Annotated in this window: 224 protein-coding genes and 17 pseudogenes (1 of these 241 cut by a window edge); 94 read left to right on the top strand and 147 right to left on the bottom strand. The window is 68.3% G+C overall.

What is annotated here, in order from left to right; genetic code table 11:
- From OG293_RS40750 to OG293_RS40740, 3 genes are all read right to left on the bottom strand, one after another.
- Positions 1-1170: the 5' portion of an IS4 family transposase gene (locus OG293_RS40750; RefSeq protein WP_331752271.1), read on the bottom strand. It extends 288 nt beyond the left edge of the window; only the first 1170 of its 1458 coding nucleotides appear in the window; its start codon is at positions 1168-1170; its stop codon lies beyond the left edge, outside the window.
- 407 nt (positions 1171-1577) lie between these two features.
- Entirely contained in the window at positions 1578-1787 is a 210-nt protein-coding gene (locus OG293_RS40745) for a hypothetical protein (protein WP_331752269.1), read from the bottom strand.
- 38 nt (positions 1788-1825) lie between these two features.
- Positions 1826-1984: a hypothetical protein gene (locus OG293_RS40740; protein ID WP_331752267.1), complete on the bottom strand. Its 159-nt coding sequence runs from the start codon at positions 1982-1984 to the stop codon at positions 1826-1828.
- 581 nt (positions 1985-2565) lie between these two features.
- Here OG293_RS40740 and OG293_RS40735 point away from each other — a divergent pair.
- From OG293_RS40735 to OG293_RS40710, 6 genes and pseudogenes are all read left to right on the top strand, one after another.
- The gene (locus tag OG293_RS40735) at positions 2566-3828 is read left to right on the top strand and encodes a histidine kinase (RefSeq protein ID WP_331752264.1); all 1263 of its coding nucleotides are present in this window, start codon (positions 2566-2568) and stop codon (positions 3826-3828) included.
- 78 nt (positions 3829-3906) lie between these two features.
- Positions 3907-4548 carry a VCBS repeat-containing protein gene (locus OG293_RS40730; RefSeq protein ID WP_331752262.1) on the top strand — a complete coding sequence of 214 codons (642 nt, stop codon included), beginning with the start codon at positions 3907-3909 and terminating at the stop codon, positions 4546-4548.
- A 468-nt stretch (positions 4549-5016) separates the two neighbouring features.
- On the top strand, positions 5017-5622 hold the full coding sequence (locus OG293_RS40725; protein WP_331752557.1) for a LysE family translocator: 606 nt from the start codon (positions 5017-5019) through the stop codon (positions 5620-5622).
- Between the two features lie 206 nt (positions 5623-5828).
- A complete protein-coding gene (locus OG293_RS40720) occupies positions 5829-7334 on the top strand; it encodes a PLP-dependent aminotransferase family protein (protein WP_331752260.1) in 1506 nt (501 codons plus the stop codon).
- Positions 7331-7615 (top strand): annotated as a pseudogene (locus tag OG293_RS40715) (DUF4158 domain-containing protein); the annotation flags it as partial. The gene OG293_RS40720 and the pseudogene OG293_RS40715, both read left to right, overlap by 4 nt.
- 84 nt (positions 7616-7699) lie before the next feature.
- On the top strand, positions 7700-7930 hold the full coding sequence (locus OG293_RS40710) for a transposase (RefSeq protein WP_331752555.1): 231 nt from the start codon (positions 7700-7702) through the stop codon (positions 7928-7930).
- 169 nt (positions 7931-8099) lie between these two features.
- Here the strand turns inward: OG293_RS40710 and OG293_RS40705 are convergent, their stop codons facing one another.
- Together OG293_RS40705 and OG293_RS40700 are read right to left on the bottom strand one after the other, a co-directional pair.
- Positions 8100-8306, bottom strand: a complete 207-nt coding sequence (locus OG293_RS40705) for a DEAD/DEAH box helicase family protein (protein ID WP_331752256.1) — start codon at positions 8304-8306, stop codon at positions 8100-8102.
- A 695-nt stretch (positions 8307-9001) separates the two neighbouring features.
- A pseudogene (locus OG293_RS40700) lies at positions 9002-9118 on the bottom strand (ATP-binding protein); the annotation flags it as partial.
- Between the two features lie 417 nt (positions 9119-9535).
- Between OG293_RS40700 and OG293_RS40695 the strand changes: the two are divergent.
- Both OG293_RS40695 and OG293_RS40690 read left to right on the top strand, forming a co-directional pair.
- Complete coding sequence (locus OG293_RS40695) at positions 9536-10087, top strand: transcriptional regulator (RefSeq protein WP_406003907.1); 552 nt, start codon at positions 9536-9538, stop codon at positions 10085-10087.
- The gene (locus OG293_RS40690) at positions 10084-10476 is read left to right on the top strand and encodes a helix-turn-helix domain-containing protein (RefSeq protein WP_331752252.1); all 393 of its coding nucleotides are present in this window, start codon (positions 10084-10086) and stop codon (positions 10474-10476) included. Before OG293_RS40695 ends, OG293_RS40690 begins: the two co-directional genes overlap by 4 nt.
- Before the next feature lie 188 nt (positions 10477-10664).
- Here OG293_RS40690 and OG293_RS40685 read toward each other — a convergent pair whose 3' ends face one another.
- Positions 10665-11387: an A24 family peptidase gene (locus OG293_RS40685; RefSeq protein WP_331752250.1), complete on the bottom strand. Its 723-nt coding sequence runs from the start codon at positions 11385-11387 to the stop codon at positions 10665-10667.
- 938 nt (positions 11388-12325) lie between these two features.
- On the opposite strand from OG293_RS40685, the gene OG293_RS40680 reads away from it, so the two are divergent.
- The gene (locus OG293_RS40680; protein ID WP_331752248.1) at positions 12326-13312 is read left to right on the top strand and encodes a phosphotransferase; all 987 of its coding nucleotides are present in this window, start codon (positions 12326-12328) and stop codon (positions 13310-13312) included.
- 145 nt (positions 13313-13457) lie between these two features.
- Here the strand turns inward: OG293_RS40680 and OG293_RS40675 are convergent, their stop codons facing one another.
- The 18 genes from OG293_RS40675 to OG293_RS40590 all read right to left on the bottom strand — a co-directional run bounded on the left by OG293_RS40675 (position 13458) and on the right by OG293_RS40590 (position 29662).
- Positions 13458-14993, bottom strand: coding sequence for a DUF2637 domain-containing protein (locus tag OG293_RS40675; protein WP_331752246.1), 1536 nt, complete (start codon positions 14991-14993; stop codon positions 13458-13460).
- A gap of 464 nt (positions 14994-15457) precedes the next feature.
- Positions 15458-15934, bottom strand: coding sequence for a hypothetical protein (locus OG293_RS40670; RefSeq protein ID WP_331752244.1), 477 nt, complete (start codon positions 15932-15934; stop codon positions 15458-15460).
- Positions 15935-16054: 120 nt separating this feature from the next.
- Positions 16055-16384, bottom strand: coding sequence for a hypothetical protein (locus tag OG293_RS40665; RefSeq protein WP_331752242.1), 330 nt, complete (start codon positions 16382-16384; stop codon positions 16055-16057).
- A 74-nt stretch (positions 16385-16458) separates the two neighbouring features.
- Positions 16459-16761, bottom strand: coding sequence for a DUF6980 family protein (locus OG293_RS40660; RefSeq protein ID WP_331752240.1), 303 nt, complete (start codon positions 16759-16761; stop codon positions 16459-16461).
- Complete coding sequence (locus tag OG293_RS40655) at positions 16758-17165, bottom strand: hypothetical protein (protein ID WP_406003939.1); 408 nt, start codon at positions 17163-17165, stop codon at positions 16758-16760. The genes OG293_RS40660 and OG293_RS40655 overlap by 4 nt, the downstream gene beginning before the upstream one ends.
- Positions 17096-17773 (bottom strand): TnsA-like heteromeric transposase endonuclease subunit, encoded by a 678-nt coding sequence (locus OG293_RS40650; protein WP_331752553.1) that lies wholly within the window; start codon positions 17771-17773, stop codon positions 17096-17098. The genes OG293_RS40655 and OG293_RS40650 overlap by 70 nt, the downstream gene beginning before the upstream one ends.
- Positions 17774-17909: 136 nt before the next feature.
- Positions 17910-21755: a LysM peptidoglycan-binding domain-containing protein gene (locus OG293_RS40645; RefSeq protein ID WP_331752236.1), complete on the bottom strand. Its 3846-nt coding sequence runs from the start codon at positions 21753-21755 to the stop codon at positions 17910-17912.
- 2 nt (positions 21756-21757) lie between these two features.
- Positions 21758-22195 (bottom strand): hypothetical protein, encoded by a 438-nt coding sequence (locus tag OG293_RS40640; protein ID WP_331752234.1) that lies wholly within the window; start codon positions 22193-22195, stop codon positions 21758-21760.
- Complete coding sequence (locus OG293_RS40635) at positions 22192-22644, bottom strand: TadE/TadG family type IV pilus assembly protein (RefSeq protein WP_331752232.1); 453 nt, start codon at positions 22642-22644, stop codon at positions 22192-22194. Before OG293_RS40635 ends, OG293_RS40640 begins: the two co-directional genes overlap by 4 nt.
- The gene (locus OG293_RS40630) at positions 22641-23063 is read right to left on the bottom strand and encodes a TadE family protein (RefSeq protein ID WP_331752230.1); all 423 of its coding nucleotides are present in this window, start codon (positions 23061-23063) and stop codon (positions 22641-22643) included. The genes OG293_RS40635 and OG293_RS40630 overlap by 4 nt, the downstream gene beginning before the upstream one ends.
- Positions 23060-23257, bottom strand: a complete 198-nt coding sequence (locus tag OG293_RS40625) for a hypothetical protein (RefSeq protein WP_331752229.1) — start codon at positions 23255-23257, stop codon at positions 23060-23062. Before OG293_RS40625 ends, OG293_RS40630 begins: the two co-directional genes overlap by 4 nt.
- 27 nt (positions 23258-23284) lie before the next feature.
- Positions 23285-24184, bottom strand: a complete 900-nt coding sequence (locus OG293_RS40620; protein WP_331752227.1) for a type II secretion system F family protein — start codon at positions 24182-24184, stop codon at positions 23285-23287.
- On the bottom strand, positions 24181-25110 hold the full coding sequence (locus OG293_RS40615; RefSeq protein ID WP_331752225.1) for a type II secretion system F family protein: 930 nt from the start codon (positions 25108-25110) through the stop codon (positions 24181-24183). Before OG293_RS40615 ends, OG293_RS40620 begins: the two co-directional genes overlap by 4 nt.
- The gene (locus OG293_RS40610) at positions 25107-26672 is read right to left on the bottom strand and encodes a CpaF/VirB11 family protein (protein ID WP_331752223.1); all 1566 of its coding nucleotides are present in this window, start codon (positions 26670-26672) and stop codon (positions 25107-25109) included. Before OG293_RS40610 ends, OG293_RS40615 begins: the two co-directional genes overlap by 4 nt.
- Positions 26669-27490, bottom strand: a complete 822-nt coding sequence (locus tag OG293_RS40605; protein WP_331752221.1) for a hypothetical protein — start codon at positions 27488-27490, stop codon at positions 26669-26671. The genes OG293_RS40610 and OG293_RS40605 overlap by 4 nt, the downstream gene beginning before the upstream one ends.
- Complete coding sequence (locus OG293_RS40600; RefSeq protein WP_331752219.1) at positions 27490-28173, bottom strand: flagella basal body P-ring formation protein FlgA; 684 nt, start codon at positions 28171-28173, stop codon at positions 27490-27492. Before OG293_RS40600 ends, OG293_RS40605 begins: the two co-directional genes overlap by 1 nt.
- A 17-nt stretch (positions 28174-28190) precedes the next feature.
- On the bottom strand, positions 28191-29144 hold the full coding sequence (locus OG293_RS40595) for an ATP-binding protein (protein WP_331752217.1): 954 nt from the start codon (positions 29142-29144) through the stop codon (positions 28191-28193).
- Positions 29099-29662, bottom strand: a complete 564-nt coding sequence (locus OG293_RS40590; RefSeq protein WP_406003906.1) for a hypothetical protein — start codon at positions 29660-29662, stop codon at positions 29099-29101. Before OG293_RS40590 ends, OG293_RS40595 begins: the two co-directional genes overlap by 46 nt.
- Positions 29663-30549: 887 nt before the next feature.
- Between OG293_RS40590 and OG293_RS40585 the strand changes: the two genes are divergently transcribed.
- The 3 genes from OG293_RS40585 to OG293_RS40575 are packed head-to-tail and all read left to right on the top strand — an operon-like array spanning position 30550 to position 32368.
- The gene (locus tag OG293_RS40585; RefSeq protein WP_406003905.1) at positions 30550-31323 is read left to right on the top strand and encodes a hypothetical protein; all 774 of its coding nucleotides are present in this window, start codon (positions 30550-30552) and stop codon (positions 31321-31323) included.
- Positions 31320-31976 carry a Fic family protein gene (locus OG293_RS40580; RefSeq protein WP_331752211.1) on the top strand — a complete coding sequence of 219 codons (657 nt, stop codon included), beginning with the start codon at positions 31320-31322 and terminating at the stop codon, positions 31974-31976. The genes OG293_RS40585 and OG293_RS40580 overlap by 4 nt, the downstream gene beginning before the upstream one ends.
- Positions 31973-32368, top strand: a complete 396-nt coding sequence (locus tag OG293_RS40575) for a DUF5958 family protein (protein ID WP_331752209.1) — start codon at positions 31973-31975, stop codon at positions 32366-32368. Before OG293_RS40580 ends, OG293_RS40575 begins: the two co-directional genes overlap by 4 nt.
- A 58-nt stretch (positions 32369-32426) precedes the next feature.
- Here the strand turns inward: OG293_RS40575 and OG293_RS40570 are convergent, their stop codons facing one another.
- From OG293_RS40570 to OG293_RS40560, 3 genes are all read right to left on the bottom strand, one after another.
- Positions 32427-33188, bottom strand: a complete 762-nt coding sequence (locus tag OG293_RS40570) for a DUF4253 domain-containing protein (protein WP_331752207.1) — start codon at positions 33186-33188, stop codon at positions 32427-32429.
- A gap of 83 nt (positions 33189-33271) precedes the next feature.
- On the bottom strand, positions 33272-33676 hold the full coding sequence (locus tag OG293_RS40565) for a hypothetical protein (RefSeq protein ID WP_331752205.1): 405 nt from the start codon (positions 33674-33676) through the stop codon (positions 33272-33274).
- A 90-nt stretch (positions 33677-33766) separates the two neighbouring features.
- On the bottom strand, positions 33767-34303 hold the full coding sequence (locus tag OG293_RS40560) for a DUF4240 domain-containing protein (RefSeq protein WP_331752551.1): 537 nt from the start codon (positions 34301-34303) through the stop codon (positions 33767-33769).
- Between the two features lie 77 nt (positions 34304-34380).
- Between OG293_RS40560 and OG293_RS40555 the strand changes: the two genes are divergently transcribed.
- The 3 genes from OG293_RS40555 to OG293_RS40545 all read left to right on the top strand — a co-directional run bounded on the left by OG293_RS40555 (position 34381) and on the right by OG293_RS40545 (position 35996).
- On the top strand, positions 34381-34935 hold the full coding sequence (locus OG293_RS40555; RefSeq protein ID WP_406003904.1) for a hypothetical protein: 555 nt from the start codon (positions 34381-34383) through the stop codon (positions 34933-34935).
- Positions 34922-35416, top strand: a complete 495-nt coding sequence (locus OG293_RS40550; protein ID WP_331752550.1) for an SMI1/KNR4 family protein — start codon at positions 34922-34924, stop codon at positions 35414-35416. Before OG293_RS40555 ends, OG293_RS40550 begins: the two co-directional genes overlap by 14 nt.
- 109 nt (positions 35417-35525) lie before the next feature.
- Positions 35526-35996, top strand: a complete 471-nt coding sequence (locus tag OG293_RS40545; protein ID WP_331752201.1) for a DUF4265 domain-containing protein — start codon at positions 35526-35528, stop codon at positions 35994-35996.
- A gap of 60 nt (positions 35997-36056) precedes the next feature.
- On the opposite strand, the gene OG293_RS40540 is transcribed toward OG293_RS40545, so the two are convergent.
- Positions 36057-36938, bottom strand: a complete 882-nt coding sequence (locus tag OG293_RS40540) for a barstar family protein (RefSeq protein ID WP_331752199.1) — start codon at positions 36936-36938, stop codon at positions 36057-36059.
- Between the two features lie 186 nt (positions 36939-37124).
- On the opposite strand from OG293_RS40540, the gene OG293_RS40535 reads away from it, so the two are divergent.
- Positions 37125-37586, top strand: a complete 462-nt coding sequence (locus OG293_RS40535) for a hypothetical protein (RefSeq protein WP_406003903.1) — start codon at positions 37125-37127, stop codon at positions 37584-37586.
- Positions 37587-37867: 281 nt separating this feature from the next.
- Here OG293_RS40535 and OG293_RS40530 read toward each other — a convergent pair whose 3' ends face one another.
- Entirely contained in the window at positions 37868-38185 is a 318-nt protein-coding gene (locus OG293_RS40530; RefSeq protein WP_331752195.1) for a helix-turn-helix transcriptional regulator, read from the bottom strand.
- 96 nt (positions 38186-38281) lie between these two features.
- Between OG293_RS40530 and OG293_RS40525 the strand changes: the two genes are divergently transcribed.
- Together OG293_RS40525 and OG293_RS40520 are read left to right on the top strand one after the other, a co-directional pair.
- Positions 38282-39082: a hypothetical protein gene (locus OG293_RS40525; protein WP_331752193.1), complete on the top strand. Its 801-nt coding sequence runs from the start codon at positions 38282-38284 to the stop codon at positions 39080-39082.
- A 104-nt stretch (positions 39083-39186) separates the two neighbouring features.
- Positions 39187-41010 carry a hypothetical protein gene (locus tag OG293_RS40520; protein WP_331752191.1) on the top strand — a complete coding sequence of 608 codons (1824 nt, stop codon included), beginning with the start codon at positions 39187-39189 and terminating at the stop codon, positions 41008-41010.
- Positions 41011-41260: 250 nt separating this feature from the next.
- On the opposite strand, the gene OG293_RS40515 is transcribed toward OG293_RS40520, so the two are convergent.
- The 10 genes from OG293_RS40515 to OG293_RS40470 form a co-directional block, all read right to left on the bottom strand.
- Entirely contained in the window at positions 41261-41707 is a 447-nt protein-coding gene (locus tag OG293_RS40515; RefSeq protein ID WP_331752189.1) for a hypothetical protein, read from the bottom strand.
- Positions 41697-42053, bottom strand: a complete 357-nt coding sequence (locus OG293_RS40510; protein ID WP_406003902.1) for a hypothetical protein — start codon at positions 42051-42053, stop codon at positions 41697-41699. The genes OG293_RS40515 and OG293_RS40510 overlap by 11 nt, the downstream gene beginning before the upstream one ends.
- 237 nt (positions 42054-42290) lie before the next feature.
- On the bottom strand, positions 42291-43268 hold the full coding sequence (locus tag OG293_RS40505) for a hypothetical protein (RefSeq protein ID WP_331752185.1): 978 nt from the start codon (positions 43266-43268) through the stop codon (positions 42291-42293).
- A gap of 127 nt (positions 43269-43395) precedes the next feature.
- The gene (locus OG293_RS40500; protein ID WP_331752183.1) at positions 43396-43752 is read right to left on the bottom strand and encodes a hypothetical protein; all 357 of its coding nucleotides are present in this window, start codon (positions 43750-43752) and stop codon (positions 43396-43398) included.
- Between the two features lie 26 nt (positions 43753-43778).
- Positions 43779-44177, bottom strand: coding sequence for a hypothetical protein (locus OG293_RS40495; protein ID WP_212728692.1), 399 nt, complete (start codon positions 44175-44177; stop codon positions 43779-43781).
- A gap of 118 nt (positions 44178-44295) precedes the next feature.
- On the bottom strand, positions 44296-44685 hold the full coding sequence (locus OG293_RS40490) for a hypothetical protein (protein ID WP_331752180.1): 390 nt from the start codon (positions 44683-44685) through the stop codon (positions 44296-44298).
- Positions 44686-44727: 42 nt separating this feature from the next.
- A complete protein-coding gene (locus OG293_RS40485; RefSeq protein ID WP_331752178.1) occupies positions 44728-45357 on the bottom strand; it encodes a TetR/AcrR family transcriptional regulator in 630 nt (209 codons plus the stop codon).
- A gap of 128 nt (positions 45358-45485) precedes the next feature.
- Entirely contained in the window at positions 45486-45887 is a 402-nt protein-coding gene (locus tag OG293_RS40480; protein ID WP_406003901.1) for a hypothetical protein, read from the bottom strand.
- Positions 45888-45960: 73 nt separating this feature from the next.
- Entirely contained in the window at positions 45961-46422 is a 462-nt protein-coding gene (locus tag OG293_RS40475) for a hypothetical protein (protein WP_331752174.1), read from the bottom strand.
- Between the two features lie 101 nt (positions 46423-46523).
- Positions 46524-47579 (bottom strand): hypothetical protein, encoded by a 1056-nt coding sequence (locus OG293_RS40470; RefSeq protein WP_331752172.1) that lies wholly within the window; start codon positions 47577-47579, stop codon positions 46524-46526.
- A gap of 180 nt (positions 47580-47759) precedes the next feature.
- Here OG293_RS40470 and OG293_RS40465 point away from each other — a divergent pair, with 180 nt between their 5' ends.
- The 7 genes from OG293_RS40465 (at position 47760) to OG293_RS40435 (ending at position 54122) form a co-directional block, all read left to right on the top strand.
- On the top strand, positions 47760-48737 hold the full coding sequence (locus OG293_RS40465) for a transposase family protein (RefSeq protein WP_331752170.1): 978 nt from the start codon (positions 47760-47762) through the stop codon (positions 48735-48737).
- A 160-nt stretch (positions 48738-48897) separates the two neighbouring features.
- A complete protein-coding gene (locus OG293_RS40460) occupies positions 48898-49413 on the top strand; it encodes a DUF4209 domain-containing protein (RefSeq protein ID WP_331752167.1) in 516 nt (171 codons plus the stop codon).
- Positions 49414-49675: 262 nt separating this feature from the next.
- The gene (locus OG293_RS40455) at positions 49676-50128 is read left to right on the top strand and encodes a hypothetical protein (protein WP_331752165.1); all 453 of its coding nucleotides are present in this window, start codon (positions 49676-49678) and stop codon (positions 50126-50128) included.
- A gap of 305 nt (positions 50129-50433) precedes the next feature.
- On the top strand, positions 50434-50940 hold the full coding sequence (locus OG293_RS40450) for a DUF3592 domain-containing protein (protein WP_406003900.1): 507 nt from the start codon (positions 50434-50436) through the stop codon (positions 50938-50940).
- 141 nt (positions 50941-51081) lie between these two features.
- Positions 51082-53001 carry a hypothetical protein gene (locus OG293_RS40445; protein WP_331752161.1) on the top strand — a complete coding sequence of 640 codons (1920 nt, stop codon included), beginning with the start codon at positions 51082-51084 and terminating at the stop codon, positions 52999-53001.
- Between the two features lie 194 nt (positions 53002-53195).
- Complete coding sequence (locus OG293_RS40440) at positions 53196-53684, top strand: hypothetical protein (RefSeq protein WP_331752159.1); 489 nt, start codon at positions 53196-53198, stop codon at positions 53682-53684.
- Positions 53685-53921: 237 nt separating this feature from the next.
- Positions 53922-54122, top strand: a complete 201-nt coding sequence (locus OG293_RS40435; protein ID WP_331752157.1) for a hypothetical protein — start codon at positions 53922-53924, stop codon at positions 54120-54122.
- A gap of 61 nt (positions 54123-54183) precedes the next feature.
- Here the strand turns inward: OG293_RS40435 and OG293_RS40430 are convergent, their stop codons facing one another.
- Together OG293_RS40430 and OG293_RS40425 are read right to left on the bottom strand one after the other, a co-directional pair.
- Positions 54184-54576: a hypothetical protein gene (locus OG293_RS40430; RefSeq protein ID WP_406003899.1), complete on the bottom strand. Its 393-nt coding sequence runs from the start codon at positions 54574-54576 to the stop codon at positions 54184-54186.
- A 64-nt stretch (positions 54577-54640) separates the two neighbouring features.
- Positions 54641-55273: a hypothetical protein gene (locus tag OG293_RS40425; protein ID WP_331752153.1), complete on the bottom strand. Its 633-nt coding sequence runs from the start codon at positions 55271-55273 to the stop codon at positions 54641-54643.
- 268 nt (positions 55274-55541) lie between these two features.
- Between OG293_RS40425 and OG293_RS40420 the strand changes: the two genes are divergently transcribed.
- The 4 genes from OG293_RS40420 to OG293_RS40405 all read left to right on the top strand — a co-directional run bounded on the left by OG293_RS40420 (position 55542) and on the right by OG293_RS40405 (position 61285).
- A complete protein-coding gene (locus tag OG293_RS40420; protein ID WP_406003898.1) occupies positions 55542-59414 on the top strand; it encodes an SNF2-related protein in 3873 nt (1290 codons plus the stop codon).
- Positions 59411-60637, top strand: coding sequence for a hypothetical protein (locus OG293_RS40415; RefSeq protein WP_331752150.1), 1227 nt, complete (start codon positions 59411-59413; stop codon positions 60635-60637). Before OG293_RS40420 ends, OG293_RS40415 begins: the two co-directional genes overlap by 4 nt.
- Before the next feature lie 145 nt (positions 60638-60782).
- Entirely contained in the window at positions 60783-61073 is a 291-nt protein-coding gene (locus OG293_RS40410; protein ID WP_331752148.1) for a hypothetical protein, read from the top strand.
- Positions 61070-61285: a hypothetical protein gene (locus OG293_RS40405; protein WP_331752146.1), complete on the top strand. Its 216-nt coding sequence runs from the start codon at positions 61070-61072 to the stop codon at positions 61283-61285. The genes OG293_RS40410 and OG293_RS40405 overlap by 4 nt, the downstream gene beginning before the upstream one ends.
- 32 nt (positions 61286-61317) lie before the next feature.
- On the opposite strand, the gene OG293_RS40400 is transcribed toward OG293_RS40405, so the two are convergent.
- Positions 61318-61683 carry a hypothetical protein gene (locus OG293_RS40400; protein ID WP_331752144.1) on the bottom strand — a complete coding sequence of 122 codons (366 nt, stop codon included), beginning with the start codon at positions 61681-61683 and terminating at the stop codon, positions 61318-61320.
- A complete protein-coding gene (locus OG293_RS40395) occupies positions 61680-61943 on the bottom strand; it encodes a hypothetical protein (protein ID WP_331752142.1) in 264 nt (87 codons plus the stop codon). Before OG293_RS40395 ends, OG293_RS40400 begins: the two co-directional genes overlap by 4 nt.
- Before the next feature lie 174 nt (positions 61944-62117).
- Here OG293_RS40395 and OG293_RS40390 point away from each other — a divergent pair, with 174 nt between their 5' ends.
- Positions 62118-63044 carry a transposase family protein gene (locus OG293_RS40390; RefSeq protein WP_406003897.1) on the top strand — a complete coding sequence of 309 codons (927 nt, stop codon included), beginning with the start codon at positions 62118-62120 and terminating at the stop codon, positions 63042-63044.
- A 238-nt stretch (positions 63045-63282) separates the two neighbouring features.
- On the opposite strand, the gene OG293_RS40385 is transcribed toward OG293_RS40390, so the two are convergent.
- The 5 genes from OG293_RS40385 to OG293_RS40365 all read right to left on the bottom strand — a co-directional run bounded on the left by OG293_RS40385 (position 63283) and on the right by OG293_RS40365 (position 66377).
- On the bottom strand, positions 63283-63588 hold the full coding sequence (locus OG293_RS40385; protein ID WP_331752140.1) for a MazG nucleotide pyrophosphohydrolase domain-containing protein: 306 nt from the start codon (positions 63586-63588) through the stop codon (positions 63283-63285).
- An 86-nt stretch (positions 63589-63674) separates the two neighbouring features.
- A complete protein-coding gene (locus OG293_RS40380; protein WP_406003896.1) occupies positions 63675-64172 on the bottom strand; it encodes a hypothetical protein in 498 nt (165 codons plus the stop codon).
- Entirely contained in the window at positions 64169-65107 is a 939-nt protein-coding gene (locus OG293_RS40375) for a nucleoside 2-deoxyribosyltransferase (RefSeq protein WP_331752138.1), read from the bottom strand. The genes OG293_RS40380 and OG293_RS40375 overlap by 4 nt, the downstream gene beginning before the upstream one ends.
- Before the next feature lie 21 nt (positions 65108-65128).
- Positions 65129-65605: a carbohydrate kinase family protein gene (locus OG293_RS40370; RefSeq protein WP_331752137.1), complete on the bottom strand. Its 477-nt coding sequence runs from the start codon at positions 65603-65605 to the stop codon at positions 65129-65131.
- Positions 65571-66377 carry an ATP-binding protein gene (locus OG293_RS40365; protein WP_331752136.1) on the bottom strand — a complete coding sequence of 269 codons (807 nt, stop codon included), beginning with the start codon at positions 66375-66377 and terminating at the stop codon, positions 65571-65573. The genes OG293_RS40370 and OG293_RS40365 overlap by 35 nt, the downstream gene beginning before the upstream one ends.
- Before the next feature lie 405 nt (positions 66378-66782).
- Here OG293_RS40365 and OG293_RS40360 point away from each other — a divergent pair, with 405 nt between their 5' ends.
- Both OG293_RS40360 and OG293_RS40355 read left to right on the top strand, forming a co-directional pair.
- Positions 66783-67751 (top strand): hypothetical protein, encoded by a 969-nt coding sequence (locus OG293_RS40360; RefSeq protein ID WP_331752134.1) that lies wholly within the window; start codon positions 66783-66785, stop codon positions 67749-67751.
- Positions 67748-68179: a hypothetical protein gene (locus tag OG293_RS40355; protein WP_331752133.1), complete on the top strand. Its 432-nt coding sequence runs from the start codon at positions 67748-67750 to the stop codon at positions 68177-68179. The genes OG293_RS40360 and OG293_RS40355 overlap by 4 nt, the downstream gene beginning before the upstream one ends.
- A gap of 439 nt (positions 68180-68618) precedes the next feature.
- On the opposite strand, the pseudogene OG293_RS40350 reads toward OG293_RS40355, so the two are convergent.
- Both OG293_RS40350 and OG293_RS40345 read right to left on the bottom strand, forming a co-directional pair.
- A pseudogene (locus OG293_RS40350) lies at positions 68619-68750 on the bottom strand (IS5/IS1182 family transposase); the annotation flags it as partial.
- Positions 68745-68871 (bottom strand): annotated as a pseudogene (locus OG293_RS40345) (IS5/IS1182 family transposase); the annotation flags it as partial. The pseudogenes OG293_RS40350 and OG293_RS40345, both read right to left, overlap by 6 nt.
- A gap of 346 nt (positions 68872-69217) precedes the next feature.
- On the opposite strand from OG293_RS40345, the gene OG293_RS40340 reads away from it, so the two are divergent.
- Positions 69218-69505 (top strand): hypothetical protein, encoded by a 288-nt coding sequence (locus OG293_RS40340; RefSeq protein WP_331752132.1) that lies wholly within the window; start codon positions 69218-69220, stop codon positions 69503-69505.
- Between the two features lie 465 nt (positions 69506-69970).
- Positions 69971-71683, top strand: a complete 1713-nt coding sequence (locus tag OG293_RS40335) for a M4 family metallopeptidase (protein WP_331752131.1) — start codon at positions 69971-69973, stop codon at positions 71681-71683.
- A 499-nt stretch (positions 71684-72182) separates the two neighbouring features.
- Here the strand turns inward: OG293_RS40335 and OG293_RS40330 are convergent, their stop codons facing one another.
- Genes OG293_RS40330 through OG293_RS40315 form a run of 4 tightly spaced genes read right to left on the bottom strand, consistent with a single transcriptional unit; the run spans position 72183 to position 75475 of the window.
- The gene (locus tag OG293_RS40330; RefSeq protein WP_406003938.1) at positions 72183-72404 is read right to left on the bottom strand and encodes a hypothetical protein; all 222 of its coding nucleotides are present in this window, start codon (positions 72402-72404) and stop codon (positions 72183-72185) included.
- Positions 72405-72444: 40 nt separating this feature from the next.
- The gene (locus tag OG293_RS40325; RefSeq protein ID WP_331752130.1) at positions 72445-73308 is read right to left on the bottom strand and encodes a hypothetical protein; all 864 of its coding nucleotides are present in this window, start codon (positions 73306-73308) and stop codon (positions 72445-72447) included.
- A gap of 48 nt (positions 73309-73356) precedes the next feature.
- Positions 73357-74871 (bottom strand): S1 RNA-binding domain-containing protein, encoded by a 1515-nt coding sequence (locus tag OG293_RS40320; protein ID WP_331752548.1) that lies wholly within the window; start codon positions 74869-74871, stop codon positions 73357-73359.
- Between the two features lies 1 nt (position 74872).
- Positions 74873-75475 carry a recombinase family protein gene (locus tag OG293_RS40315; RefSeq protein WP_331752129.1) on the bottom strand — a complete coding sequence of 201 codons (603 nt, stop codon included), beginning with the start codon at positions 75473-75475 and terminating at the stop codon, positions 74873-74875.
- A gap of 244 nt (positions 75476-75719) precedes the next feature.
- Here OG293_RS40315 and OG293_RS40310 point away from each other — a divergent pair, with 244 nt between their 5' ends.
- Positions 75720-76706 (top strand): HEAT repeat domain-containing protein, encoded by a 987-nt coding sequence (locus OG293_RS40310; protein ID WP_331752128.1) that lies wholly within the window; start codon positions 75720-75722, stop codon positions 76704-76706.
- Positions 76707-76728: 22 nt separating this feature from the next.
- On the opposite strand, the gene OG293_RS40305 is transcribed toward OG293_RS40310, so the two are convergent.
- The 6 genes and pseudogenes from OG293_RS40305 to OG293_RS40280 form a co-directional block, all read right to left on the bottom strand.
- Entirely contained in the window at positions 76729-79650 is a 2922-nt protein-coding gene (locus OG293_RS40305; RefSeq protein WP_331752545.1) for a Tn3 family transposase, read from the bottom strand.
- A 72-nt stretch (positions 79651-79722) separates the two neighbouring features.
- Positions 79723-80169, bottom strand: a complete 447-nt coding sequence (locus OG293_RS40300) for a DUF6262 family protein (protein WP_331752127.1) — start codon at positions 80167-80169, stop codon at positions 79723-79725.
- Positions 80159-82435: a site-specific integrase gene (locus tag OG293_RS40295; RefSeq protein WP_331752126.1), complete on the bottom strand. Its 2277-nt coding sequence runs from the start codon at positions 82433-82435 to the stop codon at positions 80159-80161. The genes OG293_RS40300 and OG293_RS40295 overlap by 11 nt, the downstream gene beginning before the upstream one ends.
- Positions 82432-83547 carry a tyrosine-type recombinase/integrase gene (locus tag OG293_RS40290; protein ID WP_331752125.1) on the bottom strand — a complete coding sequence of 372 codons (1116 nt, stop codon included), beginning with the start codon at positions 83545-83547 and terminating at the stop codon, positions 82432-82434. Before OG293_RS40290 ends, OG293_RS40295 begins: the two co-directional genes overlap by 4 nt.
- Before the next feature lie 101 nt (positions 83548-83648).
- Positions 83649-83771: a hypothetical protein gene (locus OG293_RS40285; RefSeq protein WP_331752124.1), complete on the bottom strand. Its 123-nt coding sequence runs from the start codon at positions 83769-83771 to the stop codon at positions 83649-83651.
- Between the two features lie 228 nt (positions 83772-83999).
- A pseudogene (locus tag OG293_RS40280) lies at positions 84000-84296 on the bottom strand (recombinase family protein); the annotation flags it as partial.
- Positions 84297-84986: 690 nt separating this feature from the next.
- Between OG293_RS40280 and OG293_RS40275 the strand changes: the two are divergent.
- A complete protein-coding gene (locus OG293_RS40275) occupies positions 84987-87587 on the top strand; it encodes a glycosyl hydrolase family 28-related protein (protein WP_331752122.1) in 2601 nt (866 codons plus the stop codon).
- 301 nt (positions 87588-87888) lie between these two features.
- Here OG293_RS40275 and OG293_RS40270 read toward each other — a convergent pair whose 3' ends face one another.
- From OG293_RS40270 to OG293_RS40260, 3 genes are all read right to left on the bottom strand, one after another.
- Entirely contained in the window at positions 87889-88851 is a 963-nt protein-coding gene (locus OG293_RS40270) for a hypothetical protein (protein ID WP_331752121.1), read from the bottom strand.
- A gap of 3 nt (positions 88852-88854) precedes the next feature.
- Positions 88855-89409, bottom strand: coding sequence for a TerD family protein (locus tag OG293_RS40265; protein ID WP_331752120.1), 555 nt, complete (start codon positions 89407-89409; stop codon positions 88855-88857).
- A gap of 604 nt (positions 89410-90013) precedes the next feature.
- Positions 90014-90976 (bottom strand): helix-turn-helix transcriptional regulator, encoded by a 963-nt coding sequence (locus OG293_RS40260; protein WP_331752119.1) that lies wholly within the window; start codon positions 90974-90976, stop codon positions 90014-90016.
- Between the two features lie 145 nt (positions 90977-91121).
- Between OG293_RS40260 and OG293_RS40255 the strand changes: the two genes are divergently transcribed.
- Positions 91122-92273 (top strand): ISAs1 family transposase, encoded by a 1152-nt coding sequence (locus tag OG293_RS40255; RefSeq protein WP_331752099.1) that lies wholly within the window; start codon positions 91122-91124, stop codon positions 92271-92273.
- A gap of 393 nt (positions 92274-92666) precedes the next feature.
- Here OG293_RS40255 and OG293_RS40250 read toward each other — a convergent pair whose 3' ends face one another.
- The 3 genes and pseudogenes from OG293_RS40250 to OG293_RS40240 form a co-directional block, all read right to left on the bottom strand.
- Positions 92667-93236: a hypothetical protein gene (locus OG293_RS40250; RefSeq protein WP_331752118.1), complete on the bottom strand. Its 570-nt coding sequence runs from the start codon at positions 93234-93236 to the stop codon at positions 92667-92669.
- A 46-nt stretch (positions 93237-93282) separates the two neighbouring features.
- On the bottom strand, positions 93283-94713 hold the full coding sequence (gene ltrA, locus OG293_RS40245; protein ID WP_331752117.1) for a group II intron reverse transcriptase/maturase: 1431 nt from the start codon (positions 94711-94713) through the stop codon (positions 93283-93285).
- A gap of 440 nt (positions 94714-95153) precedes the next feature.
- A pseudogene (locus tag OG293_RS40240) lies at positions 95154-96718 on the bottom strand (reverse transcriptase domain-containing protein); the annotation flags it as partial.
- Here OG293_RS40240 and OG293_RS40235 point away from each other — a divergent pair.
- The gene (locus tag OG293_RS40235; protein WP_331752543.1) at positions 96628-96918 is read left to right on the top strand and encodes a transposase; all 291 of its coding nucleotides are present in this window, start codon (positions 96628-96630) and stop codon (positions 96916-96918) included. The pseudogene OG293_RS40240 and the gene OG293_RS40235 overlap by 91 nt on opposite strands.
- 151 nt (positions 96919-97069) lie before the next feature.
- Here OG293_RS40235 and OG293_RS40230 read toward each other — a convergent pair whose 3' ends face one another.
- Together OG293_RS40230 and OG293_RS40225 are read right to left on the bottom strand one after the other, a co-directional pair.
- Complete coding sequence (locus tag OG293_RS40230; protein WP_406003895.1) at positions 97070-97252, bottom strand: hypothetical protein; 183 nt, start codon at positions 97250-97252, stop codon at positions 97070-97072.
- A 370-nt stretch (positions 97253-97622) separates the two neighbouring features.
- Positions 97623-98809, bottom strand: a pseudogene (locus OG293_RS40225) (ISAzo13 family transposase); the annotation flags it as partial.
- Between the two features lie 142 nt (positions 98810-98951).
- Between OG293_RS40225 and OG293_RS40220 the strand changes: the two are divergent.
- Both OG293_RS40220 and OG293_RS40215 read left to right on the top strand, forming a co-directional pair.
- Positions 98952-99554, top strand: coding sequence for a DEAD/DEAH box helicase family protein (locus tag OG293_RS40220; RefSeq protein WP_331752115.1), 603 nt, complete (start codon positions 98952-98954; stop codon positions 99552-99554).
- A gap of 200 nt (positions 99555-99754) precedes the next feature.
- Positions 99755-100570, top strand: a complete 816-nt coding sequence (locus OG293_RS40215; protein ID WP_331752114.1) for a hypothetical protein — start codon at positions 99755-99757, stop codon at positions 100568-100570.
- 913 nt (positions 100571-101483) lie between these two features.
- Here OG293_RS40215 and OG293_RS40210 read toward each other — a convergent pair.
- Together OG293_RS40210 and OG293_RS40205 are read right to left on the bottom strand one after the other, a co-directional pair.
- Positions 101484-103025: a trypsin-like serine protease gene (locus OG293_RS40210; protein WP_331752113.1), complete on the bottom strand. Its 1542-nt coding sequence runs from the start codon at positions 103023-103025 to the stop codon at positions 101484-101486.
- A 74-nt stretch (positions 103026-103099) separates the two neighbouring features.
- Entirely contained in the window at positions 103100-103600 is a 501-nt protein-coding gene (locus OG293_RS40205) for a hypothetical protein (protein ID WP_331752112.1), read from the bottom strand.
- Between the two features lie 408 nt (positions 103601-104008).
- Here OG293_RS40205 and OG293_RS40200 point away from each other — a divergent pair, with 408 nt between their 5' ends.
- The gene (locus tag OG293_RS40200) at positions 104009-107947 is read left to right on the top strand and encodes a polymorphic toxin-type HINT domain-containing protein (protein WP_331752111.1); all 3939 of its coding nucleotides are present in this window, start codon (positions 104009-104011) and stop codon (positions 107945-107947) included.
- 17 nt (positions 107948-107964) lie between these two features.
- Entirely contained in the window at positions 107965-108405 is a 441-nt protein-coding gene (locus OG293_RS40195; RefSeq protein ID WP_331752110.1) for a hypothetical protein, read from the top strand.
- 139 nt (positions 108406-108544) lie between these two features.
- Here the strand turns inward: OG293_RS40195 and OG293_RS40190 are convergent.
- Positions 108545-108942 (bottom strand): annotated as a pseudogene (locus OG293_RS40190) (transposase family protein); the annotation flags it as partial.
- Positions 108943-109722: 780 nt separating this feature from the next.
- Here OG293_RS40190 and OG293_RS40185 point away from each other — a divergent pair.
- From OG293_RS40185 to OG293_RS40175, 3 genes are all read left to right on the top strand, one after another.
- Positions 109723-109959 carry a hypothetical protein gene (locus tag OG293_RS40185; protein WP_331752108.1) on the top strand — a complete coding sequence of 79 codons (237 nt, stop codon included), beginning with the start codon at positions 109723-109725 and terminating at the stop codon, positions 109957-109959.
- A gap of 327 nt (positions 109960-110286) precedes the next feature.
- Positions 110287-111531, top strand: a complete 1245-nt coding sequence (locus tag OG293_RS40180) for an ISAs1 family transposase (RefSeq protein WP_331752107.1) — start codon at positions 110287-110289, stop codon at positions 111529-111531.
- Positions 111532-111661: 130 nt separating this feature from the next.
- Positions 111662-112267 carry a hypothetical protein gene (locus OG293_RS40175; protein WP_406003894.1) on the top strand — a complete coding sequence of 202 codons (606 nt, stop codon included), beginning with the start codon at positions 111662-111664 and terminating at the stop codon, positions 112265-112267.
- An 856-nt stretch (positions 112268-113123) separates the two neighbouring features.
- Here OG293_RS40175 and OG293_RS40170 read toward each other — a convergent pair.
- The 3 genes and pseudogenes from OG293_RS40170 to OG293_RS40160 form a co-directional block, all read right to left on the bottom strand.
- A pseudogene (locus OG293_RS40170) lies at positions 113124-113304 on the bottom strand (IS630 family transposase); the annotation flags it as partial.
- A gap of 20 nt (positions 113305-113324) precedes the next feature.
- Complete coding sequence (locus tag OG293_RS40165; RefSeq protein ID WP_331752541.1) at positions 113325-113525, bottom strand: helix-turn-helix domain-containing protein; 201 nt, start codon at positions 113523-113525, stop codon at positions 113325-113327.
- 561 nt (positions 113526-114086) lie between these two features.
- Complete coding sequence (locus tag OG293_RS40160; RefSeq protein ID WP_331752105.1) at positions 114087-114212, bottom strand: hypothetical protein; 126 nt, start codon at positions 114210-114212, stop codon at positions 114087-114089.
- Here OG293_RS40160 and OG293_RS40155 point away from each other — a divergent pair.
- Positions 114204-114641, top strand: coding sequence for a transposase family protein (locus tag OG293_RS40155; RefSeq protein ID WP_331752104.1), 438 nt, complete (start codon positions 114204-114206; stop codon positions 114639-114641). The two genes, OG293_RS40160 and OG293_RS40155, sit on opposite strands and share 9 nt — an antisense overlap.
- Before the next feature lie 32 nt (positions 114642-114673).
- Here OG293_RS40155 and OG293_RS40150 read toward each other — a convergent pair whose 3' ends face one another.
- The 4 genes from OG293_RS40150 to OG293_RS40135 all read right to left on the bottom strand — a co-directional run bounded on the left by OG293_RS40150 (position 114674) and on the right by OG293_RS40135 (position 117942).
- The gene (locus OG293_RS40150) at positions 114674-116254 is read right to left on the bottom strand and encodes an ISL3 family transposase (RefSeq protein ID WP_406003936.1); all 1581 of its coding nucleotides are present in this window, start codon (positions 116252-116254) and stop codon (positions 114674-114676) included.
- A 226-nt stretch (positions 116255-116480) separates the two neighbouring features.
- Positions 116481-116843 (bottom strand): hypothetical protein, encoded by a 363-nt coding sequence (locus tag OG293_RS40145; RefSeq protein ID WP_406003893.1) that lies wholly within the window; start codon positions 116841-116843, stop codon positions 116481-116483.
- Positions 116840-117184, bottom strand: a complete 345-nt coding sequence (locus OG293_RS40140) for a hypothetical protein (protein WP_331752101.1) — start codon at positions 117182-117184, stop codon at positions 116840-116842. The genes OG293_RS40145 and OG293_RS40140 overlap by 4 nt, the downstream gene beginning before the upstream one ends.
- A gap of 59 nt (positions 117185-117243) precedes the next feature.
- Complete coding sequence (locus OG293_RS40135) at positions 117244-117942, bottom strand: hypothetical protein (protein WP_331752100.1); 699 nt, start codon at positions 117940-117942, stop codon at positions 117244-117246.
- Positions 117943-118134: 192 nt separating this feature from the next.
- Here OG293_RS40135 and OG293_RS40130 point away from each other — a divergent pair, with 192 nt between their 5' ends.
- On the top strand, positions 118135-119286 hold the full coding sequence (locus OG293_RS40130) for an ISAs1 family transposase (protein ID WP_331752099.1): 1152 nt from the start codon (positions 118135-118137) through the stop codon (positions 119284-119286).
- Between the two features lie 121 nt (positions 119287-119407).
- On the opposite strand, the gene OG293_RS40125 is transcribed toward OG293_RS40130, so the two are convergent.
- Complete coding sequence (locus tag OG293_RS40125) at positions 119408-119707, bottom strand: hypothetical protein (RefSeq protein WP_331752098.1); 300 nt, start codon at positions 119705-119707, stop codon at positions 119408-119410.
- A 227-nt stretch (positions 119708-119934) separates the two neighbouring features.
- On the opposite strand from OG293_RS40125, the gene OG293_RS40120 reads away from it, so the two are divergent.
- The 6 genes from OG293_RS40120 (at position 119935) to OG293_RS40095 (ending at position 123828) form a co-directional block, all read left to right on the top strand.
- Complete coding sequence (locus tag OG293_RS40120; protein ID WP_331752097.1) at positions 119935-120537, top strand: sigma-70 family RNA polymerase sigma factor; 603 nt, start codon at positions 119935-119937, stop codon at positions 120535-120537.
- Positions 120534-121202, top strand: coding sequence for a hypothetical protein (locus OG293_RS40115; protein WP_331752096.1), 669 nt, complete (start codon positions 120534-120536; stop codon positions 121200-121202). Before OG293_RS40120 ends, OG293_RS40115 begins: the two co-directional genes overlap by 4 nt.
- A gap of 230 nt (positions 121203-121432) precedes the next feature.
- On the top strand, positions 121433-121633 hold the full coding sequence (locus tag OG293_RS40110; RefSeq protein ID WP_331752095.1) for a hypothetical protein: 201 nt from the start codon (positions 121433-121435) through the stop codon (positions 121631-121633).
- 865 nt (positions 121634-122498) lie between these two features.
- Positions 122499-122819, top strand: coding sequence for a hypothetical protein (locus OG293_RS40105; RefSeq protein ID WP_331752094.1), 321 nt, complete (start codon positions 122499-122501; stop codon positions 122817-122819).
- A gap of 206 nt (positions 122820-123025) precedes the next feature.
- Positions 123026-123586, top strand: a complete 561-nt coding sequence (locus OG293_RS40100) for a Uma2 family endonuclease (protein ID WP_331752093.1) — start codon at positions 123026-123028, stop codon at positions 123584-123586.
- Positions 123587-123642: 56 nt separating this feature from the next.
- Positions 123643-123828, top strand: coding sequence for a hypothetical protein (locus OG293_RS40095; protein WP_331752092.1), 186 nt, complete (start codon positions 123643-123645; stop codon positions 123826-123828).
- A 307-nt stretch (positions 123829-124135) separates the two neighbouring features.
- Here the strand turns inward: OG293_RS40095 and OG293_RS40090 are convergent, their stop codons facing one another.
- Both OG293_RS40090 and OG293_RS40085 read right to left on the bottom strand, forming a co-directional pair.
- Entirely contained in the window at positions 124136-125266 is a 1131-nt protein-coding gene (locus OG293_RS40090; RefSeq protein WP_331752091.1) for an NAD(P)/FAD-dependent oxidoreductase, read from the bottom strand.
- Positions 125267-125686: 420 nt separating this feature from the next.
- Complete coding sequence (locus OG293_RS40085; protein ID WP_406003892.1) at positions 125687-126409, bottom strand: hypothetical protein; 723 nt, start codon at positions 126407-126409, stop codon at positions 125687-125689.
- 191 nt (positions 126410-126600) lie between these two features.
- On the opposite strand from OG293_RS40085, the gene OG293_RS40080 reads away from it, so the two are divergent.
- The 10 genes and pseudogenes from OG293_RS40080 (at position 126601) to OG293_RS40035 (ending at position 137876) form a co-directional block, all read left to right on the top strand.
- Positions 126601-127521 carry a Ku protein gene (locus tag OG293_RS40080; RefSeq protein ID WP_406003891.1) on the top strand — a complete coding sequence of 307 codons (921 nt, stop codon included), beginning with the start codon at positions 126601-126603 and terminating at the stop codon, positions 127519-127521.
- A 249-nt stretch (positions 127522-127770) separates the two neighbouring features.
- Positions 127771-131226: a DNA polymerase III subunit alpha gene (locus OG293_RS40075; RefSeq protein ID WP_331752088.1), complete on the top strand. Its 3456-nt coding sequence runs from the start codon at positions 127771-127773 to the stop codon at positions 131224-131226.
- Positions 131227-131268: 42 nt separating this feature from the next.
- Complete coding sequence (locus OG293_RS40070) at positions 131269-131808, top strand: hypothetical protein (protein WP_331752087.1); 540 nt, start codon at positions 131269-131271, stop codon at positions 131806-131808.
- A 140-nt stretch (positions 131809-131948) separates the two neighbouring features.
- Complete coding sequence (locus tag OG293_RS40065) at positions 131949-134657, top strand: DNRLRE domain-containing protein (protein WP_331752086.1); 2709 nt, start codon at positions 131949-131951, stop codon at positions 134655-134657.
- A gap of 26 nt (positions 134658-134683) precedes the next feature.
- Entirely contained in the window at positions 134684-134860 is a 177-nt protein-coding gene (locus OG293_RS40060) for a hypothetical protein (RefSeq protein WP_331752085.1), read from the top strand.
- A gap of 601 nt (positions 134861-135461) precedes the next feature.
- Positions 135462-135647, top strand: a complete 186-nt coding sequence (locus OG293_RS40055) for a hypothetical protein (RefSeq protein WP_331752084.1) — start codon at positions 135462-135464, stop codon at positions 135645-135647.
- 2 nt (positions 135648-135649) lie between these two features.
- A complete protein-coding gene (locus OG293_RS40050) occupies positions 135650-136294 on the top strand; it encodes a sigma-70 family RNA polymerase sigma factor (RefSeq protein ID WP_331752083.1) in 645 nt (214 codons plus the stop codon).
- Between the two features lie 4 nt (positions 136295-136298).
- Positions 136299-136931, top strand: a complete 633-nt coding sequence (locus OG293_RS40045) for a hypothetical protein (RefSeq protein WP_331752082.1) — start codon at positions 136299-136301, stop codon at positions 136929-136931.
- A 292-nt stretch (positions 136932-137223) separates the two neighbouring features.
- Positions 137224-137530: pseudogene (locus OG293_RS40040) on the top strand (DUF1524 domain-containing protein); the annotation flags it as partial.
- Between the two features lie 124 nt (positions 137531-137654).
- Positions 137655-137876, top strand: coding sequence for an IS3 family transposase (locus tag OG293_RS40035; protein ID WP_406003890.1), 222 nt, complete (start codon positions 137655-137657; stop codon positions 137874-137876).
- Positions 137877-138001: 125 nt separating this feature from the next.
- Here the strand turns inward: OG293_RS40035 and OG293_RS40030 are convergent, their stop codons facing one another.
- Together OG293_RS40030 and OG293_RS40025 are read right to left on the bottom strand one after the other, a co-directional pair.
- Complete coding sequence (locus tag OG293_RS40030; RefSeq protein ID WP_406003889.1) at positions 138002-138490, bottom strand: hypothetical protein; 489 nt, start codon at positions 138488-138490, stop codon at positions 138002-138004.
- Positions 138487-139125 (bottom strand): hypothetical protein, encoded by a 639-nt coding sequence (locus tag OG293_RS40025; RefSeq protein ID WP_331752080.1) that lies wholly within the window; start codon positions 139123-139125, stop codon positions 138487-138489. The genes OG293_RS40030 and OG293_RS40025 overlap by 4 nt, the downstream gene beginning before the upstream one ends.
- A 216-nt stretch (positions 139126-139341) precedes the next feature.
- Between OG293_RS40025 and OG293_RS40020 the strand changes: the two are divergent.
- Positions 139342-139479 (top strand): annotated as a pseudogene (locus OG293_RS40020) (IS1380 family transposase); the annotation flags it as partial.
- A 42-nt stretch (positions 139480-139521) separates the two neighbouring features.
- Here OG293_RS40020 and OG293_RS40015 read toward each other — a convergent pair.
- Positions 139522-139809, bottom strand: a pseudogene (locus OG293_RS40015) (integrase core domain-containing protein); the annotation flags it as partial.
- Between the two features lie 430 nt (positions 139810-140239).
- On the opposite strand from OG293_RS40015, the gene OG293_RS40010 reads away from it, so the two are divergent.
- Entirely contained in the window at positions 140240-141226 is a 987-nt protein-coding gene (locus OG293_RS40010; RefSeq protein WP_331752079.1) for a S41 family peptidase, read from the top strand.
- 46 nt (positions 141227-141272) lie between these two features.
- Here the strand turns inward: OG293_RS40010 and OG293_RS40005 are convergent.
- A pseudogene (locus tag OG293_RS40005) lies at positions 141273-141515 on the bottom strand (transposase); the annotation flags it as partial.
- A gap of 326 nt (positions 141516-141841) precedes the next feature.
- Here OG293_RS40005 and OG293_RS40000 point away from each other — a divergent pair.
- The 8 genes and pseudogenes from OG293_RS40000 to OG293_RS39965 all read left to right on the top strand — a co-directional run.
- On the top strand, positions 141842-142681 hold the full coding sequence (locus tag OG293_RS40000; protein ID WP_406003888.1) for a transposase: 840 nt from the start codon (positions 141842-141844) through the stop codon (positions 142679-142681).
- Positions 142678-143025, top strand: a complete 348-nt coding sequence (locus OG293_RS39995; protein WP_406003887.1) for a hypothetical protein — start codon at positions 142678-142680, stop codon at positions 143023-143025. Before OG293_RS40000 ends, OG293_RS39995 begins: the two co-directional genes overlap by 4 nt.
- Entirely contained in the window at positions 142926-143351 is a 426-nt protein-coding gene (locus OG293_RS39990) for a transposase (protein WP_331752537.1), read from the top strand. The genes OG293_RS39995 and OG293_RS39990 overlap by 100 nt, the downstream gene beginning before the upstream one ends.
- An 847-nt stretch (positions 143352-144198) precedes the next feature.
- Positions 144199-144858 (top strand): trypsin-like serine peptidase, encoded by a 660-nt coding sequence (locus tag OG293_RS39985; protein WP_406003886.1) that lies wholly within the window; start codon positions 144199-144201, stop codon positions 144856-144858.
- Positions 144795-145841 (top strand): FG-GAP-like repeat-containing protein, encoded by a 1047-nt coding sequence (locus OG293_RS39980; RefSeq protein ID WP_331752077.1) that lies wholly within the window; start codon positions 144795-144797, stop codon positions 145839-145841. The genes OG293_RS39985 and OG293_RS39980 overlap by 64 nt, the downstream gene beginning before the upstream one ends.
- A 31-nt stretch (positions 145842-145872) precedes the next feature.
- Positions 145873-146418, top strand: a complete 546-nt coding sequence (locus tag OG293_RS39975) for a hypothetical protein (RefSeq protein WP_331752076.1) — start codon at positions 145873-145875, stop codon at positions 146416-146418.
- Between the two features lie 403 nt (positions 146419-146821).
- A complete protein-coding gene (locus OG293_RS39970) occupies positions 146822-147148 on the top strand; it encodes a hypothetical protein (RefSeq protein ID WP_331752075.1) in 327 nt (108 codons plus the stop codon).
- A gap of 181 nt (positions 147149-147329) precedes the next feature.
- A pseudogene (locus OG293_RS39965) lies at positions 147330-147542 on the top strand (transposase); the annotation flags it as partial.
- Between the two features lie 302 nt (positions 147543-147844).
- On the opposite strand, the gene OG293_RS39960 reads toward OG293_RS39965, so the two are convergent.
- Positions 147845-149044, bottom strand: a complete 1200-nt coding sequence (locus OG293_RS39960) for an IS4 family transposase (protein ID WP_331752073.1) — start codon at positions 149042-149044, stop codon at positions 147845-147847.
- A gap of 158 nt (positions 149045-149202) precedes the next feature.
- On the bottom strand, positions 149203-149433 hold the full coding sequence (locus OG293_RS39955) for a hypothetical protein (protein ID WP_331752072.1): 231 nt from the start codon (positions 149431-149433) through the stop codon (positions 149203-149205).
- A 263-nt stretch (positions 149434-149696) separates the two neighbouring features.
- Here OG293_RS39955 and OG293_RS39950 point away from each other — a divergent pair, with 263 nt between their 5' ends.
- From OG293_RS39950 to OG293_RS39935, 4 genes are all read left to right on the top strand, one after another.
- Positions 149697-150290 (top strand): hypothetical protein, encoded by a 594-nt coding sequence (locus OG293_RS39950; RefSeq protein WP_331752071.1) that lies wholly within the window; start codon positions 149697-149699, stop codon positions 150288-150290.
- Positions 150274-150672, top strand: a complete 399-nt coding sequence (locus tag OG293_RS39945; RefSeq protein ID WP_331752070.1) for a hypothetical protein — start codon at positions 150274-150276, stop codon at positions 150670-150672. The genes OG293_RS39950 and OG293_RS39945 overlap by 17 nt, the downstream gene beginning before the upstream one ends.
- Before the next feature lie 63 nt (positions 150673-150735).
- A complete protein-coding gene (locus OG293_RS39940; protein ID WP_331752069.1) occupies positions 150736-151254 on the top strand; it encodes a DUF2199 domain-containing protein in 519 nt (172 codons plus the stop codon).
- A 43-nt stretch (positions 151255-151297) separates the two neighbouring features.
- The gene (locus OG293_RS39935) at positions 151298-151651 is read left to right on the top strand and encodes a hypothetical protein (RefSeq protein ID WP_406003885.1); all 354 of its coding nucleotides are present in this window, start codon (positions 151298-151300) and stop codon (positions 151649-151651) included.
- Positions 151652-151709: 58 nt separating this feature from the next.
- Here OG293_RS39935 and OG293_RS39930 read toward each other — a convergent pair whose 3' ends face one another.
- The 17 genes and pseudogenes from OG293_RS39930 to OG293_RS39850 form a co-directional block, all read right to left on the bottom strand.
- Positions 151710-152375, bottom strand: a complete 666-nt coding sequence (locus OG293_RS39930; RefSeq protein ID WP_331752067.1) for a hypothetical protein — start codon at positions 152373-152375, stop codon at positions 151710-151712.
- 77 nt (positions 152376-152452) lie between these two features.
- Positions 152453-153190 carry a hypothetical protein gene (locus OG293_RS39925; RefSeq protein ID WP_331752066.1) on the bottom strand — a complete coding sequence of 246 codons (738 nt, stop codon included), beginning with the start codon at positions 153188-153190 and terminating at the stop codon, positions 152453-152455.
- Between the two features lie 277 nt (positions 153191-153467).
- Positions 153468-154151, bottom strand: coding sequence for a hypothetical protein (locus tag OG293_RS39920; RefSeq protein ID WP_331752065.1), 684 nt, complete (start codon positions 154149-154151; stop codon positions 153468-153470).
- Positions 154152-154259: 108 nt separating this feature from the next.
- The gene (locus tag OG293_RS39915; protein ID WP_212728547.1) at positions 154260-154868 is read right to left on the bottom strand and encodes a hypothetical protein; all 609 of its coding nucleotides are present in this window, start codon (positions 154866-154868) and stop codon (positions 154260-154262) included.
- 210 nt (positions 154869-155078) lie between these two features.
- Positions 155079-156050, bottom strand: coding sequence for a DUF4007 family protein (locus tag OG293_RS39910; protein ID WP_406003884.1), 972 nt, complete (start codon positions 156048-156050; stop codon positions 155079-155081).
- A 19-nt stretch (positions 156051-156069) separates the two neighbouring features.
- The gene (locus OG293_RS39905) at positions 156070-156423 is read right to left on the bottom strand and encodes a hypothetical protein (protein ID WP_212728546.1); all 354 of its coding nucleotides are present in this window, start codon (positions 156421-156423) and stop codon (positions 156070-156072) included.
- Positions 156424-156470: 47 nt separating this feature from the next.
- Positions 156471-157487, bottom strand: coding sequence for an N-6 DNA methylase (locus OG293_RS39900; RefSeq protein ID WP_249938675.1), 1017 nt, complete (start codon positions 157485-157487; stop codon positions 156471-156473).
- A gap of 146 nt (positions 157488-157633) precedes the next feature.
- Complete coding sequence (locus OG293_RS39895; protein ID WP_212728899.1) at positions 157634-157996, bottom strand: hypothetical protein; 363 nt, start codon at positions 157994-157996, stop codon at positions 157634-157636.
- Between the two features lie 252 nt (positions 157997-158248).
- The gene (locus OG293_RS39890; RefSeq protein ID WP_181411817.1) at positions 158249-158587 is read right to left on the bottom strand and encodes a hypothetical protein; all 339 of its coding nucleotides are present in this window, start codon (positions 158585-158587) and stop codon (positions 158249-158251) included.
- A 121-nt stretch (positions 158588-158708) separates the two neighbouring features.
- On the bottom strand, positions 158709-159011 hold the full coding sequence (locus OG293_RS39885) for a hypothetical protein (protein WP_331752063.1): 303 nt from the start codon (positions 159009-159011) through the stop codon (positions 158709-158711).
- Between the two features lie 77 nt (positions 159012-159088).
- The gene (locus tag OG293_RS39880) at positions 159089-159553 is read right to left on the bottom strand and encodes a hypothetical protein (RefSeq protein WP_024127016.1); all 465 of its coding nucleotides are present in this window, start codon (positions 159551-159553) and stop codon (positions 159089-159091) included.
- Positions 159554-159747: 194 nt separating this feature from the next.
- Positions 159748-159987, bottom strand: a complete 240-nt coding sequence (locus OG293_RS39875; protein WP_024127015.1) for a hypothetical protein — start codon at positions 159985-159987, stop codon at positions 159748-159750.
- 93 nt (positions 159988-160080) lie between these two features.
- A complete protein-coding gene (locus OG293_RS39870) occupies positions 160081-160755 on the bottom strand; it encodes a GNAT family N-acetyltransferase (RefSeq protein ID WP_331752062.1) in 675 nt (224 codons plus the stop codon).
- Positions 160756-160929: 174 nt separating this feature from the next.
- Positions 160930-161487 carry a hypothetical protein gene (locus OG293_RS39865; RefSeq protein WP_024127013.1) on the bottom strand — a complete coding sequence of 186 codons (558 nt, stop codon included), beginning with the start codon at positions 161485-161487 and terminating at the stop codon, positions 160930-160932.
- Positions 161488-161979: 492 nt separating this feature from the next.
- Entirely contained in the window at positions 161980-162789 is an 810-nt protein-coding gene (locus OG293_RS39860; RefSeq protein WP_331720790.1) for an AAA family ATPase, read from the bottom strand.
- A complete protein-coding gene (locus OG293_RS39855) occupies positions 162786-163007 on the bottom strand; it encodes a hypothetical protein (protein ID WP_331752061.1) in 222 nt (73 codons plus the stop codon). Before OG293_RS39855 ends, OG293_RS39860 begins: the two co-directional genes overlap by 4 nt.
- Before the next feature lie 4 nt (positions 163008-163011).
- Positions 163012-163893, bottom strand: a pseudogene (locus tag OG293_RS39850) (DDE-type integrase/transposase/recombinase); the annotation flags it as partial.
- Between the two features lie 135 nt (positions 163894-164028).
- Between OG293_RS39850 and OG293_RS39845 the strand changes: the two are divergent.
- From OG293_RS39845 to OG293_RS39835, 3 genes are read left to right on the top strand one after another with little or no spacing between them, the layout of a single operon-like run.
- On the top strand, positions 164029-165240 hold the full coding sequence (locus OG293_RS39845; RefSeq protein WP_331752060.1) for a site-specific integrase: 1212 nt from the start codon (positions 164029-164031) through the stop codon (positions 165238-165240).
- A complete protein-coding gene (locus OG293_RS39840; RefSeq protein WP_331752059.1) occupies positions 165237-166163 on the top strand; it encodes a tyrosine-type recombinase/integrase in 927 nt (308 codons plus the stop codon). Before OG293_RS39845 ends, OG293_RS39840 begins: the two co-directional genes overlap by 4 nt.
- Positions 166160-167149 (top strand): tyrosine-type recombinase/integrase, encoded by a 990-nt coding sequence (locus OG293_RS39835; RefSeq protein ID WP_331752058.1) that lies wholly within the window; start codon positions 166160-166162, stop codon positions 167147-167149. Before OG293_RS39840 ends, OG293_RS39835 begins: the two co-directional genes overlap by 4 nt.
- 92 nt (positions 167150-167241) lie before the next feature.
- Here OG293_RS39835 and OG293_RS39830 read toward each other — a convergent pair.
- The 12 genes and pseudogenes from OG293_RS39830 to OG293_RS39775 all read right to left on the bottom strand — a co-directional run.
- Positions 167242-167763: pseudogene (locus OG293_RS39830) on the bottom strand (helix-turn-helix domain-containing protein); the annotation flags it as partial.
- 93 nt (positions 167764-167856) lie between these two features.
- The gene (locus OG293_RS39825) at positions 167857-168210 is read right to left on the bottom strand and encodes a helix-turn-helix domain-containing protein (RefSeq protein ID WP_406003883.1); all 354 of its coding nucleotides are present in this window, start codon (positions 168208-168210) and stop codon (positions 167857-167859) included.
- A gap of 166 nt (positions 168211-168376) precedes the next feature.
- Entirely contained in the window at positions 168377-169225 is an 849-nt protein-coding gene (locus OG293_RS39820) for an Eco57I restriction-modification methylase domain-containing protein (RefSeq protein ID WP_406003882.1), read from the bottom strand.
- Entirely contained in the window at positions 169222-169716 is a 495-nt protein-coding gene (locus tag OG293_RS39815) for a hypothetical protein (protein ID WP_331752055.1), read from the bottom strand. Before OG293_RS39815 ends, OG293_RS39820 begins: the two co-directional genes overlap by 4 nt.
- A 22-nt stretch (positions 169717-169738) precedes the next feature.
- A complete protein-coding gene (locus tag OG293_RS39810) occupies positions 169739-171103 on the bottom strand; it encodes a hypothetical protein (protein ID WP_331752054.1) in 1365 nt (454 codons plus the stop codon).
- A gap of 66 nt (positions 171104-171169) precedes the next feature.
- Positions 171170-171634 carry a hypothetical protein gene (locus tag OG293_RS39805; RefSeq protein WP_331752053.1) on the bottom strand — a complete coding sequence of 155 codons (465 nt, stop codon included), beginning with the start codon at positions 171632-171634 and terminating at the stop codon, positions 171170-171172.
- Positions 171631-172617 (bottom strand): hypothetical protein, encoded by a 987-nt coding sequence (locus OG293_RS39800; RefSeq protein WP_331752052.1) that lies wholly within the window; start codon positions 172615-172617, stop codon positions 171631-171633. Before OG293_RS39800 ends, OG293_RS39805 begins: the two co-directional genes overlap by 4 nt.
- 67 nt (positions 172618-172684) lie before the next feature.
- Positions 172685-173290, bottom strand: coding sequence for a hypothetical protein (locus tag OG293_RS39795; RefSeq protein WP_331752051.1), 606 nt, complete (start codon positions 173288-173290; stop codon positions 172685-172687).
- Positions 173287-173637: a hypothetical protein gene (locus tag OG293_RS39790; protein ID WP_331752050.1), complete on the bottom strand. Its 351-nt coding sequence runs from the start codon at positions 173635-173637 to the stop codon at positions 173287-173289. Before OG293_RS39790 ends, OG293_RS39795 begins: the two co-directional genes overlap by 4 nt.
- A gap of 183 nt (positions 173638-173820) precedes the next feature.
- On the bottom strand, positions 173821-174591 hold the full coding sequence (locus tag OG293_RS39785) for a hypothetical protein (protein WP_331752049.1): 771 nt from the start codon (positions 174589-174591) through the stop codon (positions 173821-173823).
- A gap of 26 nt (positions 174592-174617) precedes the next feature.
- Entirely contained in the window at positions 174618-175433 is an 816-nt protein-coding gene (locus OG293_RS39780) for a hypothetical protein (RefSeq protein ID WP_331752048.1), read from the bottom strand.
- Positions 175434-175523: 90 nt separating this feature from the next.
- Positions 175524-175946: pseudogene (locus OG293_RS39775) on the bottom strand (HU family DNA-binding protein); the annotation flags it as partial.
- Between the two features lie 296 nt (positions 175947-176242).
- On the opposite strand from OG293_RS39775, the gene OG293_RS39770 reads away from it, so the two are divergent.
- Positions 176243-177841 carry an ADP-ribosylglycohydrolase family protein gene (locus OG293_RS39770; protein WP_331752047.1) on the top strand — a complete coding sequence of 533 codons (1599 nt, stop codon included), beginning with the start codon at positions 176243-176245 and terminating at the stop codon, positions 177839-177841.
- A gap of 331 nt (positions 177842-178172) precedes the next feature.
- Here the strand turns inward: OG293_RS39770 and OG293_RS39765 are convergent, their stop codons facing one another.
- From OG293_RS39765 to OG293_RS39695, 15 genes are all read right to left on the bottom strand, one after another.
- Positions 178173-179516: a hypothetical protein gene (locus tag OG293_RS39765; protein WP_331752046.1), complete on the bottom strand. Its 1344-nt coding sequence runs from the start codon at positions 179514-179516 to the stop codon at positions 178173-178175.
- A 165-nt stretch (positions 179517-179681) separates the two neighbouring features.
- Positions 179682-180380 (bottom strand): GP88 family protein, encoded by a 699-nt coding sequence (locus OG293_RS39760; RefSeq protein WP_331752045.1) that lies wholly within the window; start codon positions 180378-180380, stop codon positions 179682-179684.
- Positions 180280-180537: a GP88 family protein gene (locus OG293_RS39755; RefSeq protein ID WP_331752044.1), complete on the bottom strand. Its 258-nt coding sequence runs from the start codon at positions 180535-180537 to the stop codon at positions 180280-180282. Before OG293_RS39755 ends, OG293_RS39760 begins: the two co-directional genes overlap by 101 nt.
- Entirely contained in the window at positions 180530-180985 is a 456-nt protein-coding gene (locus OG293_RS39750; protein WP_406003881.1) for a hypothetical protein, read from the bottom strand. The genes OG293_RS39755 and OG293_RS39750 overlap by 8 nt, the downstream gene beginning before the upstream one ends.
- 75 nt (positions 180986-181060) lie before the next feature.
- On the bottom strand, positions 181061-181567 hold the full coding sequence (locus OG293_RS39745) for a hypothetical protein (protein WP_190149015.1): 507 nt from the start codon (positions 181565-181567) through the stop codon (positions 181061-181063).
- Between the two features lie 230 nt (positions 181568-181797).
- Positions 181798-182226, bottom strand: coding sequence for a hypothetical protein (locus tag OG293_RS39740; protein WP_024126979.1), 429 nt, complete (start codon positions 182224-182226; stop codon positions 181798-181800).
- Between the two features lie 162 nt (positions 182227-182388).
- The gene (locus OG293_RS39735; protein ID WP_331752040.1) at positions 182389-182856 is read right to left on the bottom strand and encodes a hypothetical protein; all 468 of its coding nucleotides are present in this window, start codon (positions 182854-182856) and stop codon (positions 182389-182391) included.
- A 14-nt stretch (positions 182857-182870) separates the two neighbouring features.
- Positions 182871-185135 (bottom strand): hypothetical protein, encoded by a 2265-nt coding sequence (locus OG293_RS39730; protein WP_331752038.1) that lies wholly within the window; start codon positions 185133-185135, stop codon positions 182871-182873.
- A complete protein-coding gene (locus OG293_RS39725; RefSeq protein WP_331752036.1) occupies positions 185135-187762 on the bottom strand; it encodes a hypothetical protein in 2628 nt (875 codons plus the stop codon). The genes OG293_RS39730 and OG293_RS39725 overlap by 1 nt, the downstream gene beginning before the upstream one ends.
- Entirely contained in the window at positions 187762-188163 is a 402-nt protein-coding gene (locus OG293_RS39720; RefSeq protein ID WP_331752034.1) for a hypothetical protein, read from the bottom strand. Before OG293_RS39720 ends, OG293_RS39725 begins: the two co-directional genes overlap by 1 nt.
- Positions 188164-188242: 79 nt before the next feature.
- Positions 188243-189358 carry a DUF4417 domain-containing protein gene (locus OG293_RS39715; protein ID WP_331752031.1) on the bottom strand — a complete coding sequence of 372 codons (1116 nt, stop codon included), beginning with the start codon at positions 189356-189358 and terminating at the stop codon, positions 188243-188245.
- Positions 189355-190704, bottom strand: coding sequence for a ParB N-terminal domain-containing protein (locus OG293_RS39710; RefSeq protein ID WP_331752029.1), 1350 nt, complete (start codon positions 190702-190704; stop codon positions 189355-189357). The genes OG293_RS39715 and OG293_RS39710 overlap by 4 nt, the downstream gene beginning before the upstream one ends.
- Before the next feature lie 34 nt (positions 190705-190738).
- The gene (locus OG293_RS39705; protein WP_331752027.1) at positions 190739-191755 is read right to left on the bottom strand and encodes a replication-relaxation family protein; all 1017 of its coding nucleotides are present in this window, start codon (positions 191753-191755) and stop codon (positions 190739-190741) included.
- Complete coding sequence (locus OG293_RS39700) at positions 191752-193911, bottom strand: ATP/GTP-binding protein (protein ID WP_406003880.1); 2160 nt, start codon at positions 193909-193911, stop codon at positions 191752-191754. The genes OG293_RS39705 and OG293_RS39700 overlap by 4 nt, the downstream gene beginning before the upstream one ends.
- 370 nt (positions 193912-194281) lie before the next feature.
- A complete protein-coding gene (locus tag OG293_RS39695; RefSeq protein ID WP_331752023.1) occupies positions 194282-194767 on the bottom strand; it encodes a hypothetical protein in 486 nt (161 codons plus the stop codon).
- A 681-nt stretch (positions 194768-195448) separates the two neighbouring features.
- Here OG293_RS39695 and OG293_RS39690 point away from each other — a divergent pair.
- Positions 195449-196258 carry an uL30 family ribosomal protein gene (locus tag OG293_RS39690; RefSeq protein WP_331752021.1) on the top strand — a complete coding sequence of 270 codons (810 nt, stop codon included), beginning with the start codon at positions 195449-195451 and terminating at the stop codon, positions 196256-196258.
- Between the two features lie 415 nt (positions 196259-196673).
- A complete protein-coding gene (locus tag OG293_RS39685; RefSeq protein WP_331752019.1) occupies positions 196674-197156 on the top strand; it encodes a hypothetical protein in 483 nt (160 codons plus the stop codon).
- A 319-nt stretch (positions 197157-197475) separates the two neighbouring features.
- On the opposite strand, the gene OG293_RS39680 is transcribed toward OG293_RS39685, so the two are convergent.
- The 9 genes from OG293_RS39680 to OG293_RS39640 all read right to left on the bottom strand — a co-directional run bounded on the left by OG293_RS39680 (position 197476) and on the right by OG293_RS39640 (position 208256).
- Positions 197476-198933 (bottom strand): peptidoglycan DD-metalloendopeptidase family protein, encoded by a 1458-nt coding sequence (locus tag OG293_RS39680; protein ID WP_331752017.1) that lies wholly within the window; start codon positions 198931-198933, stop codon positions 197476-197478.
- Positions 198926-199591 carry a hypothetical protein gene (locus tag OG293_RS39675; protein ID WP_331752015.1) on the bottom strand — a complete coding sequence of 222 codons (666 nt, stop codon included), beginning with the start codon at positions 199589-199591 and terminating at the stop codon, positions 198926-198928. Before OG293_RS39675 ends, OG293_RS39680 begins: the two co-directional genes overlap by 8 nt.
- Positions 199592-199666: 75 nt before the next feature.
- Complete coding sequence (locus OG293_RS39670; protein ID WP_331752013.1) at positions 199667-202123, bottom strand: hypothetical protein; 2457 nt, start codon at positions 202121-202123, stop codon at positions 199667-199669.
- Entirely contained in the window at positions 202120-204726 is a 2607-nt protein-coding gene (locus OG293_RS39665; protein ID WP_331752011.1) for an ATP-binding protein, read from the bottom strand. The genes OG293_RS39670 and OG293_RS39665 overlap by 4 nt, the downstream gene beginning before the upstream one ends.
- 45 nt (positions 204727-204771) lie before the next feature.
- A complete protein-coding gene (locus OG293_RS39660) occupies positions 204772-205368 on the bottom strand; it encodes a hypothetical protein (RefSeq protein WP_331752009.1) in 597 nt (198 codons plus the stop codon).
- Positions 205365-205706 carry a hypothetical protein gene (locus tag OG293_RS39655; protein WP_331752007.1) on the bottom strand — a complete coding sequence of 114 codons (342 nt, stop codon included), beginning with the start codon at positions 205704-205706 and terminating at the stop codon, positions 205365-205367. The genes OG293_RS39660 and OG293_RS39655 overlap by 4 nt, the downstream gene beginning before the upstream one ends.
- Positions 205707-205724: 18 nt before the next feature.
- Positions 205725-206849, bottom strand: a complete 1125-nt coding sequence (locus OG293_RS39650) for a conjugal transfer protein (protein WP_331752005.1) — start codon at positions 206847-206849, stop codon at positions 205725-205727.
- The gene (locus OG293_RS39645) at positions 206846-207112 is read right to left on the bottom strand and encodes a hypothetical protein (protein WP_331752535.1); all 267 of its coding nucleotides are present in this window, start codon (positions 207110-207112) and stop codon (positions 206846-206848) included. Before OG293_RS39645 ends, OG293_RS39650 begins: the two co-directional genes overlap by 4 nt.
- 193 nt (positions 207113-207305) lie before the next feature.
- Positions 207306-208256, bottom strand: a complete 951-nt coding sequence (locus OG293_RS39640) for a hypothetical protein (protein WP_331752003.1) — start codon at positions 208254-208256, stop codon at positions 207306-207308.
- Between the two features lie 1508 nt (positions 208257-209764).
- Between OG293_RS39640 and OG293_RS39635 the strand changes: the two genes are divergently transcribed.
- From OG293_RS39635 to OG293_RS39625, 3 genes are all read left to right on the top strand, one after another.
- Positions 209765-211384, top strand: a complete 1620-nt coding sequence (locus OG293_RS39635; RefSeq protein WP_331752001.1) for a pentapeptide repeat-containing protein — start codon at positions 209765-209767, stop codon at positions 211382-211384.
- Positions 211385-211562: 178 nt separating this feature from the next.
- On the top strand, positions 211563-211832 hold the full coding sequence (locus tag OG293_RS39630) for a hypothetical protein (protein WP_331751999.1): 270 nt from the start codon (positions 211563-211565) through the stop codon (positions 211830-211832).
- A gap of 475 nt (positions 211833-212307) precedes the next feature.
- Positions 212308-213018, top strand: coding sequence for a DUF6193 family natural product biosynthesis protein (locus OG293_RS39625; protein ID WP_331751995.1), 711 nt, complete (start codon positions 212308-212310; stop codon positions 213016-213018).
- A gap of 412 nt (positions 213019-213430) precedes the next feature.
- On the opposite strand, the gene OG293_RS39620 is transcribed toward OG293_RS39625, so the two are convergent.
- Together OG293_RS39620 and OG293_RS39615 are read right to left on the bottom strand one after the other, a co-directional pair.
- Positions 213431-215065, bottom strand: coding sequence for a hypothetical protein (locus OG293_RS39620; RefSeq protein ID WP_406003879.1), 1635 nt, complete (start codon positions 215063-215065; stop codon positions 213431-213433).
- A 1018-nt stretch (positions 215066-216083) separates the two neighbouring features.
- The gene (locus tag OG293_RS39615; RefSeq protein WP_331751988.1) at positions 216084-216824 is read right to left on the bottom strand and encodes a GntR family transcriptional regulator; all 741 of its coding nucleotides are present in this window, start codon (positions 216822-216824) and stop codon (positions 216084-216086) included.
- Between the two features lie 158 nt (positions 216825-216982).
- On the opposite strand from OG293_RS39615, the gene OG293_RS39610 reads away from it, so the two are divergent.
- The 4 genes from OG293_RS39610 (at position 216983) to OG293_RS39595 (ending at position 220728) form a co-directional block, all read left to right on the top strand.
- Positions 216983-217630, top strand: coding sequence for a WhiB family transcriptional regulator (locus OG293_RS39610; RefSeq protein ID WP_331751986.1), 648 nt, complete (start codon positions 216983-216985; stop codon positions 217628-217630).
- Positions 217627-217911 (top strand): hypothetical protein, encoded by a 285-nt coding sequence (locus tag OG293_RS39605; RefSeq protein WP_331751985.1) that lies wholly within the window; start codon positions 217627-217629, stop codon positions 217909-217911. Before OG293_RS39610 ends, OG293_RS39605 begins: the two co-directional genes overlap by 4 nt.
- Positions 217908-219593, top strand: a complete 1686-nt coding sequence (locus OG293_RS39600; protein WP_331751983.1) for a DUF2637 domain-containing protein — start codon at positions 217908-217910, stop codon at positions 219591-219593. The genes OG293_RS39605 and OG293_RS39600 overlap by 4 nt, the downstream gene beginning before the upstream one ends.
- A gap of 97 nt (positions 219594-219690) precedes the next feature.
- Positions 219691-220728, top strand: coding sequence for a hypothetical protein (locus tag OG293_RS39595; protein ID WP_331751979.1), 1038 nt, complete (start codon positions 219691-219693; stop codon positions 220726-220728).
- A gap of 168 nt (positions 220729-220896) precedes the next feature.
- On the opposite strand, the gene OG293_RS39590 is transcribed toward OG293_RS39595, so the two are convergent.
- Positions 220897-222291 (bottom strand): IS1380 family transposase, encoded by a 1395-nt coding sequence (locus OG293_RS39590; RefSeq protein WP_331752533.1) that lies wholly within the window; start codon positions 222289-222291, stop codon positions 220897-220899.
- 134 nt (positions 222292-222425) lie between these two features.
- On the opposite strand from OG293_RS39590, the gene OG293_RS39585 reads away from it, so the two are divergent.
- The 3 genes from OG293_RS39585 to OG293_RS39575 all read left to right on the top strand — a co-directional run bounded on the left by OG293_RS39585 (position 222426) and on the right by OG293_RS39575 (position 224241).
- Positions 222426-222866 (top strand): hypothetical protein, encoded by a 441-nt coding sequence (locus OG293_RS39585; RefSeq protein ID WP_331751978.1) that lies wholly within the window; start codon positions 222426-222428, stop codon positions 222864-222866.
- Entirely contained in the window at positions 222863-223726 is an 864-nt protein-coding gene (locus tag OG293_RS39580) for a hypothetical protein (protein ID WP_331751976.1), read from the top strand. Before OG293_RS39585 ends, OG293_RS39580 begins: the two co-directional genes overlap by 4 nt.
- A 278-nt stretch (positions 223727-224004) precedes the next feature.
- Positions 224005-224241, top strand: a complete 237-nt coding sequence (locus OG293_RS39575) for a hypothetical protein (RefSeq protein ID WP_406003878.1) — start codon at positions 224005-224007, stop codon at positions 224239-224241.
- Positions 224242-224540: 299 nt separating this feature from the next.
- Here the strand turns inward: OG293_RS39575 and OG293_RS39570 are convergent, their stop codons facing one another.
- Positions 224541-224885, bottom strand: coding sequence for a hypothetical protein (locus OG293_RS39570; RefSeq protein ID WP_406003877.1), 345 nt, complete (start codon positions 224883-224885; stop codon positions 224541-224543).
- An 84-nt stretch (positions 224886-224969) separates the two neighbouring features.
- Here OG293_RS39570 and OG293_RS39565 point away from each other — a divergent pair, with 84 nt between their 5' ends.
- Positions 224970-225506 carry a hypothetical protein gene (locus OG293_RS39565; protein WP_331751970.1) on the top strand — a complete coding sequence of 179 codons (537 nt, stop codon included), beginning with the start codon at positions 224970-224972 and terminating at the stop codon, positions 225504-225506.
- 994 nt (positions 225507-226500) lie between these two features.
- Here the strand turns inward: OG293_RS39565 and OG293_RS39560 are convergent.
- The 3 genes from OG293_RS39560 to OG293_RS39550 all read right to left on the bottom strand — a co-directional run bounded on the left by OG293_RS39560 (position 226501) and on the right by OG293_RS39550 (position 228229).
- Positions 226501-226665, bottom strand: a complete 165-nt coding sequence (locus OG293_RS39560; protein WP_331751968.1) for a hypothetical protein — start codon at positions 226663-226665, stop codon at positions 226501-226503.
- 60 nt (positions 226666-226725) lie between these two features.
- The gene (locus tag OG293_RS39555) at positions 226726-227109 is read right to left on the bottom strand and encodes a hypothetical protein (RefSeq protein ID WP_331751966.1); all 384 of its coding nucleotides are present in this window, start codon (positions 227107-227109) and stop codon (positions 226726-226728) included.
- Between the two features lie 493 nt (positions 227110-227602).
- On the bottom strand, positions 227603-228229 hold the full coding sequence (locus OG293_RS39550) for a hypothetical protein (protein ID WP_331751964.1): 627 nt from the start codon (positions 228227-228229) through the stop codon (positions 227603-227605).
- Positions 228230-229177 lie beyond the last annotated feature (948 nt).

Here is a 229177-nt window from a genome sequence, read left to right as displayed (position 1 = left end):
GTCGGGATCGACCTCGCCCTGTTCGGCTGCGTGGACTTTGAGCGCGCATAGTGCCTGGTAGACGGTGAGAAGCGCGTAGATCTCCTGACAGATGAGCTCGGGAGTCTTGGAGCGCAGGATGAAGCCGGCGCCTCGCAGCCGGTTTTTGAGTTCGGCGAAGCCGTTCTCGATCTCCCAGCGCTGGTGGTAGAGCTGGGCCAACTGCCGTGCGGGCGCCTGCCGGTGGTCGAGCAGGCTGGTCGCCAGGCGGAACTTCTCCACGTGGGGCGGCCCGTCCTGGGGTCGGACGGTGACGGTGTAGTCGATGATGCGGACGAGGTGTCCTTGGGGCAGCCCTGTCGGGGTGCGTCCGTGGAAGCGGGCGTTGCCCAGGCGCTGGCCCTCGGCGGGGGTGGGCATGACGGACACGTACGAGCCGTCGGGCAGAACCCACAGTGGCGGCAGGACGAGGTTCTTCTTGATCCGCCAGGCGAGGTGGCAGCCGGTCGCCTCGACCAGGCCCCACAGTTCATGGCCGGCGAAATTGCGGTCGGCCAGCAGCAGCATGCCGGGCCGCAGGGAGGCGAGCAGGCAGCGGGCGAGCTTGTGCTCGCTGAATCTGGCGATCGAGTCGAAGGCCGCGTCGATGATGGCGTGGGTGCCGCACTCGATCAGAGCCATCAGTCTGACCTGCGGGTTTCCGCTCTTGTTGGTGCCGTCACGGCCGGTGAATCCGAACGCGGCAGCGTTCTCGGTGGTGTCCGGCACGTCCAGCGCGGTGCCGTCCCAGGCAACGAGCCGCAGGCCGAAGGCGAACGCTCCCGGGGTCGTGGGTGTCGCCTGGGCGCCGCACCGGCGTTCGAAGAGCGCCTGGAACGGCTTGTCTCCCAAGCGCTGGCGGGCTCTGGTGAGGGCCGAACTGGTGGGCAGGCGCTGGACGAGGCCGCCCGGCAGGTGCCGCAGTCTCTCGGTCAGGGTCCGCAGGACCACCCGGTACCCCGGCGGCCCAGTGCTGTCGGAGCTGCTGAACAGGCACAGGGCCAGGACGAAGTAGACCACCGCGCGGGCCGGCAGAAGCCTTCGGCGGCGCTCAGCCCTTCCAGTCAACTCCAGTACCTCGTCGACCACTTCGGGGGTGATCTCCTCAGTGAGTACGCCGAGCCGGATCCGGTCGCCGAACTGTGGTTCCAACCGCCTTCGGGGACTTCCAGCGGACACCGGCCGGGGCGTCGACATGACGATTGAGGCAGATGCGATGACAGACTGAGCGCCCAACGGGGCTCCCTTGCAGACAGTCGGATCTTGGTCGATCTTCTGTCCTACCGGGAGCCCCGTTGCCATGTCCCGAGATCATCTGGCGCATCATCAGATCGTGGTGGATCTCCCCATGCAACCCAGGACCTGCTCACCCAAAACCGCCATCAGTATGCGCTCCACCTGCACCGATGCACTAAATCACCGGCATTGGTCTGAGGCGGTCATTCGTAGAATCGTCGGGCCCGGGGTTCCGGGTATGGCTGTCAGCTTGCCGCGCCGCCTGGCCGGGATCGGGCCGTGCGGCGGGGCGCCGTACCGCTGCCGCGCCGCACGGGATGCGCTCAGCGGCCGGCTTCTGGCCCATGATTCGGGTCCGGCGGCTGGGGGCGGTGCGCGCGCTGGTCGTCCTCGCGCACCGGATGCGGCGCGGTGGTGTCCTCCCGGTCGGCGTACCGGTTCATCGTCGTGCGGGCCTCGTCGGCCGCCTTCGTGAAGACGTCCTGGAGGTGGCGCAGCTGCTCGTCGGTGAACTCCAGGGCTTCCACGTCCATACGCGACTCCTTCAGGACCCGCAGCGCCGTCGGGCCGATCACCGACCGGGGCCGGCCTCCGGCTCCTGGTCGTCGTGCTCGGGGTCGGCGTCCTGGCGCGTGAGCAGCAGTTCGGGCATCGCCGCTTGCCGGTGCGCGACGACGTCGTACTCCCGGCCCCGCACGGCGGTGGTGGTGCGCAGCGTCTCCCGCACCACCGCGCCGGCGAGGACGGCCCGGTCGTAGCTCAGCGGGACGCGGGGTATCTCCCACTCCCCCGGCCTTTGGTCCGGGGGCCGGTGCGAGGCGGGCGCGCCTGAAGCGGCCGGGGGTTGCCGGTCCGGGTCGGGGACGGCGGTGGGTGGGCGCAGGGTGGGTTCGAGGTCGGACAGAACCCACCGGGCGGGCGGTGTAGAGGCGGTAGCCGGGCTCCAGGCCGCGCGGAAGGTGCCTCGGCCGAGGCCCGGCGGCTGAAGCGCCTGCTGTCCGGCCCCCTCACCGCGGCGGACGAGGACGAACGCGCCGTCTTCTCATGGCCACAGGAGCGCGTGACATGGTTGAGACGAGCATCAGGCGTCTGCAGGATGAGGCCCTGAGCGCCCTCCACGGGCGCATTTCGGCAGATGTCGCGGACTGCGTGCGCGGCCTGGTGGCCGGTCTCATGGTCCGGACGCCATGACCCGTTCGGGCGTCGTCTTGCCGGTACGCTTCTGCTCGCTCGGGGCACTGCCACTGTGGCCGTGATGCAAGGAACGTTCCTGCACGCCGTTGTGCCGGGCCTGAAAGCAAGGAGGCCCCCATGACCATCGGAATACCCGTGGGTGACGCAAAGTCAGCAAGCGGGCACAGGAAGTCCAGCGCTCCCCACAGAGTGAGCCGGGCGGACCTCGTGTTGTCGTCGGCAGCCGTGGCCTATGTGCTGGTGAACGCATACGCCACCAGTCCTCTGACCGCCCCCGCCGGGACCCCGCTCTGGCCTGGCTGGAAATACATCGGCTGGACGGCCGCAGATCTCGCAGCGGCGCTGACGGTGTTGACGCGCAGGCGTTGGCCGCTGCTTCTCGTCGCCACCGCAATCACCGCACACTTTGTCGTCTACGCCACTGCGTCGGTCCCCATCGCCTTCTACACACTGATTTCTCAGCGACGGTACGTGTGGGCAGGCATCGGCGCTGCTGTCTACCTGGTGGGATCCGTCATGGATTTCCAGCCGACTCTCCCAGCGGACATGAGCGTGCTCCTCTCCCTGATCTGGGGATTTGAAGCCATCGGCCTGCGGCAAATGGCGCCTTTCGTCTTCGCTCCTGCCCTGGTTGCCATCGCGGTTCAGGAACACCGGCAACGAGTCGACAATCTCCGGTCTCTCAACTTCCAGCTGCGGCGCGAGCAGGAACTGGTGGCCCAGAACGCCGTGTTGACTGAACGAACACGCATCGCCCGTGAGATGCACGACGTCGTGACGCACTACGTGGGACTCATCGTCCTGCGAGCAGGGGCGCTCGAAATGACGACGGGCCGTACATCCGAAGCCGGGGAGGGCGCGCATCTGATAGCGGAACTCGGCCGCAAGACAATGGTGGAACTGCGCGACCTGCTCCAGGTGCTGCGCCCCAACGACACGGGGGAGGAACTTGCCCTCAGCCGCGCTGGAGAGGAGCCCTTCGACCCCGACCTGACCACGCTGCTGGACAGCGCCCGGGCTGCCGGCATGGCTGTGTCCTGGACGACCGGCGACAGCCTGGCCATGTGCCCAGGGCCGCTCAGGTACGCGGTCTACCGCATCGTGCAGGAAGCACTGGCGAACGCCGCGAGGCATGCACCGCAGGCCGCGGTGCATGTCACGGTGGAGCAGGAGGCCGACGTCCTGCTGCTGACCGTGCAGAATCCTTTGCCCACCGTGGCGGAACGGCAACGCGGCCGTACAGTGGGCGGCAGTGGCCTCGGGCTGCTCGGTATGCGGGAACGCGCGCAGCACCTGCACGGCACGGTGGAATCCGCCATCACGCCGGACAATCAGTTCCGAGTCCGCGCGACCTTTCCCCTGGTGCCGGTCAGTAGTTGATCGTGTGTTTGCGGATGATGTGCCTATTCCCCGTGAGGCAGGAGGGGAGGCAACGACAGCGACCGCATCTCCTTCGCCGTGACCTACGACAAGCGTGCCCTGGAGATCTACGCCGCCGCGAAGAACAACACCGAACCGCAGAAATACCCGCGTGGCTACAGCATGTACCCCACCGGCGGCGGCCTGTGGACCAACGCCAAGAAGATGGCCTCCGGTGACTACAACGGCGACGGCAAGACCGACATGATCGTGGTCTGGACGGACGGCGAGGTCACCCTCTACATCGGTGACGGCAAGGGCGGCTTCTCCGGCGAGAAGAGGATCACGAAGTCCGACACCTGGAAGGACGCCAAGGTCATCGCCGGAGGTGACTTCAGCGGCAGCGACTCCTCCGACCTCGTCGTGGTCTGGGTGGACGGCGAGGTCACCCTCTACACCGGCGACGGCAAGGGCGGATTCGCCAAGGAGACGCAGCTCCAGAAGCCCGACGACACCTGGCGGTCAGCGAGGACCGGCGGGTGCTGGACGCGCTCGCGCACGCGCGGGCCCACCAGAACGCGACCCGGGAGTACGTCTCGGAGCTGTACGAGGGGCAGCCGCTGGACCTCGGTTTCGCCTCGCAGAACTGGCAGCGGGCCGTCCGCGACCGGCGCCGGCCCGCGATGCTGGACCGGCGGCGCTTCGAGGCGCTGGTCTTCACCTCTCTGGCCGAGCACCTGAGGACCGGCGATGTGGCCATCACCGGCTCGGGCACCTTCGCCAACTGGCTTGAGCAGCTGCCCGCTTGGGAGGAGTGCGCGGACAAGCTGGCGCAGTTGTGCGAGGAGACCGGGCTGCCGGGTACGGCCGCCGGGTGGCGATCATGTCGTTGGACCCGACCGGCAAGGGCCAGGCCCGCTGGACCATGCGCTGGAAGACAGCCTTGAACGCCTTCGACATCACCTTTGACGGCCGACTCTCCGCAGCCCGTCAGTAACCCTCAACAACCCGAGTTACACCGCTCGTTTGACAGACCCCAGCGATGTCAAAGGTGTCCAGCCGGAAGGACTTGATGTCCCCGATCAGCTGGATCCACTGCGCCCTTCGCTTGTCGACTCGGCCTTATGGACCAGTTAACTCGGCGCACTTTGGCTCTGTCTGCCGGACCATGGCCGAGGCAGGGTGGGAGTCCTTGAATTGGAGGTCTCCTTGAGTATCGCGTTCCTGCTGACCACCTTGGCCGTGGTGGTCACCCCCGGCACCGGAGTGGTGTACACCCTGGCTGCCGGGCTGTCCCACGGCCGCCGGGCGAGCGTGGTCGCTGCACTCGGCTGCACCCTTGGCATCGTGCCGCATCTGGTGGCGACGATCACCGGCCTCGCCGCGCTGCTGCACACCAGCGTCCTCGCCTACGAGGTGGTGAAATACCTCGGTGTCGGCTACCTCCTGTACATGGCGTGGGCCACACTTCGCGACAAGGAGGCGCTGTCCGTCGAGGGAGAGGCCGAGCCGCGGCCGGCGGCCCGTGTGATCGCTTCCGGGGTACTGATTAATTTGCTCAACCCGAAGCTGACGATCTTCTTCGTTGCGTTCCTGCCGCAGTTCGTGCCCGCCGACGAGTCTGGCTCCCTTGGCGCGATGCTCCGGCTCAGCGCCGTCTTCATGGCGCTGACGTTCGTCGTCTTCGCCGCGTACGGGATGTGCGCAGCCGCCGTACGACACCGCGTGCTGGCCAGGCCGAGGGTGATGACCGGCATCCGCCGGGGGTTCGCCGCTAGTTTCGTGGGCCTGAGCGCGTGGCTGGCGGTGGCGTGAGATGCGCGTCCGGCACGCGGACGCAATCTGGTCCGACCACCCCGGACTCGCCGCCGGTGCGCTGTGGGCCACAGGCGTTGGAGCCGCCCCGCGCGTCGCTGAATACACGCCTGAGCCGGAGCCCGCAGAGGCTGCGGTGGGCGTATGACACCATCGGCCCGGTGAACGAGGGGAGACGGGTAGCGGACGGAACGGCCGTCGTACCCATGGCGGCAGCCACGTCGGCGGACTGCGGACCCCCGGCCTACGGCTCCGATTTCCTGCAGCTCGACGCCGGTGACGCACCCGTCGGCGGCAAGGCGGATTGGCTGGCCCGGCGGCTGCGGCAGGCGATAGCTGACGGCCAGTTGGCGATGGGCAGCAGGCTGCCGCCCACCCGGGTGCTGGCCGCCGAACTACGCGTCTCGCGCGGGGTGGTCACCGAGGCGTACCGGCGGCTGGCCGAGGACGGCCACGTCAAGGGGCGTCGGCGCGGTGGGACGGTGGTGGTCGCGGCACCTCTCTTGCAGCCGTCGGTGCCCTGCGGGACCAGGCCGGGCCCGGCGCCAGTCGCCGCCGACCGGGCGGTGCCAGGCACGCTGTTCGCCGGCGAACCCAATGCCGACGTCTTCGACGCGCTGCGCGCTACCCGCGCGCGCATCGACTTCCCCCCCGGCCAGCCCGACCTCACCGTGTTCCCCCGCGCGGCCTGGCTGCGCGCCGACCGGGCCGTGCTCGCCGAGCTGTCCGCCGATAACCTCGGCTACGGCGACCCCCGCGGAGCCCCACAACTGCGCCGCGCCGTCGCAACCTGGCTGGCGACCAGCCGCGGCATCCGGGTGGAGCCGGACGAGGTGCTGATTGTCGCCGGCACCGCGCAGGCGCTCTCGCTGCTGCACCCCGTGCTGCGGGCGGACGGCATCGACAGTGTTGCGGTTGAGGACCCCGGCTCGCTCGGCACCCGCCAGCACCTGCAGAACGGAGCCCTGGCCACCCCACCGGTGCCGGTCGACGACGGTGGCATGCGCGTCGACGCACTGCGCGCCACCCGCGCCCGCGCAGTGCTGCTCACGCCCGCCCACCAATTCCCCACCGGCGTGGTGACGAGCGGCGCTCGCCGCCGCGAGCTGCTGCTCTGGGCGAAGGACGGCGGGCTGATCATGGAGGACGACTACGACGCAGAGCACCGCTACGACCGGCCGCCGGTGGCCGCCCTGCGCGCGTTGCTAACCGACCAGGTGTGCTACATGGGCAGCGTGTCCAAATTGCTCGCACCCGCGCTGCGGATCGGCTGGGTGGTACCGCCGCCCCGCTACCGCGACGCGCTGACCGACGCGAAACGCTTCAACGACCTGGGCAATGCTGTGCTGCCGCAGCTAGTGCTTGCCCGGCTGATGGAGTCCGGCGACCTGGAGCGGCATCTGCATCTGCTGCGCGGCCGTCACCGGCGGCGCCGCGACGCGATGATCAATGCCATCGCCGAGCACCTGCCGGGCGCGGTCGTGCACGGTGCGGCGGCCGGGCTACACCTAACCGTCACGTATGCGTCGGAGGTACCCGACACCGAGCTTGCCGCCGCCGCGCTCGCCCGGGGCGTGACGTGCCAGCCGCTGTCGTGGCACCGGCAGATGCCCGGCCACCCCGGCCTCGTCCTCGGCTACGCGGCCACACCGCCGGGGGCCATCGCCGACGGGGTGGCGGCGCTTGGCGAGGCGCTGCGCGAGCTGGCCTGACGCCGCCTTCGAACGAGAGGTCGTTCGCGACAATCGGCAAGGACGAGCTGATCCGGTACTTCACCCCCACCCCGGCGGACGAGGCGTTTCCGCGGTAGTTCCGTCGGGCCCAGAACGTGCTCGGCGCTGTGCAGTTGTCTGCCCTGCCTTGGCTGGGCTTCGTCTCCGATGATGTGTCCGCCGCTCCGCCTGCGGCGGTCGGCCGCCTGGCTCGCCAGCTTGGGCTCGCCGTCGCTGATCTGGCGGGCTACGGGGAGCGTGAGCAGACCCGTACCGATCATACGGCGCCCGACTCGACCTTGTTCGTCGCCGCGGTCACCGCCCTGCAAGCCGAGGCCAAAGACCTCTAGAACGAAGTCCTCGCCCTGGTCAGAGAGCTGACGCCCGAGCTCCTCGACCTGCTCGGCATCGGTCCGATCACTGCCGCTCAGATCCTGGTCAACTGGTCTCACCAGGGCCGGTTCCGGTCGGAAGCAGCCTTCGCGTCCTTCGTCGGCGTCTCGCCGATCCCCGCTTCCTCTGGGCTCACCAACCGGCACCGCTCAACCGCAGCGGAGACCGGCAGCTCAACCGGGCCATGCACACCATCACCCTGATCTGCCTGCGGCTTGACCTCACCACGAAGGCGTACGTCGCCCGCAGAATCACCGAAGGGAAGACCTCCCGCGACGCGCAACGATGCCTCAAGCGCGCCATCTGTCGCCAGATCTTCAAGATCCTCGGACGGACCGACCGAACCAGGATAGGAAGCATCAAAGAACTCACTCAAGCGGCTTGACACGACATAGCAGCCTCGGGGCCGCCGTCGCGCCAGGCCCGGGCGGTCTGCTCCAGCAGGTCTAGCGAGGGGACCAGGACCAGGACCCGGTCGCCGCTGACCTCTTCGGGCGTGTGCACGGCCACCAAGGTCTTACCGCTGCCGCGATCCGCGTCCGGGACCAGGGCGATTCGGCGCTGATCAACCCCGAGCACTCCAGTTGCCTATAGGTAACCGGAGTGGGGGAAATGCACACTGCAATACTGCATCTGTACACTCCATATGGCCTTTGACCTGCAGAAACGTATTCTGCCTCTTAACGCAGTACTAGACCGCCGCAGACGACGCGCGAGTCGTTGTCACAGCACCGGACCTTCGGCCCGGTACCCGGGGGCCAGCCCCCGGTCCCCCGCCAGCGCCCAGGCTGCGCTGGACCAGCCACTGCAACGGGGGCTAGCCCCCGCACCCCCAGCAGGGGCTCGGCCCCTGCACTCCTTCCGGGGGCTCCTTGCCCCCGGACCCCCCGCCAGCGCCTTTTGGCTGCGCTGGACCAGCCACTGCCGCCTGCCCTGCGCGGACTCCCTTACGGTCGTCCACGCACCATTCGGGGCCTGCGCCCCTCCCTGGGCAGTTGCCCCTGGGCTATCGGTCAATCTCCGTGGTGGCTGGTGTGATTGTCACGGTTCGATGTAGAGCGTCGGTTCTTCGTGGTGGCTGTCATGGGCTGAGGCCACTGCAGGAAACGGCACCTTCCCCCGTTGGCGACCTCCGGCCGCGGACAGGTGAACGCGAAAAGGCGCTGGAGGGAAGGGGGGCCGTTGTGTTGTCCGCGTACTCGGTTTGAGTGCACCACTGCGCATGAAGTTGTGTGCACCACTGTCATGCCACGTCGGCCGGGGTCGGGGGCCGGTGCGGGGTGCGTGTCCCGCTCGATGGCCTGGAGGCGGTTCTTGAGCCGGTAGCTGTTGCCGTTGATCGAGACGACCTCGCAGTGGTGCAGGAGTCGGTCGAGGAGCGCGGTGGCCAGTGGTGCACGTTCACTTGTACGCCGACATGTGTTCCTTGTTGCGCGGCGAAGCCGCCCGGAAGCTCCTTTGCCCCACTCCTTTACGGGTGCTGACACTGGCTGTTGCAACGCGCCGAAGGCGCCCCTGTGACCTCCAGGGTTCCTTCCGCTGGCCCGCCACGACCTCCGTGGCGGCGAAGGAGGGGAAACTCGGTTTCCGTTTGCTGGTGTGCAACCGGATTCCCGGCATGATGGTGACGACCTGAGCTCGATCCGCCGCCACAGCGGAGGTCGGTGGTCGGGGGCGATACGCCGATGCGGACAGATGCGGCGACACGCGGTATGCCCAGTTGGGTTTCCTATACGCAACTGGAAGGTATGGTGGGGCCCATTCCGATTGCTTATAGGCAAGCGGGCCGGGTTGGGGAGAGGAGGAGCATGAAGCAGCAGCGCCGGAGCACTGGACCTGTGAGTGCAGAGGCAGTGAACGTGGAGACCGGCGAAGTCGTGCAGCTGGCTTTGATGGGTGATGACGCGCTCAGTGGACTGCGCGAGCCGCGGAAGCCGATTCCCCCGCGCTACGACTGGCGGCCGCACCCGGGCCGCCACGTCAACGTTGGTAAGTCACTCCTGGCGAAGGTCTGGCACAAGGACAGTGGGTACGACCAGAACGCCCGCGATATCCTCGGCTTCTACATCGCACATGCACCAGAGTTCGGTGAGCCTCTGCGAATGACCTTCAAGGAGATCAGCCACACTCTGGGAGTGCAGCCCAACACGGTTCAGCGGTGCATCACCCAGCTTCACGCGGGAGGTCTTCTCTTGGAGAAGGAGAAGATCGGCCGTGTGAAATTCTACTCGCTGAACCCGCGGGCAGCCTTTGACGGCGGTGCTGTTGCTCAGGTGGCGGCGACCAAGGAAGCACGGCATCCGGTAGTTCCGGCGCCGGCTGCCTCGTCGCCTAGGAGGACAAGGAGGAAAGCCTCGTGACATTCCCCGCTCAGGAGCGCGTCGAGCTTCCGGTGACTGGAGATCTGGCACGCAGCATCCTCGCCGCGACGGCGTCTCTTCCCGGTGCCGACTACCGGGTGCTGATGTCGTATGTGACTGCTGTTCCCCTGGGAGAAACGATCAGGGAGACGGCGCAGGACGTGGCGGCGTTCCTCAAGATCTCGCCGGGCACGGTCTCGCGGAGCCTGAAGAAGTTGACCAGCACGGGTTGGCTTGAGGTTTCGTACCGAGTCGGAACCGTCCCGTTCTACAAGGCCGGTCCGCAGGTTCTTGAGATGGCCCAGGCCGAGGCATCGGAAGGCATGGGCCACGAGCAGCCTCTGGCCCAGGTGCATCACCTCCCGGTCCGTTCCACCGACGGCGGGTAGCCGCCCGTCGCCCGGTGTCCCTCCCCGTCTGCCTCCTGGGCAGGCGGGGTTTTTCTATGCCAGACGCCGGTTCGACCCAGCCGGTCTTGCCCTTGTGGGCGCCGGACGTCACCTTGACGTAGCCCCAGGCGTTCGGCTTGTCGCTGCGGCCCTTGTTGCACGAGGGCTTTCCGGCGGTGGAGGTCAGGTCAGGTAGTCGTGAGCGACACGGCGAGCGCCCCGATTGTAATGAAGGGCCCGAAAGCGATCTGGCTGCGGCGGTCATGTCCAGTGGTGAGCAGCGCCGCTGCGCACACCGCTCCGACGAGGAAGCCGGCGGCGGTGCCCCACCACAGGTGCGTCCAGCTGCTCCAGCCCAGCAACGCGCCGATGGCGGGGGCGAGTTTGACGTCTCCGAGTCCCAGCCCGGCGATCATGGCCAAGAGAAGGAAGACGGCGGTCAGGACGGCCCCGCCGGCGGCGGCGCGGCCCAGGCTGCCGGGCTCGCCGACCACGGTGGCCGCGGCGAGCAGCAGGATCGTTCCGGTGCAGGCAGGGAGGGTGAGGACGTCGGGGAGTCGCTGGACCGCGAGGTCGATCAGGGCCATGGCGATGCCGCATGCGGCGAGCCAGTACTGGGCGGCGGCGAACCAACCGCTCGCTCCGCCTGCCGCGATCGCGGCGAACGCGGCGGCGGTCGTGACCTCTGCTGAGACGGCGGGGGGCCCGATGTGCTCCTTGCACGCGGGGCAGCGCCCGGAGACGGGCTGCAGCGGCAGCAGGCGGCGGCCGAGAAGGACGCTGCCGCAGTGCGGGCAGCTGCTGCGGGAGGCCGCGGGCGCCTGGACCGACCGGGAGAAGACCAGCGGGCGCGCCGCAGCGCCGGCGAGGGCTCCGACGGCAGCGGACAGGGCAACGCCGAGGACGGACATGAACGGGGCTCCTTGAACACGTCCCGGCCTCACTTCCCGGGCCGGTCGACTCCGACCCTACGGCCCGGGCGGCGAGCCCCGTTTGTCGCCGTTGCGGAAGCACCACAGGCCAGCGGCGTCCGGGTGCGGCGACGCCGTTCAACCCCGTCGAGGCCAGGCCCTCGGTCTCGGCCGTGTACTGGACCGCGACGGCAGTAGTTACGCCCCCGTGTGGCGTCGCCCTGAGGCTACCCGCCCGGGCCGACACAGACAGGAGCATCCCAAGCCAGGGCCGACCCGGGCGGGACCCATGTGACCTCTCGCAACGAAGGCTGAGCGATTCCCAGCGAAGTCTGGTGACCGACGTTCTTTCTCATCGATGGTTAAGCGCGCTGGTCAGAGCGTTGGCCGAGCGGCGGGAGAGGCAGCAGCCGAGACCCCGGCCATCTACTGACTCGCCGCGAGTACGTGTGCACCGGGGGCGTCGCAGGCTTCTGACCTGCGGCGCTAGGCACTCAATGTTCGCTGAGAATCGCTCAACCTTTGCTGCGAGAGGTCACCATGTGATCTCTCGCAGGTTGAGTGGCTGTCTGGGGAGGCCGTTGTCCTGTGACAGTCGATCTTCCTCTTTGTCACTGAATCTTGCTCATGGGGACGGTTTTGCCACTACACCTTGCTCGGGTCCGACGGATCGAGGCGGAGACGTGCCTTTATGGCGATCACCGTGAGCAAGATCCGCTGACAGGATCCGAGCCGGAGAAGCTTCACTCGATGGTCTCAGCCAGGCTGCGTTCGCCACTGAAGATTCCGTACGCCGACACGCAGGTCAGCGGCGATCCGTTGAGGAAGATCTCGTGTCACCGGACAGCCGTGGGGGAATCCCGTTCCCGGCGACTTCGATCTGGGCTTCTTCGACGAGAGCGAGAGCCGCTCCGCCTGCCCCAGTACTGTGGCTTCGCATGACCGGCTCCGAGATCGAGATCACCGCAGACCTGGTCCGCGACCTGCTGGAGGAGCAACATCCAGACCTTGCAGGGCTGGCCATCCGCGAGGTGGCGGGCGGCTGGGGCAACCAAATATGGCGTCTCGGGGACGAGTTGGCCGTGCGCATGCAGCGCATGGACCCCACCCCGGAGCTCCAGCTCAAGGAGCGGCGGTGGCTACCTGTGCTGGCCCCGCTCCTGCCGCTCCCGGTGCCGACTCCGGTGCGGTTCGGTGAACCGTCCGAGCGCTTCCCCAAGCACTGGACCGTGATGACGTGGGTTTCCGGCGAGCCGCTGGACCACGGCTCGATCAGCCGCGGCGACCACGCGGCCGACACGCTCGCGGGCTTCCTCCGGGCCCTCCACGTGGAGGCGCCCGCCGAGGCGCCGATCAGCTCGGACTTCGGCGCTCACCCCAAGAAGTGCACGGACGGCTTCGACTACTTCTTTGAAGCCGTTGTCCCCGGCGGCATTGCCGACGAGGTCCGGGCCGTCTGGGACGATGCCGTTGCGGCCCCCGAGTGGGAGGGCCCGCCGGTATGGGTGCACGGTGACCTTCATCCCGCGAACGTTGTCGTCTCGGACGGAACGCTCTCGGGCATCGTCGACTTCGGTGCCATGTTCGCCGGCGACCCGGCCTGGGACCTCGCCGCCGCATGGGTGCTGCTCCCCGCGGGCACGGCCTCACGGTTCTTCGACACGTACGCGCATGCAGACGAGTCGGCGATCCGGCGCGCCCGCGGGCTGGCCGCTATGAAGAGCCTCTTCCTGATGCTCATGGGACAGAACGGAGATCGGGGCCTTCCCGGCGGCAAGCCGAACTGGGGACCCGCAGGCCGGGCGGCACTCGATCGCGTTCTGAGATGCGATGTGACGCAGACAGCGATGGTGCTCGCGAGACTGCCGCGTGGTCATCCGACAGCGAGCAGGCGGCAGACGATGCGGAAACCCCGCACCCCCTGATCGGCACGGGCTCCCATGCCCCTGGTGCTCGAATGCGTGTCGATCATGGGGATACCGGCGACGCCGGAAGCAGAGACTGAACGAACTCAAGGAGACGACCGAGCTGAAACCGCTCAACCTTCCTGCGAGAGGTCACCATGGCAGGTCAGGCCGCTACCGAGGCCCTGCCGGAATCGGCCTGCTGGTCGAGGCTGAACCAGTCCAGGTCGACCTCGGCGGCGCCTTCCCTCTCCAGGATCGGCCCGTACTCCTTCTCCAGCCGCCGGTACTCGTTACCGCCCGAGCGCGAGTTCATGTAGCCCGCCCACTTGCCCAGGTCGGCCTTGTCCAGGGGCAGCCCCGCGACCTGGTGGGCGACGTAGATGCGTTCGGCGCGCTGACGCGGCCCCTCGTCCTTTGGAAGGGTGGACAGGTCGATCTGTACAGGGCGCTGCTCCCCGCGCGCCTCGTCGTCACCTGTCCCGGACTCGGAGCGATCGTGCTGAGTGTCGGGCTTCTCGCTCCCGGACTCGTCGTCGGCCGACGCCTCGGGCTCGTCCCGATGCGCCGTGCCGCTCTCCCCGTCATCCGACGTGTCTTCAGGGTCCAGCGGTGCCTCCTCACTGCCGTCCGCCGTTGCCTCCGGCTGCGGCTTCGGTGCGGTGGTCGCGGGCGGGATCGGCGCCTCGCGCTTGTCTTCCTTCCCGGCCGGTTCGTCGGGCCCGCCTGCCGCGGCGGGCTCCGGCGCCGATGGCGGGGTTGCTGGAGCGGAGACGGCCTCGGGCGCCTCGGGCACGGCGGTCTTGCCGCTCACCTGGACCGGCGGCCGGGCGACGGAGAGCAGGGCGTTCGCCGCCGACCTGCCCACCGCCCGGCCCACGGGGGCCGGCGCGCCGGCCGGGGGTTGGGCGGGATCGGCTCTCTCCAGCGTCACCCGGGCCGGGGCTGGCGTGACGGGCGGTGCCGGGGCGGGTTCGGCCGCCTGTGGGAGCGGGCGCTGGGAGCCGATGACCCGGACGTTGTCGACCGTCGCGAGGAGCTCGGATCGCCACGCCTTCCACATTTTCACCGGTGCGCCGATCGGCCAGGGCAGCCACAGCAACAGGCTGTAGCCCCGCTCCTGGTCGGCCTTGCGGCGCTTCTGCCGACCCATGATCACCTGCTCAATCTTGAAGAGCAGCATCTCGAGCAGGATCGCGTAGACCAGCGGCGGCACCACGGCCAGGAAGGCACTGCCGGCACCCTGCCCCGGGGCGTGGAGCAGGTTCATCGCGGCGGAGGCGCTGACGAAGGCGAGCAGCAGAATCCGCGTGATGGCGGAGGAGCGCAGGGTGAGGGCCTCGAAGAACCGGATGAGGCTGAGGCTCAGCGCGCCGGCGTCGAGCAGCAGCGCGAATCCAGTGGCCGCGTCCCAGTCGCCGCCGTTGTGGGCGTGGGCGTACTCGCGCTGCGCCCCGAAGCTCAGCCAGGCGGCGATGCCCGCGAGGACGAACATCATCAGGCAGCCGATGGCGAGCGCGATCACGGCCATACGGCGCTGCCAGGCGTGGCGGCGCTGGAGCGCGAGCTGGGCGCGTTCCTCGGCGGTGGCGCTCTGCTCCCCGGCCCGGCGCCGGTGGCCGAGCAGCATACCGACGGTGACGACGGCACCGATGCCCGCCACGGCGAGGCCGGCGGGCAGCGCCCACTGGGACACGTTCATCACCGGCCTCCTCCCTGGGCGTGGCCTGCCGGGTCGGGGGGCCCGGAGTGCGGGTCCGCGGCGTGCTGCCGGCGGCGGCTCATGTGCGTGGTCTCCTTCGTCGGACGGTCGGCCGAAGAGGCCCCTCGCTCTCTACAGGTGTGGTGGAGCGGTGCTGTGTGACACCGAAGCACGGTGAATCTGGCGGGACTTGTCATGAGGCGGCGGATCCCAGGGTTGTAGGGTCCGCGAATCTGTGAGCAGTGTTTGCTGCGAAAAGACGTGAATCCGGGCTCGGTGCGCACTGGCTGTGGGGGTCCGCGTTGAGCAATGAGCGGCTGTATGGTGCGGTGAGTACTCACGGAGGGTGAGGGCGGGAAGCGTTTGTCGACGAGTTCAAGCAGCAGTTAGCGATCACACAAGCTCTGAATGTTCACGACTTTTGACGGCATTTCACGTTACCGATCTTGACTTGCGGTCGGTGCTCAGCAGTCGTGTCCGTTGCCCGGCAGGCCCATGACATTCAGCACGGGTTCTTCGCCCTGCGGGATTTCGAACGTGAAGTTCGCTCCCGATGGGCTCGTCACGAGTGAACACTGATCGCCGAAGGTCAACGGAGCGTAGGGCTGCCAGGAACAGCCAGCGCTGTCGAGGGCTGAAGCCACGTGCGCGTATGTGAGCCCTGCCGGGAAGACACCCCTCCCACCGACAGCCGACGGTGGGAGCTCGACGACGTCACGCCAGGTCTGGACACAGATGAGAGAGACCTTCTGGCAGCGACAGACACTCAGTTCAAGGTCTCCGTAGGCGAAGAGCCGTGGCCATCTCCTCTTCCTGCTCATCGTCCCGATGTCCCATGGTTCGCCGAACGCGACGGTCACATCGCTCCAGTCAGCTCCGATGAAAACGGGGCCCAGGCGGCCCGTTGTCGCCATGCTGGTCAGGACATCGAGTATCTCCACGAGGCAGAGCCTGACAGGTGCCCCGATCAGCAGTTTCCGAGGGGTCAGCCAGCTGCGGTCTGTTCAGCTCGTGCCCGGATCTCGCAGAAGGACTTGCCGATCACGTGGTGGTGGGCCGAGTCAGTCTGAGGAGGTGAAGCCCTCCGGTTGGTTGAGATGGAATGGAGAACCGTGGGTCTCGGGTGACCAGCCGTTGGCTCGAGCAGTGCGAATGTTGTTGGCGACGTCCGAGGGCAGGACGGGGGTGGCTGTCTCCCCCATCCAGTTGCTGGGATGCGGCTGGTTGGTGGTGATCAGCAGCGTCGTGCCCGGCGTCTCGGCGTGTTCGACCGCATAGGTGAGGTGAGACCAGACCATTCCTTGGTCGTAGGTCGGCCGTCCACGGAGCCTCCATCGGTAGTTGATGCCGTCGACGCATATGCGCCGGGAGCCCTTCTTGGGAAGTGCCATGTCTGCCTCCTTTGCCTGGCGGACAGTGGTGAACGGTGCCCGGGGCGCCTGGGTTTCCGTGGCTTCGGAATTGGCTATGCGGTGAGCCAGCGGTCGTCTTGGAACTCGGCAGGGATCTCGTCTTCCCACGGGTCGATCCCGCGGGCTTCCAACTGTTCGAACCATCGGTCCCGCTGAGACGCGGGCAGGCGCTGCCCGCACCAGGGGCAGAAGCCGATCGTGCTGCTCGATGTCCCGCCGTCATGGATGATCAGCCCGTACTTCTGGAACTTGACGTTGAATCGGATCAGGACGTCCGGGCAGTCGAAGGGGTCATCGTGCTGTTCACAGTGCCTCTTCACTTGGCTCGTCATCGCTTCGCAGCAGTGTTGGGTCATGGCCTCAGCTTCTCGTGACCGGCACTGTGGTGGGAAATGGATTCAGCGGCCTGATCGGCGACTCGGAGGATCTCGCGGGCTTCGAGCAGGAATTTGTGTCCGCGTTCGGTGGGCGCGAGGGGATTGATGGAACGGTCGATGATCTGGAAGCCGACGGCCTTTTCGATCTGGATCACTCGCTGCCGGAGAGCGCTGTCAGTCCCAGCGGAACTGGCTCGAGCGGCTGCGGCGAAGCTGGGGTGGCCGGGGACTTGGGTGATGGCCCGCAGTCGGCCGACGGCTTGCGCGGTCATGACGACCCTGAGCATGTCCTCGGACAGAGGACGGTGGAGGTTCAGGTGTCCGATGGCGTTGTAGCACTGCCCTCCAGCGGGGCGGATCGGGATATCCCAGGCTTTGGCCATCTTGGTGAGGTGGTAGTGAGTGACGCCGCGCTCGCGGGCGAGGTTGGCGATGTCGCGTTGGCGTTCGGTGTACTCGTGGTGGAGCCATTCGCGTGTGATGTCGGGGCGATCCGGGATGCGTCGTGGCCGGGGGCGGAGTGGGATGCCGTCTTGCCGGAGGAGCCGGCGGACTGTGCCGGGGCTGCACGACGCCAGGCTGGCGATGTGCGTGAGTTCCAGGCCAGGGCCTCCACGATCTTCGGATCGGCGAGCCGGTCTGCGGGCTTGACGTTGACCACCCGAACTGTCCCCGACGCCATGACCAGCAGGAAGTCCGGCACATGCCGACGCACGCGCCCTCCGACGCGGGCAGTCAGATGGCACGGCTGAGCGTAGATTCCGCGTACTGCGGGATCCATGTCGGCCAAGAGCAGTCGGGCCAGTTCCAGTCGGCTCTCATGCACAACGGGCCCGGCCATCGTCGCTGATGCGTAACGTCCCGAGTAGTGCGTCTGGCCGTGGACGGAGCGAAAGCTCCGCCATGGCACCGACCAAGTGAAGTCCGCCAACCGCAGGTCTCTGAAGGGGATCTTCCGCACCGACGCGTCGTCGTACCGGATCGACGCCATGGCCGGCGCATTCTTCACGCCGGATCGCGCTGGACTCTTAACGACCATACAGAGGACCGTAGTTACTGAGCGGAGCCAGTGTCCACGGAGCCGTGAAATTGCCCATCTGTTGTCCATCTCGCAGGGGCATTGTCCATCAGAATGCGGAACCTACAAGGGTTGGCTGGATTCGCTCGCCCTTGAGCAGGGTGCGCAGCAGGCCGATGGTCTCGGGCGCCGATTCGGTTCCCTCTTCGGCGTTGATCCGGGCCAGCTGGTGGGCGGCGCGCTCCAGGCCCTCGCGGTCGCCCATCTCGTGGCAGATCGTGAAAAAGTCCCGGTAGAGGAGTTCCGACTGGCCGTCGACGAGCATGCCCTTGGTGACGGCCTGGGCCGCCGCGCGGTAGTCGCGGACCTGGCGGCGCCGTTCGGCGAGTTCGTGGGCGACGTCGACGATTGCGCTGATCATCTCCTGGATGTCGGCCTCCGCCCAGATGTACTTGGAGGGGTCGACGTCGGCGAAGGGCCGGCCGCGGACCAGGGCCAGGGCCTGGGCGAGGGTGACGTCAGCGTCCTGCCCGTCGTGGTGCATGCCCTGTTGGTAGAGCTCCTTGAACCGGTCCCAGTCCGAGGTGACGCCAGGGTTGAGCTGGTAGACGCCATCTGTGATCGAGGGTAGATAGACGGCCTTCGGGTCGTCGACTGGCAGGCGGGGGTCCTGGCCGAGCCACGAACGGAGCCGGGAGATCGCCGTGTTGCGGGTGCCAGAGGTCGAACGCACACCGGGCCAGATCGCGTCGTCGAGGTCCTGGCGGCCAAGGCCTGGGTGCAGCACGAGCCAGACGGCGATTTCCAGGAGGTGGTTGCGGCGGTTACTGCCCACGCGGCCCTGCGCGCCGGCGAGCGCCACCGGGCCGAGCACCTGGACCTGAGGCCCGGCGGGTTCTGCCGGCGGAGTGCCAAGTGCCGCCAGGACGGTGGAGGTCGCGGCGCTGGGCCGGGGGATGATCCGTGCCTTGGCCCTTGCCGGTGCAGCCTCGCTCTCGCCGAACGCGGCCGGGGACAGCCCGGACTCCCCCTCTTCCTCGTCGCCGTCCGGATTCTGCACCGGGCCGTCGTGTTCCTCGGCCGGCGTCTGGACGAGTGCGGCCGGCGCGAGTGCGGAGGCTGGCTCCTCGTCCTCCTCCTCGCCCTGCGGCTGTGCCGGGTCGACTTCCTGCTCGGCCAGCACCTCGCCGAGCACGGCGCTGAAGTCCTCGGCCGGTTCCGCACCGTCCCACACCTCCGTGCCCAGCGCCGAGGCCTCCTCGGCCTCCGGGTCTTGCGCGTAGACGGGCTCGCCGGCGTACGTGGCGAACTCGTCGTCGGCAAAGTCGTCGCCGTCGGTGTACGAGCCTTCGGGGGCAGGGGTGCCGACGGCCGCGGGGGACAGCGCGCTGTCGCTCTCCTCCTCGCCCAGGTCGGTGTCCTCTCCGACCGGGCTGGCCGGGTCAGCGGTGAAGGCGGGGGCGAGGGAGGCGAAGCTCGGCAGCGCCGTCGCCAGGTCACCCGCCGGCGCCGAGGCGCTGACCGGCTGCGAGGCGCCGGTGGTTTCGGGAGCGAGCGCGGAGGCATCCCCGGCGGCGTTGACCGCGGCCCGGGGCCCGTTGTGGTCGGCCGGCCCGGTGTGCCCGGTCCATGCGGGCGGAGCGACGTCGTCGGTCCGGCTGGAGGTGGCGAGGAGCTGGACGAGCCGGTCGTAGGCCGCGTCGTCCAGGTACTGCAGCTTGACCGCCAGGTCCAGCCCTGGCAGTTCGACTGCGGCGCCGGGCTGGGCGGGCAGGGTCCAGGCGCCCGGGAGGTCGAGCTCCCCGGCCGCCGCGGTGACGACCGCGACCGATGTCCGCGGCCGTGAGGCGAGAAGGTCCTCGAGCTCGGCGGCCGCCGGGCCGGTGGGCGGGGCGGTGGCGATGAGGATGCGGGGGATCCAGGTGTCGCCGGAGGTGTCCTCGCTCAGCCGGGCGGCCCGGAGAAGGTCGTGTCCCTCGCTGGCGAGAGCGTCGCGCTGGAAGGCGTCATGGGCCTGGAGTTCCGCGGCGGCCGCGCCCAGGTCCGTGTGGTGGTCGATCTGGTCGGGGTAGAGCGTGTGCAGGTCGCTTCCCGCCCCGGCGAGCACGATCTGCGTGGCGGGGGCCATTTTGGAGGAGGCCAGCTCGACGGCGAGGGCGAGCATAACCGCGCGCACGTCGGCCGGGCTGCCGGCCAGGCGCAGCAGTCCGATGCTCTCCAGGTCGACCAGGACGGCGTCGCCTTCTTCGGTCTCGCCGAGGCTGACCAGCGCCGGGTAAGGCGGGATGACGTCGGCGGCCTGGTCCTCGTCCAGGAGGTCGGTGCCGCGGGCCGGGCACCACCACACGGTCGGGTTGTCCTCGCGCTCGGAGAATGGCGTTACCGTCGGGGTGACGGCGGCCACGTGGAGCTCAACCCCGCGCGCGGTGATCCGCATTGCCTCGACCTCGGGCAGCGGACGGCCGGCCTCGCGGCAGTTGAAGGCCAGGGTGCGCAGGGCACGGTCGGCCAGCGCGGTACCGGTGATGTCGGAGGCCACGCGGAGCTGCTTTTCGAAGTCGGCGGTCGCGCCGGACGGCATGGGGATGCGGCGCTTGGGGCGGCGTCGGCGCTGCTGGCGCGCGCGGCGGGCCGCGATGACCGCGAGCACGGCGGCGGCCAGGATGCTCCCGGCTGCGGCGACCGTCTGCACGCGCTGGTCGCCGCTGTCGGAGGTCTCCTGCTGCGGCGTCTGGTCCACGGGCGTGCCGTGGGACGGCGGTTCGTCCGGCTGGTCGGGGGCCGGGGTCTGCACGGACGGCTGCTCGGCGGGGGTGTCCGGCCGGGCCGTCGGCTGCCCGCCGCCCTGGCCGGTCTCCTTTTCGCCCTGGCTCTGGTCCGGCTTGGCAGCGCCCTGGTCGTGGTTGTCCTTGCCAGGGGGCTGGGCCTGGTCGTGCCCGCCGCCGGGCTGCTCACCGGCGTGGTCCTGCCCGGGGGCGGGCTTCTGCTCACGCGGCGGTGCGGCGGTGTCCGACTCCGAGCCGCTCTGGTCGCTGCCGGAGGCGGCGGGGATCTTCAGTTGCCAGCCGGGGTAGATCTCGTCGGGGTCGGTGAGGATACGTCCGTCGGGCTGGCGGACGTCCTTGTTCGCGGCGGCAATCTGGGGGTAGTCCTTGGCGTCGCCGAGTTCGTCCTCGGCGATGGCGGCGAGGGTCTCGCCCGGCCGCACGGTGTGGGTCGTGTCCTTGGCGGCATTGGAGCCGGCGGTCTGCGCCCGCGGGCCGCCGTCGGCGGAGGACGCTGGTGCGGCGTCGGCCGGCAGGCGCAGGGTCCAGCCGGGCTGCAGGACGGTGGTGTCGGCGGTGACGAGGGAGCCGTCGGCCTGGCGGACGCCCTCGTTGACGTCGACGATCCGGTGCCATTCGATGCCGGCGCCCAGGCGCTTCTCTGCGATATCCCAGAGCGTGTCGCCGTCCTGGACGTGGTGGACCGGCCCGTCCCAGGAGGCCGAGGCCTGGGCCGCGGTCTTCGCCTCGGTGTGCGTGCCGGCCGTCACGGATGCCGTGGCCACGGTCGCCGGCGTGGCGGGAGCCGCGGTGGCCGGGGTGGCCATCGCGGTCCCCGCGGGCAGAAGAATGAGGATCCCGCCGACGAGGGCGCCGGCCAACTGCTGGGACCCGCCCAGCACACGGATCCGGGGCGCCCGGACGTGGCGGAGCGCGGCGCCCGTCTCCAGGACGACCGAGATCACGAAGGTGATCCAGCCGTACCAGCCGATGAGGGTGACAGCGCCCAGGAACAGCTGCCCGGTGTCGGGGCTGGTGAGCGCGGTGGTGATCTCGTCGATGCCGGGGATGTGGTCGGGCAGGACGCCGATGCCGAGCAGCACGGCGGGGACGCCGGCCAGGATGGTGACCAGGGCGATGAGCGCGAGGAGCGCGCGGGCAATCGTGGCTGCGGTACTGCGGTTTCTCATAACTACCCCCGGTAGACGAGGTTGGCGCTGCCCTTGCCCGTGACTGAACCGCTTGCGCCACCGAGGTAGAGGGCGTGGTACGTCTCGGTCACGGTCACCTCCAGGGACGCCCCGTCCTCGCTCACCCGGACGGAGCCGGGGACTCCCTCGCGGCTGAGGTAGGTCCGTGCCGCGGCCACGGCCGCGTTGCGGTCGACGGTGACTCCTCCGCCGGAGATGGCCCTGCCCGCGTCGACGGCCTGGCCGCCGGCCCGCGCGGCCTCGTGCGCGACGCCCTCGGCATGGGTGAGGGCCCGCAGCTTCCCGGCGCCGTCGTAGACGAGTGCGGCCACGGCGAACAGCGCCACGATGGTGACGAGGACGAACAGGCTCATCGCGCCACGGTCGTCACGCAGGGCGCGACGGATCCGCGGGGTGAGAGCGATGCGGGCGGGTGTCATGCGGAGGTCCTGTCAGCTCTCTGGCGGTAGGAGTCGATTGACGAGGTGAAGCTGCTGGTCATCGTCTTGGCGCCGGGCAGGCCGGGCAATCCGATATCGGAGAGCCGCACGGTGCAGGTCACCGTGGCGGTGGTGGAGGCCGGTGTGCCGATCGGTGCGGAGAACCCGCCGGTGGAGACGGAGATGGACGTGGCTGTGCACTGCAGTCCCTGCTCGCCCAGCACCATTTGCGCCATCTGCTGTCCGGCGCTGCTGGCGGAACCGCCGTTGCGCTCCAGTGACGCGGCGCGCGCAGCGTTGCGGGCGGCGGTGTCGACGGCGTTGTTGGCGGATCCGATCCGGCCGAGTGCGACGACCAGGAGCAGCACCATGATGATGACGGGAAACAGGATGACCGCTTCCAGCGACAGCGCGCCGCGGTCGTCCCTGAGTCTCTGGGCGATGGTCACCGGGCCTCCGTGATGCGCTCGGCTGCCGCGTCGGCGTGCTGGTCGATCTTGAGTTTCAGGCCGGGGATCATCGTGTCGACGTAGCCGGTGACGCGGATCGTCACCGTCGCCCCCTTGCTGCCGCTTACCGACGTCCCGGAGATGCTGCCGCCGGCACGGGAGAGGAAGTCGCGGGCCTCGGCGGTACCGGTGCCTGCGGACGCCCCGCGGACGCGGGCCGACTCCACTCCCAGCTGGGCGGCGGACATCGCCACATTGCGGGCGTGCCACCACAGCCCGACGTGCCCGACCAGCAGGATGGCTATCAGCACGACGGGGAAGACGATCAGCATCTCCAGGGACATGGCCCCGCGGTCCCGCGCGTCGCGTTCGGCGAGCGCGCGGGACCAGCGCCCAACGGCCCTGAGGAGGCGGGTCACTTGATTGTTGCCGCCTTCTCGCTGATCTTGGCGCCGATGATGGCGACGGCCACGGCGGCACCGACGACGAGACCGGCGATGATCATCATGGTCTCGATGGAGATGGCACCGCGGTCGTCGCGGGCGTTGCGCAGCCGGTCGACGCGAGCGGTGAAGAAGGCCTTCAGGAACGTGAAGTTCGGGTCGATACCCATCGTGAATTTCCTTGTCTCTTACGGGATTTAGCTGGCCATGATCCGCGAGATCGCGGGGTAGCCGATGTAGACGGTCATGATCAGGACGAGCATCGCGACGGGCATAACCATTTTTTCTGATGCCATGTTGGCCTGGGCCTTGGCAGAGGTGACCAGGGCGCCGGAGAGCGACTTGGCCTGCGCGCCGAGGGTGTCGCCGACGGCTGCGCCCTCCTCGCCGGCGATGGCGATGATGTCGGCCGGCGCGCCGAGTTCGGGGACGTCGAGTTCGAGCGAGAGCCGCTTGAGGCCCTCCCACGGGCTGATGCCCTCGAGCTCGGCGCGGGTGATGGTGTCGCGGATTTTTGCGAAGACCCAGCCCTCGCCGACCTCGGCGGCCCGCTTCAGGGCCTGGGTGGGAGCGGCGTCCGCGGCGCGTTCGAGCTGGACGAGGCGCAGGTAGGCCTTGACGGCGTACCGGAAGTCCTCCTTTGCTTCCACGGCCTGCTGCTTGAGCTGGAGATCCGGCAGGAGCCAGAAGACGACCGCGAGGCCGAGCCCGGCGATCGCCGGAATCGCCACGGGGAAGGGGTAGCCGGCCAGGTTCGCCAGGGCCACCACCAGCACGGGCAGCAGCAGCCCGTACAGGGCGAGTCCGAGCTTGCGGCCCAGGTGGGCGGCGGGGGACCGGCCCACGAGTTCCAGCTGCTGGCGCGGCAGTCGCAGGGTGCCTTCCCCGATCGTGCGCAGCAGGAAGGCACCGGCCTTCTCCATGGGGGAGTTGGGCTGGCTGTCGCGGTTGCGTTCGAGGTTCTCGAGGCGGGTGGCGTCCATCCGCGAGAGGACGTCGCCGAGGTCGGGCCGGCCGGGGAGGATGCCGCGGGCGGCGATCACCAGACCGAGGCCGGTGACGGCGCCGCCGATGACGGCGTAGGGAGAGATGTTCACGGCGCCTCCTCAGTGATCTGGCCGCCGGAGCGGTCGGCCGGAGACAGGAACCTGGGCGCGGGCTCGATGATCGCCATGCGGCGCATCCAGATCTTGACCAGGACGAACGCGACGCCGACGAAGACGAGGATGAGCTGCCCGGTGAAGGTGTTGTAGGGCTCGACATAGGTGCCGGAGAACGCGGTGATGCCGAAGATCCCGAGGCAGAAGATCGTCACCCAGCGGTCGTTGGTGCGAGGCTTCTGCCGGTCGGCCTCGACCTCGCGGCGCGCGAGGGCCTCGTGCTGAAGGGCTTCGGCGAGCTCGCGCAGGGCCTTGCTCAGCCCGCTGCCGCGGTCCTCGACGTGCAGGATCAACAGGGCGGCGACTTCGTCGACCATGGCGTCGTTCAGGTCGTCGGCGAAGGCCCGGTAGGCGTCCTGGGGTGCCCAGCCGGCCTGTTGGCGGGAGACGAGTAGCCGTACGTCCTCGCGGATGGCCTTCGGGACGGTCTCCAGGCTGCGCTGGATGGTTGCCTCCAGGCTGACACCGACGGTGTGGATGTCGGACATGCGCCGCACCCACTCCTCGATCGCCTCCAGCTTGTCGATCTGGGACTTGCCGGAGCCGGAGGTGTTCAACAGCCAGGGCAGGCCGAGCACGACGGCGACGGTGACCAGACCACCGGCCAGCCAGCCGGTGAACAGCCACACGCCGAGGCCCGCCAGAGCGGCGCCGGCCAGCCGGGTCTGTCCCCGGGCCCACCATGAGGTCGGGGTCCGGGCGTCCTTGACGAAGAAGCTGCGGACCTTGCGCTCCAGGCGGCTGCGGCGGCGCACCGTCGTCGAGGGCGCCCAGCCGATGCCGCCGGCCACGGCCACGACGAGACCGCCGACGGCGGCAAGCCCGGCGAGCGCGGCGAGCAGGGAGTTGAGGGTGAGCGTCACAGCGGCATCACCGTCTCCAGCGGCGCGCCCCAGCTGCCCCACTGGCTCTGCAGGACACTGCGGTCCAGGCCGGCGCGGACCAGGTCTTCCAGGTTGGTCTGGGAGATGTTGCCGTGGGGGACGGCCCGGGGTTCGCGGCGGCCGTCCTGCTCGCGCGGGGCGAAGACCATCTGGGTGGAGGGGCGGCCGCCCTCGCCGATGCCCGTGACTTCCATGACGTGCGACACGAAGCGGTGCTTGCGCCCGGGCTTGCCGTCCGGAGCGACGAGTTCACTCTCGTCGACCAGGCGTACGTAGACGACGAAGTCCACGGCCTGGGCGATGAGCCGGTACGCCAGGGCCTCGGTCATGCCGATGCCGGCCTCCAGACACAGGGTGGCCAGACGCTCGATCGACAGCTGGGGGCTGCGGGCGTGGAGTGTGGCCATCGACCCGCCCTCGCCCTCGTTCATCGCGTGCAGCATGGGAACGACTTCCTTGCTGCGGACCTCGCCGACGATCACGCGCCGCAGCGACATACGCAGCAGCTGCGGGAAGAGGTCGGACAGGGTCAGCCCGCCCTGGAGCTTGCCGTCCGCGCCGCGCTCGCCGTTCGACTCGCGTCCCTCGTAGGCGACGACCTCCGGACCCTCGGGGTCCTCGTGGAGGTGGAGCTCGTACTCCGACTCCAGGGTGCCCACACGCTCGTTGCGGGGGATCTCGCGGGCCATGGCCCGAAGAAGGGACGTTTTTCCTACGCCCTGGGAGCCCACCACGATGACGTTCTTACGGCCCCTGACCGCGGCGCGCAGGAAGTGCGCGAGGGCGGGGTCGATCGTGCCCCAGCGCGCCAGGTCGTCCAGGCCCTGGCCGCGGGTGCGGTGCCGGCGGATGACGATGCTCGGCCGCGGCGTGACGTACGCCGAGGCCGCGAGACGCGAGCCGTCGGCCAGCCGAAGGTTCAGGTTCGGCGTGGCGGGCGTCAGCGCCCGCTCACCCTGCCCCTGCATCCGCGCGAGGTGGTTGATCAGGTTGATCAGGTCCCGGTCCGTCTTCGCGATCGGGTCCCAGGAACGCGTAGGGCGGTCGGCGTAGTCGACGCGCACCTTGTCGCCGTAGATGATGATGTTCTCGACGTTGGCGTCGTCCAGGAGCGGCTGGAGACGCCCGGCACGGAACAGCTCGTCGAAGACGGCCTCGCGCACCGCCCTCTCCTGATCGGGCGTCAGATCCGTGCCGCTGGCCGCGTACTTCGTTGCCCATTCCGAGACGACCTGCCTGATGATCGACTGGCCGCGCTGCCGTCGGTCCTGCTCGGTCATAGACGCATCCGCGCCCGCGGCCTCACCGATCTTCATGCTGGCCTGGGACCGCAGCTCGGCGATCACCTCGTGCCCGACCGGGAGCGCGGCCGGAGCCGGGGTGTCGGAGACCCGAAGGACGCTCTCGGGCAGGAGGGCAGGAGACACGTGGGCTGGCACCGGCCGAAGAACCGGCGCGGGCTGCGTGGTGTTCTCGTTGAGGGCCTGGGCGAAGAGAGCCGTGTAGTCGCGGGCCGGGGTCTCCGGCCTGGTGTCGGTCATGATGCCCTCCCGGCGAACGTCGGCACTGCGGCCGGGTGCAGCTGGACTCGGCGCTTGGTGACGAGTTCGTTGATCGTTTGGTGGGCCGTCCGCGCAGAGCGCAGCAGCGTCCGCGGCATCTTCTTGTAGGCCCCGTGCGTGAGGACGTCGGCGCTGTCTGGATCCCACGCGAGCATGCCGACGACCGGGGCCTGCAGGTGCTGCTGGACCTGGCTGGAGTTGAAGGAGCCCTCCTCGATCAGCAGCAGCCCGAGCGCGTCGGAGCCCGTCCCGTGGTGCGCCAGTTCCTCCCTCAGAACCCGCACCGCCGGGGCCGCCGCCGCGATGGAAGCCTGGCTGGTGCGCACCACCAGGAGCACGGTGTCGGCGCGGAGCAGCAGGGGCGTCGGATAGCGGGTCGTGCTCAGCCGGGTCTCGGACTCGGTCACGATGCGGCCCGCGTCGATGATCACGTCGTGGCCGGTCTGGTCCATCACGCTCAGCAGTCGGGAGACCGGTTCCCAGGTACGGCTGAGGGAGGCGGCCTGCGTGGGGTCGGTGAGGCCCGGCAGCAGCAACCGCTGCCCGCTGTTGTCGCGGTCCAGGCTGACGAAATGCTGGGAGAACTCGCGGGCGAGGGTGCCCTGCCGGTCCGCGGCCGCCAGGCGGTGCAGACCAACGGACGCGCTGCCTTCCCCGCCGAGGAATCCGGCCCGGACCGTGCCACCGCCCGGGTCGGCCTCCACCAGCAGGGACGGCTTAGGCGAGGCCAGGGTGAGAGCGAGTGCCGAGCACGTGACGCCGCTGGACTTGCCCGACACCAGGGCGATGACGGCCATCAGCTGTTCGCCTTCAGCACGATGGCGACATTGCCGCTGGCTGCCCACGCAGCCAGCGAGGTGCTGTTCACCTCTGCCGCGGCAACGTCGACGACCACGGCACCGTTGGCGTCGGGGGTGCCAACCCGGGAAACCACGGCGGGGAGGCCCTCGGGGGTCGTGCCGGCCTTGTTCGACGAGGCTGAGGCACTGGCGTCCTGCGGGGTGTGGACGACGGTGACCGCGTCGCCGGTGCGCAGCGTCTGAATAGGCAGCTGGCCAGGCTTGGCCAGGATGCCGATCACGGACTTGCCCTTGGTCACGCTTGATCCAGCACTCACCGAATCCTCGGTCACCAGGACGCCCGCCGGGAGGTCGGAGGCTGCCTGCTTGCCGATGAGGTCGGACGCTTGGGAGGCGGGCACGGAGCTCAGGCCCGAGTCGTGAGAGATCTCCGCCGCGACCAGGTCAGACGCCTTGATGCTTTCACCTGCCGCTATGGCGTGCTTGGTGGCCACGACGGCGACCTTGTTGCCGGCTTCGTTGACTAGCCACACCGACACCAGCGCGCCAACGGCTGCCAGAGATAGACCAGCGCCGACGACCACCGGACGTCGGCGGCGGCGCGGGGCGTCGTTGGTGATGGGCAGCAGCACCTTGGCCGTTCCCTGCTCGGGTGCCGTTTGCTGCTTGGTACGCGGCATCGTTGGTCTTCCTCGTGCTAGTTGACAACCTGCAGCTCGCCGACGCGCGCTGTGGTGGTGGATGTACGGATCTCGTCGGGCAGCGTTCCGCTCGCACCGTTCGACGCCTGCCAGGTGACTTCCCAGGAGCTGGTCGCGGTGATGGTGAACTTGCCGCCCGGCTGGCCGGCGGAGACCTTGGTGTACCGGTGGCCGCAGTCCGGAGAGGACTTGTTCCCGTAGGACTGCTTGTACGGCGTGCCCGCGGTGGTGCACGTGACCGAGCCGCCGTCACCCATGGAGTAGGTGATCTTGGTGACGCGGGCCGTGGCTGTCACGGACAGGCCAGGTACGGCGGCGGTGGCGCTGTTGGGCCCCCAGGTGGTGTCGCTCTTGTGGTTCCAGAGCCATACCGGCATGCCGACCAGGCCCGGCTGGTCCGGCCCGGGCGCGGACCCGATGGCGGCGCCGAGCAGCGTCATCTTGTCCCGGGCCTGGCGCGCCAGTACCTCAGGGTCGGGAAGAACGGTTGCCGGAGGCTGGGTCAGCCAGACGATTCCGCCGACGTCGTTGACGATGCAGTCCCGCAGATAGAAGGCGCCGGGGCCGGAAGTGTCAGCACCGTTCATGTCGGGGTGGCCGGGGCCGGACGGCGGCTGGGGGGCCATCAGTTCGTAGAAGCAGCGGTCTGCGGGGTTGTACCCGGGCAGGCAGTCGATCTCGGTGTCGTCGACGAGCTTGCACTTCCCGTCGCCCTGGCCTCCGCCGCCACCGCCACCGGAGCCGCCACCGGAGCCGCCACCGCCGCCCGGCTTGCCGTCCGTGCCCGCGCCGACGCAGACGTCAACGTCGGAGCAATCATCGTCGCCACCATCGGCGTAGGCCAGGCCGGCGGGCAGCAGGGCGACCAGGACGGCGAGTACGCCCAGCGCGCGAGCAACTCGAGTCAGCAGCCCTTCGTTCGCTCTGCGCTGATTCTCGTGATGAGCCATGTGTCGCCCTCCAGCGTGGCTTGGGACGTGACCGGGTACTTCAGGCGCTGCTCCGCCAGCTCGACGGCCTTTCCGGAGTCCTTGTAGACGGGCTTCCAGTTGGTCGCGTCGAAGCAGTCGGAGACCGTGGCGGTCTTGCTCTTGGTGTCGACGGAGGTGACCGTGGGGCTCATCCCGGGCCGGCCGGTGAACTTGATGTTCGCGGACCTGTTGCGCAGGACGGACTTCTTCAGGTCGGTCGCTGCGTCCCCCTTGGCGTATTTCGCCAGGTCCTCGGTGTGCAGGTCTCCGTCGTCGGCCATCTTGATCTGGATCTCGCGCATGGTGGTGTAGGCGGCCAAGACCTTGTCCTTGGCGGCCTGGTCCGGGTCGCTGGACGGCGACTTGGACGCCGTCGCGGGAGCAGAGGACGACGGGGCGTTCTTCGTGCTGCTGGAGCCGCAGCCGGCCAGCGTTCCGGCGGTCACAGCACACGTAAGGACGGTGCCGGCGAGACGCAGAGCTCGGGTACGGGTCATGGTGGACGGTGCCATTGGCAGATCCCCCTTCAGGTGTCGGATGCGGGTGCGAACGTGCGACCCATGAAGACGAGGCGCGGCGTGGAGTTTCCGCTACCGCGTCCTGCCAGCCATGGATGGACACGTCGGGCCAGGACTCGGCGTGCCTACGACTACAGCCGAAGGGCAGACGTGGCGCTCCCGTCGCAGGCGGTGTGGGTTGCCCGCGGCGACTACGCGGCGAGGCTGAACCGGGAGGCGTCAGGGCCCGGTTCCGCCGTCGGGCGGGCAGGCGTGGTAGGCGGTCGTCTCTCTCCAAAGGGACGGCCGCCCCTAATTCTGCCCAATCGCGTTGCAGTGCTGGTCGTACAGCCGCGTCAGCGTTCATGGCGTACACCGGATCGCTCAGCTGAGTGACCGGCGATGTGGTGTATGCGTATCAGCCGGGCTGTTACGAGCGCCCAGATTCATAAGTCCCCCGTTGGGCTTGGGCGGTGGCGTCTTGGCCATCGTCCGTTGTGGGGTGTCCATCATCGCCACTCCGCTGGAATCCGCTACCGAGGGGAAACACGGTTTCCCCCGCTGCACCGGTGTGTGCCCTGATCGGAGGGAATCCGCGGGGTGCGGAGTGGGGTTCACAGCCCGGCGGCGATTCGGTGAGGCAATCGGTGACATGCGAATGGGGCTTTGCCTCGGGAGCTGTACGTCGTTCTCGGCCGAAGGGAATCCACCGCAACGCCCTGACCGCTGGCACCACCCGCAGCTGCCGACGACGCCCGCAGCTGAGTGATTCCCCTGCAGGGCAGATGGATCGCCTGCCCCCAAGGCCGGCTCTCCGTCTTCATGCACGCGCGAGCGCTTCAACGGGGGTGTTCACGAGTACGCCTGACCAGACGGGACAGAGGCGGTTGAAGATCGCTTCCCAGTTAGCCGAAGATCGTTTCCCGCTGATGGGGCGGCCACTCGATATGGAGTGGAGTCGGGGCGGCCACGCAAGGCAGAGTGGGACGGTGAGTGAACTGTGGGCACATACCCTGACGTGGGCAGATGTGAATCCGGCTCAGCATCCGTTCGAGATGGACGACGATACGGCGGAGAAGTTGGCGAGCCTTGTCGCGCCCTTGCTGCCCAACGCTGACGTCGCTCGCGAGGATCGCTGGCGTTCGCTGGATCCCGTCACCGAGTTCCTGGCGGGCCGGTACGGCCGATGGGCCTGCGGATGGAACTGGTCTGTCGGCGAGGGTGACGTCGACGGAGGCGTCGTCGAGGTGTGGTGCTGTTCATCCGACTCCGTGACAACCCCGGATGCGACTGCCCCGCTGGTCGTCGAGGCTCTTCAGGAATGGCGTGGTTGGCTGGAGGAGCTGGCGGAGCGGTTCGCGGCCCTGGCTCCACCGGATAGCACGCCGGTGTCTTCGGCGGACCTCTGGTACTGGGAGCGGGCGTGCACGCGCCTGGTCACCGTGGTGGCTGACCGCACCCAGGCCGAGAGCGGCTGGTACGGGCATTGCATGCAAGTCCTCCGATGGTTTCTCGCCTACAACGGCATCGACGAGGGCCAGGCCGAGGAGATCGTCAAGAACGCGGTCGGCGGCCGGTTCGGCAGTTGGATCACACCTGACGTTCCGGTGGTCGACGCAGTGAGTTCGCGGTTCGCCAGAGGCGTGGGTGGCATCAGATGACTTCCGGGCCCGGCCAACCGAAGGACAGCCTTGCCGACTGGCTGCTCATCCGGCCGGAGATCTCCTGGCCGTCCTGGCGCGGCGCACGCCTCGTCTCGGAAGCGCCGGCCCGCGACGCCTTCCGGAATTTCTTCATGGCAACGCGAGGCGGACGTGACAGCAAGGGAACCGCGCGGGTCCTGAACGCCCTTGAGGTGGCCTTCGCCGACGCTGAGCAGGGCAGGCCGCTGACCTTCGCCCTCATGGCGAAGTGGCAGCGGGCTGTGCTGGGCCACGACCTGGTCGGTTTCCGCACGATGCCGGCCTTCGCGAAGGGCGGACGGGAGCGCTACGGTCTTGCACCCGATACGCAGGCGCTGTTCGAGCGCTGTCTGTCCGATCGCTCTCAACCTGATCTGCCCCTCCCGTCACGCGCTGCCCGGACCTACCTCGACATCCTCTTCTTCCATCCGTTCGAGGACGGCAACGCCCGCGCGGCCATGCTGGCGTTGGCCTTCGTCCTGGCCCGCGAAGGCGTCCTCCTCGACCAGGTTCACCCACTGCAGACCACCCGCTGGGCCGACGACGCAGAAGGCGCGGCCGATCTGGCGGTGCTGCTCGGAATCCTGATCACCGCTGCGGAGCGGCGTCTGTCCCACGGGAGGCAGTCGTGAACGAACGCGATGTCCTGCTCAACAAGCTCGCGCAGGGGCTGCGCCCGATGTCAGAGGGCATCGAATGGTTCGACGGCCTCGGCCAGGAAGAGCAGTCCGAGGTGCTGCTGTTCCTGCGCCATCACTGCGTCCAGGCGCGCGCAGTCACCGAGGACGCACCAGAGAGTATCCGCCGTGCCGGGCTGCGCCCAACGCATACACCCGCAGTGCTGATCTCACGAGGCCGGATCGACGAGCAATTGGGAAGGATCGCCGGTCTCTCGCCTCTCGACGAACGCCGCAAGGCGTTCCGGCTGCTGATCGCGGTGCTCGCGATCGCCGACGGACGGCGCCGCGAGCGCTTCTGCTCCGGCGGCTGCAGTCACTGGTGGCACAGACTGTCCGTCGCCTGACAACCCAGCACCGCACTCTGAAGGCCACTTCCCAGTCGAACGTCTTCCGGGTAGCGGATCAGTCCCACCAGAAGTCCCAGTGGTGGGCACCGGTGATCCGCTGGGCGTATGCGGCCAGTGTGTACGGCCTACGGCCCTGCCAGATGTTGTCCGGGCAGAAGGTGAAGTGCTCGGCCGCGACCAGGAGAGCCTCGTGCTCGTCCACGGGAGGCGAGGCGACGCTGAGGTGCAGCGTGGAGAAGCCGACCGCTACGACACGAGCACCGAACCGGTGCTCCCAATCTCGGACGACCGCTGAGAACTTCGCGGTGTCATTGTCGTAGTTGCAGGGGCCGGCCCAGCCCGCGGCCGTCAGCGCCTCGGCACCGGATGCCGCGGCGACAAGCCCCAGGCGCGTCTGGGGGCGGTCAGCGAGGAACGCCTGGGCGAACTCGGCGGCCAGTTGGTCGGGGTTCGTTGTCGTCTCCCGACTGGACGCGAGACCGGGCCAGGTCTGCCCGAAGGGAGCCGTGACGGCGAGGCGCCTGTCGGCGTCGAGCATGTCGTCGTCTTCGTCGACGGCTGTGTAAGTCGTCCACCACTGGGCGAGGAGGTCGGCAGGGTCGTGGCTTGCCGGGGAGGACATCTGCTCGGGGAAGACCTCCCCGGATCCCCATGGGCGGAATTCGCTGTCGCTCGGATCCAACGAGTCGAGCAGCAGCGGCCACAGGCCGAAGCGCGCGTGTTCGGCGTGCATCCGCGTCCACAGCTCGGCCGTGGCCGGCCCGTCACTGAGCCAGAGGGGTTGTACATCTCCGTCGCCCTCATCGGACGTGACCATCCGACCGGGCGGAAGCATGCTTTCAAGGCCCAATCGGGTTTCAGGGTGCATGGGGCGGATGCTGGCGCTGTGACCAGGAAGTATCACTGGGAGGGTCCCACCACTCGATCGCGGAACTGCTGGAAAGCGTGCCAGCCCGACGTCTGCCCCAGAGTGATCAGGTCCCCTTCGGCGCAGTCGAGCGCCTTGCACCGCAGAGCCTCGGCGAGACGGAGGACGGGCGTCAGCACGTCGTCGCCGGAGCCCCGGATGTGGAGCATGACGGAGTCCACCGGGTCTTCTGAGCCGATGTTCAGCTCGATGGACCACGTGGGGCCGGAAAGTTCGCCCCACGCGGGGTCCGAGAGATCAACATCGGGAACGGCCTGGGTGACAGCCGCGAGAACGTCGTGTCGCCGGCCGAGCGGGTCCGGGGTGTAGTTGGCGGGGATCTCCTGCACCGAGGTGACGTCGTCGGGCAGTCGAAGGAGGATCACGTCCCAGCTCATGATGGCCTTCCGGATAGGACTCGAGTAGCGGTTGCGGTGGGGCAGTTCAGGCTGGGCTCTATGGGCATCACGGGATGTTGCCGACTGCTGTCAGTACGAATACAGCGCGGTCAAGGCGGGGAGCCTGCGAGCCATCTCTTCACGGTCGTCAAAATTGAAGTCCCAGGCAGGGTCCAGGTCCGGGTACCGGATGGTGAAGGCATCGGCGGGGAGCTCCTGGCCCGTGGCCTTCTGGTGTGCGTTCCAGACGATGCTCAGCATGTCTTCGCAGTCGAGGTCGGTGCCCTCAACCGCGGCAGTGCGGACGTGGGAGAGTTCGGCAAGTGCGTCGGGGGCTGCAAGGACGCGCTCGAATGTCGTACGTCCTTGTGCGATCAGCCAGCCTCGGAAGTAGTCGAAGCCGTCGTCCGAGCAGCCGCCGTTGACGACATAGGCGGCAGCCCACAGCCGGTTCTGGTAGGAGTCGGCCATGAGATCCCACAGGGTCTGCTGTGCCGCGGTGATCTCTTGGACTGAGCGACGAGCAAGCAAAGCGGAGGCACAGTCGGCGATATTGGAACCGTCCCTGGTGTCAGGTACGTGTTCACGGGCTTTCTCGATCAACATCCAGAAATGCTCCTTGTTCATGGCCGCGAGCATGCCACCACGTACTGACATCGGCTCCCGGCACGGTGCCTGTCAGAGGGCACGGCTACCGTGCTGGCGTGTCGAACTCATATACGACGTTGTGGACCAACGACTTGTGCCGAGAGCTTGAGCGGTCCGGCTATGCCGGTCAGCGACTGACGATGCTGTTCGGCGGCCCGCACCAGTCGCTGCCGAGCTTCCAGCGCGCGGGGGTGCAGCCTGGCGACCGCATCTACCCAATGCGTGTGCACCGCACCCGCCTCCATGTGCTGGGGATGTTGGAGGTAACTCACATCGTTCCCTACGAGAACATCGGCTCGGTGCTTCCCGATGATGACTACGTGAAGTTGCTGGACTGGCGCCCGCTCAAGGCTGGATGTGTCACTGAAGTGCTTGTCGGACCGCCAGGTGCCCCGCTCACCTTCGACACGGTCGTCCCCGGGGACCTTCTGGAGCGGCTGACGTTCACATCTCGTCGTGGCGAGCGCCTGCTCAAGTACGTCGAGGATGGGCGGCTGATCCGCTCGGTGAGCCTCCAGGGCATCTACCGCCTCGCCGCCGACTCCGCTGAAGAGCTTGATCAGTTGGTTCGCCGCGACGGCCCGAGCGGAGGTGCCGATGAAGTTCGATGAAATCAAGGCGTCCTTCTGGAGCGGACACACCTACGGTGTTCAGCCCGCCTTGACCCAGGCGACCGTCGCCGACGCGGAGCACGTCCTCGGGCTGCGACTCCCCGAATCGCTGCTCGACCTTCTGCGTGTGCAAAATGGCGGCGGTGTCACGGCCGACCGGGATGCCTTTCCGACCCATCAGCCAACCTCGTGGAGCGAGGACCACATCCCGTTCACCGAGTTGATGGGGATCGGCACCGGCGGGCACGGCTTGTCGCTGTTGGACACGCCGTACCTGGTGGAGGAGTGGGGACTGCCGTCTCCAGTCGTGCTGCTGTCCGGTGACGGTCACTACTGGATCGGTCTCGACTACCGGGCCTACGGCGCGTTGGGGGAACCGTCGGTGACCTGGTTCGACACCGACTCCGGCGCAGAACTGCCGCTCGCGGCCGACTTCCGGGCATTCGTGGAGGGCCTTCAGCATCTCAGCCGGTTCGAGTGAGCGGCCGTGGAGCCGGTCGAACGTCCGGTTTTCGCATTCTGCGGCGGGAACGAAAGGCGCTGGTGGGGATGGCCTCCAGCTCTGCTGCGACAGCGTGGATGATGGTGCGGTGACGAGCATCAGCGGAGACCACGTGAAGGTTCATTTCCGCATGGATGTGGATGAGGAGGGCTGGCCGCCGGCAAGCGTCGAGAGCTTGTGGGCAGTTGATCTCGGCGACGGCTCGGTGCGGTTGGACAACACGCCCTGGTTCGTACGCGGAGTCGCCAGCGGGGACATCATCCGTGTGGAACCCGACGAGGAAGGTGTTCGCTGGGCCGGGGAGACGGTCCGGGCCTCGGAGCACTGCACGATCAGGTTGATCGTGCTCAAGGACGGTGGTTCAGCTGCCGCCCGTCAGACCGTGCAGAAGACCTTTCATCGCCTCGGCACCACCGGCGAGGGGATCGAGCAATTCAGGATGGTGGCTCTCGATGTCCCGCCCGATGCGGATCTTCCACGGATTCGGAAGCTCTTGGAACACGGCGAGGGCGAGGGATGGTGGCACTGGGAGGAAGGGTGCGTCACCGCCGCTTGGTGATCCACGGCCACCGCCTGACCGTCGCGTTGGCAGTGATCGTCTCCCTCGGATGCCATGCACTCAACCTCGATTGCTGTCTGCCCATTCGTCGCTGTTCCACATGACGGGCATGGCACCGACAGGTTCGAACTTGATGTTGGCGTCGTTGCTGTGGACCAGGCTGAAGAAGCGTCGCTGGAGTACGGCCGCGTGGCGGGCCCGGTCGGCGATGATGTCCAGGACGGTCTGGGCTGCTCTGGGGCAAGCGGCGGCGAAGCGATCGTAGTCGGTGAGGGACAGGACGAGTCCGGTGCCTTCGGGTGAGTCGTCGTAGCCTCCGTAGCAGGCCACGTCGCCGAGGCAGTCGTTGAGCGCATCCAGATTGTGGCCGTAGTAGTCGGGAAAGTGCAGCGCGGTGGCGAACGCGCGGTGCATGTCCAGTTCCGTGGTCCACTCGCCTGCTGCGAGGCGGACGACGCGGAAACCAAGCTCTTCCATCCGCAGCACGGCTTGAGTAAGGAGCCGTCGGCGCCAGAAGAGGGTGACGAAGGTGTTGCTCACGTACTCGATGCCGGGGAGCCGAGGCGTCGTGGCGGCCTGCCCCACAGCACGTGAGGCGTCGCTGCGGTAGGCGTCGAGGAGGAGGAAGAACTCCTCGACGGGAGTCGAGCCCTCGGGGGTGTTGCGTTCGATGTCGGCTGCCCAGGTGAGGGAGCTGGCGATGCCGTGGTACTCACCGAGCCAGCGGCTGAAGTCGTCTTCGGGCCAGAAAGCCCACGGTTCGTTAATGCTGTGCACGCCGAGTGCTACCCGGTAGCCGGTGAGCATGGCCTGCAGATCGTTAAGTGAGCCGCTGGGCAGCCACATGCCGGGCCGGAGCCGGATCTGATCCAGGAAGTCGTACACGTCCGTGCAGTCCTGCCAGTGCTTGGCCGTGAGGCGTGGGCTGTCTTCGGTCGGCATGCTCTGACCCTACGGTGCGAACGGATGTTGGCGTCTGTTGGAGGGGTGCGGGCGCAAGGCGATCGAGGGCGGTCGATTGGGGGCATCTGCGGTCACTTCTGCGATCTTGCTACGGCCGCCCCTACGTTTGGCTGGGGCTCGGAGTGCCATCGAGCTCTGGGATCGGCAAGCGAAGGCGGGGCCGGGATGACGCCACTGTTCGAGCGTCTGGATCAGGAAGAGGGGGTTGTTCGTGGCGAGTTGGCCGCGCTGCGCGAGAAGGTCGCGGTGGCCGAGGAGCGGTTGGCTCACCTGACGATCACGCGGGAGACGCTGCTCTCCTTGGGTGGCGAGGATTGCGTCAACCAGGATGACGCTACGCAACAGGCGCCGGAGAGGCCCGCAGCCGAGCCGATGCCGAATGACCTTGCTCCCGATCCTCAACCTGCCGATGCGGAAGTACCTTCCGGTGGGCCCGCCTCGGCCGGTCCGTTGGAGTGGGAAGTGGCGCGAGAGCGGATGTTGGTGCTGCTGGCGGGGGCGGGTCGGGCGATGAAGGTGCAGGACATTGCGTCGGCGATCGGCGAGGACGTCTCGGCCATGTCGAAGGGCCGGCGGGTGGAGACGACCAGGTCCCGGCTGAAGCGTCTGGTGAAGGAGGCCGCGTGACTGAAGGTCCAACGGCCTGGTTCACGATCTCTCCGGTCGATGCCGGCAAACCACGGCAGGGGGATCCTCGGGGGTGAACCGGGGCCGCGAGCGCGCGGTAGGAGAGGGTGGCACCGCCGAGGGATTACCCATCGACTCGGCGGTGCCGGGTGCGTGAGCGCCGTCTGACAGGTGGCTCCCGCGTTTTCGAGGGTAGTTGAGGCAGTCTCCTCTCGATGCGCGGAGCCACGAACTTCGTCATGCCCGGTCGCTGTTTGGCGTCTTTGGGCGTGGATCGAGGCTCAATGCGTTCTTTTGCGATCGATGTGGGTGCTGTCCGGCCACAGGGTGGTGCCGGTGAAGTGTGCGAGGCGGGCGACTGTGGCCACGTCCGGCCAGGACCGTCCCGCGACGAGGTCGGCAATGGCCTGCCTGTTCACTCCAGAGCCGGCGGCGGTCGCGCGCAGGCTCAGGCCCTGGTCGTTCAGGACCAGGGCGAGGGTACGTGCGATGAGGCGGACCGCTTCGGCGGCCACGTCGGCGCTCGGCTGTTCGGGCCAGGCTTTCGGATCGTCGGTCAGCTCCCGGGGGGAGCGTGCGCGGGCGCGTCCGCCGACCATGCGCGCACCATCCTGTCCGTTGAAGTTGATCAGCTGTGGAATGGCTGCTTGTCTAGCCGGTATGTATGGACCGTGGTCCTTGATCCCGTTACGTCCGTGAAGATCACTCGCTATCGGCCCAAGAGCGCTCCACCTGTCTGGGCCGAGGTCGCTCCGCTGGTGCGGTCGATCGTTGCCGCAGCTGTGACGGCTGTTCCTTATGACGTGGAGCGGTTGCTGCATGTGGTCGGCAGGCTGGCGTTGTGGGCCGAGGCGGCGGGGCTCGAACGATCCGCAGACGCATGGTTGCGCAATGAGGTGATCGACGCGTTCGTGCTCTCGCGAGTAGGGGAAATCGAGGGGTCGTCGGTACGAACGTACCGGACGTGGCTGCTGCGCGTACGTGACGCACTCGCCTGGAGTGAGCGCGGGGAGGCGCCCCCGGCGCGGATGCATGCGGACGTCAACCCGCACCAGCCCTACTGCGCGGCCGAGTTGGCGGGGCTCCGACACTGGGCCACTCATCTGCCCCGTCAGCAGCGGACCGACGCGCTCGCGTTGCTGGGGCTGGGTGCCGGTCTGGGTCTGATGCCGAAGGAGGTCGCGGCCAGCCGAGGTCTCGATCTGTGCCGTCCGAGCCGGGGCGGACCGCTGCTGCACCGGGGCGTCGACCGGCTGGTCCCGCTTGTCGCCAGGGCAGCCTGGGACACGGTTCTGGGGGAGCTGGCAGAAACGGCGGGCGGCGGCTACCTGTTCCGGCCGAGGCGGACTGTCGAGTACGCGAAAAACCTGATCGGCTCCTGGTCCCTGATCCACCGGCCGCCGCAGGAACTGCCCGCGGTGTCGGTCGGCCGGCTGCGGGCGACGTGGATCGTCGAGCTGATGCGCGCGCATATCGATCACCAGCTGATCGCCTAGGCGGCCGGGCTCGCTTCCGCCGCGTCTCTGGCCCGCTGGCAGCACCTGGTCCCACCCGTGGACGAGCTGACTGCGGCCCGGCTCTTGCGAGGCACGGAGGCGAGGTGACCAAACCCCGGGCCTGGCGAAGCCCGGAGAAGATCAAGCAGTGCCGGCCTCGACCGGTCACCGACGCACCGATGGAGATCCCGGACTCCAAGGTCGGACAACTCGACGCACTCCTGCGCGAGTCCGGAGTCCTCCATCTGATCGATACCGAGCTGGGAAATCGGCCAGGCCCAAAAGGGCTCCCGGTGCGGACCGTGCTGGTGGGATTGCTGCTGGCGCTGCACTATCACCAGAGCGCCAGCCTCGCGGTTGTCTGCCGGGTACTCCTCGATGAGCTGCGGGCCCCCGCGCGCTCCTGGCTCGGCGTTCCTGAGGGCAGTCGCGCCGATGACCACGCCAGGATCGCGTTCTCCCGTCGCATCTACCGCTCCTTCGACCGGCTGACCACAGTCCTCGACCCTTACCGCTGCGACCGGCGCAGCTGCCTGCCGGCCGAAGAGGCCAGAGCTGTCGCTGCCGCCTGGGAAGATGCGGACGCCGAGCGCAAGCGTCGGCGAGAGCTGTTGCAGGAGATCAGTGACCGTCTGGTGCTGGTCACCGTCCGTGCTGCCCACCGCCGGGGCCTGCTCAAGGGCTGGCAGGGCGATATCGGCGCCGACACCACTCCGGTTCCTGCCTGGCACCAGCCGCCCCGCGAACGGCGGAGCCTCGCATCTATCGAGCTCACCGCCGGCTGGCACTACTGCGGGGGCGCTGAGGAAGGAATCTTCGGACACTCCGCCAGTCTTCTGGTCGCTGCCAGTCGACGACATCGCGCTGGTCATCCGCAGGCCGGTGAACGCGTCAGCCGCCACCCGCAACTGGCGCTCGGCCTCGTCCTGGATACCCCGGGCAAGCGCATCGGCCCGAACGCGGTCCACTCCCTGGCCCAGCTTGCCCCATTCGGCTTCCCGAAAGGGCTGCTGGCCGCCGACCGGGCCTACACAGACCAGATCACCGAGCACTTCGCCCAGCCGGTCCGCAGCCTGGGCTACCAACTGGTTCTCGACTACAAACAGCAACACCGGGGTGTCCAGGGCACCCACCAAGGCGCCCTTCTCGTCGACGGATCCCTCGCCTGCCCGGCCATGCCGCACGCGCTGGCGCACGCGACCACTGGGCTCAACAACAAAGCCGTACGCGACCTCGCTGACGGCACCGAGCTCAGCGAGCGGATCACGGGACGGGAACCGTACTTCCTCAAGCTCAAGGAGTCCGCCGACGAGCAGGGCGCGATCAGGCTCCAGTGCCCGGCCAGCGGGCCATCGCCTGCCGTGGTGTGTCCCCGCTTCAATCAGGTCCACCGAGTCCCGGCACCACGGCCGGCCGTGGTCGACCTCACCGACAAGCGGGCCACCGCCGCACACAGTGCGGCCAAACCCACCGTCCCGATCCCTCAAGGTGAACGGTTGCGGCCCCTGCCCCAGGGCGAGCTGCCGCGGATCTGCCAGAAGCCCACTATCACCGTCCGCCCCGGCGCCCTCGGCAAGCTCGGCAAGTTCCGCCAGGACCGGCACTACCTCCACCCCACCTGGCAGGACGCCTACCGTCCCGAACGAGCGAACATCGAAGGCCTCAACGGCAGGGCCAAGAGCCACGGCATCGACATCTCCGACCCCACGAAGCGGCTCGCCCACGGACGGGTCGCGCAGAGCATCCTGCTCGCGCTGATGATCTGCAGCATCAACCTGCACATCCTCTTCAGCTGGCAACAGACCACCCGAGCACCAGCGACCGGGACCGCCCACGGAGTCGCCGCGCTCGCCGGATCGCCATCCACGCCCCCCGACGCGGCCGGGCTGCCGCCGCCCACAGGGTCGGAGATCCACGAAAGCATCTGAGCCCCCAGCAGCACAGGCCGGGATCACCGCGCCCGCTTACAGCCCAGAAACGACTCACGCACCCGAACCACCCCGAAAGATCAGGCCGACGACCGCCAGGCAACCGCGTCCGGCACCGATCGCGTTCGGACCACTCCTCGAACACACCCCGGAAACACCAAGATCCCGCCCGATCAATCAGATCGGACGGGATCTTGTGAACTCTTCCTGAGCTAACTCAAGAACAGTCGTCAACGGCACCTCGGAGGATTCACCTCGACAAGGGGGGATGGGGTGGTGCTGGCTGTTCGGCCGAGGCATCCGGTGTTGTGGGCCCGCCAGCGCCGTACGCGTCCGAACCGGCCGTGCGCCCCGTCTCCTCAACGGACGTCGTCCACGTGGATTCGCTGTCCCATCGGCGCCGTCGGGTTCGGATAACCGCCCGAAGGGCTCTCCACAGGGCGGGGATCAGCCGCCACAGCGCGACCGAGCCGCAGCAGACCGCGGCCAGACTCGTGCCCAGACGCACCGCGCTCTGCAACCAGCCGGCCATGTGCAGGTATCCGATGGTCAGCGACGTTCCGATCAGGCTCAGGCTGAGCACCATGAGGACGCTGCTGTGCCCGATCACCCCCCAGGTGCGCTTCATCTCCGCGTAGGCCTCCGGGTGGGCCACCCGCCACCGGACCGGCCGGTCCTGCTCGTGTTCACCGCGCATGTCCCTCCCCCTTCTCCACATGGTCCGCATCGCCGTCGGCCGCGCCGCCCAGGACATCCCGGGCATGGCGCAGCCCCTGGCCCAGCTCCGCCAGCTCCAGCCGCGCCTCATCCAGCGAGGCGCGCGGCAGCAGGCCTTCCGGCAGGGCGGCGGTGTAACGGTTATGCAGCACGCCGGAGACGACGGTGCAGCCGTCCGCGGCCCGCACGACGTCGTCCAGGTCCCGGGCCAAGAGGTCCTGACGGATGGGGTACTGATTGTGCGACAGCTCGACGGTGCCCTCGTCGCTCCAGGCCGGCCCGAACGCCTCGCGGCTGTAGTCGGCGAGGGAGCTCTGGGCCCGCACCGGCAGACCATCCAGCTGGGCGAGAACGGGTGCGCCCCCTGCGGCGGTACCTTGCGCGGGGGCGGGGCCGCGGCGTTCGAGGGCGGAGCGGCGAGTGGGCCGGCGAGCGCGATGCCGGCGGCGAGGAGGCGGGTTGGCCATGTGGGGTTCCTGTTCGTGTCGGAAGGAGCACCGTCACCTGCTACAGGTGTTGAGACAGGCGCCCGTGTGACACTCCACCCGCACTTTTCGCTGGGTTCAGCCGAGCCGGCCCTCGAAGGCCACACGGGAGCCGTCCACGCCTACGGCCTCGACGGTCACGAGACCGCCGACGGCGGACTCCGGAACACGGAAGGACACGGTCTGGGTGGCGGTGCGATACGGGGCGATCGCGGCGTCGCGGTACCCGTACACCGGGCGGACGGTGGCGGCCAGGTGCAGGTCCTGGCCGGTCAGGATCCGCAGGGTGGTGCCCAGGCCCGGCATCGGGTCGGCGGATCGGTTGACCACGCTGAGCTCCAGGCTCCCGGTATGCGAGGCGCCCTCGCCGCTCACCGTCACCTTGCCCACGCGCACCTGGCCGCTCCACTGCCCAAGCGGCGTGACCGACGGCCCGGCCGGCGCGCCCTGCGGCGCCTGGGTGTCCGGCGAGGCGGCGGTGCCCGGAAGGGCGCCTTCGAAGAAGAGCAGCTCCGGCTCGGCCAGGCCCTCCTCGGTCGCTTCCACGGTCACGGTGACCGGCAGGCCCTGGGCCTGATCGGGGAGCACCAGCTTCAGGTCCCGGTCGACGGACCCGTTGGGGCGGACCTGCTGCGGTTCGTCCTTGGAGGAGGACGTGCTGCTGCCGGCGGCTTCGGCAGCCGTGCGCCCGAGAGCTCCATACCGGGCGGTGACGGCGGTCCGCGGCGCGGTCGCGACCTGCGCCCGCTGGTTGGCCACGGTCAGCCGCGCCGTGTACGCGCTCGAGCCGGCCGGCACGCCGGGCACGGTTCCGGCCGGCAGCCGCTCGAAGCCCTGCAGCGTCACCGTCCATGCTCCGTCGCCGACCGGCAGCGCGGTTCCCGGCTTCACGATGCCGTGCGGCAGCACCGTGGAGGACGAAGGCCGGGCCGCTGGGGCGCTGTTCGTCGGCTTGCCGTCGGCCTTGGGATCGCTGTCGGAGCCGGCGCAGCCGGAGATCAGCAGTGCCCCGGCCACGAGCACGGTCGGAAGGGTGTGGCGCAGGCGCACGGACATGGTTCCCCCTGTGTCAGGTACCGGATCTCGGTCGAGGGGGATCATGCCAAAACGCGTCCGGCCGGGGCCGGACGCGTTGGTGAGGGGTGTCTGATTCGGGCCACCCGCAGTTTGTGCGGGCTGCGGGCTACAGCGTGATGGGGATGGGGACCAGGAAGTACTCGGTGTCGCCGACGCGGACGCGCAGCGGGTGTCCGGGCGAGAGGTTGAGCAGCCGATGGTGCACGGTCGCCGGGGAGTTGCGCACGGACAGGGCGGGCTCCAGCGCGGCACGGACGGCGGCGCGGGAGGTGTCGGACAGCGGGTTGCGCTCGGCGATCTCCGCGCATTCGTCGAGCTGGGCGTCGGTCAGGTCGGGGCCGAGGCCCTTGCGGAGGGCTTCGACGGCGACGGCCGGGGCCAGAACTGCCCGGTTGTGGTCGCGGCATACGTGGCCGGGCGTGCCGTGGGGCTGGAAGTGACGGGCGGTGCCGATGGAGGTCATGGGGGCTCCTGAGGCGGTGGGCGGTGTCAGTGCTCGCGGATCGTCGCGGTCTCGGCGAGGGTCAGGACGTGCGCGGGGAGGGTCGGGCGGCCTTCGGTCATCGCCCGGTACATGCGGTGCACTCCGTCGATCAGCAGGCGAGCCGGGCCGCTGTCGAACTCCAGGGTGGCGATGATCACCGGCTGTTCGAGGTCGGTGCGCATGGCGTGCTCGGCGCTGAAGTGGGACTGGTCCGGGCCGAAGATCGGGCACCAGGAGGGGCCGTCGTAGTCCGGCCTGAGCAGGCTCAGGTGGTAGGCGGCCGACCAGTCGGCTACGGAGGTCTGCTCGGTGGGCCGGGGGTGCTCCTCCAGGAGGCGCATGGCCCGGTCGATGTCGAACACCCAGTTTCCGTACTTGAACATCTGGCGGGACGGGATGGTCACGGTTCCTCGCTGACGGGTCGGGGATCAGGGGATGGGAGGGGGCGGCCTGCGGTGGCTGACGGTCATGGGGGCCGGTCGTTCGCCGCCCCGGAGCGAGTCCGGGGCGGCGAGAGCCGTGTCAGCGCGGGCCGAGCGGGATGACCAGGACGCCGACGTGAGGCAGGTCCATCTCGGCCAGCAGCCGGGCGGCCCAGCCACCGGGGCTGTTTGAATCGCTCGGGTCCAGTCGTATGGCGCCCCGGTGGGGGCCGCGCGCGGGGGTGAGGTACACCGAGTTCTCCGGTGCGTTGCGCTCGAAGACGCTGACGGTGGCGTAGTCGAACCCTCCGAGGTTCGGGTACCGCTCGGCGACGGCCGCAGACATGGCGGTGACGAGTTCGGGGCTCGGCGAGGCGACCGAGAGGGGGAGGGGGGTGCGGCGCGGCCGGATGCGCAGAGCAAGGGCGCGGATCAGGACGCTGAGGACGCCGAGGCCGAAGCCGAGGGCGAGAGAGGCTGGCTGGATCAAGGTGGGCTCCCTGGGATTGCGGCTGGTGGCGGAGCGTGAGTTCTAGGCGTCGGCCGTGGTTACGGCGGCGTGGACGAGGCGGGCGAGCCCCCGGCGACGCTGGCGCTTGGTCAGCCCCTGGACGCTTCCGGCGTTCTCGTGTCCGGCGGCGGCGGTCAGGCCGGAAACGAGGGCGTGGACCAGTTCCTTGCCCTCGTCGTCGGGCGTGGTCGTCTGGGTGGTGGCCGCCGTCAGGGCACGGACGACGGGCCGGGTGGCCGCGAAGTACGCCTTGACGAAGCGGGGGTCCCGCTCGGCGGCGACGGCGGTCAGCACGCGCATGACCGGGAGGTGATCGCTCCAGCCGTCGAGTACTGCGTCGACGAGCCGGGCGGCGCCGGGCAGTCCGTCCGAGGACCAGGAACCGTCCTCGAAGGCGTCGAGCGCCGCGTTCGTCTCCGCGACCAGGAACCGGGACGCTTCGAGGACGACGCCCTCGACGTCGGGGAAGTACTGGTAGAACGTCGCGGGCGACGTGCCCACCGCCCGGGCGATGTCCAGCACCTTGATGTCGCGGTAGGACCGGGTGGCGAGGAGTTCGAGCGTCGCCTCCATCAGGTTCTGGCGGGTCCGAAGTCCGCGTTCGGTGGGTACGCGGCGGTCGGGGGTGCGGGTCACGACAGGGGTAGGCACAGTCGTCTCCTGAGCTGGAGGAAGGGAGGGGAGTGGTCCAGGTCTGGGGCGCCGGTGGACGCCGGACCCGACGTGCAATCACATTACACATTAGAACGCGAATACACAACACAGCGGGTGTGGGTGTCTCAGTCCCCGCCCTCGACCTGTGCTCGCGCGGCCTTGGCGGCCGCGTCCCCGGACTCGGCGCGGAAGGTGTCGATCCACCGGGTGAAGTCGGTCTCGTCGCCGTCCAGTTCGACAGCGGCAGCGGCGTGCTCGCCCGGAATGACACCGGCGACCAGCAGCGCGTCGGCTCGGTCGTACCGCAGACCGAAGACCGTGAACACCTCTCCCGTGCCGGGCGGCTCGACCTGCGCAGGGGGGCCGTCCGGGTCCAGGCCGAGGCCGGCGAACATCTCCTCCACGGCGCCGGCCAGCTCCGCAGCCTCCGGCCGGTGCCCGGGACCGGTCTCACGCAGGGAGCACCACACGCGGAACAGGGACGCGACGGCCGAGCCGCTCGTGGTGGCGGGGTCGAAGTGCAACATGACGGTCTCTCCCAAGACTTGAGGGGAAGGGCGTGCCGGGTGATCGCCCGGCACGGTGCGACAGGGGGAGTTGTCACACCTCGGGCTGCGGCGCCTTCGGGGCTCGGGCGGACATGCGGTGCGTAAGGGCATGCGCGCCGGCGAACGCCGCCCCTGCGCCAAGGGCCAGGTAGTCCGCTGCCCGTCCGCGCAGGACGAGTGCGTCACCATGGCCGAGCAGCAACACGGTGCAGACGGCGAAGGCTCCGGTCACCAGGGCGGCGTCCAGACCGGCCGCGGCAGCACCCCATGCCCAGCGGGCGTGAGCCGGGGCGGCTTTGCGCTCGTCCCGCCTGCGCAGGGCGGCGCAGGCCCGGTTCCGGGCGAGCCGGCGCGTTTCGACGACAAGGACAGCGAGGGGCACGACGAACAGCCACATGACGGGCTGCTCCAGGAGGACGCCGCAGCCGGCGAGCAGCGCGACCAGGCCGTAGACGGTGTGCAGCGGCTGGCAGCGGCGGTGCTGGTGCGTACGGGGGCGGAGGTCTTCGGACATGGCTCTCCTCGGTTGAAGACGATCGGGAGTTCGGCTTTGTGAATGGGCCACGGGGTGCTCTGGCCGGGCAGGCAGGGCCTGCCCGGCCAGAAGATGGACGACTACGCGTCTGCGGTGCGCTGGGACTTCGCCGAGGGGCGGACCCGGGCGCGGCGCAGCCGGTCGGACCACGGCGCGTCGGCGGGCCCCACGGGGTGCTCGGGGATGGTGATCTCGTAGTGCGGGCAGCTACCTTCCTTGGCCGTCTCCAGGGCGGCGTGCCGGTGGGGATTCGGGCACTGCTGGCGCTCGTGCTCGCCCCTCCAGTAGCGGACCGTCAGCGTGTGGCCGGATCCGCCCTCGCGGGGCTGGCTGGGCCGCTGCTCCTGGTAGCGCTCGCCCGCGTCCGGGTCGACCCACCAGTTCTCGACCTGGCCGGAGTCGTGGATGCCCCGCCGCCGTTCGGCCTCGCGCTTGCTGGGCTTGAGCTGGTGGACCTGGTGGGAGAGGACCCGCACCGTGGTCCGCTTGTGCTGGGTCAGCAGCTCCCACAGGGCGCGCACGTGGCGCGTCATCAGCTCCTGGCAGCCTTGGCGCGTCGAGCCGCTGCGGTACCGCTCGGGGTTGTCCGGGTCGCGCAGCCGGGCCTCCGGTTCCAGGGCCTCGCCGGGGCGCGCCATCAGGGTGTCGTACGGCGAGAACGGCAGCTTCAGCAGCGACTCGTCACACGTCAGCGGAGTGACCCATGTCCAGGGGACGTCATCGTGCGGGGGCTCCACCGGCTCCAGGTACTGGTCGGGCCGGAGAAGGAACCAGCCCTCTTCCGTCCGGGGCGACCAGGGGCCCCATACGTAGCCGACGATGCGTCGGCCGTTGGGAAGGTCCAGGGGGGTGTCGAGGAACAGCATCCCGCGCGAGGCGGGGAGGTGGGCAGGATCGAACGGGGTCGTGGCCTTGTCCGCCCGCCGCACCACGCGGCGTAGTGCCATCTGGGCGAGGGAGTCGCCGATCTGGAAGAGGCGGGCGGAGCGCGCTCGGTCGGCTTCCTGTCGCAGCTGCAAGGCGACGGCCGTTTCCAGACCGTCCGGGTGGCCGTAGGGCGCCAGTCGTTCAGCGTCCCGGCGGTACGCCTTCGCCTTCATCAGGGCGAAGTCGAGGCTCTGGGTGTGGGCATCCACGTACCGGCGGCGCCAGATGCGGATGCGGTGCTCGTCGGGGGCGCCCCAAGCGGCAGTGTCCGAGCCGGTGAGGGCCCCGCCCGGGACCGTGCCCGTCTCGGGGCGAAGCCCCAGTGCCCGGAACTGTGATCGCCCCGGTCGGGCCGTGACATGAGAAGGACCGCACGGGTTGGGTGAGTTGTGAAGCTGACCTGGGCCCGTGCGGTCTGTTCCCATCCTGCCCTGTCCGGTGTCTCCCGCGCACATTTCGGCGAGTTGTTCGCCGAACTCGCCAGGCCGTGGGAAGCGGCCCGCCAGTCCGCGTTGCGTGCGGCACGGGGTGGCCCGCGCCGGCGGGCGGAAGGGGCTGGGCGCAAGCCGAAGCTGGTCTTCTTCGAACGGTTGCTGGTCACCCTGGTCCATCTGCGCCACCAGTTGCCGCACGCGGTCCTCGCCGAACTCTTCGCCGTGGACCGCTCCACCGTCTCCGAGGCCATCCGTGAGGTCCGTCCGCTCCTCGCGGCCCGCGGGTTCGCCGTACCCGACCGGGCGGGACTGCGGCTGAAGACCCTGGAGGACGTCTTCGCCTATGCCGAGGCCGAGGGCGTCGAGCTGCGGATGGACGGGGCCGAGACCCAGGTCCGCCGCCCTCAGGCGGGACGCCCGGGCCGCCGGGCGTTCGTCTCCGGCAAGCGCAGGCAGAACACCATCAAGACCACCACGTTCAGCGACGGCCAGGGCCGCATGCTGCTGTCCGGCGCGGTCCGGCCGGGCCGCATGCACGATCAGACCGCCCTACGCACCGAGGGCATCGCCGAGCAGTTCCGGACCCGTCCCATGGTCAAGGCCCGGGTCGACTCCGGGTACCAGGGGCTGGCCAAGGAGTTCCCCGACCAGGTCAGCGCACCGCCGAAGAAGCCCGCGGACGAGGCGTGCGACGGCGACAAGTACGCCTGGCAGGAGGCCAGGCGCCGCCAGTCCTCGGCCCGGATCTGCGTCGAGCACACCAACGCCGAGCTCCGCCAGTGGGCGCCCCTGCGCCGGTTCACCGGACGGCGCGACACCTACGCCGAGACCCACCTCGCGATCGCCGGCCTCGTCTCCGACCGATCCGCCCAGCGGGCCACCCGCCGACAGGCGAGCACCGAGCTCGTCCTCGTCCGCGACGCTGCCTGCTGATCACCCCCCAGCCGAACCGCCAGGCCAGCACACCCAGATCTCAATTTCCCCCGAGGCCGTAAGTCAACGGTAAGCCGCTATCAACACCGCCGGACCTGTCCAGGTCACACCACCCGTCGACGCCGACGACAACCATGCCGTCGAACTGCAAGTTCTCGCGATGGACTTCCTCGGGCACCTCACCGCCGATCAGCTCGACCGCATCCACGAGCGCTTCGTACCCGACGAGGCCGAGCTGATCACCGCCCTGGCCCACGACCCTGTCTTGCCCGGGCCGCGCGCCCGGCCCCTCGCCTACGCCTTCCGGTACTTCTGGCTGGGGGAGTTCGACGCGGCGGCGTGCATCGCCCTGCCCCAGGTCGAGCAGATCCTCCGACAGTTCCTGCGTCCCCGAGTCCCGATCGTGTCCGTGGCCAAGGGGCAGACCCCCGGCACCGTCGACCAGCTGGGCGGACTCATCCGCCGCATGCCAGCCGCCGGCTGTCCCGCGGACTGGAGCCGCGCCCTGGAGCTTCTCCTCGTCGACCCCGACCGCGGCATGAACCTGCGCAATAACGTGTGCCACGGCTTGATCGACACCCCGCCCAAGCACCGCGTCGCGCTCATCCTCCAGGCGGCGCTGTACCTGCTCAGCTACGCCCACGGACATCGAACTCTCGCCCCTCCCGCCCTCTGAGACCAGCAGAGCCCAAAGGGGCAGTGGGATGACACCGCCTTCGCCGACGAGCCGATGTCGGGCGCCGTGACCGATCAGCAAGTGGCCACCGCTGACTGCAACACCGGCGTCTGCGTCCTTGCGAACTGCGGGCCCTGACACGGAACAGTGCGGTACGGCGATTACCCGACGCCCCTCGGGCGGTGTCCTCCCGCGCGGCGCGATGATCTACGGTCTTCTATTGCATCAGCACCGATCAGTTCAGCAACGGGGAAGTACGCACATGCGCAAAACAGCAACCCTCGCCCTCAGTCTGCTCGCGGCGGCCGCACTGGTGACCGGGTGCGGCAGTGAGAAGAAGGACGCCGGCCCGGGCGAGGCCTCACCGAGCGCCTCGGCGAGCGGCGAGGCGAAGGGCTCGTCCTCAGGGAAGAAGGGCGTTCCGCATCAGGTGGTCTTCGAGGTGGGCGGCACAGGTGCGGCCCAGGTCATGTGGATCGGAAACACCAACCACTTCGAGCAGGTGACGCTGCCCTGGACGAAGACCGAGTCCATGCAACTGGAGGGCGCCGAGCTGAAAGTTGGCGTCACGGTGTCGGTGGTGCCCGGCTCGGTCAAGGGCCCGGACGGGATGCTCAAGCCAGCCCCGTGCACGATCAAGGTCGACGACAAGCAGGTCGCTGACAATCAAGACGGCAAGTCGTCCAAGCCCTGCGAATACAAGATCAAGGACTGACAGCCCGGCCCCCTTACACGCGCCGTTCCGACAAAGCGTTTACGTGTGCTCCGCCGCACCGCGGGCGTGTCCCCGCCCGCGGTGCGCTGACGCTCCGGCCCCCGGCCCCGGCGCTCGAGCATGCGGGGTTGGAGGACGATGCGCGGCACGACGGTCGCCGGCCGGAACCGGCTGAGGGAGGCCATCGGCAGCGGAGGCGGGGGCAGGCGCGCCAGAGACCTCCACGGGTCCACAAGATCGCGCCGACGGACCGCGGGACGTCCAGCAGGCGTATGCTGTAGCCCCTCTGACCTGCGGCAAAGACCATGCTCATGCTCCCGCGAGGCAGCAGAGGCGGGCACACCTGCCCCAGCAACCAATGCCGTCGCTCACGCGTCGGACACCACATGGAACGCGAATGGCTCCTCTCGCTCATACCGTTGCTGATCGGCGTGAGTTTCCTCTGTGCTGGCGTGTATGGACTCCGCCGCGCCAGCGCGCTTTGCCGCACCGGAATCACTGCGGTCGGGCGAGTCGTGCGTCACGACACCAGGCGTGACGACGACGGAGCCAAGTACCACCACCCCGTCGTGGCCTGGACGACCCGGGACGGGCGCGAGTGCATGTACCCCTCCATGTTCGGCCGCGGCACAGTTCTCCACGGCTTCGGCATCGGCAACTCCGCCACGGTCCTCTACGACGAGGAGAATCCCCGCCGTTTCGAGATCCGAGGCTGGGATTCCAAGTCGTTCTACCTGGTGTTCACCCTGGTGGGGGCGGTGCTCACAGCAGGCACGTTGTTGGTTCTCCTTGCCGTGCTGATAACACGCTGAGCACCGTGGGATTCCTCGGGAACCCAGCGCTCCGGGCGTAAGCGGGCACCGGTGCAGAAAACTCGTCGGCTCCTGCTGTCACACCGCGCACCTCCCACACACCTGTAGCAGGTGACAGCGGATCTCACGCGGGAGTTGCTCGTGACCCAAATCCTGACCCCGTACACGCCCCGGCAGCAGTGGGGCCTTCGCACGACCGATACGGATCTTGCCCCGGTCGCCCTGCGCCAGATGGCCACGGGTGAGTCCGAGGAGACCGCCCGAGCCGAGCTCACGGACCTCGAGCACCTCATCCCGATGCCCACGCCCGGACAGGCCCGCGGCGAGGCACGGGTCTTCCAGGCGCCCATCGCCGCCTACGGCCGCCACCGCCCCACACTCACCGGCGGCCCGTTCGGCATCCGCAGTCTCACCCCCCGCACCGACGAACTGGTGGTGAGGATCGCGCCCTCCCAGCTGGACCGGTGGATCGACGCCCTCGCCTACCGGCAGGGCGGGGCGGGCGTCGCAGGACTGCGCTGGGCCGGCCGGCGAGACGGGATCATCCTGACCTTGCCCGGAACGAAGATGCTCCTCGCCGAAATCAGCGAGAGCGACTGGCGTGCTGCCCTCGGACGCCGGACCGCCGACCAGAGCAGCCTCATGCCGCACTGGATCCCCCAGCTCCCCGGCGAGGCCGAGCACACCGCCACCGAGGACGCCGAACTCGCCGGCGCCTGCGACCACCTCTGCGCCACCTTGCGCCGGATCCGGCTCGTCGACGCCCTCACCCGCGGGAGCGGTCACGTCCACCTGTTCACCACCCGCCACCAGGGCGACCTCCACCTGATCGAGGCGTGCGAGGCCACCCCCACCGTCCTGCCGTTGTGGACCTCTCGGTCCCTGCCCCTGGCGCTGTGGCCCGCCGGCCCGATACCCGCCCCGGGCCCGAGGGACCCGCGCACTGCTGTGCTCGACCTCCTCACCGAGATCGAACCCGCCCACGCCCCCTCCAGCGCCGCCGACCACCGCGCCGCCCGCGCCCTGTGCCACCTCACCGGCCTGAGCACCGCCCCCGTCCTTGTCCAGGCCGCCGAGCACGTTCTCGACGTCGCCACCCACGTCCTCGCCGACCCCGCCCACGCCAGCGTCTACGCCTCCGGTGGCTGGGCAGGCAGCTGCCGCACGTATCCCCAAGGCACCGTCCACGGCACCGACCCCTGCCTCCCGCCCGGCGCCGAGAAAGTCACCGACCTCCCCGAGGACGCACTCCAGCGCCTCGGCAGGCACTTCTCCAGCCGATCCTCCGACACTTCGCGCACCGACCTCGTCAACGCCGGCCAGGAAGAACTCGTCCACCTGCTCGACTGGCCGCTCGCCGCCGCGACCCGCCCCACCAGGCGTCTGGACTGGAACCCCAATGAGGCCGACGGCACGCTTCAGCACAGGCAGCAGCTGCCCGACCGCGACGGCACCCTGACCCTGACCGCCAGCACCACCGGCGTCTACCGCGTCAGCCTGGAAGCACTCGGCCTGAGCGACCTCGCCGACGAGAACGACACCATGGAATGGGAACGCGAGGCCGCCCCCTCGCAGAGCGCCGCCGTCCTGCTGGCCGAACACGCCGCGATCGAGGCGGCGGTCTGCCTGCCCTTCCAGCGCGAGCACCGCAAGCAGCGCCTCCTGCTGCCCAGTACGGTGTCGGCCGCGGTCGAGCCCACGATCCGGTCCGTCATCCCGGAGCCGATCACGTCCTGGGGTTCTTCACCCTCGCCAGCGTCCTCGGCCGCCTCCACGACCGCGTCGGCCTCACCCAGGGAGCAACCGACGGCCACTGGCGCACCGATCCTCACTCCGACACCCCGCGCGACCACCCGGCCACCCTCACCGCTGTCATCAGCGACTGGTTCGAGCTCCCCTCACCCCACCACGGCGAAGCCGCCAACACCGCCGCGGTCGACAGCCCCACCTACCTCCGCCACCTCGCCGCCCACCGCGCAGCGCTCGACCCGTTCGTCACCCGCTACCTCACCGCAGCCGACAGCCTCACCGGCGCGCGCACTGTCGAAGAGCGCCACGTAGCCGGCTTCGCAGCCCTGCGCACCACCGACCTTTCCGCCCTGGCCTGCGCGGAGGTTCGCCCCGTCCGTGAAGGACTTCTCCGTCTGGTCAGGTCCATGCCGCAGGACCCCGGCCAGCTGACCGCCTGGTACGAGATGCACCTCGACCAGCAGGCCTGAGACCCGAACGACCCCTGGAAGAAGGAGAACCGCACGATGAGTGGTCCACTGCCAGACGCCACACCGTTCATAGGTCCCATCGGGCGCGGAAAGGCGCTGTTGCCGGCCGGCGCCGACGCCGACCAGCTGGCGGCCGTGCTGAGGCGCGCCCTGCACACCGTCGAATGCCGTGAGCTTGGGCCAGCAGCCGCCAAGCAGCAGTTCGGACTGTTCGCGGACACCATGGAAGGTCGTGTGATCGTGTCCATGGACGAGAGCGAGCTCCTAGCGCGTTATCCCGGCCACGAGGAGCTCCAACGACTGACGCGCGCGGTCCGTGAGCGAGGACCGGCCGTGGACGTCGTCTTTGTGGCGCCCCAGCGTTCCATTCTGCTCATGGACGAGATGGCCCACGTCCTCGGCAAGAACGCCGAGTCGACCTCCGGTGCGCAGCTGGCCGGGCCAAGTTGGCTGTACGAGCTGCGTCGGCCGCTGCCGGTCTCCCTGTACCGGAGTGCTGCCTGTAGGGCGTCGGACGGGCGATGAGGGCACGGGCCACGGGCGCGGCAGCACTGCATGAGAAGGCGCAACGGCGAGCGTGACCGTGCGCGTCCGCATCAGGGCGGCGAGCCGCCTTGCCGATCAGGAGCGAGAGAGGCCTGACCTGCGGGAGCGGCCCGGGAAATCTCCTCGGGCCGCAGTTTCGAATCCAGATACGCTTTCGCAGCCGGCCCCTGTGCCGGCTTTCAACCGGGCATGGCTCGGACGAATCAGGGGGAGCAGATGACCACCATGAAGACATCACGCACGGCAGCACCCGTGCCCGCCCACATGTCGGGCGAGCCCGTCGTCCTGTTCAGCGACGAGGCATCCGCCGTGATGACGCCCGTGCCCGGCCGGGCCCAGCGCCTGCCGCGGCCGTTGGACACTTTGACGTGGCAGGAGCCCCCCGCGCTGGAGAGCGCTGACGACGACTCGCAGTGACCGCAACGCGGGTAGGGCTCGGTGCTGTGGATCTCCACAACACCGAGCCACGGAGGCCGGGTCACTCGGCCCGGGTGCTCCAGCCGATGAAGAGCCAGCTCGGCTCGGGTCCGGCGGCATCGAGCAGCAGCGCTCCAGCGCCGCCGGAGCGGACGCATGGGGCGTCGTCCTCGATCAGGCGGTCCGCCAGCCATTCGGCGTCGTCCTCGTTCAGAGGCTCTCCGTCGGAGGGCGACGACGGGAGGAGGATGGAGGCGTTGAAGTAGCCCGCTGCGACGGCGTGCAGCGCGGCGCGTTCGCGTACGGCGGTCACACGGTTCACCGTCGTCAGGTCCGCGCGGGGCGAGAAGGGGTCGACCGGGAGTTCTCGGTCTTTGGCGGCGTACGTGGCAAAGGCGCTCTCGGGCGTGGCGCCGCTGGCGATGAAGCGGAACAGCATGGGGAACTGATGCATGGCACTCCTTGAATGGGGCCCGGCCGTCGGGAGGCGCAGCCCGTCGGCCGGGGCGGGGAGGTGGTCAGGCGGGCTGGCCAGGGAGAACCTGTTCGCCGTTGCGCATGGCGTGCATGATTCGGGCCAGAGCGACGGAGATGGTTCCTTCCGGCCCCGCCGCGTGGTCCGGCAAACCGGCGACCCGCACGTCCGCCTCTCCACCCCGGTGGCGCTTCACGTGGAAGGTGCGCTGGTTGAGATCGACGGCGTGCACGATCCGGACTTCCCGGCGGTTGGGCAGCAGATGGTTCACCCGCATGCCCATCTTCCGAAGTCGCTCCACCTCTGGGGGCAGAGCGACTGTCGTGTCGCGCATCCAGCCTTCGAACATGAACCCGACCGCGCAGACGGGCGCCTGAGCCGCGTCAGCGGGCAGGAGGATGTCCGGGACGGGGGGCAGCGAGCGGCTCAGCCCACTCAAGGCGTCGGCGGGGTTGACGCCGTCGGGGGTCCAGATGGCCTCGGGATACAGGGCCGTCTCCACCCGCTCGCCCGGCAGCAGACGCAGCGTGAAGAGGTGGGAGGGACGGTTCCACCCCTCCCGTTCGCCCCACTGGGCCTCGATCGCCACGACAGCGGCGGCGATGGTGTTGGCGTGTGGATCGTCCGCCGAAACGATGGGGGCGGAGAAGGTGAAGTCGCGGAGCTTCCTGGACATGACAAACGCGCCTTTCCGTGCAGCCGTAAGCGAGTGCGACCGCACTGATGCGGTCGGACGAAGAAGGGGGAGAGTCGGGACGTCCGGCTCGATGCGACCAAGGTACATATTGAAAACAGATTACGCAACAATTGGTGGGTGTCTGGTCTCCGCAGCCCCCGGACGGCCGGGGACGGGCTGCCTGTCGTGTGTGTATGGCACCGCTGACGCACCCGCAGGTGACAATGGGAGCGGTCTCGACGGCGTCCGGTTACTGGGGGAGTGCTCTTTGTCCATTGACCGCCTGCAGCCCATCAGCCCCGCAGCGCTGGCCGCTCGTACGTCCGGACCCGGTATCCCCGCCTCACGCACCGCACGCCACATCGCCAGCGGCTCCATGGAGTCGATGAGTACCGACGCCTTCCGCTCAGCGCTGCAGCGTGCCATTGCGCGCGATGCCGCGCCGGCCGTGGCCGCGGCGGTGGCCGCGGAAGCGGCGCGCTGGCTCGCTCACAGCCGGCTGGAGGTACCCGACCTGCGGGTGCTGCTGCTGGAGGCTCTGGGGGCGGAGGTCTGGGAGACGGTTCGCGGGGCGGCGCTCAGCACGGTCACCGCCAGCCCGGAACTGGCGCCGAGCATCATCTCCATGCACGCCCAGGTGCTGCGTCTGCCGGCGGCGACGGTCCGCGAGGACCAGGACGCCGGAAGCCAGGACGGCTTCCTCGCTCAGGCCTCGCTCGCCCTCGATGGCCGGCAGGTCAGCGGCAGCATCCAGCGGTCCCGGACCCGCAAGGGCGCCCGGCAGCAGGCCATGACCACGCTCATCGCCGCGATCGCCGGTCTGCCCGACCCGCTCGCCGACCGTGCCGTCGCGGCATGGGGCGCCCCGGCCGGGTCCGCGGCACCGCCCCCGGCGCCCGGCACCAGCCCTGCTCCCGCTCAGGGCCGCAACCCCATCTCGGTCCTCCACGAGTTCGCCCAGGCCGGGCACACCAAGAAGCCGGACTTCCGCGTCACCGGCGCCGCTTCCGCCTTCACCGCGACGGTCACCGCTGCGCACCGCGGGCAGAAACTCACCGCCACGGGGGAGGGAACAACCAAGCAGAGCGCCCGCACGGCCGCCGCCGCCAACCTCCTGGAGCTCATCCAGCAGGCCCTCGCCGCCGACCTCGCCCCCACCCCCGAGCCTCCGGCCGCCCCCGCCACGCCCCCGGCGCTCCTCCCGCCGAGCGGCCTCGCCCACACACAGGAACCGCCACCCGCCCTCCCCGCGGATGCGGCCGAGCTGTTCCGCGCACACCGCATCCTCGAGCAGACGCTCACCGACGGCGCGGCCCTCACCCTGCTGCCCGCACGCCACCCCGCCCACAGCACCTGGATGGTCTTCCGGCCCGACGGGGCACCGCTCCCGGACCTCGAAACCCTGCCGGCACCCCTGCAGCCGGTCACCCGCGACCTCGTCCTGGCCGGAGCCGGCGGCATCATGCCGCGCCGAGCCACCGTGACCGGCATGGCCGTCCCGCTCCGACTCGCCCTCCCCCTGCTCCTCGACCCGCGCGAGAGGGAACACGCATCCGTCACCGGCTGGCGCCACCCGCTGCGCCTGGCCCTGACGTGCGTGGCCCAGCAGCGCGTCCACCCCGCCCTGACCGACCAGGGCCACGGCTGCTGGCGGATCGGGCCCATCACCGAAGCGCTGCGCACCGCCGTCACCGAAGCCGCCGCCCTGATGGCCCCCGAAGGACACTGCCTCCTCGCCGGCACCAACCCCATCCGCGTCACGTCCCCCGAACACGCGGTGTGGCCGCTGCTCGACGCCGTCGCCGACACCCTGCTCCGCACCCCCGCCGCCGCCTCGCTCCTGGGCACCGGCCCCCACACCGGCACCGCCGGCCATGACGCGGAGCCGACACCCGAGCTGTGGAGGTGGGCGGACGCGATCGAGGACACCGTCGACCCGCATCCCACCCCGCACCTGGTGCTGCGCATCAAGGAACCCGACACCACCGGCTCCGTCCCGTCCGCACCGGCCGTCCTGCACTTGGCCGCCCCCGGCCAGGACGAGACCGTCGCGGCCATCACCGTCTGGGACGGCCAGCACCACCAGGGCGAGCTCACCCCCGCAGCACTGCCGGCCGTACGCCGCGCGCTGCGCCGCGCCGCCCGCCACTACCCGCCCCTGGCCCCCCTCGCCGCCCAGGAACGCCCCCACCGCATCTGCCTGACCGCCGAGGACCTGGCCCGCCTCCACGACCACGCCACCGCCCCGCTCGCCGAGGCCGGCCTCACCGTCCACTGGCCCCCGGCCCTCCTCGGAGCCCTCACCGCCACCGCCGTCATCGGCAACCACGACCCCGACGAAGGCGAGTCCCCCACGGGCAGCGGCTACCTCGCCCTGCAGCGGCTGGTGGACTGCCGCTGGCACATCAACCTCGACGGCGACCCGCTGACCGAACAGGAGATGACCGCGCTGGCCGACGCCGCCTGGCCGCTGATCCGGCTGCGCGGACGCTGGCTCCTCGTCGACGCCGCCACCGCCCGCCGCGCCCGCGCCCGCGACCTCGCGCCCCTGCCGTCGCTCGACGCGCTGACCGCCGCCCTGTCCGGCACCCTCACCCTCGACGGCGAAGCCCTCGAAGCACGGCCCGCCGGCGCACTGGCCACCCTCGTCGGCACGCTGCGCCAGGCCCCGGCCGATCCCCGCCCCGTCCCGCCCCCGGCCGCCCTGAAAGCGACGCTGCGCCACTACCAGCAGCATGCCCTGACCTGGCTCGCGACCATGGTCGACCTCGGCTTCGGCGCCTTGCTCGCCGACGACATGGGGCTCGGCAAGACCCTGACGACCATCGCCCTGCACCTGAACCGCACCGAGACCCTCGGCGGCACCGCCGGCCCGACGCTGGTGGTCTGCCCCGCCTCCCTCATCGCGAACTGGGAGCGGGAGATCGCCCGCTTCGCGCCCTCCACCACGGTCGTGCGCTACCACGGCGCGGGCCGGACCCTCGACCGTGACGCCCTCGATCCCGACACCGTCGTCATCACCACCTACGGCACCGTCCGCCGCGACACCGCGGCCCTCGCCGCCGCCGCGTGGGGCCTGGTCGTCGCCGACGAAGCCCAGCACATCAAGAACCCCACCTCGGCCACCGCCAAAGCGCTGCGCGCCGTGCCCGCCCACAGCCGGATCGCGGTCACCGGCACCCCGGCGGAGAACAACATCACCGAGCTGTGGGCCATCCTCGACTGGACCAACCCCTCGCTCTTCGGCACCCGCAAGGCCTTCCGCACCCGCTACGGCGCCGTCGAGAAGGACTCCTCCTCACCCGCCGCAGCCCAGCTCGCCCGGCTCATCGGCCCGTTCATGCTGCGCCGGCGCAAGTCGGATCCAGGCATCGCGCCCGAGCTGCCGGGCAAGATCCACCACCACCGCATCGTCGCCCTCACCGACGAGCAGATCGGCCTGTACGAGGCGTCCGTCCGCGACACCATGGACAAGATCGCCACCAGCACCGGAATCCAGCGCCGCGGCCTGGTCCTCAAGCTGCTCCAGGCCCTGCGCCAGATCTGCAACACCCCCAGCCTGTATCTCAAGGAGCCGCTGGACGACGCCGACCCGGCCGGCCTCTCCCTCCGCTCGGGCAAGCTGGCAGCCCTGGACGACCTCATGCCCACCCTGGCCGAGCGCGGCGAAGCCTCCCTGATCTTCACTGGGTATGTACAGATGGGCCGGATCCTCGAGCACCACCTCCGCGCCCGCGGCCGCTCCGTCCGCTTCCTCCACGGCGGGACGCCCCCAGCGCGCCGCCAGGACCTCGTCGACGCCTTCCAGAACGACCCGGACCCCGCGCCGGTGTTCATCCTGTCCGTCAAGGCCGCCGGCACCGGACTGACCCTCACCCGGGCCGAGCACGTCGTTCACTACGACCGGCCCTGGAACCCGGCCGTCGAAGACCAGGCGACCGACCGCGCCCACCGCATCGGCCAGCGCCGCACCGTCCAGGTCCACCACCTGATCACCGAGGGCACCGTGGAAGACCACATCAACGACCTCCTCGCCCGCAAACGCGCCCTTACCGACGCGGTCCTCACCTCCGGCGAGAGCGCCCTCGCCGACCTCGACGACACCGAACTCAACGCGCTCGTCGCCCTGGGGACCCGATGACCGGCTCCGGCAACACCCGCAACATGGCCCCCCTCGTCGCCGCCTGGAAACAAGCCTTCCACCTGGCGACCAACGGCTCCGGCTCCTACGGCAAGGGCCTCAACCTCCACCGCAACGGCGCCGTCGCCCAGATTCACGCACAGCCCGGCCGCCTGGCCGCCGCCGTCACCGCGAAGAAGGCCACCCACCAAGCCGCCCTGCTCCTGCCCGAACTCACCAAGACCCAGTGGGACACCCTCGCCGGGCGCCTCGCCGACAACCCCCAGGCCGTCGCCGACCTCCTCGCCAACCGGGTCCCCGCCGCCATCGCCGACCCCGGCCACGCCCGCGGCATCGCCATCGTCCCCGGAGCCGAAGAGATCACCTTCTCCTGCTCCTGCCCCACCGGCCACGCCGGCCGCGTGTGCGACCACAGCGCCGCCCTCGGCCACGCCGTCACCGACCGCCTCGCCGTCACGGCCTCCATCCTGCTCGGCGCCCGCGGCATGTCCGCCCGCACCCTCGCCGTCCTCGTCCGCGACCTCGTAGCCGACACCGACCCCGGCACCCTCCCAGCAGACGCCGACGGAACCGTCCGCGCCGACCAGCTCTACTCCCTGGCAGCCCACCGGCCGCCACACTCCCCGCCCGACCTCGACCTCGATCCCATCGTCCCGGTCACCACCACCCTCCACGACCCGCCCATCCCCGGGCCCCGCGCCCAAGACCTGGCCTGGATGACCCAGGACGCCGCCAACCGCGCCCGAGCCCTCCTGTCCGCAACCTGGGCCCCACCCCACGACGACCTCGCCGACACCGTGCGAATCCTCGCCAGCCCCCACGGCGTCGACCGGCTACCCACCGCCGCCGACGCCACCGGCCTCACCGAAACCACACTGCGCGCCATGATGATCGGCTACCGCCACGGCGGCCCAGCCGGCGCCCACGCCACCCTTGCCGCAGCCCCGGTCTCACCGAGCACGGTGGAACAGGCCGCAGAGGCCATCCGTGCCTCCCGCGCCGTCGCCCTCGGCGTCATCGACATCGACGAGGGGACGGTCACCGACTCGACTGCCGGCGTCCAGATCCGCTCCGGTCCCGACGGCCGCTGGTTCCCCTTCACCCTCTACCGGGCAGGGTTGCGGACCGAAGAGTGGCGCCCGGCGCCCGGAGCCTCCGACGACCCAGCCGAGGCGTACCGAGCTGCGCGACGAGCCCGCGCCGCCCGACCGGCCAGGAGATGACTCGCCAGGCTCCGCTCGGCGGGCGGCCCCACTACCAGCCGGTGACGAAATCGGTCACAGCGAACGGCGGTTCCACGGGACGGTGCGAGGCGTAGAGGAGAATCGGAAAGACCGAAGGCTCGCGGCGCCGGTGAGGAGAAGAGCGATGGATCTGCAGACCGGTGTGCGGATGTACCAGTTTGTTCGCGACCGCCAGGACGAACTCCGGGATGAACAACATCCCGAAGGGCACGACGCGTACATCCAGTCCTGGCGCGACGCCCACGAGCTCAGTCAGGAGTACGCCACCGCAGTCCAGACGGGCAGGACCACTGAGGCCACCCGCGTCCTCAGCGCGCTCACGGCGTTGGCTGACCGGTGGAACAACCACCCCGACTTCCCCGTCGCCCATGCCGGCCGCGCGGTGCACGGCCCGGACACCACATCGGAGCAGTGACCTTGAAGGGCCACTGGTTGCTCATGTCGGGCGCGGTCGTCGTCATGCTGGTCCTCACGCCCCTCGTGATCCGCCTTCGCACCACGTCGTGGACGGTGGGGTGGCTGGCCATCCTGGTGGGCTCCGTCGCCGTGATGGCTCTGCTGGGTCTGGCGGAACGCCTCACCGCAAGGGATGACCAGCCGACGCTCGTTGACGGCCCGGAATCCTGACCCGGCACGCAACTGCGGGAAGAGCCTGCTGGTCAGCTCGTCCAGGTCTTGATCTGAGCCGCGACCTCCCGCACCGGGAGCCCGTCCCGGGCCGCACGGGCCAGGGGGAAAACAGTGTCCAGGCCGGGACTCACCGGAAGGCCGCACGCCGAGAGGTAGGCCGCAGTCACCGTGGCCGCGAACAGGAGGTTCCTCACCTCCAGGCTGGGGTTCCTCGCCAGCTCGCACAGCAGCGCCGCGGCCTTGTGATGAGGCTCGGGATAGACCTCGTGGTCCAGGACCTCCGCCCGATGACGCGCTTCCGCCGCGACCGGCACGCCGTAGTCGACGACCTGGGGGTCTCCCGGGATCTGCTGCGCCACGGCCAAGATCCAGGCGAGGTCGATGCGGAGATTCACGCGGCGTCCCTCGGCGCGCTCTCCATCAGCCCCTCCGGAAGGCCGGGGTAGCGGTCCTCGCCGACCTCCGCCTCGAACGTGTCCGCGTACCCGGCCAGGAACGTCGCGGCGCCGGCCATGAAGGCGGCACGGGTCTGGTCCACATCGGCCTTGATCAAATCGGCGACGTATCCCTGCAGGCTCAGGCCGCGGCGCTTGGCCCGGTCCTCGGCAGCGGCCTTGACGGCGTCGTCCAGTCGGATGTTCGTCTGCTTTCCCATACCGCCACCATAGCTAGCTGGCGGTATCAGCGACTAGCAAACGAAAAGGCTTTCTAACGAGGTCCCCCGCGATTGATCGGGGCGGGGCCGTGACATGACGAGGGCCGCGCGGGTTCTTCGAGTGTGATCAAGAAGTGGGCCCGCGCGGCCTTGTCTCATCCTGCCTTCTGCGGCGTGAGCCGCCAACACTTCGGCGAGTTGCTCGACGAGGTCGAACCCCGGTGGGAATCACGGTGCGAGGGCGAACGCCATGACCGGCGCGGGCACGACCGCCGTCGGCAGGCCGGGGCGGGGCCGAAGTACGAACTCGCCTTCCGCGACAGGCTGGTGATCACTTTGGCCTACCTGCGCACCGGCCTGCCCCAGGATGCCCTCGCCGTGGTCTACGACGTCGGCTCGTCGACGGTCGGCCGGGCCATCCAGGAGATCAGGCCCGTGCTCGCGGCCCGCGGCTTCGCGGTCCCCGACCGGTCCGGCCTGCGCTTGCGCACCTTGGAGGACGTGTTCGCCTACGCGGACGCCGAGAATATCGAGCTGCGGCTCGACGGTGCGGAGACCCAGGTGCGCCGTCCGAAGGCCGACCGCCCCGGGCGCCGGGCATTCGTCTCGGGCAAGCGCAGGCAGAACACCATCAAGACCACCACGTTCAGCGACGGCCAGGGCCGCCTGCTCTACTCCGGGGCGGAACGGCCCGGCCGGATGCACGACCAGACCGCAGTACGCACCGAGGGCATCGCCGAGCAGTTCAGGACCCGTCCCGGCGTGAAGGCGAAAGTCGACTCCGGCTACCAGGGCCTGGCCAAGGAGTTCCCCCACCAGGTCACTGCGCCGCCGAAGAAACCGAAGGAAGACGCCTGCGACGGCGACAAATACGCCTGGCGCGAGGCGAGGCGACGGCAGTCCTCTGCCCGGATCTGCGTCGAGCACACCAACGCCGAACTGCGCCAATGGGCCCCACTGCGGCGGTTCACCGGACGCCGCGAAACCTTCCCCGAGACCCAGCAGGCCATCGCCGCCCTGATCTCCGACCGTGCTGCCAAGCGGCCCACCCGCCGCGAGCACAGCACCGCACTCGTCCTCGCCGACGACGCCGCCTGCTGATCACCCATCAGCCGAACCGCCAGGCCGACACGCCTCAAACTCAATCGCGGGTGAGGTCGTTAGCCGCGAAGCGGCAGGACAATTTGACGCGAGTCACCACGGACATCGACGTCGCGATCCGTCTGGCCCGGCCGTGGCGCCGCTCGGGACGGGCGGGACTCTACGAGGGGCGGACCGCGCCGGCAGACCCCCGGAGCGTGGTGCGCACGGCCTTCTGACCAGCGCCTGCATCCGATTTCTACTCTCGGCTGGTGCGCAGGAGTGTGCCATTGGCGCCGGCGGTGTATTCGCGTCGTGCGTTCTTCTCGATCTTCCGCGCGACCTCTTCGCCGAGGTCAACGCCCTGCATCTCGGCGATCGCCACCAAGTACAGGAATACGTCGGCGAGCTCTTCCCCGCGGTCGGGCAACCCCTTACGCCAAGCCGTGAACGCCTCCCCAACCTCGGCCGTGAGCAGGCCGAACTCCAGCGGGATGTCGGAGGTGTTGAACCCTTTGTCGAGCTTGTTCTTCCAGGCAAGCCTCTGGGCGTCGGTGATGTTCACGGCGGTTCCCCTTGACGGTGCGGTGCGGCCTTCTCGGGGAACACTAACGAGGCCCAGGTGCCGGGGAGGCGGGAACGGGACAGGAGTCAGCCGGTGGGGCGGTGGGATTCCGGCTCGGCGGCGTACATAAAAGCGGACACATGGCCGGTCAGGACGCGGAAGACGCGCTCATAAGCGTCGCCAAGTGCGGCGATCTCCTCCAGTTCGGGAGCCTGGCCGTCGCGGGCCATGAGACGGCTGCGTACGACAGCGGCGGGCGCGGTGAGGTGGAGGAAGACGCCGTCGCGGGCCGTGACGAGGCCGGCCAGGCCGAGGGCCTCGTCCCATGTGATGCGGGATCGGTCGCGGTAGAGGGGGCCGTAGACGAGTTCGCTGACGAAACTGCGGTCCAGGACGAGCCGGCCCGGCCGGGCTAGAAGATCGCGGTATCGGCGGGTCAGGTTCTGGTGGTCGGGCGTGCGGGGTGAGTGCACTGCGATGAAGCCACTCTGGGTGACGAGAAGGTCGGCGAGGGTGGTCTTGCCGACGCCGTCCCCGCCTTCGAGTACGACGGTGCGGTGCTGGGCGATCTCGTCAATGGTCACCCGTTGATCCACGCGGTCACCTCGTCTGCGCTGCGGAGTGTGGCATCAACGCCGTACTGGACCATCAGATTGCGGTGATTGGGCTCACGGCCGACGGCGTGGGTGTAGGTGCTGCGGGGCAGATACGCGGCCACCGGGCGGCCCGTGGCACAGGCCGCCCCGATCAGCAGGGCGGCGCCAGGTGGGGTCTCGGGGCCGGAGCCGTCGACGACAATGCGCGCCGAGCTGAGAGCGGCGTCCCAATCATGGCGTGCGGCCGTGATGGGTTCGACGGCCGCGAAGCGGGTCGGGCCAAGGATGGTGACTCCCGTGATCGTGGTCAGGCCGGGAAGGGCGTAATGGGCTGCCGTGTACGGGGATGGCTCGGCATACACGGTGCTGGAGTCTTGGGCGGGGACGGACATTGTCGGGAGTCGGGCGGGGAGTTGGAGGGCGGCGTCGACGCATGCCTCGGTTGCGTACTGGGCTTGGGCGTGGTTGCGGGCGGCGAAGTCTGCGAAGCGGCTTGTGGCTGGGCCCCGGACGGCGGTTCCGAGGAGGGGGACGCGGACGATGCGGGTGGCGAGGGCGTCCAATAGCGGGTCGGGGAAGACGGTGCGCGGGCCGTGGGGGGCGGCGGAGTAGTCCTGGAAGTCAGTGGTCAGCAGGATGACGGGTGCACCGAGGGCGGCGGCGTAGCCGATCTCCATGCACACGCCGTCGTCCGGGCTGGGTCCGTGAACGATGGCGAGGAAGGCACGGACGCTGCGGAGCCGCTCTCGGTCGAGTTCGAAGATCCGCCTCCCTTTGACGTCGGCGACGAGGTCTTCCTCGTCTGTGTCGCAGAAGGGAAGGAAGACCTGGTCTTCGCCGATCTTGAGGGCAAGGTGGTGGGCCAGCTGAGCGGCGAGGGCGCGGTCGTGGGCGGCGAAGAGACGGTGGGCGACGTAGTACATCGGGCTGCCTCCTGCTGCTGGTCAGGACGGGGCGCGGGGTGGGGCGGGGAAGGTCAGTGGCACGTGGGCGGTGTGCTGGCTGGCGGCCTGTACGGCGCGGTCGAGGGCTGCGGCCGGTGGGAGATGCCGTGCGCGGTGGGCGAGGTAGGTGCCGGCCAGAGTGTCGCCGGCACCGGTGATCTGCCGGACGGTGGGCACGGCTGGCGGGGCGACGGGTCGCTGTGCACAGCCGGGCAGGACAACGCGTGCCGGGCGAGGGCCGTCGGTAACGACGGTCTCCGGGCAGGGGCGCGGGCTGGCGTGGTGGGTGAGGAGGGCGTGTTCCTCGGCGTTGACGAAGATCGTGACCGCGTGCCGGAGCCAGGGGGCGGCGGCGCGGATGAGCTGGGGGGCGCTGGGGAGGTGGAAGTCCAGGCTGAAGGAGCAGCCGCGCTCGGTCAGTGCTGCGAGAACGGCGGGGACATCAAGGGGGTGGCGGCCCCCAGGCGTAGCCGGCACATTCGTCGTCGTGCGGGCACGGCACCATCACGTCGAACCCGTAGTCCCCCTCGCCGTCCACGTCGGTGCGCAGGGCGAGGGTGAGGTACATCTGACCGAGGCGGATCTGCGCGACGCGGTCGCCGCCCGCAACCTCGGAGCGGTCCTTCCACTGCCACAGCGGCAGGATCTCGGGGCCGAACACCCGGCGTACGAGCAGCAGGTCGTCCAGGCCGTCGCCGCCGTCCAGGCCGAGGTCGGCGTTCCGCGTCTCGCTCAGGCGCTCCAGGAGCGGCAGCAGCCGGTAGAGGCTGTCGGCGAAGACGACGTCGTTGAACCCCTCCTTCGTGAGCTGCGGATGGGAGTGCACCATCGCCTTGTGCTGCCGGTGGACCGTGTCGTCCGGGACGGTCCGGTTGGCCGGCCGCGGTCCCTGCCGCTCCACGCACACGGAGGCCGGGGTGGACACCATGACCGCAATGGCGGGCATGCCGTGCCGCTTGGCGGCGGCAACCAGCGGCTCCCTGGCAGACCTGGTGACGTTGGTGGCGTCGACGACCGTGAACCGGCGCCGCGCCATCCGGCGCTCCAGGATCAGGTGCAGGGCGTCGACCGCGTCGGCCGTCGCCTCCTGGTCGCCCGCATCCCCGCTCACCGCCTCCCGCATCGCGTCCAGGGACAGGACCTGCGAGGCGGGCCAGGTCCCGGCGATCGTGCTCTTCCCGGCGCCCGATGCGCCGATGAGGACCACCAAGCAGCTTTCCGGCAGGTCCGGGTAGGTCGGCGCGGTCATGCGGGATCCGTACCTTTCTTCGTGGGTTGCTTCGGGTCATTCGTAAGGGTCGGTTCCTCAGCGATGTCGTCACGGCGTTCGGTCCGCCCTCGGTGCTCTTCGGGGGGACCAACCCCAACTACCCCAAGACACTTGCCTATACGACCGATCGGCGAGACGACGTCCTTCTCTGTTTTCACCTCTGGAACAGTTTCACGCCGAGCCCAAGCCCATCGTCGTCGTGCGTCCACGCCGAGCCAATCCTCTGGGCGTTCCGCGCCGGCGGCACCCCGTTCATGGACGGCTTCACCTTCACGCCTGAGGGAACGGCCCGCCACTCGCTGAGCCGCGACCGCACTCAACCTGAGGGCAGCTGAGGGAATAGTGCACGGTCGGAATAACCCCCTCCCGCCAGTAATCCGTGCCGTGCTCAAGGACTCTGTCGTCGAGTACTACAGCAACCCGGCAGTGAAGTCCACCAAGCGGAAACTCGATCCTGACCTGCCGACAAAGCACTGGTGGATCATCGATCCCGTCGCCAAGGCCATCGATGTCGCCTCGCAACTGTCTCTGCACGACGAGTTCGCCTTCGCCGCGGTCAACGAAGGGGAAGCCGATGCCATCTTCGACAGCCAGGTGGCCATCAAGAGCTTTATCACGCACGTCAACAAGTACCGGCACCACAGCGGGCTGGCCGAGATCCCGGTCGTTGGCGACGTGAAGCCGCACATGTTCCGCAGGACCATGGCGATGCTCACCCGCGACTTCCCAGGCTCCGAGATCGCCGTTGGAATGCAGCTCAAGCACGTCGCCACCAGGGCCCTGGCCAACCGGTCGACCCAGGGCTATATGGCCAAGGACCCGACTTGGGCCAAATACCTGGACGATGCCATCGCCGAGCGCCGCTTCAACCGACTCAAGGAACTGTTCGACGCAGACGGTCGAGGCGGGACTGTCGGCTATGGGCCCGGCGCTGATCGCATGCGCGAGACCTTTCAAGCGGTACGTCGCCGGGCCGAAGAGCTCCGCAGCACCGGGCAGGCCCAGCGCGGCGACGCACGGGTCGAATACGACCTGCTCCGACGCACAGGCTTTCCGATCCGGTTCGGCAAGCTCAACCACTGCACCATGGACGACAACAACCCGACCGGCGCGAAGTGCATCGAGGACGCGATCGTCCCGGAAGGCCACAGAGGCCCTCTGCCGGACCGCTGCCGCCCCTCCAGATGCAGCAACAGCGTCATCACCATCGAGCAGATCCCGATCTGGAAAGCCGAACACGGATCCCTGACGCGGCTGCGGTCCCTGCCGAACCTCCCCTCGGCCCGCCGGGCGTTGATTGACGAGGAGATCCGCGACGTCGAGATCGTGCTCAGGAAGGCGGGCGAATCGTGACCTCCGCCTCACAGCCGCCAAGGGTCTCTGACAAGGCCGAGAAGGCCCTGCGAGAAGCCATGGAACGGCTCTTCGCCGGCACCCCTCTTCGCACCGACGGGAAGCTCACCAAGAACAACCTCTGGCGCGAGGCCGGCGTCAGCCGAGCCACGATGAACCGCGCTACGACCCTGCTCAACGACTGGAACAGCCGGATCAGCGGCAGCACGGCGAGCCAGCGCGACCAGGACCAAGCTCAAGCGATCAAAGAACTGCGACGTCAACTCAAGACGAAGACGGCCGAGGGGCGGCGCCTCCAGGACCAAGTCGATGCGTCAGCGACCGTGATCGCCGTCCTCCTCGCGGAGAACGACGCGCTCCGCAGACAACTCGCTACCCGTTCAGCCGTTGTCGTCCCCCTCGCCAGATCCCAGGCCACCCGCGAGTGAAGTGACCCGACCCCTCATACTCCTCGGCCTCGGATGATCACGAACCGGACGTCATGCGACTACGCCGAAGCCCTGGTCGTGAGGGCGCCTGAACACTTCACGGCGTGTCCACAATATGGACATGATCTGTGACGTGCCTCACGGGCAGGGGGAATTGGGGCGCGGCCAGGCGCTTTCCTTCGGCGACAGGCGTGCGAATACAGACCCGCAAGCTGTTTGGCTTGATCAAAATGACCCGGACCATCGTCAGCCGACCCCAGCACTGCTGGCTGCGCGCCACTGAGAGCGATTTCCATTTAACCCCCGACTGGCGCCGACGGCTTACGCCGACGGGCGCTGCCCCTAGCCCGACTTCCAACTTGCGGCCGGCCCCGGAAGGACAGCGGCCGCCCTATTCGGGTCGACAGGCTGGCAGAAATTGCGGCGCTAAGAGGATGTCTCACGTGGTGAGTTTGGCGAGCTTCTTGTAGCAGGTCAGTGCTGCTGCGAGGCCGAGGAACGCGAGGAAGTGGCTGCCCTTTCGTTCGTACCGGACGGTGAGCCGGCGGTAGCCGAACAGCCAGGAGACCGACGCCGGTTTCCCGGTGGGTCTGCGGTCAAGCCGGGTCTTTCTCCAAGCCGTCAAAGTCGGCTCGATCAAGGCCCATCGGGCGTCGGACAAGTCACTGGGGTTACGGGCTCCGCTGGCTCACGCCGTAGCGTTGGCATGAGCAAGGCGGATGATGATTTTCCGCTGCCTGATGGGCGTTTCCGTCTTATCTTCAAACCAGACGGACTTCGTGCACGAGAAGCGGAGCAAGCGGGCCCTGAAAACCGGCGACCGCAAGGCTCACCTAGCGACACAACACACCTCTAAACGCCCACTGAGACCGAAGCGTTTCGAATGGCCACAGAAATAGTTCGGGATTGCAACCGAAGCATCGGCTCGGCCGAAACAGTTCGGTTGTCATGGTGAGCCCTGCCTGATGAGGTTGAAGAAGTTCGGCAGCACCCATGCGTGTGAGAACTCGCTGCGCCTTCAACGAAAGGGACAATTCTGTGAATTCGGATATAGATCCGCCCTCTCCCGCCCCTGCCTCGCACCGGCGTCCCACCGAGCGCTCACAGCGCTCAGCCCGTCTGCGTCTCGCGCTGACCGGCGGCGCCGTCCTCGCGTTCCTGGGCAGCGGTGCCGCGTTCGCGTCCGGCCAGGCTCCGGCGCACGACACCGGGACGGCCGCCAGCTCACCGGAACAGCAGACGCAGGACGAAGCCAGCCCGGATGACATGCGTGATGCCGGCGTCACGTCGAACGCATGGTTCAGGGACAGGTACTGGCACTACTGACCTGCCGTGCTTGAACGCGTGCTGCTGCTGCGGCAGGCGCTTCGGCCGTGGCTGCGGGGGAGCACCGTCGGTACTGTCGGCAGACCAGTCAGGGCGTCTGCCGCTTCGGTGGCATGCACCTGCCCGCCCCGCGGCGCGTATGCTGGCGCAGTACGTCAAGTGCCCCGTCCTCGGCAGTCCTCATGTCGACAACGTCGAAAAAACGCGTAAGGGGCGCCCTTCGCAGCTAGTTGGGCTGCGAAGGGCGCGCTGCTGTGCCATGCAGTTGCGATGACTGCCGTCCCGATGCGGTTCGGCATTTCCAGGTGGGCCGGGCATTGCCTCAGGAATGTGGAATCACGGGATCTGCATTCCCCATGTGAAACCGATTCTTCTGGCCAACGGCTTGGTCTTCTGGCGTGTCCCTCGCAGCGCAGCACAGCCCGCCGCTGTGCTATTTCCTCCACACAAAGGGCAGACAAGACCATGCCTGTACTCCTCAGGTCCCGCGGGCGGGCAGTGGCTGTTGCGATCGGTGTGCTCACCGCGGCAGCCGTGCTGGGTGCCGCGTCGGCGGCGCTCCTGTCCGGGCGCGGGACCACCGATGCGGGGATCTCCGGCACGGCGTACCAGGGCCCGTTCCCCGAGGTGGTCAAGGCGGCCGAGAAGGCCGCCATCGCTCACGCCGGGGAGACCGGCGTCGGTGAGAAGGAGCCCCTGAGGACCAAGGACGTTCTCATCGACCCCGAGGGCAAGAGGCATGTGCGCTTCGACCGCGTCCCCAAGGGCGTTCCTGTGAAGGGCGGGGACCTTGTGATCCACCTTGACGCGCACAACGCGTACCGGGGGGTGACCCGGGCCACGCTCCGCAAGGTCGATCCCTCCGCGCTCTCTCCCAGGCTGACCGCCGGTCAGGCGGCGGCCCGGGCTTCCACTGTCGCCAAGGGCTCCGTCGGCAAGCCCAAGCTGATCATCGACCTCCGTAAGGACAGGGTGCCGCTCGCCCACCGGGTCGACGTCGTCGACCGCCAGGACCGGTCCGGCGGCCACAGCGTCGTCCCAGACGCGCGTGACGCCAAGGTGTTCAGCAGCGCTCCCTTGCAGGAGGGCATCATCCCTCCCCGCGTCCAGCTCGGGCCGACCGCGGCGGGGAAGGGCGGTACGGGAAGCTCGCTGTACGTGGGACAGGTACCCCTGGGCACGACGAAGCACGCCGACGGCACATTCACGCTCAAGGACCCCCGCCGCGGCAACCTCGAGACCAGGGACGCCCGGTCACATACCCCCACCGACTTCTCCTCCGGGAAGGTGCTCACCGACAAGGACAACCGCTGGGGCAACGGGAAGACATCCGATCCCGCCACCGCGGCCGTCGACGTCCACTACGGCCTCAGCGCCACCTACGACTTCTACGCGAGCACCTTCGGCCGTAAGGGCATCTACAACGACGGCAAGGGCCCGCACGCCATCGTCCACTGGGGCAACAAGGTCGGGAACGCCGGCTGGAGCGAGACTTGTCGCTGCATCCTCTACGGCGGCGGTGCTGGCAAACCGTTCAACATTCCGCCGGTCTCCCTGGATACCACCGCCCATGAGCTCAGCCACGGTGTGGTCAGCGCGACCGCCAACCTCCAGGCGACCCGCGAAGACAAGGCGGGCTTCTACGGCGAGCCCGGAGCGCTCAACGAGTCCCTGGCCGACATCTTCGCCACCGGTGTGGAGTTCAACGCGGACAACAAGGCCAACCCCCCGAACTACCTCTTCGGTGAGAAGCTGGGCCCGGCACAGGGGTGGATTCGCCGCCTCGACAAGCCCTCGCTGGACATCGTGGGGGGCGGCGTCGACTACTGGGACAACAGCACGGTCGACCGCGAGGTCCACTCAGGCTCCGGTGTCTCCTCCCACGCCTTCTACCTGCTGGCGGAGGGAAGCGGGCAGAAGACCATCAGGGGCGTGAACTACGACTCCCCGACCAAAGACGGCTCCACGGTGAAGGGCATCGGCCGGGCCAGGGCCCTGCAGATCTTCTACCGGGCCCTGACCCGGTACATGGTCTCGACCACGGACTTCCACCAGGCCCGAACCGCCACCCTCCAGGCCGCCGCCGACATGCACGGGGCCGACAGCGCCGAATACAAGGCCGTCGACAAGGCCTGGGCAGCCGTCAACGTCACCGAGGCCAACACCCCCAAGCCCTGATCGGAGCCACTGGCACAGGATGAACGCCGCACGCCTTTGGGATTCTCTGGCGATGCCGAATTGGTCGTCGGACCAATTCTCCTGCGTCCACGCCCAGGAGGAGGCCAGGGTGCACGCACGCCACGCGTCCGCGACAACTGGACCGACTATCAGGTCACTGTCGTCTCGGTGCACTCTCTCATCGGCCGTTGTATCAGGGTTGATTCGGGGTCGTGTCGTTCAGTCAATCTGTGTGCTGGCTTTGTTCACTTTCAGCAGCAGCGATTGTCCGGCCTACCGTCAAGATCCGCGCGGACAAGGCGTACCACTCCGCCGACCACCTCGCCTGGCTCGCAGTCGACGTCTCGTCGCCCGCATCGCCTGCCCGGGCATCGAGTCCGGCGAACGGCTCGGCCGCCACCGCTGGAAGATCGAGCGGTCGATCTCCTGGCTGTTCGGCTACCGCCAGCTCACCGTCCGGTCAGGGCTTCGGCGTAGTCGCATGACGTCCGGTTCGTGATCATCCGAGGCCGAGGAGTGTGAGGGGTCGGCGAGGGTCGCGGGCGTTGCGGCGGAGGCCGGCTGCGATGTTCTTCACCCCTGCTGTGCGGAGGGCTCCGAGGGCGAGGTTGCGCCAGGTGGCCATCGCTCGGGGCGCGTTGCCGGTCCGCAGCTGTGAGGCGTCCTCGGCGAAGGTGGTGTCGCGGACGTGGTGGCCCTGCACTCCCGAAGCTGCCGCCAAGTGACAAGTAGCTCTCAGTAGCGATGCCACCATGCTGCGGTCATGTAGTCGTCGGGGCGTTATCGGTCGCTTCGGGGACGTAGCCGCAAAGCTGCGGTGCGCATTCGGCCTTGTGGTCTCGGCCCCATTGGGAGGTGTCTCGCTCGATGGAGCGGACGCGGTGGACGAGTCGCAGCTGGTTCTTCCGGAGCAATGTCGAGGGCAACGCCGTGAAGGTCTCCGGGAGTACGGCGACCATGCCGCCGACCTGCTCTCCGTTGTACATCTGCAGCAGCATGGTGCACTGCCACCAATCGATCTCGCCGTCGCGACCGTTGGAGGTGCCGGGCCAGTAGTAGTTTGCCGGATCCGGGAGCAGATAGTGGACGCCGTCGGGGGCGAGATGGGCCCGGAACCACGATCCGCCACCACCCAGGCCGAGCCGAAGCCGTCGGGCCTCGTCGTTCAAGGCGCAGACCGCTTCGGTGTCGAGGGCCTTGAGAACGTTCGCTTCTGCGGGTAGCGGCTGCCGCCCGGCGGGGGCCTTGACCGGCCAACGTCTGAGTAGAAGGCCCATCCGTTGCCGCGGCGTCATCGGCGACGGGGCCCTGCGGGATTGTGGCAGCGGCGGGGGTGGCGTCCAGCTTCGTCCTGCCTGTTCGATGTGACGCAGCATCCATGCACGGGCGTCCGGGCCGGCGGTGTTCCACACCCAACTCATCGGCCGTTCGGTCATCGCCTGATCGAAGCTCCCGATGGGCTTGCCCTGGCGGGAGGGCCTCCTGGCACGTGGCCGTGCCACACCCGGAAGGTTGTGGCACAAGTTGGCCAGGAACCTGATGCGGTCCAGAACCTCGTCATGGGAGGTGTCCTGCTCGCCGCGCTGTGGCCTCCCGGCCAGATGCCGTATCTCGGTAAACGCCATGGCCGCCAAGAGCGCGGCTATGTCCCGGTCGAGCTCGGCCCTGGCTCCTCATGCCGATCCACCCTCAATGCCGCCCTCAGAGCGGGTTGTGCGGGCCTGGGTATGCGACAAGGAAATGCGACGGCGGGCCATGTCGACCTCAGTGATCTTCACGGTGAGGGCATCGCCGACCTCGACGACGTCTTTGGAGGATTCATCCAGCTCGCTGGTGTGCACGAGCCCTTGGAAGCCGTCCTCTCGGTCTTCGATGCGGACGAAGACGCCGAACGGCACGATCTTGGTGACCGGCCCGATGACCACTTGGCCGATCCGCTGCGCTACCTGTGGCCACGGGTCTTCCTGCACCGCTCGGAGCGACAGAGGCACCCGTTCCCGGACCATGTCGACGTCGAGAACCTCGGCTGTGACCTCCTGGCCGACGCTGACGACGTCGGACGGGTGGTCGAACGGGCGCCAGGACAGCTCCGGGATTTTGATCATCGCGGTGAAGCCGCCGATGTCCACGAAGGTGACGCCGAAGCTGGCGATGGTCGTCACCGTGCCGGTGACGACCTGGCCGCGCCGCAGGGTCTTCAGGAGCGCCCAGTCCCGGTCGCTGGGCGTCGGCTCGGTCTGCCAGCGAGCGCGCAGAACGCCGTCGCTGTCGGGCAGCACAGCGGTGAACAGCGGGAGATCTTCACCGGCATACATGGATACGACGCTGGCAGCACGCGCGCTGGCGAGCTGGGAGGTCACTGCCTCGAACTGGGTCTCGTCCACGACCGTGCTCGTGATCTGCCCGTCCTCGTCCTCCCAGACGATCTCCACGAGGCCTTCGTCGGGCAGAGCGGCCACGGCCTTGTCGACGTCGGTGAGCAGGTCTGGCCAGATTGCCAGTTGTGCGCGTGGGGCCAGCTGGGAGCGCACAGTCTCGATGTTGTCGCGGGTCAGGCGGTGCCACCGGGAGGCGTTGACGGCGAAGACCTCCTCCAGGAACACCGCGCGGTGGGCACTGACGGTCCAGTGCAGGCGGGCCCAGAAGTCGGCGTCGGCCGGCCGCTGCACGTAGGCGGGGTCGTCGGGGGCGAAGTCGTACGGCGAGGCGTCCAGGCGTTCCGGGAACAGGCCGAGCGTGCGGGTGCGGGCCAGTGCGGTTTCGCAGGGCAGGTTGCTGCCGATGTAGAGGTACTGGTCCCAGCCGACGTGCACCGTGAACTCTCCCTCCGCTTCCAGGCGGCACCAGGCGCCGTTGTCGCGGAGCATCGCTCGGACAAGTTCCAAGCCGACACCGATCGGCACCAGCGCACCGTCGTGGAACCCGACGGGGCCGGCGGGGAAGAGGCCGGCCAGGCCGTAGCCGTCGATCGGTGGTTCCAGGCCGAAGTGGGCGAAGCCTCCGAGCTGCGGCTCGCGGATGGCCAGCTTGTCGACGCCGCTGTCTTCGGCGAAGGCGGCGACGGCCCGCAGGTAGGCGGCTTCGACCGGCCCGTGGTCGCTGGTCGTGTCCTCAGTGCCGGCGTAGTGGCCGTGCTGGTCGCGGTCGGCGGGGTCGTACTTGGTGACCTGATAGACGTAGGGCAGCACGTCACTGCCCACCGGGAGTCGACGGCGTGGCTGCGTTCTGGTGGCGTTCAAGGACGCGGTAGACCGTGGCGCGGCTGACGGAGAAGAGCTCGGCGAGGTCGGCGATGGTGTGCTCGCCGGACTGGTACTGCTGGACCAGGTGGCTCTGCTGGCGGGCGCTGAGCTTGGGCTGCTTTCCCTTGAGCTTGCCCTTGGCCCGCGCCACCGCCATGCCTTCACGGGTACGCATGCGCAGGAGATCGACCTCGAACTCGGCGAAGGTGGCCAGGATGTTGAAGAACATCTTGCCCATCGGGTCGGCGGGATCGTAGAGCGTGCCGCCGAGCGAGAGCTTGACGCCGCGGGCGGTGAGAGAGTCGCCGATGTCGCGGGCGTCGGGTACCGAGCGTGCGAGGCGATCAAGCTTGGGGACGACGAGGGTGTCGCCGGCGCGGACCGCCGCGAGGGCCTGGGCCAGGCCGGGCCGGTCGCGATTGGTCCCGGTCAGCCCGTGGTCCAGGTAGATCCGGTCCTCCGGGACGTCCAGGCTGATCAGGATCTCGCGCTGGGCGGTGAGGTCCTGCTTGTCCAGACTGCATCTCGCGTAGCCGACGCGTTCACTCATGCCCGGAGCGTACGGTAAGCCCCCGCTCATCGTACAGATCACCGGACACCCTAAATGAGACGCCGTCAGCGCAGGTCGTTCTCTCCCACCGGGCAAGATCACGATTGTTCGTTGAGGGTTCCTCAAACGGACACGACCAAGAGGCCGCGAAAGGAGGTTGGATCTTGCCGGGGAGTTCCCTTGCATAGGATGTCGGCGAACGCGGCTTCCCATAAGGTGACGCCGCCCCTTGGAAGAAGCATCCATGGACGACATCGTCGCCCGCATCCGATCCAAACTGGCCGCTGCCTGTACGGAACCCGTCCCTCGCCCGCGGACCTTCGTGCGGGCGCCCGGCGGTCAACGCTTGGGCGCCCCCATCAGCGAAGAACGAGTGGTCGCCTACGAGGCAACTCACGGCGTCCGTCTTCCCCGTAGCTATCGCACGTTCCTGCGCGAGATCGGCAACGGAGGCATTGGACCCGACTACGGACTACTCCCTCTGACGCGTTGGTCCGCCCACGACATCCCCACCACCAGTCAGCAACTTGGGCGAGTCTTCACGCTGGAACCGACTGACTCCGTCGCCGCCGATTGGGCACGTCTCCGCAACATGCAGGACAACTCGTACGCCGGGACCCACACTGTCGTGCATCGCGGCTGCCTGGAGATGACGCTGCTGGTCATCTCGGGCCCCGCCCGAGGCCGACTCCTCGATGCCAACCTCGGAGACCTTGCCGCACCTCCGGTCTTCCATCCCCAGCCAGACTTCCTGACCTGGTACGAGCATTGGCTCGACACGCTGCCGGAGGGTGAGCTCGTCCCCGACTTTCGCGATCAGAGGCGCGGCAGTTCCGAGGAGCTCATCGACATCCTGACCGCCGCGGGTTCCCCTGGCGAACGACGAGCCGCGGCCTACACCCTGGGCGGCCGTCAGCCCCTTACCGATCGTGCCCGGGACGCGCTGGTCCAGGCCCTGGCCGACGACCCCGACCGGGGAGTGAGGATGGACGCGGCACGGACCCTGGCCGAGCTCGACAGCGACGCCGCCCAGGTGCTGGCATCGGCGCTCAAGGATCCGGACCACTGGGTTCGACGTCGAGCCCTCGTCTACCTGCTCCAGGTCAGCGACGACGAGACCACCTACGGGTCGGCAGCCCGCGAGCTTCTGCAGGACGAGAACCCGAACGTTCGGATGGCTGCAGCAGACCTTCTCGGCCGTGCTGGATGGACGTCCTGCGGGCACCAGTGAGCCGGGACCGCAAGTGCGGCCCTCATCCGACCGGTGCCGTGCCGGAGGAAACGGCACCGTCCTGGGTCGTTCGCTGCCGTGGGAGGAGCGGGCCGAGGTGCAGGTGGCGGTTCATGTCCAGCTCGAACCTGCCGTAGGGGTTCACGTGGGTCCAGAAAAGCGGGGAGAGACCGCGCCGGTCCGCCTCGGTGAGCTTGTCCGCCCACTTCGGCTCGGCCAGGACCTCTTGGACCAGGAGCGTGTTGACGTGGACCAGGGCCGACTGGAGGAGGTGCAGGGCGAGCATCGAGATCTCCTGGCCCTCCTTGTCCTTGCCGGTCAGTTCGCCGTCCTTGCCGTAGAACAGGTCGTGGTTCGCGCTGTTCCAGTTCTCGACGACCTGCAAGCCCTCGCCGATCTCCCGGCGCAGGCCCGCGTCGGCGAGGTAGTCGCAGATGAAGGCCGTGTGCACGGCCCGCCCCAGTTCCTCGATGGCCCGGTAGGTGGGGTGCTTGGGGCCGCCGCGGGTGAACCGGCGCAGGACCTGCTCGGCCTCCGCGGTGCCCAGGCGAAGGGCGGTGGTGTATTTGACGATCTGGTCGTACTGCTGGCGGATCAGCTCCCAGTCGATCGTCCTGGTCGACAGCACCGGGCCCAGCTGCGGCCACTGCTCGTCCTCGCCGGCGGCCGGGCGGTACAGCCGCGCCGACCCCACGTTCTTCAGCCTGGGAAGCAGGTTGAAGCCGAGCATGTGCGCGAACGCGAACCCGACGATGGAGGCGCCGTGGGTGTCGGTGTACTGCCGGTCGACCTCCATGTCGGTGCAGTGCCGCAGCACGCCCTCGATCATCGAGGCGACCTCGGAGGCCGAGCAGTGCTTGAGCTGGGAGTAGATGCACACCGACTTGCGCTCCACATGCCAGTAGATCATCACGCCCGGGTCCCGGTAGCGCTGGTGCCACTCGGTCATGAAGTTGCTGGACCAGGCACCGAACTTGCGGCTGTCGGAGGCGCACGCGGTGCCCGCGCCCCACCAGCCCTCGTCCCTGGCGGCGAAGGTGTTGTTGACGAGCTTGATCAGCGCGGACCTCATGTTGGTCCGGTTCACGAACAGGTGCCGGATCCGGCGCAGGACCGCCTCGGACTCGCCATGCTTGCCGGTGGCCACCACCCGCTTGATGCCCATGTTGGTGCCCAGCGCGAACAGCACGAGCAGCAGCCGGCGCCGCAGGACATCGCGTGGGACCGCCTCCCGGGAGGCTACCGAGGCGAACTCGGAGGTGAAGCCGGTGGCGAACTCGGCCTCCTTGAGGATGTCGATCAGGTCGATCGTCCCCCAGCGGCGCTGGATCTCAGCCTTCAGGGCGACCAGGTTCTCCGGCTCCTCCTGCTTGGCCAGCGGGGACACCTTGATCCACGGCTCGCCGTGCTTCCTGGTGATCTCCACCCCGCCCGTGGTGCCCAGCTCCAACGCCCGGTCGAAGCCCGTGAGGGCTTCGCGCAGCCGCTTCTGCAGGGCGGCGATGAACTCCTGCGGGTCCTGCGGCTGGCGGATCGCCGAGTAGTGCACGTCCCGGTTGTCCTCGAAGTCCGGGGGCAGGTCGTCCTCCGGGTTGCGCCACCGGCCGGCACCAGCCACCCAGACCTCCCGGCGCCGCAGCGCGTCGCGCAGACTGACCAGCACACACAGCTCGTAGGGGATGCGCTCGACCCGGCCCTTGTCGTCCACCACCGCGGCCCGCCACTGCTCAGGCACCACCCCCTCCAGCGGCACCTTCTCCGCCGCGTCGAAGAACGCCCCGTCCTTAATCGGCTGGTCCAGGTAGCGCTTGAGCAGGTCGATCGCGTCCATCACCGGCCGGTAGGCGGTGTTGTTGCTCTTCAGCTCCCAGGCCGACAGCAGCGGCGAGAGCATCCGGCGCCAGTGCGCCGAGTACGAGGACCGCAGCACGGTGCGGATCCGTGCCTTGTACTTGGCCTCGTTCGCCGCCGCCTCCGCCGCGAGCGCCTTGAGCGTCTTCTCCCCGCCCACCACCGGGTAGATCACTTTGCGGACCGTGCCGGACGGCTCGGCCAAAGCGGCCTCCGCGACCCTCAGCATCATCGCCTCCTTGCCGCGGACCTTCTTCAGCTCCTTGACGAACTCGCCCTCGACCTTCTTCTCCGCCCGCGTATTGATCTTCTGCACCAGCTGGATGAACAGGTCCACCAGCGAGTCCGTGATCTCGGTCTCGCGTACGTGGCACAGCGCTGCCAGCAGCGTGTACCGCACGTGCCCCGGCGCGGCCACCAGGTCGGACGGGTACTCCTTCGCCGCCCGAGCCCGCCACGCCGACACCAGCTTCTCCGAGAACTCCCCGAACAACTCGGGAGGCAGATCCAGCTGACGCACCCGCTGCAGCTTGTTCACCTCCGTCAGCAGGCTGTCCAGGCCCAACGCTCCGGGGTCCGCCTTCAGCTCGGTGAAGAACGTCCGGCCCCCGCCCACGCTGCCCTCATCCCCGTCGTCCTCGGCCACCAGGTCGTCCAGCCGGGAACGCGAGGCCGCAGACAACCGCTCCACCGTCGTCGCGCAGAACCCCTCCTCGAAGGTGTTCACCGCCGAGGCGACCAGCCGCGTCACCCTCGCGGGCGCCGGCGGCTCCAGACGATCCTTGCGGCACCGCGCGACCACCGCTTCAGCCAGCCGGTCCCGGTTCAGCTCCACCGGGCACAGCTCCGCCGCCAACCACTGCGCGAGCTGGACCTGGTCCTCCTGCGTGCACTCGCGGAACCCGAACGCCGCCCGGACCTCCATCCGGTGCCGCTTGATCGCCCGCCCCGACCAGTCGTATGCACCCCACTCCTCGGCCAGCACCTTCACCTGCTGAGCCACATACGACACCGCGGCCGCCGGGACCTCCGCCGCTTCCTCCGGAAAGCGCGCCTCCACCTCGAAGAACTTCAGCAGCAGCGCGAAGCTTATCTTCAGCCGCAGAACCGGACGTGGCTCTGACCTGGGTCGTTGCCTGGTGGCCGGTGTCGACGACGGACCGGATCAGCAGGGTCCGATGGTCTTCACCGACTGCTGGCGAGGGCTGCGGGATTCACCCGAAGAGGTGACGGCGGCGGCCCGCTGCTGTCCGAGCACGCGGGCGAGCTGGTCCCTCAGTTCTCTCACCTCCGCCTCCAGCTGACGGTTTCGGGCCGTCGCGGCCTCCAGCCGCCGCAGCAGGGAAGCATCAGACGCGCGCTGCTGGTCGGGGACTTGGGGAGCCGAAGCCACCGGGCCGTGCCGCTCGCGCAGGCGGTGGATCTCGGCCCGCAGGTCGGTCTGGCTGTAGAGCCAGGATCGCGAGACACCGGCCTCTCGGGCGACCCCGTCGAAGGAGACCGGCTGGCCGGCGGCGTCCATGCGCCGCACAGCGGCGATGGCCCGTTCCCTCGTTGCCGCGGCCCGGGAACGGGCGGCAGCGACGATGTGTGGGGAGTTGTCAGCCCGCATCGGCGGCCTCCTGCGGCCCGTCGGCTTCGAGTTCGGTGATCATCTGGTCGAGGTTGGCCGCGACCTGCTCGTTCATCTCGGCCACCCGTTGATGTCCGGAGCCCTTCGCATTGTCGATCAGCGTCAGCGTCCGCCGGTGCTGGGCCTTCAGCTCGGGCAGGAACTCCGGGCCGGTGAGGAAGACCGGGCATGTCAGACAGGCGTTGGCATGCGGACAGCTCTTCTGAACAGGCAGTCCGCAGTAGCCGTTGGGGAGGGTCTGGGTGGAGAGGCCGTAGCGAGTCTTGGCCCACTCGGCCTGGGCCAGCGGCCCCTCGGGGTCGAGGGTGACGCGCTCGCCCCGGATGTTGACTTTGGTGGCGGCCTCCCAGCGGCGCCGGACGGTCTGGTCGGTGATCCGCGCGTAGTGGGCCGTCATTTGGTGGGAGTCGTGGTCGAGGAGGACGCGGACGACTTCCTGCGGGACGTCGCGGTTGATCAGCCTGGTGGCGAAGGTGTGCCGCCACTGGTGCGGGGTGAGGTGGACCGGCTGCCCGTTCTCGTCGCGGACGTCGCACTGGGCGAGCCAGCGCTTGAGCATCTGCCGGTAGGTGTCCGGGGAGAAGTGCCGGGTGCCGTCGGCGTTGCCCTTCAGCCCGGGGAAGACGTGCGGATTGCCGTCCGGCCAGCGTTGAAGGACGCGCTGCTGCTGGGCCCGGACTTCGGCCTCGATCCCCTCGTCGATGGGGACGGCGGCCTCCCGGCTCATCTTGTTGTTGAAGTAGCGCAGGTAAGGGGCGCCCTGGCCGTCATGAAGCAGGCAGTCGAACCGGATGGTGCAGGCGTCGGAGACCCGCAGGCCGCAGCGGATCAGGATGAGAGTGATCAGCCGGGCGGCGGGATCGGTCCACCGGTCGAGGTTCGCCGGCTGTTCGACCTGGGTCATGATGTGCTCGGCCAGGTGGCGGGCGAGCCGTGTGCGGCGCCGCGGGCAGTCGCCCGTGAAGAACGCGGCGCTGGTCGGCAGAGAGCTGTCCCAGCCGTGCTGGCGGATGGCCTGGAAGAACAGGTGCAGGCCGTTGACGCGGCTCTCGTTCGAGCTGAGCCCGCCGGGGAGGTCGGTCAGCCAGGCCAGGTAGCGCTCCAGCAGGGCCCTGTCGACGTCGCCCAGGCCGCGGACAACGGTGGGGCCGACGGCGTCGAGGAACTCGCTGAACCGGGTCAGGGCCTGCATGTCGCTGACAACTGTGCTGACGTTCAGGCCGGACGACAGCCGCAGCCTGATCCACCGCTTCGCCAGCACCCGCATCCAGGGCTGGGTGATGCGGTCGAACCGCAGCTCGCTGCGGGGACGGGGCCGACTGACGCTGCGGTTGAGCCCGGTCAGCTTGCCCAGCCGCCACACGTCCCGGGCGTACTCGACCTCCCAGCCGGTGCCGTCGCGCAGGGTCTCGACCGCGTCCCGGGCGTAGAGGAGGAACACTGCGACGCGCTTGTCGTAGCCGCCGGATCCGCGGCGTTGGTAGGGGTCGGCGACCCGCTGCCACCGTTCCGCGGAATAGTCCAGCAGGGAGCCCACGTGCTCTTCGCGGGCCCAGCGGATAGCGGCCGCGATCATGCGGGCCGGTGCGGTGACGGTCTGCTCGTCGCGGCGGGCCTGGACGGCGTACTGGAACTCCAGCCTGAGCTGCGCCGCCAGTCCACGGAAGTCTACTCGCGGCAGGCCGAAGGACTGGCACTCGATGATGAAGTCCGCGACCGGCGGGGCGCCGTCCTGACGCCACCGGACGTGATGGCTCTTGCAGAACGCGTTCGACGCGTTCTCCACCCACAAGGTGCAGTTGGGCAGGGCGCACTCGGTGCGGTCGGTGCCCGGCAGCGGCGGCGCGGAGGCCGCCCAGACGGCGGGATCAAGGCTGCCGGAGCGGGACCACTTGTCGCGGTGCCGCGAGCACAGTCCCTTGCCAGCGGCGCCGAAGCGGCAGCCCGGAACGGTGCAGTGCGTAAGCTCGCCCACTCCCCGGAGCGGAGGGCCGGGGTCGGCGAGGAACACCGCGAGGTCAGGGCGTCCGTCCCGCCGCCAGCGTTGGGCATGGCCAGTGCACATGCCCTGCTCGTGCGCGGCGCGGTTGCAACCCGCCACCGGGCAGCGCTTCCAGCCCAGCACTGGGTCGTCGGCGTCGGGGACCAGGACGTCGACGCGGAACTCCGAGCGGACGGCGGCCAGCAGTTTCTCCAGCAGCCCGGACCGGCCGAGCGGGCCCGTGGACAGGGGTGTGACGGTCACAGCCGCACCTCCCGGCCGGTGAACCAGCCTGCCGCTTCCAGCGTCCGGCGGGCGTCTTCGACGGTGAGGTGCCCGTACGTATCCATCGTGGTGGTGATCGAGGCGTGTCCGAGGAGTTCCTTCACGCTCTCCATGCCGGCGCCCTTGCGCAGCAGCCAGGTGGCGTAGGTGTGCCGGAACTGGTGCGGCTCGAAGTCGATGCCGGTGTGGCGGCGCAACCGTTCCACCAGGTCATAGACGGCGGAGTAGGTGAGCGGGCGGCCGTGCGGGCGGCCCCAGAGGTTGACGAACACGTAGTCCGAGTCGAGGGCGCCGTACTCGCGGTTGAGGTAGTCGGCATACAGCCGCATCAGCTCCACGCTGGCCGGGACCTCCCGTGAGCGGCCCGCCTTCGCCCGCACCCGATTGGCGTTCAGCCGTGGGATGACGCTCACCTGCCGCTCGGCCAGCGCGATGTCCTCGTGCCGCAGGCCCAATGCCTCGCCGATCCGCAGCCCGGTGTCCAGCAGCAGCGCGAACAGCAGCCGGTCCCGCAGATGCTCGCATCCGTCCAGCACCGCCTGGGCGTCCCCGGCGGACAGCACGACCGGCCGGCGCCGCGGTTGCCGCAGCCGGATCGTGCGGGCCTTCTGCGGTCGGCTCTTGGCGATGTGCTCCAGGAACGGCTTGTAGGAGCTGCCGCGGCCCCGGCGGCCAGCGGGCCGCATCGTCACCATCAGGTCGCCGAGCGGTACCCCGTGGCGGGCGTGGAACTCGCAGAACGACGACAGGGCGGCGAGCTTGCGGTTCACGCTGGACTCCGCGCAGTGGTGGTCCGCCGTGGGCAGCACCGCGACCTTTCCGTCCCGGGCCTGCGGCGGAAGCCGTAGCCAGCCCACGAACCCTGCGACGTCCTCCAGCGTCACCGACTGCCAGTCCAGCCCGCGGCCGGTGAGATAGACGAACCAGTCCTTCAGGTCGTGGGCGTACGCCTTGACCGTGTTCGGTGACTTCTCGCCCCAGGCCAGGTAGGCCAGGTAGCGCTCGATCGGCGCGACCGCCACGTGGTCGTCCCCGAGCACGGTCCACGACTCGGCCTCCGAGTCCGGCATCAGCACGCGCTGCACCCTCATGGAACCTCCCGCTCATCCGTTGTGGATGACGGAAGGTAATCCCATCCAGGACGTGGCCGAGGGGGCTTCACCCGTACGTGCTGCACGTCCTGGACAGTGCCTCAGTGACTCCAGATAACGAAGCCCAGCCGGTTCGCCCCCGACTTGTTCCGAAGCCGCTCCTGGTCCTCCTCCAGCAGCGTCCAGACCTCGATCAGGTCCTCCGGTTCCCACTCCCGACGCACGCCCTACTCCTCACCTCGATCACCGCAACGCGACCAAGGTGATGCGAGCACAACGGAGATAGAGCCAGAACGCAGGAAACCGGGACAACAGGCCGTCACATCGGCTACAGAGAGCTACTTGTCACTTCGCGGCAGCTTCGGGAGGCCAGGGCCTACTTGGCGACCGAGCGAGCGTCTGTGCCCCCAACAAAGATCAGGGGTCTGCTGCCAGATCGATAGCGTGTGGTCGTGGAAGACCAGGCGCCCGCCGGGCGTGGTCGTGTCGAGCGCCTCGTGCAGCGAAGTGAAGCCGACGCCACGCTTGCTCAGGCCGGACACGATCGCGATGAGGTCCTGGATGGAGCGGCCGAGCCGGTCCAGCGACGGGACGACGAGGGTGTCGCCCTCGCGCAGGTAGTCGAGGGCCTTCCACAGTTCCTCGCGTTCGGCGTTCCTGCCGGACTTCTTGTCGGAGAAGATCCGGATGCACCTTGCTTCGGTGAGTGCATGGATCTGCCGGTCGAGCAACTGTCCCTTGGTCGACACGCGTGCGTAGCCCCCGTTCCGGTCCGTACGGCCGGAACGGGGGCGAGGAGATCGGCGGCGTCGTCATCCTGGGGTGGCTGCACCTGCCAGATCGTAGAGAAAAGGGTGCCCCTCAAGTTCTTGAGCACGTCGACTTTCTGACACCGCTTTATGGGCATGATCCGACGTCGATCCGGTCACGCGCCGCCACTTATCGATCTTGCTCATCAATCGGTCGATTGATGAGCAAGACGCGCAACGCCGCCACGGCTTCCGCCCTTCAGGGCAATGCCCGCGATGCCCGTCGGCCGCTCACCCCTGCTCGGACTCATGTGATTACGAACCGAACATCGAGCAACTCTGTCGAAGCCCTGCGGCGAGAGCCTGCACCGTCTTCGAGTCGAACTGGCCGGACGCGCCGAGCCGGGACGTGGAAGAGGGGGCCTGAGTTCATGGAAACGAGGGCGTCGCGTACGGGCGCGTTGACGTCGCCCTTTGCGGTGCCAGACCAGGGCAGTGGTGCGCGATCTCCAATCGCCGAGACGGCTTGGCGCGCCTATCCTTAGAGGAGGCGTGCATAAAGGATTCAGTGATACCTCTGGCGCCGATTAGCGCGGACCATCGCCCAGCCTCCCCTGAGGCCGCTCCCGGAACTGACGTGTTCCCTGGACCTGCGTTTGCCAACGAAGTCTCAACGGAAGAGAAGTTCCGATGGACATCGTCACCGTCACCATGCAAGCCGCACAGAAGGTCACAGCCGGCCAGGCGGTCCGCATCACCAAATATCCGACCACCCCCGGATCACCGGCCACCGCCGTCAGCCCTGCAGTCGCCCCTGCTGTCCCGCAGAGTAACAACCCACCCAGCGACGAGACGTTGCAGACGCTGCATACCCTTCCGTTCTTTGGGATTGCTCTGCAGACGGCGGCCGCCAAGGCGAAGGTCGATGTTCAAATAGGCGGCGTTGTTGCAGGCGGCCTAGGCCCCACCGGAAAATCTGGCGCGGTTGGCGTCAACAGTTCGGGAAAACTCGTGCGGGCTAACGCCGTGCGCGGTAACCCGACAAAAGTCTGCATCAGCGCTCCGAACTGGATCGGTGACTGTGACGCTTCGGGCATGGTGACTATCCGGCCCCGCCGCGACACGCGGCTGAACGTGCTCGACTTCGGAGCGGCAGGGGATGGAAAGACCGACGACACGGACGCGCTCCAAGATGCCCTGGACTGCGCAATGCGACTCGGAAAGATGACGGATGAACCGTTGTCCGACGGCAAAGTCGTTTACCTTCCTCCGGGCGACTACCTGATTACGAAGCCTCTTGTCGTCTCGAACGGTTGCATTCTGGAGGGAGCCGGCTTTGGCTTCAGAGGAACTTCCCGAATAATCGCAGATGTTAAAAGCGGCGATTTCAACCTTTCCGCCAGGACTAATCCACTGGAACCCCCTACACATGTCCCTCCAATCCCTCCAGGTATCGGAGGCAGTATCGGTCGAGTCGGAGTAGGCGCCGGAGAGACCGTTTATTGCGCTATTGCCCTGACGGGCTATTGGACCGACCTGCCCGATCGCGGTCGTGCTGACTATGCTGTGCTTCGCCAGTTCACCCTCGAGTCGAGACCCCTGCATAGGAGGGGTACCACCGAGCCCGAGCTCCATCCGGCCCCGCAGATGGATGGCGTACGAGTTCTGGCGCACGGCCCGTGGATCGAGAAGGTGCGGATCGCTGGCTTCAGGCGTAACGGAATAACGATATACGCAAGTGATGTGCCTGACTTCACGCCGCAAGTTAATGCCAACCTCACACAGATACGTGATTGCCTTATCTATGGCAACGGCCAACATGGGCTCGACATCGGCAGCGAAGGTAACATGGAGACCAATGCCATGCTGGTCATGAATGTTTCTGCCACAGATAATGGGCGTGATGGAATTCATGACAATTCATTTTTGAGTTGCACCTTCGTTTCGTGTCATACGGACACAAACAAGCACCGCAACATCAGCTGCGAGCGCGGTAGTTCTCCGGCGTACTCCGTGTACGTCGGTTGCTACGCCGAAGGGGATGCACCTGTGGTATTTAAGGGGGGGCATATTGCTGTAGTCGGAGGGGACATGGATATCACCCCGGACTCAACGTACTGGGGCTATGGCGCCGTCAGAGGAGGACCTGGACCCTCTGCCCTGAAAGTGACAAATAACTTTTCCAGAGTGCAATTGTATCGGAACGTATCCGGTGGGATCGACATCGACGAGGGCGAGCAGAAGACGGGCGGGATTCTACCCAACAAAGAGCCTTCCAAAGCGCAAGGATACCTATATAAAGCGCAAAATGCCGGGCGTACTCTTGGCACAGATCCTGACCACCCTGGTCGTGAGCCTGATTGGAACACAACGAAAGGGAGCCTGACGCAAGATGGCACAAAAGATGGCGGTGTGACATGGAAATGCTTGGGTAAAGTGGTGCCGGGCGTCGACGACGTCCCAATGGTCGTAACGTCCAACACCCTCGGAAACAAGGTGGATTCCACGATCATTCAGGATTTTGATTCTGTCCCGCTGGACAGTCATTTGAATCCCGTCGATGGGTCTTCCCTCTTCCGCACCCAAGTCCAGAAAGCTCCCCCAGATATCAAGGGCAGGATTGAAACGTCCCTGATAAGTAAAGGGTCTTTCCATACGTACTATCAAACCGCGTACGAAAACGGTCCGCTTCCCGGCGCGCTGATGCTTCCGGAAGCCTGGATTGGAAACTGGATCTACAGTGAGCGGCGAATCTGTGTTGTGACTGGCGGAACTCCCTACGATACCCCTGTGGGTAGCTGCAACTTCTATCGCCCGGGTGATCTGCTTGTTAATGCCGTCAGAGATCCAACGGCCCCAGACGAGATCGGGTGGACGGTGAAGGCTGCGTGTGGAAGGAGGTCAGCGAAGAAATGTGAAGACTGGGCTCCCAACACGCACTACCACATAGGGCAAACCGTCAAGCCGACGCCCGCCAATCGTTTCATATATCGGCTGAAGGAGTACAAGACCGGTGGCCCGTTTGACCCGCACCTCAACGTCTCCGGTCCCGGTCCGCAAAGTCAGCAGCCGCTCTGGAGTCAGAGTGTTGGAGGCGTGACTCACGACAATCACCTAGAGTGGGAGACGCTCTATGACTTGGATGTTCCCGCAAACAAATGGTGCATTGAACCGATTCCACGGCGCGTGACAGCTCAGACGAACTCGACCGCGACGGACCTTGACAAGCTGAGGGATGATTTCAACGCACTTCTTGCCAAGCTGAGAGCGGCGCACCTGTTGGGAGAGTAAGCGGAGGCGGGCGGGACTGATACCGGGGATGCCGCATCTCATCGACTCCGCCATTGAGTGAGCTGAGTGTGGTGAACGTTGATGGCACAGCGGGCCGGTGGCACTTCGAAGGCGGCGACTGTTCCAGCATGGCTCTTGTCGCCAACTATGCGAGCACACGCGCGTCGTGACGGTAGGACACCGTGCAGGGACGCATGAGGTCGTTCACGCCGGTCCGGGGTACGGGCTGCGTGGCACGGCGTCACCGTTCGGCAGGACCACTTAGTGATCACGACTCGATACGCCCCCTAGAAGGCTTGCGTCACGCACCCGGGCCTGGCGTCGGTGGATGCAGTGGGCAGGTCGGATCTGGTGGCGCGGCCCGGTATGGTGCGAACGCCAGGTCTGCTGCATCCCGGTAGGGACGCCGGGACATCCGGGTAACGAGTTGCCACATGGTGCGTTCCTCGGACAGTTGCGGCGGCAGGACGAGTCCGAGCGCGTCAGCCAACGGTTTGCGGCCCAAGTTCACGATGGCCCGCACTGCGGCGGCCCACTCATCAGTGGCGTACACGCCAGAGCGATACCACAGCGGAACGAGCGCACCCACCACGATGGCAGTGACGACCAGCAGGGGCCGCTCGGCCCCGGTTGACGTCATAGCCAGAAGGGCAAGCGCCGCCACTACCGCGTGCCCGTAAAGCAATGCCACGAAGAAGTCCACGCTGGTACGCGCCGTTTCCACCTGTCGGCGCGCCTGCACGGGCGCGGCGGCGCTCAGCTCGTTCCAAAGCACCTGAGTGTCGAGGCGGAAGCGGTTGTGGCCATACTCCTCGAATCGACGGATCGCATTGCCGAGCCGGGTCGGGGCGAGCTGCTCGTCGTCCACCGGATAGCGTGCCAACTGCTCGTTGAGGAGTGCACGCTGTACCGGAGTACGGCCTTCCGGTTGGGTAATCAGATTAGCGATCTTCTCCTTGCGAGCCCGCTGTCGCCGACACCCACGCTCGTACGCTCCGCGCGGCCACAGCAGATAACCCTCAAGGATCCGGTAGAGCGGGGTCTGGAGAGCATTGAGCACGATGCCGAAGAGAACGGCGGCACACAGGAGCAGCAGAGCTGTCTGACTGGCCGAGTCAGGCCAGACACGCTCGATGGCTGCAGTCCGCCGCAGACTCGGGGCGACAGCGAGGAAGAAGACCGCGAGATTGAGCGCGGTAGGCAGCACCCAGCCGACGACCAATGCCCACCCGCCCCCAAGGACGCCCTTGGCGATGTCACCCACGGATCAGGACTCCTGCGGCCAGTCGTCGTCCGGATCGTTCTCCGGTCCGGGAGATGTGTGCCCGACGAGGCGATGTACGCCGTCCTCGACGCCGTGGAGGCCGGGGCGGAAGCTCCAATCGCCGGACTCGTCGCGTACGAACTCCGCGACGGTCGCCGCCGTCGCCCCGAGGACATCGCCGAAGTCATCCTCGGCCAGGACGTTGTAGCCCTCGCGGACGCGCAGACGCGGGTTGAGCACGTTGGCGAAGGTCCGGTGCACCGAGTGCTGCTTGATGACGACACCGACCACTACGCGCGCGTACCGGTCGTCGAGCCGGCCGAGCTCCAGGGTCATGACCTCGTCCCAGCCGAAGCCCTTGCCGTCCCGGTTGAGGTAGATGGTGCCGTCGGGGGAGCGGCTGTCGAAGTGCACCACATAGGCGGGCTCGCCGTCCGGCTCCCCCGCGAGGTAGGTAGCAGCGACGATGTCCAGATGAGAGGGCGGCTGCCCCATCGGACTCGGGTCCCACTTCAGTGCGAATTCGGCCTTGTAGATCCCCTTGTTGAGGCTGTTCACCAGGCTTCCCCTTCCCCGTTCCTCATGTGCTACCTCTGCCCCGAACTGCCGGACGGACAAGGCCGGTTGTCTATCCTGTCACGCACGCATACGTGTACCGCAGAGCTGCCCGCCGGAGCGTGACCGGCGCCAAGCTCCGGGTCCTTACGATGGCGCGGTAGCGACGGCCGTCGTGCCGGAATAGCGAAACCGGGCGTTATACGGGCGGCGGGCCGAGCGGCCCAGACGACAGAGTCCTCCGAGCGGCATCGTCCCAGGTCAGTGAAATTCGTTGTCTTTGCGGCGGACGATACGGCTACCCCGTGGCCCGGCGGCCAGCGCGTAGCGCCGCCGCAGGCGCCCTTGGCCGGCCGGCATGGCCCACACGCTTCACGAGCGGGCGACCCCGGCCGACAACGCGCGCGACGATCGTTGAGACTCCCCACTCCGTTGAACGTCGGGACTCCGTCACCGCGGAGGTCGCCCGCCTGCACCGGACCGAGTGAGGCGACGAGTACCCCTGGCCAAATCCAGAGATCCCCATCATCGCCCGCGTTGAGCGTTGCAGTTGGCCAAGCAGGCCATCTGGAGCACTCAGTCACAGCGACGAATGCTGGGATCCGTCCTACTCCGGAACGGGGGACGACGCCTCGCCGGGCTGGAGTTCCTGCGCTGACGTGTTCTCCGAAGATGTAGCCCACCAGTACATGAGCTGCATGGTCGTTTCGAGCCCTAACCTCTTCCTGAGGTCGGCCAGTTGGTTCTGGATCGTCTTCTCACTGATGCTGAGCCGCGGGGCGATCTGCTTTTGATCCCGGCCGGCGACCAACTCCCGGAGGATGGCGCGCTGGGTTGGGTTGGTGACCTGAGAGTCAAGAATGAGTGAGGCTGACCACGGGTCGGCGCGGTCCCAGTAGAGGTCGTAGACCGTAGCGATCCACTCGACGACCGCCCGGTCCGTGACGTACCAGCCCGAGTGGGGCGGTGCTTCGTCAACGATGGTGTTCTCGATGAAGGCGTGCCGCCGGTCGATGATGATCAGGCGGGGGAAGGGGATGTGCAGCGTGCGTACCTCGGTGCCGATCTGGGACATGCGTTCCATCCACCGAGACTCGGCCATCCTTGCCCTGGCGCTGTAAGGATAGAGAGTCCTCATGGAGCAGCCGCGGCCCAGGAGGGCGGAGTCCCGCTCGACGGACTGCTGGAGGAGTTCGTGGCTGCGGCGGCGTGGCTGTGCGGTGAGCAGCTCGTCTGTAGCGCTCGCGCTGGCCTTGTCGATGCGCACGTTCACGCACGCCGGATCGTCGATGTACTCGCTGCCGCCACCGCTGCGCCACTTTCCTCGCTCGTACTCCACGGAGAGGAGCTCGGTGAGTTTGTGGACGCTGGCGAGCCTCGCCATCATCCGTGCGACCTGGTCGTAGCCCTGCCACAGCAGGTCGTGCGCGGTCTGCTGTGGGTCGATGGGAACGAAGTGTCCTGGCCGGTGGGTGTTGGGAACGATCGCGTGGAGGTCCAGCAGCTCTTGCAGGCCCGGGTCGTCTTCGTTGACTGCCTCGTCGTCGATCACGCGCTTGTAGGCGCGCATGGCAGGGCGATTGCAAAGTCGTGGTGATCTCTCGGATGTGCAGGTCACGGCGGTATGACGATGCTGGTCGGGTGCGCGACCGGACGCAACGAAGCTCCGTTGTGGAGGTGACCTTCCCAAGTCGCCGTCCCACAACGGAGCTTCGATGTGCCGTCAGTCTGCCACCGTCTGTCTGGTCAAGTCGCCCACCCGTCAGCACCGTGCGATCGGCCCGCTGGCGACACGGCTGCGGGCACTGGCCGATCCGCGGTGCCGGCGGGGGAAGCGTCACCCCTTCGTGGCAGTACTGCTGATCGCCTGCTCCGCCGTGGTGACCGGCGCGAGGAGTTTCGTGGCGATCAGCGAGTGGGCGGCCGAGGCCCCGCAGGACGTCCTGGCCAGGCTCGGTGCCCGCACCGCGACCGCCCTGGCCGTGCGTATCCCGCCCAGCGGCGCGACGGTCCGCCGGGTCATCAAGGACACCTGCCCCGGCGGCCTGGCCGACCTCCTCGGCCACGACCCGGCCGGCACCGCCACCCTCGCGATCGACGGCAAGAGCGCCCGCGGCTCGCGCCTCGGCGCCACCCCGGCCGCGCACCTGCTCGCCGCGATGACCGGCACCGGGATGACCGTCACCCAGCTCAGGGTCCCCGAGAAGACGAACGAGATCACGTGCTTCGCCGCTCTCCTGGACCCCTATGACCTGCAAGGCGTCACCGTGACCGGCGATGCCCTGCACACCCAGCGCGAACACGCCCGCTTCCTCGTCGACGTCAAGAAGGCGCACTACGCCTTCACCGTGAAGCGGAACCAGAAGAACCTCTACGAGCAACTGCGGACCCTGCCCTGGCAGGAGGCGACGGCGAAGTTCTACGACCGCACCACCGGCCACGGCCGCAAAGAGACCCGGGTCGTGCAGGCCCTGACCGTCACCTACCTCGGCGTCGACTTCCCCCACGCCGCCCAGGTCGCCAGGGTCGTCCGCCACCGCACCGACACCAGGACCGGCAAGCAGAGCCGCGAGACCGTCTACGTGATCACTGACCTGACCAGCCGTCAGGCATCCCCCGAACGGATCGCAACGATCTTGAGAGCACACTGGGTGATCGAAAACAGGCTCCACTTCGTCAGGGACACCGCCTTCCGCGAGGACGCCTCCAAGATCCGCACCGGGCACAGCCCGGAGAACATGGCCACCCTCCGCAGCTTCGCCATCAACCAACTCCGCGACGCCGGCCACACCAACATCGCCGCCGGACTCCGCACCACAGCCCTCCGCCCCTACGAGCGGCCGCTGGCCCTCCTCGGCCTCAACTGACCTGCACCGACGCCCGATCAAAGGACTTTGCAATCGCCCTGGCGCGCATGGCTAGCTCTGACAGATCGACTATGTCCGTTTGTGGTGTTTCATCTGCTTGTTCGGACACTCTTGGGCCTTCGGATTTCGGAAGTGCGGACTTCGGTAGCGGAGACCTGCTTGAACTTGGCTGAGGAAGCGTCCAGCGTAGCCGTGTTGATCCAGGCTGCCGCATCAGCGTGAACCTCCGCGCCCTGCCGCCCTGTTGACCGTTCAGGCCAACTCGGTGAGGGCTCGCGGTGGATCCCTCCGGGGCCCAGGTCAGGTGACTTCTGAAAGGCGGGCGGGCGCCGACCTGGGGGCGGGCGCGGTGGCTCACCCGGCACGGCCGAAAGGGATAGGGCCTGCGGATCATTAACTCGCTGTCTTGATCTTGGATGGGGCGGTGATGCCTGCCGCGCTCGCGTGGTCGTAGAGGTGCTCCAGGGTGGTGAGTTGGTGGTCGGCGCGGTGGATGGTGTGTCCAGCCGTGCCGAGGAGTTGGCGGATGTCGCGGATGCGCCGGTTAATGGTTTCGGGGGTGACACTGAAGAGGCGGGCGATGGCGACCTGCCGGAGTCCGAGCCGGTGGTGGAGGACGGCGGCCAGGAGCCGGTCGGCGAGGGTGAGCATGGGGCGGCGGCCGGTGCCGGGAGCCGCCAGGCGTGGCCGGTGTCCTCGTCGTTGGTCCAGGTGTGCTTCCCGCTGGTCTTCATGGAGTGCGGTGAGTGTGGTGATCAGCGCGTCCCACTCCTGGATCGGCATTCCGGTCAGTGCGGGGTGGCAGAGCCAGGTGAGGTCGGGGCCGGGTTGGTCGAAGGGGTCCGGCGCGTCACTGACCTGGGCGTATACCTCGGGCCGGTGAAGTCGGCCCGAAGCGCGGTCTCGTCTTTCGATCGAGCCGTTTCTTCGGGCCGCTTCCCGCACCCGGCGTGCCACTCTCATGGCACCGGGCGCTCCACAAGTCCCGCTTTGCTGTCGATGCTCGTCCTCATGCCGTGGTCGGCCAGGGGGACGGGATGGCCGCGCCCCGGTAGCGGTAGCGCGTTGTGCGCACCTTTCCGGGATCGAACAGCGTCCGCTCCTCTCCAACCGGCCACCAACCACCCTCGCAATAGCGGCGGCGGAGGTCCTTCCATGTGATCCGGCGGTGTTTGCGGCGCAGCCATTTCATGACCTGGCTCCATGTGTACGAGCTCAGGTATTGGAATGTCGCGCTGGACACGCCGGGTCGGAAGTAGGCGCACCAGCCCGGCAGCATCCGGTTGAGATGGATGAGCAGGGTGTCGAGCGGCTGGTTCGTGGCCATCTTCCGGCACGCCGTTTTGACCTTGCCCATCACAGCCGCGAGGGCCTTGCGCGCGGGGTAGGTGTAGACGTAGTACCGGCTGGTTCCTCGTTTGCGGTGGCGCTGGATGTGCCACCCGAGGAAGTCCAGTCCCTCATCGATGTGGGTGACCAGGGTCTTCTCCGGGGATAGGCGCAGGCCCATCGTGGACAAGACCCCTGCGATCTCCTCGCGGAGGGCTTTGGCATCGCCTTCGGTGCCGTGGACCATCAGGCACCAGTCGTCCGCATACCTGGAGATACGGTAGTTGGGAAGACCTTGACGGCGACGCTGTTCCCGCCCCAGCTTGCTGCTTCCGGGGCCTCCCGGACCCTGGGCGACGTACTCGTCCAGGACCGACAGGGCCACGTTGCTGAGCAACGGCGACAAGATCGAACCCTGCGGGGTTCCGGCGCTGGTTTCTCGCAGCACGCGATCCTCACCGAGGATGCCCGCCTTTAGGAACGCCTTCACCAGGTCAAGAACGCGTTTGTCCCCGATCCGAAGCCGCACCCGGTCGAGCAAGTCGGGATGCGAAATCTCGTCGAAGCAGGCTTTGATGTCACCTTCCACGATCCACTCATACCCGTGGGACGTGAAGTGGCGGACCTCGGCCACCGCGTCGTGAGCCCGGTGGTTCGGACGGAACCCGTAGGAGCACGGGAGGAAATCCGCCTCGAAAATCGGCTCCAGCACCACCTTCAAGGACGCCTGCACCACCCTGTCGGTGATCGTCGCGATCCCCAGGCGACGCAACTTGCCGCCCGTCTTGGGGATCATCCGCTCCCGCACCGGCAGCGGACGGAAACTACGGTCCTTGATCGAGCCTCGTAGTGCGTCGAGGAACTCCTCAACGCCCGTCCTCTCCGCGATGGACGCCGCTGTGCGGCCGTCCACCCCGGCGGTCTTGGCACCCTTGTTACCCCGCACCCGATCCCACGCGACAAGCAAGAACGCGGGATCGGCACAGAGGTTGAAGAGGTCATCGAACCTGCGATGAGGATCATCACGGGCCCAACGGTGCAGCTTGGCCTGGATCTCCAGTACCCGGCGCTCCGCCTCATACGTGGCGTGCTCCAGTTCGTCGGTATTCACCGATGACCTCCCGGTCTTCCAGTTCCTCGACTGCTGAGTTGCTGGCCCCCTTCGCCATGTGCGCGCCATTAACGCGCTCGGACTACTACGGGGCCTCCGCCACGTCCTGACGTCGTCAGCCGACGACGGGCCTTGCCCTCCGCCTGACTGGCTGCCAGACGGGAAGGGCGACATCAGAACGCTTCCCACGTTCACCACCAACCGGTCGACGTGCGAGCCGCCCAGCTCTACCCCGACAGCATCGCCACGCCTACGCCGCAGGCTTTCAACGTGGCCTCCCCACCGACACCCTAAATTCGGCTTCGGAGTCGCCACCCGGAGGTGGCGTGCGCTGCACCACAAGGTAGGACACTGGCGAGGTGCCTGCTCAGCAGTTCCTTTTCCAGTGCCCCCCTTCCGAACCGGACGGACCCGTTTCCGAGTATCCGGCTCTCCAGTGACTATTCCGTGAATTCAGCGGTCAGTTGCCGAACATGGATTTCGTCGTGGCAAGCGACGCAGACTACAAGCGTCTTGCGTCGCTTTTTCGCCATGATTAGCGCCCATGCAGGCTGCGGCTGTCCCGGGGTTGCGAGGTCAGCGAGCTTGCGGACGTGATGCACGAGGACATCCGCCTGTTGCTCGCATAGTTCGCATCGCCGCGCCTGGAGCCGCAAAATCAGCTCCTTGCGGTGAGTGGTAGCCGGGCCTGGCCGACGGTCGTCAAGGACCGTTTTCTTCTGCCGCTTCAGAGGAATTCCGCCGAATCGTGCGACCAGTGGTTTCCTGCCGTCGCCTCGATCGGTGCTCACCTGTATGCAGACGCGTGGACCGTGCGGAGTGTCGATGGTGGCCTTGTATTTAGCCGCCATCTTCGGCACGGTCGAGTCGTACTTGCATGCAAGCGTTTTGAGCATCGAGGTCTGGGCGGTCCATAGCAGCCGGTTCAGTCGGTGGACGTCGCCGGCTATCAGGTAGTACTGGACATAACCTCTGTACTCGGCCCCGAACCTGCTGATGATTGAGTGATCATCGAGGTTTACCATCTGGGTCCGACGCGCGGGCTGTCCCCGCTCCATGTACGAGGCGCACTTGGCCTTGATCGCCGCCCTGGGCACACGCAGGCCGATTACACCGTTGACCGCTCTGCGGCCACCGGTGAACCTTTGCTGATTGTGCTGGACGGTTATCTCGTAGCCGAGGAATTTCGCCGCTCCGGTTCGCCCATGAGTAATGAGGGTCTTGTCCTCGGAGAGTTCCAGCTTGAGATCGTCGCGCAGGAACGCCGCGAGGCGTGCTTTGATTTCCTCTGCTTCGGCCTTCGGGCCGACGAACCCGAGCAAGTGATCGTCCGCGTACCTTACGTAGCGCAGCCGTCGGTAGCCAGGATCGTGAAGATCCTTGCTAGGAAGGCTGCGTAGCTGCTTACGCAGCTCCCGGACCGTAGCTCGGTCGCCACGGTAGCGGGCACGCGCGATTGCGTTGATCATCTGACGGTAGGCCGGATTGTTCTTCCGAACTACCCCTCGGGTGTATTCCGGTATCAGAACGGTCTCGACAAATTATCCAACCTATCTAAATAGATATTGGATAGGACGGGGGACGCCACTCCGCCTTGCGGGGCTCCGCTAAGCGTGGCGTTCCATATCCAGTCCTCTAGGTATCCGGCTTTTAGCATGTGACGCAACAGCCGAAGGAACCGGTTATCGTGAATCTTCTCGCCGAGAATCCCGAGCATGACGTCGTGATCGAGCGATCCGAAACAATCGGAGATGTCCCCTTCGATGAACCAGTTTGCCCCAGCCCAGGTATTGACAACTTCTGTCAGTGCCGTGTGGCACCCTCGGCCAGGGCGGAAACCGTGTGAACTGTCAGAGAATCGTGGTTCGTAATATGCCTCCAGAAGGAGGCGGATAACTTCGCCGACGAGCTTATCTGACCACGACGGCAAGCCTAGCGGTCTTTTCTTCCCATTTTTCTTCGGGATGGCTCGCCGCGAACCTCGCCGCCGATCTCGACGCATGGCTGCGGCTGCTGGCCCTGCACGACATCGACGATCTGGCCGAGGCAGAGCCGGACACCATGCGCTTCCGCCTCTACCACCTGCCCGCCCGCCTCACCGACCACGCCCGCCGCCGATGGCTGCGTATCGAGCGGACCTGGCCCTGGGCGACCGCGTTCACCACCTGCTGGCAGCGACTCACCGCCCTCCCAGCCGTCACCTGACGACCGGCCGCCAGCCCCGACGAAGACCAGGAAGGAGCAGGACCAGCACACTCCGGGAACCGTGGACCCCGGCGCAGCCGCAGCGATACGCGAAGGCCCCGCCCGCGATCACGCGGAACAAACAGGGCGAACCGATAACCCGGTCAGGCAATCACAGCCGCTGACGAATCGAGGCTAAGACAGGGTGCGGCGCCGGTTTCAGACGTTTTTCCGGCGGACGGGATCTTGCGTCTTCTGGAGATTGAGCTTCAGGCAATTCAGCTTTCACCGTATCGCGCAGGTCCCTCAACGCGCCGCTCCATACGCCTGAACGCGACCGTTGATTTTCTGCCATGCTGTTGTTCCCTTTTCCTTTCGGATCCAGGTTAGGCATCGGACCTAGAAACGACCTTCCAAGTTTCTCCCGACTACGTCGGGAATATGACAGAGCGCCTCGTGGCGCAGCGGCCCATATCCTCCAGATTGGAGCCGGTGGAACTCTTACGGGGCGTCAGACACTGGTTCCTCTCGTACGGCGTCTCGTCTTGCTTGCCGGACCCGCGTCGTCTGGAAGTGCCGACGCGTCCCGTCGTTGTCAGGGCTGCTCTCACCTCCGCGTGCATCTCCACGCATCGGCTGCCCTCAGCTTCACCAGCCTGCTGCGACAGGCCGGCGGTAGGGGTCTTTCACCCCTACCCGGTATCAAGTGGCGCCTCGTGGCGCACCAGCGTGTAGTTCCAGTCGCCGTGCCACTCGTGGCGGTGCAGGGGCAGGGCGTCCATCTGCCGGTCGCCGATCCGGACTCCGGTCTCGTAGGCGTCTGTGTCGAGTTCGGCGTGCACCGTCAGCCCAGTGCGGGTGGTCGTCGCGGCGATGCTGTTCACGATGACTTCGTGGCTCGTCAGGGGCCTGCCGCGCCAGTTCATGGTGATATAGGAGAACAGCCGGTGCTCGATCCGGTTCCATTTAGAAGTTCCCGGAGGAAAGTGACACACCGTCACTTCCAGGCCGGTCTCCAGGGCCAGGACGGCCAGTTCGGCCTTCCAGGCGCGGGTGCGGTAGCCGTTGGAGCCGCCCGCGTCCGCGGTGATCAGCAGGCGCCGGGAGCGGGGGTAGACGTCGCGTCCTTGGCCGTTCCACCAGCGGCGGATGGACTCCACGGCGAAGGCTGCGGTGTCGTGGTCCGACACTGACCCAGCCGGTGTTGCGGGCCAGGTCGTAGATCCCGTACGGGATGGCCTTGCCCAGCTTCGGGTCGGGAAAGTCGTGCGTGCGCACCTGGACCGGCTCGCCCTCACGGTGCCACTCGGCACCGGCGTTCTTGTAGTTGCCGACCACTTCCTTCTTTTTCGTGTCGACACTGACCACTGGGTCCCCGGCGGCCTGGTACTGCTTGGCCCGCTCGTTGATATAGCGGAACTGGCCGTCACGGTCCGGGTGCTGCCTGCCCTCGACGGTCTTGGCGTTGCCCTGCAGACTGAAGCCTTCCTCACGCAGCAGGTCGGCCACGGTCTCCGCCGAGATGCGGTGGCCCTGCCCCGTGAGCACGCCGGCCAGGGTGACGGGTCGACTTCGTCGTCCAGCGCAGCGGCGACATCGGATCACCCCGCATGTCCGGCTCGACGAGCGCCAGCAGGGCAGGCCGCAGTCCAGGGTCGAGGTCCGCCGCGCGCTTGCGGCCTCCGCCCTCCCGGCGGACCCGACCCAACGGGGCCACCCCGGACTCCAGTTCCGCCACTCCGCGGGACACGGTTCCCTCGCGTACCCCGGCCGCACGGGCCACTGCCCGGATCCCTCCATGCCCCAGCACCCGAGCCTCCGCCCCCATGGCCAACCGACGCTGACGCTCGTCCAGATGCGGGAACAACACCTGGAACTTCGCCGCCAGATCTGCCTCAACCCCGCCCAACATCCCCATACCACAGCAACGACGAGCAATCAGGGAAGCAACGACTTGTTTCTCCGCAGGCCCTTAGCGTTGTTTTTTCGGCGAGAACTACTGGGACCCCATCCTCGGCACGCAGACCGTCCGTGCGGAGCACGGCGGCGGCTCAGTGTGGGAGGTCAGGGGACCAACAACCGGCATCGCCGCGACCTCCGACTGGGGCACGGCCGCGAAGCCCGCTCCCGACATCGCCAAGTCCCTGCTGGAGCAGCGCACCATCATGGTCACCAGGACCGTCCGGGCGCCTGACGGCAGCGAGCACTCTGTCCGGGACGACGAGGCCACCAGTGCCGCGCAGGCCAAGGCCAAGGAGATGGCCGACCGGTTCTCCGAGTGGGTGTGGGAGGACCCGGAGCGCTCCAAGCGTCTGGCCCGCTTCTACAACGACCGGTTCAACAACCTGGTCATGCGGGAGTTCGATGACTCCCCGCTTGCGCTGCCTGGCGCGATCAACGAGTGGACTATGCGGCCGCACCAGAACGCCGCAATCCGCCGGATCGTGCACGAGCCGTCCGTGCTCCTGGCGCACGTAGTCGGCGCTGGCAAGACAGCCACGATGGTCGCCGGTACCCAGGAGCTGCGCCGCACCGGCATGGCGAAGAAGCCTGCCATCGTCGTCCCGAACCACATGCTCGGCCAGTTCCGCCGCGAGTACCTGGAGCTGTACCCGGACGCGAAGCTTAGGACAGTCCGATGTCCTCCGCGAGCATGAATAGCGCCTCACGGACCGTCAGGAGTTCTTCGCCGCGTGCGGCTTCGTGCCGTCCGCCCCTCGGCTGCATCGGTTCCACCTCCCAAGCGCGGTCCCCCCGATCAGCCACTGTCGGGCCTCAACCGGCAACCGCAATAGAATGCTCGTTCTGCAGCAAGGGGGAATCCCGCCTTGCCCTACCATGACCCACTGGGAAGACAATGCGGCGTTCAGCCATTCTCATCAGCATCAGTGCCATAGCCGTGTTCGGCTCCGCCTGCTCCTCCGGCAAAGCGGCGGAAGGCAAGGGACAGGTGTCGTCCACCGATCCGGGCTCCGCGGTACGGGCCGCGGTCGGCGCCGCGGAGAAGAGCACGGCCCGGATCGACGAAGAGATCAGGCTGACCAATGAGGGCAAGGACTTCACCATCGCGGTGAAGGGCATCTTCGACATGAAGGCCGACAAGGGTCGCCTGACGGCCTCGCTCGGGCAGACCGGCGGCCCCGCCGAGCGCGCGGTGCCTCTGGATGAAGTCTTCAGCGACGGCACCATCTACTTCCGGATGCCGGGTGAGAGGAACGGCGATACCGGCTGGCGCTCCACTCCCCGGGACAAGGCCGAGGTCCACTCCCTGATGCGCGCGCCCCTCAACGACCCGGAACACGTCCTGCGCCAGGTGGCCATGGCGCACGACGTGACCGAGGTCGGCCAGGAGAAGGTGAACGGCACCTCGGCCGTGCACTACCGCGGCAAGCTGGACCGCAAGGCCCTGCTGCTGCGGATGGCCCAGGACCGGCGCGCGAAGCTGGAGACCCCGCTGGAGCAGCTGGGCGCCAGGCTCCCGGCGTTCGCCGACGTATGGGTCAGCAAGGGCGGACAGATCGTCCGTATCCGTCTTGGCTGCCACTTCGGCGAAGTGAAGTTCACGGCGACGGTGAACCTGACCGACCATGGCAAGCCCGTGGCCGCGCCGGTGCCCCCCAAGGATGCCCAGGCCGTGGCCGCCGACTCCGTCGGAGGCCCGCTCACGGGCTGATCGGCATGCGTCCGCTGGCTGAGCTTGCTCTCCATCTTCGGGAGTCACGCAGAGCGACCGTGTCGGGTTGACCCCCTGTCCGAGGCTCTCGAACAGGGTTCGACTTGGGGCGGGCCTTGGTTGTTCGCCGGTTGTGCGGGCGGCCTTCGCGCGATCGTGTGCCGTGTCGCAGGTGTTCCTGAGGAGAGCTCGGGGGTGTTCCCCGGGGGAACGCCCCCGAGGCGGTGCTTGAGTTCTAACGGTCATCGCGACGCCCGACGACTAGCGGAGGTGTTCGCTGACCTTGACCGGCGCCTGAAAGCACTGGAGCGCTCGACGCAGGCGGGCCATACCTCGATCGAGGGCGGCGCCCTCGACATCTATGACGAGGAAGGCATTCACCGGGGTTCGGTCGGAGTGCAGCCGGACGGCACGGTCGCCGTGGTTCCGGTCTCGCATCGAGTATCGCCCGGTGGCAGTACGCCTCCGGCTGGCCACCCCGACCGCGCATCCAGCCGGGCACCGGCACCAACGGCCGGACCGCCGCCCACTCCGCGTCCGTCATGTCCGTCGGATAACGCGGCTGCCGGGACCCGTTGTCAGCGGCGTTTCCGAACCGGTGAGCCAGGCAGTCACACTCCAGCGTGACTGAACTGGACTGACCGGCCATCGACACGGAACACTGCGGCACCAGGGCCTCCTGATGTTGCTCGGTGATTCGACACCAACGAGCTGTTCAGGAGGCCCTGCTCGTATGCGCCGAGCACCCCGCGACCACCCAAGCGGGACTCCCGTTCGATCGACAAACCCCAAGATCGGTACGACAACAGCTACTTACACGATCTGTCAGACACGGTCGGGCCCGTGGGCGGCCGAACGGGTTGTTGGGCGACGGGGCGGCGGTGGGTGGCGGCCCGTCGCCGTGTAGGGGGTGTCAGCTTGCGGTTGTGGTGGTGGGCCACATCAGTTGGCCGGGTGCGATGGTTGTTGCGCCGTTGCCGGCGTACCAGTACAGGCCGCCTGAGCTGACGCGGCCGAGGAGGTCGCCCTTGCGGTCACCGTTGATGTCACCGGCGAGGACCGTCTTGATGTTGGACCAGCTGGCGTCGTGCCAGAGCAGGACGGCGCCGCCGAGCGTGTGCTGCGCGTTGCCGGGGTAGAGGTGCAGCTTTCCGTCGGCGGCCACGGCGATGACGTCGTCGTAGGTGTCACCGTTGAGGTCGCCTGCGGCGATGAGGCGCTTGGTCCAGGTCTTGTCGGGCCACAGGCTGCGGCGCTCGCCGGTGAGTACTCCCTCGGGGTTGCTCGGGTAGCCGTAGAGGGCGCCGTCGTCTGCCTGCAGGGCGATGCCGTCACGCCCGGAGTCATCGGCCTTGTATCGGGTGAGCGGCCGGCTGCTGTTCCACGTGTTGTCCTTCCACATGGGCCTGCTGTCGCCGAGCTTGCCTTCGTGACTCGTGCCCGGGTAGAGCAGCAGGGCGCCTGAACCGGAGATGGCGGCGATGTCGGCCTTGCCGTCGCCGTTGAAGTCGCCGCCGATGATCTTCTTGATGCCGGCCCATCCCTTGTCGCGCCAGAGGTCGCGGCCGTACTGGAGGGTGCCGTCGGTGCGCCCGTAGAACGCCTTGAGGGAGCCGTCGTTGAGGACGGCGGCGATGTCGAGGCGGCCGTCGCCGTTGAAGTCGGCTGTGGTGATGGCATCGGTGACCTGCGAAACCAGTGGTACCAGCCGGAGCTGCTCGATCCACGCTTTGACATCGTCGGTGCGGATGGACAGGGCGTCGTTGCGGGTTTCGGTCTCGCCGAGGCAGCCGCCCTGCATGGACTGGCTTGCGATGGCGACCAGTTCCTGCTTGCCGTTGCTCTCACGCAGCAGCGGGGCGCCGGTGTCGCCCTTGCATATTGCGTCGCTCGTGGTCTTGCCGGCGAGGTGCAGGCTGGTTGCGTCGACCGCGTTGACGGTGAACGCTGCGGTGTGCAGCTTGTCGGGTACCCATGCGGTCTTGGTGCGGCCGTAGCCTGCGGTGGTCAGGGTGTCCCCTGCCGCGACGGGGGACGCGGCTGTGGTCACCGGCGTGATGTCCTTGGCAGGTTGGGCGAGGCGTGCCATGACCAGATCGCGGCCTTTGCGGGGCACCAGTTCGACGATCTCACTGACATGTCCGCCCGTGGTGGTCAGGTCCGCTCGCCCGATGGTGGCGACCGTCTTCCACTGTGGCTTGCCGGGCGCCGGCTCGCCGGTGCCGCCGGTGAAGCATGAGGATGCGGCCAGGACCCACTGGGGATCGACGAGCACACCGGTGCAGGCACGCTTGTCTTCTCCGTCGCCGATCTCGAGCTTCGCGGCGAACGAGTAACCGCCGTCAGTGGCAGGGCCGGTGGCCGCGTGCACCGGGACCGGGCCGATGGCACCGGCGACGACAGCAGCCGCCAGGGCGCCCGCAACGGCGTGAGCGCGAGGACGTGTTACAGACACGAATTGTTCCTTGTATATCGAGGTACAGACGGCAGCAGGGGGCTGCCGGCGGGCCGGAATCTTCAGCCTTTGGATCAACCGACGCGAAGCTCGACGAGCACCGAGCGCTCTCCGGTGTCCCCGGCTTCGCCGATGGGCTTGTAGTCGTGGGCTGGAGCGTCGACGACCGTCTTCTTGCCGTCGGCGGTGAGGGTCGCCTTCACCGGGTAGGCCTCGGTCCAGATGCCGAAGGCGTCGGGCAGCTCGAGGGTGACGTAGCCCTGCTTGGCGCTGACGTCGAAGCAAAAGAATGTCTGGCCGGTGCGGGACTTGACCTTGATGTCGGTGGTGCCCTCGCAGGGCACCAGGGTGATGTGGCCGTCGCCGCGCTTGAGGAGGATCTGCTGGTCCTTCTGGATCTGACTGGCGCCGGGGTAGGAGAAGTCCTCCACCGCTGAGCGCATGCCGGAGGCGGCGGCCGGTTCTGCGGCCTGCGGGAGGGCGTTTGCGACGCCGAAAGTTGTGATCCCGGCGACAGCCGTGATCGCGCCGATGAGGCCGGTGAACAGTGCTGTGCGGGCACGGGATATCGCCACGGTTCCCCCTGGGGGTTTGACAGATCAAGTGTGTAGGTCAGCACACAAGTTGTCCGAGAGTAGATCACATGTAAGGTGTCATGCGTGCATATGACCCCGCCAAGGGACCTGTGTACCAAGGGACTTGAGTTCCCTCGGCGGCGGTGACGCACCCTCGCCACCAGGCATTTTTCAGCCAACGACTTCCGCACCACGGGTGCGCCCGGCATGACCACCGGGCGCCTCAGTTTGTGGTGTGCACACGTGAAGTCGGACCACGAACAAGGGGAACCCTGCCGGATGAAACGGCGAACACTCTTCACGGGGACACCACAGCCCCAGACCATAGGGACAGCACGCTCCCGGACCGGCCGTCGGAAGTCCCGGATTGCCTTGGGGCTGCGGGGTGCCTGCGGCTCGCTGCTTTCCGTGGCCCTGATCGCAGGCTTTTCGGGCGGGTCGCCCGCCGCGGCCGGGGACAAGCCCGATCCCGCGATATCCGCCTTCGACCGGGACCTGGTCGTTGACTACTGGGTGGACGGCGGTGCGGGGATCCGGGAGGCGGCCGAGCGGGCGCTTGTGGGTTCCGACGAGGACGTCCGGAAGTTCCTCGAGGAGGCGCCCACGATCGAGTATGACGACGACTACGTCGACGCGAGCCGGATCTTCAACACCGGTGGCGTGGCTGTGCGGGAGGCGACGAAGAAGGCGCTGAAGGGCACCCCGGACGAGCTGCGTGACTACCTGCGCAGCGGGTGGCAGAAGCCGTTGGAGGAGGACCGTGAGGTCGAGGCCTCCAGGGTCATCAACTTCGGCGGCAATGGGGTCAAGGACGCGGGCAAGGCCGCGCTGAAGGCTGGCCCCGAGGCCGTCGCGAAGTTCCTGGAGAGCGGCCAGTACGAGGCGCAGGAGACCGACAACGAGGTCGAGGTCTCCAAGCTGATCAACTTCGGCGGCCCGAACATGAAGGCCGCCGGAAAGGCCGCGCTGAAGGGCACCGCGGACGACATCACCGAGTTCCTGGAGGTCGGGCAGTTCGTCGCCCGCAACCGCGACCAGGAACACGCCACGATCGCGCAGCTGACCGAGCAGGCCAAGCAGGCAGGCGTGCAGGCCGAGGCGGCCACCAAGAAGTCCGAAGCTGCCTCCGCCCGCGCGGTTGCCGCCTCGATCCTGGCCAAGGAAGCCGCAGCGAAGGCCGCCCGGGAGACGGAGGCGGCCCGCAAGGACGCCAACCGTGCCGCCTACAAGGCGCAGCAGGCCGCCGCGTCCGCGCGGGCCGCGGCTGCCGCGGCCCGGGAGGCTATCGGCGCGGCGAACGCGGCCAACCGGGCCGCCCGCACTGCCGCGCTCGCTGCGGCGCAGACCGCGAACGCCGCTGCCGCGGCGGCGAATGCGGCCAATGACGCCTACAACGCGGCGATCGCCGCATCCAAGGACGCGGGCAAGGCCGGGGCCGCCAAGCAGGCAGCGATCACCGCCCGCAACGCGGCGTTGCTCACGCGTACTTCCGCCCAGGCCGCGGAGCAGGCCCGCAAGGCCTCGCAGGCCGCCGGTGACGCCGCGGCCGCCTCCCGCAGCGCAGGAGCGAACGCGAACGCCGCCGCCGACTCGGCCGACGAGGCCAACCGGCACGCCGAGGCAGCCGGTGTCCACTCCGCCGAGGCCCGCAACGCCGCCGCTGAGGCCCGCCGCCACGCGGGCGCCGCCAACAGGGCCGCTGACAAGGCCACCGCCCTGGCGCACCGTTCGGCGCAGGAGGCGTCCGACGCCCGTGACGCCGCGAACTCCGCCGCCGCTCACGCTGAGAAGGCCGCCGACGCCGCCGACCTCGCGGCGAAGCACGCCGGTGAGAGCGCGAACGCCGCCGCGGATGCCCGCAAGTGGGCCGCCGCCGCGAAGGACGCCGCCGACACCGCGACCGCCGCGCTCAATACCGCCAAGAAGGTCCACCAGGTCGCCCTCGATGTGGAGAGCGAGGATCTCACCTCCCGCGGCGAGGCCGCTCTGGAGCAGGCCCGTACAGAGAAGGACCAGAGCGACCGTCTGATCTCCGCCTCCGCGACCGTCGCCCGCGATGCCCGCGCCCTCGACGCCACTGCCGAGGCCCTGGCCGTCGAGGCGGCCAAGGCGGACGTGGATATCGCGGCCACCGCGGCCAAGGGCCGCAAGCTCGCCCTGGACGCCCTCAAGCTCCGCGGCCCCTGGCAGCAGCAGGCCGCCACCGATGCGCTGGGTGGTTCGGACGCCGACGTGCTGGAGTACCTGCGCAGCGGCTGGAAGAAGGCGGCCTTGGAGGAGAGTCGTGACAAGGTCCTCCAGCTCAGCGTGAGCAGCCCCCACCCCTCGATCCGCCAGGGGGCCACCGAGGCACTCAAGGGCACCCCGGAGCAGATCGCCGCCTTCTACACCACCGGCCAGTACGTTGCTGGCGAAACTGACCTCGCTGTCGCCGTCTCCAAGGTCAACAACGCTGGCGGGATCAGCGTCAAGGCCGCCTCCAAGGCAGCCCTGGCCAACGGCACCGGAAAGGCCCTTGCCGCCTTCCTCGAAGTCGGCCAGTACGGCGCCCGTGTCACCGACGAAGAAGTCATCGCCTCCAAGCTCGTCAACGACGGCGGTGACGAGGTCAAGGCCGCCGCCAAGGCGGCCCTGGCCGGCACCCCTCAGAAGCTGCACGAGTTCGTCACCGTCGGCCAGCACATGGCCGCCCGCAAGGACGGACTCACCGACCACCACCGCGCCCAGGTCGAACGGCTCCTGGCCGAAGGCGAGCTCATCGTCGCCAAGGCCCAGGCCAACCGCTGGCGCGCCGCCGAAGCAGCAGCCAAAGCCAACCAGGCATCCGCCGAAGCAGCCACCGCCGCCGCCGAGGCCAAGAAATCCGCCGAAGCAGCCAAGGGCTACGCAGCTAACGCCAAGAAATCCGCCGACGCCGCCGAAGCCAGCTCCAACCAGGCAAGCCAGTCCGCGGCCACCGCACGCAACGCCGCGGCCAATGCCGACCGCGACGCCGACGCCGCCGAAACCTCCGCCGCACAGGCCGAGTTCTCCGCCAACTACGCCCGACAGTCCGCCTTGGAGGCGGACTACGACGCTGCGTGGGCACGTGCCTCCGCCATCGACGCTGGCAAGAGCAAGGACGAGGCCGAAGCAGCCGCGAGCCAGGCCTGGACCGATGTCAAACGCAAGCGCGAGGCAGAGATCGCCGAAGCCAAGCGCCAGGCCGAAGAAGCGCGGAAGCAGCAGGCGGGGGGGGCAAAGAACAAGAAGAAGCGCTGCATCGTCCCCTACAACCGGGATACCGTGCCGCCGTGCATGATGGCGCAGGACGAGTACGAGATCGTCTTTGCCAAGCCGGACCCCGAACTCGCCAAGCTCCTCGGCAAGGCCGGCTGGGAAATCTCCGGCGGCGCCGACATCGAACGGTGCATCAAGGAACCCACCTGGGGCGGCTGCACCATGGCCGTCGTCGGCGTACTCCCCGTCGGCAAGCTCAAGCTCCTCAAGAAAGCCGCCGACGGCGTCGAAGACATCGCCAAGGGAACGCGGCTGGGCAAGGAAGCGGCCGAGTGCGCCGTCAAGCAGGTCGCGCACAGCTTCCCGGCCGGCACCCGCGTTCTGATGGGCGACCGCAGCACCCGCCCCATCGAACAGATCAAGACCGGCGACCAGGTTCTGGCCACCAACCCCGAAACCGGGGCCACCGGCCCGCGCCGCGTCGACGCAACGATCTACACCCCCGACGACCGTGATTTCAACGACATCACCCTCGACCAGACCAACGGCGGCGGCTCCCTCACCTCAACGGACCACCACCCCTTCTGGACCGAGAACGACAAGAAGTGGAAAAACGCGGCCGACCTCACCCCACAGGACACCCTCCGCACCCCCGACGGTGACACGGCACAAATCAGCAGCGTCCGCCACTGGACCGGACTCGCCCCCGCCTACAACCTCACCGTCAACGACCTCCACGCCTACTATGTTCTGGCAGGCACCACGCCGGTCCTCGTTCACAACAGCAATGGATGTATTCCGGCGCTTCGGAACTGGAGGAGCCAGCGATTCCAGTTCGAGAATGAGATTTTCTTGCTCGACAAGAGGGGAATGAAGCACATCCTCACTCGCCATCACCCGAAATACTGGGATGGCTCGGTGAAGAAGATGCAGTCCTTCTTCGATTCGAACATGAGTATCGATGACGTCCAAGGGGCGATCGGGCAAGTCATTCGACAGAACCGCGATAAGCTGCTTAAGCGAGGCAGTCGGGGCATGTATCCGATTCACGGTCGGGTCAATGGCGTCGAATATGTACTCGGCATGAATAGAGGTCGAGTGGGCCAGTTCTATCCGAAAACTCCATAACCGAGGGGCCTGTTGGCGTGGTTGAGATTGAGACGTTCATGAAGGGTGTGGACGGTAGTTTCGTGCAGGTGGAAGCCTGTCATACTCCGCCGCCCGACCTCGATTACATCGAGGGTGCCATTCGACTGTCCGTTGACGGGTTGGAAATCATCGGCATTGAAGAGTGGGACTATGTTGACCAGCTCTGGTGTTATATCGCGGAGATGGTGGCCCGATTGCGTTCGTCGGGTTACGCAGAAACATATTTCCCGGATCAGCCGATCAAGCTCGTTTTCCAGGCCGCAGGGTCTCGTGTCTTGATGACCGCCAAGATCGGCAAGGAAGTCAAGAAAGCGAATGCTTCATCGACAGATCTCCTCGATGCTCTCAAAATGGCCGGACTGAGCTTCTTCGAAAAGATGTCCGAGCTTGCCCCGGATAATTCGTATGTCGAGGCGCGACAGGAGCTGTCGGTTTGAAGGAACCCAGAGGCCCCGCCGGAATTTTGAATCCGGCGGGGCCTCTGGGGCGCATGACAACAACGCTGACGGCGACGTCAGCGGACGACTTATACAGAAGAGATAGACGCGAAGATCGCACAGTGAGCCTTTTCCATCCTCAGTCTGAGCTGGCCAGATGCAGGCTGAGGACAGCCTGGACGAGGCTCGTGATCCGGGTGGTCGAGCAGCGAAGCTTGCGGAGGAGTCGCCAGGACTTGAGGGTGGCGATGGCTTGCTCGACGAGGGCACGGATCCTCGCGTGGGACCGGTTGACTGCCTGCTGACCTGCGGAGAGCGTCTCCCACCGGCCTCGGTAGGGAACACGGACCGTGTCTCCGGCACCCTGATAGCCCTTGTCCGCCCAGCAGTTGGCGCCAGCCTCGGCGAGCGCGGCGTCGATGCCGTGCTCGCGGGCCGCACGGACATCGTGGACAGCCCCGGGCCGTGCCGGCGTGGCCCACAGCAGGCGACCGAAAGTTCGGCGATGACCTGCACGTTCCTCCCGTGCTTCTTGTGCTACCGAAGCATGGTCTCGGCCGAGACGGTTCGGTAGCCATGGCGAACCCTGATCTGATGAGATTGAAGCAGTTCTGCGGAACCCGTGCGTGCGAGGAGCTGGATCGCGCCCCCTGAGGTTCGGCGCGGGGGTCGATTCTCCCTTTACGTTCGTAAAGTCGCAGGTGAGCAGTAAGCAGGCCCAACGGCTTGTTCCTGACAAGAGAAAAGCGGTAGATGAAACTCACAAGACCTGGCTCGCTAATTGGTGCCATGCTGACCGTGGCCGCATCATTTGGCCCGATTGCCTCAGCGGCTCCAGCCAGTGCCGAAACCGTTGCTGACCCGTGCGCGGGAAGATCGTATACTTACATAGTGAAGAACTTCACGCGAGGTTTTGTTAATGTACCTCTGCGCTGTGGAACGGATACGTGGGGATATCGACACTTGGTGAAGCACGGATACAACCCCAGCATGATCGCGAGCACAGTCGCGCGGGGTAAACAGACCTTCGGTTTCTACTACCAGAATCTGACTCAGTGCCCTCGGATGACGTACAAGGTCGTCTTCAATGACGGTGCGCTCGGTGGAACTGGCGTGAGGCCGCAAGGGATTATTGCCGCCTACTACCAGAAGGGGCACATCCCCTCAATTGCCCCCGAGGGCTCTGATGTGGACTGCTAGGGTGTGAGCGTGGAAGATGCAGGCGATATCCCTGACGGTCTCCGTGGAAGCCTATCGGAGATTTTCGGAGATCCTGGAGATCCAGAATTCAGAATCTCTCAAGCGAGGCTCACGCCCATGGCAAGCGGACTGCGCCTCATCGCAACGGTGGATATCACTCCTGAAGATGCACGTGAGGAACAGTGGAACGTTACTCTGGACTTTCAGGCAGAGGATGCGGTGGCCGCTGAACCCGAAGCGTCATCTGATGCGCACTCCTGGTTCGCCCTGATGGTGAAAGTGAACATCGTCGAGTGGTGGCACACGAGAATTACTGAGCCCAACATGCCTCACCCACCTTGCCGCATCAAATAGTTCCACGGGCGGATGTTGTCCGGATACAGTTGTATGCGGACAACATCCGTCTTTCGCCGTGGTGGGACAGCGCCGCAGGAGTCTGCGGGTCGGCCTATCCGACGGCTCAATCAACGCCTACTGTTCATCCGTCAGATCAGACGGGTAACCATCCCCAGCAGCACTCCCACACCACTCAACGAGTCACCCATACAGCCAGGGCTTCGGCGTAGTCGGCGGGCGTCCGGTTCATGACTGTCTGTCAGGTTGGTCGGCCAGGGAGAGTGAAACAGGCACGGCTTCCAAGATCATGGAGTTCTCGACGCCCCGTGATCCGACTGGAAGACCGTGCCTGCCGACGCATCATCACTGATCCCGCCTGCCTTTGACCAACTCCGCGAGCATCCCGAGGCCGTACCCGAGGAGATCCCGGACCTGCTGGCGCGACTGGCCCAAGTGCCCGACCCGCGAGATCCGCGCGGCGTACGGCACGCACTGGTCGTCGTACTCGCGCTGACCGCGTGCGCGGTTCTGGCCGGAGCGACCTCTCTGCTGGCGGTCGGTGAGTGGATCGCAGATGCCCCGCCGCCGGTCATGGAACGCCTCGGCATACGGCCCGATCCACTGTGCCCGAAGCGGTTCCTGCCTGAGGAAACGACAGTCCGACGGCTGCTGGCCCGCGTCGACGGCGACGCGCTGGACCGAGCGGTCGGCAGCTGGCTCGCAGAGCGCCGGCCGAAGACGACCGGGGCCGCCGGGCTGCGCGGCCTCGCCGTGGACGGAATGAGCCTGCGCGGCGCGGCCAGAGCGAACGGCCGCAAGATCCACCTGCTCGCCGCGCTGGAGCACGCCACCGGCCTGGTCCTGGCCCAGCTGGACGTCGGCGAGAAGACCAACGAGATCACCTGCTTCCAGCCGCTGCTGGACACCGTCGCCGACCTGGCTTCAGCCGTGGTCACCAGCGACGCGATGCACACCCAGCGCGAGCACGCCGACTACCTCCTCGGCCGGGGCGCCCACTACATCGTGATCGTCAAGGGCAACCAGAAGAAGCTGCGCAAGCAGCTCAAGTCCCTTCCCTGGAAGGACATCCCGCTTCAGGGCCGCACCCGGGGCACCGGCCACGGCCGCTCGGAGATCCGCCGGATCAAGGCCGCCACCGTCAACAGCCTCCTCTTCCCCGGAGCCCGCCAGGCCGTCCAGATCAAGCGCCGGCGCACCGACCACAAGACCGGCAAGACCACCGTCAAGACGGTCTACGCCGTCACCAGTCTGACCGCCGAACAGGCCACCGCGGCCCAGCTCGCCGAACTCGTCCGCGACCACTGGAAGATCGAGACCCTGCACCACGTCCGCGACACCACCTTCGCCGAGGACGCCTCACAGCTGCGGACCGGCAACGCGCCCCGAGCGATGGCCACCTGGCGCAACCTCGCCATCGGAGCCCTCCGCACAGCAGGGGTGAAGAACATCGCAGCCGGCCTCCGCCGCAACGCCCGCGACCCTCGCCGACCCCTCACACTCCTCGGCCTCGGATGGTCACGAACCGGACGTCATGCGACTACGCCGAAGCCCTGGCCGGAAGACGCTTAAGAAATGGCGGAAATATTGATGCACCTCAAATCGAGCTCAAATTGCATAGATATCCGTTTGACTGGTCAGAACCGAGCGGGATACGTTCAGTAACGACCACAGCAGAGCAAGTATCACCTGGGGGAATTCTGTGAATCGCGCATTCTGCACACTCGCCAGTGCAATCGCATTCAGTGCGCTGACCATTGGGACAGCCGCAGCGGCTCCGACGGTCAACCCTGGCAACGCAGATCATGTTCCGGCCGCAAGCAATCCTGCGGGATTCGTTAATCCTGGTCCCGATATGGTTGTGAAGCGAAGCGTACCTATCGACGAGACCACACCCGTCAACGAAGCTACCGCCAAGGGTGAACAGCGTAGCGCTGCTGGCAAGTGGGTAAAGATAACGGACAAGAAGTACCAGGGACAGAAGTGCGGCACGGGACTTTTGCAGCAGACCAGCGGGCGTGGCAAAACCACTCTGGTCATGACTGTCAGCAAGTCGGTCTCAACGGAGTGGAAGTCCGAGGCAAAGATAGACGCCTCGGTCGTGTCTGCGGGGATTGGGTTCAGTGTCACGAAGTCATACACCGTCGAGAATCAAACTCGATACGAAGTCCCCAAGGGTAAGTTTGGGACCGTTCAGGCCTACCCCTTGTACGACTTGTACACCTTCAATGCGAAAATCTTGGACATGAAGAAGTCGGGCTGGGCAATGAAGCCGGTCGGTGTGTGCTTCAATCAGTGGACCGAATAAGCTAGTTCGGCCGAGCGGCCGAGTGGAGGGATTGCCGATGAATCGCACTGTCCGATCACTGGCCGTCGGCATGGCCCTCTCCGTAGCGTGTGTCGCCTGCACGGCGGGCGAGGGCGGAAGTGATGCGTCTCCCCCGCCCTCGCCGCAGGCTACGCCCCTGCAAAAGCTCGACGAATTGTCCCTGAGCGGCGACCCGATGGCAGAACAGGATGCCGAGCTCCCGGTTAAAGAGCGGCGACCCATCGGTGAGACGCGCATAGGTTCGAATCGCATAATCGCCTATGTCGAAGGAAGTAGATGCGGGCTCCTGGTCATCGATTCGAAAGGGAGCGTTTCTATCAGTTTGGAGACGCAATGGCCGCAAGATGCGTCTCAGGGCAGTTCACGCCTCCCTGCTGGGCCATACAACAGCACTTCTGCGCCCGGAACTAACAATTCCGATCCTTGGGCTTCGCTGTCCTGTGGGAAGAATTCAATGATCATTGAATACACTTCCAGAGTGCCTGGGCACGTCTCAGCACCTCGCGGCTCAATGGAAGTAGTAGACAACTCACAGAAGAATCACACCAGGTACTTCGTGGTTGTCGGTTCTGAAGCCGTCCGGACCGAGATTTCGAACGGGCTTTCAGTGTAACGCTGCCGGTAAACCCTGCGGAGGCTAACCAGACGCGTGGACCGCAGCCGCCGATACGGCGGCTGCGGCCCAATAGCATGCGTGTGCCCGAGCGTTTCGGTTGTCCCCGGGTGACGTCCCTTGCGAATGCTGTGGAGGTGAGCATAATCGTGATCTCCATGGCCTTCCGATTATGGCTAAGTGCTCCAGTTACTGAGATTGAACTGGTGGTGTCGTCTGCCGTCAGGGGTTGATGGTCAAGCCGGTCTCGGCGAGGCAGGTCGCTGTGGTGCTGGATGTGCCGTATGCCTCGGCGGATGCGTCGGATGAGGTGCTCCGGCGTGCTGAAGGCGACGTTGGACAGCCAGCTGCGCCGCACCCGTGGCCAGATCCCTTCCACGGGGTTGAGGTCGGGTGTGTAGGGCGCGCTGAGCGAACTGCTTCTCACAGCCTCGGCAGTGACGCCGGCCCTTGCGATCGTAGAGCTCCCGGACCGCCCTCGTCCCACGCCTGCCGCCATCGCTGCACCGACCGGAGACTGACGCGCAGCTCCTTGGCAATCAGCGAGCTCGCCTCACCCCGGGCGAACCGCTCGGCCGCCTGGAGCCGTAACTCCTCGCGGAACTGCTGTCGTTCGGCGGTCAGCCCGCCTCCCTGTGGATACCGCTTGCTCTTGGCGATACCGCAGGACCCACGAGCCGTCAGCCCCTACGACTCCACGAGTTCAACCTCAGTAGCGTCCCTGGCTCGCTTCCTCGCCGCTCCGCCGCAGGCCAGACACCATATTGGCTGATCACCAACGGAGGACTGTAAATCTGCCCGCTTCGCCTTCCTGGGTTGGGACCGGACCGCCCCTCCGGGGAGTGAACGGGGAGTGGATCAAGAAAACCGTGGCGCATGGCGCCCCCAAAGACCAACGCACACCAAGGCCCTGACCTGCATAGGAACCGAACGATCCTGGTCAGCGATCTTTCCGCACGTTATTCGGGACGAAGAGGTCGTGGGTTCAATCCCGCCACCCCGACAGCTAAATAGCAGTTCAGAGGGCCCCTACCGGCAGGGCTTCGGCGTAGTCGGCGGGCGTCCGGTTCATGACTGTCTGTCAGGTTGGTCGGCCAGGGAGAGTGAAACAGGCACGGCTTCCAAGATCATGGAGTTCTCGACGCCCCGTGACCTGCCTGGAAGACCGTGCCTGCCGAAGCATCATCACCGATCCCGCCTGCCCTTGACCAACTCCGCGAGCATCCAGGACTTGCGCCGGAAGAAGTGCCCGGACTGCTGGGCCGCCTCGCCCAGGTGCCCGATCCGCGTGATCCCCGTGGAGTGCGGCACGCTCTGGTCGGCGTCCTTGACCTGGTCGCCTGCGCGGTACTGGCGGGGGCGACGTCGCTGCTGGCGGTCGGCGAATGGATCACCGACGCTCCGCCCCACGTGCTGGAACACGTCGGCGTGCGACTCGACCCCCTGTTCCCCAAACGGTCCCTGCCTGCGGAAACGACGGTCCGACGACTGCTGGCCCGGATCGACGGCGACGCATTGGACCTGGCGGTCGGCCGCTGGCTCGCCGACCGCCGCCACCGAACCCAGGGCCGGCCGCGCGGCCTGGCGGTCGACGGCAAAAGCCTTCGCGGAGCGGCCAGGGTCAACGGCCGCAAGATCCACCTGCTCGCAGCTCTGGACCACACCACAGGCCTGGTCCTGGCCCAGCTGGACGTCGGCGAGAAGACGAACGAGATCACCTGCTGTCGGCGTACGACCTAAGCTGGCTCTGGCAAGATTTTCGTAGCCGGAGATCATCTCGGTGACACGGTCGGCGGGTCCGCATAGCGTCGGCGGAGGTGGGCGATCAGGACGACGCGGTGGCGGAGAAGGGAGACACCAGAGCGTCCGGCCATGAGGCGTTTCTGCAGCTTGACATCGGTGATACGACCCTCGTTGACCCCGGAGTTGTAAGGGGTGGTGATCCCCTGGGCGACGGCATGTTGGTCTTCGCGCAGGGATCCGGCAAGGCCGGTCAGCGGAGCCAGCCCGGTGTTCGCGAGGTCGTCCAGCCACTCTGGCAAGGATGTCGCGTCGCGGTTGTCGAGCATGGCGGCAAATCGGCGGACAAGGTCGTGGGCGGTCCTGAGTTCAGCGCAGTGGTCGAGGAGCCGGGGTAGGTGCTCGTTGATGTGTGGGCTGCGGCGGTGCGGGTGGGTGGTGATCCAGCGGGCGGCTTCGCGTGGGGAGGGCGGTCGCTCGCGGGGCTCGTCCAGGGGCAGGCCTCGTCGCAGGGGTGCGACGGCCATTTTCACGCGCTGGTAGTGGCCGAGGTAACCCTTGGTCTGCAGTTCTTCATGCAGGATCTTCGCGCTGTGCTGTCCTTCATCCCAGCGTTGTTGCAGGTAGCCGAGGTAGGGATCCAGGGTGGAGGGCTTGCGGGGCGGGCGACGCACCACCTCCTGCCAGGTGTGGGCCCGGGCGTACTTGCTGACAGTGCGGCGGTTCAGGCCGAGCTCCCGGGCCACGGAGCTGTGGCTCCGACCAGAACGGGTCAGGGCGTGCACGGCCTCGAACAGCCTTCGGGCGTGGCGCCCGGCTCGCGTGTCTGCGGCGGTGTTCTCCACGGGCTCCTCGACCGGTGCGGGACCAGTCCCGCTGACTGGGGACAGTGCTGCGGGCAGGCAGCCGCGGTGTGCGGAGGCGATGTCCTGAACTCGGCGGGAAAGGCCCTGCCAAAGGTGAAAGCGGTCGCTGACCTGCACGGCATCCGGGGCGCCGGCGGTGATGCCCTGTCGGTAGGTGAGGGAACCGTCGCGGCAGGCGACCTCAACACCTGGGTGCTCACGGAGCCACCGGCCGAGCCGTTCCGCGTCGCGCCCTTCCCAGAGTGTGAGCGGGAGCCGCGTGGTGGCGTCGACCAGGAGAGTTCCGTAGGTGCCGCCGTAGAGCGCGAAGTCGTCCACCCCCAGCACCCGGGGCGTGACCAGTGGCGGAAACGGCACCCGCATCAGCTGAGACAGGACGGTGCACCGCGAGAGCCTGATGTTCAAGATCCGAAGCATCCGGGAACCACCCCGGCCGGCCAGCACCACGCCGACGTCCTCCACCAAGCGCTGCAACGGCGGTGTCCGCCGCTGGTAGCGCACGGTAAGCCCCGGCACTTGCTCGGCGAAGGTCACCTTCGGGCAGGCCATGTTTTCGCAGTACAGGCGGCGTACGGACAAGTCGATGCGCAGAGGCCGGCCTGCGAGCGTGACGTCGGAGAGGCACCGTACATAGCGGCTATGGCACCACGCGCTGAGCTGTCCGCATCCCGTACATCCTGCTGGTTCACCGGATCTCGTGCGGGCGCGGACCGCCACCACAGCATCGGAGACCTCGACCGAGATCACCAGCACATCAGACAACTGCGGTATCAGACTCGCCAGTTCAACAGAGCACACTCACAGGCTGCCCGCCCTGTGGACCGTCCGACCGTGTGACCGAGATGATCTCCGGCTACGAAAATCTTGCCAGAGCCACGTTCACGTGTACGCCGACAGCAGGTCACACACTCTTCAGGGACCATCGGCGTGGTGATCTCCGGCGGTGGCATCGACCTCCCCATCTTCCATCACCTCACCACCGACGCCCAGTGCAAGGCAGACCCTCCCATGCCTGAAGACGACGCATTCCCTCCTGTGGCAGTGGGGACCATCCCCGCGGGCGCGGGGAGCAGAACGTCGCCATCGGCGTGGCCGGGGCCGCTCTGGGACCATCCCCGCGGGCGCGGGGAGCAGACTGCGTGACCAACTGCTCCACGGTCACGGTGCCGGTGACCGGGAGGCCTGCGCTCTCCCATGCCCGCTGGGCGCGGGCCACGACGCCGTCGGCGTCGTCGAGGAGGACCTTTTTCGCTACGTTCACGGAGAGCGCCCCGTCGCCGAGGTCCATGAGTTGGGCGAGCATGCGCACGTTGTGCTGCTGATTCGAGGACTTCACCTCGTGTATCCCGGTAGACCAGCACCCACCGTCCCACGAGTGTCTGCGCACGCTCGATGAGCTGGCGGCCGCGGTCGGTCTCCTGCTGCTCGGTGCGGATGTGCTCGGCGTCGCCGGACGGTGGCCGCAGGGCGGCGGCTGGTCTCCTCGATCTCGACCTTCTCCAGGAAGGCTACGAACGTCTTGGCGCTCTCCAGGCGGTCGACGTCCTGCGCGGCCTGCTTGGCGATCATGTGCGGGTTGACGGTGAGGGTGTGCACGCGGCGGCCCCAGGAGGCCTCTTCTCCGAGCGGGCAGGGGCCAGCGGCCTGGGCGGCGGCGATGACGAGGTTGTAGTCCACGCCCCCATCATGGCGCGCCGGAGTGACAGTCCCAGCGACGGGCCGGTTGTCACTCAGTTTCACGGAGGAGGATCAAACGCAATATGCACGTGATGCTGGTGGCCTCCGATTGCACCAACCCTTTGTCCGTTGTCATAACCGCCAAGGGGATCGTAGAAGAGCTCCCTTACACCACTTCCGGTGGCCAAGCGCTCGAATGCTCGGAAAAATCTTGCCATGGCATCCGGGGTGCCTGCTACGTCAATCGCACGTCCTTGATAGTGATAGGACCCTTTGACATGCTTCCCCCCGGTTTCAGAAGTGACCCTTAGCCCGAGCCTCGATGCGGTCTGACGAATCAAATTGCGCTTTACCTCAAGCGTAGCGTTCTTGAACTGAATCCCGGGGTCCTGCCTCGCCCCTGCCGCATCTGAGATTTCCTTGACGTCCACAGCTACTGAACCCCCGGCTGCACCCACCAGGGCGAACGTGACCGTAGGGGCGACGATCTGGTCAAAGAATTCGCTTCCCTCAGGAACGTCGAAAACCGAGGCATCCGATGCTTGGCTCACCAACTCAGCAGCAGACAGACCCTCAACCGTGGCCAGATGAGCAATTGCTCCGGCAGTCACTTCCGCCGGCAGACGGCCCATTCTCTGCTCATTGAGGAGCACTTTGGCCGCCAGAACCGGATCTTCCCAGGGCGCCAGGGGGCGCAGCCACCATTGGTCTCCCTGAGGCAAAGGCGTCGGCGTCGGCGTCGGCGTTCCGATCTGCATACATCAATTCTAGGATCGCTTGGGTTCTGTCGCTCGTTAGCCGGAACGTCAGGGCGATTGCAAAGTCGTGGTGATCTCTCGGATGTGCAGGTCACGGCGGTATGACGATGCTGGTCGGGTGCGCGACCGGACGCAACGAAGCTCCGTTGTGGAGGTGACCTTCCCAAGTCGCCGTCCCACAACGGAGCTTCGATGTGCCGTCAGTCTGCCACCGTCTGTCTGGTCAAGTCGCCCACCCGTCAGCACCGTGCGATCGGCCCGCTGGCGACACGGCTGCGGGCACTGGCCGATCCGCGGTGCCGGCGGGGGAAGCGTCACCCCTTCGTGGCAGTACTGCTGATCGCCTGCTCCGCCGTGGTGACCGGCGCGAGGAGTTTCGTGGCGATCAGCGAGTGGGCGGCCGAGGCCCCGCAGGACGTCCTGGCCAGGCTCGGTGCCCGCACCGCGACCGCCCTGGCCGTGCGTATCCCGCCCAGCGGCGCGACGGTCCGCCGGGTCATCAAGGACACCTGCCCCGGCGGCCTGGCCGACCTCCTCGGCCACGACCCGGCCGGCACCGCCACCCTCGCGATCGACGGCAAGAGCGCCCGCGGCTCGCGCCTCGGCGCCACCCCGGCCGCGCACCTGCTCGCCGCGATGACCGGCACCGGGATGACCGTCACCCAGCTCAGGGTCCCCGAGAAGACGAACGAGATCACGTGCTTCGCCGCTCTCCTGGACCCCTATGACCTGCAAGGCGTCACCGTGACCGGCGATGCCCTGCACACCCAGCGCGAACACGCCCGCTTCCTCGTCGACGTCAAGAAGGCGCACTACGCCTTCACCGTGAAGCGGAACCAGAAGAACCTCTACGAGCAACTGCGGACCCTGCCCTGGCAGGAGGCGACGGCGAAGTTCTACGACCGCACCACCGGCCACGGCCGCAAAGAGACCCGGGTCGTGCAGGCCCTGACCGTCACCTACCTCGGCGTCGACTTCCCCCACGCCGCCCAGGTCGCCAGGGTCGTCCGCCACCGCACCGACACCAGGACCGGCAAGCAGAGCCGCGAGACCGTCTACGTGATCACTGACCTGACCAGCCGTCAGGCATCCCCCGAACGGATCGCAACGATCTTGAGAGCACACTGGGTGATCGAAAACAGGCTCCACTTCGTCAGGGACACCGCCTTCCGCGAGGACGCCTCCAAGATCCGCACCGGGCACAGCCCGGAGAACATGGCCACCCTCCGCAGCTTCGCCATCAACCAACTCCGCGACGCCGGCCACACCAACATCGCCGCCGGACTCCGCACCACAGCCCTCCGCCCCTACGAGCGGCCGCTGGCCCTCCTCGGCCTCAACTGACCTGCACCGACGCCCGATCAAAGGACTTTGCAATCGCCCTGGCCGGAACGTCAGTCCTCAATAGGTGTTCTTCTTCCTCGACGCCGCAGGTCAGGGGGTCGTGTCGGTAACGGCGGCCAGGTCACACGAGGAGGCCGCCGCCGCGGCGGATGATCGGGTCCGGTTCGTACAGGGCCAGGAGGACGGCTTCGGCGCGGTCGGGGCTCTTCATGCCGCGGGACTTCATGGACTTCTTCGACTCGACGACGACGGGGCCGCCGCTGTTGTAGCCGAGTTTGGGGGTGGTGAGCTGGATCGCAGCGTTGGGGTCGGTGCGCAGCCGCAGCCGGCCGACGCCGGCGAGACGAGTGTGATGTGCACCACGAGCGTGACGCTTCTTGAACGGTGAACTGCCCCGAGTGATCCCGTTATCCCTGCTCACGCGCCATTAGTCGAACATCTGCACATGTATCGCACTCACATTCCGCGTATGCGAGTGATCTCTGAGTAATAATTTTCGAGGGGCGCATGAGTCTCAAGGCCCCGAAATCGACAGGGTGGTGTCTGAGAGCCCGACCAACTGGGAGCTCGCGCAGGTCAGTTGGCCTGCGCCAGGACACGTGCCGGTCCTCAACGACGAGGCCGGACCTCGCACCGCCTGGAGGATGCATGGGCAACGGCGATGTCAGCACTGACGTATCGCCCCAGGACGGCGGCCACGGCCAGCCCGTCCAGGCCCCTCCCGATCTGCCCCTCGACTTCGAGGGCTTCTACCTGGGGCACGAGGAGTTCTTCCACGACTTTGCGGAGATCCACCTCGGCAGCCGCCGCACCGCCGAACAGGTGGTCCACCAGGTGTTCCTGGAGATCCTCGGGGGCTGGTACGAACTGCTGCAGCAGGGCGACCTCGAACAGCAGACACTCGCCGTGCTGCACCGCGGCGTCACCCGCCGCCTCGACGAGGACGGCCGCCCGCCGGCGTTCCTCATCAACGGTCCGATAGCGAAGAACCTCGAGGCGGTCCGCAGCCAGCTGGAGCTCAACAGCAGTGCCGGCGGCCTGTACGAGGCGATCCTGGAGCTGCCCACCCGGCAGTTCACCGTGACCGTGCTGCGCCACCTGCTCGGCTACCCGACCAAGCGGATCGCCCGCTACATGGGCCTGGACACCCGCACCGTCGACTACCACGGCCGCAGGGGCAAGGAACGCCTCCGCATCAGGCTCGGCCTGCCCACGACACCCGGCAGGAACAAGAAAGGGGCAGGACAGTGACCGCCATCGATGAGCTCCTGGCCGACGCCCGCATCCCCACTGCGCCGCGCGACGGCTTCGACGTGGGCGCGGCCCTGCGCCGCCTCGCCGCCGACGCGGCCACCATCGCCGTCAAACCGCACCCGGACACCATCCGCGCCGCCCAGGCCGGCCAGCGCCTGTCCGTGGTGTGCCGCTGGATCCTCAACAGGCCCGACGCCGCCGACCACGTCGACCGCCTCGCGCAGGAACCCGGCGCCGACACCCACGACCACCTGGACGTCGACGGCGCCCTCGTCTTCGCCTGCCTGCTCGCCCTGACCGGCCACCCGGAGAGCGCCCAGTTCTGGTGGCAGCTCGCAGCCGGGGCCGGCCATCGCGCCGCCGCCTACTGCCTCCACCTGCACCACCTCTCCCTCGGTGAGACGCGGGAGGCACGGCACTGGCTGCACGAAGTCACCCACGACGTCCTCGGCTCCGAGGCACCCGACGAAGCCTTCCTCTCCTTCCTGGAGGCCGTCGCCCTCTACGTCCGCAAGAACGGCTCCAGCCTCACCAGCCCTCCCACCGCAGGCCTCGAAATGGAGATCGACCGCCTGGCCACCGACGCGACGGGCCCATGCATCATCGTCCGACGCCCCGACCGGCGCCTGGCCGACCGGCTCCACGCCTTCACCCGCCGCTGAAACACCACGGCCTCGCGATGACCGGTCGCGTCGCCCAGGACGGGCGGGGCAAAACGGCAATTCCACAATGACGACGTCACAAGCCGCTGCCGTATGTCTGCGGCAGCCGTCGACAGACCCCCAAACGCGCAGAAGGAGCCCTGCGTCCCCAACGGGTTTCCTAGGCCACTGAGCTGGGAGGGCTCCCTGCGCGGTGTTCCAGCACGCCCAAAGAACGAGAGGAACCCCGTATGGAGGAGAGTAACGCGCAACGCCGGGCGAAGCACCGGGCCCGGCTGAACCGCCTGCGGACGCAGGCCGCCTGCCACCTGCGGAAATGGATCAGCAGGCATGGTCACACCGTTCGGGCGGAATTCCTGCAGGGTGTCGCGTACAAGCTCGGCAGCGGCGCGGTGACCCTGCTCATCCTGTGGTGGGAGACACGCCCCTGACGCACCGACAGTGGGCCCGCCAACCGACGGGCCCACTATGTCGACGTCATCAACAGTGACTGCTGAGGGGTTCTGTCGGTCCAGGGCGGAGGGCACTCCAAACCGAAAAGACCACCTAACCTCGGCGCCTGCGTGTCCGCCCGTGACCCCCACCGATGAGGGGCCGGCGTTCAGGCCCACCGCGATGCGCTTGATCTCCTTGTTGCTGTTGTTCGCATCAAGGTCGACCGTGACGTGGTTCCGGGTGTTGTAGGTGAGATGTTGACACTGCTCGTGGGGGTCCATCGAGTGTCCGTTCTGGTGGACGGCTGCCTCAGCTGTTGAGAGCTCTTGGTGACCGTGAGTGGTCGCCTGTTTCACACCCCGGGTAGTCGTTCCTCGCAACCGACGGATGCGAGCGTGACGCGCCCACAATCGGAGGAATGCCCGAAAGCAAGGCACCGAACGGGGATCCAATTGGCTGGTTGCCCAACCGATTCGACCCGAGGATGTCCCCATGCGTCGTGCCCTTACAGCGGTTGCCTTGTGCGCCGGGACTGTTGCTCTCACCCTCGGAAGCGCGGGATTCGCCAACGCGGAAGCTTGGATCTTCCCGCGACAGTGCTTGGACGGGGGCGGGCAGGTTATGCAGATCGAGCCCGGGCTAGGCACCTGCGTCGGTGGGACGTACGACGGCACCGAGGTGCGAGAGCGAGCCTGAGCCCATTCGATTCCACTGTGATCGCATCGCCCCGCCGAACTGTTCGGCGGGGCGGCGTTACTACGCCTGCGGCTTGAGCACTGTCTGACCAGGAACCACATCGGGGTGTGGATGAACGCGCGCTGTCGCCGGGGCCAGAACGGATCACGTTCTGGCCGATGCTGCGTGGCTCGCTCTTGCCGCTCCGCAGGCGCCGGCAACGCCACCGCCGCCTACTGCCTCCGCCTGCTCCACATCAGCCGCGGTGAACTGCGCGACGCGGACCACTGGGCCTACCAAGCCGCAACCCTCACCGACGCCCGCATCGGCTCGTCCTTCCGGCGGACCACAGACTCCGTACAACGCCCCCGCCGACCCAGCGCCGCACTGCGCGCGGCGGTAAGCCGGCTGAAGGTGGACGAAGTGGAAGGAGTCGGCTTCGGCCGCTTCACACACCCCGGCCCCCGCCTCGCCGACCAGATCCAAGAACTCGTCGGCGCCCTCTGACACCCACACACCGAAGGGCCCGTACCCTTCGTCGGTGCCCCGGACCCGCGGGGTCCGGGGCACCGTGCGGTGCGGCCCCAGGCCCTTCACCCGCCGTCACGACGAACTACCTCGCGAACGGAGACGTTGCAGCCCGAGGCAGCCTGACAGCGGCACCCGTGCCGGGTCACACTGTCAGTAGCAGCTCGGAGCAGGAGGTGAAGGGAATGAGTGTTGCCAGCATTGATCACACCGGCCCGTGGACCATGGCCGACGTCCTGGCCCTGCCCGAGGACACAAGGAACCGGATCGAGCTGGTCGGAGGCGCGCTCGTGATGAGTCCCAGCCCCGGCATCGCGCACCAGCGCGCCAGCCATCGCCTGGCCGCCATGCTGGACGCCGCGATCGAAGCCGCCCAGGCGCCGCTCGAGGTCCTGGAAGCGGTCAACGTCGCCATGCCCGACGGGCTCCTCATCCCCGATATCGCCGTCATGGACGCCACCGCATCAGCGGAAGCCGGGCTGACCATCCATGCTGACGATGTCCTCATCGTGGTCGAGATCGCCTCGCCCTCCACCCGGGTCACCGACCGGAAGATGAAACCCGCCCTGTACGCGGCCGCGGGCATCCCGCACTACTGGCGCCTGGAACTCGAGCCCGCGCCCCGTCTCTACATCGGACACCTGGAGAACGGCACCTACCGGGACCGCCTCGTACAGGCCGGGGAGGCCACGGCCCTGGCCGAACCGTTCCCGCTCGACATCGACCCGGCGCGCCTGGTCCGTTAGCTAAGTGGCGCGCCCCACCTTCAGCCTGCCCGTCCACCGCCCACGCCAAGGCAGCTGTGCCCGAAGTTCTGCCGATCGCAGTGGCCGTCTCCTCTCTGGAGGTCGCCGAGGAGTCCCCCGCTGGCTACCAGCGCGATGCTTTCAAGCACTGGAACGCAGGTGACAACCCGAATGACGGCTGCAACACCCGGGCGGAGATCCTCATTGGCGGTGAGAGCGTCACCTACACCCCAGCACCGTAACGGCCTGCTCGACCCCACGCCATAACGCCTTACCAGGGCCGCCAACCCACGCCAGATTGACGGCGCCGGTGGGCTGCGACTCGCGCTCAGCACCGCAAGCGGGCAGCCGTCTCACACGTAGAAGACCACGAACACAACCACCGCAGAAAGGATTGGCTTTGTACGTGAGAACGGGAGTCATTTGTCAACGACTTCGGGAGTCGGTTCATCGCTCGTGCCCATGATCAATGTCGATGAGTTCGGGAGTCACCGCCGCCTAGGCTTGAGCGGGGTGAGACGGAGAGCGTCAGATCTGGGCCTGCGCAGCTTATTGGCTCTTCTCGGTGATCATGCTGATCAGGCCCTGGGCCGTGTTGTGCTCGGAGTCGATCCCCGGAACCGCTCCACCTTCGAAAGTGGTGGCCTCGGCGCTGCGGGGGAACATGGCCTGCTCGTACTCGGTGAGTGCGGCCTCGATGTCGTCGGGGCGGGCGGCGAGGGCCTTGCCGAGTTCGGCGCCGTCGTACATGGCCAGGTTGGCGCCGTCGCCGTTCGGGGGCGCGAGGTGGGCGGCGTCGCCGAGCAGGGTGACCCCCGGCACCCGGTCCCACCGGTGCCCGGTCGGCAGAGCGTACTGGGGGCGCAGGACCGGCGCTGTGTCGCCGTCGGTAATGAGCGTGGTGAGTTCCGGTGCCCAGCCGTCGAACTCGCGCGCGATCTGGGCGGTAGCCGCGGCGGCATCGGTGAAGTCGATGGCGGCGAACCAGTCCTGTGGCCTGGTCAGCGCCACGTAGGTGTGCAGGGTGTCGCCGTTCTCCCGGTGAGCGAAGATCTCCTTGCCCGGCGAGGGCGCGATCAGCAACCCGCCACCGACCACTTTCGCGGCGGCTGGGTGGCGGGTGTCGGCGTGGAACAGGTACGTCTCGACGACCGACGTGCCGGCGTACTCGGGTGTGGCGGTGGTGAGCAGTGGCCGTATCCGTGACCAGGCGCCGTCCGCGCCGACCAGCAGGCTGGTGACGGCGGTGCCGCCGTCGGCGAACGTCACCTCGTGGCGGCCGCCGCCGAGGGCGCGGGTGCCGCTGGCCTTGTGCCCCCATCGGACGGTGCCGGCCGGGAGTGAGTCGAGCAAGATCTGTCGTAAGTCGCCGCGTTGCACCTCGGGGCGTCCGCCCATGCCGTCGTCGACCTTGTGGAGCAGGACGGTCCCGTCCGGGTCGAGGACCCGCGTCGCCTGGCGGCCCTCCAGGACGATGGCGTGGAACTCGTCCATCAGGCCGGCCGCCTTGAGGGCGATCTGTCCGTTGTAGTCGTGGATGTCGAGCATCCCGCCCTGCGTGCGCACCGTCGGGGAGGACTCCGCCTCGTAGACCGTGACCGGGATTCCGTGGACGTGCAGGACGCGGGCAAGAGTGAGTCCGCCGAGTCCGGCGCCGATGATCGTGACGGGCCTGTGCATGGTGGCTCCTGGGGATCGGGGCCGCCCAGTGAGCTCCGGCCGGCCGTCTCTGGAACGGTGCCGGACCTCGCCCGACAAGCCACCGACATCGAACCGGCAGCCGCCGATAGATGACCGACACCGCGCATCAGTCCCGACACCCACCCGGAATGGGGTTCCGCTCGGCATCCGGGTCGATCGTGCTCATGCTCTCGTTCTCGCATCGCTCCCCGAGCGACGAAGCCCGGCCTGCACGGAGGTACAACGAACGGCCCGACGGGCGCGGTGGCCGGCCGACATGATCCAGGATGCGTGAGCGAGGGGTGCCTCCCGCTCGCGTACATCGGCTATTCGCGCGAGCGTGCGACTCCCAATCTCGTGTCGAAACGACGTCGCAACTCGCGTACATAGCCAAATGGCTTTGCGCACGCGTGTCTGGGCTCACTTATCACAGTGCTGAACCGGTTCCTGCCGCGCCGACGCCTGCAAATCCCCAGAAATGTCCAAGCCGTTCTTTCTCTCGTACTTCGCCGCGCGGAGCCCCTCAGCGTCGCGCAACCAATGCCGCCCGTCGCTGTCCACGAACTGAATCGCCCGGATTGGTGTCCCATGCAGCTGGACTTTGTAGTCCCCCAGGAGGTCGAGAATGTGGCCGAGGACGCCGGGTGTGAACACCAGCCGCGTGCAGGGCGGGATGGCATCCAGGCCCAGGAAGATCCATTTGAGCTTGTTGCCAGGCTCCGATCTGGGCAAGTAGAGGAGTACCTCGACCCGAGTCACCGGGTCGAGCGAGCGGTTCACGACGATCACCGTCTCGCCGCTTTCGCCAGCCTTCTCCGTCCAGTACGCAAGCCGTCCGGCCTGTTGCCGCTGGTCCTGCTCCAACTGCTGGCGCGTCGCCCGTACGCTCGACGACGCCACCGTGCCGCTGAAGAAGAGGCCGATTGCCGCCGCGACGGCCGACAGCGCAGTCGCCCAGGGCGCCAGGTGGTGGCCGAGAGCACGCGGTGACCGCGCCGGGGACGGCGCGGCGCCGGTCGGCGGACGCCGCCGGCGCGCCCTGACGGTGGGGTGTGTCGCTCGATGCACGGCATCAGCATCGACCAGAGAGTGCGGACCAACCACCGGGCGTCCGCCACCCGCGTGGACGAGATTCCGGGTCAAGCCCCGCCGTCGACCTGCGCGGGAACACCCAAGTCGGGACTAGCAGCGGCGGCTCCAAGCCAACCTCACCATCCTGTGCGCAAGCTGCCTGTAGCCAATCCAGCCGCCACCCGCCGCAGAGTAGCTCCCCGTGCCTCCCCAGGCTGATGCTCTTACGCTGGTCACAGGGGGTGTGGCAGGAGGAGAGAAGAGTGCCCGCTCTGCTGTCGACCGCGATCAGTTTCGGGCTGGTGACCATCCCTGTGGCGGTGGTGCCGGCGACTGAGTCCCACAGCATCAGCTTCCGCCAGATTCACCTGGAGGACGGCGGCCGGGTGCGGAACCGGAAGATCTGCCAGGAGTGCGGGCAGCAGCTGCGGCAGGACGAGATCGGCCGCGGATGGGAGCTGCCCGACGGCTCACTGATGGAGGTCACAGACGAGGACCTGGACAGTCTGCCGCTGGAGCACGTGAGGGCGATCGAGGTCATCGGCTTCAACCAGGCCGAGTCCGTGAACCCGATCAGCCTGGGTCACTCGTACTACCTCGCGGCCAAGGGCGCCATCGCCGCGAAACCGTACACACTGATCACCAAGGCCCTGCAACGCACCGACAAGATCGCCGTCGTCCGCTACTCGCTGCGCGACCGAACCCGGCTCGGCCTGCTGCGGGTCAAGGACGACGTGCTCCTGCTGCAGCAGCTGCTCGCGCCGGACGAAGTCCGCTCGCCCACGCTGGTCGGCGCGCCCGAAGCGGACGTCGACGACCACGAGGTGCAGGGCGCGCTACAGCTCGCGGAGGCCTTCGACGCGGATGATCTGTCCGGCTTCCGCGACACGTACACCGACGCCCTCACCGAGATCATCAATGCGAAGATCGAAGGGCGCGAGGCGCCGGCAGTCCCGGAGCAGGAAGCGCCTGGCGCCCCGGTCGTGGACTTGATGTCCGCGCTGAACGAGTCCGTCGCCAAGGCCCGGGCCACACGCGGCGACACCGGCCAGGATGCCACCGTCCACAAGATGGCCCCGAAGAAGCGGGCCGCCACGAAGACCACGGCCGCCTCCACCAAGAAGACGGCGGCGAAGAAGACAGCCGCCAAGAAGGCGAGCGGACGCAAGCCGCGAAGCGCCTGAAGGGGCCAGCCTCCGCGCGAGCAGAAGCGGGAAGCCCGCTCCCTTCGGCGTGGCGTGGCCGCCAGGTGTTTCTCGCAGAGGTGGCCGGGCAGTGATCGGGCTCGGCTGTGCCTCCTACGTGGGGTTTCCTGTGTGTCCCGGTCGCTCATTCGGGTATCACGCGCTACTCTATTCGAACAAGCGTTCTGAGAGACTTTTCGGGGTGATTCGTACGAGGCGGACACAGGGGGCTACTGGCGGAGGCGCGGCGTGGAGGGTTTTACGCACCTGCATGTCGCGTCCGGCTACTCGGCCCGCTACGGCGCCTCCCACCCGCACGACCTGGTCCGGCGGGCGGCCGAGCGCGGCATGAGCACGCTCGCGCTGACCGACCGGGACACTGTCACCGGCGTCGTGCGCTTCGCGAAGGCCGCGGCCGAACACGGCGTGCGCCCGATTTTCGGCGTCGACCTGGCCATCGACCCGGTCACCCCGGCCCGTGCGCAGCGCCGGCGCACCCCAACGCGCGGTGGCGCCCACGTCCTCGAGCCGCCGCTGCGTTTCACCGTCCTCGCCCACAACGCCGCAGGATGGGCGGCGCTGTGCCGTCTCACGACTGCCGCGCACCGGCAGCCGCACGGCGACAAGCCGGCCGTGTCCTGGGAGGCGCTGCGCGAGCACGCCGGCAGCGGGCTGACCGTCCTGCTGGGCCCTGTGTCCGAACCGGTGCGCGCTCTGTCCGCAGGCCGGCCCGATGTCGCCGAACGGCTGCTCGCCCCCTGGCGCGACTTGTTCGGGCCGTCGCTGCGGCTGGAGGTCGTGTGGCACGGCCTGTCCGGGACCGGCCCCGGCTCGCTGCGGCTGGCCGCCCGCACCCTCGGCCTGGCCGACCAGGCCGGGATCCCCGCGGTCCTGACCAACGCCGCCCGCTACGCCGATCCCGGCCAGCACCGGCTCGCCGACGTCCTGGACGCGGCCCGGCTGCTGCGCCCCATCGACCGGCGCCGCCTGGACTCGGGGGAGCGCTGGCTCAAGGCCCCCGCAGCGATGGCCGCGGCCGCCTTCCGTATCGCCGAATCGGCCGGCGCGGGGGAGGAGCGGGCCGGCCGGCTGCTCGCCGACACAGAAGCAGCAGCGGCGCAGTGCGTGCTCGATCCGGTCGCGGACCTGGGTCTGGGTTCCGCCCATTTCCCCGAGCCGGAAGTGGTCGGCGCCGGCGGGGGAGCGGGCCAGGCATCCCGTCTGCTGCGCCAGCGGTGCGAGGCGGGCATGGCCCGCCGCGGCCTCGACCGTGACACCACGGCTCGTCGGCGCCTGGAGCAAGAGCTCGCCGTCATCGCCGAGCTCGGCTACGACACCTACTTCCTGACCGTCGCCCAAGTCGTCGCCGATGTACGGGAGATGGGCATCCGGGTTGCCGCGCGCGGCTCCGGCGCGGGCAGCATGGTCAATCACGCGCTGATGATCGCCACCGCCAACCCGCTCGACCACCGGCTGCTCTTCGAGAGGTTCCTGTCGGTACGCCGCGCATCGCTGCCCGACATCGACATCGACGTCGAGTCCGCCCGACGCCTCGAGGTCTACGACAAAATCATCGACCGGTTCGGGCTCGAGCGGGTCGCCGTCACCGGCATGCCGGAGACCTACCGCGCCCGGCACGCCCTGCGCGACACCGGCCTCGCCCTCGGCATCCCGCCCGCGGACGTCGACAGGATCGCCAAGTCGTTCCCGCACATCAGGGCCTGCGACATCACCGCCGCCCTCGCCGAACTGCCCGAACTGAAGCAGCTCGCCGCTCAGGCGGCGCCGTTCCGGCTCATGTTCGAGCTCGCCGAAGGCCTCGATGCCCTGCCCCGCGGTATCGCCATGCACCCCTGCGGCGTCATCCTCACGAACACCTCGCTGCTCGACCGGCTGCCGGTCCAGCCGACCCCCGGCGGGTATCCGATGGTCCAGGCCGACAAGGAAGACGTCGAAGACCTCGGCCTGATCAAACTGGATGTCCTCGGAGTACGCATGCAGTCCGCGATGGCGCACGCCACCGCCGAAATCCAGCGCACCACCGGCCAGAGCATCGACCTGGATGACCCGCAGCAGGTACCGCTGGACGACTACTTCGCCTTCAAAATGATCCAGGATTCCGACACCCTGGGCCTGTTCCAGCTAGAGTCACCCGGCCAGATGGACCTGCTCAGCAGGCTGCAGCCGCGCAACGTCCAGGACGTCATCGCCGACATCAGCCTGTTCCGGCCGGGCCCGGTGGCCGGCGGGATGCCGGAGCAGTACATCGCCGCACGCCACGGCAAAGCCCCTCAATACCCGCACCCCGACCTCGAACCAGTCCTGGCCGACACCTACGGGGTGGTGATCTGGCACGAACAGATCATCGACATCCTCGCCACCCTGACCGGCTGCGACCGCGCACTGGCCGAGATCGCCCGCCGCGCCCTCGGGGACGCCGCGCGGATGCCCCAGGTCCGCGCCTGGTTCCTGAAAGAGGCCACCGCCCGCGGCTACACCGCAGACGTGCTCGACAAGGTGTGGGACACCCTGGAGGCCTTCGGCGCCTACGGCTTCTGCCGCGCCCACGCCGTCGCCTTCGCCGTCCCCGCCCTCCAGTCCGCCTGGCTCAAGGCCCACCACCCCGCCGCCCTGTACGCGGGCCTGCTCGAACACGACCCGGGCATGTGGCCCAAGAGAGTCATCGTCGCCGACGCCCGCCGCCACAACGTCCCCGTACTGCCCGTCGACATCAACCACTCCAAGAACGTCCACACCATCGAACAGGCCCCCGACGGCACCTGGGCAGTACGCCTGGCCCTGTCCGGCATCCGCGGCATCACCGAGACTGAGGTCGCCCGGATCGCCGCCGGCCAGCCCTACACCTCCCTGTCCGACCTGTGGCAGCGCGCCCGCCCCAACCGGCCCACCGCAGAACGCCTCGTCACCATCGGCGCCCTCGACACGCTCCGCGGCCCCCTCACCCGCCGCGACCTGCTCCTGAACATCACCGAACTCCACCGCCAGTACCGCGGCCGCCCCCTCGACGACGGACAGCTCCCCCTCCACACCGACAGCGACGCAACCGGACAGACCGCCGGACTCCCGGAGATGACCAGCCGCGAAACCCTCAACTCGGAACTCCAGATCCTCGGCATCGACGTGTCCCAGCACCTGATGGACCACCACCATCAACTGCTGCGCGAACTCGGCGCCACCGACGCCGCCCACCTCCGCGCACTCCACCCCGGCCAGCGCGTCCTGGTCGCCGGCGTACGCGCCTCCACCCAGACCCCGCCCATCCGCAGCGGCAAACGCATCATCTTCGTCACCCTCGAAGACGGATCCGGCATGCTCGACCTCGCCTTCTTCGAAGACAGCCACGACGCCTGCGCCCACACGATCTTCCACAGCGGACTGCTCCTGGTCCGCGGCACCATCCAGCGCCGCGGCGGCCGCAACACGATCACCGGCTCCATGGTCTGGGACCTCGACGAACTCGCCGCCGCCCGCCGCGACCACGGACCCGAAGCCGTCCACCGCCTCCTCGGCCCCGACGCCACCCCCACCCCCGCGACACATGCGGCCAGGGCCGATGCGCCGCGGCGCACCATCGCGCAGGAGACCGGAGCCGAACTGCACCCGTGGGCAGACCTGCAGCCCGCCGGGCAGCGCTCCGCCGACCTCAAAACCCTCGGCTACACCAGCCCAGGAAGTGCGGGGTGAGCGGCATGAACGAACGGCGCACCCCCACATCGATGACCAGACATGACCGAGCGCGTCCCCGTCGAGCTGACGGTGACCGTGCCTGCGAAGGCCGTGGAGGGTCAGCTGATCGACGAACTGGTGGGCCGGGGCCTGCAGGTCACGCAGTCTGCTCCCCGCACCCGCGGGGATGGTCCCGTCGTCCAGGAAGATCCCCATCTCCTCCAGGACCGTGATGACATGGCCAACCCGCAGGTCGAGGGCACGGAGCGGGGTGAATATCTCGCTGTGGCGGATGACGTCGCCCTCGGTGTATCCGGTGAGCACGATGGCCAGGCCGCGGTTGACAGCGAAGCGGATGCCGCGTCCCCAGCCCCGGGCCTCGGCGAGTTGGTCGGCGAGGTGCTTCGCCCAGGCCAGCCAAGGGCTGGCCAGGTCGGCAGCGGCTGGGTCGAGTCGGCCGTAGTCACGTGGAACCTGCTCGAACAGTGGCAGTTGCCTCCAACCGGTTCTCGGCCGCGAGCGCGACACGGCGGCGGCCGGCGGGATGCTTCTCGGGCCTTGACGTGGTGCAGGGCGGTGAGGGCCGATCCTCTGCGGTAGTGCAGCCCATGAAGCCGCTCTCGTGTGACTGGGGTAACTTGCGGGAACTCGCATTTCCTTCACGCACGGATCGGACCACTCCGTAAATGAACAGTGACCAGCCCGCACGCACTACGCGGGGCCGTAGAGGCCGAATACCCTTGCGTGTATTCGCCGTCTGCGGGATATCGACCCTCACCTCGTTGGCCCTCCTCGGTTCCACCGCGCCCGCCCTGGCGGCCCCGAGCAGCACGTCCGCAGTGGCGGGGGAAATCGCTGCGAAGGCGCCTAGGCCGGGCGCCGTTACTGAGGCGAATACTCCGGAGGCGGCCATCCTCGCGGCCAAGGCCGGCAACCGGCGAGTGGAGGTTCTGGAGCGCCGTACCGAGTCCTCCACCACCTGGGCGGACCCGGACGGAACGCTCGTTACGACGCTCAGTTCGGGTCCCATCCGGATGCTGCGCAACGGCAACTGGGTGGATGTCGACGCCACTTTGGCCCGCCGTCCGGATGGCAGCGTGGCCGCCAAGGCCCACCCGCAGGAACTGCGGCTGGCCGGGCCCGGCGGCGTCAAGGCGCGTTCGGTCGCCGCCGCAGCTACCGCGCCCGACTCGGCCAACCGTGATCTGATCACGTTCGGCGTGGGCAGCAGGCGCATGGCCGTGCAGTGGAAGGGCGGCCTGCCTGCCCCAACCGTCAGCGGTCACAAGGCGGTCTACCCGCAGGCTGTGCCCGGCGCCGACCTCGTCGTCGACGCCACCCGCACGGGATTCGAGCAGTTCCTCGTCCTCAAGGACAGGCCTGCCGATGCCAAGGCTCCCTGGACTGTGCCGCTGACGCTGCCCGGCATCAGCGCGGCACAGCAGAAGGACGGATCGGTCTCCTTCACGGACAAGAAGTCCGGCGAGGAAGTCGCCACCGTGCCTGCCCCCATGATGTGGGATGCACAGGTTGATCCCCGCTCCGGCGAGCGCACCAACTCCGCGCGGGTGCCGATGTCCGTGACCCAGGACGGCGACACGGTTGAGCTCACCCTTGCTCCGGACTCCGGCTTCCTGTCCGACCCGGCCACCACGTACCCGGTGACGATCGACCCGGCCACCGATGCCCTGGGCACCCTGTTCGACACGTTCGTCCAGGATGGCGACACTACCGACCAGTCCGCGTCGACCGACCTCAAGCTCGGCTGGCCCGGCGACTATGCGGACACGGCCAAGACGCGCAAGCGCATCGCCCGTTCGTACATGACGTGGGACACCTCGGTCTTCGCCGACGCGCTGGTCAGCAGCGCGAAGCTGTCGATGTACAACTACCACTCCTGGTCGTGCGAGACCCGCCCGTGGGAGGTGTGGGCGGCCAATGGTGCCGACACCACCACCCGCTGGAGCAACCAGCCCGCACGGCTCCAGAAGATCGCCACGTCGACCGAGACGCGCGGTACTACCTGTAACAACGCGGGCTGGGTCAATGCGGACGTCACCTCGCTGGCCCAGACCTGGTCCAGCGCCAAGGCGGAGACGGGCCACATCGCCCTGAAGGCCGCGAACGAGTCCGACACCTACGCCTGGAAGCGTTTCTACTCCTCCGAGTCGACCGCCGGGCAGATCCCACAGCTGACGGTCAGCTACAACTACCGTCCAAAGGCCGGCACCAACCTGCAGGCCGGACCGCCGTTCTACACACAGGGCGGTATCTATCGCGTCAACTCCACGACGCCCACCCTGCGCTTTACGCCCGAGGACTCCAACAACGACGACATGGTCCGCGGTACGTACCAGATCACCGACCTGGCCACCGGCCAGGTCGTCACGAGCGTTGTCGCGGAGCCCGTGCCCACCGGTGAGACCTCCAAGGTCGTCGTTCCGGCGGGCAAGCTGCTCAACGGCAAGACGTACTCGTTCCGTACCACCACGGACGACGGCACCCACTGGAGCAACGGCTGGTCCGAGCCCATCACCTTCACCGTCGACACCGGCATGCAGATAACGCCGGAGATGAAGGCACTGGCCACGCTCAACACGGCCCTCGACGCCGCGGACGTCGCCCCGGCGACCACCAGCGACAGCACCTACGCGGCCATTGCCGACACCGGAACGAACACGGTCGGCGTCCCCTGGGGCACCAGCGACGCCATCAGCGTCCAGTCCACCGACCGCGGAAGCATGGCGATGGGCCTGCCCACCGCCCAGCCGCGCGGCGTCGCCCTCAACGGCAACGTCGTCTACGCCAACCCCGGCGGCCCGGTCGACACGGTCGCCCAACCCACCCTTGAAGGCGGCGCCCGCACCTTCCAGATCATCAAGAACGCCACCGCCCCGCACGAGTACACCTCCGCCATGCAACTTCCCGCAGGCGCTACCCTCACCCCCTTCGACGGCGACACCGTCCTGGTCTCCTCCGGCACGGACGAGAACGCCGTCACCCATGGCCTCATCGACGCCCCCTGGGCCCGGGACGCCAACGGCAACGACGTTCCCACGTCGTACCGCATCGAGGGCAGCAAGCTCATCCAGGTGGTCGACTTCACCAGCACCACCGCCTTCCCCGTGGTCGCCGACCCGAAGCTCACCTTCGGCTGGGGCATCTACGTCAACGCCAAGGGCGTCGAGTGGAAGGCATACGGCCAGGTGGCAGTCGCCGCGGGCTGGGGCGGCTGGCTGTACAGCTGCACCGTGGCCAAGCTTCCCGCGAAGATCACCGGTATCGGCAAGATGGTCTGCGGCGCAGTGGGCGTGAATGCCTGGACGAACCTTGCCAAGTGGCTCAAGCAGATCAGCAACTGGAAGCTCTCACCCCTGGGGTGCTACCAGACCAAGATCGCACCGTCCAACAAGAAACTGACCAAGGTCAGCGCGAAGAACTGCAAGTAGACGGACGCTGCCAGAGAGGTGCCCTCGTGATCGTACGTACGCCGTGGTGGTTGAATCTGATCGCTCTCGCCGCCGCGATCGTCCCCTGCATCGTCCTGGACCTGCCGTGGTACATCGCGGCCGTCGGAGCTCTGGTGACCGGGACCATCGCCGATCAGGCGTGGCAAGCCGTGCTCCGCCGCCGCAATCACGGCCGGGGGTAGGCACGCGACGGTGGGTGTCCCAGACGTAGGTCTGCGACACCCACTTCCGCCATCAATCCGCGGGCTTCCCTGGCAGGACCTCGCCCTTGCCTGGCTCGCCTACCACCATGCCGAACAATGCGGCGTTGGAACGCAAACCGACCTGCTCTCCTGAGCCCGGGACCGGTCTGCCCGGCCGACCAGGCTGCGTTCGGCGACAGCGCCACGTGGGCGCGGGGACCGAGCGTTGATCGCGCTGAGTCCCTCTGGAGGCCGTTCGCCGCGGTGCCAGCATCACAACAAGGTCTGCTCTGTTGTGAGTTGGGTCACCTGGGTCATGTGGTGGTGTCGGTTCGCGTGATGGGCTGCGGTACTCGTGGGGCCTGGGCAGGGTGGCGTTCCTGCTGGTCAGCCTGCCCACGGAGCGTAACCGGGCGATAGCCCTGTGAAGTGGTCTACTCCTTTGTGTAATTAGTTGATCACTTTGCGTTGAAATTGATCGCACTCGCGATACGCGTTTGCCCGCCCTGATCCGAAATCCTGAGTTTGAGGACCTCCGGTCCTCCGGCACCAATGGGCAAGGGAGTTGGGTGCCGCCCGCAGGATTACGAGGACAGGACCTGTGACCTTTAACGATCTGCTCGCTGTGCTGGGGATGGTCACCGCGCTGCGTGTCTTCGCCCCCGACGTCCGCGCCCTGACGCGGCGGCTGCTCAGCGCCGGGGTACGGATGGGCGCCGCCGGACTGCTGGAGAACGTCTCCCGCGGCACCGCAGCGCCGGCCGCCTCCCGGGACGAGGAGCTCTGAGCATGGACGTCATGCCGTCACCCGAGGACGCGGACGGGACGGGCGAGGCCCCGTTCACCCTGCCGAGCGCCTTCGAGGAATACCTCAACGACCTGACCGGCGTGCAGTACGTCATGCCGCCGGCCCTGGAGGCCTTCTACGACCTCTACGCCAAAGCGCACCTGCGCTACGCGCACACGATGCTCGGAGACAAGGCAGCAGCCAAGGCTGTAGTCCGCCGCTGCTACTCCCACCTGGCGCTGAACTGGGCGAACGTACTCAAGGCCGAGAGCCCTGAGGCGTACGCGTTCAGGCTCCTCAAGCAACGCGTCGAAACCCACCTGTGCCTGACCGGCGCCGGCTCCTCGCAGATGGTGCAGACCGCCGCCTTCCAGCACGCCGCGCGCGCCACGCTGGATGCGATGCGCTGCCAGTTCGAGGTCATGGAATCCGCCCTCGGCCTCTACACCGCCATAGCGTCCCTGCCCGAGCGTCAGTACGACGTCATCGTGCTCCACTACGTCCTGGGCTACCGCTCATCCCGCATCGCCAACATCATGGGCATCAAGCCGGACACCGTCCGCTCGCACCGGCGCCTGGCCCGAGAACGCATCGCCACCAAGCTCGGCCTGTCACTGAACCCGGCTGCCGACGAGGAAAAGGAGTAACACCGTGCCGCGCAGCATCCACGAAGTCCTGGCCGAAGCCGCCTTGCCCGACCCGTTCACCGACGATGACCTCGCCGACCTCAAGCAGGAGATCGTCCGCGACGCCACCGAAACCCTGATCGGCGCCGTCCCCGCCCCCGCCGGCCATTTCCCCCACGACCAGGCGGAGAAAGACCTGCAGGCCCTGTCCACCCAACTCCTGCACCACGTCGACGCAGCCGAACACCTGACCAAACTCGCTCACGAAGGCATCGACTCCGACGGCGCCCTCTACTTCGCCTGCCTCCTCAGCCTCGCCGACGAACCCACCGCCGCCCAGTTCTGGTGGCAGTTCTCCGCAGGCGCCGGCAACGCCACCGCCGCCTACTGCCTCCACCTGCTCCACATCAGCCGCGGCGAACTGCGCGACGCCGACCACTGGGCCTACCAAGCCGCAACCCTCACCGACGCCCGCATCAGCTCCGCCTTCCGGCCAACCAAAGGCTCCGCACAACGTCTCCACCGACCCAGCGCCGCACTGCGCGCGGCGGTAAGCCAGCTGAAGGTCGACGAGGTGGAAGGGGTCGGCTTCGGCCGCTTCACACACCCCGACCCCCGCCTCGCCGACCAGATCGAAGAACTCGTCGGCGCCCTCTGACACTCACACACCGAAGGGCCCGCACCCTTCGTCGCGCCCCGGACCCGGCCCGGTCCGGGGCCACCGTGCGGTGCGCCCCAAGGCCCTTCACCCGCCGTCACGACGAACTACCTCACGAACGGAGACGTTGCAGCCCGAGGCAGCCTGACAGCGGCACCCCTGCCGGGTCACACTGTCAGTAGCTGTCGGAGCAGGAGGTGAAGGGAATGAGCGTTGCCGGCATTGATCACACCGGCCCGTGGACCAGGCCGACGTCCTGGCCCTGCCCGAGGACACAAGGAACCGGATCGAGGTTCCCCTCGCCGAAGCATGGGACTCGGGGACGTCGCAGTGGACTGCGGCCCGGCGCGAGGCCTACGCGAACGACCTCGGTGCCGCGACCTCCCTGGTCGCGGTGTCGGCGGGCTCGAACGGCGCGAAGGCCGACAAGGACCCCGCGGAATGGCTCCCGAACGCCGAGGTGACCTGCCGCTACCTGTCCGAGTGGGTGGGCACGAAGAAGCGCTGGGGTCTGACCGCTGACGTGGACGAACTTGCCGCGCTGACCCAGCTCGCCTGCCTGCCCCAGCACCACCGTCGTCTACGAACCCGCACCGTAGAGCGTCACGGCTGTCAGTACACATCTATCAAGCTCACAACCCGCCTGCTACGGGCTTGAGTTGAGGCATCCATGGGCTCTGTCGGGGACTCGTACGACAACGCCCTCGCGGAGAAAATTTGTGGATGCTGATCAAGACCGAGTGCGTGCGGGGGCGCGTCTTCGCCACACGTGCCGAGGCGAACCTCGCGCTCTTCGAGTACATCGACGGCTTCTATAACTCCCGCCGCACCCAGGAACGGCTCGGCTACCTCAGTCCGATCGAGTTTGAGGAGACGCACTACACCGAGCAGCTGACGACCGAACAAGCGAACCTGAACACCCATCAACCCGCTCTGACCAGCTGATCAGTCCCCCTCCCGCGCAACGGGGGAACCTCAGGTCAAGGTCGGTCGCTGAGGTTGTCTCTGTATTTGCTGCCGTACGAACAGAGCGCCCCCAGCAGCCGTGCTGGGGGCGCTCGCATCCCAGATCAGATGGCGGCGATCCGCCACGCGATCACGCCGCTCGACCCCTTGGCGCCGTCGACATCAATGCGTACCGGCTTATGCACAGTGATCCGCTGCTGGACCACTGACTGATCGCACGGCACCTTGGTCTCTATACCGGTGCTCGCCGGTGTGAAAGTCAACTGCGCACTGCCGTTGCCAGCGCACACCAGGCTGAGCCTGTAGGCCTTGCCCTCGCTCAGGCTCGGTTCTGTGTGGATGCCGTCGGCCACCCGCTCCGCGCCAGCCTCGACCATCTTCCCGCTGTGTACGGCGGCCAGGGCCGCTTGGGCCTGCTCAGTGAGCTTCTTCTCTGACGCCCCTGTTGCCTCCTGCGACCCACTCGCAGAGGGCGGCGAGTGATCTTTGGAGGTATTATCGTCGGTGCTGCCGGACGTGCACGAGGTGAGCATGAATACTGATGACGCCACGGCGCATCCGGCAAGCCATGCTCTCGGGCTCGAATAGGTCATACCGAGGTTTCCCAGTACTTCCAGCCAGTCTCGGACGTGGGCAGCGTCGCAGACCCATGGGCGATCTCGACGCCACCACAGCTGCTCCCGCCAGCGGAACGGTACCGCTTCCAGGTCACCTTGTACCCCCAAGAGCCGTACTGCAGGTGGCCGTATTTGTTCCGGCTGATGTCATGGGAGTAGTTGTGACCGATGGCGACAGCGACACTGGCACCGATCTTGACGCTGATGGTGGTCTTGGCCTTCGCGAGGATCGCCCCGGCCGACCACTCTCCGCTGGCTGAAAATTCGGCAGAAATGGTGCCGGTCTTGGTAACGGACACGGATATGGTGCCGCCCGGACCGTCCTTGTACTTGGTGCCGTTCCACCAAGAAGGAACGTGGTAGGCCTTCTTCGACGTGATGGTGTACCAGGTGGACGGCTGGTCACACGCGGACGCTGCCTTCTCGGGAAGTGGCTGATCAGCGGCGTCCTCCCAGACCTGTCTGTCGTTGATGTCCGTCGTTTGGTCAGCGGATATCGCACTGTCGTCGCCGGTCGGCAACCCTGCGGCGGAAACATTACCTACAGTCACGAAGCAGAGAAGCAAAGCAGTAGCAGCGCCGGTCGCAGCGCGCCGTAAACCGATACTCATGTGACACCTTTCCGGTGGACCGCCCCCCGTGGCGATCGATGATCGAGTACTTGAACACGAGGGTCAGGGCATGTCCAGGACAATCAAATGATCATACTCTGAGGAGAACTTGAGGATGCGATGCGCGAGCGGCCAGCTTGTCGAAGCGGTTGGTGGCGGCCGACCAGGTCGCCAACCGGCAGCGACGCGGCCCCCGGGGCGGCCGGCCGCCCCGGCGGCGAGATCCGTGACGGTGCCTGGGTCGCCGAGCTCGCCGGCGACGTCCTGGCCGGCTGGCCCAAGGGCATGCGGCTGATCGTCCGCAAGGAACGCCCGCACCCCGTCGCCCAGCTGCGCTTCATCGACGCCGACGGGAGCCCGCGGGGCTTTCCCCTTGATCGTGGACACCGGTTGTCGTGCGGCGGTGGCCAGCGTAGTTGATCGCTGTTCGTAGGTGATCGGGCTGATCTGGCCGAGGCGGGAGTGCCGTCGGCGGGTGTTGTAGCGGGTCGCCCATCGGAAGACCGCGAGGCGGGCCTCACGGGCCCCGTTCCACCGCTTCCGGCCCTGGAGTGTCTCGCGTTTCATGGTCGCGTTCAGACTCTCCGCGGTGGCGTTGTCCGCGCTCGTGCCCACCGCGCCGCGCGATCTGGTCACGCCGAGCGCCGAGCAGACCTGGGCGAACTCCTTCGACGCGTACTGGGCGAGTGCTGCCTTCGCCGGAGCCTGCGAACGAGCCAGCGTGAGAAGGAGCATGAGCGCGGTCGGCAGCAGCGCGAACAACGCCGCCGCGGAGAGCTGGAACGCGTCCATGAAGAGGGAGACGCTCAAGGGCGCGAAGGCCCACAACACCCGACGCCGGCACTCCCGCCTCGGACAACGCTCCCCGATCGCCTACGAGAACGCCCTCTTCGCACCCTCAACTACACTTTCCGAAACCGCATGACCCCGTGTCCAACATCCCGGGGTCAGGGCCCGTTGGCCTCGCGCCGCCTGATTGAACTATAAATGCCTGGCGGGGCGCGGGTGGTCCTGCGGCAAAGTCCTCCAGCGGGTGGGATCGATCGGGCGTGCATCACCACTATCAGATCAGGAACGTGCCGTGAGGGTGACGAAAAGAGGCCGAATATCTGGTTTGACCAAGGCCACCGCCATTGCTGCCGCACTGGCGGTGGCGGGATGCACCGCCGAAGGTGATGTCGAGACGGCAAGCGGGATGACGCCGAAGGCAAGCGCCTACCTGACTTCCGCGCTGGATGTGATGGAGAAGCATTCCCTTGTCACAGCAGACGTGGACTGGCCGAAGGTTCGTCGGGACGCCGTTGCTCACGCGCAGAAGGCACGGACACCTGCCGAGACCTACGGAGCGATCCGGCAGGCGCTGAGGGATCTAGACGACCGGCACAGCACCTTTTTCGACCCCCAGGAGGCGTCCCAAGCCCTGAACACGCCGGCTGACGACCTGATGCTCCCCGAAGGCCGCCACCTCGCCGGTGCCATCGGCTATCTGATGCTCCCGCCAGTCCCGTCCGACCGCATTGCAGCCCCGTACGTCCGCTCGGCGCGCTCGACCGTCAGAGCGCTCGACGAACAGGGCAGCTGTGGCTGGGTCATCGACATGCGGAGCAACAGCGGCGGAGACATGTGGGGGCCGCTCGCCGCCGTGGGGCCTATCCTCGGGGACGGGACGGTCGGCGAAGCTGTCTACGCGGACGGCGAGAAGGCTCCATGGACGATCGAGAACGGCACCCCCCGCCAGTACATGGACGAATGGGGCTCCGCCCCGTCTCTCGCACGGCCGATGCCGCCGGTGGCCGTGCTGACCAGCCGGAGGACTTCGAGCGCCGCGGAAGCAGTCACCATCGCGTTCCAAGGCCGCTCCAACACCCGCACGTTTGGGCAGCCGACCGCCGGTGTCCCTACCGCGAACGCCCCGTACCGGCTCTCCGACGGCGCGCTGGTCATCCTGACCGTGGCCCGCGAAGCTGACCGGAACGGGCACCTTTACAACGGGCCCATAGCCCCCGACGTGAATGTCCCGATTGCACAAGAACGTGACCAAGTGTTGACGACGGCTACGGACTGGCTCGCCACTCAAGACGGCTGCCGCAAGGCTCCGTGACTACCGGGTGCTGGGCCTTGGTCACGGCTTCAGCGCCAGAGCATCGCATCCAGGCCAGCAGGTCGAGGGCGAGCTGGACGATCTCCAGCCAGATCTGGTTCTTCGCGGCGGCGTGCAGGGCAGGTTGCGCAGGCCGGTGTCGCGGGCGTTTCGGATGCGGTCCTCGCAGCGGGGCCGGGCGTCGGTGACGCAGTTCCAGGTCGGCGGGATGGCCGCGTTTGGTGTTGGTGGCGAAGCAGGTCAGCCGCAGCCCGTCGAGGTCGGTGAAGCGCAACTGGGCGCCGAGGTGGTTGAGTCGGCCCGCAGCGCGGTGCCGGTGTTGCCACCGGTCCGTTTCTGCGGGCCTCTCGCCGGGTGAAGTAGGCCGCCGACGAGGTGCCCGTGGTTCGGGTCCTTTTCCGACGGCCCCTTCCCGAACCGACGCTGACTCTGTCGGGGATCTTGGGGATCCCCGGCGGGGCAGCATGATCAACGAGCATGCTCGGCTCTGTTCAAGAACCGATGCAGTTGTCGAGGTGTCCGTTGTCGCTCCACGTCCGTTCTGGTGAGCAAGTCCCGTCTCTGACCGTGCAGATGGCGCGAGCGAGCAACCCAGGCGGTACAACGGCGATGTGGGTGAGAGACCACCTGGGCGGGCTGTGGCGTGATGAGGACTTCGCCGACTGGTACCCGCGCGACGGCCGCCCGGGGCTCTCGCCCGCCCCGCTGGCCACCGTCTGTGTGCTGCAGTTCCTGCTCGGTCTGTCGGACCGGCAGGCGGCCGAGGCGGTTCGCTGCCGCATCGATTTCAAGTACGCGCTGGCCATGGAACTGGACGCTCCCGGATTCCACCACAGCGTGCTGGCCGACTTCCGCGACCGTCTCACCGAAGGCGGCCGAGCCGACCGTCTCCTCGACCTCGCGCTCGCGCGCCTGAAGGAGGCCGGTCTCGTCCGCGAGCGCACCACCCAGCGCACGGACTCCACCCACGTCCTGGCCGCGGTGCGCGACCTGACCCGGCTGGAACTGGTCACCGAAGCCGTCCGCGCCGCGCTGGAAGAGCTGGCCAGCGCAGCTCCGCACCTGCTGGCCGACCTGGTCGACGAGGAGTGGGGGCGCCGCTACGGCCGTCCGGTCCGTCTGGGCAAGAATCCCACCCGCCCAAGACCAGGATCCTTGCCACAGGCGGCGACGCCGTCCGGCTGCTGGAGCTCGTCGGAGAGCATGGGGCGGATCGCCTGTCCGGTCCCCGGGTCCAGGCCCTGCGGCAGATCATGGTGCAGAACTACTACCGCGACGGGGCCGGCCGTCTGCGCTGGCGCACCGCCGAGGACGGCGGGTTGCCGCCCTCGGCCGTCGCAGTCGTCTCGCCCTACGATCCGACGGCCCGCTATGCGCGCCGCGGACATGTCACCCGTTGGAAGGGGTTCGTCGCGCATCTCACCGAGACCTGTGATCCCGACGACGTCAATGTGATCACGGATGTGGCCACCACCGACGCCACTGGCTACGACGCGAAGGCTCTGCCCGGCATCCACATCCGGCTGAAGCGCCGCGGGCTGTTGCCGGCCGAGCACTTGGTCGACGGCGGCTACACCTCCCTGGTCCATCTGGAGCAGGCGGCCCGGGAACACCAGGTCACGGTCACCGGGCCGGTGCCGGTCAACTCCACCCGCCAGCACTGCAAAAGAACGATGGCTTCGGCCGCGACGACTTCCACATCGACTTCGACCGGCGGCAGGTCACCTGCCCACAGGGCGAGGCCAGCGCGGGCTGGCACGGCCCCTATCCGACCTCCTCGCCCACCGCGGCACCTCTGATCGTGGCGCGGTTCACCAAGAGCCAGTGCCGCCCCTGCCCGGTCCGCACCCGCTGCACGACCACCGCCGACAGCGCCCGGAGCGTGGGCTTTCCCCCGCGAGAACTCCGTGACCTGCAACTCCGAGTCCGCGCCGAGCAGCAGACACCCGAATGGCAGGCCCGCTATGCGGTCCGCTCCGGAGTGGAAGGCACCATCAACGAGCTCGCCCACGGACACGGCATGCGCCGCTGCCGCCACCGGGGACAGCAGAAAGCCCACCTACAGCACGTGTTCACAGCCATCGCCGCGAACATCGAGCGCCTCAGCCGACGGCCGCCGACATGAGAAGCACCTTCGTCCCGGCCGCCGACCGCCTTCCAGAACTTCCTGGACCAGCACGGGATCCCCCGGCCGAGGTCTTGGCGGTCCACCAGAGACTGAGCAGACGACACCAAGATCCCCGACAGAGTCAAGCTGAGATACGCACATAAGAGGTAGGTTTGGATCAAGGTCGGCAGTGATCTGCCGAGGACATGCATGCCGGGCTGGAGCACGGGGGAGTCTGACCAACTCGCCCGTCCGGCCACGGCTAGCGGAACGGGGGCTCATGACCAGGTACCAGTGCGTGCCCGCTGCGGCGGGCGCGGTTGCCGTCGGCGCCGCGCTTCGATCAAAACGGATCGGATGACCGGGGAAACAAGCTCTCCCTGAAGTAACGGCTGGAACGGCGCAGTCGTCGCGGTCGCGACCGCACGAAGCGTCTGCCGCTGCCGCGGACCCAACTACCACCGTGCCCGCAGTCGGGCTTGCCAGTGTCGAGTCCGGCGTGTGTCAAGCCGACTGGGCCGCCCGTAAGGGACCACCAGCATGCCAAGAGCTCCATACATGTTGAGGAAACATGCGCATAACCCGAATACATAAGCTACTGATGTCAGCCGGTGCGCTCGTCCTGGCAACTGCCACGCCCGCCATCGCAGACACCCCTCCCCCGATTGCACCCTCCACCAGCCCCGCACGCTCCACGCCGTCGGATCCCTCCGCACCCTCCACGTCGGCAACACCCACACCCTCTGCACCCTCGGCGCCCTCTACTACACCGTCTACGCCCGCACCCTCCGCCGACGATGACGATGCGGTCGAAGACGACCAGTGGACGAGCGAAGCGGCCGAGGAGTTCTGGACACCCGAGCGGATGGCCGCAGCCACACCGGACTCTCCCCGCCCCGAGGCGCCCGCCGGCTGGAAGCCCGCCGCACGCCTGTCGGCTGCGGCAGCCGCCAATGACGGCCACTACTTCGGAGGCGTCCCCACCGTCGGCACCTTCTTCCACTACACACGGGACCCCGCCAGCGACAAGCTGGAAGGGCGTTTCTGCTCGGCCAGTGTCATCGACAGCCCGCAGGGCAACGTCATCCTGACCGCCGCACACTGCTCGGGCGGCAGCAAGGGCATGTTCGTGCCCCGCTACGACGGCGCGGCGACGAACCCCGCCCCCTACGGCCGGTTCCCGGTGCAGAAGTGGATCCGCGACTCCCGCTGGTACAAGGTGGGTGACAAGCCCACCCGTGACGCCAACTCCGACCTGGACTACGCCTTCGCCCGGGTAGGCACCAACAGCAGCAACCACAGCCTGCAGAAGGCTGTCGGCGCCGCCCTCAAGCTCGGCCAGGTGAACGGCGACTACAGCCAGAACGTGACCGTGGTCGGCTACCCGGGAAGCCACAACCCGAAGAAGCGGCCGATCATCTGCCCGGCGTCACAACCCGGCAGCTTCCCGGCTACCGGCAGATGCGCATGGAGTGCGGCGGCTTCTACGGAGGCACCTCCGGAAGCCCCTGGATCACCGGCCTGAACACCACGACCGGCAGCGGAACCGTGATCGGCAACCTCGGCGGCTACTACGGCGGCGGCCTGGAGAACGACAGCGACCGCATCTCCTTCGCCGTGACCTACGACAAGCGTGCCCTGGAGATCTACGCCGCCGCAAAGAACAACACCGAACCGCAGAAATACCCGCGTGGCTACAGCATGTACCCCACCGGCGGCGGCCTGTGGACCAACGCCAAGAAGATGGCCTCCGGTGACCACAACGGCGACGGCAAGACCGACATGATCGTGGTCTGGACGGACGGCGAGGTCACCCTCTACGCCGGTGACGGCAAGGGCGGCTTCTCCGGCGAGAAGAGGATCACGAAGTCCGACACCTGGAAGGACGCCAAGGTCATCGCCGGAGGTGACTTCAGCGGCAGCGACTCCTCCGACCTCGTCGTGGTCTGGGTGGACGGCGAAGTCACCCTCTACACCGACGTCGACGGCCAGGGCGGATTCGCCAAGGAGACGCAGCTCCAGAAGCCCGACGACACCTGGCGGAACGCCATCCAGATCACGGCCGGACGCTACAGCGACAACAAGTGGACCGACGACCTCATGGTCCGCTGGGTCGACGGGGAACTCTCCCTCTACACCGACGTCGACGGCCGGGGCCTCCTCCACGAGCACAAGCTCAAGGACCCCAACGACACCTGGAAGGACGCCACGATCCTCACCGCCGGCAATTTCACCGGCGGCCCCAACTGGGACGTGATAGTGCGCTGGTCGGACGGCAAGCTCTCGCTCTACCGCGACGCGGGCCCCTCCGGTGTGGGAACGGAAGTCCGGATGGTGTCCTCTAACCAACTGTGGACCCACGCCGCTGTCATGACCGCGGGCGCCTACACGCAGGGCGAGCCCGACGACCTGCTGGTGCGTTGGTCGGACGGTGAGACCACCCTCTACACCGACACCTCCACCACCCTCGGCCGTGAAACCCTGCTCGTGCCGCCCAAGGCCGGCTGAACCCCCCTTTCAGGAAGGCGAGGTACGCGAGATGTACCTGCACACTGCAGCGACCGCTCTCACCGCGACCATCATCGGCCTAACGGGCCCTCACACAGCCTCGGCGGCGGACGGTCCGGGCCTGAGCATCAGCATCCGCGAAAACGACAGCGACAGCACCGCGGACGGCCCCCTTCAGCAGGGTGCACCCGTTGTGGTCACGTCCGACGTCGACCTGACCTCCCTGGCCGCGGACGGCAACGGCAGCTTCACCGTGAAGTCTCCGGCGTTCACCAAGGACGTGACCGTGGAGATGCGGAAGAACAGCTTCGGGGAGGGCTACGGCACCATCAGCTGCGACATCCGGCCGGGAAGCTACCCGGTCGACATCGCCGGGCAGCATGAGAAGTCCGCAGCGATCGGCAAGCGGGGTCACCTGACCATCACGGTCAAGGACGACAACGACCGGTACTGCGAGCAGGCGGCCGGTTCCTTCAGCCGCACCGGCACCATTGCCGCAGTCGTCGGCGGCGGCGCGATAGTCCTGGCCGCCGTGGGCTACACCGCCGTGCGCCGCCGGAGGACCCGGAACACCTGACCCCGACAGTACCGGGGGCCGCCGTCACCGCACGGCGGCCCCCGCCACAGAACCGACCACCAGGCCCCGTAGCCAAGGACGAGAGCGGGAAGAGCACGACCGGGAGCGGCGACGGCTCCGGAGGCGTCAGTGCCCCCGCCAAGGCCCTGCTGAAGTTCTCCACGCCCCACGACCCGGCCGCCCTTGCCGCGTTCATCAACCTGCGCGTTCTCAACCCCGAGCACGAGCACTGGCGGCCGCCAGCACCTCCGACCAGCACTTCGCCTTCATCGCCCGGACGGCCCTGAGGAGCAGACTCAAGAAGGGCTCGCCGGACGCCTACGCCTTCCTCGGCTACCCGCATGACGCACCGCTGGAGCTGACACCTCTCGTCCTGGAACGCACCGAGCTGGCCGACGGCGACGTGCTCAGCTTCTCCGCCGCCCTCACCGCCACCGTGGCCGTCCCGGTGGATGTCATGTTCGTGATTTCCTCCACCACGCCCACCGGCAAGCAGCGCGAGAAGGTCTACTTCCTCAACCGCAACACCGTCCAGCCCGGCCAGCCGCTCCTTCTGGCCAAGCCGCACAAGCTGCGGTCGACGGCCACCACGAAGATCACTCCCGGCCCGTACACCGTCGCGATCCAAGTCAACGGCCGCCGCTTTCCCCCGTTATGTTCTTCGCGGTCCTGCAAGAGGGCCGCTGGCCTCCGGGCCCGGCATGACTTTTGCCCCCTGTCGAACGGATGACCTGGGGGGTGGTGTCACCGGGCCCGGGAGGTGCCGTCGGAGACGCTGATCAGAGGTCCGGCCACCGCTCGGTCCGGCGCAATGCCGGACAGCTCGCGGGCGGCAGGTCTGCATAACGTGGATGCGCGCGTACGACACCGACGCCGAGGCCGGCACGGATCAACTCCCCAGGAGGGATGCGGTGTTCGGCACCGAGGATGTGGGCGTGTTCCTCGGCCTGGACGTCGGCAAGACGACCCACCACGGGCACGGACTGACCCCGGCCGGGAAGAAGGTCTTCGACAAGCCCTTGCCCAACAGCGAGCCGAAGCTGCGGGCCGTCTTCGACAAGCTGGCCGCGAAGTTCGGCACCGTCCTGGTGATCGTGGACCAGCCCGCCTCCATCGGTGCCCTCTGAACGATGTAACGGAAAGCGCCACCGCGCGCCTGTTGTTCCATGGCCTAGACCCAATGCCGCTGTTTTAAGCCGTGACCTTCGGTTTTCGCTTGGCCGGGGCGGTCTTGGAGGCGGGGGTAATGGTGACGGCTTCGGCGGGCGGGGCAGCAGGCTGGGGCCAGTCGCGGTGCTGAGGCCGTTTGAGGCCCCAGTTGGACATCTTGCGCTTGACGACGCGGGGGAAGGCACGGAGTCTGCGGACCGGCAGGAGGTGGCGGGTGATCTCGGCGAGGGCGCGGTCCCAGGCGGCGGTGAGGCGCTCAGGGGGAAAAAGCCGCCTGGGCGGGGACCTGGCGGCGCACAACGCGCAGGGAGCGGGTGAAGGACAGCCGGTCCGGGTCGGTTCCGGTTTCGACCGCGGCCTGGTGCATGACCTGGCGGAGTGCGTGGTGGACGAGGAGGAAGCCGTAGACCTCCTGCTCGACACCTTCGGGGTATCTGGAGCGCAGAACCACGTCCGCACCGCGCTGGTGGACCTTGATCTCGTCCAGCACCCCTTCCACTTCCCACCGCTCGTGATACAGGGCCGCGAGTTCCTGCGCGGGTGCCTGTTCGGGATCGAGGATCGTGGTGACCAGCCGGATCGGGCCGGCCTCTTCGTGGCCGGCGATGGTGTACTCCACCACCCGCACCAACTGCCCGTGCACGCGGCGCTTGTCCCGTGCCGCGTAGATCTCCGAACGGTAGGAGCCGTCCGCGTACTGCTCGCACACGGGCAGCACCGCGTTGGACTTGACCCGCCACAGCAGGTCCGCCCCCGTCCCGGCGGCGGCCTTCCACCGGTCGAAGGAGAGGAAGTTGCGGTCGGCCAGCAGCAGCATCCCCTGCTGAAGCCGCGGCAGCAGGGTGTCGGCCAGCACCGTCTCGGCCACCGTGCACGCCCCGGTAGCCGCGGCGAAGACCGCATGCGTGCCGCACTCGGCCAGCACCACCAGCCGCACCTGCGGAAACGCGCCCTTCTTCTCACCCCGCCCGGACCCCGGGCGTCCGAAGAACGCGTCGTTGGCCGGGGTGTCCGCCACATCCAGTGTGGTGCCGTCCACCGCCACCACCCGCCGCCCCCGGTACCAGGCACCGACCGTGTCCGGCGTCGCCACCGGCCGGCACACCCGTACAAACAGCGCCCGCAGCGGCTCCGGCCCCAGCCGGGCCCGCGCTCGCGAAATCGCCCCGGTCGAGGGCACATCCCACCTGCCCCGCCACCGGCCGGCCCAGGCCAGCCCCTCCGTCAGCAGCCGCGCGACCTCCTCATACGCCTGCCCGGAGAACAGACACATCGCCAGCACGAAATAGACCACGACCCGCGCTGGCAGCAACCGACTCCGACACTCAACCCTGCCCGTCTCAGCAACAACCTCATCGACCAACTCCGCCGGGAACGCCCGCGTCAACACACCCAACGCGATGCGATCCGACAACCGCTCCTCAACCGGCGGCTTGACCTGCCCAGCCCGTGGCACCAGCACCCCTCCCGCGGCACACGCTACAGACAAGACCTATCCAAAGTCAGCGGCATTGGGACTAGATCCCCATGGAGGCTCGCGACGCGTTCGCGAGGCGCCTTCCCGGGCCCAGGACGAGTCCGGAGGGCGGATACTCGGCCGGCGAACTGGACCGCCTAACTGCCGCTGCACGGGCGGACACCGCCCGGATCGTCCGACGCATCCGCACCGGCGAGGAGTTGGTACGCCGACAGCAGGACGAGTCCGAGGGCATCCCTCCACAGCAGCAACAGCTGGCCCAGGTACTTGCGGGCATGGCTGCGACCGGGGAAGTCCCCCCGGGCACGGGAATTGATCAATGGCGGGAACGGCGTGAACTCGCTGCCCGCCTGTTCCAGACCGTGCACTCCGGAGCGATCCGGGCGATGTCCACGACGAGGATGTGGCGCATGATCCACCGGGCCGCTCGCCGCCCAGATCGAGGCCCAGTTCAACCAAGCCTGCTGCCAGCTCGTCCAAATCCTCCACGCGACCGGTGTCATCGAAAGGTCAGTCGGCCGCCCCGGGCCGGTGCTCGTCCACGAGCTGGAGTACTACGAAGCGATCGCCCGCCGGACCGAGGCCGCCAACCCGCCCGGCCTCGCCGACGAGTTCACCGCTTGGGTCCGCCATGGCTGAGGCATTCGGACAGTTCCAATACCCGACTCCACCATTAGGCCTGGCCGACGCCGGCTTCCGCGAGGAACTCGGCTACGAAGAGTTGCTCGCCCGGGCCGAGGCCATCTACGAGGACCACCAGCGGATCTTGAACGGCGAGCACGTCTCGGGACCCGCCGCAGCCACCTACCGTGAGCGCGTCGCGGCAGGCGCCCAGTTCGCCGGGATGGCGATCACGACGACCACCCAGGTCAACCACCTGCTCGCCAACGACAACTTGCAGATCTACCACGGAGAACTTCTCACCTGCGTCTATCGCCACCCGACAGCGGCCTGCCGCGACCCACGAGACGCGGACCTCAGCGGCCCTGCCTGGCCGCGCTGCCGTCTGACCTGCGTCAACATCGCCAGAACGGACCGCGACATCCACGAGGTAAACGGCCATATCCATCAGCTTCGAGTGGACCTCGGCATGCCCGGCATGCCCGAGCCGCTACAGCAGAGCATCGAGATCAACCTCGCCGAACACGAACGCACTCTCGACGAGCACGATGCCGCCCGACCAGAGCCACCAGTCCAGGAACAGCACCGTGACCAGCAACTTTGACCAGCTGCAGACCGAGACACGGGACCTTGCCGCAGCGGTTTCGCGCCTGCTCGCCGGAAAGCCCAGCCGCAGCGACGGCAAACTCACCGTCTCCAGTCTCGCGGCCGAAGCCGCCATCTCCAGGCAGCGGCTCTATGAACACCACCGCGAGGCACTCGCGGACTTCAAGACCCGAGCCGGCGGCGGTCCGCTGATCCCGAACCAGCAGGCTCTCCAGCAGCGACTCGAGGACGCCACAAGCAAGATCAAGAGACTCGAAGCCGAGAAGCAGCTGCTGAAAGACCGGGTCGGGGCCCTCACCGCCGTGGTCGTCGAACTCACCCACGAGGCCGAGGCCAAGAACGTCATCAAGCTCCCGCCCCGGCGGCGCCGATCCAGATGACGTCGAGCGCCAGCGTTCCGAGCCAGCCGATTGCCTGTCCTATGCGATCACTAAGCTCCCCGCATGGCCACCGATCTCGGATACACGTGTTCATGCTGCGGCGAGTTCCACGCAGACCTGCCCACGAGCTACTCCACCATGGCGCCCGACGTCTGGGACCCGGCGTTCGAGAACACGCCCGACAGCATGCTCTCCTCGGACCAGTGCGTGATCAAGGCGCAGCAGTTTCTGGTCAAAGGCATGATCGAGATCCCGGTCATCGACAGCGACGAGGTCTTCTCCTGGGGGGTCTGGGTCTCTCTGAGCCGGGACAACTTCGCCCACAGCTTGAATTTGTGGGACACGCCGGGCCGCGAGTCCGAGCCGCCCTACTTCGGCTGGCTGACGACCGCCCTGTCGATCTACGCGCCCAGCACCCTCAACCTCAAGACCAACGTCCACACCAGGAAGGTCGGGCAGCGGCCCCTCGTTGAACTGGAGCCCACTGACCATCCGCTCGCCGTCGAGCAGCGAACTGGGATCACCATGGACCGCGTCCGCGAAATCGCCGAGGGCGTCCTCCACCCCCGAAACGACACCTGACATGCGACATCCGAGAGACCGCCCCCAAAAGACGCTCATGGAGATGACCGAGCGCGAGTACTTCGCCTCCGTGGGCAAGCGGCCGGGCATGTTCGTCGGCACGGCATCCTTCGGCAAGGTGACCGCGTTCCTGACTGGCTACGACCAACATGCCCTCCGCCACGGTGGTCCTGGGCTCACTGGTTTCCACGACTGGCTCGTCGCCCATGGCGGTCGTCGCTGCAATCACGGCTGGCCTGGGCAGGTCCTCCACATCGCACTGCCAGACGGCTTGGACACCATCGCTCAGCTTCCCGCGGGGGACGAGAAGCGCGCGATCGAGGTCCTCTTCCAACTCCTCGATCAATTCGCCGCGGAGCGGGAGGCGTCCGGAGTCAGCGACGCTCAGAACAACTGAGATAGAAGGCCCACCTCGTCTCGATCCAACACGGCGATCACCTGGACGGACCTCAGCGCTAACCCTCGAAGAGACAGCCGATGCGGCGTCGGTTCGACAACTGTCGGTTGGGTGGAAGAAAGCCGAAGGCGTGCAACCTCAAGCCCATGGCGTGCAAGTCCTCCAGGATCCAGCTCGCCGTGAAGGTGCTGGGCCGCCGGCAGATGCTGCCCACGCCGACGAGGGGCTCCTTGGTCAGATCGACGCCGGCCGCCGCGAACTTTTCGACGCACCGGGCGTAGTGGGGACGAAGCCACCCCTGGACGACGGGGATGATCGGAAGCTCGGGGGCGAGCTCGCGCAACGTCAGGAAGTTCGCGACGGTGAGGTCCTGATGCTGGTCGATCGTCAGGCCGGTCATGCGCAGCGCGTCGTCCTCGCACATGAGGTCTTGCTGGCTGGCCCAGGACAGCCGGCCCACCTCATCCCTGTACCTGCGGATCTGCTGCACGTACTGCTGCGGGGTGGTGCGCCATTCGCCGAACTTGGTGATCTCCGTGAAGCCGCTGTCGAGCGCCCACGGGTGGCCGGCGCGGGGAAGGGTTTTGACGCGGGCGAGCTGGCGGTTCGACACGAACATCGGCACGCGGCTCTCCTTGAGCCAGTGCGGGCGGTGGACGCCGAGCCAGAACGTCGGCAACGGCGGTGCCGCCTGTGCGGGCTGTGCTGGAACGAGAACGGGCATGACCTCTCCGAACGTGAAGGCATTGGGTGGGGGCGGTGCCGCCGCGCGGGACCTCCGCGCGGCGCGGCGGGCGGGGCTCACCAGCCGACGAGGCCCTTGTCCTGCGCGGCCGCGAGCTCCCGCAGATGCGCGTGGAGCCGGGTTGCGTCGCCAGGACCGCAGCCGTACCGCTCGAACACGGCCCGGGCCGCGACGGCGCGGGAGCCGGCGAAGGCAAGGTCGCCCTGCGCGACACGGAGCCGGGTCAGGGCCCGCGTGGCTGCGACGAGGCGTGCCGCGTCGTTGACCGGTGCGAGGCCCGGGCCGTGGGCGGGGGTGTACATGAGGGCGGTCACCTGCTCGCCGACTTCAGGGCACAGGTTCCTGGCAGACGTCAGCCAAGGACGGCGGGCGCTGGTGAGGGCCGGCGACCAGCTCTGGCCGCGGTCGGTGCTGACCACGGCGCACTCGAACTGGAGGCTGACCCGGTACGTGAGCGACACGGCGGCCCGCACGTCCATGTGCTCCCCGTGAGCCACACCGCTCTGGGCAAGGCCCGGCGTGAAGCGCACCTGCGCGGCCCGGCCGTGGATGGTGGTCTCCAGCTCGTAGTTCGCCTGAACCACGGCTTCGACGTCGAGCTCACCGGGGCCCGAGGATCCCGGGAGGGGGAGGGCTTGGCGGAGCAGGCCGGCGCGGAGCTGCTGGGCGAGAAGATCCGAGAGGTCCTGGGCTGTACAGGTTCCGGTGGCGTGCGTGATCGAGCGGATCCCAGCGCGTGCCGCAGCGAGTAGCTGCTCCTCGGCGACGAGAGGGTCGAAATCGACTGAGGGCATGACGGAGCGCTCCATGAGACGAGGAGGGGAGAGGCGACGTACGACTGGCGGGTGCGTCGGGTGGCCGGCGGCGGGGGAGCGCGGCCGGGGCGCGGAGCGAAGGCGGCGGGTGGAGGGCCGGGGCGTGAAGGTGCCGGGCGCGCGGTGGTGGAGCTGCGCCAGGGGCGGGCGGCTGTCTCAGCGCACACCCGCGGGGCAGGGGCCGCAGCGAAAGCAGTGGGTGCCCGGCCCGCCTGCGGCCGGTGACGGCGGAGTCAGGTGGAGTCGCGAGAGCCGGTCAGCGCTCAGCTGCGGGCAGCGGCGCCCGGTCGAGTTTGAAGAAGCACCGGCCGAGCTCCTGCGCCGACCACGTGAACGGGTGCCAGTCCTTCTCTCGGACGGTGACGGTGACGCCGGTCGGTGATTCCTCGACCGCTTCGACCCGCACGATCGGGAAGTGGCCGCTGGCGACGCCGTCGCGCATGAGGCGGTCCCCAGGCCCGACCGGAGCCTGGACCTCGCCGCCGGTGTACCGCGTGTAGGGCACCAGGACCTGCGGGATCCCTTCCGGCACGGCCAACGCACGATCGGTCAGCATGTCGGCCAAGTGCTCTCTGATCAGCGCGTAGAGACGCTGGGACGGCGGGTCCTCCACCGTGAGTGCCACGAACGCCAGGCGCAGTGCCTCGTCGTCCAGGCCGGGCGGATATCCGCGGTTGTCGGCGCGGGCGAGGACGTCCTTGGCGTACCGGTGGGCCAGACGACCGCGGTGGAGGGACCCGGCGGCGGGCGGGCTCGCGGCGACGCACGCCGGACAGGAGAGCGGGGCGTCGGTGAGGCGCGCCGGGTCCAAGTGCTCGTAGTGATGGACGACCGAGTACCGGCCCGCGTCGCAGACCACGTCAATCAGAAAGCCGGTGTGGCTGTTGAGCAGACCCTCGTGAACGGCGCCGTCGTGGCCGATGAGGTTCTTGTGGTCCATGTCTTCTCCGCCGCCCCGGGGGCGGCGTCCTCACTTTCGGTGCGTCGGGTGGGTGGCTGGCGGCACGGGCGCGGTGCTCGCGGCCCCGCGCCTCACGTGCCGTCCGGCCTACTTGCTGAGGTAGAACTTCACCCCCCGGCACACGACCAGGATCGGCCCCGTCGCGTTGATGATCAGCTGGTACGCCTCCTGCTCGGAGACCGATCCCGCCTCCGTCACGGTCTCGTCGAACCGGGTCTGACCCTGGAGGTAGCGGATCAGCTCGTACTTGGCCACCGGCCCGTCGAGCGGAATCGTCGCCCCCATCGGCGAGTGGGAGTCGCTCAGGCCCCGCCCGATCCACCCGGCCGAGAGCTGGAGCGGGGCCGGGAACGGGACGCGGTGCGCAAGGTGCCGGGCGACGGCTTCGTGGGCGCGCTGGTCCCACATTCCGTTCCAGACATCGCTCGCGTTCCTGGCCTCTTCGTCGTACGCCGCCAGGGCCCGGCGCATGTTCAGGTACTCGTTGTCCTCACGGAAGAGCCGGGACGCGGACCAGTTGCCGGTCGTGTCGAAGCCGTCATCCATCGACTGCCCGTCGTGCTGGCGGCCGACCATCCAGTGCCCCGTGGACTCGTCTACGCCGAGCCACACACCCTCGAAGGAGCCGCGCCACTCGCGCCGTGCCTGGTCGACCACGGTCCAACCCTGGTGCTGCTCACCGGTCTTGATGCGCATGAGTGTCTCCTGATCTCGTCGGTAGGGGAGGGCTGGGACGCTCAAGCCGAGGGGCGAGCACCACCAACAGAGATCAGAATACACAGTGAAATATGAATACACAACATCGAGTCGCGTCGTGTGCCCGCGGGCGTCACGGTGCCATCGCGGCGTCGGCTCGGATCCCGGCGGCGAAGGCGGAAGCCGTCAGGACCCGGACCGAGCAGCGAGTTACCCCCACGTGCGGCCGACGTCAGGCTGCAGGGCGGGATAGGCGGTGGCCAGGACCTCCTCGGCGAGGAGAGCGGGCCCGCGCGAGTAGGCGAGGGTCTCCTGCCCGTCGCCGGACTGCACAACGGCCAGATCCGCATGGCGGCCGGCGACCCTGTGCACGGCTCGGCGGAGGTCTTCGTTGCCGGTGAGCAAAAGCCTGCCCGGCCCGAGGGGATCGGAGGCGAGACGGGCGAGGTTGATGGAGCCGGGTGCGGGACCTGCGGTGCGGGCGGCGAAGTCCAGGCTCGCGTACGCCTGGACGACGTCGGGGCAGCGGCGGCCGGCGGTGCGGCGGACGGCCACGCCGTGGCTTCGGCCGGCAGCTCCACCAGCGGGAGGTTCGGGGTCGAGCAGGTGCAGGGTGCGGAAGGGGTTGGCGAGTTCGTCCTCGACACCCGTTGCGTCGCGGTCCCGGAGCGCGTACATGCTGACCAGGCAGGCAATGTCCGCGGCGACTACCGATCGGGCCGGGCTCTTGTGGCCGGCGGCTTCGGCGGCGACCGCAAGGCGTCCCTGCAGTTCTGCGCGGCTGTACCGGCTGATCGGGGAGTACCCGAAGAGGTAGCGCCAGCTGGGCACATGGCACCGTTCGGCGCTCACCAGCCACCAATGAAGCACCCACAGGCTGGTGTCGAGCTCAAGGAAGGGGTCTGCTCCGGCTTCCTCGTCCAAGAGCCAGTGGGCCCGGTCGGTGGGCACCAAGTCCCGGCCGTGCCGGGCGGCCAGTCCGAAGGCCTGGGACCAGAAGGACATGGCCGGGACCATGCTCTTGCCGACTCCGAGCACGACGGTCGCGTCGGGGCGGCGCAGGGCGGCGTGATCCTGGAGCAGGGCGAGGTAGACCTTGCGGAGCCACCCGTCGCGGGGTGGGTAGCCGCGGTGCCGGCCGAAGGCGGGCAGGCAGCCGGTCATGGGGGTGTGGTTCGGCACGGCGATCCCTTGGTGAGACTCAGTCGAGTGAGAGGGGGCTGCGGTCGGAGAGGGTGAGCCGGGCGACGAGACGCGCGAGGGGCTGCGCCCAGTCGGCCGGTGGGCCGGGGACGAGGAAGTCCTCGCTCCAGGTGGTGCCGTCGCCGACGAGCGGTCGGCTGGTCACCTGGACGTGCCGCAGGCGGGCTCGGGCAGGGGCGAGTTCGAGCTCGTAGGCCCGGGTTTCGGTGTCGATGTACCAGGTCAGACAGCCCTCGGCGTCAGGGCATCCACAGGCCAGCATGTACACGCGGGTCCGGCTGGGGATGGGCAGGACGGCGCGCAGCGCCTGAGTCACGGCCTGGCCCTCCGTGTGGTCGTGAACGTGCGCCACGTTTCCTCCTTTCGGCCCGGCCCACGGAAGTGGGCCGGGCCATGCGGCTACCTGCTGGCCGTGAGGGCGTCCAGCAGCTGCTTGGTGGTGCGGGTGGCGATCGCGAAGCGGACCATCTTCATGACGTCATCGCGGTGGCGGGCCACGTCGCGCGCCTGGGCGAGGGTGTCCTCGGCCAGGTCGGGCTGGGCGAGGACGTCTCCGCAGCCGACGACCGCCCGGGGGCCCAGTTCCCATACGAGGGCATTGACGGCGGCTCCGGCGGCGGCGAGGGGGTCGAGTTCGAGCATGACCCAGCCGCGGTCGGCTGGGTCCTCGCCGTCGCGGCGCAGTTCCTGCGCGGCGGAGCGGAAGAGCCCTCCGGTCCCGGCGGTCGGCTCGAGAGCCCACTCGCCGCGTTGGTGGGGCCGCTTTTCTGAACTGCCGTCGTTGGCCAGCATCGCGGTGATCAGGGCGCTGACATCGGGCGGGGTGTGGTACTCGCCGAGGCTGCGCCGGGAGTGGTGGTGGCGCAGGCTTGTGATGACCCAGGAGAGCAGGTCGATCCGGGACCTACCGGCGGGGTCGGTGTCTCCGGTGTGCTGGAGGACCCCGTGGCGCAGTGCGGCGCGGGTCACGGCCCGCACGCCCGCGAGGTGCGTGTCGTGGAGGTCCTCTCTTGTCCAGTCGAACAGGGGGCGGGCGGTGGTCCACAGGTCGGGGCGAAGGCGCCAGTAGTAGTTGGCGCTCTCGGCCAGGCCGCGGACCAGGACGCGCGGGGGTTGTGCGGCGATGTACGCGGCGATCGTGTCGGCGGCCTCGGCGCCCGGGGACTTCTGGGGCCACAGTGCGAGGGCGGCGACGACCCCTGCGGGGATGTCCAGCCGGCTGCCGCCGGCGGCGTACCAGGCGTCGGCGACCGCCTCGCCGAGGACGGAACCGGGGCTTCGGCTGACGGTGATCGGGGGGCAGTCGGTCGTGCCGGCATGCCGGGCACAGCTTGGATCGGTGCAGTTCTGGGCCTTGTGGGTGTGTGCCTGGTCAACGGCCTCGATCACGAGGGCGGCGGTGGTGTCAGTGGACATGAGGGTTCCAGGACGTAGGTGGGTCTGCTGGTCGGGAACAGGAGGGCAGGGCCAGGGCCGCGGGCGGGAACGCACCGTCCGCGGCCCCCCGGGCCTGCACGTTGTGGTGACGGGTGGTGCCGTACGAGCGGCCACCCCCGGCACATTCAGAGGACTCCGCGGCGGGACAGGTCGGGCTCGCACAGGGAGCACGTCCCGCACGGCGCGTGGTCGGTGCATCCCGGCTCCGGGAGGGCATGGGCCGCGGCGTCCTCGCGATGGATGAACTTGGGCCACTCGCGTTCGTACAGGAACTCGCCGGCCCACTCTCGGGACTGGAATCCGGGGATGCGCGAGGCGTCGTTGGTCGTATCGGGCTGGGCGACCCACGTGGTCGTGCCGTCCGAGAGGGTGTGTTCCCACACGTACCCGTGCACGGTGGGGCTGGCCTTGTTCACCACGAGGAACCCGCGGGTGTAGTTGTTGTGGGCGGGCTGGAAGTCGATGTGCTGGGCGAGGCCGGGCAGCATGATCACGCCTCCGAAGGGTGAGTGCGGGTGGTGTTGGGGGTGCGGAGTCTGAGGGGGCCCAGCCCTCTCGGTGGCCTGCACGCGCCCCGACTTGGGGCGCGAGGCTCATTCCTGTGGGAACCGAGGGCGGTCCGGTGCTTGCTCGTGTGCCGGGCGGCGTACTGCACGCACGGAGGCGTGGACCTACGCAACTCAGGGGCGAGGCATGCGGCTTGCGCGGGGCCGGATGCCGGACTTAGAGCCTCGCTACCGTCACCGAGTCGCGTCGGCGGAGTTCTTGACCACCCGGCCGCGCGGGGTAAGGGTCCACACCTCGTCGGGTGCTTCGCCCCGTTTCGGTGCGACCTGGGTGGCGGAGCGCCTCCACACGAGCAGATACGCACTGGGGTCTGCGTCGGGGAAGTCTTCGGCCGGACTGTCGGCGAGGGACGTGCCGTATTTGACGCCGTCGTAATAGGTCGGGCCGTGGTGGTGGGCCACGCGGCGCTTAAGTGCCCGCTCGGGAACTTCCTGGTTCGGTGCGAACTCCATCGCGGTCAGATCGGCCGGCTTCTTCCGGCGCGACGGTATGAACGTGAAGTACACAGTCATCGGCGTGAGTTCCCCGGGTCGTTGAGAGCGGGCTGAGGTGATGTTGGCTGTGCCCCACCGCGCCGCCGTGGGTGGCGGCAAGGCGGAGAGGCGTTGCCGGTCGGGTCGGGCTGCTCGGCTTTCAGGCGTTCCGCAGTGCGCTCGGCGCGGCGGCGTACTTCACGCACGCGGGCATGGAGTCCCGCAGATCGGGGCCGCGCAGCCCGCGGCTTCCGCGGGGCAGAAGACCGCACTTGAGGCGCTCTCGGCCGTCGTGGAGCTGCTTGAACACCTTGTTGGCGCACCCTCCGCAGACGGCGGAGGGGTTGGCGAGATCGGTGCCCAGAAGCGGCACCCGGGTCGCGGGGTGCTCGCCGCGGTCGAGGTGCATGCGTATCGAGCCGCGGCCGGACCGAGCCGGGGCGGGGATCAGGGGCGTGGTCATGATGGAGGTCCTTCCGGGCGGGATGTCTGTCGGGGCGGCGGCACCGAGGGCATCGGTGCCGCCGGGGGCTTGTGGTGCTACTTGGCCTTGCGCTGGTCGACTCGGTGGGCCTGTGATGCCGCTCGCATGACCTCGTCGAAGTCGAAGCCGAGGTCATGGGTGTAGGCGCGCAGATCGTTGAGCAGCACGTACAGCGCCTTCGAGAAGGTGGGGTAGGCGTCGTCTGCCATGTGCACGCGGAGGGCAGCAGCGGCGTCGCTCGCGTGCACGTAGTTGTCGAAGAGGTGGTCTTCGGCGGCCGAGTCGTCGGTGTTGGTGATCGGCCCGACGGACGGGGCGAGGTTCGGCATGGCGGCCAGTGGCCGTTCGTCGAGGCGCGCCCTGGCGTCGCCGTCGAGGCAGCGCTCGAAGTCGGCCCGCATGTGGCTGGCCAGGTGCATCAGGTCGGTGGTGACGTCCACAAGGGTCAGCCAGATGTCGTTGCTGCTCTGGCGGTAGGCGAGAAGGGCGGCGGCGACCTCATGGGCGACGGCAACGGGCATGGCAGGGCTCCTGAACGGCAACGGGGTGGACGCGGCGTGGACTTGAAGACCCGCCAGCGATGTGATCAATCTACACAACGAAAAATAAATAAGCAACATCATGGGGTTGATGAAGGCGGGTCCGGTCAGTCAGCCGTCCCCGCCTTCCACCTAGTTCGAGCGCTCAGCGCAACCCGTGGCGGCGCGGAGCTGCTCTACTCGTTCCCGCCGGCATCCCTGCGCGCTCGCAGTTCTCCAGGCGGCTGCCGACGGGGCATCGTGCCGACGAAGACCAACAGCGCCCCCAGCGCCACTCCGGCTGTAATGATCGCGCCCACAACGCTGCCGGGCTCCAGTACCCACACACTGACCAGGGCGACGGCTGCACTCGGCGCGCCCCATCGGAGCGCCCAACGGCGCCATGGGCTCGGGCTCTTCCCGTCGACAACCGGCATCAGTTCCTCCTTCGTTCTGGATGCCGGCCGACACCTGCACCCGTGCGTGAATTCTGCGGCCCGGGAGTGCGGACAGCCCGGGCCGTGATCGGGTCAGGCACAAAACTGCTCCCCGTCGAAGTACGCCCCACGGGCCATGCGGGTGTTGGGAAGGACGCCCGAGACGACCGGGGAGGGAAGGCCCGGGACGTCGACGAAGGTCGTGTATCGGTCCAGGAGCCGGGCGGCCACCCGGGTGTCGCCCCAACGGTGCCCGACCGCGTTCAGGGGGCCGAGGGCCACGTTCAGGTCGTTCATGATCGAGAAGCCGAGACCCTGGTAGTAGCTTTCCAGCTTCGGGAAGCAGTTAAGGGTCAGCAGCCCGTAGCCGGCGCGTGTGAAGCGGCGTACGGAATGCCGGATGAGTTCGGCCCCGATGCCTCGCCCGCGCTGATCGGGGTCCACGGCAACGGCGGTGATGATCGCGATTCGTTCCGCCAGAAGGTGCGCCAGCGGCACGTCGATGCCGGGATGGTCGAAGAGCCACAGCGGAGCGCCTCCCAGGAGGACGCCGAGCGTCTCGCCTTCATCGCTTTCGGCCACGACCATCAGGGCCCGGAAGTGGGAAAGGGGCCCTTCCTGCGGCAGGGACAGGTTCGGCCGGACCTCCTCGAACGCGTTGGGATCGTCGGGATACACGTCGGCGAGGAGGCGCATGACGGCGTCGGCGTCGGTGGGCGCCGCGTCCCGGAAGGTGATGCCGGGCAGGCGCGTGCGAGTGGTACCCATGGAGGCTCCTGGGGGTGATGCGAGGCGCAGTACGTCGCCTCTGGTTGTGGGCCGCCGGAGGGGTCCTCAACGGCGGGCTCGGTCACGCTGGACCGGGGCGGGGTTCGGGCCGGGGCCGGGCCGACCGGAGCGGGCGAGCTGCCCGGACGGCCCGGAGTGCTGTGCGGAGGGGCCTCAGTAGATGTGGCGGCCGTCAGGAACGGTCTGTCCGATCAGGCGCCAGGGCGGGCCGTCATTGAGAACGCCCATCGGGCACCGATCCGGCCGATGCGTCGACAGGTCGGCCTCGATGGCCGTGTACCAGTGCTGCGTGAGCGGGCATCGCGTTCCGCGTGCGCATCCCGGCCGCTCCGCGACGAACACGTGGTACACGTCCGGAGAGGTGGGGAGGGACCGACGGAACGATTCGGCGATGCGCTTGCCGTAGGCCGCCTGACTCTCGCCCTGGTAGCGGCGCCAGACCTCCTTGCCATAGACAAACTGGGTCTGGCCGTCGCGGTCGAGCCGCCAGCGCAATGAGGAGCCGTAGCGCGGGCTGTCGGGGGACGACTCGTCTGCGCCCGCGGGCACCGCTCCGGTCATGTCGAGAACGGTCTGGCCGGTCCCGGCGAACGCCTGGGGCACGGCCAGCGCCCAATAGGTGGTGGCGCTCTCCTGCCACTGGTACGGCCTCCGCCGCTCGTGCTGTGTTCCCGCCTTGCGGCGCTTTATGAGCGGCTTGTTCCGCTTCATCTGTATCAGTCCCCGGATGCACTGGGACGGCGCGAAGCCTAGAGCTGCGCTCGTCAAGTGGGTTGGTGTGGTGGGGCGGTGGCCCGATCCGAGAGAAACAATACACATTGAAATGCGAATACGCAACAATCTAAGGAGTCTCCCCACCACGCCGTGCGAGCTCCGCCCCCGCTTGGAATCGGTCCCAGGCCAGCCGGCTGTCGACCGCGTCCTCGATCGCGCTCCAGACCAACCCCCGTGCGGGGTCCTCCGGAACGTGGGGCTCTCCACGGTTGCCCCGGATCACCGTGACCGTGTCGCCGACCGGCGGCCGGGCCCGGTGGAGTGGTGCAGGTGGGAGTTCCGTGGCCCGGGTGTTGCCCGGCACTCAAAATGCCGATGGCTTCGGCATTCACGGTGCCGATGTTCGGCGACGACGACGCCCCGCCGGCGGGTGCCAGGCGGGGCGGTTCATCGGCGAGGTGTCGCTGTCGTCGGCGAGGTGCCGGTTGTTCAGTCGACCACCTCGCTGACGGCCGCGCGGGCGGAGGTGTCGTCGACGAGGTTCTTGCCGGTGGCGAAGGCGGCGACGAGGGACTGCAGGGCCAGGTTGTTGACCGCCCGCGGATAGCCGCGCGAGGTCGTGTGGATCAGTGAGAGTGCGTCCTCGGTGAACAGTTGGTCGGGCCGGCCGACGAGCTTGAGGTGGTGGGCGATGTAGCTGGTCGTCTCGGTGGAGGACATGCCCGGCATGGTGTAACGCAGGGCGGTCCGCTGTTCGAGGGCGGCCAGGACGGCGAGTTTCATCGTCCGCCGCAAGGTGGGCTGCCCGACCAGCAGACAGGACAGCGGCGAGTCCTGGTCCATGCCCTGGTTCGTCATCATCCGGACGGCCTCCAGCTGCTCGTAGGACAGCAGGTGGGCCTCGTCCAGGACGAGGACGGGCGTGCGTCCGCGTTCCTCGCGTTCGGACATCAGGGCCTTGGAGGTCTGGACGGCCAGGCGGGAGCCCAGGTGGGAGGGCGTCTGCCCGAACGCGTTGACGATCTCTTCGTGAATGCCGCGGACGCCGATCATCGGGTTCGGCAGGTAGATGACCGAGTACTTCGACGGGTCGAGGGCGTCGAGGCAGGTGCGGACGGAGACCGTCTTGCCGGCGCCGACCTCGCCGGTGACCACGCCGATCGACCGTTCGGAGATGCACCAGGAGATCCGGGCGACGGCCTCGTTGTGGGCCTGGTGCCGGTGGAGCATGCCCGGGCTGAGGTTCCGGCCGAACGGCATCCGCTCGAAACCGTAGTGGGCCTGCAGTTTCTCGATCACGTGAGGGCTCCGGGAGGTGTGCTGGTGGAGGAGATGAAGGGGCGGCCGGTGAGTCGCTCGATGAACAGCTCGACGTTCGCAACGATCCAGTCGACGGCGGTGTCCTCGCCGAAATGCCTGGCCAGGGCCGCGTCGACGTCCGGCTCGCAGGCTTCGAAGAAGCCGTGCAGCTCGGCCAGGAAGACCGCGAGGTCCTGCCGGCCCGGGGTGGAAGCCATGGAGTCAGCCCTCCAACAGGCCGGCCGACTCGACGGGCTCAGGGTGCAGGGCCGCGTAGTTGACCTTGTTGGACAGGTCGGTTGCGTGCGCGCGGTCGATCAATTCGAGGTAGTCGATGCCGGTCGTCGGCTTGGGCAGTTCGGCCGGGACCTCGGGCTTGGCCTTGGGGTGGCTGTGGCGGCTGATCTGGAACGGCAGGGCCGTGCCGGCGTCGGTGCCGTCGACGCGGACCTGGAGGAAGGTCAGGTCGAAGGGATCGAAGACCAACTCGACCTTGCGGCCGACCAGTTGCGGGTCGACCTGGTAGCGGTTGCCGTGCAGGGAGACGGTGCCTGTGCGGGCGACCGTGCGGTGCTCGGACCAGCGGAAAGCCTCCGCCAGATCGGACGGGGACGGGACGGGGAACGGTGCTCCGGCCATCCACCGCGCAAGCGGTGCGGCCTTGGTCTCGGAGTGTTCCCGGCGGTGGTAAGCCTGTTCGACCCAGGCGGTGAACAGGCGGTTCATCTCCGCCAGGTCCTTGATCTCCCGCCCGACCTCACCTGCGTCGGAGGCGATCTCGACGGTGAACTCCCCGTTCACCGTGCGGAAAAAGCGTTCGATTTTGCCCCTGCCCTCCGGGCGCCCCGGGGCAGAATGCACCAGCTTGATCCCGAGCTTCGCGCAGGCCCTCAACAACCACGAATCGACAAAAGCACTCCCATTGTCAACGTAGATGTACTGAGGGACGCCGCGGGCGGCCAGGGCCGGCCGCAGGGCCGCCGCGAGGCGGACGGTGTCCTCGGCGAAGCCCCAGCGGTGACCGACCACCGCCCGGGAATGATCGTCGATGAAGGCGAAGAGATAGGTCTTCCGCCCGTTGATCCGCGGCCCGTGCAGGGCGTCTTATGCGGACCTGTGGGTTATGCCGACACCCCGGCCAGGAGCCAGTGACAGCAGGGGTGCCATTGGTCACATGTCGGCATAATCAGGGCAGTCTATTCCGTTCTTCTCTCCATTCACCGAGAGAGGACGAGCATCATGGGAGACCCGTCGAAGGTCCGGATATCCGGTCCACTGGCTGTACATGCGGATGGATTCGCGGCCGACCTGGCCCAGCGCGGCTACGCGACCAGTTCCATCGCCTCGCATCTGCGCCTCGCCGCACACGTAAGCAGATGGCTGGAACAACAAGGCCTGGACTTTGGGTCGTTGACCTTGGATGCGGCTGACGCGTTCCTGGTCCACCGGCGCGCGGGCGGCCATCGCACACGGCTGTCGCGAAAGGCGCTGGCTCCGCTGCTCGCCTATCTGCAGGCCGTCGGCGCGGCGCCGGTCGAACCGGTGCTGTCCCCGGCCACGGCCGTTGAAACCATGCTCGACCGCTATGCCGACTACCTCAGGGAAGAGCGAGGACTCGCCGCGACGACGATCGCGCGCAACGTGGAACTGGTCCGGCCGTTCCTGTCGGACCTCCACCGCGACGGCCGGGTGGATCTGGCGGAGCTGGACACCACACAGGTGATGCGGTTCGTGACCGAACACGCGCGGTCACAGCCCCACCGGACCGCACGCGTGGTCGGAGCCTTGCGCTCGCTGCTTCGATTCCTGCACGCCGTCGGGTTCACCACGACCGGATTGGCCGAGGGCCTGCCGTCGGTCGCGGCATGGAAGCTCAGCGGCCTGCCCAAGGCCCTTCCCAGCGACCAGGTCGCGGCACTGCTCGCCTCGTGCGACCAGAACACGGCGGTCGGACGACGCGACCTGGCGATCTTGACGGTGCTGTCCCGGCTCGGGCTGCGTGCCGGCGAAGCCGCGCGATTGCGGGTGGAGGACCTCGACTGGCGGAACGCGGAGATCACCGTGATCGGCAAGGGGAACCGCGCCGAGAAGCTGCCGCTGCCGGTCGACGTCGGCGAGGTGATCGTTGCCTATCTGACCGACGGACGCCCCGACACCCCCGCACGGGAGGTATTTGTCCGGGCCCGCGGGCCTCATACCGGGATCAGCCGCAACGGGCTGTCGATGGTGGTGGCCAGCGCCGCTACCCGAGCCGGACTCGGGACGGTTCACGCCCACCACCTGCGCCACAGCGCCGCCACGGCCATGGTGGACGCCGGTGCCTCGCTCGGCGAGATCGGACAGGTCCTGCGCCACCGGGACGCACTGACCACCGCGCTCTACGCGAAGGTCGACACTGCCGCACTGCGCTCGGTCGCCCGGATCTGGCCCGGCACCGGGGCCGCCGCGTGAGCGCGCTTCGCCGACACCTGGCCGACTACCTGATCATCCGCCGGGGCATGGGATTCAAGCTGGAACGCGCCGAGAGCCTGCTCGGACAGTTCCTCGACTACATAGAGCACCAGCGGGGCGAAACGGTCACCATCGAGCACGCGCTGGCATGGGCGACCGCGCCGGGCGGCGCCGGATGGTGGCACGCGCTGCGGATGTCGGCCATCAGGCCCTTCGCCGTCTACCTGCACGCTCTCGACCCCGCCCACCAAGTGCCGCCGCCGGGACTGATTTCCTACGGCTCCCACCGCGCGACCCCGTATCTGTATTCCGACGCCGACATCCACGCGCTCCTGCAGGCCGCGTCCTGCCATCCCGGCCGCAGGACCACCACCCTGACCTACCCCGCATTGATCGGGCTGCTGGCCGCTACCGGCATGCGGATCGGCGAGGCTCTCGCCCTGGACACCGGCGACTTCGACGCCGAGCGCGGCATCCTGACGATCCGCGACACCAAGTTCGGCAAATCACGACTGCTGCCGCTGCACTCCACCACCACCGCGGCGCTCGGACAGTACCTGGAAGCGAGCCGACGCCAAGGGCCGGCTCCCCGCACCGAGGCGCTGTTCCTCTCCACAGCCGGCACCCGCCTGCACTACGACCGCGTCCACAAGACATTCCGCCGCATGACCCGCGACGCCGGGCTGGTTCCCCGCTCCGCTGCCTGCCGACCACGCGTCCACGACCTGCGCCATTCCTTCGCGGTCACGACCCTGCTGGAGGGATATCGCCGGGGCGACGACATGCGAACTGTGATCCCGCGCCTGTCCACCTACCTCGGCCACGCCGACCCCAAGCACACGTACTGGTACCTGTCGGCCGCCCCGGAACTCCTCGCCCTGGCCGGCGACCGGCTCGAGTCCTACCTGGAAGACCTCCGATGAACACCCTCGCCCCCACCCTGCAGTCGTTCTTCACCGACCGCCTGGTCCGTCAGCGCCAGGCCAGCCCGCACACAATCGCCGCCTACCGCGACACCCTCAAACTGCTGCTGGCATTCGCCGAACAGCACACCGCCACCACCCCCTCCGATCTGATGGTCAGCCAGCTGGACGCTCCGCTGATCGGTGCGTTCCTGGACCATCTGGAGACCGAGCGCGGCAACAGCATCCGGACCCGAAACGCCCGACTGGCCGCGATCCACTCTCTGTTCCGCTATGCCGCACTTCGCCATCCCGAGGACGCCGCCGTCATCCAGCGCGTCCTGGCCATCCCGCCGAAACGCTTCAACCGCGCGATCGTCACCTACCTGACCGAACCAGAGATCACCGCCCTGCTCGCCGCCCCTGACCAGGACACCTGGACCGGCCGACGCGACCACGCAATACTCGCTGTCGCGGTCCAGACAGGGCTCCGTGCCTCCGAGTTGACCTCGCTCACCATCCACGACGCGCATCTGGGCGCCGGAGCGCACATCAGCTGCCTGGGCAAAGGTCGCAAGCAGCGCATCACTCCGCTGACCACCGAGACAACCACGACCTTGAGAGCCTGGCTGGACGAGCGCGGCGGACGGCCCACCGATCCGCTCTTCCCCACCCGCCGGGGCACTGCCCTGAGCCGGGACGCTCTCGAACGACGCGTCGCCACCCACACCAGAACCGCAGCCCGGACCTGTCCGACCCTGCGCGAGAAGAAGGTCGCCCCGCACGTCCTACGCCACTCCGCGGCGATGCGACTGCTCAACGCCGGCGTCGACACCACCGTCATCGCTCTGTGGCTCGGGCACGAAAATGTGGCCACCACGCAGATTTACGTTCACGCCGATCTCGCCCTCAAGGAACGCGCCCTCGCCAGGACCACCCCCATGGGCACCGCGCAGGGACGCTACCTTCCCTCCGACAAGATCATCAGCTTCCTGGAGAGCCTGTGATTATGCCGTGCTGACTCCGTCGCACCCTTGCCGCTGCTGGGTTGTGGCCGGGGTGTCGGCATAACCCACAGGTCCGCATAAGACGCCTTATGCCGAACACGGCATAAGGCGTCACCGGTCCAGAGCTCGTTGGGGCGGTCGGCCTCGAACCGGCCGAAGACCGCTGACTGCTTCGGCGCCCGCAGCGCAACCAGGCCAGTGCGATGGAACATCCGCTGCAGCGTCCGCTCGTCCGGCGCCCAGCCGACCTGGGCCCGCAGGATCCGCCTGACCTGCGCGGCCGTCCGCTCCGGGTTCTCCTTCTTCAACGCCGAGGCCAGCTCCAAGACTTCGGGCGGCGTGCGGGGCTGGGACTGCCGGGGAGAGGGAACCAGCGCGTCGAACCCGCCCTGGCGCCACTCCAGGATCCACCTGTCCAGCGTCCAGCGGCTGATCCTGATCCGCCGGCCGTCCGGATCGGTGTGTTCCTCGGCGGCGAGCTTGCGGACCAGGGCCCCGCGCTGACGGCCGGTCAGGCTCGGATCCGCCGCCTCCCTGATCAGCATGTAGCGGAACAGGCCGATCTGCCTCGCCCGCTCCAGCCGGGCCGTCTGTTCGTCGTCGTGCTTGGACACGTCACCTTCTCTGCAACCTCGTTGATCTTGGGCTCGCCGAGGCTGTCAGAAGCAAACCGTCCCACGTCAGAGGCAGTTGGTGTTGATCATCTTTTAGAGCCAGCCCGGCGCCAGGAGCCGGCCGTGTGAGGCCGCCGCGGCCAGATGCCACGGCGACACCTCACCGACGTGCGGCCAGCGCGAGGACACCGCTGCCCAGGCCCCCGCGACCGCCGAGACCGCGTCGGCGAACACCGCCGCCGTGGCCGCTGGAGGCACCGGGTCAACACCCGCGTCCACCAGGAGCACGGTGAAGTACGCGCGAATCTGCTCAGCCCGCCCGGCGAACCGCCGCAGCCAGCCCCGGACAGTGTCCACCGGCCGCCCCAGCCGGGCAGCGATCGTCCTGGCCCCGGCCCCGGCCGCCTTCGCCACCAGCGCCGCCCCGATCACCTCCGCCAAGTCCACTCGCCTGACCAGCGCGAACGCCGGAAGGAGCACATGCGAACCACCGCAGCCCCCGCACCGGGCCCGCCGCGGGCGAAGCCGGACCACCCCGGATCCGCTCCGCAACATTCGTTCCCTTGCCCATCCCCATGGGGCCAGCACACCCCCGCAGACCGGACACTCCATGTCACCAGATGCCAGCCGGGACTCGACCTCGGCCACGTCCGCCCCTACCGTGAGCACAAGCGCCTCCGTGCGCTGCACGGCCCTTCCGGACGCTCGGCCAAGAGATCACCGGGAGGGCCTTTCGCATGCCCTCATCGGCAAGGTGCCGCCGCCAACGAACACCCCAACCTCGCCGGCATGCCACCGAACTCGTCGGCATGATCAACGCCGCAAACCCGCCCGCGACATGGGCATCTTGAAAGTCGCTCAACAGGCCCGGGATGTAGGCCCCGGATGTGTCGATGATCCAGCGCGCGTCGAAGCGGGGCAGGAACTCGGTGACGTACCGCCTGCCGAACTCTCGCTTCATGAATGAGTTCGCGGTCAGCTGCGCCACGAAGCCGCCCGGGACGGCCAGGTGATCGAGCATCAGCGCGGTGAAGGGCAGGGCCAGCGAGTACTTGCCGGCTGCCACCTGCGGGTAAGCGGCGCGAACCTGGTCGCGGACGGTTGGGTCCTTCGGGGTGATGTACGGCGGGTTGGCCACGCACGCGTGGTAGGCGCCGGCGGCCAGCAGGGGCTCGGTGCGGTCCAGCAGGGAGTCGGCGGCGGCCACGTTGACGGGCCACGACGCCGGGACGCGGTCCAGGCTCACGCCGAGGACGTGCGCCGAGCTCGCCAGGAGCCGGTAGGCGGTCAGCGCGGCGGCGTACGCGTCGAGGTCCACACCCGACACCGCGGCGAGCGCCCGCTCGACGGCCCGCGGCCCGTGCCCGACCGGAGCGGGCCGGCGGCCGCGGATCGGCGGGACGCGGACCATGTGGAACGCGGCGACGGCGATGTGCCCGGTCCCGCAGGCAGGGTCGATCATCCGGGCATCGGCCGGCCCCACTCCTCCATCGCCGGCTCCAGCGACAGGCGCAGCAGGAGACGGGCGATCCAGGGCGGCGTCTGGCACAGGGCGCGCCCCTTGCGGGCCTCCTCGGACAGCAGCTGGTAGGTGTCGCCGAGCGCGTAGCCGTCCACGCGGTGCTCACCTTCCAGGGCGGGGTGCCGGTCCCAGAACTCCTCGATGGCAGCCCAGGCGGCCGCGCCGAGCGGCTGCTCCCACAGCGGCAGTACGGCCGGATCGAAGAGCGGGATGAGCGCGGGGTGGCAGTTGGTGAGGCTCTCCAGGGACTTCAGCAGGCCGCCCGGGCCCGGAGGGCGGTCGTCGGCCGGGGCCAGGACGTGGTCGTGGGCGTGCCGGGCGAGGGCCGCGGCGTGGATCCAGAGGGCGGCCGTGCGCCGGTCGCCGGTGTCGCGCGTGACCGTGGCGGTGAGCTTGTCGTAGGCGCCGGGTGGAAGGGTGCGGGTGGTCATCTTTCCTCGCAGGGCTCGGGTGCTACTGGCTGTCGGTCATCGCGGCCCAGACCTCGGCGAAGGCAGGGCGGGCCTTGTCCTGCACGCCGGCGGGGGCGGTCACGTAGAAGTCCTCGGCCGTCCCGTACGTCTTGGAGTCCGGGCGGACGCGGGTGCGCACGCGGGCGATGCCGGCGCCGTGGGCGTCCGTGGAGTGCTCGACCGGGCGGTTCAGCGCCGTGGCCGCGGTGGTCAGGAAGGTGCCGGCTTCGGTGCGGCTGCCGGTGCGGACGGTTTTCACCGACCGGTAGACGGTGCCCTTGATGCCGTTGTCGCGGCATTCGGGCTTGGCGCATCGGTCGCCGTGATCGGTCTTGCACTCGGGCCGTCGGCCGGCGGTGTAGACGCGCTGCACCCGGTAGACCGCCCAGGGCTCCTCGTCGAGCCGGGCGTCGAACTGGCCGAGCGCCTCGGTGTTCTGGTCGTGGGTGACCCGCCGGAACAAGGTGTCGTCCTTGTAGAGGGAGCTGTTGTCGTTCAGGGCCATCGACAGGTACTCCAGGCGCAGCACGCGCGCCGCGAGGTCGGGGTACTTCCGCAGCCGCTTCAGGTGGTCCGGCTGCGGCGAGCACACCCCAGAGAACGGACAAACAGGACAATATGACTTGGACATGTCGATCCCGAGGCGGTCCTTGACGTAGCCCTGCACGTCCTTGCGGCCCCAACCGAGCCGGAGCAGCGGGTAGTCCAGAGCGAACGTCTGGCGGCCGGCCCTTTCGTTGCGCTCGGCCTGGGCTTTGTTGGCCTTGACCGCGCGCTTGCGCTCGTCGGCGTTGTAGCCGAACAGCTTGCCGACCGTCTGGCCGCCGGCCTCCCGCAGTTGAAGATCATCAATGGCGAAGGCCTTGAACTTCTGCGCGCACTTGTGCCCGCCCGCGTACTGCGGAACGGTGCCGTTGGCCTCCAGCTCGTCCATGAGGGTCCACTGGCCGCGGTCGAAGACCTTGCCGGGATTCGTGGTGTCGGAAAGGACCTGGACGCCGGCGGACTCCAGGTGGCCGGCGCGCGCGACCTGCGTGTACCGGATGCCCTTCTCCCGCAGCAGCGGCAGGACGTGGTTCTCGACGTCGGAGATCGTGTCGGGAAACTCGAAGCCGGTCATCGCCGTCACGATCGAGAAGTCGGAGAAGTCCGTGGCGACCCCGAAGGCGGCCGGTTCGTTGATGATCGCCAGGGCCAGCGCCGTCGAGTCGACGCCGAGACCGAAGTTGAGCGACTTGTGCTTCGTCGCGCGGAAGGATTCCAGAGCATCGGCGGAGGCGACCTCGGCCGGGGCCGGCACGCCGGAGAACGACGCTGCGGAGCCGGCCTTGTCGAGGTCGGGTGCGAACAGGGCGAGGGAAGTCATGGGTGTACCTGTGGGGGAGGGGCGGGTGCGGCCTGGGAGGGCCGCACCCGCCGAAGGAGAGGGGGATCAGGGCTGGGACTTCGCGGCGCGTGCAGCGTCGACGCCCGCGGGGGTGAGGAAGGGCCGGTGCTTCGGGCCGGTACGGCCGTCGTCGCCGTCGGTGGGCTGCGGGGTGCCGTCGGCGTCCCGGTACTCGACGAGCGCGAGACGGGTGAGGGCGGCGGCGGTTGGCCAGCTGACGTCCCGCAGCGCGCCGTCCTCGTCCGCGGAGTCGATGGCCGCCAGCTGGGAGTCGTTCAGGATCGCCCGCCGCCCGGCGCCGGTGATGACGTACGGTCCGACGCCCTGCGCCTGCGCCAACTCCGCCGGCAGCCGGAAATCATCGCCGTCGTTGCGGTAGACCAGGCCGTCGTCCAGGTAGACCTGGAGCGTGGTACGGCTGCCGTGTGACGTGAGGTGCCCCGATGGATGGGCACATGCGGCACGGAGGTGCTGGGGCGCTGGCGGGTAGGACTTGGCTTTGACGCTCATCGCGGGCCCTCCAGCGCGCGAGTCGGCACCGCGGAGAGCGCTGCCGCCTGCGCACCGATCGCCGCCGCCTTGACCTTGCGTCCGCAGCCGGAGCGCTCGCACTCCTCCGTCGCCCGCGGGTTGGGCCACCGGCAGCCCGGACAGCTCCACATCAGCCCCGCCGAGACCGCCACCGAGGAGATCACGGCCCTCTGCTCCAGGTCGGCAGCGTCCAGGAGCTGCTCCAACACGGTGGGGTGCGGGGCGTGGTGGTGACTGTGGTCGTCGAGGACGACGGTGTCCTCGACGACGACGCGCAGCGGTACGGTCCCGTCCCGCCGAACGACGTGCTCGGGGTCGGCGCTGTCGAGGTGGACCGAGACCCGCACGACACCGTCCTCGGCGTCCACGTAGCCGAAGACGAGCACACCGGCCACCTCGATGCACGACGGTCCGTCGTCATCGGCGGCGTAGAAGACCGCGCCGCGATTGAGGCCATCGGCCGTCACGGCGTCGGGGAAGGCGAAGTTCAGGGGAACAATCCGAGAGCGGTGCGGCCGTCCGATCTCCTCCGAGTACAGCTCGAAGCCCTGATCGGGCACCGCGTCGCCGTCGGCACCGTAGTAGAGGTCGATCGCCTCCACGTCGTTGGCCGGAGGCTCATCGGGCACGTCGCCCTGGCCGCCCACGTTGGCCCAGTTGCTGCGCACGTGCGTGGCGAGCTCATCGAGGGCAGCGCCCCTCGTGGCGTACGGCGCCGTGGAGTCCTCGTGTCGCGTCCAGATGCGCAGCATCCACACCTGCTCGCCCGGGCGAGGCGCCAGGAAGGCGGAGACGGCCGGGGACCGACGGCCGCCGGCCTCGGCGACGATCTCAGCGTGAACGCGCCGGGCGAGTTCACGGTACGGCGACGGCAGTTCGGCGACGGCCTGTGAGTGGGCCAGGGCGCCAGCGATACGCACCAGTTTCTCAATGTCAGAGGGGCGGAAGCGTTCAGCGAGCATGGTCATCCTCGTAGGTGGCAGAGCCCGGCGGCCACGGGCGGGCCCGCCGGGCGTAGAAGTGGGAGTGCTAGATGCCGAGCGCCTGAAGCGCCGCCACCAGGGCGAGGGCGCGCTTTCGCTCGGGGGACACCCGAACGCGGCGGATGCGCTTCGGGTCGGAAGGAAGCTGAATGCCCACGGCACCGCCGCGGTCATCCCGGCGCAGCACGTACTGGTCCGCCGAGAGCATCCACGCGTCCCAGTCGTCGGCCTTACGCCCGGCACGCACCTGGGATTCCGCGGTGGGGGCCGTGACGGGGCAGGAACACGCCGGGTCGTCGCACGGACGCCCCGCCGGATGCCGGGCGATGACGCCGCCCGGACGGTAGGTGGCGCTGGTGCCGTTGAGCATGGGGCACGCCTTCTCCGCATACATCAGGCACGGCGGGTGGAGTGCCGGTTCCGGCGCGTACCCGACGCTCACGTCCTGCGGGCGGAGCAGCACGTAGAACCACCGCTCCAGCGGCCGTTCGCAGATCTGACACAGGCTGTTCTCGAAGGCCCGGGCGCGCCTACCCGGGTGAAGCCCGCCGAAGACCGGCAGGCCGTTGTGCTCGAACGAGACGTACGGGACGACCAGGCCGCCACGGGTGGGACGGTGCGCGCACACCGCGGGAATCGCCGGGACGCTCACTGCGGACCACCACCGGAGAGCTCCCAGGAGGGGCGGGCGAGCTCGACCAGGAAGGTGTAGGCGGAGTCGCTGGCCTGGAGCAATCGGACGACCGGGAGCTGCCGGTACTGGTCGAGGAACTCTCCGATCGTCAGCGCGGTGTGGTGCGCGTCGTCCGAGTAGTTGCCGTTGCCGAAGGAGACCAAGCGCTCGCCCTGGTGCTGCGGCCACGTGTAGGCGGCGAGAAGCTCGGCCTGGCTCCAGTTGTTCGGGTTGGCACGGACCTTGACGAGCTCGGCGCCCGGCACCAGCCCCCTGAGCGAGTCGAGGGGCGGCGTCCGGCGCGGTTGGGGGCTGCTCAGAACCATGGCGGTCTCCCAGTTCGAGGCGGGCGCTCGTGGCCCGGGCGGTGAGTTGAAGGGCTGCGGGATTCGCCGCGCAGCGGTGCAGCGGCCTGACAGCCGCCCTCACAAGGCCGGCGAAGGCCGACGTACGGGTTGTGAAGGAGAGGGCGGCCGATCGACCAGACACCACACGTTACACATTGAAATCTAAATACGCAACACGATGGCGTGGGGTGTTCCCTCATCCCCGCATGACACGGCGAACCGGGCCGTCAGCAGCGCCACGCACAGCGCGCGGATTCCTCCCTGCTCCCACAGCGCCTGGGACTCCGGCACCGCAGCCGGCCACCACTGCACCGATACGCCGTGGCGCACCACGTCGACGGCGACTCCGTACCCGTCGTCCTTGCTCCAGTCAGCCATGCGCACATGCGGGCGCAGCACCTCAACAGCACCCTCGTGGAGGCGGATCGCCTCCTCCTTGGCGCTGCGCGCGGCCCTTCGCAGGGCATGGGTCTGGGTGGCGGACACCGGTCGGTAGACGGTGCTGGCCTCCTCGTTCTCCGCGATGACGACCAGGGCTCCCCCCTGCGCCGCGAGCACTCGGTCCCGGCCGACTTCGGTGACCAGTTCGAGCAGCTGTTCCGCGGAGACGACCGTGTCGGGTCCGCTCTCGGGAACGGCGGAGGCCCGGTAGTGCCCGTGCCGCACGAGGTCCAGGGCGTGCCTGACGGCCAGCATGGCGCGGGCCAGCTCGGTGGAGCCGGGCTGCCCGTTCGCGGCGTAGCGGGTCAGCCGCTGGTGGACCAGGGCCGCTTCCCGCTCGTCGGGTTCGTCGAACTGGCTGGGGAGCACCTCCCGAATGGCGAGGTCGATCACCTGCGTCAGGTAGCCGGCGCCGAAGGACCTGCGGCGGAGCAGGCGAAGCGCCAGCTGTTTGGACGAGCTGGCAAGGACGGTGGCTGGAGCCTCGGACACGAGGTGACTCCTCCCTGATTCGCCGGTCACGAGCCGGGCTGGTGGATGTACGCGATCCACGCCTCGTACTCGGCGGCGCCGAGCACGGGGGGCGGGACGATGGGGGCGCGCCCGAAGCACCGGTCACAGGGCTGTGCGCCCAGTTCGGCGCCGGTGGCATCCCCTCGGCGGCCTGGCAACGCTGTGCCGCAGACGGCCAGGTCCGCCGGAGTTGACGGGTCCAGCCTCAGATGCAGGTCCTGGCCGTGAAGGACCGGGCGGACCACGACGCCCCCGGCTTCGGAGTCGGGGCCGAAGTGCCGCGCCAGAAACGTGACGGCACGGGCGTGGGCGGACTGGGCTCGCTCCGCCAGAGTCCGGGTGTCATCCGGCAGTTGTTCGACGGCGCGCAGAGGCTGCCGCATGTCTGCCGTCAGACGGTCGACGAGGGCCCGCCCCTCGGTGAGGAACTGCGGCGCGTCGCCGCGGGGGTCGTCGCTACGCGGGCCGACCCAGATCCAGGACAGGGGCACGAACGCGGCCAGCTCGCTCAGGAGTCCGTACCGGCGGCTGACAGCCCAGGTGGCGTATGTGGCGCACGGCCGGTGGGTGCAGGAACCGGCCGGCGCCTGGCAGGCGCGCAGCTCGAAGCGGAAACCGAGCTCGGTCGCGGCAGTGTGAAGGATGCCGAGCTCCGCCAGCGCGCCGCTCTGTTGCGGCCTTGCCCACCAGGCCGGTACGCCGCCGACCGATGGGCCGGGTTCGGTGCTGTGCCCGAGCCCCTGCGCCTCCCCTGAGCGGGCGGAGGCCAGAGTTCGGTGAGCAGAGACGACGCGGGCGCCGTCGATCACGAGATAGGTCATCAGGGGGTCTCTCCGATTCGGCCGGGCGCAGCAGCGCCCGGCCGTCGAGATGGAAACGCCAGAGGGACGGGGGTCCGGCGATGGGGATCAGGCGAGCGACTTCATGGCCTTGGCGGGCTTCTTCGGCGCGGCCTTCTTGGCAGCCGCCTTCTTCGCCGTGGTGGCGGAGGCGGCGCCGCCGGTGAGGCTGCCCTTCGGGGCCTTCTTCACGGCCACCTCGCTGCCCTTGGGCAGCTTCTTCGCGCCGCTGACGAGGTCCTTGAAGCCCTGCCCCGGGCGGAATCGGGGAACGGAGGTCTTCTTGACCCGCACCCGCTCACCCGTCTGCGGGTTGCGGGCGTACCGGGCCGGGCGGTCGACCTTCTCGAATGCCCCGAATCCGGTGACGGAGACGCGCTCTCCGGCGACAACGGCGCGGAGGATGGCGTCGAGCACGTGGTCGACGGCGTCGGCGGCCTGCTGGCGGCTGCCCATCTTCTCTGCGACCGCTTCGACGAGCTGGGCCTTGTTCATGGCTGAACTCCTATGCATGTAAGGGGACTTGGGCGCCAGGCGTCGGGCGCTGGCGTGGGGCCCGCGAAGGGAGACGGGGCGCGTCGTACGGAGTGGTGTGAGCGCCTCCGACAACCACCACAGTACACACGAAAAAAAGAACACGCAACGCTAATCGTCATGTTGACGAGAGAGGTGGAGCCGTGTCACTCTGACGTAGCGACAGCGGGTTGGAGCGCCAGGCGAGTTGATGCCGCGCTCCCCGCCACCGCCTTCCTCAGACCATCCACGCGGTACATGACCTCGGGAGAACACCCGTGAACACGAAGCTCGTTGACTCCACCGCCGCCACCCCGATCCCGGCGTCCCACCCGCTCAGCATCCACGCCACCGACCGCGCAGCCGGCGTCCTCCTCGGAGCCGCGTGCGGAGACGCGTTGGGCGTGCCCTACGAGTTCGGCCGCCGACTGACCGCCGACGAGCAGCCCGCCATGATCGGCGGCGGCCTGGGCCCGTACAAGCCGGGCGAGTACTCCGACGACACGCAGATGCACGTGTGCATCGCCGCAGTCGCCGCCACCGGCGCCGACCTGACCAGCGACGGCGCGCTCGACCAGATCGCCCGCAACTTCCACCGGTGGCGTGACGGCGGCGCGAGCGACATCGGGAACCAGACCCGCAGCGTGCTCGGCGCCGCGAAGGCCCACAAGACGGGGACACCCGCACAGGCCATGCTGGCGGCAGCCGACGCCTACACCGCGCGCACCCGGTTCAGCGCGGGCAACGGCTCCCTCATGCGGACCGGCATCGTCGCCCTCGCCTACCTGGACGACGTCGAGGGAATGGTCAGGGCAGCCACCATGATCAGCTCCCTCACGCACTCCGACCCCGAGTGCGCCGAGGCGTGCATCCTGTGGTGCTCCGGCGTCCGCATCGCCGTACTCGAAGGCACCTTCGACGGCGTCCGCCAGGGTGTAGCGCTCCTTCCCGCAGACCGGCAGGAGATCTGGCACGCGAGGCTGGACGAGGCCGAGGCGAACCCGCCGCACCACTGGGAGCGGAACGGGTACGTGGTCACCGCTCTCCAGGCCGCGTGGTCCGCCATCACCCGCACGCCCGTCCCCGACCTGGCGCCGGAGCGCGACTCGTTCCCCGCCCAGCACTTCCAGCTCGCCACCGAGGCGGCTGTCCGCGCGGGCAACGACACCGACACCGTGGCCGCGATCGCAGGCACCCTTCTCGGGGCGCGCTGGGGCGTTTCTGCCATCCCGCTCGACTGGCAGCGGGCGGTGAACGGCTGGCCGACGATGTCCGGCCCCGACCTCGTCCGTCTGGCCGTCCTGACCGCCCGCAAGGGTGACGACGACAGCGACGGCTGGCCTTCGGCCCCGCGCGTCAAGATTCCCGGCTATGCGGGTGCGGCCTTCACGGTGGCTCACCCGGAGGACCCCGGGGTCATCCTCGGCAACCTCCCGATGACCGAGTTCACCGGCACCCCGCCGGTCGACGCCGTCGTCTCCCTGTGCCGCATCGGGCAGGACCCGGTCTTCTCCCGGATCGACGCTGAGCATGTCCGCGTCTGGCTTGTCGACAAGGAGGGCGCGAACCCCAACCTCCACTACGCCCTTGACCAGGCGGCCCGCCAGGTCCTTCGGCTCCGGAAGGAAGGGAAGCGCGTCTTCCTCCACTGTGTCGCGGGCCGCTCGCGCACCCCCGCCGTGGCGGCGGCCTACAGCACGCTCTTGGGAACGGACCCGCACACCGCCCTGACGGAAGTCTGGACGGTCCTGGGCAAGCACTGGACCCTCTTGGCGCACCCGCAGCTCCACGACGCCGTCTACGAACTGGCAGGGCAGCCGCCGTACCAGCCGCAGCCCCGCCCCCGCCGTAGCCGCTTCTTCCGCAAGCGCGGTTGATTCCGGCACGGTGCGTGGCACCGCTGAAACCAGGGGCGCGGTCTCCGGCGGAGACCGCGCCCCTCTCGGTGCGCCGTCAGCTCGTCAGCGCCCCGCTAGGACAGACACAGCAACCAGATGCAGATGCACCCGGAGCCCGTCGGCCACATGGCCGACGGGCTCCGCGTTTCCGGGCCATCTGCGCAGCCCGTGGCCCCCGCCGGGACCGGACTTGTGACAGGCCGATCGCCTGGCAGGGCGACGCGCTTGCGGCGCGGCCCGGGGCCCGGTCGCGCGCGCCATGGGGGCCGGCGGGCTTCCCGCCGGCCCCCGGCCGTGCCTCGCGCACCCGCTATGCCCTGGCGTCGAAGTTGCCGGACCCCCTGCGGCTGAGGACGAAGTCGTAGACAGTCCGGCGGTACCAGTGGTCTTGAAGGACCCGGGGCTTTCCGCCGTCCCCGGCCGTCCGGTCGGCGAACGGGACTTGCCCGCGGGCGTGGTAGGCGTGGATGGTCTCGCGTGCGAGGGGTTCGCCGCGGGTGGCCATGCCCAGCACCTCGGCGAAGTCGTAGATGTCCAGCAGGTCCAGGGGGTCGCCCTCAGGCAGCGGGTTGACCAATGCCGGCCCGGTGCCCTTGGCGGCCGCCCATACGTGTGGGCGGTGCTCCTTCACCCACGCGTCGACCGTGTGCGCGGCATACGTGCGCGGACGGGTGCGCAGGGGCGTCGGGAAGGCCCGGCGGATGACCTTCTTGCCGTCTCGCTTCTCCTTGACGCTGATCCACTGCAGCCCGGTGCGCTCGGAGACGCCATACCGCGGGCCGATCATCTCCGCGGTCAATTCCGTCTGCTCACCGCGGGCTTCGGACACCGACTCATCCGCCGGCGCCGGCTCGACCTGGACGTCGGCAGAGGAGTCGGCTGCCGGCGTCTCGGGCCACGCCTGACCCGTCAGTTCCGTACGACGCTGGGCCGCGGTCCAGGACCGCCGGCGGTTGTGCCGGACCCACTCGTCCACCTCGGCCGCGCTGTAGCCGTTCTCGCCGGCCTTGGGGAACCCCTCAACGCGGGTCCACCCCCTGGCCGTCTGACCGCTCACGCTGTACGTGCTCGCGATGGCTTGGGCATCGACGTACCCCGTCCGCGCGGTGGAAGCACGTTCCGAGCTCTCGTCGGCGGCTGCAGGGGCCTGTTCAGCGACCGCCGGCTCCTCGGACGTCTTCTGGCGGCGCATGCGACGAGGCCGGTTCACGAACTCGTATGCCGTCTCGCGGAACCACATGCGTTCCGTCACCTCCGGCCGCTCCCCGTCCCCCGGCTTGCGGTCGGGCCCCGGCATCTTCTTCCGGGAGATGTACGTCCGCAGGGTGACCTCGGGCACCGGTTCCTTCCGCCCGAGGGCCTTGCCCTCCCAGGCGGCGATGTCCGACAGCTTCACCAGGTCCTTCGGACCGCCCTCAGGCAGGCCGTACGGGTTGTCCGAGTCCTGCCCCTGCGCCCAGTAGACCGGGAGGTTCTCGCGCAGCCAGTCGTCCACCAGCGCAGCGTCGCGGACCAGGGTTCGCCCGGGACCGGACGGCCATCCCTCCGGAAATCCATCGAGCGTGACCCAGTAGGCCACGTTGGCTTCGTTGACCTTGTACTTGGTCGCGATGTCCTGCGAGGTCACAAGTTCATCGGCGTCGGCGGGAATCACTGATACTCCTTGTCGGACCGGCAGTGAACCCGCAGGCCGTAGTCGTGGCCCCGAGGGTGGGGGCCTGGATGGAACGAGCTCGAGCTGTGACCGGCATCGCCGGCTCCTCTCCGCGCCGGCGCCCTCGATCGTGCAGGGGCAGGCGCTAAAGTACATCACGTTTGACTAATAGGCAACGTCAGTGCCCGTGGGGGCGCCTTCGGGGAGGGGCGGTGATCCGCCCCTCCCCGAAAACACCCCCACGTGAGCAGTGCGCGAGGGCAAAGTCCTGGTCCGTGCCCGAGTTCTTCGCGCGGAGCTTCTTGTCGCGCGCCCGCTGAAGGCTGCCGAATGTCTCCTGCCCTTGCTTCTTGAGAGAAGGTGCGGGATCCGATTGGCCGGGATTCCCACAAGAGGGGACTCGCTGAGAACAGAAAGGAGGTCGGATTCGGTCTGGTCGGTGTAGTCGGCGGCGATCAGCGCCTCCACGGTCGGGAAAACATCCGCGTGCCGCTCGGTCTTCAGGTCGATGAGGTGATCCTCCTTCCCGCCCAGGCTCCAGCACCAGAGGAAATTTTCGGGTGCATCGTCCACAACCAGCCGACGAAAGCGGCTGATTTCCTTGGTGTAGCAGTAAAAACGAACTCCCGGCGAATTCCTCATGATGCGCGTCCAGGTGAGGAGGTATTCATCGGAAAAGAACTCGCCTGAATCATGCAAGCGAATCCACTTTCCGGCGTATCGCTTATGGCTGAGTTCTTCCGTCATTCGCCTCTCGAACTCTTCAGGGGCGTCCCGGCAGAGGAGAAGATTTCGAATGTGAGCTGCGCGGACATTCTTGAACCGGTACGTGCCGACCCGGGCGTAGCACAACTGGGCGCACACGCCCGCCTGGGGGGCAGACGTTGAAATGACTGCCGTCAGGCATTTCGATCACAAAAGCCGGAAGCGTCCAGTTGAATACGCCGATCCTCCTCAGGTCCGAGTTCTGGGTGAGGAGCCGCTTGGGCTTGGTGCTGCCGGTCGTGTTGTTCTCAGACATCTCGTTCCTCGTGCTTCGAAGGGGAGGAGTGGGTGGGTGAAATGCCGGGGCAGCCGACATGGGGGCGGACGCACGCGTGGATTCCCAGCGCGGTCACGCCGCCGTCGGCTCTCGCGAGCACGGCGAGTCCTTTGGCGATGGCGGTGCGCGCACTGCGCTGGTGGTGGCCGCCGTACTGCGCGTCGTCGCCGTGGCTGGCGATCAGGTCGGCGGCTCGCGTCGAGACGCGCGCAATCTCGAACTCCGGGAGGTCCCGGAACTCGGCGATGCACAGCGGGACCATGAACAGCAGCCACGTCACCCACGCCGGTGACGCCGAAGTCGGGGCGTCTTTGCGGACGTCGACGACCCGGCCGAAGGGGCCGTGTGCGTCAGGGGTGGGCTGGGGGTCCGGCTCGTGCTGCACAGGTTCTTTGCCGGCGGAGGGGCCGGGTATTGCTGTCGTCATGGTGAGGTGTCGCTTCATGCAGGGCGCCCCCGGCTGCATCAGCCGGGGGCGCCAGTGGGCAAGGGGGGAGCGCGATCAGTCGCCGCGTGCGAGGCAGCCCGCGGCGTGCGCGGGGGAGGTACGGAGGCGGGGGGATCCCCCGAGCGTGTCGCGGGCCTGGAGGAGGTAGTCGCCCAGGTCCTCAAGGGAGTTGATTTCCTCGGCGGGAACCGGCGCGCCGCACCGCTCGCACGGGGCGAGGAGGTCGAAGACGAGGCGGCGGCGGTCGTCGTAGCTCGCGAGGAAGGTCAGCGTCCTGTCCGCGAAGGGGATGGACAGCGCCACCGCGGGGAAGTGCTGGCCGTCCGCGACGAGCGGATGGATGTCGTCGTCCTTGGCACGGATGCTGACCGGGCGGTTGAGGGAGCGCAGCGAGAGGCGGTGGCGCAGCACCGCCTCCACCCAGTGCAGTTCGGCGTCCTGACTGTGGAGGGCCGGGTCCGGGCCGATCTGAGCGGGCTGACCGGTCCGGGCGCGCTTCACCGCGGCCGTAACGGCTGCGTTCTCGACGTAGTTGAAGGGCTTCTTCATGGTGCTCGGCATGGGGTCTCCGAGAAGGGTCAGGCCCGTGATCGGCACGCTGGCGCGTGTCAGGGTCACCAGGGCTGGAGTCGATGGCCGCGAACTGCGGCTCCGGCCGGCGAGGTCTTCCCCGTCCGACACGCACCACGATACATATTGAAAGACGAATACGCAACGCATCGCTTGAAGTGACGGCCGACCAGCTGCTGCCCCGGGGAGAGCAGCAGCGCGGCCGGCCGGTGGACGCCGGACTACGCCGGCGAGGCGGTGAGCTGTCCGACCTGGTCGAGCAGGAGCTGGGCCCGGGCGAACGCGGCTGCCTTGTGACCGTACGACGGAACGACCAGGTGCATGGTCTCGTGAGCCAGCGCGCGGTCCGCTTCCTCGCGCGTCGTCACCAGCTGGAGGTTGACGGCCATCAACGGCACCTTCAGCCGCGCGCTCTTCGGGCCCAGATACACCTGGGCTGCGTAGTGCGAGAGGAACGGCATGCCGCTGATCGACGCGTACGCCGCGAGGTCCAGGACGAGGTGGAAGTCTCGCTGCGAGACGGAGGCGAACTGCTTCGCTCGCCGGCGCAGCCAATGCACGTCGACAGGCAGGTTCCGCTCGTCCTCCGGCAGCGGGCTCCGCAGTTCGGCGTGCCGCTGCTCCGTTACCGGGTGGGCTCGATCTGCCATGTTCTTCCTCCTCTCGGACGCAGTCTGGACCTTGCGTCGATGCCGTTCGGCATGCAGCCGGCGCAGCGAGACCTCCCGGTTCCTCCGCGCGGCCGCCGTGGCCTCGAGGCCATCATGCCAACACGCCCTCTCCGCTCCTCTTCGGTGCCGGCGCCGGGACCCTCATGCGTACCGTCCATGCCATGAGTCGGCGTCCAGGCGCTTGAGCGCGGCGTCCTCGTCGGGGGCGAGCCGGTTGGTGAAGTCGTCCCAGTGGATCAGCTGCTCCAGCTCGGGGCCGTCGGCCGGCTCGATGCGTGCTCGCTGCCCACTGGTCAGGTCTATCTCCACCCCGTCGTCGACAAGGGTGCCGCGAGCGCAGGTCAGGGAGCGCCGGCGGGTGGCGTTGAGATTGAACAGGTAGCCGCCGCCGTTGTCCTCGCCGCCGACCAGCGGCCGGATCCACAGAACCTGCTCATCCGGCTCATCCTCGTCCTCGACCCGGTGGTGCCGGGCGAGGGCGGCGCGGAAGACCTCCGTCCCGTCCGGGTCCCACACGATCAGGCGCGCGCCGGCGTCCACCGGGTCACCCGTGGGGCTGTGGTTGCCCGCGACCAGGTCCGAGAATCGCTGTCGCCACTGCTGTGTCATTCGATCGCTCCTTGTCAGCTGTAGTCGTCGGTCGTGCACAGGACATCCTCAACGGCCTTCCCGCCCATGTGGGTGATGCCACGTGAGGCGAGGGAAGCGAGGATGGTGGTGCGCTCCGCGGCGGTGTGGCACACGATCCGGCTGGGCGCCTCCGCTCCGAACAGGTCGAGCCCGTTCCTGAACATGACCTCGTTGCCGGCGGCGGAGAATTTCGCGATCTTCATCGGGTCGCGGGTGATCGCGCTCTCGTTGTAGTTGTGGTGCGCGGGGTTGATGGCGCCGAAGTGGTCGCCGTTGTAGGCGTAGTAGTCACTGCGTCGCATCAGCACGCTCGGTTCGTCCCAGATCAGCATGCCGCCGCTCGGCTGACTGGGAGTCTTCTTGACCCGCAGGAACACGCTGTTGGCGCCGCCAGTCATCTTGTCGGCCTGCTCGCTCATGCCGAGTCCGCCGCCGATGCCCATGACGGCCCGCTTCTCCGTGGAGGCCAGTACGCCGGTTCCCAGGAGACTGGCGAGCGCACCGCCGTGGAGACCATGGGTCAGGGACCTCCCCTTGAACGCCCCCTGAATCTCGGCCTGCTTCCCCGTCACGTCGAAGCGAGACCACGTCAGCCACTTGCCGGACGTCGACGGTGTCGGCTCGTAGCCCGGACTGGCCGCCAGTGCGGCCCCGTCCAAGAATCCGGAGGCCTTGGCCACGGCGTCCCGGACGACCTCAACCTTCATCGGCAGCACCTTGTGGGCGGCCTCCAACTGGATCCGCTTCATCGCCGTCTGCAGGGCCCCGCTGTCGAGGCCCATGAGGGTCTCCATCCGCTGGTGCACGATCTCCTGGACCTGAAGGTCCTGAAGTCCCTGGGCCGTGTCCATGGCCGCCTGCATGCCGGCGGCCCCACCGAGCCCCTGCGCCTGGATGTTGTTCGACAGGTACGTCCACTCACCCTCGGCCGCGGTCATCGGCTTGTTCATCAGGTGGAGTTGCTCCAGACGCTCCACGAGGTCCTTGCCGTGGCCGGCGCCGGCCGGGGCGTGGACTTCGAGCTGCCCGCGAAGCGAGAACTCCGTGTGCTTCGGGTCGTTGTCCTTGTACGGGCGGTAGACGGCGGTCCAGCCGTCACCCATGTCGATCTCGTACTCGGTGCCGTTGGCGGAGCTGCGGGTCACGCCGTCCCAGGACGACTGGCCCGTCTCCGGGTCGAGGGACGCCTTGATCCGGCTGGCCTTGCGGACCGTCGCGGCGAGCGTGCCGGGCTCCGGATCCCCGTTGGGCACCGGTATCTGCTTGGTGACCATCTTGGTCTCGGTCACCTCGTAGGCATCCATCCACGGCATGACCGACCCGCCGTTGTCGATCTTGTCCTTCACGACGTTCAGCTGGTCCATGTAGTGCTGGGCCATGGCCTTCTCGTCGTCGCTGATCGACGGGTCGCTCAGGACGGCGGACACCGCGTCGACGGCCGCCTGGTGCTTGGCGATCGACGCATCCGACATCGGCAAGCTGTCCTTCAGCTTGTGCTGCACCGAGCTGATCGCGGTCTTGGTCAGCTCGGCCAGCTTCTTCTCCTTGTCGAGGTCGAGGCGCTCCTTGACCTCCTCCTCGACCTGGATCTCCTCCATGTGGGTGCCCGGGATGCTCAGCGCGTCGAGGAGCTTCTCCTCGGCCTCCTCGGATATGTGCGTGAGCAGCACCTCCCGCGGGCCGTCCGGCGAGTCGTAGGCGACCAGGGTGGCTTCGGAGTTGATGAAGTCGTCCCCGCCCACGAGGAGCGGCGTGCCGGTCGGCTCGCCGACGGGGGGCGCGGCCGGCACCGGCGTCAGCGGCGGGTCCGTCTCCTCTTCCTCCTGGACCTCCTCGATGTCGTCGGCGTGGAGCAGTCCAGCCTCCTCCGCCGGCGCCTCCTCACCACTGCCCTGCAGCTCCCCCTCGGCCGCGAGGCCCTCGGGCTCGGCCGAAGCCTCCTGGAGTTCCTCCTCGGGGCCGGTAGCGGACACGTCAGGCTCAGGTGCGGATTCGGCGCCCAGCAGCGCGTCGAGCTCCGCCGGAGCGTCCTCGGCAGCGGGAGCTTCCGCAGGGGGAGCAGGTTCGGCAAGCAGCTGAGAGAGCTCCAGCTCCTCGAGCTCGGGGATGCCCGTGCCTCCCGCGGCCGCGCCCGTGAGGGCGGTCCCCTCGGCCGCATCCGGCGCTCCGGTGATGTCCGGCGGCGCGGTGGGTGCCTCGGCGAGCGCGGTGGGGCTGACCGCGTAGCTCTGGTGGCTCGACTTGGATCCGGTTCCCATCAGCTACCACCGCCGTGCTTGAGGGAGGCGCCGGAAGGCAGACCCATCTGCTTGACGAAGAAGTCGGCGAAGTTCTGACGCAAGTTGTTCTTCCTCTCGACTGCGTGGTCCAGGAACGCCGTGGCGATCTGGGCGTGCGTGACCTGGGACTGCGGGACTTTCAGCGCCTTGGCCGCCTTGCTGCGCATCTGCGGCACCCACGCCACGCCGGCCTTGACGCCCTCGTGCGCGGTGGAGTGCAGGATCGAGCGCAGCTGTGCATCCGGCATGGACTCGAACTTCTTGATCACCGGGTGCGCGGCCGCAGGACTGATCTTGACGCCCTTGGCCAAGCCGCCTCCCAGGGCTGCTTGGTAGAGCTTCTGGTGGATCGGGGTGAAGCCGCCGCCGCCGCTGGGGGCGTAGTCGACCGACAGCTTGTCCAGGCCGTAGTGCTTGAAGGCCTGCCCGCGATCGATCTGCACCAGGCCGCCCGAGGGCGTGGCCAGCCAGTTGTCCTGGTGACCGTCGTGCTCGCCGACGAACCAGGAGCCCACGTGCGACCGGACGATCGCGTCGACCTGGGACTGCGTCCACTGGCTCGGGCTGGACGTGAACGGCTTGGCGTCCTTGAGCAGCGGCTGGATGGAACCGGCCGTGCCGTCGGCCTTCTTGTGGTGGTACACCGGCACTGCCGGCACGCCGCCCAACGACAGGACTTGGGACGCGGCGGCCTCGGTGTGGCCCAGGGCCCCGCCGTGGTTGTGGTCGGCCTTGAACATCCACTGCGAGCCGTCCGGGCCGGCATGGACGGTCTTGGCGTACGTCCCGCCGAGATTCGACACCTTGGTACCCGAGCCGAAGGACCAGCTAGCGACCTCCTTGGGATCGATGTAGGCCGGGACGTCCTGGCTGGTCGCCTTCGCTTGCTGGACCTCGGCCATCAGCGCCTGGATGTTCGCGTTGAACGACCCCGGCTTCGGCGCCTTCGCCGGCTTGGCTGCGTTCGCGGCCGGCTTGGGCGTGGCGGTCGCGCCGTTCTTCGGCAGCTTGCTCGCCAGGGCCTGGACCGTCTCGTCGGAGGCCAGACCCCCATCGGGCTTCGCTGAAGGTGCCGAGGCGGCTGCCGACTTGGCGGCCTTGGCCGCTTCCTTCTTCGCGACGTCCGCGTTGACCTTGTCCTTGATGGCCTGCTGGTCGTACTTGTTGTTGAAGCTCGCGGCGATGTAGTTCTGGACCTGGGCCCGCGTGGCCTTGCCGTTGTTGTCCATCCCCAGCTCGGCCGCGACGGTGCGCAGGTCGGCGAGCTTCTGCTTCGCGGCCCACGTCTTGAAGTCGCTGGTGATCTCGTTGGGCTGGAGGTACTTCCCCGGTCCGAGGGCCGGGTGCTCGGCGTACGGGGTGTCGCTGGCACCGCCTTGCTGGGTGTAGGCGTACCAGCCGTTCACGCTCGTCTGCATGTCCCGGACGTCGCCGGCGTTCTTCGCCCACGCGGCGATCGCCTGCGGCGCGCCCGGGTCGTCCGCCGGCGGCAGGTTGAGCGGCTGGTCGCCACCGGGAGCCATCGCAACGTGGGCGGCGTAGCCGGCGTCGAGGTTCGCCAGCTGCTCCTGCCGCTTGGCCGCCAGGGCCTTCAGCGACTCCACTTCGCTGTCCGGCGTGTTGGGCCGCATGAGTGCCACGAGCTGGTGACCACCGAGGTGCTGCGCCTCGGTCTCGCTCAGCTTCCCCGAGGCGAGAGCCTCCTGCACCAGCGGCTGGACGTCCTTCGGCGCCACGTACGTGTGATGGAGAGCTTCGTCGACCACCGACTTGGCCTCGGCCTTGGCCTTGGCCAGGTCCTCGCCGAGCTCAGGACAGTCGGCCGACGCCAACTTCTGCTCGGCTGCAAGCATGGCCTGCAGGGCTTCGGCCCTCTGCTCCTGAGACTGCGGTCCGTAGGTCTTCTTCGCCTCGTTCCAGGCATCGATCGACGCGGTCACCGCCTGGGCGGAGGCCGCGACCTCGTCCGGCGTGGCCTTCCAGGCGCCGCCGCTGAGGGGCGGCTCGGTTCCCTCGAGCTCGTGCAGGTCTGCCAGCGACATGCCGCCGACCGTCTTGCCGGCGAGCAGCTCGTTGTACCGGTTGAGAGCGGCGGCCTGGATCTTCGCCTTGGACGGGATGTCGCCCGGGTACGCGGGGTCGAGCCAGTGGACAAGGGGGTGCTGGCCCTTGCCGGACAGGCCCACCAGCGCCGGGTGTTCGAAGCCTTTGGCCTCGGCGATCTCGCGCAGGTCGTCCTCGTCGAGCGAGTTCAGGTAGGCGAGGGTCTGCGCCTTCAGCGCCTTGGTATGGGCCTCGATCTCCTCGTCGGAGGCGCCCGCCTCCTTCAGTTTCTCAATGGCCTCCTGAGCTTGCTCGACCTGGCCGACGAAGGCGTTGTACCGCTCGACGGGGTCCGTCGGGACTTCGTCCTCGGGGTCGAGGGCGAACGGCGGGTCGGTGATCTCCTCCATGAGGTTCATCGCCATCAGGAGGTCGGCTTTGGCCTGGACTTCCTCGTCGGACATGGGCTGCGCCGGCGCTTCGGCCACCACGTCGTCTGCCTCGGACGCGGTGGTGGGCCCTACGGCGTAGGAGGCGTGCGAGGACTTGCTGCCCGTGCCCATCAGCTGTCACCCCGCGGCGGGAGCGCAGGGATGACCTCAGCGAGCAGTGCATCCAGGACGAGGTCGGCGGCGTGGGTGAGGTCGAGCGCGCCATCGGGAACGTCGACGGGCTCGATCGCGCACACGCCGCCGGACTGCGCGATCCAACGTTCGATGTCCTGGCTGGTGATGGGCGCGCTCAGGCGCTCTCGCCAGGGGTCGGCAGCCTCGTAGACAAGTGGGACCCAGCGCACGACCGGTGCGGACTGCTGCTGGCCCTCGTCGAGGCCGAGAACGGCGACGGGGTCGACCGGGAGGCCGAGCGCGGGGTGCCAGACGAGCAGGATCCACAGGCGCCAGGGGGGAGCGGCCGTCGGCGTCTGCGTCGTCTCGGCATCAGGGTGGTTGGTGTCGGTCGTCATGGAGGCTCCTCCCGTAGGTGCTTTCACCTGCTACAGGTGTGGGAGGAGCCGCCGGTGTGACAGTGCGGGCGAAGAAGTTTCAGCGGTTCGGCAGGAGCGAGGCCATGTACTGGACCGTGGCGGCGAAGGCGTCCTCGCTTCGGGCGTGGACATCCTCGCGGCCGTTGGGGGTCATGATCGCGCCGTGCAGGGCGTACTGATGGGGGTTCTGGGAGATCAGGCTCAACCGGGGGCCGAAGATCTCGGCCATCTCGGCGATGCGGTTGGCTCGGGACAGGCCAGTGAGGAAGACCGGCATGTCCTCGGGCAGATGCTCGGCAAGCCAGTGCAGGCCGGGCCGCTCCCAGCTGTCCCAGTCGGCGTTGTCGCGGACGGTCTGCACGTTGATGGCGATGCCCGCCGGCTGGGTGTCCTCGATCCAGGCGAGATAGCGCTGGAGATCTTCCAGCCGGAACCAGTACACGTTCGGTACGACGTTCACGCCGGCCTCGGCGAACTCCTGGGCGAGCATCAGGCTGCGGCGCATGTTCAGCAGGTGCTCGGTGCGGGGCCAGTCGCCGTAGATGCTGTAGTTGCACGAGAGCACCAGGTCCCACTCCTGCTCAGCTATTCGCTCGACGAGCCTGTCGCGTTCGCGGCGGGTCCAGAAGGCCTCGACGAGGGGGTCCTCGCCGTAGCCGACAAGGACGGCCTTTTGGTGTTCCCCGAGGGCGAGGGCCTGGCGTGCGGTCTGCTCGGTGAAGCGCTTGTAGAGCGTGTGGGTGTCCGGGGAGAAGACGCGCCGCAGTCCGACCCCGTAGGCCGGCCAGTTCAGGCTGGTGTCGAGCTTGGTGATGGCGCTGCCGTCAGTCATGGGAATGAAGGACGGCAAGCCGGTGGGCAGGGTGCTGTCGACGGTGATGTCGTCAAAGGTCAGGGTGCCGCCGACGTCGGCCATCCACCCGGCTATGTCGGTCCGGCTCCCGCACCGGATCGGGCACTTCCGGGTCACGCACGCGTTCGCCGGAGCGTCAGCTTCGGCCGCCGCGCACCCGCAGAACCGGCAGTCCGAGTTCTGGCCGGTGCACAGCGGCTCGACAGTGGCCGGGCCTCCCCGACCGTCCGGGCCGGCGTAGAAGGCGCAGCTGTTGCAGTCGCAGCCCCGGCCGGGCAGGGGCACGCCGACGGTCGGGATGGGCAGGGAAACACTGGTCATGCGGCTTCGCTTCCTTCGTTCATCGCGTCGTGATCTGTCTGGTCGCCGGCGGGGACGTCGTCGAGGTGGGTACTGAGCTCGCGCAGGGCGAGACGCAGCGAACCGCGGTCGTAGCGCGCGATCTCCTTGCCGGCCCGGACCTCGACCAGCAGGCTGCGGATTCCGTCCAGGGCGGTGCGGATCGTGTCGGTCTCCACGGCAGGGAGACTGGGGGCGGCGTCAGCCGGGACCGCCTCCGTCCCGGCCTCGGCTGCCGACGCTGGTGCCGGCTGCGACGCACCGACCGCCACCGAGACCTCGGCCGGTCCTTCCTGGCCGAATGCCGACGGGACGGCGTCGTCATCGCCGTCCTCGGATTCCTCCTGAGCTTCTGAGCTGCTCAGGACCCGGGTGAGCTTCGCCCGGCGGCCGGCGTTCGCCGCGTCCTGACGCTCCTCGGCTTCGGTGATGATCTCTTCTGGGTCAAGCTCGGGCTCCTCCAAGCCGACGTTCACGGCGGTCGGCAGCAGGTGGAGCCGCTTGGAGGACTTCAACGCGGCCCAAATGCCCTCAGCAGCCTGCGCCCGGCCATTGCGGAGCTCGGCGAACTTGATCCGCGTGTTCAAGCGGACCGCCGCCTCGTCCATCTCCTCGGTGAGGTCACGCGGCAGCGCGCGGAACGCACGCACGAGCTCGCCGGCCTTGCGCTCGTTGAGCTGCAGCCCGAGACGGTCCAGCACCTCGCTCCAGGGAGCTGCACACGCGCTGTCGGTGCCGCGGATCTTCTCCAGGGCGTAGAACCGCTCTGCCGGTTCAGGAATCGCGTAGACCTCCTGAGGCACGGGCTTGCCGGCCTTGAGGAGCTTGCCGACCAGGATGGCGCACCGCTGGTACAGCAGGGCGGCGGCCTGCTCGCCGGGCCGGAGCGGCTCGCGCGCGAAATTTTCGACGAAGCGCCACATGTGACGCTCCTCTTCGGACAAGGGACCTGGGCAGACCACGGCGGGCAGGGCCGCGAAGTGCGGGTTGTCCGGCCGGTTGACGGCGCCCCAGCGCATCGCACGCAGTCGGCGCTCCCCCGTGACCAGACGGATCGTCGGCGCCTTCCCGTCGACGACGATCTCCTCGGCCAGGACCGGCTCCAGCAGGCCGATGACGGACATGGAGGAGATGAGGTCGGCGAGCTCGGACGGAGGCAGGGAGTCGGAGGGGTTACGGGCGTGGGGCTCGGTGAAGGGCGCGCCCTGGCCGCGCAGCGGCAGCATCTCGAACCGCCGCTGCCGCAGCTTGACGCTGCGGTGCAGGATCTCGGTGAGCCGGATCATGCTCCCGCCGTCCGGCGGAGCCTCGAGCGAGGTACTGGTCATGGTGCTGCTTCCTTCGGGGCCGGGGCGCGGCCGGTCACTTCGTGGCGAGGTAAAGGTCGGTAGGGGCGGGGCGGGCGGACTGCGTGCCGCTCAGCAGCGGTGTGAAGATCGGGCCGAACGGCCCGTGCTCCTGGAGCTGCTGCAGGGTGGTGACGCCGATGTGGATGTCGCCCTTGAGCCGGCTGAGACGGACGTCCGCCGCGGCGCGGGTGTAGAGGTCCTCGGTACGCGCGGCCAGCCGCTGCGGACGCCGGTCCGGCTCCCCAGCCTTCGGCGGCGCCGCGTCGAGGATCACCAAAACCCTCGGGAAAACCGGGTAGCTGTACATCCACGCTGGCCGGGTCGCGTTCGGGGTCCGGTGCGTGCGGTCCGCACTCTGCGGGACATACTCGTACAGTCGGCCGTATCCCTGCAGCTTCGCGGCGAGCCGCGCGGAGGTCATCGTGGCACGGTCGAACTCGACGAAGAAGCTGAGCATCGTGCGCCGGCCACCGCGCTCCACATGAACGTAGTTGAGGACAGCGTCGCTGATGACATGGTCGTCCTCGAAGCGGCGCTGCCCGTCACGGATCCGGTTGGCGACCTCCGGGGTCCAGTCCAGCGGACCGCACTCGTGACCGAGGCGGCGCGCCCACTCGACGAAGGCAACACCGACGTCATTCACGCCAAGCGTGTGCGCCTGACGGGCCCCGGCAACCGACTCGGGCGACACCCGGTAAGGCCGGGATGGCAGCTCTCCGGCCTCCTCCACGGACGCGGCGCCCGCTTCGGTGAGGAACCACAGAAACGGTTGGCTCTGCACCCGCCCGCGGCCACCGGGCCCCTGTGCCCGGATCCGGTCGACCAACCCGGCCTGGTGCAGCTCGCCGAGCTGCCAGCGCAGGTACACGGGGCGGGCCTGCCGTTTCTCGGGCAGGGTCAGCAGCACGTGCAGCTGCGGGGTGGACAACACCCGGTGCTGGTAGAGCAGTTCCAGCACCTCTCGGCTGATCGTGTGGAAGCTCCGCGTCGGGGCCGACGTCGCGAGCGTCTCACTTGAGGACACGGTCATGCGAGCCTCGACTCGTTGTGGCGCACATCTGTCGGTTCCGCGCTGCTCGAGGCGCGATCGGTATCAGGCTGCTTGCCGCTGATGACAGGGCCCTTGCCGTCATGTACACGAGAGGGGCTCGTACTGGACGTGTCTGAGCCGGCTGCTTCAGGATCCTGTGGACTCTCGCTCCTATGCGTGTCCTCCGTCGTGCCAGGTTGATTGGAGACCAGGTCGCCACCCTTGAAGTAGGCGAGCTCGTCGTCGCTGTAGTCGTCGTAAGGCTTGTCGCGCTTCACCATGAAGTCGCGAAGGTTGCCGTCTAGGCTGCGCAGATCAGAGAGAATGTCGCAGACCGGGCGGCGCCGGAGATTCTCGTCGATGGCCCGCTTCAGGCGCTCTTCGTTCTGCGGCCGGTGGTAGGCCGTATAAAGGTCTTCCACCGAGGCGCCACGTACACGGAAGGGATCGGTTTGTCCCCCGTCGAGCGTCACTGACATGACGTAGTGGTAGCGGTTGAGCTGTGTAATCGTCTCGGGTAGGACCTTTTTGCCCCATCGACGAGTGACCAGCGTGGCCTCGTCGACATCGGATGCCGTTGTGGAGAGGATTGAAAGGTTCTGCAGCAACCCCTGCCGCGTGGTCGGAGTCAGACGCTGTGCCATCTGAGTCATCGCCAACAACTTCACGCGGTACTTCCGCAGCTGCTCCGTGATTTGGGCCAATGTCCCTTTTGATGCGCCGTCCACGCTGGTCAGCTCGTCGATGAAGGTGAAGAAGTCGCGACGTTCACTTGGGTCGGTGTCGCGGCGCGAAAGGCCAGCTCGGAACAGGTCGTAAATCAGCAGGGAGCTGATGATGCGGTCGACGTCGCCGGTGCCGGCCGGGCAGACAAAGACGATCTTGCCGCTGTCCATGGCATGCCGGATGTCATAAGTCGACCGGCTGGATCCAAGGAACGCCTTGATCGCGTTGGAGGAAGAGAGCCGCTCGATGATGTTCGTGACGACCGGGGTGGCCTCCTTGCTGTAGCTGGGGAAGACGTTTCTCCAGAAGTCTCTGATGTCCTTGGGCAGGTACGGCAGCATCTTGTTGCGCCAAACGGCGTCGGTGAGGATCGTGCGAATCTGGAAGACGGTGGGCGCCAGGTCCGGCCGGCTGGCGCGGCTGGCGTGCCACGATAGGTACACCAGTGACTCGACCGACCTTGTCAGGATGGTCTTCGCACGGCCGGCGCTGTCGCTCCAGTTCAACGCCGCGGCGAAGCCGGTGACGATGTACTGGACGACGTCGGGGATCTCGGACTCGCGCCGGCGCTCCATGGACAGCGGATTCCAGGAGCCGACCATCTTGTCGAGCTCCGGGGACGTGAGGTCGATCTCCCAGATCCGGTCGGCCAGTTCATTGTGCGCCAGGTACGGGCGCGCGCGGGTCCAGCCGTCGCCGTGGGGGTCGAGGAAGAGCACGCCGAACCCGTTGTGGGCGAGCGCGATCGCCTGCACGAGCGACATCTCGGTCTTGCCGAAGCCGGACTTGCCGAGGAACAACGCGAACAGCAGGTACTTCAGAGGGACGCCGGCCAGGCGCTCTCCGCCGCCGGACTTGGATACCCAGCCGAGGGGGAGCAGGCCCTGCTGTCCCGTCCACGTCGGGAGGGCCGCAGGCGGGGGCGGCACGACTCCGCCCGAGCGGGTGATGTTGGGGGCGTTGTTGTGCTTGGTGGGCGGCTTGAGCAGGCCGGCGATCTCCTGGGCGGTCACCCAGGAGTGCCGGCGCGGCACGAAGAGCCCGGTCTCGAAGCGACGGTCGAACTTGCCCCGGTAGAGCCAGTGGTCCGACCGGACTCGGGTAACACCGAGGTGGAGGCCCACAGGCCGGAGGTGGTTGTCGCCGGACCACGGCTCCAGGGCGGCGAGGACCTGGTCCAGCAGCATCCGGGCTCGGTACTCGTCGCGTGCGCAGGTGCGGACGAGCAGCTGCATGGAGAAGACCGGCTCGGCGCCAGGGGCGAGCTTGCCCATCGCGGCCTTCATGTCGGCGACGCGGTGAGTGCGCTGCTGCTGGTGGTGCTGCCGCTGCCGGGCGCCGCCACCCTGGTTGCCCTTCATCTCGGTGGCGATCTCGGACATGACGGCGCCGAGGTCGAAGCCGAACCGGTTGTTGCGCTGCTGCGGCATGCCGGGTATGGCCGGCCCGTCGGAAGGGTTGCGGCGGGCCTGGGCCAGAAGGCGCCGACGGCGGCTGCCGACACGGTTCGGAGCGACGGGCACGAGGTCCAGGACGACGTCGGCGCTCTCACCGAGGTCCTCGCGGACGTCGGCCACCGCGTTGGCCAGGGCCTCGAGCGGATCCGGCGTGAGGGGCACTTCGCGCAGGGCGAGATGGTCGGGGAGAGCCAGAGCGAGTTCTGCCCGGGCGTAGTGCATCTCCCGGATGGCCGGCTTGCCTCGGTGGTCCGCTTCCGGCTTGGCGAAGTCAACCGGCGGGGCGGCGATGGGGTCTGGTGCGATGGTCATTATCTACCTGTCTGTGGTGTGCGTCGCGGGGTTAGGAGCCGAGTCGGATCTGCGGAAGTTCGCGTGCAGCGCGTCCGTCGGCCTCCACGGGCCGCATCTCGACCTGGGCGTAGCCCTGGTGGCGCAGCACCGACATCGCTCGGTCCGGGCCCTCGACCCTCATGGACAGCGCTCCGTTGGAGCAGGTGAAGCGGACGCGGAGGGCGCTGGTGCGGGTGGAGGAGACGAGCCAGCGCGACACGCTCTTGTGCGCGCGGGCCATCTGGTGTCCGAAGCGGATGACCTCTTCCGGCTTCGGGTCGAAGCCTGTGGTCGGCAGCACTTCCAGGGCCGTGCGCTTAGACATCGGGCCGCGGGAAAGGGCCCAGCGGACCGCAGCAGCGACACCGCCTGCCGCCAGGGCGACCAGCGCGACCCACCAGGCGTTGGCCATCACGGAGTCCGCCAGCTGTTCGGCGTGACCGGGAAGGTCCCCGGTGAAGCTGATGACGCCGTCGATGAGGTCGGTCGTGGTCATCGCCCACCGTCCGCGGGCAAGGTGGGCGGCGCCGCGGCGTCAGCCGGAGCGGGCACGGGGGAAGTCGGGAGCACGGCGGCACCTCCAGAGAGCAAACGGGCCTTTCGTCTGCTACAGGTGTCGGGATCCGGCTCGGTGTGACACTCCGCTCCGAAATTCTTCGCCGAGTTGCGTCGGCCGGCGTCACAGCTGTCCTGTGCCATCGAAGGTTGATCTTTGCCATCGAAGTTTGATTGGTGCGGGCGCGGGTGGCCAGGGGTCGCGGCGGGGCAGTTCGCGGAGGCGTACGGGCATCCAGACCTTGGGGCCTTTGTGCTGGCGTTCGGGGAAGCGGTCCGTTCTCCCCGGCATCAGCGCCGGGATACCGGTCGGGTTCCGACGGCGTGGTTGCTGGGCATGCAGCCCTGTGCAGGCATGTTCGGGCAGAGACCTCGCCTCTACGTGAGTAACGGCTCACTCACTGAAGAAGCGGTCGACGACCGAATGGGACCGGTCTTCCAGTTACAGACCAGTTAAAGTCCCGACCTACACCTTCCCAGGACGCTGAGCCATCCGGATGATGTTTGGACCCGAGAGGGTGCACTTAGCCATCAATAAGCCAAGAAGACGTGTCACGATTATAGCTGACGCAGCCCAGGGAGTAACTTGACGAAAATATAGTCGATCAAATCAGGAGGCGCTTTGAAGACAGCACATAAAACACGACACAACCGTCCTCCGGGCTCGGATACTGAGGTCGATTGGGCATCGCATGCGACACACCTACGAGACTCCATCGTCGTTGAATTGCGAAAGTCTGGACAGCATTCAATCAAATCAATCCGAGCCACACTCATGAGCATGGGTCTTAAACGCGTCGGAGATGTCGTCATCCTGGCTAACAACGCGCGAAATCGCGGAAAAGTCCGACGCGTGCAAGGCAACATCTCAATCAGCGACCCGTCAGCATCAGATTTTTCCCACAAGCTGAACAGGAAGAAAATGGGCGTCATGCAATTTCGCAACTATGAGAACGGGCGATATGCAGGACGCATCGCCACCTTCAAGACCACAGGAGAGTATGCATCCCTTGAGCATTACGAGGGCTACTCGATTTTGGCCTGGACTTCAGGGATCCAATATTCGGGAATATTGGATCCCTCAAGGCGATTCTTGATCAATGCCAGCATTATGCACGTCTTCATTGGATCTGACACGGTCGATCCAGACCGGCAACTGGAAGCCGATATCGCCGAAAATCTGCTCACCTCTGACGCCACCATTGATTTCGTTCGGGTCAACGGCGGGCCTGAAGCGTTGTCGCTAACCGAGCCACTTGAGCGTGAAGTCGGCATTTCTCACCTATCGCAGCTTAGCTTCAAGTTCCCCAACCTTGACCAGAAGCGCATGCTCGAACTTCTTGAAGATACTGGGTCTCCAATGGTCCAAGCTAAAGCCGACAACCTGCTACGTAACTTGCTAGTTTTGAAGCGTCCAGCGGGTGAAGCGTGATGCCATCCTCCTGTTCCCCCGAAGGTCGGCGCCGAGCTATCGTGGTGCGCTCGAACCTCGACGGCACTCACTGCGTCGTGGGTAGCACTGAGGTAATCCATCAGATCACCGTGTCCACGAGCTTTTTCTTTCCGGTTCGGGTTTATCTTTCCTGGGCATGCGATAATGGCTCCGTTGAAAGAGTTCCACCGTACACCGATCCAATCACGTTGGAACTCAACGGCGAGACTGGACCGAAAGAGGCGTCTCATGATTGGAGACTAAGAAAATCTCAGAGTGCGGCTTCAGGCCCCTCGCAACTGACAGTCAATATCAAGTGGCGTAAAATCCTGACTCCGGGACGCGTTAGCGCCCCAACCCTCCTTCGCAGCCCATTGATTTACAATTTCCGCATCCAATAGCAGGAGAGTTGAGAGTGAAGCTGTTGGCGCTGCTTTTCCCTTTCGTGTTTGCTATCGGATTGATTGCTATCGGGCCACTGGTCAGCGACAAGATCAAGGGTTTCGAAATCGCGTACTATAGGCTGAAGTTTGCGGAACTAAATCTTGCCGAGCATGTTGACGCCGAGACGAGCGAGGAGAGTATCGCCGAATTAACGCAGTATCTAATGGACGCCTATCAATGGGTGGCTCTCACCATGGCCCCCGCAGTAGGGGTGATCACTGCATTTCCAGAAGTCAGGCTGCACTGGTGGGCGATGTTGGTATACCTAGCTGTAGCCTTGGTAGGCTTTTTCGGCTTCATTCGTATGCTCAAAGACGCTGCTGCTGTCGACCCTGAGAAGTATTTTCGGGAGTCAGGGCTGAAGATTGGCAAATATAGTCCTGTCTCCGTTCTTGGCTTCGCTGTAAATACTCTCGCATTGGTAGTTGTTTCACTCATTTACCTTCTGAGTTGAGCGCGCGTAACTGGATTTCCCTCGGTCTCACCGACCGCTGCTCCGCCCACCGGTCGCAGAGCATGGCGCCTGCTGGCGACGCAGCACTGACACCGTCCGAGACGGCCTCCGCCTCCAGGAACGCCCTTGCGCTGACCTCATGCATCGCGCGGGTCTGCCGCTCGGGACGGCTCCGGTGGCACCATCCGCCGACGGCTGACACATATGAGACGGACGGCACGCATGGCGGTCGCCTACTCAAACTTCGGCGGCACACGCTCAAGGTTCCATGGCATAGGACAACAGCTCCCTGCAGGGAGTGCGTGACGCCGGCCGTGGGTCAGATCTTCACGCCGTGACCGCGGAGGTAGGCCAGCGGGTCAATGTCCGATCCGTACTCGGGCCCGGTGCGTATCTCGAAGTGGAGGTGCGGGCCGCTGACGTTGCCCGTGTCGCCGGACCATCCGATCCGGTCGCCGCCCTTCACCTTCTGGCCGACGGAGACGTTGAGCGAGGACTGGTGCGCGTACTGCGAGTACTTGCCGTCCCCGTGTTTGATCACCACTTGGTAGCCGTACGCGGAGTTCCAGCCGGCCGTGACCACGGTGCCCGGGCCCACTGCGCGAATCGCGGTTCCCTTGCCTACCGGGAAGTCCACGCCGGTGTGGTGGCCGCTCGACCACATCGATCCCGAGACCCCATATCTGGTGCCGATGTGCTCGTCGGCGACCGGGGCGACCCATGAGCCCGACGTGCCGCCTGAATCGGGCTCGGTGTAGTCCGGACGCTTCATGATCAGGATTCGGTCCGTCCAGAATGAGAGGGGCTCGATCCGGACGCGGGCACCGGTGTGCGGCGCGTCGATCACCTCTCCGCCGCCGATGAACATGGCGACGTGCTCCGGGCTGGAGGCGCTGCCGCCGGAGAAGATGAGGTCGCCGGGGCGCAGGTCCTTCGCCGAGTTGACCTTGCTGCCGATGTCGACCTGGTCGTACGTGACCCTGGGGAGGTTCACGCCGACCTTGCTCCAGGCGTACTTGACCAGGCTGGAGCAGTCGCAGCCGGTAGAGCCCACGAACGGGGGCTTGCAGCTGCCGCCCAGGACGTAGGGGGTGTTGTACGCCTCCTTGGCACCGGCGACGACTTTGGCCAGACCACCGGAGACCTTGCCGTCCATCGGAGCGGCCCACTTCTCCGCCCGCTCCCGAGTCTCGCGGACGTAGTCCCGGGTCTCCTTGTACGGCGGGATGCCGCCGTACTGCTTCACCGCGCCGCCGCTGGCGTTGTACGCGGCGAGCATGTTGTCGACGACGTCGCCGGGCACGCTGCGGATCTCGTCGGCGAGCTTGCAGTCGTAGGCCACCATCGACGGGACGGCGTCCTCAGGATCCAGGGGGTCTGCGCCGCCCTTCTTGTTGGCGTCGATGCCCTGCGTGGCCCACGTGGACGGGATGAACTGGGCGATCCCGAGCGCGCCCGCTCCGCCGTCGGGCGGGTTCTTGCGGAAGTTGGACTCCTGGTAGAGCTGGGCGGCGATCAGCGAAGGCGTGGTCTCCGCGCAGCCGTAGTCCCGCACCGCGTTGAGGATGATCGGGCGCAGCCAGTAGGGGATGTCTTTGGTGTCCGACAGGCCGCCGCCGAATCCCGCGTTCTCCAACGCGTCGCTGGTGTTGTCCTCACCGATCGCCGAGGTCAGCGCCAGCACGGCGGCCAGCATCAAGCCGAAGCCGAGCAGGCATGACAAAAGGATCGCGATCAGTACTCGGCGCAGGGCCTTGGACTCGCCTTGCTCAGACATTGGGAAGCCCCACGACGCGCCAGCTGCCGTCGGCTCCGCGGCGGAGCTTGAGTGCCACCTGTTCTTCCGACGCGGTGGCGGCCCCCGTGGCCGGCGTCTCGGTCAGCCTGTAGATCACGCGCGCGAAGGCGGAGTCCTCGGTCGGCGCGGGAGCTCCGTCCGGCAGGGCCACCCGCAGGACGGTCACCGTTACCTGAACCTGGCGGTCCCTCCAGCTCAGCCACTGCTGCCGGCCGGCGTTGCCGCTGGTGTGCGTGCGCAGGTCCTCGGCCAGGTCGCCGTCCGTGTAGGCGGCGGCGCGCCGGGAGGCGTCGTCGAACGAGGTGTCCTTGCCCGGCCGGGCGTCGTGGCTGGCCCACGCGGTCGTGAAGGCCCTGGCTGCTTCCTGGATCGGAACCGACACCGGGCTCGGCTCCGAAACCACCGGAGGCTCGGACCGCTCGGGTGCCGGCGACGTCTCCGCCGGCTTGGCGCTGCTGGGGATGCTTTCGGGCGCAGTCGTAGAGGTTGCGACCGTAGGGGTTGAGCCGGAGGTGGGGGGACGCTCCCCTCCACGGAGCCCGAAGAGCAGGAGGGCACCGACGGCGGCCAGGACTGCCGCAGCGACGAACAGCATGATCGTCCCGCGCTGGGCACGCGCGACATCGGTTGTGGGCATGAGGGTCCCCCGTGAGGTGGTTCTGGTGCGGTGATCTGGGCGGCCGGGGCCTGTTGGGCCCCTGCCGCGGCCCGGCTACGGCCGGGGCTTGGGCGGGCCGGGCGGCCGGGTGGCGCGTCGGATGGCCCGGGGCGGAGCTGGCGGCTTGGCCGGCGTCGACTTCTTCGCGGCCGGCGGGGTCGGCGGTGCAGGGGTGGGCGGGGTCGGCATCTTCGGCACCCCGGCCGGCCCGGCGGCCGGCGGCTTCACCGAGCTCGGTGTCTTCGTGCCGGCCGCCTTGGGCCCGGGCGTCTTGGCGCCGGCCGCAGCCGATGCGCCTCCAGGAGTCTGCGGCGCGATGGCACCGGCCCGGGGCCCGGGAGGACTCGCGGCCCGCGGGTTCGACTGGATCTGCGCCAGTCCGAGGTTGACCTGTGCCTTCGTCCCTTGCTTCGCCACGAACTTGCCGGCCGTGGCGACGTTGCGCTTGTACTCGGCTCCGAAGTCCTTGGCCTCCTGGACCTTCTTGTCGACGGTGCGCGCCTTCACGGCCTTGAGGTCGTCGCCGACCTTCTTCCCGCGCGCCATCGCCGCAGCGCCACCACGCTTGGTCGCGGCAACACCGCGGGGGATCCCCACCGGCGCGCCCACCGTGGCCATGAAGGCGAACTTCGTCGCCTTGGCGCCGTACTTGGCAGTGGTGGCGGCCGCCTTACCGGTGGCCATGGTGGCCCTGCCGCCCCTGGTCTGGGACATCTTGTTCGCGGCCGCCGTGGCCAGCCGCTTCTTCAGGGTCTGCTTGGCCGCCTGCTGCGCCGCGACCTTCGCGGCCGTGCTCGCACCGCCGGTGCCGACGGCCGCGGCCGCGTTGGTGGCAAGCCGCGCCGCAGTCCGCAGCCGGCTGGCCTTGCGGTTCGCCTGCGGTGAGCCGACCCAGGCGTTCTTGGCGGACTTCAGACCCTGACCGACCGGCCTGCTCACGCGCCGCGCCTCGCCTCGGGCCTCGCCCCACATCTGCTTCAGACCGGGGGCGGTCTCGGCGTAGCGGCCGGGACTGCTGAACACGGAGCGGCGGCCGGCGCCGCCGACGCGGGCATTGGCCAGCTTGCGGTTGAGGTTGACCGCGATGCTCTGCGCCGTCTGCTTGATCTTCTTGTGGCCGGCCAGACCGGCGACGGCCGTGACGTCGATGACGATGAACTTCACGGCAAGGACGTCACCGGTGTTCGCGTCGATCAGGGCCAGAACGATCAGGATGAAGATCGCCAGGAAGAGGATGGCGATGATGATGCCGAGAACGGCCTTGGTGATCGCGGAGAACCAGCGCCACAAGGTGGCGCGGCCGCCACCGGGCAGAATGCCGGCGGTGAGGGCCCAGTGACCGCGGATCGCCTCGAAGGCCAGCCAGCCCTGCGCCGTGAGGAACGTCCCGGTGACCAGGATCATGAGGATGGCGACGATGACCGCGGCGATCGCGACGAACAGAGCGGAGAAGGCAAGGTCGGCGGATGCCCGCTTGGCCTTGGGCTTCACGTCCCCGCAGGCCGCCTCGAACTTCTTTGCGTTCTCGTTGAGTTGCCCGATGAAATTCGTGTCGTAGATCGAGTCCATCATCGCGGCGTCCCAGTAGTTCATCCCGAGCTGGTCCAGGTTGAACTCGGCGAGCTTGTACTCGCGGAAGGCCTTGTCGCACGGCCCGTCGAAGGTCTGTCCGTACACCATGAGCTGGTTGGGTTTGACGATGAACGCATCGACCAGGGCGTCGGTGATCGGCTTCGCTACGTTGTCCGGGTCGGCGCTGCCCTTGGCGCTAGCGGGGTCGTCGGCCAGGACGATGCTGGCGACCTCCAGGGTGAAGTCCTTTGCCTTGCCCAGCAGGCCTCCTTCCGAGAGCAGCATGGTGGAGCCCTGCGGCTGCGCCTGGTCGTGCTGGCCGAGCAGGACCTGGGCCGGTGAGACAAGCACGGTGGTGGTCAGTGCGGCGACGACCAGGGAGACCCCGATTTCGGCGAAGCCGCGCGAGCGCTCCTTGAAGAGGATCAGCCAGCCGCAGTAGAAGCCCGCGAACGTCAGGAACAGGCCGGGGAGGCCGAGCCGGTCGATGACCTGGTTCTTGATGGTGCTGGAGATGTCCTCGACGGGACCGACCATGACCTTGGCCAGCCCGAAGTTCAGTGCCCACTTGATCAGCCAGCAGGTGAAGCCGATGACCCACTTTGAGACGCCGAAGAGCAGCTGGGCAACGATGTTCCAGATCTTGAGGTCGATGTCCTTCCAGCCGCCCGTGTCCGTCTTGACGGTGTAGGAGCTGATCGGGAAGCCGTCCTTGTCGGTGACGTTGAACGGCTGGAGGATGCCGTCACTGCCGTCCTTGGGCTTCTGGTTGAGGTTCTTGCCGCCGGGGCCGGCAGCCGGCTTCGCCGGCGCGGACGTGCTGGGCGACGGCGATGGGTCTGCGCTGGCAGCGGGGGCCAGCACCACGGTGAACAGGGCCAGCAGAACGCCGATCAGACCGAGGCGCCGCTTGAGGCCACGCTGCCGGAGGCGACTCATGCCAGGACCCCGTCCGCGGCCTCGGCGAACTCCACGGTCTCGTCGGATTCGTCGTCGAGCTGGCCGGGCGTCGTGGTGATCGCGGCGGCCGCATTCTCGTCCGCAGGTATCAGCACCTTGATGCCCGCGATGCGCTTGCGGAGGTCTCGGTACAGGCCCTCGCCGGCCCGCAGGGCGCGCTCGGTCTCGCTGACGTTGAGCGGGCTGAGGTTCTCGGTGATGACCTTGAGCATCTCCTCGTCGGTCGGGTCCAGGTCCAGGAACTCCAGGCACCGTGTGGCCAGGGCCTTGCCGCGGTGACGGAAGACGAAGATGTGGGACAGCAGCGCCCGGATCTTGTCTCCGATCTCGGACTTCGGGCCGATGTCGTACGGGTCGTGGCTGCCGGCGAAGGCTCCGGCGTTGTGCTTGCGGCCGTCGGCGATGAGCTCAAGCAGCAGGTTGGAGCCCTCGGCGGAGCTCGTCAGCCACCAGCACTCATCCAGGAAGACGCCGGCGAACTCCTGCGGGTCGGCGAAGGCGATCTCGCGGCACAGCGCCGTCATCAGGTACATCAGCCGCCAGCCGAAGCGCTTCTCGACCTCCAAGGAGGGGAGCCGGTGCTCGGAGAGCTCCTCTTTGGTGGGCAGGCCCAGGCGGTCGACGGCGAAGACGATGCTGTCGGCGTCCGTGATCCGCACGACCGGCAGGCTGGGGTCGAAGATGACGCGGCCGAGGTCCTTCTTCGCCAGCGACCGCAGTTTGCGGACGAGTTCGGACGCGGCCGCGCGCACAGCGGCGTCGTTCGGCTCGTCCGGGTCGGGGGTGCGGGCCCGGTCGGCAAGCGTGCCGATCAGAGCGGTCATGCTCGGCTGCGGCCCGAGCCGGGTCGCCTCGATCGCCTCGGCGAGGGTGATGCCCTCGACGCTCATCGAGCCGATGTCGAGGAGCGGGGTGAGGAAGGACTCGGTGTAGCGGGCGGCGCGCGGGCCGCGGAAGACGCGCAGGGGGTCGAGGCTGACGCCGGCGTTCTCGTCGACGTTGATGATCTGGGTGGTGCCCGGGCAGGCGTTCGCGAACCGGCTCCACTCCTGCTGGGGGGTGCGGTCGATGACCAGGGCGCGGCCGCGGGAGTTCCGCTGGCCGGCCCGGTGGCCGGTGGTGAGGATCGAGTACATCGCGCACTTCATGGCGACGGACTTGCCGGAGCCGAGCTCGCCGACGAAGGCGGCGGACGCGGAGGCGTTGACCCTCGGGCCGTGGGAGAAGTCGACCAACACGGGGCGAACGCCGCCGCCGTTGAGCTGGAGGCCGAAGAGGCTGCCGGAGTCGTCGCCGAGGCCGGCGCCGCAGAACGGCATGCTCATCGCGAAGTCGCGGGCGAGGAGGTACTGGGTGTAGTCGAGCATCGGCCCGGGCGTCTTGGTGCCGGGCAGCATGCCGTGGAACAGCGCGACCTGGTCGCCGGTAGGCCGGACCAACGTGTAGTCGTTGCCGCCGAAGTGGTTGGCCAGAGACCGGGCCTTCTCGTCCGCTTCTTCGGCGGTCGTGCCCCAGACGCAGGTGGCGACCGTCGCACGGATCTCGACCTCGGTCGAGGAGGCGGTCAGCCGGTCGCGGTACTCGTCGAGCGCGAAGCTCGCTTTGTCCAGCGAGGCCGGCACCCCGGAGGTCTCGCCGTCGTACTCACCGCGCTGGTGCGCGAGCTCACGCTGCTGGCGCCGGCTCTTCGGCTCCGCCTTCGCGCCGGACTCCACCTGCAGCCGGACGGCCCAGTCCACGGGGAAGTTGAAGTCATCGAGCGCCGCCAGGTACTCGCTGCCGGGGAACCGGAAAGCCTCCGGCATCTCCGAGAGCACGCAGAACGCCTGGTAGGAGTCACCGAACTCGGTGGTGGCACGCAGGTAGCGGCGCTTGAAGGGGTTGGTCGGCCCCTTGGAGGGCCGGTTGCCGCGCCCGCCCTCGTCCAGGATGACCTGGGTGTGGGCGTTCACGGTGTGGCCGCGGCCGCGCAGGGCCCGCGGCGCACCGTCCTCGGGGAGCAGCGGCTCGCTCAGGCCGCGTCGTGCGCTGTGCCCGTAGATCCAGAGGATCTCCGCTTCGGTGGCCGGCCTCATCTTGATGCCGGAGGGCCAGCCCGCGGCCAGGCGGGTGGCCTGCTCCAGGCGCTGGCGCTCTTCCGATACGGATATGGGTGCGACGGGCAGGCCGAGGGTGCCCATGACCTCGGCTTGCATGGAGGAGATGACGGCCCGGGCCTGCTGCTTGAGGTCGAGGTGGGCCAGGGGGACGGCGAGGAAGTCGACGCGGCCGGTGAGCTCGAGGTCCTGGAGCTGGTCGAGGACCTTCAGCGCCAGGTCGACGTACTCGGGTGATTGGTCGAGGTCGACGCCGGCGGTCATGCGGGTGACGACCGATGCGGCGTCGACGCTCGGGCTGAGGCTGAGCAGCAGGGCCTCTCCCCGCAGGGACTTGAAGAGCGCCTCCAGCGAGTCCAGCCGCTCGCGCTTCGTGGACTTCGAGGCGTGGGTGTAGTTCTCGGTGTCGACGCGCCACACCGCCCACACGGTGGCGGCGGTGGTCCAGATCAGGTGGCCGCTGATGTGCCGGACGGGGAGACGCATGGCGTTTCTACTTTCTGTGCGGGTGGTGGCGGCGATCGGGTCGGGTCAGTACTCGTCGAGTGAGGCGAGGAGGGACTGCAGCCCGGTCTTGGGCTCCAGGCGGCCCGCAGCCGCGGGCGGTGCCGTGGCCGGACGGGTCTTCCGGGCCGGCTCGGTGGCGGCGGCCGGACGGATCTTTCGCATGGGCGCGGGGGTCGGCTTTGTGGCGGGGGCCGGCGCCGCCGCCAAGGCGGGCCGCTCGGCGGACCGGACGCGCACCGTGCAGGTGGCGGACGCCAGTCGCGGTCGAGCGACCCGCTGCGGCTTGCCGGCCAAGCGGCCTTGGGCCGGGGTGGAGGAATAGATGAACAGGCTCCGGACCGCCCGGGCCGGGTCCCGCCCGTCCAGGCGTGCGTACCGCAGCACCCAGGCCAGGCCCCAGGGCACCAGGACCATGAGCACGAAGTTCATGGCGCCGAAGTGGGCCCACAGGTCCCTCGTCAGAACGAGGAGCCCGAAGCTGATCACCATGGTCATGACCTGGGTGATCGTGTAGGGCCCTCCCGGGAGCCGGCCGGCTCCCGGGAGTTTGCCGATGACCAGCGGGTGCTTGCGGGCTCGTGTGTACGAGTGGCCGATCAGCTCCTCCTCGGAGGCGCTCACGACAGCTGCCAGTCCTTGCCAGTTCCCCCAGGGCCGGTCTTACCGTCCGGGTGGATGGACATGGCGTTGGTGCCCGTGTCGTTGATCTCGGAGCCGACCTTGGTCTGCAGGACCGAGAGGTTGCTGATGCCCCACAGCACGAGAGCGGCCAGGACGAAGGCGACGAGGGTGCCGACGAAGGAGCGGGTCTTCCACCAGGCCATGAGCACGGCGACGATCGCCATGAGTGCGGCCACGGTGAGGACGAGGGTGCGGACTTGGCCAGTCTTCGTGTTGGCCCAGTCGAGGACGTCGCCGGCGAGGACGACGTGGTCGGGGTAGGCGGCCAGGGTGTGCATGAAACGGTTCCTCTTTCTTCAGGAGCTCGACGGCGTGGGCGTTATGGCCACGGCGTCGAGGGTTGGGGTGATGTGCGGCGCCGCGGACGGCGCGCTGCTCGCGCGGATGGCCGGGGCGTCGTCGACGGACGCGACCTCCCAGCGGCCGGCACGGGACTTGAGGGTGAGCGCGTAGCTCAGCGAGACCGGGCTTCCCGCCTGGTCCGTCGCATCGACCTGGACCAGTTGGTGCAGCACAGTCCCGTCGGCGGGCACCTTCTGCTGCCCGGAACTGGGGGAGTCGTCCCGGACACCGGTGACCTTGACCGCGGTGTACGGGGCCGGCCTGATGGCCTGCAGGGAGGTGCCGGGGGAGGTGTAGCGGTCGAGCTCGGACGTGCCGGCGAGGTACGCCGACAGGAACCCGCGCGCGGTCTCGACTGCCGGGTCCGTGCTGCTGGACCCCCGCTCCGACTCGTAGGCCAGGGCGCCGGGCTGGAGCGCCGTGGGCGCGGCCACCTGTGCCGGAAGGGACGTCGCCGCGTAGCCCGTGGTGGCCGCGGCCGACTTCGCGGTGCCGCCGGCGCCGGCCGGGCTGGTGGTCTGGATGCCGACGCGGAAGTACTGCACGCCCACGCGCTTGGCCTTGCCGTTGTCGTCCTGGGTGGTGACGTCGGCGGCGACGGTGATCGACCAGTACCCGGGCTGGACCTCCCTGGATGCGATCACGGTCGACTGCGTGGCCGTCCGGGTGCCGGGCTTCACCGACAGCGCGACGGAGCCGGAGTAGTACGGCGCCAGTTCGCGCTCGGTGCCCTGGCCGGCCTGCAGGTAGGCGGCGACGAACAGCTCGGCGAAGCCGGCGGGACCGGTCTGCGACGCCGGGGTCGCAGCCGCGACTGGCTCGGTGACGCCCTGGGCCGGGCCCGAGGAACCGAGCAGCGCCAGAACACCGAAGACCGGGCCCGACGCTACGAGCGCCCACGCACCGAGGCGGACCAGGCGGGTGATCCCGGACAGGTGAGCGGTGCTCGTCTTCCACCCGGTCTCATCAGGCTCGGCCGCCAGCGTGTCCTGCGGCTCCTCAACCTCCTCGTCCCAGGCCTCCGCGTCGACGAACTGCTTCTTCTTGTCCGACTTTCGCTGACGGCGCGCCCGCTTCACGAGGCCCTCCGCAGGGCCTGGGCGGTCAGGACCGTCGAGATGCGCTCCTTGAGCTCGTCGGGAGTACGGGCGACCAGGACGTCCCACGATGCGAGAGCAGGCTCTGACTCCCTGGTGAGGAAGGCGCGCATCTGCTCGTGCAGTTCGCGGTCCATCGGCCGGCTCACCAGAGCGGCAGCGATCTTGATCACGTCGCGCGAGGCGCGCGCCACACGTGCCTCGTCGGCGTCGAGGAGCTGTCGGCCGGTGCCGGCCGGGGACATCGTGGTCACGTGGGTTCTCCCGGAGCCGAGAAGGGGTGGGGGCGGGTCTCAGTGGGGCGGCACCGCTCTGGGCGGGGCTCTCGGTTGCTACAGGTGTTGAAGAAGCCCGCGGTGTGACAGTCGGGCCGGGGTTTTTCGAGCGACTTCCGCGGCGGCCGATCCAGGAGCGAACCGGCCGCCGCCACGGCGGGGTTCACGCGGCGGCCCGGTACTGGGCGAGGTCCGTCTTCGTGCGCAGGGTCCGCACGGCGCGGCTGGCGTGCTGCCGCAGCAGGGCGCCCTCGTGGCCCATGGACCGGGTGGTCATGTGCTGCTGCTCGGGACGGACCGAGGCGGACAGGTAGTAGCGGGCGATTCGCTGCGCCTCGATCTCCTTCAGCGCTCCGATCTCCACCGCCCACAGCAGCAGGTCGAGGACCTCCGTCCGCGCCTCGTGACGCGACAGCGCCGGCTCGTCGACGTCGACGAGATCCATCTGCGCCGCGCGCATCAGCAGGTCCGCGAGCTCGACCGTGGCGTGGGGAGTGTCCGGGTCTGCGCTGGAGACCATGTGGGCGTACCGGGTGTGGCACTCGGCCTCTGCGAGCGGTGCAACACGGGCGGCGAAGTCCTGGACTTCCTCCACCTCGTCGACGCAAGCGGCCAGGGTTCGCCGGGCCAACTGCAGGGTGTCGAGGGCGAGGTTGTTGTAGATGCGCCGAGGCCGCCGGTCGAGCGGGTAGGTGCGGATGACTTCGAAGGCCGCGCCGAGGACGGCTGCGCAGACGTCGTCCCACGACAGCCCGGCTCGGCGCTGCGTCTTGGCCATCAAGACCGCCTTGGGCAGCAGGATGCGTACCGCGATCCGCCAGGCGAGGTGGCCGTCGAAGCCCTCGCCGGCGGCCCGCTCGACCAGCAGGTGCATCACGCGGTCGTGGCTGTCGAAGTCGCCGCGGCGGTAGTAGTCGGAGATCTTGTCGACGATGTCCTGGGGGTTGGCGGCGCCGACGAGGACCAGGTGCTCCTCGGCCCACGCGGCGACGCGGTCGGCGGCACGCAGGTCGCGGCACAGCACGTCCCAGTCGCGGTTCATCAGGGAGATCGTGGTGTAGCGGGTCACCGACTCGGAGGAGTCGAGCGCCGGGGTGAGCTGGGTGGTGGCCACGTCCGTGTCCGTCCTTTCGCCATCGGGTGTCGATGGCGCTCACACTCCCGAGGCCCCCCTTGACCGCGGTCTGACGGCGATGCCGGCAAGGCGCGGTCAAGGGGAAACAGCTCTCTGGTGCCGAGTGGAACAGCCGGGCAAGGGTGTGTGGTCAAGGGGGACGCGCAACGGGGTGTGGTCAAGGGGGCACTGCACCGCCGGCCGACGAGTGCAGTGCACTCGCATCGGGACACGGCGGGTGCTGGCCGCGACCGCATCGGCATCCGGCCGCACTGGCACCCGTGGCGCACGCATCGGACGCTCCGGAGCTGAGTGCACCCACCCGTTCATCGCGATGCGGATCGCGCATCGTGCATCGCGAGGGATGCGGTGCACCGCCTCGCTCGATGTCACTCCGGCCGGGGCACTCCACCGAGCGCATCGCCGGCCGGGACGGACGGCCCGGGCGAGGACATCCGCCTGCACCGTCCTCCATCCCATCCGCCCGCTGTCGGCCGACGGCCCTCGCCCGGCCGCCGGGCTGCGCCCCTTCTGCCCCTCTCCTCCGGCCAGGGTGTTTCCCCCTGACCTGAGGCCCGGTCAAGGGGAAACACCGTCTGGCATAGCCCTGGTCAAGGGGGCCGGGGCGAAGCTGGTCAAGGGGGTAGGGCACGCCTAAGCCGTGGACCGGGGGTCTGTTCAAGGGGGCGCGGGGGATCCACCGCGCTGTCTGCCCGCGTTTCGCCGACCTTGCTCGCATCAGCGCTCGGGCGCGACGACGAGGGCGGGTGCCGGGCGGAGCGGATGCCGTCCGCGGACGGTGCGGTGCACTGCTGGCTCGACTCTCGATATCCCGCATCAGGGGCGCGATGCACGGTACCGCCCGATCCGAGTCGGCCATCGGGTGCACGGCATTGGGACCTGGCGATGCTCGCACCCGATGCCGAACACCCGCCCGGCCGTGCACTCGATGCGGTGCATCCGATGTCTGAGAGGGGGGATGCCCGGCATCGTGGAGGTGATGGTGGCAGGCCCGTCCGCACCGCCGGATGCGGTGCACCCGGGCCCGCGTGCACCGCAGTGCGAGACCGGATGCAGCGCGCAGTACTCGCCTCGGGCCGGAGAACATCGGTGAGAGACCAAAACACCGGAGGCTGTTGCCGATTGGCCAGGACGAGAGATCGGCCTGCTCGAGACATCCGTGTTTCCCCTTGATTGTGAGCGAGCGGTCATCGACCGGTGCTAGCTTCCGCGCGTGCTGAGTGTCGAACAGCAGAGAAAGTTTCAGTAGCGCACAGATCCTTTCAGTGCGTCCTTCAGTAGCGCCTCTGCGAATTCAGTACCGTGCCCCTTGGGACAACGGGCAACTGCCTGACCGCGCTGATCGTCTCTAGGGCATGACGTCTGCAACGCCCGAACCACCGTCCAGCACGCCACCGTGGCCGCATTGCGGCCACGGTGCCAATGAGGAGGGCCCGGTCGGCTGCCGCGGCATCCACGTTCCGGGACATAGTGCCTGCCTGGCCCACGTGCAGGAGGCTGACCGCACCGCCTACCTCGCTGCCCTGGCCCCCGACGCCGACATTGACCACCGCGGCACCCCCTTCAGCGAAGACCTGCTGGCCCGGCTACTCGACGCCCTGCGCGACCCCACCACCCAACATCCCACTCTCGGCCATGCCCGGTTCGACGGGGCAGCCTTCGCCGGCCCCGCCAGATTCGGCGGAGCGATTTTCAACCACGGCGCTTCGTTCGACGGGGCGACCTTCACTTACGCCGCCTGGTTCAACCAGGCGACCTTCAGCGGTATCGCCACGTTCAATCAGGCGACCTTCACCTACGCCGTCTGGTTTGACGGGGCAACCTTTACCGGCACCGCTGCGTTCGGCGGGGCGGCCTTTACTGGCAACGCCAGTTTTGGTTCAGCTACCTTCACCGGTGCCGTCCAGTTCCCTGGAGCGACCTTCACCCGCGATGTCATGTTCACCGGGGCCCGATTCAAGGACGCTCCATGGCTGGGCCCGCTGGTGTGCGGCGGCGCGGTGCGTCTGGGAAGTGCGGTTTTCGAGGCGCCGGTCACGATGGTTATCGCCGCGCGAGAGCTATGGCTGACGCGGACTCGGTTTGCGTCCACGGCCGCGCTGCGGCTGCGCCATACCGAAGTGGACCTGAGCGGGACGATGCTGGAGTACCCGATCACCGTGGCAGCCGAACCGGCCCCCTTCACCGGCCCGCTAGCCCGCCCCCTATCCGAGGAGGTGCTGACGGGCAGGGACGCCAGCGTGCGGGTGAGAAACCTGAGCGGGGTGGACGCCGCACACCTTGCCCTGACCGACGTGGACCTGTCCGAGTGCCGCTTCGTCGGGGCGGTGCACCTGGACCAACTCCGCATGGACGGCCGCACCACCTTCGCCCGCCCCCCGATCGGCTGGCACCGCCGCGGACTTGTGCCCCTGCGCTGGTCCAGGCGCCGCACCCTCGTCGAGGAACACCACTGGCGGGCCGCCGCCGCAGGCCACCCCGCCGCCGGCTATGAGCCTAGTGTCCGCGAGTGGCAGCCCGAGCCGTATGACCTGGGGCTGGCACGTATCCCGGGCCCTGAGACCCTCGCCGCGCTCTACCGACAGTTGCGCAAGGCCCTTGAAGACAGCAAGAACGAGCCCGGGGCTGCTGACTTCTATTACGGCGAGTGCGAGATGCGCCGCCACGACCGCACCGGCACCCTCTGGGCCGAACGCGCCCTACTGACTGTGTACTGGGCGCTGGCCGGGTATGGGTTGCGTGCCTCCCGGGCCCTGGCCTGGCTGGCTGCGGCGATGACTGCCACCGTCGCCGTCATGATGCTGTGGGGCCTGCCCGCTCAAGCTTCGAAGCAAGAAACCACCGGCCGCCAAGTTACCGTCGGGCAGACACTCACACTGACCACCGACACCCCCGACCCAGTCAACCCCACCGGCCCCTGGACAGAGCGTGTCACCACCGAGCGGTTCGAGAAGGCCCTGAGGATAGTGATCAACTCGGTGATCTTCCGGTCCTCCGGCCAGGACCTCACCACCACCGGTACCTACACCGAGATGACCTCCCGGCTGGCCGAACCCGTCCTCCTCGGCCTGGCCGTCCTCGCCGTCCGCAGCCGCGTCAAACGCTGACCACCGCCCACACATGGCGCAGCGAAGGCAGCAACGCCACGGCCACCTGAAATGATCGGTGCGCTCGCACCGCTCCGAGGCGCCGCACGGAAGATTTCAGTGCCCAGGTCACAGCTCCGCCCACTGAAATCTTCCGTGCGGTCCGACACTGAGCCAACCGCCTTGGCCCGTGCATTTCGTGAACCGGGAGCTTCCCGAGCCCGCGATCATGCCCTTCTTCCTGCGTGAACTGCGTGACGACTACGTGGATTGGCTGGACGAGGAGGGCTTGCCGGACGGCCTGCCGTTCCTGCTCTCGCCGACGTTTGCGTACGAGGCAATACTCAACTCGTACTTCATTCAGGCGAACTTGCTCATCGCGCCGTGGAACAGCAACGCCAACCGGGCCAGGGCGTTGCTCCGCTTCTTGAACTTCCTGCACTTCGCCCGCGGTGGAAAGCCATGGTAGGACGCCACGGAGGCCGATCACCTCGCATTTCATCAGTGGCGTCGCCGTGATGAGGCCGGGCCCCGGGTGGGGGGCAGCACCTGGAACCAGGAGGTGTCCCTGGTCAACCAGTCCGGCCATGGAATCGACACCGGATCGACCGAGCCGCTACGACGAGCTCGTCGCTCGGAATGCCAAGCTCAAACGGCGCAATCGCGAGCTCAATGACCATCTCACTCTCGCCGCCGCGCACATCCAACGCATCACCTTGGAGAACCAACGTCTGCGGCAAGGACTCGAATCCGCAACCGGCGTCACGGCCAAGATCCTTTCCCCGTGTATGGCCAGCGGTTCCCCGCTCACGGTCCTTACCAGTGGCCAGTAAGGTTCCCCAGGCCGGCAGCGGCGGACACACGGAGTCACGCGCACACGGTTCCATCTCCTTGCACGCCTGATCGTCGTTCCTCACGTGGCGTTGCGACGGCAGACTGTGGAGGTGAACTCTGATCTCTATCCCGACCTGGCTGCCGCGCTGGAACAGCTTGCCGCCGAACTCGGCATCGATCTCACGGTGGTGCCTCACGATGGAGGGTCCCCTGTTTCGGCGGGCATCGCTTCGTCAATCCCGGGGCGCAGGCCGCTGTCCGTCTACATCGGGGCGGATGACCGCTGGTTCGGCGTTTCCGGCTGGGGCCAGGGGGTCGAGCTCATCACCGGAGCCACGCCCGACCTGGCCGATGTCGTCAGGGCTGGTGCGGCATGGGATCAGGGCAGGAGCCTGCGGGAGTTGCGGGCTGGGCTGCCGTTTCTGCACGTCAGTGAGCGCGCCGAGGCCCACGAACGCGGGCCGGCCGCAGTCGTGGAGCTGCAATGGCGCACGATGCGGGAACAGGCTGCCGAGGCCCCGGATTTCCCTGCGTTCGGCGAGCTGGTGGAAGCGGCGCATGCCGAGCCGAGGCTACGACAGCTTTACGTGTTCTCCAGTCACTGGACGCTTGGTTTCAGCTCGTGCACCGGGTTCCCGTTCCATGTGGAGGTGGCCATCGCTCCGTCGCACAACGGCAGCCCGTACCTCGTGATGACGCATCCCCATTCCGTCGTGATCGGCGAGGCTGCCACAGCTGAGGAGGCAGTCGCTTCGGCGGTGTCCCACCTCCCCGCTGGGCTAGGTCCAGCTGTTGCGGGAACCGCCGAACGGGATGAGTGACGCATCCGAGAAGGAAGCGGCAGGCCGAATCTAGTCACGGACAGTCATCAACATCACGGTCAAATGACTCTCCGTCAGGTGGTCGGGGGCGGGGAAATTCAACTGGCCACCCACGTGGTCAACGGTCAGTCTCAAACTGCGGCCACAACCTTGACCAGGTCCCTGGTCAAGGGGAAACGCAGTGGCCGCGAGCCCTGGTCACGGGGTCAGGGCCCGACCGGGTCGTCGGGCGCCGTGACCGCCTTCGGGGCGAGGATGGACCGTCGCGTGCCAGCCGTCGGGGCCACCGGGCTGCCCACCCGGGCAGCCCGGTGGCGGTGCATCGTCGACTGCCCGTGCAATGCGCCGGGAGCATCCGGGTCGAGCATCGCCGGCGGGCGAGAACACTCGGCTGCGCGGATCGGCCGGCGGCTCACGATGCAGCGCACTCCAGCTGGCGGGTCCGGCACCGGACGCAGAGGCCGACGGTGCCGAGTGCCGGGCGGGTGCATCCCGCGCCGTCCCATCCGGTGCAGGCTTCCGGCGCCACCGCGAGCACTGCGGCAGCCGTGGGCACGCCCGTCCGCTTGTCCCTGCACTTCTTGCACAGCCCGTCCTCCGCCGCGCGGTTCACCCGGAGGACGAGGCACCCACAGCCTCGGCACTGGCCGCGGGGAACCGCGGGGGCGGCCGGAGGCATCGCGATGCCGACCGGGTCGGGGCGGTGGGGCGCGGGCTCCTCGGGCAGTGCCTCGGCTCGGCGTCGGTCGTGGACGACCTCCTCGCACACCGAACATCGGTGGCCGCTGCTCCACAGCACGCCGGCCTCGCAGTCGAAGACGCCGCAGCCCCAGTGCGGCAGGCCGACCCCGAGGAGCCACCGGCCGGGATCGCGGATCTCGTCGGTGAAGGTCCGGCAGGCCCGTGTCTCCAGACGCTGCCGAAGCCGGGTGTCGTCGATGCCGGAGCGCAGCTGGCGGCCGACTTCGCGGGCGATGCGCCGCTGCATGTAGATGCTGGTCTTCCGGTAGAGCCAGTGCACCGGCTCGAGGACTGCGTGCACCCGGGCGCTGATGGTGAGCTCAGGTCCGCCGTAGGTGCCGTTCTGCTTGGTCAAGGGGGTGGCCGAGGGCCTGGTCAAGGGGGTCTGGTTGTCATCCGCGCGCAGCGCGAGCTCGTCTTCGGCCCCGGCGTGCGGCGGCTGTGCAGCGGGGTTTTCCACACCTTCATCTACTTGTACTTCGCCAACGGCGGGTGAGAAGGGGGCGCGCTCGTCATCAGGTCGGTCAGTCTTAGGTTCTTCCCTAGTCGCGAGCGATCCCGCATCAGCCGAGGAACCCGATCCCTCACCAGACCCAGAAGTCGAGGAGGGCGAAGAACAGGTAGAGGCCGGTTGTCCACAGCCCGGTGCCGCGGAGGGGTCGGGCGGGATGTCATGGGCGACGAACCGGTGGCGGCCGCGCGCACAGGCCCGCCGCTCCACGGTGATCCACCGCGTCGCCTCCAGCTCGTCGACGATCTCGCCGGCGGCCGCGGTCGTCAGCGGCTGACCGACCCGTCGACCGCTGTGGTGGTGCAGCGCCCCTGCGATCTCCGACTCCGTCAGGGGGATCTGCTGGACCTGGGCGTACGCGATGAGCGCGTAGGCACGCAGATGCCGCGGGGTGAGGTCCTCGGCAGCGGCCACCGGGATCCACACGAACCGCTCGGTCGAGCTCAGGGGCCGGACACGCCGCCGCGCCGAGGTGCCGCTTCCGCCGGGCAGGGAACGACGGGTCGAGGACAGCTCGACGACACCGTTGGGCCCGGGCCGCATCAGCTGCGTCATGCCGCGCTCGATGGAGGACTTGGACACGCCTAGGTACTCCGCGATGGTCGCCGTCGCGGCCGTGTACCCGTCGGGGCGCAAGGCCAGCGCGGCGATCTTCACGTACACGCTCACCGCGATGTCGGCGTAGTGCGGAGAGACGACGAGGCGCAGGGGCACCTTCACCCGCTGGCGCCGTTGCGGGCGCACGGCAGCGCCAGCCGGCGGCGGATTGGTCGGTACTGCGGTTGTGCTGGGCACGCTTCTCCTGGCGCACCGGTACCGCGGAGCGGCGACCTGGGTGCGCTGGGTCTCGACGGCGTCCCCCGGGGGACGCGATCTTGGGGTCTGGCCAGAAGCACTCGGACGGGAACTGAAGGAACAGGCCCTTCAGCTGCTACTGGTGTCGAAAAGGCCGACGGTGTGACAGTCCGGCCGAGGAAATCCCTGACGGGCCTGTGACCTGCAGGTCAAGGGGTGCCCTAGGTGGTGGCAGGCCCCCTTGGCCAGGCCCGGGAAGGACTGCTGAGTCGGCGCCGTGAGCGAGGTGTCGGCGCCGCTGGTCAAGGGGAGACGGACGAGCCCGGCACGGAGGTGTCCCCCAGCCGGGTCACAGGCCCGCGCGAGCGGCCACGCGGCGTGGTGCAGTCGGCACGGACGGGCGAAAAATGGCCGCGAACGACGTGCATCGGTGGCGTCCGAGCTGACAAAGGGCATGGCTGTACTGCAAGTTCTCCCGGGTCGCCCCGGGAAACGACGAACTCCCTCGGGGGGATTGCTGCTGGATGGCAGTGATTGCCGGACCGATTCGGTCTGGCCTTCGCTCGGACTGGGCCGCTAACCCGGGACTGAGCGGTGACGGCTGGCAGAGGAGCCGCTAACTCCAAAGCCGGCGGGAAGGGCGAGGAGCGGCCTTTGCTAGAGGCGCCCGCCCGGAGTTTCTACGAGATCATCGACTTCCCCTTCCAGGGGCTGCGCGTACCCGGACCGGGCCATGCCGACGAGCATCCGCGGCAGCGCCCCGGACGCGGCGCGAAGCCCGCCCGGTGCCTTGAGCTGCAAGCAGGTTCACGTCATGAGAGAGCCGCGTTCTCGGTTCACCGGGCCCTGACTGGACGCTGTGCGTCCTGGGGCCTGCGGGTGAGGCGTGTAGTGGATCAAGCGGAAGCCAGCCTATCCCCTGGGGCGAACCGTGCACACGCATTAGGACCGTTGTCGTCGGGCCGTCTGTCGTGCACTGAAAAACGCCGCAAGGAGAGGAAGTTGACCAACTGAGGCGCTAACTGCCGCTTTCCATAAGGATGGTCACTCTATCCGCCCGTACCACTGTCAATAGGTATGAATGCGGGCGTTCTTTGGCATAGCCCACTCTGCGGATCTCCAGCACCGTGAGGCCGTGCCCCCTGAACAGTCCGTTCTCCTCGGCCGTCGCAGGCCGGGCCGACCAGCGGCTGCTGTGCCCCGTCTCCCGGCGTGCGGCGCCGGTGACGAAGGGGTCCACGGTGACGGCGTGACCGCCGCCGGCCGCGTCGAGCTCGGCCGCGGTGAGCAGTGTCTGCAGAGCCCACGGCGCTCCGCCGTGGAGCAGGACCGCCTGGCGCTCGAAGAGCCGTGCGCTCGGGGGGAGGGCGAGCGCTTCCGCCGCCTGCTGGTTGACGGCCCTGGTGCCGGCGCGGAGGTCGCTGTACCCGAGGTTGTCGGTGTCGACCGGCCAGAGGTGGCCGTCGCCGGAGACCCGCACCTCCAGGTGCGGGAAGGACTGCAGTACGCGCGTCCTGCGGCGGGGGGTCATCTCGACCAGGCCCTCGACCTCAAGCAGGCGCAGCGCCTGCCCCATCGTGTTCTGCGCGACGCCGTACTTCTCGGCGAGCTCCCGCTGTCCCGGCAGCGCCTCTCCGGCGGCGAACGTGCCCGCCGTGATGTCGGCGCGCAGCGCCGCCGCGGCGCGTTCGTGCGGGTGATGGGACGTCATGCCCACATCTTGCCGCACCAGCCACTGCTGCTTCGTCACGTGATCCACCGCCTTCTCCTTGACGTGATCCGCATGGCCATGCATGATCTGACTCAACTGACGCAATCAGTTAAGTCAGATGGGGCCTGAAAAAGCAATCGACCCCCGGGGCTGGTATCCCCGGAGGCCGCGGCGCCTCATCCACCCGTCACAGGAGATGAGAACGCATGAACACCATGATGGCAGCTTCCCCGCCGGCTTCCAGCGGAGTCCGGGGAACGACCGAAGCCGACATCGCCCAGTACGTCGCGGACACCGAGTCGATCGACGGCCTCGTCGCCGGCGGATACCTCGCCGGCCACGACGGCCGCCTCATCGCCCAGCAGTTGCGCGCCCCGCAACTGCGCCGGGCCGTCACGCACTCGGTGTGCCACACCGTCCAGCCGGACGTCGACAACTTCTACCAGGAGGACGGCGAGCCGGACGCCGACTGGCAGCGGCGGCGCGCCATTACGGTCCGCGACCACTGCACCGTGTGCCCGGTGCGCGCCGCGTGCGCCGAGCTCGCGCTCCGCGACGACGACACTGTCGGGATCCGTGGCGGCCTGGCGCCGGAGAAGCTCCACCGCCGGCTGCTGGCGGAGACCAAGAGGCTGGACCGTTCCCGCGCCGAGGACGAGCGCGCCGCCGAGGAGCAGCAGGCCCGCATCGCCGTGGCCGCCGAGGTGCAGCGACTCGCCGGCCAGTACATGGGCAACTCGGTCAGTGCCGACAGGCGCGAGAAGAACCGTCAGCAGATCAGCGAAGCCGTACAGCGCCGCGACGAGCTCTTCTCGGCCCGCCGTCGCACGGCCGGCTGGACGGCGGCGGCATGAACCCCGCCGGCGACGAACACGCCCTCAACCGAGCCCTGGTCAGCGCCCTCGCCCACCGAGACGACGCCCTGTTACTGCCCGTCCTCGTCCCGGCAGGCGCTGACGTACCGCCGATCAACCCGCTCACCGTCCTGCTCCTGGCCCGGATCCAGGCGCTCACCTTCGAGCGCGACGCCTTCAAGGCCTGGGTCACCCAGGACCCGGCCCCGCCCAGCGACATCCAGCTGCGCGCCCGGGCCGCCGAGGCGGCCGGCAACCTCGCCAGGAGGGACTCCCCGTGACACCCGACCTCGCCCCCCATGGCGCGGCCCTGGCCGAACTCTTCGGCAGCTGGCAGTTCGTCCTCGGGGCGCTCGTCCTCACCCTCGGGCCGGCGATCGCCCTGCGCCGGCGCCGCGTTGCCCTGGCCGCGCTCACCGACGACGAGCGCGCCGCGGCCGGCGACCGCCGCGGCCGGCGCGTCGAGGACGTCCTCACCGTGGTCATCGCCGCGGCCGCGGCCGCCCTGTCGGCCACCGGTCTGCGACGGGTCGGCCACCACCAGATGGGCCTGAACGCCCCGTTCGACCTTCTGCCCTTCATCGCGCTGGACGTCGCCGCGATGGTCTGCGGCCGCCGAGCCCGCCGCCGCGCCCGCGACGGCGATGGGCCGGGCCTGTCCGGAGCTCTCTTCTGGATTCTGGCCGGCATCAGCTCGGTCTTCTCCGCGTCCGAAGCCGCCTCCCTCCTCGGCGGCGCCGTTCGCGCGGTGTGGCCGGTCCTGGCGGCCGTGCTCTGGGAGATCGGCTCGCTCGAGGAGCGCCGCGCCGCCCGCAACAAGGGCGAACGCCCGGACCGTCGCATCGCCCTGGTGCGCCTGCTCCACCCCGTCGAGGCCTTCCGCGTCGCGCTGCTGCTCGCCGCCCGCCAGGACCTGGCCCAGGAGGAAGCCACCGCCGAGGTCCGCATCTCCCGGGCGGCCTACCGCTGGTACCGGCTGCGCCGTGCCCAGGACGCGGTCAAACGAGCCGGCGGGATGACGCGCTGGGTATACCGCCTCGTCGAGATGCATGCCGACGCCCGCGCACAGGATGCCAGCGAACGAGCAGGATGCTCCGACCCCGCCATCCTGAACCGCGTCGTCGCCCGCTTGCAGATGCGCGTACGCCAGTCCGACATCGCCGGGATGAACCTGAGGAATCCCGCCGCGTTCGAGGGCATCCTCAACACCCTGATCGGCACTATCCCGACCATCCCATCCCAGGCGGCCGACCCTCATCCTGCGCCCTCATCCCACCCCGCCAACGACGAAGAGCCGCAGTTCAAGACCAGGATGGCTGAGGGCGGTGAGCCCGGGGACGACAGTGACGACGAGGACACCGCCTCGCCGCACCCGGACGTCGACGCCGAGCAGGATGAGCCGCCGGGCGCGGAGCGGAAGACCGACGAGGAAGTCATGGCCGCCTTCGTCGAGACCGTCCCGCGCAAGGATGACGGCACGTTCGCCTGGGGCATCAACAAGTGCGCCGAAGCCCTCGGCATCGGCAACCCGCGGGCCAAGCGGTTCCTGAAGACGCAGGCCGAGTGGCTGCCCGAGGCGCTGGCATCCCATCCCGCGGCGCACGGCGCCGACGGCGAGGAGCCGGACCACTTCGACCAGGCCCTCGCCCTCGCGAACGAGCCGCCGCAGCCGGCCGCCGCCCCCCCCGGGCCCTCGATCCCGCCCTGCCACCGGCCGGCCAGCAGCTGGCCATCGACGAGCGCTTCGCCCTCGACCCGACCGTGGGCGACTTCGAGCAGCACGACAGCGGCCTCCTCCTCCCCGCAGCAGCCGGCATCCGCCAGCCCTGACCTGACGCCCCGCTCCGCAGGGCGCCCGAAGGCTGCCCGCGAGCACGACCGTGAGGACCACCCATGCCCGCCACCTTCGACCAGCACGTCAACGAAGCCCTCGACCTCATCGCACCGGCCCGCCGCCAGGTGAACGCCGGCCGCCCGGCCCGGACCGCCGGCGCCCCGCAACACCGCCTGCCCCGCCTGGCCCTCGTGCGGCGCCCCGCCCCCCACGAGGGGAGCGAGCAGTGAGTACCACCCCTTCCACCCGTGGCCGGCGCAGCCGGGCGCACGACGACGCCATCCAGGGCGAACCGCACGCCACCCCAGAGACGGAGGACACCATGGGAGCTGACGAGACGCAGCTGCGCCGCGTCCTGTCCCGCATCGGTGTCCGGCCGCTCGGTCATGCCGAGCAGCCCGTCGACGAAGAGCCCGAGCCCGCCGCCCACCCCGCCCCGGACCAGCAGCCCGTCGCCGCCACCCGGCGAAACCCGGCGGAGCCCGGCGGCGGCCGACTGCCCGCGCCCGGACAGACCATCGACCTCACGGAGCCCCCTGAGCAGCAGGCCCGGGCGGACGAACCGACGCTCCCCGAGGAGCAGGACGACACGGCAGACCCGGCGCAGCCACCCGAGACGCGACGCGTGGGTGAGGCGGCGAAGAGAGGGTGGCCGCCCCGCGTCCCCTGGCGCCGACACGAGGACAAGGACCAGGCCGAGGGCCCTGCCGCCGAGGCCGGCGACGACGACCTCCCGCAGCCGGAAGGCGACCAGCCCGACTGGTACCGCGTCCAGAAGACCGACGATCCGCAGGCGCCGGACCCGGGCACCTACGAGGTGCACAACCACTACTACGGCACTGGCCAGAACTCCTCAGCACCCGCAGGGGAGGGGGCCGGCCGGAGCCGCAACCGCGGCTCCCTCACCGCGTGGTGGGCCTCACTCACGCCGCTGCAGCGGTTCATCCTCCACAACGGATCAGCCGCAACCGCCGGCGCCTGGGGCTGGGGCATGTTCACCGCCCAGTGGAACACCGGCCTGCCCCAGTGGACGCTCGCCGTCATGCACGACGCCGCCGCCAGCAGCGCCGAGCCGTCCACCCCGTTCTTCGTCGGCGGCGGCGTGGTCCTGCTCGCCGCTGTCGTCGGCGGCGGCATCACCGCCTTCACCGAGAAGTGGCTGTACCGGCTGCCCTCGTTCTGCGCCGCAGTCCGCTTCCTCACCCACATCCCGGTCGCCTCCGCCGGAATCGCCCTCCTGCTCTTCTCCGCCCCCACTCTCTAAGCCTTGATCCACCGAGGTGGTTCGAGAGTGATCTTCTGATCGATTTCTGTGTCCGCTTTGGGCTGGTGGCTGGGTGTGGGCAGGCGGCATCTGCTGGTCTGCCCAGCTTTTCCACGGGTTCGGTTCCGGTTGGGCCCTGGTGGGCGGGGTGGGCAGGGGCTGTTCGGGTCAGCCGGGTGGGCCGTGGACGGTGGTGAAGAGGTGTGTCCAGGCGTGCTGCCAGGGCCAGTTGTGGGGCAGGTGCAGAGTGACGCGTCGCGCTGAGCGGGCGATGCGGGCCGGAACCTGGACCAGGTGGGCGCGGAGAGTAGCGGTGGTGGCCTTGGCGTGGAACGCAGAGGCCAGGGAACCAGCGGCCCGCAGCAGGTTGTAGGTCATCGCCCACAGGGTGAGCCAGGCCGCGTTGGCGTGGAAGTGCCCGGACGGCAGATGGGCCAGGGCCGAGGCCTTGCTGTCCGCGATGACCTGCTCGACCACGGCATGGTGGCGGTGTTCCCGCTCGGCCCGCAGCGTTGCGGCGGGCTGGTCGGTGAAGAAGGGGTGGTAGCGCCAGACGGGAAACAGCTCGTCCTGCTCGCCCACGACGGCGGGTTTGGCCAGGTCACGGACCCGGCGCACGATCAGCCGGGCGGTGACCCGATCTGCCTTCTTGCGGCCGGTGAACGCGGTGTACTCGGGTATCTCGGCGACTTCGGCGTCCGAGATGAGTTCACCGGTCTCGGGGTCGGGGACCGCGGTCGGGTAACTGATGTGCTGCCAGGCGTCGTGGGGGATGCCGAGAACGGCCCGTTTGATGGAGGGGTTCATCCCGGTGGTGACCGAGAAGTGGGCGCCTGCCCGGCGGCAGGCGGCGATGACCCCGGCGTTGTAGAACTGCGAGTCGGCCCGCAGGATACGGGTCCCGGTGCAGCCGGCCTCGGCGGCGGTGGCCAGGGCCTCGCTCACGAATTTCGGGGCGCCCCGGGAGTCGGCTGCTTTGCCGCGTCGCATCCGCACTGCGGCGATCACCGGCCTCGACCGGGGGGTGCAGACCGTGGCGAGGAGCGGGTGCAGGGTGCGGATGCCCTTGAACCGGCCGTACTCGGCGCCCTGTTTCGCCCGGCCGTAGACCCGCCTGTGGGTGGAGTCGACGTCGACGAACGCCACCTCACCACCCGCACCCGGCAGCAGCGGGGTGCGCGCGGCGAGTGCGGCGAGGAACCTGCGGTGCACGGCGTGGAGTTGCAGAGCGTGTCCGTGGGTGAACGCACGCAGGAACGTGCCCAGCGTGGACGGGGCGCGAATACCTCCGAACACCGTCGGCATCGCCCCGTGACGCAACATCGCCAGGTCATCGATACTGTCCGCGCCCGCTGCCATGCCCGCGACGATGCTGGTGACCTTGGCGTCCGCCGCCGCACCCGCCCCGTTCCTCGCCCCGGTCAGCTTCACCTTCTCCGTCACCAGTCGCGACAGCCCGCACCGCTCGGCCAGCCGCAGCACCGGGACCAGCCCAACCTGCGCGATCAGATTCGGATCATCGAACACAGCGGAGACCGCCGCCGGCGTATGGGAAACTTGCATCTCGGAAGTGCCTTGCTGATCGCGCGTGCTGGAAGCCTGAAGAACTCCCATCATCGCAGGTCACGAGGCACTTCCTCGTTTCAAGAAGAGTTATCCACAGATGCCGGATCGGTGGATCAGGGCTAAGGACACCCGTGACCAGCCTGCTCGCCGCCGGGGCCGGAACCAGCGCCCTCGGCCCGATGTCTGCCACCGCCGTCAGCGTCATCTTGATCGTGACGCTCATCTACGGAATCTGGGGCAAGGGGAAGAAGAAGCTGGCCCGAGGCCCGGCCCAGGCCATCGGCTTCTTCGCCGAGCTCGCCTTCCTGCGCGCCGACTCCTGGCCTCACGACCTCGGCACCGCCGTCCAGGACATCCCGCGCCAGATCGCCGCGAACCCCGATCTGGGATCCATCGGCATGACTGCCGTGGTGATCATCCTGCTCGTGCTGTCCTCCTTCGCCCCCATCGTGCCGTTCACCGGTGCCCTGTGGGGGATGCTCACCGCCGCCGCCATGGCCGCGGCACAGGGCTCTGTCTGGCGGGCGATCATCGCCGTTGCCACCGCCGCGCTGTCCCTGGTCGGCGCATGACCGGCAAGCCCGACGAGAGCCGGCCAACGACGAAGACCGCCAAGCGGGAACGACGCAGGCCCACTCTGGAAGAGATCCCGTTCGTCCGCGAGGTGCCCGTCGTAGCCAGCGCCACCATGGTCGTGCTGCGCTACGTGGGCGCCTGGCTGCGCGGAGGCGATGAGGAGAGCGGCGGGTTCGGCGTCCGCCTGCTCGCCCTCAGCATCGCCGGCTACGTCGCCCTCTACTTCGCGGAGAAGCATCCCGGGCTCTGGTACGCCTACGGCGGCGCGGGCTTCCTCCTCGTCACGACCGTCGCCGTCCGCACCGGCCTGTCGGCCGGCCGAACCGTGAAGGACCTGGAAGCCGCCCAAGCTCCCACCGCAGCCGAGGAGGAGCAACCGAGCACCGACCTCCAAAACGATCATGAAATGGCGGGGGAGGAGCACCTCGGAGCGGAGCCGCTCACCGTCAGCCCGGCCGAAGCGGACGCGGCGTTCGGCTTGTTCGTCGAGCACAACGTCGCCTTCGCCGTCCGAACGGATCCCAAGGGCGACCGAAAGGGCGTCCACACCGACACCCTCCTCAAGATCCTCCATGCGAAGGAGATGTTGACCGACTGGACCGAACCCATGCTGAGGCAGAAGTGCAAGTCCCTCGGCATCCCCGTGCGCAAGCAGATGGGCATCCGGGGCCGGAACTACTTCGGGGTCCACATCGAGGACTTCGAGCAGTCCCTCGGCAGGGCTGTACGCGTACCCCCGCAACTGGTCCCAGACCTCACCGTGAACGCCGTGAACGCCCCCACCGCACCCCCGTCCGAGCCCCCCGCTCCACCCTCCGAGATCACCCTCATCCAGCCCCCTGCAGGAGCCGGCTGAACCACCCGCCGCCGCCCCCTGCCGGCCGCCGTCCGGAGGGGGCGGCTCGGCGCTCACAACAGGCCTTCCCCCGGCTTCCACTCCCCTACCGGGCAGAGGGCAGACCCACCCCCTACTAGCCGCATCTACGACTGCCTGACCTGCGGATCTATCCCAGCGATAGATGCGTCTATCGCGCCCATCTACCGCGCCCTACCGGCTTGTTCTCGTCCCGCTGCGCGCGGCCGCCCGGTACGGTCGAAGCACACTTCAGAGGACCAGTGGAGGGGGAGCCCGCGGTGGCATGGCGGTACGGGTGCGGCCCGTGCGGGGTCACGACAGGATGGCTGCCCAAGGACCAGGCCTCCGCCAAGCGGGATGAGCACCGGGATGCCGTTCACGCTGGCATGATCCCGACGGTCGAGGTCTTCGAATCCAACGCCCGGCCGATCGCCAAAGATCCGGCCGCCCTGCGCATGTGGGCGATCATCGCAGCCGTCTGCGTGATCGCCTGGATCACCCAGAACATTCGCTGACCGGGGCCGCGTAGTGGTGCCTCCTACCCCGTCCCGGCCAACCAGCGCCTGACGAAAGCCCAGTGAGGTCGTGCGCTCAACTGGGCGTTGCGTATTAAGAATTCAATGTGTAATGTGGATCTCGACGGAGAAAGTTCCGCATCCGTGTCACACGCAGCTCGCCTACGACACCTGTAGCAGTTGAGCGCACCCACACACCTTCCGGGAGTCCACCGTGACCACGCCCCGCACTCTGACGCTCGGCACTGCCATAACGGCCGCCGCGCTCCTCGCCCTCACCGGCTGCGCCAATAGGCCCGTCACGCTCCGAACACGCCGTAACGGCGTACCGCAACGAACGCCCGTCCATCACCCGGCTCATCCTCGAAGCGCGCTGGGCGCACTACCGCCTCACCGACACTCTGGAACACGACCCCGACAGCAACGCCGTCCCCGCCCTGCGCCGCTTCCATCTCCTGCACGCCGGCGCGCTCGTCGACGTCCTCGCCCTGCGCACCCAAGACCCCGACCTCTACGAAGCCGCCCGCGACCACGGCGCCCTCCTCCGCAAGGTCGACGGCCTGGCCCTCGACGACCACCCCCACAACGGCCTCAACCACCTGCGGGCCCAATACGCCCGACTCCACCACCACACCCATGGCCACGCATACCGAGCACCCCACGCCACTGACGACTCTCTGCCGCACCAGCGCCCGTTCCGCCGATCCGGCCCCCGGCTGGTCCGCCAAATGCTCGACACCTACGCCTGGGCCAACCTCGGCCTCACACCCCGCTTCCCCGCCGTCGACGTCGCCAGCGAACAACGGCAACACCTCATGACCCGCGGACTCCTCCTCGACTGGGCCGCCACCGCGGCACCGGCCGACAACGCCGCAGCGGCGGCCGCGGCCACCGCCGGCCACGCCCTGCGCGCCCTCGACCGCCGGGCCGCCCTGAGCGACCTACGCGCCCGCGCCTACCTCCTGGACGCCTTCCGCGACTTCGACGACCAGGACGAAGACGACCACCCGCATCCCCACGACTGCGCAGGGCGCTGCGACGGCACCGGCGAAGTCCTCACCGTGCTCACCTGGGAGCACCACGGCACCGCCGTCCACCAAGAGCCAATCCAGTGCTTCGGCGCCCCCACCGCCCACGCCCCGGACTGCACTACCTGTGAGGGCCACGGCTTCACCTACACGTCCGGCTACCGCGAGCTCTGCCTCGATGGGCGCATCGCCGACAACGGGCCGGTCGCGACCACTGTGTCGCCGCAGGGAGCATGACCCCACGACGTCTCAGCCGGCCAGAACCGCTGGCGCCGAACTGCCCGCCCGACCTGCGCAGGCGCCGGCCCTCCCGGAGCCACTCCCTCGGACTGTGATTTCTCTCCCCCACCCGAGAGGGGGAGAGATCTCCCCCACCACGGCTACTGAGAAATCTCCCCCCTGGCCACTGAGAAATCTCTCCCCCCGGAAGGGGGGGGAGATTTCTCCTCTCCGAGAACGCAACTGCCGTGGGGGTGATTTCTCCCCCCTCCGACATCCGGGGAGGGGAGAGAAATCACCCCCACGCGAAAGTCAGGACTCGGCCCCGCAGACCACCGCCAAAAGCCAACTTGCCCTACAACTTGCCCCACAACATGCCCTGCAACTTGCTCTACAGCTTGCCTTTCAACTTGCCCCACAACTTGCCCCCACGCTGCGCCCCCGACACGGAAAGCTGCACTTCAGGGGGACGGTCAAGGGGCTTGGGACGCGCCGACTACTTCTCTACGAGACCCCCAAGGGCAATGAGGACATCAGCGAAGAGCCACAGGCGAACGACAGGAAGGAGGAAGCCGGCGGGGGGAGGAAGAAGCGACATGGATGGGAGAGCAGCAGCAGGACGGGAGGGAGCGAGGGAAAGAGGAGCAACAGCAGGACGGGAGGAGAGGGGGAAGAGGAGCAGCGAAGAGCGAGAGCGGGCGGAGCGACAACAGCAAGTGAGAGGAAAGCAGCAGAGCACAACAGCCGAAGAGGTAGAGGAACAGAGGGAGCAGCGACAGACGAGACACGGACAGACCACGAAGCACGAGACAGGAAGGGAGAACGGAAGCGGGACGGCCCAGGGACGGCGAGCATGAGGCGGAGAGCCGCAACGGTGTGTAGAGGGTCGGGGAGTTGAGCAGGTCGCCGAGGGCTGTGGAACGCAAGCGGCCCCGCCCAGCGAAACGCTGAGCGGGGCGCGAGCATGGGGGGCGGGGGGAGGGGCGCGCCGGGAGGGGAGCGGCGCGCGAGATTACGAGGCTGCCCGGAGCATCCGCCGCGCGGCGGCCCGGCCGCTGGCGCTGAGGCGCTCCGCCGCGTGCAGTCGCAGTGCCCGCGCTCGCATGAACGCGGCGGCGGCCTCGGGGTCGCCGCTCGCTGCGCGGGCAAGCAACTCCGTGATCTTGCTGTCAGTCATCAGGGGTCCCTTTCGGTGGCGTAACAGGTCGTGCCGCCCCGGCGGGGCGGCACCCGGTGCTTAGAACCAAGTCGCCCCACAGCCGAGGTCGTCGCGGGCAAGGTCCCGAAGCGCGGACAGTTCACCGTGCGTCCCGCACTCGACACACGTGCCGCCGCGCCGGTCCCCGCCGGACTCGAAGTCCCCGATGCGGATGATGTGCGGACGGGCTATGGGGGTCTTGATGATGGACACGATCAGGCCGGACTCGGGACGCGCGGCGGCGCGCTGCGCGAAGTACTCCATGCGCTCCTGGATGTCCTCCAGGTCCTGCTCGGCGAAAATCCAGGTCAGTCGCTCCAGGGAGCCGGGCTCACCGTACGGAAGCCCGGTCGCGGGGCACATCGCCGACTTCTCGGTGACGGGCGTAGCGACCTTCGGCGAACGGCGAAGCAGGGCAAACATGGAATCTCCCAGGGTGGCGGTGACCGGCTGATGTGATAACACTACACAATGAAAATAGAATAGGCAACAGAGCGACCGACGGTAGGCGGGGGCGGCCCGGCCCCGGTGAGTGCGGGGCCGGGGCCGGGCCTGTGGTGGGCGCGGGCGGCCCTTGGAGGGTCGGGCCGCCCGGCCCTGGTCTGGGACTACCGCCGTCGCGGGCTAGGGCTACAAGGGGATCCGGGGGGATTGCGCGTCCAGCCGTGCCATGTGGCAGTCGGGGCAGAGGTCCGCTCCGCTCTCCGTCTCGTTGCCGCACTCCTCGCCCCATCCGGGGCAGGCGGATATCTCAGGCTGGCTGTTGCGCTGCGGCATCTTCGGCTCATCTCTACTGGTGTTGGGCGGTGCGGTAGCTCGGGGTCCCCCGGGGGCCCTGTGGCGGGCCCCCGGGGTGGGGGGTCGGGCCGGGCGGCCCCTGTGGGGGGTTGGGGTCGCCCGGCCGTGTCCTGGGGGGTTAGGCGGTCTTGTAGCCGTTGAGCTTTTCGACGAGTTCGGCGCGGTAGAGGGCGAGTGCCTGGGCCTTGTCGTCGAGCTTGGTGATCTGGGCCTGGATGGCTTCGGCGCGCTGGGCGTTGAGGAACTTGGTGTAGGTGGCCTCGCGGGCCGGGGTGTTCTTGTCGGCCTGGTAGGTGGTGACCAGGGCGGTGACGAGGTCGCGGACCTTGTCGAAGGTGTCCGGGCTGGCGTTCTCGGCCGGGGAGTTGGTCTCGAAGGCCGAACCGAGCATCTGCTTGCGGAACTTCAGCAGCGGCGCGGCCCCGTTGTCCGTCTCGGCGGTCAGGTCGGCCGGGTTGACCAGGTGGCTGCCGACCACGTACGGCAGCTCCATGTCGCCGAGCTTCGGGGCGTCGGTCCGCTCGTGGCGGTTGGTCCCGCTGCCCTTGCCGAACTGGACGTTCAGCAGACCCTCGACCTTGGGGAACAGCTCCCAGTTCGGGTGGACCACGACCGTGCCGATCGGGAAGGTCCCGTCCTGGAGGACGCGGGACAGGTCGTAGACCGACTCGCCGTTCTCGCCCGTCTCGACCGCGTACGAGTAGGTGTGACCGGCCGGGGTGGTGAACGTCTGGGTACCGGACATGAAGATCCCTCCAAGGGAGTCAGTAGGTGGTTTCTCGGCCGGTTCTTCGTTCCCCCGACCTCGTGATAACTACTGTACACATCGAATCGTGAATACGCAACACATGAACGGGACCACCCCCACACGCTCAACCAAACCAACCCCCAACTAGAAACCTCACCCCCCGCCACCCCCACCCCGCGACCAACCCCACCAACACCCCCGCCCCGCCCCCGACTCACCCCGACCCCACCGGCGACCACCCGACCCCACCCCCGCGCAACTCCGGATCTAACACCCCCCGCGGGCCCACAACGCGAATCTAACGCCACCTCGGAAACCCACCCCCGCCCAACCAGCGAATCTAACACCCGCCCCGTACGCGCCGATTGGGGCGGCCCCGGATCTAACACCCCGGGCCATCGGATCTAACACCCCCTCAAACAGCGAACCCCCGAATCTAACGCCACCCCACATGCGCCCCGGAAAGCCGCACAGAATCCCGCGAACGCCACACGCCCGGGAACCCCTTCCCCAACCCGCCAAGAGCCCTGTAGGCTGCTGCTACAGCCCCCAAAGAGGCACCCCGGCCCCGCCGGAGCAGCCCCCGGGCACGGAAAGCGGACACCCCGTCAATTCCCGCCGCACAACTTGAATTCCAGGGGCTCGAACCCCTAGAATGATCTGGCAGCACAGGAAATCAGGACCACCCGCAGAGAAACACCACCGGGACAACCTGAAAACCCGTCGAGAAACCACAGAAAAGGCCCGCCAGGACCACCGAGGGAACCCCCTCCACCTAGCCAGCCATTCGTTAACCCCAACCACAGGAAAGAGAAACCGAATTCACGGCCGGACCGCCCGCCGGCCTCCGGCCCGCCCCGCGGGCCGGCTCCTCGGCCGGCCCCCGGCCGGCCGGTCAGCGCTCTGCGCTGACGGTCTTTCAGAGGGCGCTCTGCGCCCTCTGTA

The organism is Streptomyces sp. NBC_00829, assembly GCF_045161795.1.
In the GTDB taxonomy this organism is placed as follows: Bacteria; Actinomycetota; Actinomycetes; order Streptomycetales; family Streptomycetaceae; genus Streptomyces.
The sequence above is the reverse complement of the archived record's forward strand: the minus strand, read 5'-3'. Positions and strand labels throughout refer to the sequence as shown.

Coding starts and splice junctions, on each gene's coding strand:
- OG293_RS40455 (WP_331752165.1), top strand. CDS start 49,676: ATGCGCAAAACAGCAACCCTCGCCCTCAGTCTGCTCGCGGCGGCCGCA.
- OG293_RS40030 (WP_406003889.1), bottom strand. CDS start 138,490: ATGACCTATTCGAGCCCGAGAGCATGGCTTGCCGGATGCGCCGTGGCG.
- OG293_RS39865 (WP_024127013.1), bottom strand. CDS start 161,487: ATGAAGCGGAACAAGCCGCTCATAAAGCGCCGCAAGGCGGGAACACAG.
- OG293_RS39870 (WP_331752062.1), bottom strand. CDS start 160,755: ATGGGTACCACTCGCACGCGCCTGCCCGGCATCACCTTCCGGGACGCG.
- OG293_RS40475 (WP_331752174.1), bottom strand. CDS start 46,422: ATGTCCGAAGACCTCCGCCCCCGTACGCACCAGCACCGCCGCTGCCAG.
- OG293_RS40720 (WP_331752260.1), top strand. CDS start 5,829: ATGGCGGCAGCCACGTCGGCGGACTGCGGACCCCCGGCCTACGGCTCC.
- OG293_RS39940 (WP_331752069.1), top strand. CDS start 150,736: ATGGCCACCGATCTCGGATACACGTGTTCATGCTGCGGCGAGTTCCAC.
- OG293_RS39665 (WP_331752011.1), bottom strand. CDS start 204,726: ATGCGTCTCCCCGTCCGGCACATCAGCGGCCACCTGATCTGGACCACC.
- OG293_RS39670 (WP_331752013.1), bottom strand. CDS start 202,123: ATGAGTCGCCTCCGGCAGCGTGGCCTCAAGCGGCGCCTCGGTCTGATC.
- OG293_RS40680 (WP_331752248.1), top strand. CDS start 12,326: ATGACCGGCTCCGAGATCGAGATCACCGCAGACCTGGTCCGCGACCTG.
- OG293_RS40450 (WP_406003900.1), top strand. CDS start 50,434: ATGCTCATGCTCCCGCGAGGCAGCAGAGGCGGGCACACCTGCCCCAGC.
- OG293_RS40215 (WP_331752114.1), top strand. CDS start 99,755: ATGCGGCGTTCAGCCATTCTCATCAGCATCAGTGCCATAGCCGTGTTC.
- OG293_RS40300 (WP_331752127.1), bottom strand. CDS start 80,169: ATGCGGGCTGACAACTCCCCACACATCGTCGCTGCCGCCCGTTCCCGG.
- OG293_RS39565 (WP_331751970.1), top strand. CDS start 224,970: ATGCTCGACACCTACGCCTGGGCCAACCTCGGCCTCACACCCCGCTTC.
- OG293_RS39885 (WP_331752063.1), bottom strand. CDS start 159,011: ATGACCACGCCCCTGATCCCCGCCCCGGCTCGGTCCGGCCGCGGCTCG.
- OG293_RS39645 (WP_331752535.1), bottom strand. CDS start 207,112: ATGTCCCCGGCCGGCACCGGCCGACAGCTCCTCGACGCCGACGAGGCA.
- OG293_RS39920 (WP_331752065.1), bottom strand. CDS start 154,151: ATGGACCACAAGAACCTCATCGGCCACGACGGCGCCGTTCACGAGGGT.
- OG293_RS40110 (WP_331752095.1), top strand. CDS start 121,433: ATGGAGGAGAGTAACGCGCAACGCCGGGCGAAGCACCGGGCCCGGCTG.
- OG293_RS39605 (WP_331751985.1), top strand. CDS start 217,627: ATGAACCCCGCCGGCGACGAACACGCCCTCAACCGAGCCCTGGTCAGC.
- OG293_RS39950 (WP_331752071.1), top strand. CDS start 149,697: ATGGCTGAGGCATTCGGACAGTTCCAATACCCGACTCCACCATTAGGC.
- OG293_RS40120 (WP_331752097.1), top strand. CDS start 119,935: ATGGGCAACGGCGATGTCAGCACTGACGTATCGCCCCAGGACGGCGGC.
- OG293_RS39550 (WP_331751964.1), bottom strand. CDS start 228,229: ATGTCCGGTACCCAGACGTTCACCACCCCGGCCGGTCACACCTACTCG.
- OG293_RS39880 (WP_024127016.1), bottom strand. CDS start 159,553: ATGCCCGTTGCCGTCGCCCATGAGGTCGCCGCCGCCCTTCTCGCCTAC.
- OG293_RS39750 (WP_406003881.1), bottom strand. CDS start 180,985: ATGACGACAGCAATACCCGGCCCCTCCGCCGGCAAAGAACCTGTGCAG.
- OG293_RS39900 (WP_249938675.1), bottom strand. CDS start 157,487: ATGTCCACTGACACCACCGCCGCCCTCGTGATCGAGGCCGTTGACCAG.
- OG293_RS40255 (WP_331752099.1), top strand. CDS start 91,122: ATGTGCCGTCAGTCTGCCACCGTCTGTCTGGTCAAGTCGCCCACCCGT.
- OG293_RS39695 (WP_331752023.1), bottom strand. CDS start 194,767: ATGACCACGACCGACCTCATCGACGGCGTCATCAGCTTCACCGGGGAC.
- OG293_RS40600 (WP_331752219.1), bottom strand. CDS start 28,173: ATGCCGCGTACCAAGCAGCAAACGGCACCCGAGCAGGGAACGGCCAAG.
- OG293_RS39805 (WP_331752053.1), bottom strand. CDS start 171,634: ATGAGCGTCAAAGCCAAGTCCTACCCGCCAGCGCCCCAGCACCTCCGT.
- OG293_RS40440 (WP_331752159.1), top strand. CDS start 53,196: ATGAGTGGTCCACTGCCAGACGCCACACCGTTCATAGGTCCCATCGGG.
- OG293_RS40250 (WP_331752118.1), bottom strand. CDS start 93,236: ATGAGAGTGGCACGCCGGGTGCGGGAAGCGGCCCGAAGAAACGGCTCG.
- OG293_RS40480 (WP_406003901.1), bottom strand. CDS start 45,887: ATGTTGCACTTCGACCCCGCCACCACGAGCGGCTCGGCCGTCGCGTCC.
- OG293_RS39790 (WP_331752050.1), bottom strand. CDS start 173,637: ATGGTTCTGAGCAGCCCCCAACCGCGCCGGACGCCGCCCCTCGACTCG.
- OG293_RS40610 (WP_331752223.1), bottom strand. CDS start 26,672: ATGACCGACACCAGGCCGGAGACCCCGGCCCGCGACTACACGGCTCTC.
- OG293_RS40735 (WP_331752264.1), top strand. CDS start 2,566: ATGACCATCGGAATACCCGTGGGTGACGCAAAGTCAGCAAGCGGGCAC.
- OG293_RS39560 (WP_331751968.1), bottom strand. CDS start 226,665: ATGACTGACAGCAAGATCACGGAGTTGCTTGCCCGCGCAGCGAGCGGC.
- OG293_RS40675 (WP_331752246.1), bottom strand. CDS start 14,993: ATGAACGTGTCCCAGTGGGCGCTGCCCGCCGGCCTCGCCGTGGCGGGC.
- OG293_RS39820 (WP_406003882.1), bottom strand. CDS start 169,225: ATGATCGACCCTGCCTGCGGGACCGGGCACATCGCCGTCGCCGCGTTC.
- OG293_RS40625 (WP_331752229.1), bottom strand. CDS start 23,257: ATGGGTATCGACCCGAACTTCACGTTCCTGAAGGCCTTCTTCACCGCT.
- OG293_RS40605 (WP_331752221.1), bottom strand. CDS start 27,490: ATGGCCGTCATCGCCCTGGTGTCGGGCAAGTCCAGCGGCGTCACGTGC.
- OG293_RS39745 (WP_190149015.1), bottom strand. CDS start 181,567: ATGCCGAGCACCATGAAGAAGCCCTTCAACTACGTCGAGAACGCAGCC.
- OG293_RS40550 (WP_331752550.1), top strand. CDS start 34,922: ATGAAGTTCGATGAAATCAAGGCGTCCTTCTGGAGCGGACACACCTAC.
- OG293_RS39590 (WP_331752533.1), bottom strand. CDS start 222,291: ATGCAAGTTTCCCATACGCCGGCGGCGGTCTCCGCTGTGTTCGATGAT.
- OG293_RS40375 (WP_331752138.1), bottom strand. CDS start 65,107: ATGTACTACGTCGCCCACCGTCTCTTCGCCGCCCACGACCGCGCCCTC.
- OG293_RS40580 (WP_331752211.1), top strand. CDS start 31,320: ATGACTTCCGGGCCCGGCCAACCGAAGGACAGCCTTGCCGACTGGCTG.
- OG293_RS40660 (WP_331752240.1), bottom strand. CDS start 16,761: ATGACCCAACACTGCTGCGAAGCGATGACGAGCCAAGTGAAGAGGCAC.
- OG293_RS39655 (WP_331752007.1), bottom strand. CDS start 205,706: ATGCACACCCTGGCCGCCTACCCCGACCACGTCGTCCTCGCCGGCGAC.
- OG293_RS40025 (WP_331752080.1), bottom strand. CDS start 139,125: ATGAGTATCGGTTTACGGCGCGCTGCGACCGGCGCTGCTACTGCTTTG.
- OG293_RS40335 (WP_331752131.1), top strand. CDS start 69,971: ATGCCTGTACTCCTCAGGTCCCGCGGGCGGGCAGTGGCTGTTGCGATC.
- OG293_RS40290 (WP_331752125.1), bottom strand. CDS start 83,547: ATGAGGGTGCAGCGCGTGCTGATGCCGGACTCGGAGGCCGAGTCGTGG.
- OG293_RS39680 (WP_331752017.1), bottom strand. CDS start 198,933: ATGTCTGAGCAAGGCGAGTCCAAGGCCCTGCGCCGAGTACTGATCGCG.
- OG293_RS39725 (WP_331752036.1), bottom strand. CDS start 187,762: ATGGGCACGGGCAGCAAGTCCTCGCACGCCTCCTACGCCGTAGGGCCC.
- OG293_RS39715 (WP_331752031.1), bottom strand. CDS start 189,358: ATGACCAGTGTTTCCCTGCCCATCCCGACCGTCGGCGTGCCCCTGCCC.
- OG293_RS39735 (WP_331752040.1), bottom strand. CDS start 182,856: ATGACACAGCAGTGGCGACAGCGATTCTCGGACCTGGTCGCGGGCAAC.
- OG293_RS40560 (WP_331752551.1), bottom strand. CDS start 34,303: ATGAACAAGGAGCATTTCTGGATGTTGATCGAGAAAGCCCGTGAACAC.
- OG293_RS40430 (WP_406003899.1), bottom strand. CDS start 54,576: ATGCATCAGTTCCCCATGCTGTTCCGCTTCATCGCCAGCGGCGCCACG.
- OG293_RS39810 (WP_331752054.1), bottom strand. CDS start 171,103: ATGACTTCCCTCGCCCTGTTCGCACCCGACCTCGACAAGGCCGGCTCC.
- OG293_RS40515 (WP_331752189.1), bottom strand. CDS start 41,707: ATGCGCGGTGAACACGAGCAGGACCGGCCGGTCCGGTGGCGGGTGGCC.
- OG293_RS40590 (WP_406003906.1), bottom strand. CDS start 29,662: ATGACCCGTACCCGAGCTCTGCGTCTCGCCGGCACCGTCCTTACGTGT.
- OG293_RS40650 (WP_331752553.1), bottom strand. CDS start 17,773: ATGGCGTCGATCCGGTACGACGACGCGTCGGTGCGGAAGATCCCCTTC.
- OG293_RS40535 (WP_406003903.1), top strand. CDS start 37,125: ATGACGCCACTGTTCGAGCGTCTGGATCAGGAAGAGGGGGTTGTTCGT.
- OG293_RS40395 (WP_331752142.1), bottom strand. CDS start 61,943: ATGGGAAAGCAGACGAACATCCGACTGGACGACGCCGTCAAGGCCGCT.
- OG293_RS40460 (WP_331752167.1), top strand. CDS start 48,898: ATGGACTTCCTCGGGCACCTCACCGCCGATCAGCTCGACCGCATCCAC.
- OG293_RS40540 (WP_331752199.1), bottom strand. CDS start 36,938: ATGCCGACCGAAGACAGCCCACGCCTCACGGCCAAGCACTGGCAGGAC.
- OG293_RS40035 (WP_406003890.1), top strand. CDS start 137,655: ATGCTGATCAAGACCGAGTGCGTGCGGGGGCGCGTCTTCGCCACACGT.
- OG293_RS39855 (WP_331752061.1), bottom strand. CDS start 163,007: ATGGCTTCCACCCCGGGCCGGCAGGACCTCGCGGTCTTCCTGGCCGAG.
- OG293_RS39730 (WP_331752038.1), bottom strand. CDS start 185,135: ATGGGAACCGGATCCAAGTCGAGCCACCAGAGCTACGCGGTCAGCCCC.
- OG293_RS40100 (WP_331752093.1), top strand. CDS start 123,026: ATGAGTGTTGCCAGCATTGATCACACCGGCCCGTGGACCATGGCCGAC.
- OG293_RS40135 (WP_331752100.1), bottom strand. CDS start 117,942: ATGCAGATCGGAACGCCGACGCCGACGCCGACGCCTTTGCCTCAGGGA.
- OG293_RS39985 (WP_406003886.1), top strand. CDS start 144,199: ATGGCCGCAGCCACACCGGACTCTCCCCGCCCCGAGGCGCCCGCCGGC.
- OG293_RS39895 (WP_212728899.1), bottom strand. CDS start 157,996: ATGCTGCCCGGCCTCGCCCAGCACATCGACTTCCAGCCCGCCCACAAC.
- OG293_RS40415 (WP_331752150.1), top strand. CDS start 59,411: ATGACCGGCTCCGGCAACACCCGCAACATGGCCCCCCTCGTCGCCGCC.
- OG293_RS40505 (WP_331752185.1), bottom strand. CDS start 43,268: ATGTCCGTGCGCCTGCGCCACACCCTTCCGACCGTGCTCGTGGCCGGG.
- OG293_RS39675 (WP_331752015.1), bottom strand. CDS start 199,591: ATGCCCACAACCGATGTCGCGCGTGCCCAGCGCGGGACGATCATGCTG.
- OG293_RS39780 (WP_331752048.1), bottom strand. CDS start 175,433: ATGACCTATCTCGTGATCGACGGCGCCCGCGTCGTCTCTGCTCACCGA.
- OG293_RS40050 (WP_331752083.1), top strand. CDS start 135,650: ATGGACGTCATGCCGTCACCCGAGGACGCGGACGGGACGGGCGAGGCC.
- OG293_RS39580 (WP_331751976.1), top strand. CDS start 222,863: ATGACCGGCAAGCCCGACGAGAGCCGGCCAACGACGAAGACCGCCAAG.
- OG293_RS40070 (WP_331752087.1), top strand. CDS start 131,269: ATGACCGAGCGCGTCCCCGTCGAGCTGACGGTGACCGTGCCTGCGAAG.
- OG293_RS39915 (WP_212728547.1), bottom strand. CDS start 154,868: ATGCGCATCAAGACCGGTGAGCAGCACCAGGGTTGGACCGTGGTCGAC.
- OG293_RS39710 (WP_331752029.1), bottom strand. CDS start 190,704: ATGACCAGTACCTCGCTCGAGGCTCCGCCGGACGGCGGGAGCATGATC.
- OG293_RS40685 (WP_331752250.1), bottom strand. CDS start 11,387: ATGTCCGTCCTCGGCGTTGCCCTGTCCGCTGCCGTCGGAGCCCTCGCC.
- OG293_RS40310 (WP_331752128.1), top strand. CDS start 75,720: ATGGACGACATCGTCGCCCGCATCCGATCCAAACTGGCCGCTGCCTGT.
- OG293_RS39815 (WP_331752055.1), bottom strand. CDS start 169,716: ATGACCACCCGCACCCTTCCACCCGGCGCCTACGACAAGCTCACCGCC.
- OG293_RS40230 (WP_406003895.1), bottom strand. CDS start 97,252: ATGGCAGAAAATCAACGGTCGCGTTCAGGCGTATGGAGCGGCGCGTTG.
- OG293_RS40090 (WP_331752091.1), bottom strand. CDS start 125,266: ATGCACAGGCCCGTCACGATCATCGGCGCCGGACTCGGCGGACTCACT.
- OG293_RS40695 (WP_406003907.1), top strand. CDS start 9,536: ATGAAGCAGCAGCGCCGGAGCACTGGACCTGTGAGTGCAGAGGCAGTG.
- OG293_RS39835 (WP_331752058.1), top strand. CDS start 166,160: ATGAACACCCTCGCCCCCACCCTGCAGTCGTTCTTCACCGACCGCCTG.
- OG293_RS39925 (WP_331752066.1), bottom strand. CDS start 153,190: ATGCCCTCAGTCGATTTCGACCCTCTCGTCGCCGAGGAGCAGCTACTC.
- OG293_RS39800 (WP_331752052.1), bottom strand. CDS start 172,617: ATGCTCGCTGAACGCTTCCGCCCCTCTGACATTGAGAAACTGGTGCGT.
- OG293_RS39975 (WP_331752076.1), top strand. CDS start 145,873: ATGTACCTGCACACTGCAGCGACCGCTCTCACCGCGACCATCATCGGC.
- OG293_RS40435 (WP_331752157.1), top strand. CDS start 53,922: ATGACCACCATGAAGACATCACGCACGGCAGCACCCGTGCCCGCCCAC.
- OG293_RS39935 (WP_406003885.1), top strand. CDS start 151,298: ATGACCGAGCGCGAGTACTTCGCCTCCGTGGGCAAGCGGCCGGGCATG.
- OG293_RS40325 (WP_331752130.1), bottom strand. CDS start 73,308: ATGGCGTTTACCGAGATACGGCATCTGGCCGGGAGGCCACAGCGCGGC.
- OG293_RS40595 (WP_331752217.1), bottom strand. CDS start 29,144: ATGGCTCATCACGAGAATCAGCGCAGAGCGAACGAAGGGCTGCTGACT.
- OG293_RS40185 (WP_331752108.1), top strand. CDS start 109,723: ATGGCAAGCGGACTGCGCCTCATCGCAACGGTGGATATCACTCCTGAA.
- OG293_RS39755 (WP_331752044.1), bottom strand. CDS start 180,537: ATGTCTGAGAACAACACGACCGGCAGCACCAAGCCCAAGCGGCTCCTC.
- OG293_RS39845 (WP_331752060.1), top strand. CDS start 164,029: ATGGGAGACCCGTCGAAGGTCCGGATATCCGGTCCACTGGCTGTACAT.
- OG293_RS40570 (WP_331752207.1), bottom strand. CDS start 33,188: ATGGTCACGTCCGATGAGGGCGACGGAGATGTACAACCCCTCTGGCTC.
- OG293_RS39740 (WP_024126979.1), bottom strand. CDS start 182,226: ATGGCAGATCGAGCCCACCCGGTAACGGAGCAGCGGCACGCCGAACTG.
- OG293_RS39980 (WP_331752077.1), top strand. CDS start 144,795: ATGCGCATGGAGTGCGGCGGCTTCTACGGAGGCACCTCCGGAAGCCCC.
- OG293_RS40745 (WP_331752269.1), bottom strand. CDS start 1,787: ATGGACGTGGAAGCCCTGGAGTTCACCGACGAGCAGCTGCGCCACCTC.
- OG293_RS40500 (WP_331752183.1), bottom strand. CDS start 43,752: ATGACCTCCATCGGCACCGCCCGTCACTTCCAGCCCCACGGCACGCCC.
- OG293_RS40315 (WP_331752129.1), bottom strand. CDS start 75,475: ATGAGTGAACGCGTCGGCTACGCGAGATGCAGTCTGGACAAGCAGGAC.
- OG293_RS40130 (WP_331752099.1), top strand. CDS start 118,135: ATGTGCCGTCAGTCTGCCACCGTCTGTCTGGTCAAGTCGCCCACCCGT.
- OG293_RS40410 (WP_331752148.1), top strand. CDS start 60,783: ATGGATCTGCAGACCGGTGTGCGGATGTACCAGTTTGTTCGCGACCGC.
- OG293_RS39875 (WP_024127015.1), bottom strand. CDS start 159,987: ATGCCGGTTGTCGACGGGAAGAGCCCGAGCCCATGGCGCCGTTGGGCG.
- OG293_RS40655 (WP_406003939.1), bottom strand. CDS start 17,165: ATGGCCAAAGCCTGGGATATCCCGATCCGCCCCGCTGGAGGGCAGTGC.
- OG293_RS39610 (WP_331751986.1), top strand. CDS start 216,983: ATGAACACCATGATGGCAGCTTCCCCGCCGGCTTCCAGCGGAGTCCGG.
- OG293_RS39930 (WP_331752067.1), bottom strand. CDS start 152,375: ATGCCCGTTCTCGTTCCAGCACAGCCCGCACAGGCGGCACCGCCGTTG.
- OG293_RS39720 (WP_331752034.1), bottom strand. CDS start 188,163: ATGACGACCGACACCAACCACCCTGATGCCGAGACGACGCAGACGCCG.
- OG293_RS40565 (WP_331752205.1), bottom strand. CDS start 33,676: ATGAGCTGGGACGTGATCCTCCTTCGACTGCCCGACGACGTCACCTCG.
- OG293_RS39700 (WP_406003880.1), bottom strand. CDS start 193,911: ATGCCGCAGCAGCGCAACAACCGGTTCGGCTTCGACCTCGGCGCCGTC.
- OG293_RS40530 (WP_331752195.1), bottom strand. CDS start 38,185: ATGGTCGGCGGACGCGCCCGCGCACGCTCCCCCCGGGAGCTGACCGAC.
- OG293_RS39890 (WP_181411817.1), bottom strand. CDS start 158,587: ATGACTGTGTACTTCACGTTCATACCGTCGCGCCGGAAGAAGCCGGCC.
- OG293_RS40365 (WP_331752136.1), bottom strand. CDS start 66,377: ATGACCGCGCCGACCTACCCGGACCTGCCGGAAAGCTGCTTGGTGGTC.
- OG293_RS39705 (WP_331752027.1), bottom strand. CDS start 191,755: ATGACCGTGTCCTCAAGTGAGACGCTCGCGACGTCGGCCCCGACGCGG.
- OG293_RS40425 (WP_331752153.1), bottom strand. CDS start 55,273: ATGTCCAGGAAGCTCCGCGACTTCACCTTCTCCGCCCCCATCGTTTCG.
- OG293_RS39555 (WP_331751966.1), bottom strand. CDS start 227,109: ATGTTTGCCCTGCTTCGCCGTTCGCCGAAGGTCGCTACGCCCGTCACC.
- OG293_RS40275 (WP_331752122.1), top strand. CDS start 84,987: ATGGACATCGTCACCGTCACCATGCAAGCCGCACAGAAGGTCACAGCC.
- OG293_RS40260 (WP_331752119.1), bottom strand. CDS start 90,976: ATGCGCGCCTACAAGCGCGTGATCGACGACGAGGCAGTCAACGAAGAC.
- OG293_RS40645 (WP_331752236.1), bottom strand. CDS start 21,755: ATGAGAAACCGCAGTACCGCAGCCACGATTGCCCGCGCGCTCCTCGCG.
- OG293_RS40665 (WP_331752242.1), bottom strand. CDS start 16,384: ATGGCACTTCCCAAGAAGGGCTCCCGGCGCATATGCGTCGACGGCATC.
- OG293_RS40640 (WP_331752234.1), bottom strand. CDS start 22,195: ATGACACCCGCCCGCATCGCTCTCACCCCGCGGATCCGTCGCGCCCTG.